Source organism: Cupriavidus yeoncheonensis (assembly GCF_905397275.1).
Lineage (GTDB): Bacteria > Pseudomonadota > Gammaproteobacteria > Burkholderiales > Burkholderiaceae > Cupriavidus > Cupriavidus yeoncheonensis.
Window position 1 is genome coordinate 1 of the sequence record NZ_CAJPUY010000012.1, and the last position, 225,995, is coordinate 225,995.

Consider the following 225,995-nt stretch of genomic DNA (forward strand, 5'->3'; position numbering starts at 1 on the left):
ACGTTCCCCAGAAGCAACTGAACTACCGGCGCCTTTGATCGGAAGGCCGGGGCGCGTTCATTCCATCTTTTGCCCGAGCGGCAAAAGTAGGCAAAAACGCGTCTTCGTGGTTGACGAACGGCCCGATGGGGTGAAGACGGTACAGGGCATAGCCAGACTGCCTGCCGCGTAGATGATCAGGATAGAGACGTCGGATGAGCGAACCCGGATTACTTGGTGGCCCCTGCTAAGCATGCCATCGGTGGGACGCCTACGGCTGCGCTGCGCGCGGCTCAGCGGAAAACAATCAGGGTAATAAGCGTAAGGGCAGCATGGGGAAGTAGCGTGAGAGGACCGAAAGGGGCGGGAGGCACTGGCGCCAGCAACATCGATGCCGCCCGCATCCCGACTAGGACGTGCGCGCAGCGCAGCCGAAGGCGTCCCACCGCTGGCGCTGTTGGAACGCTGTACCCGAGCCCTACATGGGGATCGTTCAAAAGCCGGTTATCGCAGGCACAGGTTCTGAATCACTAGGCGTAGCAGGCCGGAACAATAGCCAAGCTTCGCGAGACCAACGCCCTTCGAACACAAGGAGCGCATCGTTGATAGCCAGCCGCTCAGGCGACGCGTTCTTTGCCTACTTTCTGTCGCTTGGACAGAAAGTAGGTCGCCGGCTACGCCGGCGAAACAGCAGCGTCTGCCAAGCACGACACACCAATCAAAACCCTGCCGGCTACGCCGACGAAACGGCGGCATCTGCCAAGCACGACAAACCGATCAAAACCCTGCCGGCTACGCCGGCGAAACAGCAGCATCTGCCAAGCACGACAAACCAATCAAAACCCTGCCGGCTACGCCGGCGAAACAGCGGCGTCTGCCAAGCACGACAAACCAATCAAAACCCTGCCGGCTACGCCGGCGAAACGACAGCGCATGTCAAGCACGAAAAACCCCAACCCTTCCCCATTCCCGCAATCCGGCGAAGAACCATTTCTTGTAGCGAACCACTTCGATAGTGTCGCTGGACCGGCCGCCGCCTGGCCGTTCCGACCCTTCCAACCTTGATGCAAGAGGAGACATCATGAGCCAACCCTTCCGGCGCGGCCGCGCGGCGCAAACCAGCGTCGTGGCCCGTGCAGCCGCCCTGCTCGCCCTGGCGGCCACGGCATCCGTCGTGGCCGCAGCCGGCAACGCGCCCGGCAAGACTACGACCGGTTCCATCGGTGCCGCCGCGCGCCAGGTCGACGGCGACTTCATCCGCAACAATGCCGCGACCACGCACGACTGGCCAAGCCATGGCCTGGACTATGCGGAGACCCGCTTCAGCCGGCTCGGGCAGGTGAATGCCGGCAATGTCCGCGAACTGGGGCTGGTCTGGTCCTACAACCTGGAATCGACGCGCGGCGTCGAGGCGACGCCGCTGGTGGTCGACGGCGTGATGTACGTCAGCGCATCGTGGAGCGTGGTGCATGCGATCGACACGCGCACCGGCAGGCGCCTGTGGACATTCGACCCCAAGGTCGACAAGTCCATCGGCTACAAGGGCTGCTGCGACGTGGTCAACCGCGGTGTGGCGCTATACCAGGGCAAGGTGTACGTCGCCGCCTATGACGGCCGCCTGATCGCGCTGGATGCCGCCAGCGGCCGCAAGCTGTGGGAGAAGGACACCATCGTCGACCACAAGCGCGCCTACACCATCACCGGCGCGCCGCGCGTGTTCAAGGGCAAGGTCATCATCGGCAACAGCGGCGCGGAGTATGGCGTGCGCGGCTACATCACAGCCTATGACGCCGGCACCGGCGAGCAGAAGTGGCGCTGGTTCACGGTGCCGGGCGACCCGTCGAAGCCGTTCGAGGATGCCGCGATGGCGCGCGCCGCGCAGACCTGGGACCCGGCCGGCAAGTGGTGGGAAGCGGGCGGTGGCGGCACGGCGTGGGACACGCTGACCTTCGACCCCGACCTGAACCTGATGTACGTGGGCACCGGCAATGGCTCGCCGTGGGCACACCGTACCCGCAGCCCCGCGGGCGGCGACAACCTGTACCTGGCCTCCATCGTCGCGCTCGACCCGGACACCGGCAGGTACGCCTGGCACTACCAGGAGACCCCAGGCGACAACTGGGACTACACCTCGACCTCGCCGATGATCCTGGCCGACCTGAAGATCGACGGGCAGCCGCGCAAGGTGATCCTGCATGCGCCGAAGAACGGGTTCTTCTTCGTCATCGACCGCACCAACGGGCAGTTCATTTCCGCGAAGAACTATGTCGACGTGAACTGGACCACGGGCTACGACGCCAACGGCCGCCCCGCCGAAGTGCCCGAGGCGCGCGCGACCGACAAGCCCTATGACGCGATCCCCGGACCCTACGGCGGCCACAACTGGCAGTCGATGTCGTTCAATCCGCAGACCGGGCTGGTCTACGTGCCGGCGCAGAACGTGCCGGCCAACCTGATGGACGACAAGCGCTGGCGCTTCAATGCCACCGCGCCGGGCGCCATCCAGAGCAACACCGGCTGGAACACGGGCAAGATCCTTGGCGCCGCAAGCGCCGCCAACAAGCCGTTCGGGCGCCTGATCGCGTGGGACCCGGTGCGGCAGAAGGCGGCGTGGACGCAGGACTACGTCGCGCCGTGGAACGGCGGCACACTGACCACGGCCGGCAACCTGGTGTTCCAGGGCACGTCCGATGGCCGCTTCATCGCCTATGACGCGCGCAACGGCGACAAGCTGTGGGAGACGCCGACCGGCACGGGCGTGATCGCGGCGCCGACGACCTATATGGTCGATGGCCGGCAGTATGTGTCGATCGCAGTGGGCTGGGGTGGCGCTTACGGGGTGTTCCGCCGCGCGGCGGACCGCGAAGGTCCCGGTACGGTCTACACGTTCGCCATCGGCGGCAAGGCGCCCATGCCGGAATTCGTCAGGGCGCGCGTGGGCGAGCTGCTGTCCGGCGTGAGCTACGACCCGGCCAACGTGAAGGCCGGGGCCGGCCTCTACGTCAGCAACTGCGTGGCCTGCCATGGCGTGCCCGGCGTGGACCGTGGCGGCAATATTCCCAACCTGGGCTATCTGCACCCGGCCTACATCCAGAACCTGGACAAGTTCATCTTCAAGGGGCCGGCCATGGTCCGCGGCATGCCGGACTTCACGGGCAAGCTGAGCATGGACGATGTCGAGAAGATCAAGGCGTTCATCCAGGGCACGGCCGACGCGATCCGGCCCAGGGCGGTCGCCGGTACCGGCCAGTAAGTGCCTGGCCGCCCCGTCAGTCCATGGCGGGGCGGCGGCCGATGGTCCAGCCGGTGAATGGCGTGGCCGCGCTGCGATGCTCGGTCCAGCGTGTCTGGCAGGCCTCGCACTGGTGCTCGCGTGTCTGGCACACCGCGCTGTCGCCGAAGGTGCGCGCGCGGGCGACGCCCAGCGGACGCAGCGCACCGTGCCCGCCGGCGCAGCGCGCGTCCCGCCGCAACCGCTCGCAACGCAGGCACAGCGGCCGTGGCGGTGTCTCCGGGCGAGGCTCTGCAGCCGGTACGTGCTCCGTCGGCATCGTCGCCGTACTCCCGGTTGCCGCATCGTCGCTCATCGGCGCCGTGATGCCGACGCGGTGCCGCGTGCGATGCAATGCCGCCCAGTAAAGCGCGCGCAGCGCCGGCGATCCATCGCGCATGACGGCCTGGCGGCAGCGTTCGGCGTGGCGCGGCATGGGCAGGCCGAATTCCGCCGCGGACGCGAAGCACACGACCTGCACCTGCGGCGCACCTTCGTCCACCCATTGCTCGAACAAGGCGCACAACTGCCGGCGGTAGTCATCCACACCGCCCGCCGCGCGCGCCAGCGCAACGCGGTGCGCGTGGCGGCTGAGCGCCCGGACTTCGCGCCTGAGTTCGCTCAGCGCCGGCAGCAGCCGCGCAGGGGCCTCTTCCTGCTCCGGCGCGGCGCGCATTCTCTGCAAACTGCCCACTTCTCGCTCCTGTCTTCGTTGTCCGGACCCTCCGCGGGGCTGCGCCCGGGGCGGATCCGGCAAACCGATTCTAGGACCGCGAAGCCCCCTGCCCGCTCCCCGCAACCGGTGGCAACCTGATACGGGTGGGTGTTTGCCCCCCGTGAATTTGCTCTACTTGCTGCCATGACCAACGGCGCCTTCGCGCCAGTGCACAAGGAAAAAGGGAGACAGTCATGGGCGTACTCAGCGGCATCCGCGTCGTGGAATTCGAGGCGATCGGACCGGGGCCATTCGGCGCGATGCTGCTGGCCGACATGGGGGCCGACGTGGTACGGATCGACCGCCCCCAGCCACCGGCCGACCTCGGCCCGAAGGGCAATGGCGGCAAGCGCGTCGACGTGACCGGGCGCGGGCGCCGCTCCGTCACGCTGGACCTGAAACGGCCCGATGCGCAGCGCGCGGCACTGGAGCTGGTGGCACGCGCCGACGTGGTCATCGAAGGCTTCCGCCCGGGCACCATGGAGCGGCTCGGCCTGGGGCCCGATGTCGCGCTGGCATGCAACCCGAAGCTCGTCTACGGCCGCATGACCGGCTGGGGCCAGACCGGACCGCTGGCCGACCGCGCGGGCCACGACCTGAACTACATCGCGCTGTCGGGGGTCTTGTCCGGCATCGGCCGCGCGGGCGAGGCGCCCGTTCCGCCACTGAACCTGGTGGGCGACTACGGCGGCGGTGGCATGTTGCTGGCCCTGGGCGTGGTCGCCGCCCTGCTCAACGTGCAGCGCGGCGGCAAGGGCCAGGTGGTGGACGCCGCCATGACCGAAGGCGCCGCGCAGCTGGGCGCCGTGATCTGGGGCCTGCTGGCCTCCGGCAACTGGCGCGAGGAGCGCCAGAGCAACGTTCTCGACGGCGGCGCGCCCTGGTACGACAGCTACCGCACGCGCGATGGCAAATACATGGCGATCGGCCCGGTGGAAGGCCGCTTCTATGCCGAACTGCTGGACAAGCTCGGGCTGGCCGGGCAGGAACTGCCGGCCCAGTATGACCGCAGCGGCTGGCCCGTTCTGCGGCGCCGCTTCGAAGAGGCTTTCCTCACCCGTACGCGCGACGAATGGTGTGCCGTGTTCGAAGGCAGCGATGCCTGCTGGGCACCCGTGCTCGACTTCAGCGAGGCGCCGTCGCATCCGCAGCACCGTGCGCGCGGCAGCTTCATCGAGATCGATGGCGTGGTCCAGCCCGGGCCTGCGCCGCGCTTTCTCGGCACGCCTTCCGAGGTGCGCGGTCCGGCGCCCAGCCGTGGGCAGCACGGGGCCGAGGCGCTGCGCGACTGGGGTTTCGATGCCGAAGCCGTGGCGCGCCTGCAGGCGCTTGGCCTGGGTTTCCAGCGCGCGGACTGAGCCACACCATTTCCGTTGTCTCCACCTTGCCGCCGCTCAGCGGCAAGCTTTTCGCTCCGGCCCGCCGGCCGGAGCTCTTCTTCCCGTACAAACATGTCAGCCACCCGATCCATTGCCCTCGAATGCGGCACGCTGCCGGCACGGCAAGACGTCGCGCTCGTCGCGCCCGTCGCGCCCGTCCCGCCCGGCTTCCGGCTGCTCGCGACGCGCTGCGGCTTCATCAATCTGTTCGGTCCGGTGTACCTGCACGAGACCGAGCCCGTGGTCGGTGCGCGCGTGGCCGCGCAGCATCTCAATATCCAGGACATCGCCCATGGCGGCTACCTGGCGGCGCTGGCCGACAGCGCCTACGGCATCGTCATGCGCCGGGACCTGCCGGACCTGGTCCCGCGCACGGCGCATCTCAGCGTTGACTACCTTGCCGCCGTGCGCGAAGGCGACTGGATCGAAGCCAGGGTGACCTTCGTCAAGCAGGGCAAGCGCATCACCAACGGCACCTGCTGCCTGACCGTTGACGGCCGCATGGTGCTGCAGACCACCGGCGTCTTTGCCACGCAGCGCATGGGGAACGGGCAAACCCGCGCAAGGGAAAACCCGCCCCGCCAAACCTGAGGGTTTCCGCACGCCAGGCGCGGGATACCGTTTCGATATGGCTGCGCCGCGCGCGCAGTTCAGTCCTTCCACTTGATCGAGGTGAAACGAAATGCGTAGCAAACCACTGCTCTTTCTCGGCCTGCTGGCATGGGGCGCGATGTGCGCGGCCCAGACCTATCCGTCGCGGCCCATCACCTTCGTCGTGCCCGGCCCGCCGGGCGGCGCTACCGATACCGTGGCGCGTGCGCTGGCCGAAGACATGGGCAAGCGCCTGGGCCAGCCGATCATCGTCGACAACAAGCCCGGCGGCGGCGGCGTGATCGCCGTGCAGGCCGTCACGCGTGCGGCAGCGGATGGCTACACCGTCCTGCTCTCGCATTCGGGGCCCCTCATCAACACGCCCTACCTGTATGCCAACGTTCCCTATGACGTGCGCAGGGACCTGGCCTTCGTGTCCGAAGTGGCGGTGGGCAAGATCGTGTTCGCCGTCACGCGTGACGTGCCGGCGAAGAACGTGCAGGAGTTCCTGGCCTGGGCCGCGAAGAACAAGGGCAAGGTCAGCTTCGGTTCGTATGGCGTGGGCACCTTCCCGCACCTGGTGGGCGCGCACCTGAACCAGACGCGCGGCCTGGACATGACCCACGTCGCCTACAAGGGTGAGGCGCCGATGGTGCAGGACATGCTGGCCGGCAATATTTCCTGGGCGATCGGTTCGGTGACGACGCTCGGCCCGCATATCAAGAGTGGCCGCCTGCGCGCGCTGGCCGTGATGGGCAACAACCGCATCAAGGAAATGCCGGACGTGCCGACCGTGGTCGAAACCGGCATGGGCGACCAGGAAATGCGCTCGCCCGCATGGCTTGGACTGTTCGCGCGTTCGGGCACGCCCGCGGCGATCCTGTCGCGGCTGGAGACCGAGGCGCGCGCCTCGGTGCAGTCGCCGGCCATGCGCGCACGCCTCGACGCGATGGCGCTGGAGCCTGTCGGCAACAGCGCGGCCGAGTTCCGGCGCGAATTCGATGCAACCGAGCCCGTGATGGCACGTCTGATCAAGGCCAGCGGCGCCACCGCCGAATAATGGTCGCGGTATGGCCGCGATAATGGCCGAGGCCGCCGCAAACCGGCGGCCGCCCTCCTTTCCCCCGGTTTTCCTGCGTCGCTACTTCACGTTGCCAGCAGCCAGTTGCGCGGCGCTGCGCGCCTTCAGGATGGCATCGTAGCGCCGCGATACGCCGAGCTTGCTAAAGATCTGGCGCATATTCCACTTGACAGTGTCCACGCTCAGGTTGAGCACCAGTGCAATGTGCTTGTTGGTCATGGACTGTTCCAGCAGGGCCAGGATCTCCCGCTCGCGCCGGGTCAGGACATTGCCGAGCGCGCTGCCGATCTGACCGGGGCTCGCAACCAGGGGGGCCGGCGGCGGCGCATCGGCCTGGCTTGCCGGCTCGCGCGTGGTACCGCTCGTGGTATCGCGCGTTGTACCGGCCTGCCAGGAGACGGCAAGACGGCCCGCGTGGCCGCCGGGCGCTTCGCGCGCGGCATGCGTCAAGAGATTGCGCACCCGTTCGCCCTCGTCGGCAAAGGTCCGAACCAGCCCGAGGCGTTCGCCCGCGGCCAGCGCGGATGCCAGGCTGGTCCGCGCCGCGCCGGCCTGGCCGAGATCCTCGTGGGCCAGCGCCTGCAGCAGTTCGGCGCAGGCCACCAGGCGTGCCTTTCCGCATGCCTCGGCGTGCGAGCGGCACGTTTCCAGTGACACCAGGGCCTGTCCGGGATCCGAGGCCGCCAGCATCGCACGGGCACGCGAGAGTGCCGCCGCGGCAGCGATCTCGTGGTCACGCGGATGGTCCGCGACGTGGCAGCGTGACAGGTCGTCAAGCGCCTCCTGCAGACGTGCCGCGTGACGACGGTCGTCGACCGACAGTGCCAGCCGGACCTGCTCGGCGAGCATCCATGCCACGCCGCGCGGCAGGCCGCGCTGGTGGAAAACGGATTCCGCCTCGGCCAGGCCGGCCAACGCTTCATGGACCGCGTCACCGCACGCCTGCAGGCGTGCGCGGCACAGCGCTGCCTCGATCAGCACGTCCGGCGTGGCGAAGCGCACCAGCCCGAATCGTCCCGCCAGGCGCTCGCGCGCCAGGTGAGGCTGGTCCTGCTCATACAGTGCGCTGGCGACCGTCACGGCGCACAGGCAGGCGGCAATCGAGCGCCAGCCATGCGCGCGCTCGGCCGCCGCAAGTGCCTGGCTGCCAAGGCGCAGCGCTTCGCGCGCATGCCCCTCCAGCCATGCGGTCGCGGCCGCAGTGCCACTACGCATGAGCGCCAGTTCGCTGGTGTCGCCGCGTGCCGGCGCCACCGGGGGCGCGCGGCGTCCCGCGATGCTGCCGCAACGCGCGGCCAGCGCCATGCGCATGTGTTCCAGCGCCGGGCCGCCCATCGGGCCGTCCGGCAGCGCCTGGAAGATGGCCAGCGCGCCGGGCAGATCGTCGCGCTGCACCGCAAGCGTCGCCGTGATGAGGCCCGCGTGACGCGCAATCGTCCCGGCATCGCCGGCGCCGGATTCCTGCCAGCGCCGCAGCCAGTCCAGCGCTTCACGGGGCCGGGCCGAGACCACGCAGGCCCATGCGGCGGTCAGCCAGAGCAAGGGATGATCGATGGCCCGCCCGGCCGGGCGCCGCTCCAGCCAGCGCAGGAATTCCCGCAACTGGCTGACGGCGGGGAGGTCCGGCGCGACGGCACCGAGTACAGCGATCACCGGAGCATCGTCCGCGCACAGCATGGCATGGGGCAGCGCGTCGGCAACGTGGCCCGCCTGTGCCAGCCATGTGGCTGCGCGGCGATGCAGCTCTGCGGCGTCGCGCAGGTATGCCGCGCGACGCCGGCGCAGCGCGGCGCCGAACTGGGCGTGCAAGCGCCACCAGCCATGGCCTCCCGGTGCCCTCTCCGGCTGCAGGAACAGACCCAGCTGACGGGCCTGCGCCAGCCGCCCGGTGGAATCGGGATCGCCCGTCACATGCGCGGCCAGCGCGGCATTGAAGCGGCGCAGCAGCGAAACCTGCGCTGCCCAGTGCAGCAGGTCCTCAGGCACATCCGGCAGGACGGCCTCGTTAACGTAGTCCTGCAACGCCGGCGGGCACGGCACCGGGTCCGTGCCACCGTCCGCCAGGTGTGGGCCCGACTGGCCGGCGATGAGTTCGAGGCCAGCCGCCCAGCCTTCGGTGTCCTCATGGAGCCATACGGCGGCGTCCAGGGCCGCGCCACCGGCCCGGCATGGTGCGTTGGCGCGGCGTGCCAGGAAGGCCTGGGTCTCGGCGAGGCTGAAGGCCAGTTCGGCATGGCCGGCCGCGTTCAATTGACCGGCACCCTGCAGGCGGCCCAGTGCCAGCGCGCATTCGCGCCGGGCGGCGACGACGACATGCAGGTCCGGCAGCGGCGCATCCAGCAGGGACTGCAGGACGGCAAGCGCGGCAGGCCGGCGCAGATGATCCGCTTCATCGAGCATCAGGTAGAGCTCGCCCGCGGCTCCCGCCAGCGCGCCGATCAGGTCGCGCACCACCGTGCCCGCATCGACGCTGGCGGAAGGTTGCCAGCGCAAGGCCAGGCCGGCTTGCCGGAAACTGGCGTGCAGGCTCGCGCAGAGCGCGTGCGGCGAGTCGTCCTCGGCCCCAAGCGTGAGCCATGCCACGCGCGCGCCTTCGGCGACCAGGCGCTTGCGCCACTGCGCCATGGCGATGGACTTGCCATAGCCCGCCGGCGCGCACAGCAGTGTCAGCCGGCAATGGCGCGCCGCGTGCAGATGCTGCACCAGGGCGTCGCGGGGAACCAGTCGCTGGGACAAGCGCGGCGGCACGAACCGGGTGGCAAGGGGTGGGTGAGATTCCATCAGCCTTCAGGGAGCACGGGGCAGGATTGCGTGCCGGCCAGGCGAACTGCAGCCGGTACTCCGGCGCCACTATATGGGAGGATGGCCACTACATGGCGGCGTCGGAGCTCGCCCTACCTTTTTCGGGTGGGGTCTCCCTCGGGCCAGCACCCGATGCGAAGGGGCGCCGTCCACCAGAGTGGCGCACGCGAGGCTTGGGGGCCGGCGCAGGGGCGTCTCATTGCGGACATCTGCCGTACAATCGCTCGCACATGGCGCCTGGCCCACGGGCCCGCCGACAACCCCGCTCCCAGTGTCCCGCCCATGCCTGAACGGACCGATACGTCCCCTCCCTCTCCAGCCATGCCAACGCCGGCACGTGCCGGCATGGCGCGCGGCGCCGCGCGCGTCGTGGCCCGGGAGCGCCTGCTGGCGCAGCTGACCGAGGCGCGCCGGCGCCGCTGCATCGTGCTGCAGGGGCCCGCGGGGTGCGGCAAGTCGGCGGCACTGATGGCCTGGCGGCTGGAGCTGCTCGGGCTGGGCTTCGACATGGCCTGGCTCACCGTGGAGCCCGAGGACAACGACCTCGCGCGCTGGCTGGACCGCCTGCTGGGCTGCCTGTCCGAGGTCAGCCCGGCCATCACGCGCGAAGCCATGCTGCTGGCCGGGCGTGGCCTGGACGATGAAGGCGTGGAACGCACCATCATTGCGCTGGTGCGCGGCATTGCCGCCTGCCCGCGCGAACTGACGCTGGTGCTCGACGACCTGCATCATGCCAGTGAAGCCCGTGTGCGCGATGCATTGCAATGGCTGATCGACTACGCACCGGCCAACCTGCACCTGGTACTGGTGTCCCGCTCCGCGCTCGCGCTGTCGCTGGGCCGCCTGCGCGACCAGGGCATGCTGCTGGAACTGGACCAGCGCGACCTGCGCTTCACCGCCGAGGAGTCGGGCCGGTTCCTGGCGGCCCAGCTCGGCGACATCAGTCCGCGCGACGCCCGCACGCTGCACGAGCTGACCGACGGCTGGGTGGCCGGCCTGCAACTGTTCGCCACCCACTGGAAGCGCAAGAAGCAGCATGACAGCGGCATTAGCTTCGCCGGCGATTTCGTGCGCGCCAACGTGCAGAATGCCGGTGCGTTCGCCGACTACTTCGAGCGCGAAGTCTTGTCGCGCCTGGCGCCGGACGAAGCCGAACTGCTGGTGCGCGCCGCCGCGTGCGAGCGCTTCAGCGCCTCGCTTTGCGCCGCACTGAGCGACAGCGGGCAGGGCGAGGCCGAGGTACTCAGGCTGCTCGCCCGGCTCGAAAGCGAGAACCTGTTCATCGCACCGGTCGAGGATACCGGGCGCGAGACGTGGTACCGCCTGCACCCCTTGCTGCGCGAGACGCTCGCCGAGCGTTTCCGGATGCGCAGCGAATGGCAGCAAGGCGCGGTGCACACGGCGGCGTGGCAGTGGTTCCGCGATCACCGCATGCTCGAAGAGGCGGTGCGGCACGCCATGCTGGCCGGCGATCCCGGCACCGCCGCCGACTTTGTCGAGCGCTACGCCACCAGGCTGATGTCGCGCGGTGAAACGCGCAAGGCGCTTGCGCTGCTGCGGCTGCTGCCGGCCGAGCAGGTGCAGCAACGCCTGGAACTGCGCATGCTGACGCTGCGCATGCACGTCTCCATGCATGACGCCGATACCGCCTCGGCCATTGCCGACCGCATCGAAGCCGACCTGCCCGCGGACGCGGACAACCTGCGCTACCGGCTGGCGCTGCAGCGCTTCAGCATCATGGTGCTGCGCGACGACACCGCCGGCGCGCAGGCCTTGCTGCCGCAGATCCTGCAGCCGCCCGCGCAGCTCGAACCGTTCTACGTCGGCGGCCGCAACAACCTGCTGACCTGGCTCTACATGCACCTTGGCGAGTTCGACGAGGCGCGCCGCGTCCAGAGTGAGGCGCAGCCCCTGATGGTCGAGGGCGCGCCGCTGGTCGGCACCGCCAGCGGCAGCCTCAACGGACGCTGCATGGTCGCCTTCAGCTACGCGCTGGAGGGCAAGATGCTGCAAGCGGAGCGTGTTTGCCGCGACGTGCTGCGCGAAGTGGAACAGGTCGGCAGCACCCGCTCCGAGCCCGAGTACTTTGCCGCGGCGCTGCTCGGCGAGACGCTATACGAACAGGGCGACCTGGAAGCCGCGCGCCGCCTGCTGGAAGACCGCGTCGACGTACTCGAACGGGTTTCCATCCCGGATACCGTGCTGCGCGTGCACACCGTGCTGGCCGCTGCGCATTGGCTGAGCGGCCATCGCCTGGACGCGTTTGCGCAACTCGAACGCATGGAAGAGTACGGTATCCAGTTCCGGCTGGACCGGCTCATCGCCCAGAGCCTGGGCTACCAGGTGCTGCTGCACGTGGTCAGCGGCGACATCGATACGGCCGAGGCGGTGCTGGCCCGGTTGCGCGCGGTGGCGCTGCGCCACCAGCATGCGCCGCGGGGTTCGCTCGACGCCATCCACTTGTCGGCCGAGCGCGCCGGCATCCTGGTCGCGCTGGCGCACGACAACCTGGACGAGGCCTCGCGCCGTGTCACGGATCTGCGCGCCTACTGCGAGGCGCGTGGCTGGCAGCGCCACGTAGCGCAGCAGCACATCCTGGCCGCCGTGATTGCTTCGCGCCGCGGCGACACGGACACGGCGAACACCCATGCTATGACGGCACTGCGCCTGGGGCACAGGCTGGGACTGGTACGCGCGCTGATGGACGCCTACCCGGGGGCGCTCGACCTGCTGGTCAGTGCCGCCAACGCCGCCGAACCGCCGGACCCCGTACTCGGCTTCTATATCGAGCGCTTGCAGGCGGCAGCGCTGGCGCTGCCGCAGATGCCCGCCGGCGCCCCTGACAGCGCCACTGACGGCGCTGCCGGACAGGCGCTGGCCGGACAGGAAGAACTCAGCGACCGTGAAGCGGACGTGGTCCGACTGCTGGCGCAGGCCCTGCCCAACAAGAAGATTGCCCGCACGCTCGGACTCTCCCCGGAAACCGTCAAGTGGCACTTGCGGAACATCTTCCGCAAGCTTGGCGTGAGCAGCCGCGACGAGGCCGTGGCGCGCATGCGCGACCGCGGGCTCGGACCAGACGCCTGAGCCCGGCGCGCTCGCCCGACCCTTCCCCCTCCGACCTGCCTTCCGGCGCGCAAACTCCCGTGCCCTTGCCTGCCCAGCCTGGCAAGCGGCACGGCTGACCATCCCGGCCACCTGACGCGGGTGGTTCACCCACCCCACCCCTCCCCGGTAACTTAGCGCCATACCCGCGCCATACCAGCGCCAAGCCCTGCCAGCGATGCAGGCGGCGAGCGCCGGGCGTGCCACGCAAGGCATCCCGTACACCGAGGAGACCATACGATGACCGTATCCCTGGCCGCCAGTGTCCCGGTCGCGCCATCCGGCGGCCCATCCGGCAGCCCATCCGGCGACCAACGGGCACGCTACCGCCCGACCGTCTTCCCCAGCCGCGACACGCTGGTGGACACCCGCGCCGACGGCACCGTGCTGCTGCGCTGCGCGACGCCGCCCGGCGACCTGACCCAGCACGGCCTCCCCGAGTTCCTGCCCCACTGGGCAGCGCGCCGCGGTGCGCTGCCGGTATTTCGCGAACGCGATGCCCGGGGCGAGTGGCGCTCGCTGGGCTGGGCCGACCTGTGGCTGCAGGTGCAGGCCGTGGGCGCCGCGCTGCTGGAAATGGGCCTGGGCCAGGACCGCCCGCTGATGCTGCTGTCCGGCAACTCCATCGAACAGGCGGTGCTGCTGCTCGCCGCCGAATATGTCGGCGTACCGACCGCGCCCGTCTCGCCGGCCTACTCGCTGCTCAGCCGCGACTTCGCCCGCCTGCGCAGCGTGGCGGAACTGGTGCCACCCGCCGCGGTGTTCGTGCAATCGGCCGCGCCGTTCGAGCGCGCCATCGCAGCGCTGGCTTGTGCGGATGCGCCGGTCATCGCCGTGGAGGGCGCCACGGATGGCGCCACCGAGGGCCAGGTGGCCTGGAGCCAGCTCGCCGCCACCGAACTCACGCCGGCACGCCTGCGCCGGCTGGCCGAGGCGCATGCCGCGATCCGCCCGGAACAGCCTGGCCGCATCCTCTTCACCTCGGGCTCGACCGGCACGCCCAAGGGCGTCGCCCTGTCGTACCGCAACCTGGCCGCCGTCGCGACGTACTTTGCCGACACCTACGCCGCGCTGACCGGGCGCCAGCCGGCCTTCCTGTGCTGGCTGCCATGGCACCACGGGCTCGGCGGCGTGCTGAGCCTCAGCCGCACCGTGGTGCTAGGCGGCACGCACCACATCGACGACGGCAGGCCCCTGCCCGGCCAGTTCGAGCGCACCGTGCGCAACCTGCGCGAAGTGTCGCCGGCCATCTTCACCAGCGTGCCGTCGGCCTGGACCATGCTGGCCGCCGAGCTGGAGCGCGATCCGGCGCTGGCCGCCAGCCTGTTCGCCAATGCCGTCAATTTCTCGTACGGCGGCGCCAGCCTGCCGCGCGACGTATGGGACCGCATCCACCGCGCGGCCGAGGCCACCGTGGGCGAGCGGATCGCGTTCTGCTCCGGCCTGGCCTGCACCGAAACCAGCGGCATGGGCATCTACTGCACGCAGCCGACCGACCAGACCGGCAATGTCGGCGTGCCGATGCCGGGCTGCGAAGTCAAGCTGGTGCCGCTCGAAGGCGGCGACGGCCGCTACGAGATCCGCATGCGCGGACCCTTCGTGTTCGCGGGCTATGTCAAGCGGCCGGACCTGACCGCCGCCGCCTTCGATGACGAAGGCTACTTCTGCCTGGGTGACGCGGTGCGTCTGGCCAATCCTGCGGACCCGGCATGCGGCGTGACATTCGCCGGCCGCGTGGTGGAAGACTTCAAGCTCACCAACGGCACCTGGGTACGAACCGGTGCGGTTCGCCTGGGCCTGGTCGAGCAGTGCGCGCCGCTGATCACCGACGCCGTCATCTGCGGCCACGACCACGACTACCTGGCCGCGCTGGCCTGGCCGAACCTGGCCGCGTGCCGCCGGCTGGCGCCTGAACTGGCCGACGCCGACGCGCAGACGCTGGTGCGCCACCCCGTGGTCGTCCATGCCATCCGCGAACGACTCAAGGGCGGCAGCGCCGGCGCCAGCCTGGCGGTGCGCCGCGTGCTGCTGATGGCCGAGCCGCCTTCGATCGATGCCAACGAGATCGCTGACAAGGGCTACGTGAACCAGGCGGCCACGCGCGCGCGCCGGGCCCACCTTGTCGACGAGCTGTTTCAAACCGAACCCGCGCCCCACGTGGCCTGCGCGTCCTGACCCCAGTTCCTCCGGAGCCTTCCATGCAAATCAACCGTACGATCTATCGCGACGACCACGAAATGTTCCGCACCACGGTGCGCCGCTTCCTGGAGCGCGAATGCGTGCCCCACCAGGCCGAATGGGACAAGGCCGGCAAGGTGGACCGCGAAACCTGGCTCAAGGCCGGCCGCGAAGGCCTGCTGTGCGTCACGCTGCCGACCGAATACGGCGGTGGCGGCGGCGACTTCGGCCACTCCGCCATCTATAACGAGGAGATGGCGCGCGCCGGCGTGAGCGGGCTGGGCTTCGGTGTCCACTCCGACATCATCGCCCCGTACATCAACCGGATCGGCAGCGAAGCGCAGAAGCAGCGCTGGCTGCCCAGGGTCTGCTCGGGCGAATCCATCCTGGCCATCGGCATGACCGAGCCCGGCACCGGCAGCGACCTCAAGGCCATCCGCACCACCGCCGTGCGCGACGGCGACGAGTACGTCATCAACGGCAGCAAGACCTTCATCAGCAACGGCCTGAACGCCGACCTGATCATCATGGTCTGCAAGACCGACCCGGCAGCCGGCGCGCGCGGCGTCAGCCTGATCGTCGTGGAAGCCGACCGCGCGGGCTTCCGCCGCGGACGCAAGCTCGACAAGGTCGGCCAGCACGCCCAGGACACCGCCGAACTGTTCTTCGACAACGTGCGCGTGCCCGTCGCCAACCTGCTGGGCGAGGAAGGCAAGGGCTTTGCCTACCTGATGGGCGAACTGCCGCAGGAACGCCTGTCGATCGCCGTCAGCGCGGCCGCCAAGCTGGAGGTCTGCCTCGAACACACGCTGGCCTACGTGAAGGACCGCAAGGCCTTCAACCAGACCGTGTGGGACTTCCAGAACACCAAGTTCAAGCTGGCCGACATCAAGGCCCAGGCGATTGCCGTGCGCCTGATGGTGGACCACTACCTCGGCGAACACATCCGCCGCCGCCTGACGCTGGAAGAAGCGGCCATCGCCAAGCTGTACGCGACCGAGGCGCTGGGCAAGGCGCTGGACGACATGGTCCAGCTCCACGGCGGCTACGGCTACATGATGGAGTACCCGGTGGCACGCGCCTTCGCCGATTCGCGCGTCACGCGCATCTATGGCGGCACCAGCGAAGTGATGCGCGACCTGATCTCGCGCAAGCTGTAACGCACGCCACGCCCCGAACACTGCAGATACCTCAGGAGCAAATCAATGACCCGCAAAGTCTTCGTCGCCGGCGTCGGCATGATCCCGTTCAAGAAGCCCGGCACCAGCGAGACCTATGACGTGATGGGCGCCCTCGCCGTGCAGCAGGCGCTGGAAGACGCCGGACTGTCCTACACGGACGTGCAGCAGGCCTACGCCGGCTATGTCTACGGCGATTCCACCTGCGGCCAGAAGGCGCTGTACCGCGTCGGCATGAGCGGCATCCCGGTCATCAACGTCAACAACAACTGTGCCACCGGTTCGTCGGCGCTGTTCCTGGCACGCCAGGCCGTGCAGAGCGGCGCGGTGGACTGCGCGCTGGCCGTGGGCTTCGAGTTCATGCAGCCGGGCGCACTGCGGTCGCGCTGGGACGACCGCGCCCCGGCGCTGGAGCGCGCCCTCGACGTGGTGGATGAGCTGGTCGACCGCAAGGACCTGCCCAGCGCCATCCGCCAGTTCTCCGGCGCCGGCAAGGCCCACATGGACAAGTACGGCACCAGGCTGGAAACCTTCGCGAAGATCCGCGCCAAGGCCAGCCAGCACGCCGCGCGCAACCCGCTGGCCGTGTTCCGCAACGTCGTCTCGACCGAGGACGTCATGAACGCGCCCATGCTGTGGGATGGCGTGCTGACCCGCCTGATGGCCTGCCCGCCGACGTGCGGCGGCGCCGCCGCGATCGTCGTGTCCGAGGAATTCGCCCGCAAGCGCGGCCTGCGCACTGATGTGCTGATCGCGGGCCAGGCACTGACCACCGATACGCCCAGCACGTACGACGCCAGGGACATGATTCGCGTGGTGGGCTTCGACATGGCGCAAGCGGCCGCAGCGAGTGTGTACGAGCAAGCCGGAATCGGCCCGCGCGACATCGACGTGATCGAGCTGCATGACTGCTTCGCGCAGAACGAGCTGCTGACCTATGAAGCGCTGGGCCTGTGCGACGAGGGTCACGGCGAGAAGCTGGTCAACGACGGCGACAACACCTATGGCGGCAAATGGGTCGTCAATCCGTCGGGCGGCCTGCTGTCCAAGGGCCACCCGCTCGGCGCAACGGGCCTGGCGCAGTGCTATGAGCTGACCCACCAGCTGCGCGGCACGGCCGACGCACGCCAGGTTCGGGACGCGCGGGTCGCGCTCGCGCACAACGTCGGCCTGGGCGGCGCCTGCGTCGTCACGGTCTACCAGAAGGCCGGCTGACGGCCGGCGCACGGCAACGATCCCACGGAGACAATCGAGATGATCGACAAGAAACACATCGGCAAGGTGATCGCGGACTTCCGCACCACCGCGCCGGCCAGCCAGCTGCGCTTCTTCGCCAAGGCCACGGGCGAGACGCGCCCGGTCTACACCGACGAAGCCGCCGCGCGCGATGCCGGCCACCGCGGCCTGCCGCTGCCGCCGACGTTCCTGTTCTCGCTGGAACTGGTCAACCCGCCAACGGGCTGGCGCGACGAGCTTGGCATCAAGGTCGAGCGCATCCTGCACGGCGAGCAGTCCTTCACCTACCACCGCATGGCGTATGCCGGCGACACGCTGCACTTCAGGACCACCATCACCGACATCTACGAGAAGAAGGGTGGCGCGCTGGATTTCGTCGTGCGCGAGACGCGCGTGACCAACCAGGATGGCGAGCACGTGGCGGACCTGCGCGGCGTGCTGGTCCAACGCAACGGCTGAACCGGAGACATCGAATGAGCAATCTGAGCTTCGACCAGATCCAGGTCGGCGACACCCTGCCCCCGCTGACGCTGGAGCCGATCAACCGCACCACGCTGGCGCTGTTTGCCGGCGCGTCGAACGATCACAACGCGATCCACATCGACACCGACTTCGCCCGCAAGGCCGGCATGCCCGACGTGTTCGCGCACGGCATGCTGTCGATGGCCTACCTGGGCCGCATGCTGACGCTGTGGGTGGACCAGCGCCAGCTGCGCGATTTCGGCGTGCGCTTTGTCGGCATCACCCATCTTGGCCACCGCATCACCTGCACCGGACGCGTGGTCGAGAAGCTTCACGCCGGCGGGGAAAACCGCATCAAGCTGGAAATCCAGACCGCCAACCAGTATGGCGAAACCAGGATCCTGGGCGACGCGGTCGTCGCCCTGTAAGACCCAAACACATTCAGGAGTCAGAAATGGGAGCACTTGAAGGCAAGGTGGCACTGGTCACCGGATCGGGACGCGGCATCGGCAACGCCATCGCCATGCGGCTGGCCCGCGAAGGCGCGCGCCTGGTCATCAACGACCTGGACGCCGAACCGGCGCACCAGACCGTGGAAGAACTGAAAGGCATGGGCGTGGAAGCGGTGGCCTGCGTCGGCAACGTCGCGGCGCCCGACTTTGCCGAGCGCTTCATCGGCACCGCCATGAACACGTTCAAGGGCATCGACATCCTCGTCAACAACGCCGGCTTCACGTGGGACGACGTGGTGCAGAAAATGAGCGACGAGCAGTGGTACGCGATCCTGGACTGCCACATGACGGCACCGTTCCGCATCCTGCGCGCGGCCTATCCGCACCTCAAGGCCCTGCATGCGGCCGACAAGGAAGCCGGCCGCGAGGTGTACCGCAAGATCGTCAATATCTCGTCGACGTCGGGCCTGAACGGCAACGCCGGACAGATCAACTACTCCGGCGCCAAGGCCGGCGTGATCGGCATGACCCGTGCGATGGCACGCGAATGGGGTCGCTTCAACGTCAACGTCAACGCGGTGGCATTTGGCCTGATCCACACCCGCATGACGTCCGCCGACGCCAAGGCCGGCGCCACGGTGAATATCGAAGGCCGCGAGATCCGCGTGGGCCTGAACCCGGACATGCTGAAGAGCCACGCGCAGCGCAACCCGCTGGGCCGTGGCGGCACGCCGGAAGAAGCCGCCGGCGGCGTGTACCTGTTCTGCTCGCCGGATTCCAACTACATCACCGGCCAGGTGGTTGCCGTCGCCGGTAACGTGCAGTAACCGGAGACCAGCCTCCCTCCGCATCGTCGCCGCAAGGGCGGCGATGCGCGCCGGCGCATGCCGCCGGCTGCAGCAAGGCGCCGTACGTGGCGCTCGATGCAATGCGACCCGAACCTGCTGTGGCCGGGCCCGGGTCGCAGCGGACGTTCGATCGCCCGCCCCGCTCATCTGTACGCCTGCCGTCCCGGCAGACACCATCCCCAATCTGGAGACCGCAAGATGGACTTCCGTCCAGACCCCACGCTCGACGCGTTCCGGCAGGAGGTACGCGCATTCCTCGACCACAAGCTGCCGCCGGACCTCAGGCGCGGCAAGGACAGCGCGCGCTCGGCACGGCCTGACCTGGTCCGCTGGCAGCGCATCCTCAACGACAACGGCTGGGGCGCTCCGTACTGGGCCGCCGAGCATGGCGGCACCGGCTGGAGCGTGCAGCAGCGGATGATCTTCGACGAGGAGTCCACGGCCGCGGGTGCTCCCTCGCAGGACAATTTTGCGCAGAAGCTCGTCGGCCCGGTGCTGAATCACTTTGCCACTCCGGAACAAAAGGCCGAGCACCTGCCGCCGATCTTCCGCGGCGAGCGCCTGTGGTGCCAGGGGTTCTCGGAGCCGGGCTCCGGCTCCGACCTCGCCTCGCTGCGCACGCAGGCGCTGCGCGACGGCGACCACTATGTCGTCAACGGCCAGAAGATCTGGACCAGCTACGGGCACGAGTCCGACTGGATCTTCATGCTGGTGCGCACGGACACGACGGTGCGCAAGCAGGCGGGCATCAGCTTCCTGCTGGTGGACATGAAATCGCCGGGCATCACGGTGCGGCCGATCGTCAGCATCGACGGTTGCCATCACCTGAACGAGACCTTCTTCGACAACGTGCGCGTACCGGCGGGCAACCTGATCGGCGCCGAAGGCGAAGGCTGGAAGATCACGAAATTCCTGCTCAACAACGAGCACGCGTCCACCGCCGACCTGCCCACCCTGCGCCGCTTCATGCGCCGCATCCGCCAGATCGTTGGCGCTACCGAAGGCGGCGGTCAGCCGCTGATCGCGCGCCACGAGATCGCCCTGCGCCTCGCGCGCCACGAGGCCGACCTCGAGGCGATCGCAACCATGGTCAGGCGCGTGGCTGCGATGGAATCGGACCACAGCCCCAACGCCCACGCGATGGGATCGATGCTGAAGATCCGTGGCACCGAGCTTCAGCAGAAACTGAGCGAATTCATGGTGGAGCTGCTCGGCGACTATGGCGCCGTGGCCTACCCCGGTTCCCATGCGGCACAGATGCCTGCCGAAGCCCTGCCCATGCAGGATGAATTGCGCGGCATCGCCGCCGAGATGTTCTTCCGCCGCGCCTCCACCATCTACGGCGGCACCAGCGAAGTCCAGCGCGGCATCATCGCCAAGATGCTGTTCCAACTGTGATCTGCGAGCCCGATACCCTATGAATTTCAACCTGGATTCCGAACAGCAGCTGCTGCAGGACAGCGTGCGCCGCTTCGTCGAACGCGCCTATGGATTCGATGCAAGGGCGGCCCTCGTCGCGGCCGGCCAGGGCGGCAGCGCCGCCAACTGGAGCACCTTTGCCGAGAACGGCTGGCTGGCCGCTGCCCTGCCTGAAGCGCACGGCGGCCTGGGCGGGTCGGTCACGGACACCGCGCTGATTGCGCAACAACTTGGCCGCGGCCTGGTCATCGAGCCCTATCTCGGCTGCGCGGTGCTGGCACCCCAGACCATGGCCGCGGCGGGTACCGGGACCCAGCAGGCCCGCGTACTGCCGTCCGTGGCGGACGGATCCAAGCGGCTGGCGCTGGCCTGCAGCGAATTGCCCGCGCGCGGCGACCCCGCCGTGGTGCATACCGTCGCTACCCCCTGCAGCGGCGGCTACGTACTGAACGGGCGCAAGACGCTCGTGCTCGGCGCACAAGACGCGGATTGGTTCATCGTTTCCGCGAAGATCGCCCCGGGCGCCGAGGGCATCTCGCTCTTCCTCGTGGACAGCCATGCCACGGGCCTCGGCATGCAGGCCCTGCGCCTGCATGATGGCAGCCAGGCGGCCGATGTCCTGCTTCAGGACGTCAGGGTGGCACAGGATGACCTGCTGGGAGCCCCCGGCGCTGGCCTGCCGGCCCTGCGCCACGGGCTCGCCCACGGCATCGCCGCGCTGTGCGCGGAACTGGTCGGCGGCATGGAACGGGCCATCGAGCTGACGGCCGAGTACCTGAAGACCCGGCACCAGTTCGGCGTGGCCATCGGCAGCTTCCAGGCGCTGCAGCACCGGATGGCCGACATGGCCGCCGAGCTGGAACTCGCGCGCTCGATGCTTTACGCCTTGCTCGCCGCATTGCAGAACGAAGGGCCCGCGTTGCAGGAACACCGGGCCTCCCAGGCCAAGGCATTGGTGGGCCGTGCGGCGCGCTATGTATGCGGCCAGGCCATCCAGCTGCATGGCGGTATCGGCATGACCGAGGAGTATGCCGTCGGGCATTACTTCAAGCGCGCCGTGGTCGCGGAGATCCTCTTCGGTACCGCCGACTTCCATGACGCCCGGTGCGCGTCCAGGCTGCAGGAAGCCTCGCTGCAAGAGGCCCGGACTGCCTGACTCAGTGCGGAGGCAGGTCTGCTTGCGCATCGTCAATAGGTAGTCGCCACCTACCCGGACTGCGGCGCCATTGCAACGCCCGCACCCTGATCCACTCCCTTTTGGATGGGTTCGGGAAACGCGCCCGACGCTCTAATGCATGAAGACGAGCAAGCGGCTTGTCGCTGGCGTCGCGCACACGCGGCGCCGGCGTCCGGGCCCCGACGGAGGCGGGTACCCGGCGGCAACGAAAAAATTCCAACAGGAGAAGACATAGCATGAAGAAATCGCTTTTCGCCCTGGCAGCGCTTGGCCTGCTTGGCGGTGCGGCGCACGCACAGACCAGCGTGACGCTTTACGGGGTGATTGACGGGTCGGTCGAATACGTCAACCGGGTGGCCTCTTCCGCCGCCACGCCCACGCAGGGCGGCAGCCGCTTCGGCATGCCGAGCGTGGGCGGCCTGTCCGCCTCGCGCTGGGGCCTGCGTGGCGTGGAAGACCTGGGCGCCGGCAATTCCGCACTGTTCGTGCTCGAGAGCGGTTTCAAGTGGGACACCGGCGTCCTGCAGAGCGCCCCGCTGTTCAACCGCCAGTCCTTTGTCGGCCTGCAGAACAACACGTTTGGCAAGGTGACCTTCGGGCGCCAGTACACCTCGTTCTTCGACGGCATGGCCAACTTCGCGCCGCTGCGCTTTGCCGCCACCTACGAGCCGGGCATCTGGTGGATGGGCCTGAACTACCGCGAAGACAATATGGTCAAGTACACCGGCCAGTTCGGACCGCTGCAGGCCGTGGCCCACTTCTCGTTCGGCACCGGCACGGCCGTGCAGAACGCCAACATCGTGCTTGCCAACGGTGGCGCGGGCGAAGTGCCGGGCCATTTCACCGACAACACCGCCTACGGCGGTTCGCTGATGTACCTGAACGGCAACGGCCTGGGCTTTTCGGTCGGCGCCGACATCTGGCGCCCGGCCGCCGTGACGGGCCAGCCGGGCAAGATGAGCAAGTACGGCGCCGCCGCGCTCTATAACACCGGGCCGTTCAAGTTCACGGCGGGGTACCGCTACAACAAGGGCGAGTTCTCCAATGGCGCCACGCTGCTGCGCGACGACTACTGGTGGGCCGGCGTGAACTACCAGGCAACGCCTGCGCTGGGCCTGTCCCTGGCGTACTACTACGCTGACGTCAAGGGCGCACGCACGGCTGCCACGTCGCCGCAGACCAACCCGGCCAATATGCAGCAGGTCAGCTTCATTGCCGACTACAACTTCAGCAAGCGCACGGACGTGTACCTGTCGCTGGGCTACGCCCATAACGGCGGCCTGAGCTTTGACAGCGTGGCCACGGCCTTTGCCTTCAGCTATCCGACCATGACCGGCCAGAAGAATATGGTTGGTGCGACGGTGGGCATCCGTCAGGTGTTCTGACGCGCAGGCACATGCATGACATGTCTCGCGCCTCGCGGCGCGAGACGTCCATGGGTCCATGGGTGTCCGGCTTCTCGGCCCGGTCAGGCAACCGGGAGCATCAATGCGTGAAATCCTGCTGATAGACGACGCGCTGCCCGTCGGCGTTGGCCGCGGCCACGGCTTTGATGGCCGCGCTTTCGGGCAATGGCCCGGTCAGGCTCAGTTCGATCTGGTCGCCAGCCATCGGGCGGGCAATCAGGAGCCGTTCGTCGTGGTGGCAATACAGCGCGAAGCTGACGCCACGGCCCATTGCGTGCCTTGCCCCGGCGCAGAAGCGACCGAAGCAGATCGGGCAGTTCCAGTGCCAGGCACCCGGGGCGGACTCCGGCGTATTGGCGTAGCACTGGATGAATTGTGATGGTGACGCCATGAATTCCCCGCGCTCTCGGGTCGGATGCTCACCAGCGTAGAACAAAGGCGCCGGTGATGCGGTCCTTTTCAGGTCCTTTCAGATCCTTTTCTCGGCATCGTTTGACCAGACACCACCCGATGTCTGGTCTCGCGCCACATGCCTCGTGAAGAACCGCCTGCCACGTCACTGCGGCGCCCGGCCGAGCCGGCAGGCGCGGTCCAGGAAATCGCTGGCATGGCCCGTGCTGCCCGACGCGCCGTCGACGGGCTGGTCGACGACCATGAATCCGGACGGCCCGTCCGGGCGCGCCACATAGGTGACGAACACGCCGCGGTCCGCTACGCGCTCCGGCTGCGGCAGGCTTGTCCGCACCGCGTCGAAGGCATTGAAGCGCAGCGTGTGGTCGGATGACGGGATCAGCACGGCGCGCACCGGCTTGCCCTGGAAGCGGAACTCGCCCCAGCCTTCGCTGGCTTTGCCGGCGTTCTCGGCAATGAACGCGCGCGCGGCCTCGCTGATGCAATCGAGGTGGATGTGAAGCTGGTCCTGGCTGCGCGATGCCCGCGAGTTCACCGCCAGGCCGACCAGGTTGTCTGGCACGCGCTGGCCGATTGCCTGGCTGACGATGTCGCGCGCTTCCCAGCCGAACGCCCACTGGTTCTGGGTCTTGTCGTCGTCCCACAGCGCCGGATCGTCCACGCCGGTCACCTTGTGGTCCGGGATCACCAGGTAGTGGCTCGGGCCGATGGCGTCCTTGTACAGCACCAGGCCGCGTTCGCGGTCAACCACCGCGCAATCGGCATGGCGCGCCCGATCCGGCATCAGGCAGCGTTCCCTCACGTGCTGCCACAGGCTGTCCCGCGTCATGCCGGGCAGCCACAGGTCTTCCTGGCGGCACTGTGCGGTCAGCGCCAGCGTCGACAGGGCAATCAATGCGGCCCCTGCCATGCCGCGGCGCAGCCACGGACGACGGGAGTCGCGCTTCAGGTCGGGGGGAAACGCAGGCATGGGCGGCAATGATCGCTTGGCAACGGCATACCGCCTGAATAGCACCATGCCGTGACGGCACCATGACTGGCGAAGCGGCGCCGGCGCATCCGCGCGGTCGAAGCTATGGTTCCCCGACGCTGCGCACAGCGGGGCTGGTGCCCTGCTTGAACGATTGCCCCCAATAGGCTTCGACCTGATCGATCAGCGTCGGCGGGAGCGCTACGTAGTGTTCGATGGCCGCGTCGGCCTGCCCTTCGCGCAATGCCCACCGGAAGAACGCGAGCGCATCCTTGGTGCCACCATTGCCATTGGGTGCGCGGGGCATCAGCACGAACACCACGCCGGCAATGGGCCAGGCATTGGCCCCGGGTGCGTTCGTGACGACCTGGTAGAAGTCCTGCTGCGGCATCCAGCTCGCGGACGCAACGGCCGCGCTGAAGGTGTCGCGCGTCGGCTGGACGTACGCGCCCGCCTGGTTCTGCAAGGCGGTATAAGGCAGCTTGCGCTGCAATGCGTAGGACAGCTCCACATAGCCGATCGCACCCTTGACGCTGCGGATATACAGCGACACCCCCTCGTTGCCGTTGGCGCCTACGCCGGCCGGCCACTTGACCGTGGTGCCGGACCCCACACTGCTCTTCCAGTCGTTGCTGACCTTCGACAGGTAGTCGGTCCAGTTGAACGTGGTGCCGGAACGGTCGCTGCGGTGAACCACCACGATCTTCTGGTCGGGGAAGGCGATACCGGGATTGACCTGCGCAATGGTCGGGTCATTCCAGTTCACGATCTTGCCCTGGAAGATTCCCGCCAGCAGCGCACCGGTCAGGCGCACCTGCCCGGCGCCGATACCGTCGAGATTGACCACCGGCACCACGCCCCCCACCACCAGCGGGAACTGCGCCAGGCCCGCCGCCTGCAACTCTTCGGGCCGCAGCGGCATGTCGGTGGCGCCGAACGTCACCATGCCGGACTTGACCTGCTGGATGCCGCTGCCGGAGCCGATGGCCTGGTAGTTGATCGCCTTGCCGGTCTTGGTGTAGTACGTGGCCGCCCATTTGGCCATCACGGGGTAGACGAAGGTGGATCCTGCGCCGGTCACCTCGGCCGCGCGCGCCCCGGTTGCCGGGGCAAGCAGGAAGGCGGCGCAGGCGGTCGCCAGGCAGGACCGCACGATGCCGAACAGACGGGCACGGACCATGACGGCACCTCCGCTTATTGTTCGAGTTTGAGAGTCCGCGGTCATCCCGCTGCAAAGGACGCACGCACCGTCCCGCCCACGGCCGGCTGGCAGTCCGGCGCTATCGTGGCGGAAATGCTGGTTTGACTAGAGGATTGTATGCGCTGGATTCGGCGATGGAAGCGCAATCCGCGTGCAATACGCGCGAAAGCACGATGGCCTCATGGCCATCCTTGTGCCGTATCGACCTGCGCACCGTACGGGTGCGTCGCCCCCGGCGCTAACGGCTAGTACCGACCGTACCGACCGCCGTAGAAAGAGCCGCTGCGCGGATTGGAAATGATGAAAGCGCGGCTTCGCGCCCACGTTTGCGCAGCGAGGAAGACTTCAGGCTCGCGCTGGCTCCAGTCGCTCACCATCAGCGGGTCCGCGCCGTCTTCCGAGGTCGGGTAAACAGCCGCCCTGTGAAGGGCCGCCCGTCCGGGGGTTCCCGGTACGGTGATCATACGAATCGTCACGCGCATCAGCGATTGCATCGAAGCCCGGTTGAGGATCATTCTGTAAAGCGATTATGACTGTTGTGTGACGAAATTCAACTGCACGTCCCCGCTACGTCCCCGCTACGTCCCCGCTACGTCCCCTCTACGCCCCTCTCCCGCTGCTTGCGGCGGCCCCGTCATTCGTCATCGTTCTGTCATGGGCCGCAGCCAGAATGCGCTCGTCATTCAAGCAAGGGAGTCGAGATGATGCATGCCATCGAAGTACGCGGCCTGACCAAGTCGTTCCGCGCAGACCGCAAGGCGCTTGACGATGTCACGCTGCGCGTCGCGCCCGGCGAAATGGTCGCGCTGCTGGGCGCCTCGGGCTCCGGCAAGTCTACGCTGCTGCGCCACATTGCCGGCTTTATTACCAGCGATGCCCGCTGCGGCGAAATCCTCGTGAACGGCCGCACCGTCCAGAGCAACGGACGCCTCGCTCGAAACGTGCGCAGCGTTCGCTCGGAAATCGGTTTCGTGTTCCAGCAGTTCAACCTTGTCGGACGCTTGCCGGTCATGACCAACGTGCTGGTCGGCATGCTGTCGCGTCTGCCGAAGTGGCGCAGCCTGTTGCGCCTGTTCAGGGCCGATGAGATCCAGGCTGGCCTTGATGCGCTTGCCCAGGTTGGTATAGACGACTATGCGTTCCAGCGCGCCTCGACGCTCTCGGGCGGCCAGCAGCAGCGCGCCGCCATTGCCCGCACGCTGGTGCAGAACGCCCGCGTGATCCTGGCCGACGAGCCGATCGCCTCGCTGGACCCGGAATCGTCGCGACGCGTGATGTCCTTGCTGTCGCAGATCAACCGCACGCGCCAGGTAGCCGTGGTGGTGTCGCTGCACCAGGTGGACGTAGCGATGCGCTATTGCCCGCGCGTGGTCGCGCTGCGCCATGGCAAGGTCGTCTACGACGGCCCGTCCGCCGCGCTCACGCCCGGCATGCTGCGCGATCTGTACGGTACCGAGGCGGAAGAACTGCTGCACGACACCCTGGCCAGCGAGCCGGAAAGCATGCCCGCTGCCGCTCCCGTGCTGGCACCCATGAATCTCGCGACGGCCTGACAGCTGTCGCCCGTTGTTCTTTTTCAAGACGTTTCCAAGACGTTCTCCTGATCGATTTCCAACCGGAGTCATCCATGCTTCGCAGAACTTTTCTCGCCGTGGTCGCATCGGGCGTGGTCGCCATGCCCGCTTTTGCGCAGGACGCCAAGACGCTCAACATCGGCTTTATCTCGACGGAATCGTCGTCGAACCTGAAGTCGGCCTGGCAGCCGCTGATCGACGACCTCAGCAAGTCGCTGGGCGTCACCATCAAGCCGTTCTTTGCCTCGGACTACGCCGGCATCATTGAAGGCATGCGCTTCAACAAGGTTCAGATCGCGTGGTTCGGCAACAAGTCGGCCATGGAAGCCGTGGACCGCGCCAACGGCGAAGTGTTCGCCTCCGTGATCGACAAGGACGGCAACCCGGGCTACTGGTCGCTGCTGATCGTCAACAAGGACAGCGACATCAAGAGCGTGGAAGACGTCATCAAGCGCGGCAAGGAACTGAGCTACGGCGCCGGCGATCCGAACTCCACCTCCGGCACCGCCGTGCCGGGCTACTACCTGTGGGCCGCCAACAAGGTCGAGCCCAAGACCCTGTTCAAGGCCGTGCGCATCAGCAACCATGAAACCAACCTGCTGTCCGTGCTGAACAAGCAGGTCGACGTGGCCGTCAACAACACTGAGAACTTCGAGCGCTACCGCATCAACACGGGCAAGAACCCGTATGACATGGTGCGCGTACTGTGGAAGTCCCCGCTGATCCCGGCGGACCCGATGGTCTACCGCAAGGACCTGCCGGCCGACATGAAGAAGAAGATCCAGACTTTCTTCGTCAACTACGGCAAGGGTGCCGACGCCGCGCGCGAGAAGCAGGTGCTGGCCACGCTGACCTACCAGGGCTTCCGTCCGTCCAGCGACGCCCAGCTCGTGCCGATCCGCCAGATCGAACTGGCCAAGGAGAAGGCGCGCATCGAGACCGATACCACGCTGGCCGCGGCCGACAAGCAGAAGCAGCTCGCCGACGTGTCGCGCCGCCTGGCCGATCTCGACAAGGCCGTCAGCACGCAGTAATCCCCCCGGCGGGTGGCGCACGCACGTGCCGCCAGCCGCCGTCTCTTGTTTTGTCATCTCGCCACATCGGACTGTCCCCATGACCGCCTCCACCAGGCGCGCCCTGCCGCCCTCCCCGAGCAGCCAGGCCCGGCCGCCGCGCACACCGATTTCCGTGATGCTGATCTGGGCGATCGTGCTGGCCATGCTTGCCCTGTCCTGGAACGGCGCCGACATGCGCCCGCTGGACCTGTTGCGCGATTCCGGCAACATGGCCCAGTTCGCCGCCGACTTCTTCCCGCCCGACTTCCGCGACTGGCGCCACTATCTCGACGAAATGCTCGTGACCGTGCAGATCGCGGTATGGGGCACGGCCATTGCCGTCGTCATGGCCGTGCCGTTCGGCCTGCTATGCTCGGCCAATATCGTGCCGGCATGGGTCTACCAGCCAGCGCGCCGCATCATGGACGCCTGCCGCGCCATCAACGAGATGGTCTTTGCCATGCTGTTCATCGTGGCCGTCGGCCTGGGTCCTTTTGCCGGCGTGCTGGCCCTCTGGATCCACACCACCGGCGTACTGGCCAAACTCTTCGCGGAGGCCGTCGAGGCCATCGACCCGCGCCCCGTCGAAGGCGTGCGCGCCACCGGCGCGGGTCCGCTGGAAGAGATCGTCTACGGCGTCATTCCGCAGGTGTTGCCGCTGTGGCTGTCGTTCGCGCTGTACCGCTTCGAGTCGAATGTGCGTTCGGCTTCGGTAGTGGGCATCGTCGGCGCCGGCGGCATCGGCACCGTGCTGTGGGAAATCATCCGCAGCTTCCAGTACGGCCAGACCTGCGCCGTGATGATCATCATCATCGTGTTCGTGACGGCGATCGACGTGGTCTCGGCGCAGATCCGCAAGGTACTGGTCTGAGCGAACGAACTCCACCCTGTGCAGAATCCCATGCTGACCCTGCCCCGCATTGAATCGCTGTTTGCCAGCCACGGCACCGCCTACTATGGCGGCGAGGCGATCAGCCAGACCGCCCACGCGCTCCAGTGCGCGCACCTGGCCGAACAGGCCGGCGAACCCGAGCCGCTGATCGTCGCGGCGTTGCTGCACGACGTCGGCCACCTGATGCTGGCCGAAAGCAGCACCACCGACATGCGCCACCAGGAAGCCGCGGCTGACGCGCTGGCGGAGCTCTTCGGTCCGGGCGTCACCGAGCCGATCCGCCTGCACGTCGCCGCCAAGCGCTATCTGTGCGCGGTGGATGCAAGCTACTTCGGCACGCTGTCGCCGGCCTCCGTCCACAGCCTTGCGCTGCAGGGCGGCCCGTACGACGCGGCCCAGGGCGCCGCGTTCGCCGCGGGCCCGCATGCCGACGCCGCCGTGCGCCTGCGCCGCTACGACGACCTGGCCAAGGTAGTGGACTTGCCCACGCCGCCGCTCGCGCACTACCTGGACATGGCCGCGCGCTGCGCACGTCCCGCGGCATGAGCGATGCGGTGATGGCAGTGCGCGAGGTGCAAGGCAGCGACGAAGAGCTCCGGCAGCTTGCTGCCCTGCTCGCGACCATGGACGACGAGCCGGAACTGCCGCTGGCCACCATGCGCGAGCGCTACGCGGCGATGCGGGCTTTCCCGTTCTACCGCTGCTACCTGATGGTCGATGCGGACGACGTGCCGCTGGGCACCTTCAGCCTGCTGCTGTTCCCGGTCATGGTCCACGACGGACGCCCGGAGGCCATCGTTGAAGGCGTCGTGGTCGCGCCCGCCGCGCGCGGCACGGGCATCGGCAAGGCCATGATGCACGAAGCCATGCGGCTGGCGCGTGAAGCCGGCGCCTGCAAGCTGGCCCTTTCCTCCAGCGCGCGGCGCCTGCGTGCCCATGCGTTCTATCGGGGGCTCGGGTTCACCGAGCACGGCATCAGTTTCAGCACGGCGCTGTAGGCGCCCCGTCACCCGGTCAGACGCCAGTCAGACGCCAGTCAGACGCCGGTCAGACGCCAACGAGGCGCGCGAAGGCTTGCGTCGAATCGTCCAGCGCGCCGCTGTTGTCGATCTCGACCAGCCGGCATTGCGCCGGTACGGCAAAGTCTGCAGTCGCGCGTGCCAGGCGCCGCGCGATCGCCTCTTCCGATTCCCGGCCGCGCTGGCGCAGGCGTGCCCCCAGCACTTCCGGCTTGACGCGGACATGTACGGCGCAAAGCTTCGGGTAGCGCGCCACCGCATGCGGCAGGTACTCGCGCGAGCCGTTGACGATGACCTTCAGGCCGCGCGCCAGCCACGACTCGATCTCCAGGCCGATGCCGTAGTGCAGGCCATGGCTGCGCCAGTGCAAAGCCAGGCAGCCGAGGCCGGCACGGCGCTCGAACTCGTCAGCGGAAAGGGAGACGGATGCCTCGTTGGCATCCGCATCGCGCGTGATGTAGCGATGGGCCACGACCACGCGGTCGTCCGGCCCCAGTCGCGAATGCAGCGCGCGCAGCAGCGAATCCTTGCCGCTGCCCGATGGCCCCATGAGGTAGAACAGGCCGCTGCCGTCGATGCTCACGGGCGGGCTCATGGTTCCAGGCAGGCCGTGCCCGCTCCGTCCACCACGCCGCCGTCGAAACCGTAATGCCTGCCGACGACGAAGTCATCACCGGCTTTCGGCTGCACGAATACGCTGATACCGTCCACCCGCAGCGGCGCCTGCAGCAGCGTGCGGCAATCGTCGGACAGTCTTGCAAGCGCGGCTTCGGCCTCCGCGGGCGCCAGCATGCCGGTCAGCGTGATATGGAACTTGAAGGTGTCGAACACATAGGGGTAGCCCCAGGTTTCCAGCATCTGGCGCTGTGCCGCCGTGAGCTGATCGGGCTTGCGGCGCGCCACTTCCCCGGCGGTGGCCGGTGCGCGGAACGGCTCGAAAGCCTGCACGCAGGCATCGGCCAGCGCGTGTGTCACGCGGGCTCCGGCGCTCTTCTCGTCCAGGCACCAGGCCAGGAAGCCGCGCAGCGAACGCAGCACCAGCGGCGCAGCAAACGCAGCCTGTTCCCGCGCGAAGGCGCGGGCTGCGGCGTCGAGCATCGGTGCCGTGGTGCCCGCTGCCAGCCTGAACGGCGGCTTCAGGGTGGCGTGCAGGCCGTAGTGCGCGGGCGCGTCGACCCAAGCCTGCGGACGGTCCGGATGGGGCAGCGCGGTGCCGGTGTCGGCGTCGCGGCCGAGCCACTGGCTGCCGAACGTGCGGAACGGTTCGCCGGGGGCCAGGTAGATGGCGTAGCGATGGGCTTGCATGATCAGGCCGCCTTGCTGTCATTGCCGGCGAACCTGGCACCGGAGATGTCCGTCACGGGAAGTGACAGGGCGGCATGTTTCAGCTCGCCGCCGACGATCGTCGCGACCACGCGCGGCAGCCCGGGCTGGCGGTCATCGACTACGATCGCGTCGGCGCGCAGGCCCGGTGCCAGCGTGCCGCGGTCGCGCAGGCCCGCGGCACGCGCCGGATTGCGCGACACCAGCTTCCAGGCGCCGGGCAGGTCCACGACGCCGAGCTGCGCCAGCCGGAAGGCGGCCTGCAGCGGCGCCGGGTAGTAGTAGTCGGACGCGAGCACCGTGCACAGGCCCGCCGACACCATTTCCGTGGCATTGGGCGCGCCGGTGTGGCTGGTGCCGCGCACCACATTCGGCGCGCCGAATACGACATCGTCGCCGAGCTGGCGGGCCAGGCGCGCGGTCTCGACCGTGAGCGGGAACTCCGCGATGCGGCAACCCTGCCGGTGGTAGTGCTGGCGCGTGGCGAGGTCCGGGTCGTCATGCGACGCCACGGGCAGGCCCGCGCCGCACGCCGCCGCTACCAGCCGGGACATGGCGGCCGGTACATCCTGCGCATGGCGGCTGGCCGCGCGCAGGCGGTTGCGGAAGGTTTCCATGTCGCACTCCGCCCGCTCCGCGTATTGCAGGACCTTGCGCTCATCGCCGATGCGGCGGGCCATGGTGGGCAGGTGGTCGTTGATCGCCAGCAGCCCGACGCGCCCGGCTTCCATCCATGCCAGCGCGGTTTCCACGCCGTCGAGGTGGTAGGCCTCGAAGCGCAGGTGCACCTTGTGCGAGGCGCCAAGCACCGGCTGCAGCTGGGCCAGCGCTTCGAACATCCGCAGCGCGTAGGCCTCGCCGCGCAGCCCGCCCTCCCACGACAGCGTCACGCCGTGGAACTCGGTGGTGATGCCGTGCGCGAGCAGCTGGCGATCCACGTCGAGCAGCGCGCCCGCATACGGAAAGCTCACGCCGGGGCGCGGCATCACGGCACGCTCGAACGCATCGCCATGGATGTCGACGATGCCGGGCAGCACGAGCAGGTCGCCCGCGTCGAGGCAAGGCCCCGTCTGCGGCACGGGCTGCGCCACGCAGCCGTCGTGAAACCCGAGCGTGGCCGGGACGATGCCGCCCGCGCCCAGCACGCGGCGGCCTGTGATCCCCGCGAGCGGGGCCGTAGTAGCTTGGCTAGTGATATGCATGGTCGATACGTTAGCGCCGGTGCGTGACAGCCAGATGTCTAGACCAATGCGGCGGGGCGCCATCGTTCCTGGTCGTCACGGAATCGTTCTCGATGCCCGGATGGTGGATCGCTAGTCGCCGTCGGAAACGGTGAGCTGCACCCAGTCTCCGGCAAAACGGGTCATGCTGTACTGCAACGGCGCGCCGTCGATATCGACGTTCAGCGCTTCCACCTGCAGCACGGGGCGCGTCTTGGGCTGGTTCAGCAGCCGCGCGACGGGCGCGCTGGGCATCGCCGCCGTGATGCGCGACCATTTGCGTGTGTAGTCGGCAATGCCAAAGTGCGCCAGCCCGCGCGAGATCGACAGTTTCTCGCGCAGCTGCTCGGCCAGGCCGGGAAAGCGCTTGTTGTCGAAGTAGTGGTCGGCGACGTCGATGGTGCGGTCTTCCGCCTTGCCGATCATCTGCACGTGCAGGATGTCCGCCGTCCGTGGCAGCCCGAGGTGCCTGGCCATTTCGGGCGCGCGCATCACGCGGCTGTCCAGGATCTCGATATGGCCGCGCATGCCCTGCGCCGCGAGGTTCTGCGAAAAGCGCGTGCGGCGCCCGATCGCATAATCGATCGCGTGCTCCTGCACGAAGGTGCCGCGGCCCTGCTCGATCCGCACCAGGCCGTTCAGCTCCAGCTCACCCATGGCGCGGCGGATGGTGTGGCGGTTGACCGCGAAGCGGCTGGCCAGCTCCGGCTCCGGCGGCAGTTGTTCACCGGGGCCATAGAGCTTGTTGCGGATGTCCTGCGCCAGCGCCTCGCCAATCTGGCGCCATACCGCCACGCCGGAACCCCGTTCGACTTCTCGATCAGACATTGTCTTGCCTTGCCTTTTGTCATCAAGCATTCACCGGAGCGGATTTCACTGCAGGCATGCCAAGGCGCGCCTGTGGTCCTCCGGTCCGTCCCCGTCATTGTGCCTCAGCCCCGGCCGGCGACGTTCGTGTTCGAGCATTGGCCGGGCCCGTCACAAAAGCTTCATGCCAGTGTGTTCTAGTGTCGCCGTGCTGATACAGTTAACATCTAAACGTATAGACGTATAGGGGTGACGATGCAAGACGATACCACGGCGGATGCCAGCGCAGCCCGGGCTGCGTGGCTGCGCATCCTGGCGCTGGCGCAGCCGGATGCGCTCGACGCGGCCTACGCGCAACTTTCCGGGCAAGGCGCCCTGCCCGCCTACCGCCTGCTGCGCAGGCCGGAAGCCGGCATGGCCATGGTGCGCGCCCGTGCCGGCGGCACCGGCGCGCAATTCAACCTCGGCGAAATCTCGGTGACGCGCTGCGCCGTCGTGCTCGAAGGCGGGGCCGGCGGTGGCACGGCGGGCGTCGCCTACGTACAGGGACGCGGCACGCGCCATGCCGAGCAGGCGGCCGTGCTGGACGCCCTGCTCCAGCGCGCCGACTGGCACCAGCGCGTGCAGGACACCGTGCTTGGGCCGCTCGCCCGGGCCCACGCCGAACGCGCGGCCAGCCGCGCGGGCGTTGCCGCACAGACGCGCGTGGAGTTTTTCACCATGGTTCGCGGAGAAGACTGACATGCAACCGCTCCCATCCACCCCCGCCGCCGCCAGCGCGGCATTGCTGCCCGGCTTCGGCAATCCGGTCGAAGACGCCCAGCAGGTGTTCCGCGCCACGCTCGATGCCATGGCCCGGCCCGGCACCGTGCAGCCGTTGCCGGTGGGCAGCGGCGTGCCGGAAGGCCTCTCGCCGGCCCAGGCTGCGCTGCTCCTGACACTGGCCGACGCCGACACCCCGATCTGGCTGCCCGCGGACGTGCCCGCCGCGGTGCGCGCCTTCCTGCGATTCCACTGCGGCTGCCCGCTGGTCGACGAGGTCGGCGCCGCCACCTTTGTCTGCGTTCCCGCCGGCCACGCGCCGCCGCCGCTGGCCGCGTGCGCGCAGGGCGAGCCCGCCTATCCGGACCGGTCGGCCACGCTCATCGTGGAAGTCGCGTCGCTTGCCGAGGGTGAAGCGCTGTCGCTGCGCGGTCCCGGCATCGAGACCACGCAGGCACTGCGGGTGGCCGGCCTGCCCGACGACTTCCGCACGAACTGGCGCGCCAACCATGCCGCGTTCCCGCTCGGCGTCGATCTGCTGCTGACCAGTGGCGACCGATTCTGCGCGCTGACGCGCACCACGCAACTGGAGGACTGACATGTACGTAGCCGTCAAAGGGGGCGAGCGCGCCATCCTCAACTCCTACCAGATGCTCGATGCCTACCGCCGCGGCGACACCGCGGTGCCCGAGCTGACGCTGGCGCAGATCCGCGAGCAGATGCCGCTGGCGGTCTCGCGCGTGATGGCCGAGGGTTCGCTGTACGATCCGCACCTGGGCGCGCTGGCGCTCAAGCAGGCCGCCGGCGACCAGATCGAGGCGATCTTCCTGCTGCGCGCCTACCGCACCACGCTGCCGCGCTTTGGCTACACCCAGCCGGTCGACACGGGCAAGATGCGCCTGGACCGCCGGATCTCGTCGACGTTCAAGGATGTTCCCGGCGGACAGGTGCTCGGCCCGACCTACGACTATACGCAGCGCCTGCTGGACTTCTCGCTCGAAGCCGAGCGCAATCCGGCGCCGCTGGCACCGTCCCCCGAGCCGTTGGCCGCCGACATGCCACGCGTGACCGCGCTGCTCGAAGCCGATGAACTGGTCGAAGCCGATGCCATTCCCGCCGGCGACCCGGCCCCGCCCGACCTGACCCGCGAACCGCTGACGCTGCCCGCGGGCCGCGCCGCGCGCCTGCAGAACCTGGCGCGCGCGGATGAAGGCTTCCTGCTGTCGATGGGCTACTCCACGCAGCGCGGCTACGGCAACTCGCACCCGTTCGCGGCCGAGATCCGCTATGGCACGGCGGAAGTCGAGCTGTTCGTGGAAGAGCTGGGCTTTGCGGTGACGATCGGCGAAGTCGAGCTGACCGAATGCCAGATGGTCAGCCAGTTCACCGGCAACGCCAACGAGGCGCCACGCTTCACGCGCGGCTATGGCCTGGTGTTCGGCTACGGCGAACGCAAGGCCATGTCGATGGCGCTGGCCGACCGCGCCATGCGCGCCGACGAGCTTGGCGAAGCCGCCGACGCGCCGGCCAATGACGTGGAATTCATGCTCTACCACAGCGACAACGTCGAAGCCTCGGGCTTCGTGCAGCACCTGAAGCTGCCCCATTACGTGGACTTCCAGGCCAACCTGGAACTGCTGCGCCGCCTGCGCGCGGAGCAGGAAGCGGCCCGGCCCGATGGCGCGCCCGCAGTGGCCACCCCCGCTATCCAGCCTCAGGAGGAGACGCTGGCATGAATCAGATCATGAGTCAGACCGACGCTACCGCCGTGCCCGCCACCGTGGCCCGCGACGACCACTACAACTTCGGCTACCTCGACGAGTCGACCAAGCGCATGCTGCGCCGCGCGCTGCTCAAGGCCGTGGCGATCCCTGGCTACCAGGTGCCGTTCGGCAGCCGCGAAATGCCGCTGCCCTATGGCTGGGGCACGGGCGGCATCCAGGTCACGGCCGCGATCATCGGCACGCAGGACGTGCTCAAGGTGATCGACCAGGGTTCGGACGACACCACCAACGCCATCAATATCCGCCGCTTCTTCGCCCGCGTCACGGGCGTGAAGACGACCGAGCGCACGGCCGAGGCCAGCATCATCCAGACGCGCCACCGCATCCCCGAATCGCCGTTGCGCGCGGGCCAGGTAATGGTGTTCCAGGTGCCGATTCCCGAGCCGCTGCGCTGGCTGGAGCCGAGCGAGCGCGAGACCCGCACCATGCACGCGCTGGCCGAGTATGGCTCGATGCACGTCAAGCTGTACGAGGACATTGCCCATCACGGCCATATCGCCACCACTTACGACTATCCCGTGATCGTCAACCAGCGCTACATGATGCGGCCGTCGCCGATTCCGAAGTTCGACAACCCGAAGCTCGACCGCAGCCCCGCGCTGATGCTGTTCGGTGCCGGGCGCGAGAAGCGCGTCTATGCGGTGCCGCCGTACACCGCGGTCAAGAGCCTCGATTTCGTCGACCACCCGTTCACCGTCGAGAAATGGAGCCACTGCTGCGCCCAGTGCGGCGCGACCGACAGCTTCCTCGACGAGATCATTACCGACGATGCCGGCACGCGCATGTTCGTGTGCTCGGACACCGAGTACTGCGGCGACCGCGTCGCCGCGCAGCAGGCTGAAGGAGCCGCACAATGAGCGCCACGCCACTGCTTTCCGTCCGCGATCTCACGCGCACCTGGGACGGCGTACACGGCTGCCAGGACGTGAATTTCGATCTCTATCCCGGCGAAGTGCTGTGCGTCGTGGGTGAATCCGGGTCGGGCAAGAGCACGCTGCTGCAAGCCCTGTCGATGCAGGCGCCGCCGCAACGCGGCAGCGTCAGCTACGACATGCGCGAAAGCGGCCTGACCGACCTGGCCACGCTTTCCAGCGCGCGCATGCGCCTGCTGGCGCGCACCGACTGGGGCTTCGTGCGCCAGCATGCGCGTGACGGGCTGCGCATGCAGGTCAGCGCCGGCGCCAATATCGCCGAACGGCTGATGGCCGTCGGCGAACGCCACTATGGCGACCTGCGCGAGATCGCCGGCGCGTGGCTGGAGAAGATGGAAATCGACCTGGCGCGCCTGGACGACGTGCCGTCGACGTTTTCCGGCGGCATGCAGCAGCGCCTGCAGATCGCGCGCAACCTGGTCACGCATCCGCGGCTGGTCTTCATGGACGAGCCGACGGCCTCGCTCGACGTCTCGGTGCAGGCGCGCCTGCTCGACCTGCTGCGCCGCCTGGTGACCGACCTCGACCTGGCCGCCATCCTCGTCACGCACGACCTGGCCGTGGCCCGGCTGCTGGCCCACCGCACGCTGGTCATGCAAGGCGGCCGCGTGGTGGAGCAAGGCCTGACCGACCAGATTCTCGACGACCCGCAGCATCCGTACACGCAGCTGCTGGTTTCGTCCATCCTGCAAGGCTGACCATGACACACGCCGAACCCAAGCAAGCCATGATCGAGGTCCGCGGCCTCGGCAAGATGTTCACGCTGCATAACCAGGGCGGCATCCGCCTGCCCGTGCTGCGCGCCATCGATTTCGATGCCGCCGCCGGCGAGTGCCTGGTCCTGTCGGGCCCGTCCGGCACCGGCAAGAGCACGCTGCTGCGCTGCCTGTATGGCAACTACCTGGCCACCGAGGGCACCATCCGCCTGCGCGATACCACGGCGCCGCACGCGCCGTGGGTCACGCTCAGCCATGCGCCCGAGCAGGTCATCCTCAAGCTGCGCCGCGACGTGATCGGCTATGTCAGCCAGTTCCTGCGCGCGATCCCGCGCGTGGCGGCACTGGATGTCGTGGCCGACCCGCTGCAGCAGCGCGGCACCGGCCGCGACGAGGCCCGCGCGCGCGCCGCCGCGCTGCTGGAGCGCCTGAACCTGCCGCGCCGCTTGTGGGACCTGCCGCCGGCCACGTTCTCGGGCGGCGAGCAGCAGCGCGTGAACATCGCCCGCGGACTGATCGGCGGACACCCGATCCTGCTGCTCGATGAACCGACGGCCTCGCTCGACGCCGACAATCGCGCCGTGGTGGTGGCGCTGATTCGCGAAGCATTGGCCGAAGGCCGCTGCCTGATCGGCATCTTCCACGACGACGCCGTACGCGAAGCCGTCGCCACGCGCCTGCTGCCGCTGCAGCCGGCCACGGCCATCGCCTGAATGCCCTGCCTACCGAAACCGGAACCGGAAATGTCTTCCACCTACCTGACGCACGCCACCCTCGTCTTGCCCGACCGCGTGCTGCATGACAGCGCGCTGCTGATCGAGCACGGGCGCATTGCCGCCATCGAGCCGGCACCGCATGCCGTGCCCGCCTCAGCAGAGGTCATCGACCTGCACGGCCACACGGTCATGCCTGGCCTGATCGACGTCCATTCCGATGCCATCGAAAAGGAAGCCGAGCCGCGCGCGGGCGTGATGTTCCCCCTCGATTTCGCCGTGGCGCAGATCGATCGCCGCAACGCGGCGGCCGGCATCACCACGCCGTACCACGCGCTGTCGTTCGCCAGCAACCAGTTCGGCGTGCGCAACAACGAGACCGCTTCGACACTCGTGCGTACCGTGGCCGCCTACCGCAGCCACAGCCTGGTCGACAACCGCATCCACTGTCGCTACGAGGTGACCGATGCCAGCGCCGTGCCGGTGCTCGAAGCGCTGATGGCCGAAGGCGTGGTCGACCTGCTCTCGGTCATGGACCATTCGCCCGGACAAGGCCAGTTCAAGACGCTGGACGCCTACCTGTCGTACATGATGGGCAACCACGGCATGAGCCGCGAGGAAGCTGTCGACGCCGCGCACAAGAAGACCGCGCAGCTTGAGGGGGCCAACGAGCGCGTGCAGCGCCTGCTCGCGGCGGCGCAGCGCCTGCAGATCCCGACGGCCAGCCATGACGACGATTCGCCACAGCGCATTGCCGCCATGCACGCGCTCGGCGTGCGCATGAGCGAGTTCCCGATCAACGTGGAGACGGCGCAGGCCGCCGCGGATCGGGCGCTGCCGACCATCCTGGGCGCGCCCAATGTGCTGCGTGGCAAGAGCCAGAGCGGTTCGATGCGCGCGATCGATGCCATCCATGCGGGCGTCGGTCGTATCCTGTGCTCGGACTACCAGCCGTCGACGCTGATCGCCGCGGCCTTCGCTGCCGCGCAGCTGGCGGGACTGCCGTTGAACGAAGCGCTTGCGCTGGTCACGGCCAATCCGGCCGATGCCTGCATGCTGAATGACCGCGGCCGGCTGGTGCCGGGCGCGCGCGCCGACGTGATTGCCGTGGCCGGCATCGCGGGCCAGCCGCTGGTCACGCATACCTGGTGCGCGGGCCGGCTGGTGTTCGCGGCCGGATATCCGGCGGTGCAGCACGTGCGCGCCCATGCGCCGGTGGCGGTGCCGCAGATGGCAGAGCGCGAGGTCGCCTGACAGGCCGGAGCCACGCGTGGCAAGGCTGGCGAAGCCATCCTGCCGCCGCCACCGCACCGCGCGCCGGAACGTCTGGCCGGCGTTCAGTCGATGGTGATGTGCCGCTGGCGGATCAGCCCGGCCCAGCGTGCGCTCTCCTTCTGGATGGTCGCGGCAAGCTGCTCCGGTGTGCCGCCGGCCGCCTCCATGCCCAGCGTGCCCAGCTTCTCCTTGAGCGCCGGGTCCGCCAGCACCGCTTCCGTCTGCTTGCTGAGCTTGCGCAGCAGGTCCGGCGGCGTGCCGGCGGGCGCCATCAGTGCATACCAGGACACCGCCTCGAACTTCGGCAGTCCCTGCTCGGCAATGGTCGGCACATCGGGCAGTACCGCGGACCGTCGCGCACTGGCCACGCCCAACGGGACCAGCTTGCCAGCCTTGATATAGGGCAGTGCGGCGGACAGCTGCGCGAACATCATCGTCACCTGGCCGCCCACGAGGTCGGTCATGGCCGGGCTCACACCCTTGTAGGGCACGTGGATCAGCTTGATGTTGGCGTCCTGCTGCAGCAGTTCTCCCGCGAGGTGCGCCTGGCTGCCGGCGCCGGGCGAAGCGAAGGTGAGCTGCCCCGGCTTCTGCGCGGCCAGCCTGAGCAGGTCCTGCAGCGATTTCACGTGTGTGGACGTGTTGACCACGAGTACGTTCTCCGCCGTGGCCAGCATGGCCACCGGCGCGAGGTCGGCCGGCTTGTACGGCAGGTTCGGCATCAGGGCCGGGTTCACGGCAATATTGCCCACCGGCACGACCGCGAGCGTGTAGCCGTCCGGCGCGGCCTTGGCCACCATGTCCACACCGATGGTGCCGGCGGCGCCGGCCTTGTTGTCGACCAGCACGCTCTGGCCCATGGCCCTGGAAATGCCCTCGCCGACCACGCGCCCGAGCACGTCGGCGGGACCGCCGGCGGCGAACGGCACCACCATGCGCACCGGCTTGGCGGGATAGCCCGCCGCGCCCTGGGCCATTGCCGGCGCGAAAGCGAGCCAGGGTATGCATGCCGTGGCGCAGGCGAGCAGCCAGCGTTGGGCAATGCGATCGACGGCGATCTTGCTGAATAGCTTCATTGCAGTTCCCCTTGCGTCAGTACGTAACAATGGTCAGGCTTGGCTTGAGGTGCACGATGGGCAGCGGCTTCAGGCGACGCGAAGCCCCCGTTCGCTGCCGAGCGCGCGCGCGATCACGATCTGCAGGATCTGGCTGGTCCCTTCGTAGAGCCGCAGCAGGCGCGCGTCGCGGTACATGCGCTCGACCGGATAGTCGGCGACATAGCCGGCGCCGCCGAACACCTGCACCGCGCGGTCCGCGACCCGGCACAGCATCTCGGACGAGAAGTACTTGGCCGCCGCCGCTTCCTTCAGCGCGCTGCGCGCGGTGTCGATCTGCCGTGCCGCGGCCAGCGTCATGGCGCGCGCGGCCTGGATCTCGACCTCGGAATCGGCCAGCATGGCCTGCACGAGCTGGAAATCGATGATGGCACGTCCAAACTGCCGGCGCTCGCCCGCATAGGCCACGGCTTCATCAAGCAAGCGCTGTGCCATGCCCACGCCCATCGCGGCGATATTGATGCGGCCATGATCGAGCGTCTTCATCGCAGTGCGAAAGCCCTTGCCCTCTTCGCCGCCGATCAGCCGTCGCGCCGGCACGCGCACGTTGTCGAAGACCACGTCGGCGATCTGGGAGCCGCGGTGGCCCATCTTCTTCTCGGGCTTGCCCACGGTCAGGCCGGGCCTGTTCCTGTCGACGATAAAGGCGCTGACGCCGGCCGCGCCGGGCTGCGACGGGTCGGTGCGCGCCATCACGGTAAAGACATCGGCACGCGTGGCGTTGGTGATAAAACGCTTGGCACCGTTGAGCACGTAGTCGCCGCCCTGCCGCTCGGCGCGCGTACTCAGGCTGCCTGCGTCCGATCCGGCGCCCGGCTCGGTCAGCGCAAAGGCCCCGACCAGTTCGCCCGTGGCAAGGCGCGGCAAGAACTCGGCCTTCTGCGCCGCGGTGCCGTCCAGCGAGATGGCGCGGGAACCGATGCCGAGATTGGAGCTGTAGACATAGCGGAATGCCGGTGAACTCAGGCTCAGGACCATCTGGAAGTGCGCCTGCTGCTCGGCAGTGAGGCCGCTGCCGCCATACTCGGGCGCGATCGACAGGCCGAAATAGCCCTGCGCCTTCATGGCGTCGATGATCTCGTCGGGTACGCGGTCGGTGTCTTCGACTTCCTGCTCGCGCGGCATGAGCGCCTCGCGCACGAAGCGTTCGGTGGCGTCCAGCATCTGCGAAAAGGTTTCGTCGTCGACCTGCGCGGCGGCGCGGGATTCTGTCTGCATCAGATCACTCCTTGTTGCCGCAGCGCGTCGATGGCTGCAGTATCGAAGCCCAGCCCGCCAAGCACGTGCGCCGTGTCGGCACCGAGTTCCGGCGCGGCCGGGGTCTGCCCGCGCGGCATGGCACCGAAGCGGACTGGCTGTTCCACATGGCATTCGCGCGCGCCGCCAGCGCCTTGCCGCTGCACCAGCAGCCCGCGCTCGCGCGCATGTTCGCTGTCGAGGCTGGCCGCCACCGGCAAGACCGGTGCTGCCGGAACGCCAGCCTCGGCAAGGCGCCGTACGGCCTCGCCCGCTGAAAGCGTGGCAGCCCAGGCCTCGATCCGGGCAGCGAGTTCGGCTTCATGCTGCTTGCGCGCCTGGTTGGTGGCGAACGCAGGCATTGCGGCCAGCTCGGGTGTGCCGAGCGCCTGGGCAAGCCGCGCGAACAGGCGGTTGTTGGCCACCGCGAGGACGAACAGGCCGTCGGCCGCGCGGAATGCGCCAAACGGCGCCGAATTGGCGTGGCGGTTGCCGACGCGCGCCGCCGCTGCGCCCGCCGCCACGCGCGAAACCAGCGTCGGCATCATGCTGAGCAGGCAGTCGTACATCGGCACGTCGAGATGCCGGCCGCGGCCGGTGCGCTCACGCTGCCACAGCGCTGCCATCACGCCCCATGACGCAAACATGCCGGCCGCCACGTCCGCGACCGATTCACCGACGAGCGTCGGCTCGCCGTCGGGCGCGCCGGTGACGTCCATCAGCCCGGACAGCGCCTGGATGATGGTGTCGTAGGCCGGCCGCTTCGCCCAGGGCCCTTCCTGTCCGAATCCGGAAATGCTGCAATACACCAGGCCCGGATTCAGCACTGACAGCGTCGCATAGCCAATGCCGAGGCGATCCGCCACGCCCGGCGTGAAGTTCTCGATCGCCACATCGGCCCAGCGTGCCAGCCGCGCAATCACCGCCTGTGCGCCGGCCTGCTTCAGGTTGAGCCGCACGCTGCGCTTGCCACGGTTGACGAAGGCGAAGTTGGCGCTGCGGCCATCGACCTGCAGGCCCATCTGCCGGTAATCGTCGCCCTCGAACGGTTCTATCTTGACCACCTCGGCCCCGGCGTCGGCCAGCATGGCGCTGCAGAACGGCCCGGCCAGCACGCGCGAGAAATCCAGCACCTTCAGGCCGTGCAGTGGAAGGGTCTCGACATCGAGGGTCATGCGGCCGCCTCCTCCATGGTCAGGGCAAAGGCGGCGTCGTCCGACTCGCGGGCAAGCGCGGTGAGGCAGGCATAGTCCTCAGGCTGCACAGCGGCGAAGCGCGCCAGCCCCAGCTGCGCCATCAGCGCCGCGCCGACAGCGTCGCGGTCGAGCGCCAGCAGCGCTTCGCGCAGGCGGGTACAGGTATCCACGCCGACCCCGGCGGAGGCCACCAGCGGCGGAATCGGCGCGCCCGGCGTATGCGCCAGGGTCTTCAGTTGCGCCATCCGCTCCGGCGCGTAGCCGCGCAGCAGGTCGAGCACGTAGCTGTCGACCACGCCGACGTCGGCCGCGCCGTCGATCACCGCGTCGATGGTGGCGAGCGGCGTCGGCGTGGGCTGTGCTGTCGGCCGGTAGAGCGAGCGCGTGCCGGCCGGTGCCTGCCGCATCAGGAAGTGGCGCGGCGCGTTATAGCCCGAGTTCGACTCCGGCAGCATGCACGCGAGCCGGCCACCGAACGTCTGTGGCAGCGTCTGCGCCGCGGAACCGGCACGCACGATGAACTCGCTGAAGTAGATCGGCCGCCCCTGGTAGCGCGGCGCGGACGGCACGGGCGCAGCCAGCAGTTCACGGCCGGCCGGCGCGCACGCATACGGATAGCCACACATGAACACGCAGGCGCCGTCCGGCCGCGCCCACAGCGCGCTGACCGGTGCCGGGGCGGCGTGCTCGACGTAGGCCATGTCCACGCCCGCAACTTCGGCCACGCGCGTGAACAGCGCCTGCCAGGCGCGCGCCACCGGCGCGGCCACGGCGTACATGCGTGCGCTGGCGATCATGCGTACACCAGGCGCTGGCCCAGGCCGCGCTCGCCGGCTTTCTGCAGGATGGCGTGGCCCAGCGCGATATCGCTGAGCGACAGGCCGCGATGCCAGAACAGGTTGGTCTCGTCATCGCTCTGGCGGCCCGGCTTGCGCCCCGCCGCAATCTCGCCCAGCTCCGCGTACAAGGTCTGTTCCGACAGTTTGCCGGCTTCCACGTGGGCACGCAGCGAGCCGAACATGCCACCCTTGCACTGGCCCCAGTCGTCCACCACCATCCTGGTCATGATGTCCGTCAGCGACAGCTCCACCGCGCTCATGGTTCCGTACGGCACCACGAAAGCGCCGCGCTTGATCCATTCGGTCTTGAGCATCGGCGTCGGGCGGTCCAGGCGCGAGGCCTCCACCACAATATCGGCATCACGCACGCACGACTCCCAATCCTCCGTCACGATGATCTTCTTGCCGAGGTCGCGCTCCAGCCGCGCCGCGAAGCTGTTGCGGCTTTCGGGGCGGCGCGAATGCACGCGGATCTCGTCGAAGTCGAACAGGCTGTCGAGCAGTCGCACGTTCCAGTACGACGTGCCGCGCGCGCCGATATGGCCGAGCACCTTGCTGTCGCGGCGGGCGAGATGCCGTGCGCCGAGCGCCGTGAGTGCGCCGGTGCGGGCGTCGGTGATGAACGTCGCATCGACCATGGCCACGGGCATGCCGGTGCGCGGGTCGAACAGGTTCAGCATGGCCATTTCCGACGGCAGGCCGAGCTTGTAGTTGTCGACGTAGTCACCCACGATCTTCACGCCGGCCAGCCCCAGCGGCGCCACGTAGCCGCGCAGCACATTGAAGTGGCCGTTGAAGGCGGGGTCCGGCATCAGGTGCACGCGCGGCTCGATCACGGTCTGCCCGTTGCCCTGGGCCACCAGGGCCTGCTCTACCGCCGCCAGGATCTCGGCATCGGTCAGTTCCAGCCGCGCAATGTCCTTGCCGTTGATGTAGGTGAGATGGATGTCGCTCATACAGTCTCCTTTCCGCCTGATCGTCTGATCGAGTGATGAAATGCCTGCACGCCACAAGTGCTTTATGCACCGGATCGCAAACTGGCCCGGCCCCGCCGTGGTGCCTGGTGCGTCGCTGCGCTGCGCGCTGGTGCAGCGCCATGTCCACTGGTCCTGCGCGACTTGAGCGGCGTGTCGATGGAACCCAGTGTAGGGATGACGACCATAACTGTCATATGCTTATATATCTGCATCCCTTAACACCGTGTTAATGCCATGAAGATGAACCTTCGCCAGATCGAGGTCTTCCGCGCGGTCATGCTGACCGGCTCGATCAGTGGCGCGTCGAAGCTGCTGTATGTGTCGCAGCCCGCCATCAGCCGGCTGCTCGCCCATACCGAGCAGCGGCTCGGCCTGACCCTGTTCCTGCGCACCAAGGGACGCCTGCACCCCACGCCGGAAGCCCGCCGGCTGCTCAGCGAGGTCAACGCGGTCTACGAAGGCGTGGAGCGCGTCAACGAAATCGCGGAGGACCTGGCCGCCAACCGCACCGGCAGCCTGCGCATCTCGTGCAGTCCCAATCTTGGCCAGACGGTGTTGCCGCGTGCGATTGCAGGCTTTCGCCGCGCGCACCCGGCCGTGCGCGTGGTGGTGCGCACGCAGATTCCGGTCAACATGCTGCGCGGGCTGATTTCGGGGCAGGCCGATCTGGCGGTGTCGAACATGCCGCTGACGCACCCGAACCTGGATTCGCGGCTACTGGTGAAGAACCCCATCGTGGCGCTGATTCCGGCCGGTCACCGCCTCAGTACCCGGAGTTCGGTGCGTCCATCCGACCTGGCGGGCGAAGACCTGATCGGTTACGGGCCGGACGTGCCCTTCGGCCTGCTGGTGCATGAGGTCTTTGGCCGGGAAGGCAGCCAGCCGGACATGCGGGTGCAGGTGGAACAGGCCCATGTGGCCAGGGCGCTCGCCCAGGCGGGCGCAGGCATTGCGCTGGTCGATGCCATGACGGTGTTCGGGCAGGACTGGCCCGACATGGTGGCCGTCCCGGTGCGCACCAAGGTCAATGCATCGGTGCAGATCTTCCACGTGCAGACGGAGCCGCTGTCACGCCTTGCGCTGGCGTTCGTGGATACGCTGACGGCCATCATGAAGCGATAAGGGCCGGCGCCAATGCGGATCGGCGCTGCGCGGCCGCCCCCTCCCGGAGGCTTCCGGCGGGGCGGTCCGGCGGCCTTCCTGCAGTCGCGATACGGCCGGACTAGAAGCGCTCGGGCACGCGCCGGTATGGGTAGTCCGCCTCTTTGTAGCCTTCCGGCTTCTGCCTGGCCGGCAGTTTCGGCTTCTTGCGCGGCATTGCCTCGTACGGAATGCGATCGAGGACATGGCTGATGATGTTCAGCCGGGCGCGCCGCTTGTCGTCGGAACGGGTAACAAACCACGGCGATTCGTCCGTATCCGTCGCCGCGAACATGGCGTCGCGCGCGCGCGAATAGTCGTACCAGCGCGAGTACGACTTGAGGTCCATGTCGGTCAGCTTCCAGGTCTTGCGCTGGTCGGTAATGCGGTCCTGCAGCCTGCGCGTCTGCTCTGCCTCGCTGACTTCCAGCCAGTATTTCAGCAGCACCACGCCCGACTGGGTGATGGCCCGTTCGACCAGCGGTACACCACGCAGGAAGATGTCCACCTGCTCGTCGCTGCAGAATCCCATGACCCGTTCCACGCCGGCCCGGTTGTACCAGCTGCGATCGAAGATCACGATCTCGCCGGCGGCAGGCAGGTGGGGGATATAGCGCTGCACGTACATCTGGCTCTTTTCGCGCTCGGTTGGCGCCGGCAGCGCCACCACGCGGAATACGCGCGGACTCACGCGCTCGGTCATGGCCTTGATCACGCCGCCCTTGCCGGCGCCATCGCGGCCTTCGAACAGAATGCAGACCTTGGCGCCGGTAGCCTTGACCCAGTCCTGCAGCTTGACCAGCTCCACATGCAGCCGGAACAGCTCCTCGTCGTATTGCTTGCCCGTCATCTTCCCGCCGGCGGCGCCGGCATTGTCTGCATCGCGCTCGCCCTGCTTCTTTTTGCCCATGCCCAGTCTCCCGTGGATGACCGGCCCAGCCGGCCCACCTCATACTTTGGTGCGTCGGAAGTCATAGGGCAAGTCCTCGTTGCGCTGCCGGGCGGCGAGCAATGTGGATGTAGGAAGTGGCATTGACAGCACCAGAGCAGCGTTGTGCGACGCAAAAAAACACCCATGTGCGTTCGCCGGTTGCTCCGGATTTTGCTTCGCCGTGGCCGCGGTGGCCTCGTATACTGGAATTGCTGCACTACAGCATTTTCTTGCATCCGATACCGGACGCTTCCTCGGAGTCAGCCATGTCCCTATGTGCGCTTTGCATGGCACAGATCGATCGGCCCGGTCATTTCCCGCCCCATGCTCGCCTGGCCAGGAGAGGCCAGGTGCTTACGGCAGCGGGGTACGCCTTCGCGTACCAGTGCGAGGATTGCAGTCACGCCATCCTGCTGGCCGCCGCCCACGAAGACGCGCCAGACCGCTGGGTGCTGGCCGACGATATCCCGGGCACCGGCTGAGCCGATGGCCGCCTGCGCGCCCGGGTGCGCGTTCTCCTATTTGCTGCTGCTGTGGTCGTCGCCGCCCAGGGGATCGACGATGATCATGGTGCGGTCCAGCACGCCACGGTCGTCAAAGTAGGCGCTGAAATGCGCGGGCTGATAGCCGGCGACGTAGAGGCGGTACGACCACGCCTCGCGCTTCATCAACGGGTAGTACTGCACCGGTTCGCGCGGCATGCCGAAGCGTTCGGCCACATCGCGCTTGGTCCAGACGCCGGGGCGCGCGGTATAGATCTCCTGCTCGGTCAGCATCTGGCGAAAGTTCGCCAGCTTGCCGCCCGCATCGAAATCCGCCGCGTAGACTGCATAGCCCAGCGGCTGTTTCGAGTAGATCCAGCGGCTGGTGCCGTCACCGAGCGGGTAGGTCTCCGTAGGCTTGCCGAAGGCGTCGCGCACGCTGGCCTCGGTGCTGCCGATCATCTTCTGGCCGGTCTCGACCGGCTGCAGCGTTGCGCACGCGCCCAGCACGAGCGCGGTGGCCGCCAGCCAAATGCCATTTCGGAATTGCATGACCTTTCTCCAGTGTCGGCCAGCGCCGTGGCGCCTGTGGCCCCACGACCTGAGGATAGTCGTCCGGCGCAGGATTTGCCCGACGGCTCTACGGGTAAACACGTGCGGAACCCAAAATATTCCGGCCAGGACGGCATGGCCCCGGAAATTCGGCCCCGCCCGCCTGAAGTGACCAAATTGCCACTCGATTTTCGCACCAAAACAGGGCGGATTGGCGATCTCCGCGCAAGAATTGCCGCGGAAGTCAGCCGCCCGAAAGCAAAGTGAGGCAAAATTCTGTGTTTGCCGGAGGCTGAATGGTCCAGTCGCCGGCGCGTGGTTCTATTCTTTGACATCCCCCCGATCCAGAGGCAAGCAATGAGTACGCAGCAACCCACCATCATCTACACCCTGACTGACGAAGCCCCCCTGCTGGCGACCAGTGCTTTCCTACCTATCATCCGCACGTTCACCAAGCCGGCCGGCGTTGAAGTCACGACCAGCGATATCTCGGTAGCCGGCCGTATCCTGGGCGAGTTCCCCGAATTCCTGGCCGAAGAACAGCGCGTGCCGGACAACCTCGCCGAACTGGGCCGCATGACCCAGCTGGAAGACACCAACATCATCAAGCTGCCGAACATCAGCGCATCGGTGTTCCAGCTGGTCAGCGCCATCAAGGAACTGCAGGCCAAGGGCTACAAGGTTCCGGACTACCCGGAAGACCCGAAGACCGAGGAAGAAAAGGCCATCCAGAAGCGCTACTCCAAGTGCCTGGGCAGCGCCGTGAACCCGGTGCTGCGCGAGGGCAACTCCGACCGCCGCGCCCCGGCCGCCGTTAAGAACTACGCGCGCAAGCACCCGCACAGCATGGGCGAGTGGAGCATGGCCTCGCGCACGCACGTGGCCCACATGAAGCACGGGGACTTCTACCACGGCGAAAAATCGATCACCCTGGACAACGCACGTGAAGTCCGCATGGAACTCCTGACCAGGAGCGGCAAGACCATCGTGCTGAAGCCGAAGGTCTCGCTGCAGGCCGGCGAGGTCATCGACAGCATGTTCATGAGCAAGAAGGCCCTGCTGGCCTTCTACGAAGACCAGATGGAAGACGCGCGCAAGACCGGCGTCATGCTGAGCCTGCACGTCAAGGCGACGATGATGAAGGTGTCGCACCCGATCGTGTTCGGCCACGCCGTCAAGGTCTTCTACAAGGACGCCTTCGCCAAGCACGCGAAGCTGTTCGACGAACTGGGCGTGAACGTCAACAACGGCCTGGTGGACCTGTACACCAAGATCGAAACGCTGCCGGAATCGAAGAAGGAAGAAGTCATCCGCGACATGCACGCCTGCCACGAACATCGTCCGGAGCTGGCGATGGTGGACTCGGCCAAGGGCATCTCGAACCTGCACGCGCCGAACGACGTGATCGTCGACGCCTCGATGCCGGCCATGATCCGTATCGGCGGCAAGATGTGGGGCGCCGACGGCCGCACCAAGGACACCAAGTGCCTGATCCCGGAATCGACCTTCGCCCGCATTTATCAGGAAATCATCAACTTCTGCAAGACCAATGGCGCGTTTGATCCGGTGACAATGGGTACGGTGCCCAACGTCGGCCTGATGGCGCAGAAGGCCGAGGAATACGGTTCGCACGACAAGACCTTCGAGATCCCCGAAGACGGCGAAGCCCGCATCGTCGACAACGCCACCGGTGAAGTGCTGACGGCGCTGACGCAGCAGGTCGAGCAGGGCGACATCTGGCGCATGTGCCAGGTCAAGGACGCGCCGATCCGCGACTGGGTCAAGCTCGCCGTCACGCGCGCCCGCAACTCGGGCATGCCGGCCGTGTTCTGGCTGGACGCATACCGTCCGCACGAGGCCGAACTGATCAAGAAGGTCGAGACCTACCTGAAGGACTACGACACCAAGGGCCTCGACATCCAGATCATGTCGCAGGTCCGCGCCATGCGTTACACGCTCGAGCGCGTGATCCGCGGCCTGGACACCATCTCGGTGACCGGCAACATCCTGCGCGACTACCTGACCGACCTGTTCCCGATCATGGAACTGGGCACCAGCGCCAAGATGCTGTCGATCGTGCCGCTGATGGCCGGTGGCGGCATGTACGAAACCGGTGCGGGCGGTTCGGCACCGAAGCACGTGCAGCAGCTCGTGGAAGAGAACCACCTGCGCTGGGACTCGCTGGGTGAATTCCTGGCGCTGGCCGTATCGCTGGAAGAACTGGGCATCAAGTCGGGCAACAACAGGGCGAAGCTCCTGGCCAGGACGCTGGACTCCGCCACCGGCAAGCTGCTGGACAACGCCAAGAGCCCGTCGCCCAAGACCGGCCAGCTGGACAACCGCGGCAGCCAGTTCTACCTGGCCATGTACTGGGCACAGGAACTCGCCGCGCAAACCGAAGACGCCGCCTTGGCTGCGACGTTCGCGTCGCTGGCCAAGCAGCTCACCGACAACGAGAAGACCATCATCGGTGAACTGTCCGACGTGCAGGGCAAGCCCGTGGACATCGGCGGCTACTACATGCCGGACGCCGAAAAGCTGTCCGCCATCATGCGCCCGAGCAAGACGCTGAACGCAGCCCTGGAATCCGTCCAGGCCTGATCGGCACATCCGATCCCGCAGGCGCCGACCGGTGCCTGCCTGAAGCCGGAGGTTGGCATTTCTGATGCCGCCTCCGGCTTTTTATTTCTGGCCATGACGCCACTCATGCGGGGTGTCATACATTCAAAATTATTGAACAAGCAATCCTAAACGCGGCTCGGAAACACCGCAATGCCCGGTCTATAGTTGCTCACATGAACGACACGCCTGAAACAGTAAGCGTTCTGAAAAATTCAACCAGACCGGAGATCATCATGTCGCGCACCATCGTTGTCCGTACCGTTGCATCCGCCCTCCTGCTTTCGCTCGCTGCCGCGGTCGGCACCGCCTATGCCGCCCCGTCGACGAGCACCCACCCCGGAGACCGTTACGGCTACGAGTACCGCGTGCGCAATGCCGATCCGTACAGCGACGGTGCCCGCTTTGTGGCAGACGCCCACGCCGGCGACCACTACGGTTACCAGTTCCGGACAGCCGACCCGTACATCGACGGCGCCCGTACGGTAGCCGGCCTGGATCGCAGCGGCGTTTCGACCAGCCCGGCGCGCGGCTTCGATCCGTACAGCGATGGCGCGCACGCCTGAAGCACGCCGCACGTCGCCCACCGAAACTGGAGTACATCATGACCATTCGTGACAATGCGCTGATCCTGGGCGGGTGGGTGACGCTTTGCCTGAGCAGCGGCCTGCTGATGAAACTGGCGGCCCAGGCGCTCTCTTTCTGAGCCGGTTAAGGCTTTCAGGCGGAATGCTTCTCGTGGCTGCTTCGCGCCCGCCCTTGATCTTCGGCAAACCATGTCCCGGCTCGCAGCGCCATACTGATTGCAATATTCTCGTTACATCGGCACAGCGTTCGGCCCGCCACACCATGGCAAAGAAATTCCCGCTACACCCGAGCCACCCCGAGCGCATCTGCTGGGGCTGCGACAAGTATTGCCCGGTGGACGCCATGGGCTGTGGCAATGGCTCCAGCCGCACACAACATCCTGCCGAATTGCTCGGCGACGATTGGCTGGAGTTTGGCGATTGGGGCATCGAGCCGGATCGCCCGAAAGCCAGTTGATCTGTCGATAGCGCCGCTCACAGCGCAATCACGCCACACCTTCCTTCCCGCCGTCTTCTTCGACCGGCGAATCGCCCACCCCGAACGCACCACCGCGCGGGCGCGATCCATGCTTGAACCACGGCATCCGGGCATCCCTGGGCCGGACTCGTGCGGACCATAAGCGGCTCCCGCACACCACCAAGCACGCAGTTACTAGTCCGGGCCCGCCCGCGAGGATGTCCAGTGGCGATTACAATGCCTTGATCGCGCCACGCCTCCCGCCAATCCTTTCAACGGACGAACGACCATGCTGAAGCTCCAAGACCCCACCCTGCTGCGCCAGCAGTGCTATATCGACGGACGCTGGACCGACGGCGAACGCCACATCGATGTAACCAATCCGGCCACGGGCGAACGCGTGGCGCACGTGCCGCAGTTTGGCGCCGCGGAAGCCCGCCAGGCTATCGAGGCCGCCAACCGTGCGTTGCCGGCCTGGCGCGCGCGCGTGGCCAAGGAGCGTTCGGCGCTGCTGCGCAAGTGGTTCGAGCTGATCCTGGCCAACCAGGATGATCTCGCGCGCATCATGACCGCCGAGCAAGGCAAGCCGTTTGCCGAGGCCAAGGGCGAGATCGCCTACGCGGCGTCGTTCATCGAATGGTTTGCCGAGGAAGGCAAGCGCATCTACGGTGAAACGATTCCGGCGCCGATCAGCAATCAGCGCATTGTCGTGACCAAGGAGCCGGTTGGCGTGTGCGCCGCGATCACGCCGTGGAATTTCCCGGCGGCCATGATCACCCGCAAGGCCGGCCCGGCATTGGCCGCGGGCTGCACCATGGTGCTCAAGCCGGCGTCGCAAACCCCGCTGACTGCGCTGGCGCTCGCGGTGCTGGCGGAACGCGCGGGCATCCCGGCCGGCGTGCTGTCCGTGGTGACGGGGTCGGCGGGTGCCATCGGCGGCGAACTGAGCAGCAACCCACTGGTGCGCAAGCTGACCTTTACGGGCTCCACCGAGGTCGGCCGCATGCTGATGGCGCAGACCGCAGCCACCATCAAGAAGGTGTCGATGGAACTCGGCGGCAATGCGCCTTTTATCGTGTTCGACGACGCTGACCTGGATGCCGCGGTAGAAGGCGCCATCATCTCCAAGTATCGGAACGCGGGCCAGACCTGCGTCTGCGCGAACCGGATCTACGTGCAGGACAAGGTCTACGACGCGTTCGCCGAGAAGCTGGTGGCCGCAGTCGCCAAGCTGAAGGTCGGCAATGGCATGGACGAAGGCGTGCGCATCGGCCCGCTGATCGACGAGAAGGCCGTGGCCAAGGTCGAGGAGCATATCGCCGACGCCCTTGGCAAGGGCGCGCGCGTGCTGCAGGGCGGCCATCGGCACGGGCTTGGCCATACGTTCTTCGAGCCGACCATCCTGGCCGACGTCGCGCCGGGCATGCTGGTCGCGCGTGAAGAGACCTTTGGCCCGCTGGCGCCATTGTTCCGCTTCAAGACCGAGGACGATGTCGTGGCTATGGCCAACGACACCGAGTTCGGCCTGGCCAGCTATTTCTATGCACGCGACCTCGGCCGCGTCTGGCGTGTCTCGGAGCGGCTCGAGTACGGCATGGTCGGGGTGAACACCGGACTGATCTCCAACGAGGTCGCGCCGTTTGGCGGCGTGAAGCAGTCCGGCGTGGGCCGTGAAGGCTCGCACTACGGCATCGAGGACTACCTGGTGATCAAGTACACCTGCATGGCGGGCATCTGACCGAGACCCGCCTCCCTGCGTTCAGCGATTGCCGTTGGCGCAGGCCACGTTGCGGGTCAGTCCGGCCAGTCGCCGGCGACCGGCCGGCAGGTCTTGCGGAACCGTTCGAACTGGTCGTGGAAGCGCCGCATCAGTTCGAACTGGCAGGACGCGTTCTCGAAGGTGAAACACGCGTCGAACTCAGAGAGTGCGTCTTCGGCAGCGTGCGAGAGGCGCTCCTGCCGCCGGGCCAGCGCCCGCCCTTCCACGCTGCGGTGCCGGCGCAGCCGCCCCCAATGCCGGTCCGGCAACAACCGGCAGGCCGCCGGGGATGGGCGAGGCCGGCTCAGCCACGCCGGCCGGCAACGTTCGGTGCACGCCGCGGCGCACCCGCGATGGCGGCTCGCACAGGCTGCAGATGAACGAGGCCTGGGGTTCATAGGCATGCGTGACATAGCGGCCGCCGCAGCAACGACACGTCGACAGCTGCAGCAAGCCGCCTTCGCGGAAGCGCACCAGTGTCCAGAATCGCGTGAAGCTGATCAGGCATTCCTCGTCGCTGGCCCGCATATGGCCTGCATACACGCGGTAGCTGTCGAGCACTGCACGGATGCCTGGCAGCCCGGCCCGCTGCCGCATGAATTCATGGACGTTCAGCAGATACGACGCATGCGCGTTGGGCCGCCACGTCACGAACCAGTCCGCCGAGAATGGCAGCATGCCCTTCGGCGGGGACCCTCCCGTCAGCTCCCGGTACAGCCGGTACACGCGGCTGTGCGACAGCGCCACTTCCGCCTCCACGACCTGCGGGCGGGCCCCCAGGCTGATCAGCTCAATGGCAAGCTGCGTGTCGCTGGCATCCTGCAGTGCACTGCGCGCCAGTGCTGGTTGCGCGGGGGTCTTCATCGTCCTTCCTCCAGGGCTTGCGCGGCCAGCACGATGGCCATATGCATATTGCACAGCTCGTGCCGGGGCCTGATGCCCGCCAGCGCTTCGAGCAAGGCACCGTTGTCAAGACGGAAGCGGCACAGCACCATGCTCGAGCGCGCCAGGCCCAGCAACTGCGCCGAGGTCAGCGCCAGCAGCGCCTGCCCGACCTCCTTGCGGATGCCGAGCCTTAACAGGGCCTCGGGCTCGTTCTGGCGCATCAGCCGCTGCACCAGCAGCAGATAGGCCAGGTTGACGTCCTTGATCTCACCTACCAGGTCACTGCTGTCCATTGCCAGCCTCCCAAGCGAACGGATTGCCTTTCACATTGTCCGCATGCCTGGCGCCGGCACCGGACTCGGGCAAGGTCCGAGCCGTCCACGCCTGGGCGGACACCAACGCTCCCGCTCCCCGCGCCGGCACGCCCTGCCTGCCTGCGCGCCGGCTGCCGGGCACAGGCGCTACCGCGGAGATCGCCGCACGGGCGGCTATGGCGCGCAGCCCTGCCTTGTCGACCAGCGTCACGCTGCGGTGCTTGACCCGGATCAGACCGCATTCCGCGAGCCGGGAAAACTGACGGCTGACCGTCTCCAGTGTCAGGCCGAGATAGCTGCCGATTTCCTCGCGAGTCATGCGCAGAATGAACTCGCTCGGCGAAAAGCCGCGCACGGACAGTCCTTCGGATATCCACAGCAGGAACGTCACCAGACGCTCTTCCGCCGTCATCAGCGCCAGCAGTGTCTGCAGCGCACGCGTGCGCTGCGCCAGGCGGTCCAGTGCCAGCAACACCCGGCTGGCGAGTGCCGGCGTACTCGCCGCCACTTTGCGCAGCGTATCGATGGCAATCATGCAAACCTTGGCATCTTCCAGCGCCGTCGCGTAGGAGGCGTACTGGCGGCGGCCGATGCTGTCCAGTCCGACCATTTCGCCGGGGAAATGGAATCCGACCACCTGTGTGCGTCCGTCCTCCGTGGCGACATGCGTCTTGAGCGTACCCACGCGGATCGCGAACAGGGCCTCGACCGGATCACCGAGCAGATAGAGTGGTTCGCCCTTGCGCAGACGAACCACGCGATGGGCCAGCATGTCGGCCGGCTCGATGCTGTCGGGCGCCCGCTCGCCCACCAGGCAGAAGCGTGCCATGGAGCATCCGGCGCAGCACGGGATCGAATCAGGCGATGGCGGGCGGGTTGTCAGGGTCATGGGGGCCTCGGAAGAAGGAATCTCAGGAAAAGGTTTCCGGCGATCCCTTCCTTGGGAGGTGGCTCCCAGAATTGGTTTGACTACGGAATCAAATCACCAAAACCTTAAATTCGATTCTATTGACCGGCATCTGCAGAACAATCTGTAGTTTCTGAATATCCATTAGGAGTTTTCCGACTCTAGTGCCGCAAACTCCCGCGCGGCGCCGCGAAACGACTGGAGAGCCCTGCTGCGCCAGCATTGTTGGCACGAATCAAGGACGTTGCGGAAGTCCCTTCCTATCATCGCGGCGATCTCTTATTGCTTCCCGTTGCTCCAGATACGAATCTGATTTTCGGCGCCGTCGAATAAGCGCAATTGAAATCCTTTCTGCGCACTCGCTGCATTCATCCGCATCAGGAAGTTGCCGGCTTCCTCCTGGAATATCCCCATGCAAGCCCCCCTTCCGCCCCTGTCCGCCATCCCCATGCCCGGTCTCCGCGATGCCGAGGTACTGCACTTCGGGCGCCAGCCCATCGTGAATGCCGCCGGCGATCCGCAGGCCTATGAGCTGCTATACCGGGAAGCCGGCGGAAACTGGGCAGACGTCCTCGATGACACGGCGGCAACGGCCCAAGTCATCGCACTTGCGCTGGGTGGCACAGGGCTGGACTGGACCTTGCGCAAGCATGCGGGCTTCATCAACCTGGGGCGGCAACTGCTGCTCGACGACCTGCTGTTGCTGGTCCCGCCCGGGCACTTCGTGCTCGAAGTGCTCGAAAGCGTGCCCATGGATACCTGCGTGCTGCGGCGCCTGGCGTGGCTGCGGGAGACCGGCTACCGCCTGGCGCTCGACGACGTGGCGGCGCTGACGGCCGACGTTCGCAAGGCGCTGCCCGCGGTCGACTTCGTCAAGGTCGACTTCCGTTCAGGCAACCGCCTCGATCTTCCGCGCCTGGCCGATGCGGTGCTGCAGGCAGACCGCCTGCTGATTGGCGAGAAGATCGAAACCGCCGACGACTTCGCGCTTGCGCAACAACTCGGATTCCATCTGTTCCAGGGCTTCCATTTCGCGCGCCCCGAACCGCTGGCGGCACCGCTGCCGCACCTGGACCGTGGTGCGCTGGCGCGGCTGCAAACGCTGCTGACGCAAGGCGCGTACTCCGAGGCGCTGCTGGCCGAACTGCATGCCAACCCCGGCCTGGTGGCCCAGTTGCTGCGGCTCTCCGTGGCGACCGGCGTGCAGCCTGGTGCCGGCTTTGCCAGCGTGCGCGCGCTGCTTGCGGCGCTGGGCCCCCACAGCCTGCAGCGCTGGGTGCGGCTGCTGCACATCGCGGACGGATTGCGCCTGCCCGGCGAACCCAGCCTGCGCAGCCAGGCGGCACACCGGCGCGCCACCTTCATGGCGCAGGCAGCGCGCCATGTCCGCCCGCACGATACCGCCTTCGCCGAAGCGGCCTTCCTCACCGGTGTGCTCTCGCTGGCTCCGCTGCCGCCGCACGGTACGCGTCGTGACATCCAGGACACCTTTCCGGTGACCCAGACGATCCGGGACGCCATTCTCGACGGCCATGGCGAACTGGGTGCGCTGTTGCAGGCCGCCGAGGCTTACGAGCGCGGCGGCAACCCGCTGGCCGTGCCGGGCCTCCCCGCCGCGTGACGGCGTCGCGCTGAGGCGACGGCGACACTACGCGCCGCGCGCGCGAACCCCGCCTTTGCCAATTCGAAACCCGCGCAACCACGCGCTGCGACACACTGCCGCTTTCCATCGCCAAAACTTGACAGAGGGGAGACAGCGATGAAGAGCTGGTTCAAGCATGCGGCCGCAGGGCTGCTGGTTTCGCTGGCGGCGGCCGGCAGCGCTTTCGCGGCGTACCCGGACAAGCCGGTACGGCTGGTGGTGCCCTTCCCGCCGGGCGGCGCCACGGACCTCCTGGCGCGCGAAGTCGGCAATGCGCTGTCGGTGCGGCTGGGGCAACCGGTCGTCATCGACAACCGTCCGGGTGCCGGCGGCAATATCGCCGCGATTGCCGTGGCGCGCGCCCCGGCCGACGGCTACACGCTGTTGTTCGGTACGTTCGGCTCGCTGGCCGTCAACAAGAGCCTCTACGACAAGCCTGGCTACGATCCGCTCAAGGACTTCGCGCCGGTGGCTTCCGTCGCCTACCTGCCCAACGTGCTGGTCGTGCACCCGTCGGTGCCCGCGCGCACCGTGCCGGAGTTGCTGGCGCTGGCGCGCAAGGAGCCCGGCAAGCTCACCTATGGCTCGTTCGGCAATGGTTCGTCCTCGCACCTGGCGGGTGAACTGTTTACGCATATGGCGGGAGTCAATATCACGCACATCCCTTACAAGGGCAGCGCCGCGTCCATGACGGACCTGATCGGCGGGCGCCTGACCATGATGTTCGACAGCGTATCCACGGCGTTGCCGTACATCCGCGACGGCCGCGTGCGCCCGCTGGCGGTCACGACGCAGACGCCGTCTGAACAATTGCCTGGAGTGCCGACGCTGGCGGCTGCCGGCGTACCGGGCTATGAGCTGACGGCCTGGTTCGGCGTCGTGGCGCCGGCCGGCACGCCCAAGGCCGTGGTCGACCGGCTCAACGCCGAGATCGTGGCGTCGCTGAAACAACCGGAAATGGCCGGCAAGCTGGCGAGCCAGGGCACGGTGCCGTTCCCGGCCACGCCTGCGCAGTTTGGCAGCTATATCCGCGCCCAGTACGAGAAGTGGGATGCGCTGATCAAGTCAGCCAACATCCGCGTGGAGCAATAAGGGAGCAATAAGCCGCTGAATCCTGCGGCGCATTCAAGCCGGCGCCGGCATGGCGCCAAAGCGCCACGAAAGCCGGTGCGCCGCCTGGCGCACCAGTTCGGCCGTGGCACCTTGCGTGCCGCTGTCGAAACTGCCGGTCGACCCCATCACCGCCACCACCAGCGCCAGGCTGCCCGTATGATCGAACACCGGCGCCGCGAGCGTGTCGATGCCGGGCACGGGCCGGCTCAGCGCGTTGTCGACCTGCTCGCTGCGCACCCGCGCCAGCCGGCCCGCATAGTCCGAAGCAAGCTTGCCGTCATCGCCAAGCACCTCGGCTGGCGCGGCGCCGGCCATGCGCAGGTCGTCGCGCGCGAGCAGGCCAGCCAGCACGTTCTCCGGCAGGTACGCCGCCATGGTGCGGCCGATCGCGGTATTGACCAGCGAAAGCACCGTGCCGACGCGCAGGCTCACATGCTGCGGCCGTGCCGATTCCTCCAGCCGGACCACGGTCGGCCCCAGCGGTCCGAGCACCGCCATGGCCACGCTCAGGCCCGTAGCACCCGCGAGCTCGATGATTTCCGGCTCGGCTTCGCGCGTCGGCGACAGACGCTGCAGGGCGATCAGCCCCAATTCGAGGCTCAGCGGTCCGCACAGGAAGTTGCCCGCGGCATCGCGCGAGAGCAGGCCGGTCTTCTGCAGGCTGACCAGGTGCGGAAACGCCTTGGCCGGCGCCATGCCTGCCGCCTGCGCCAGGTCGCGCAGCGGCAGCGGCCTGCCTGCCGCCACCAGCGCCGCCAGCAGTTGTCCGGTACTGTCGAGCGACTGGATGCCGCGCTGTGGCTTGCCCCCATCGCCGCTCCGGTCATCGTTCGGGGCCGCTGGCGTACTCATGCTTGTCCAAGGTTCGTGCCGATGGCGTGGGCGGTCGCCTGCAGCGCCGTCGCCACCGGTCCCTTCCAGTCCACGTCAATGGTGCCCGTGGAGCCGACTACGGTCAGTACCAGCCTCAACGCGCCGCCGGCATCGAGCACGGGCACGCTCAGGCTGCTGACGGCCGGGCTCGGCGCATCAATGCTGCGTTCGATGCCGCGTGTGCGAATCGCTTCAAGTGCGGCGTCGAACGCGGCGCGATCTGCGGCGCGATCTGCGGCGCTGGCCTGCGGCTGCTGCTGCCGCCAGATCGCCTCCCAACCCGCACGGGGCCGGAACGCGCAATAGACGCGCCCCGTTGCCGTAGCCGCCAGCGCCATCACGGTGCCGACGTGCAGGTTCACGTGCAGCGGTGCCGCAGCCGGCACGTAGCGCACGATGGCGGGCCCCTGCGGGCCGGCGATGCTGATCGCCACGCTGAAACCCGTGGCCTGGGCCAGTTCGTCCACGCGCGGCACGGCAGCGCGGTAGGCCGGGTCGGATTCCAGGTGCATCATGCCAAGCTGCAGCGACAGCGGGCCCGGTTCGTAGCGGCCCGACAAATGGTCGCGCTTGATCAGCCCGAGCCGTGTCAGGCTGACCAGGTAAGCATGGGCCTGCGCGGCCGCCAGCTGTGCCGCGTCCGCCAGTTCAACGAGCGTCATTGGCGCACGCGCCGCCGCGAGCGCGCCCAGGAACCGGCCGGCGACTTCCACGCTCTGGATGCCGCGCTGCACCTTCTCTTCGCCTTCCGCCCGCGCCGTCTTGCGCCCCGCTGCCACCATCGTCGTCTCCGGAAAGCCCAGATATTAATCGAACGTCACCGGGACCAGCCGCACCGTTCGGTGTTTACCCGAGACTTTTCGCCTCTGATCGAAGATTATTCATAGGCTAACCGATTAGCTATTGATTAATTTTTTCGAGTTTCCTAAGATGGCACTACCCCGTCGCGCAACGCACCGTACACGCTGCGACCAGACCAGGATCAACGAACGGGGCGAGACAGCCGCGCGGTGCCGCGCAAAGGAATCTCGTGCCGCTGTCCCGCCCGCCCCCCATAAAGAGGACCGACAGCATGAGCAAGGCATTCGCATCCCAGGCCGACCTGGAAGCCAAGCAGATCACCTTCACCCAGTTATCCGAGAACGCCTATGCCTACACGGCCGAAGGCGACCCCAACTCCGGCGTGATCATCGGCGACGATGGCGTGATCATCATCGACACCACGGCCACCCCGGCCATGGCTCAGGACCTGATCGCCAGGATCCGCTCGGTCACGGACAAGCCCATCAAGTACGTCGTGCTGTCCCACTACCATGCAGTGCGCGTCCTGGGCGCCTCCGCGTACTTCGCCGAGGGCGCGCAGCAGATCATCGCCAGCCGCGGCACCTACGAAATGATCGTGGAGCGCGGCGAGGCCGACATGAAGTCGGAGATCGAACGCTTCCCGCGCCTGTTCGCCGGCGTCGAGACCGTGCCGGGCCTGACCTGGCCCACGCTGGTGTTCGAGAAGGAAATCACGCTGTTCCTGGGCAAGCTGGAAGTCCGCATCGCCCACCTCGGCTCCGGCCATACCAAGGGTGACACCGTGGTGTGGCTGCCGTCGCAGAAGGTGCTGTTCTCGGGCGACCTGGTCGAGTACGACGCGGCCTGCTACTGCGGCGACGCCCAGCTCGCCGATTGGCCCGCCACGCTCGACGCGCTGGCCGCGCTGCAGCCCGAGAAGCTCGTCCCCGGCCGCGGTCCGGCGCTGACCACGCCCGAGGAGGTCGGCAGGGGCATTGCCTACACCAAGGATTTCGTCACCACGCTGTTCCAGGCCGGCAAGGAAGCCGTGGACGAGAAGCTTGACCTGAAGGCGGCCATGGCCCACACGCGCCGCGCCATGGACCCGAAGTTCGGCCAGGTCTTCATCTACGAGCACTGCCTGCCGTTCGACGTCTCGCGCGCCTACGACGAAGCCAGCGGCATCCGCCATCCGCGCATCTGGACCGCGCAGCGCGACAAGGACATGTGGGCCGCGCTGCAGGACTGACCCGCGGACGGAAGGACAGAGGGACGCAAGGACGGAACATAAGACTGAACGAGAGTGGACGGAGACATAGGCATGACCATCGATTACCAGCGCCTGTCATTCGAGTACCAGCCGTGCGCGGAACAGCGCGACGGGCAAGCGGGCGGCAGGGTCCATCCTGTCGTCGTGGTCGGTGCCGGGCCCATCGGCCTGGCGACCGCCATCGATCTGGCCCAGCGTGGCGTGCGCGTGGTGCTGGTCGACGACGACTGCACCCTGTCGACCGGCTCGCGCGCCATCTGCTTCGCCAAGCGCACGCTGGACATCTTCGACCGCCTGGGCTGCGGCCAGCGCATGGTCGACACCGGCGTAAGCTGGAACGTGGGCCGCGTGTTCCTGCGCGACCAGCAGGTCTACAGCTTTGACCTGCTGCCCGAGGCGGGCCATCGCCGCCCCGCCTTCATCAACCTGCAGCAGTACTACGTCGAAGGCTACCTGCTCGATCGTGCGCTGGAATTGCCCAACATCGAGATCCGCTGGCGCAACAAGGTGGTCGGACTCGAACGACGCCAGGCCGGGACGGCCGACGAGAACGTCGCGCTGACGATCGAAACGCCGGACGGTCATTACACGCTGGCCGCCCGCTACGTGGTGGCGGCCGACGGCTCGCGCAGCCCGGTGCGCCAGCTGCTGGGCCTGGACAGCAAGGGCCGCACCTTCAGGGACCGCTTCCTGATCGCCGACGTGAAGATGGAGGCGGACTTTCCCACCGAGCGCTGGTTCTGGTTCGACCCGCCCTTCCACCCGAACCAGTCGGTGCTGCTGCACCGCCAGCCCGACAATGTCTGGCGCATCGACTTCCAGCTCGGCTGGGATGCCGACCCCGTCCTGGAGAAGACGCCCGAGCGCGTGATCCCTCGCGTGCAGGCACTGCTGGGCCCTGACGCGAAGTTCACGCTGGAATGGGTCAGCGTCTATACGTTCTCGTGCCTGCGCATGGACAGCTTCCGCCACGGCAACGTGCTGTTCGCGGGCGACTCGGCGCACGGCGTCTCGCCGTTCGGTGCGCGCGGCGCCAACAGCGGCGTGCAGGATGCCGAGAACCTGGCCTGGAAGCTCGCCTACGTGCTGCAAGGCCGTGCCGCGGACAAGCTGCTCGACACCTACGCGAGCGAACGCGAGTACGCCGCCGACGAGAACCTCCTCAACTCCACCCGCGCGACGGATTTCATCACGCCGAAAAGCCCGGTCAGCCGCCTGTTCCGCGATGCCGTGCTGGGCCTGTCCCGTCGCCACGCCTTTGCGCGCGGCCTGGTCAACAGCGGCCGCCTATCGGTGCCAGCGGTGCTGCACGGATCGCCGCTCAACACGCCCGACGCGGACGGCCTCGGCGGCGCCATGGTGCCCGGCGCGGCCTGCGTGGACGCTCCGGTTTCCGATGCGCATGGCGCGGGCTGGCTGCTCCAGCATCTCGGCGGTGAATTCACCGGGCTGGTATTCGGCACGCCGGACAGCCTCGACAGCGACAGCCGCGTCGCGCTCGAACAACTGGAGCAGTCCGGCTTGCCGATTCGCCTAGTGTTCATCGGCACGCCGGCGCAGCCCGCGTCCGCCAGCCCGGTCTTGCGCGATGATGAAGGGCTTGCGGCGCAGCGCTACAGCGCCGCACCGGGCACCTTCTACCTGATCCGGCCGGACCAGCATGTCTGCGCACGCTGGCGCCGCATCGATGCGCAATGCATCGGCGACGCGCTGGCCCGCGCGAGCGGCGCGCACCTGCCCGGCAGTGCACAGCAACCGGCCGCCATGGCGGCATAAGGCCTGACGGACAACAGGCCGCCCCCACAGAATACGGAGACCACGCCATGCCCAGCCAATCCGCGGCACACACGCTCAATACCCAGCCCAACCTGGCCCGTCCCGACGACTTCTACGAAGCGTTGATCGACATGCACCGCGACCTGGACGACGCGCAGAGCCAGGCCGCCAATGCCCAGCTCATCCTGCTGCTCGCCAATCATATCGGCGACCACGAGGTGCTGCTCGCGGCCATGCAGGCCGCCCGCGAAGGCATCGCCGGCGACACCGCCGCCGCAAGCTGACCCTGCGGGGCACGCGCGACGCGTGCCCCGACCCTTCCCGCCCAACCCGTAGCGAAGGCCTGCCAAAGGCCGGCGCGGGCGGCGCTTACACCGGAGACAAAGCAATGAGCAATCTGGCCTCAGGGGCGATTGCGGCCCCCGCTTACGCCGCGCATGAAGAAGACGCGCTGTACCGCAAGATCTGGCTGCGCCTGATCCCGTTCCTGTTCGTGTGCTACGTGGTTTCATTCCTGGACCGCATCAACATCGGCTTTGCCCAGTTGCAGATGAAGCAGGACCTGGGCTTCAGCGACGCCATGTACGGCCTGGGCGCCGCGGTGTTCTACGTCGGCTACGTGCTGTGCGAGGTGCCGAGCAACATGCTGCTTGCACGCTTCGGCGCACGGCGTACGTTCACGCGCATCATGGTGCTGTGGGGCGCGGCCTCGGTCGCCATGATGGCGGTGTCCTCGCCGACGCAGTTCTACCTGCTGCGCTTCCTGCTTGGCGTGTTCGAGGCAGGCTTCTTTCCCGGCATCGTGCTCTACCTGACCTACTGGTTCCCGGCCAGGCGCCGCGCCGCGGTCATGGCGATCTTCTTCGCCGGCGTTGCGGTTGCCGGCGTGCTGGGCGGCCTGGTGTCGGGCTGGATCATGCGCGACATGGCCGGCGTGCTCGGCATGCAGGGCTGGAAGTGGATGTTCGCGATCGAAGGCGCACCCGCCATCGTGCTCGGCGTGCTCGCCGCGTTCATCCTGGTCGATGAACCGCGCCAGGCCAGCTGGCTCACCGACAGCGAAAAGGCATTCCTGACACGGGCCCGCACCGAAAGCCTTGACGTCAAGGCGCACTCGTTGCAGGCGCTGCTGCAGGTGCTGCGCAACCCGCGCGTCTACCTGTTCGCGTTCATCTACTTTTCGCTGACCTGCGGCTCGCTGGCGTTGAGCTTCTGGATGCCGCTGATGATCCGCGATTTCGGCGTCACCGATGTGGTCTCGATCAGCCTGTACTCGGTCGTGCCCAATGCGGTGGGCGCGGTCGGGCTGATCCTGATTGCGCGGCATTCGGACCGCAGCGGCGAGCGCCACCGGCATTTCCTGCTGTGCACGGCCGGCGGCGCACTCGCGCTGGCCGCGCTCACGCTGCACCTGCAGAGCCTGGCCGCGATGCTGGCCATCCTGTCCGTGGCCGCGGTGCTGATCTTTGCCGCGCTGCCGGTGTTCTGGTCGCTGCCGCCGAGCCACCTGCCCGCCAGCGGCGCAGCGGCCGGCATCGCGTTCATCAGCAGCGTGGGGATTACCAGCGGCATTGTCAGCCCATGGGTGATCGGGCAGATCAAGGTGCAGACGGGAAGCCTCGACAATGCGCTGTACCTGCTGGCCGCCTTGCTGCTGGTCAGCGGCCTGTCGATGTGGCTGGGCGTGCCACGTCAGCCGGATCCATCCTGACGGCCGCGTGGCCGCTCCGGACATGCGCCCGCTGCGTTGCCGCCGGGCGCGTTTGCCTTCTCAATGCGGATGGCTGCACGGAATCACTGCGGCGATCTCCTCGCGCATGACTTCCACCACGTCGTCGATCTCCAGGCCTTCCGCGGTGACCAGGACTTCCTGGCCGCGGCTGATCGCATAGACCACGCCCCGCCAGTGCCCTGAGGACACGACTTCACTGAGGCGAATATCGAACTCCGTGTCCTGGTCCTGGCTGTAGACCGTCACCAGGTCCCCGATCCGGGGCATCCAGCCGACATCGCCGTCGAAAGCGCGGGCCACCACAGTGACTGGAGACTGAGTCAGTCCCCGCGCGAATCTTGCACGCATGGCTAGCTCCTTTAACAGGCGATCCCAGTCCAGCTTACAAGAGCAAGCCTAAATGACCAGAAATTTTCGCCCGCGAGTCGCCCTTGCTGCTCCTGGCATGTCAGAGGGTGACCGATAGACAGTGGCGAAAATGAGGCCACAATGGCATTGTCGGCGCATGCCTCGGCGCCTCAGGAGACAGAGATGGGCAGCAACCTACACGTCGTGCCTTACGGAAATGGTTGGGACGTCATTCACGAAGGTGCGCGTTACGCGGAATCCCACCACGCGACGCAGGAGGCGGCGATCCAGGCTGCCACCGCGCTCGCGCGGCGCAAAAAGGTTGAGCTGCTGATTCATGCAAAGGACGGTAGCGTCCGGGCGCGCAGCAGCTACGCCGGCCGCGACCTCAGCGCCATTGCCGGCTAGGCCGCGCTGCTGCGGGAGCCGGCCGCACCGGGCGATGCCGGGGCACCCGCCTTTCTGATTCAGGAGGACGGCTTGCCCTGTCCGCCACGGCTAACGCGCAGGCGATTGAACAGGTCGCGCACGCCAAAGACGTCGTCCGCGATATCCTCGACCCGGTACTTCTGCAGGCGGTCTGGCACGCTTCCTTCGAGCGTGACCACGCCACTGTCCACGCGGACTTCGACGTCCCGCACATCGAGGCGGCCACTGCGCGTCAGGCGGTCGCAGATGTCCTCGAGGATCCGCGCATCGCTGCGTTGATACCCGCGCGGCCCCACTGGCCGGTAGCGCGGTGGAGTCCCCTGCCCGCTACGCGACACGCGCTCATTGAACCCCGTGAACTGCTGATAGGCCTGCGCCCACTCGTGGCTGTCCGGCGGCAGTTGCCGCTGCCGAGTTTCATCCCGTGGCCCCGGGAACTCCGCAGGATCCACCGGCTGGTCGTAGTCGAAGACGCCATAGGCGCCCACGTAATGGCTGCGCATGTCGGTGTCATCCGGTTGCGGCGCTTCACGCCATGGCGCGTCCCATGGCACGTCCGGTCTGGCGGGTCGGCGGCTTCGGTCCATGTCTGTCTCCGGCGGTTCACTGCGGGATCAGTCCTTACAAGGTCCTTCCAAGCAAGATGGGCGCCATATTGCCCGGCGCAGGTACCGTCGCGCGCGGCGGCAGGAATTACAAGATCCCGTGCGCCTGTGCACGTACATTCTTCTGCCCGCCCCGCTCTAAGCGCCCGTTGCGAGCGGCGATGTGCGCGATACGGCTGGCACGGAAACTGCCGCCGCGTCAGTCATCGTTAACGCAGGCGATGCGCAATGGATTCCCTGACCGGCCTCATGCTCGCCCTGATGGGCGAAGGCGACCCGCTCACGTGGTGGCAGGGCGCGGTGCGCGCCATCATCGTCTTCCTGTCCACCTGGCTGCTGCTGCGCGTGGCGGGCCGCCGCGCGTTCGCCCAGAAGACCGCGTTCGACCTGTGCGTCGTGCTGCTGCTCGGCGCCGTGCTGTCGCGCGCCATCATCGGCGCGACCGCCTTCCCGACGGCGTTTGCGGCATCGCTGGTGCTGGTGCTGATGCATCGGGCGGTCGGATGGCTGTCGTCGCGCTACGCCGCGTTCGACCGCATCACGGGCGGATACGCGATCGACGTGGTCGAGCACGGCGAAATTGATCGGGCGCGCATCGCGCAAGCCATGGTCAGCGAGGAAGACCTGAAGGCCAGTCTGCGCGCGTCGTTGCAGGCCGAAACGCTGGAGGGCGTCACCCGGGTCGTGCTGGAGCGAAGTGGCGATCTGACGTTCGTGCGCGAAACGAAGAAGCCATCCGCGACCGGTGGCCGCGCCACGCAGGCCCATGCGAACGACCAGGGAGCGACGCCAGCATCGCGGCACCCGGTTGAAAACGCCGACAAAGTCAACGGCACGTCGGTCTCCCGCTGGTCCGGACGATGAGTACGCCCCGGGGCCGGCACCAGCACCGACCTGCTGTCGCGCCACAATCCGCGCCCGGACCGGTGCCCGGCACGGCATGCGGCGAATCACCGTGCGCGAGGCCGCCGCCGATTGGCGCTGGGGCGGCTGTGCCACTACTGCGAACTGGCCCGACGTGGCGACACCAGCCGTGGCTGCCAGAACACCAGCGCCGTACCTTCGTCGCCTGACGACAACCGGAGACCGACATGAAACGGACCCTCGCCACCACTGTGCTGGTGATCGGCGCCGCGCTTTGCCTGCCCGCCTTTGGCCAGCAAGCGCCGGCATCGCCCAATGCGCCGAACCCAAGCGCCCCGCCAGCCCCGGAAGGCGCGGGCGGCACGCGCAATGCGCCCGCCATGACAGCGCCCGGCGCGACAGCACCCGCCACAACGGACATGCACAGTGGCACCGGCATGGCAACGGACCAGCCCACGCACAAGGCCAAGAAGTCCAGCACGCCATCGGGCACCACCGCTCGCCACAAGAAGCCGCGCGAGCAAGGCACGCCGCCCGCGCCTACGGCCGAGGCCCCAAGCGGCCCGAAGGGAGATTCCCCTGATCCGCTGCCCAAGCAGTAATCAAGGCGCCGTATGAGCAAAAGGGGCGTTCCGTGCCGTAGGGCGCGCGACGCCCATGCTCACCCCGGCCGCCGGGCGCCCGCGCGGGCCGTGTCGTGCCAGGCCTTGTCCGCCTTGCGCATGCCGCGCACGTTCATGGCGACCAGCGCCACCTGCAGCAAGATCAGCGCGTAGGCGTCGCCCTGCCAGCCCCAGGCAATCCACAGGATGTTGCTGAGCAGGAACACCCAGAATCCGGCGCGCCGCCGCGCGTCCGAGCGGGACCCGACGAGCCACGTCGCCAGCACGGTGGCCGCCATCGCCGGCCATTGCATCGCTTCCAGCCAGTCCTGCATGCGCTCTCCCCGTGCCTGTCCGGCACCGGACCCCGCATGAACCGTACCCGGCCGGGAGTCGCCCCGCCGTGGTGGCAAGAAGCGCACGCGCCGCGAGGCCAGGGCAATTTTTGCAATGGCCGCGGCGCGGCCTGCAGTTATTACACGCCGCACCGTCGCAGCCGTGGCGCGCTTGCGGCCGCGAACTCGGCCATTCTCCTTGCCCATACCCGGATACGCCGCCGGATACGCCGGCCCATTCGAAGGCCCGTGCAGCGCTTGGCACGCGCTTCGCATGGCTCTGTTCAGTTTCACTCCGCTGGGGATGCGGGGCATGCGGGCCTCTGCCGGGGCCGGATGTCTGCCTGCCCGTGTTGGCCAACCAGCCAAGGGAATGCTACGTGCGGATCTGCCTGCTCAATATCGACCGAATCACCGACCCTCCCGACGCACAGCACGACGCGCTCCGGCGCGTCGCAGCGCTGGGATTCGACCATGTCCTGCTGTCCGGCCGCTCCGCCGTCCTGCCGGGGAGCCGCGACACGCTGTCCGCGCTGGCGGCACTCTGCGCGGATAGTGCGCGACACGGCCTGACGCCGTTGCTCGACATCTCGCTTGACCGCTATCCGGAGAGTGCGGAGAGTGGCACCGGCATCGACCCGGCATGGATCGATCGTGCCGCGCCAGCCTTTGCGCCACACGATACCGACAACCACCTGCCCGGCTTGCGGCTGCGCTGGCAGTCGCCCACGGTGGCTGCCGCGCTGGTGGATTGGTGGGCCACGCCGTTGCGCGCCGCGCTCGCGGCCGGCGTTGCCGGCTTCTGCCTGCGCGCGCCGGCACGGGTGCCTGGCCGGCACTGGGCCACGCTCACTACCGCGCTGCGCGGCGACGGCATCGCGCCGCAAGGCCCGCGTCCCCTCTTTTTGGCCTGGACGCCGGGCCTGACGCCGGCACAGCTTGACGACCTGGTGCCCGGGCAGTTCGACGGCGCGTTCTGCTCCCTGCCATGGTGGGACTTCCGCAGCGCGTGGCTGACCGAGGAGATTGCGCGCCTGCGTGTGTTCGGGCGAGTGCTGGCAGCGCCATCGCTGTCGCCGTCAAGCCAGGATGCGCTGTCCGCGCGACGCGCCTTGTGGACCGCCGCCGCGATCGGCGACGGCCTGCTGGTGCCCGCGGGCTTCGAGACCGGTGGCACAAAGGCCCATGATCCGTTGGCCGACGACGGCGGCGCCCGCGACGGCGCGCCCTACGACATCACCCATGAAGTGCTGCAGGCCAACGCCTGGCTGGCCACGCGTCCGCCCGCGCCCGCGGTGTCGGTCAGGCTGCTGAGCGGACCCGACGCCGCGCTGACCGTGCTGGCGCGCCTGCAGGCACCTGACAGCAGTGATGGCGACAGCGCTGTCCCGACGGAATCTGCGCTGACGGTGGTAGTCAACCCGGACACAAGGGACCCCGGCAAGCTCGGGGTCGACCGCGTGCTGGCGACGCTGCCGCGCGCGTCATCGCGACTGGAACCGTCGGACGGCGGCCCGGGCGGCAGCCTCGACCCTGACGCCGCGCTCGATGCGCTGGCCGACATCACGCTGGCACCCGCAGACATCCGCCTCTATCGCGCCGTCACCGCGCCCGCCCGGTATGCCGCGCGCGTGCCCCAGCCCGGCGATGCCGCCACCGCAAGCGGCCTTGGCAGTGTGGTGGCCGCGCTGGAGGCGCCGCGCATTGCCATCGAAGCGGTCGAGCCCGCCTGCGACGGCGGGCGTTTCCCCGTGCGCCGCGTGGTCGGCGAGCGCGTCGAAGTCAGCGCCGATATCTGGATGGATGGCCACGACAAGCTGGCCGCTGCCGTCCTGTGGCGCGCGCCGGGTGAAGACACCTGGCAGGAAGCGCCGATGCGCCATGTGGTCAATGACCGCTGGTACGGCAGTTTCCCGCTGGTCGGACTGGGCCGCCACGCGTTCACGGTGGAAGCCTGGCGCGATACGTTTGCAAGCTGGCTCGACGAGATCGGAAAGAAGCGCGCTGCAGGCGTGGATGTATCGCTGGAGATCGAGGAGGGGGCACGCCTCGTGGCCGATGCGCTGATGCCCGCGCAAGGCGGCACGCCCCCCCACCCCGAGCTGGCCGCGCTGGTCGACGAACTGGCCGCCAGCGCCGGCGACGACCACGCACGGCTCGAAATCCTGCTGTCGCCGCGTGCCGCCGCGGCCATGCATGCGGCCATGCAGAAGCCCGAAGGACGACCGTTCGCGAGCCGGCATCCGGTGCCGATGCCCGTGGAAGCGGAACGGCTGGCGAGCCGCTTTGCGAGCTGGTACGAACTGTTCCCGCGCTCGACCAGCAACGACGAGAGCCGCCACGGCACCTTCGACGATGTCATCGTGCGCCTGCCCGCCATCCGCGCCATGGGCTTCGACGTGCTGTACTTCACGCCCATCCACCCGATCGGCAAGACCCATCGGAAAGGCCGCAACAACAGCCTGCGGGCGCAGCCGGACGATCCGGGCAGCCCCTACGCGATCGGCGCCGGGGACGGCGGCCACGATGCCCTGCACGCCCAGCTCGGCACCTTCGAGGATTTCGAGCGCCTGCGCATTGCCGCCGCCGCGGCAGGGCTGGAACTGGCACTGGACTTCGCGATCCAGTGCTCACCCGACCACCCCTGGCTCAGGCAGCACCCGGAATGGTTCACGCGCCGTCCGGACGGGTCGCTGCGCTATGCCGAGAATCCGCCGAAGAAATACGAGGACATCGTCAACGTCGACTACTATGCGGCCGCGCCTGCCGCGGCGGCGCTGTGGCAGGCGTTGCGCGACGTGGTGATGTTCTGGGTCGAGCACGGCGTGCGCATCTTCCGCGTGGACAATCCGCACACCAAGCCGCTGCCGTTCTGGGAATGGATGATCGCCGACGTGCGCGCGCGGCATCCCGACACCATCTTCCTGGCCGAAGCCTTCACGCGCCCCAAGATGATGGCGCGGCTGGCCAAGCTGGGCTTCAGCCAGTCCTACACCTACTTCACGTGGCGCAATACGCGCGCCGAGCTGGCCGAGTACATGACCGAGCTGACGCAGAGCCCGCTGCGCGAATTCTTCCGGCCGCATTTCTTCGTCAACACGCCCGATATCAACCCGTACTTCCTGCATCGCGGCGGGCGTCCTGCCTTCCTGATCCGCGCGGCGCTGGCCACGCTGCTGTCGGGGTTGTGGGGCATGTACAGCGGCTTCGAGCTGTGCGAGTCCGCACCGCTGGTGCTCGACGGCAAGGAGCGCGAGGAGTACCTGGACTCCGAGAAATACCAGCTGCGCGCGCGCAACTGGCAGCAGCCCGGCAACATCGTGGCCGAGATCACGCGGCTGAACCAGGTCCGCCTGGGTCATCCCGCGCTGCAGAGCCATCTGGGACTGCGCATCTATCCGGCCGGCAATGACGCGGTGCTGTATTTCGCGCGCTTCGTCCCCGGCACCGGCTCGACCTTCGGCGACGATGTGCTGCTGGCGGCGATCAGCATGGACCCGTCCGCGGCGCAGGAAGCCACCGTCGACATCCCGCTGTGGGAATGGGGACTGCCCGACCAGGGCAGCGTCGCCGTGCAGGACCTGATGGACGAGCACCGTTTCGCGTGGCACGGCAAGCGCCAGCGCATCCGGCTCGATCCGGCGCGGCTGCCCTTTGCGCTGTGGCATGTGACCCCGATCGGCAGGCCGGCGCGGCGCGAAGCCATGCCGACCGCGGCGGCCGATCCGCACGGCGCATGAAGGCGCGGCGACAGACGTCGGACATTGGCAGAACCAAGGCACGGAGACACGGATGAAACGCCTGACCGAACCCGCCAACGCCCTGCTGCTCAATGCGGATCCGCTCTGGTACAAGGACGCCGTCATCTACCAGCTGCACATCAAGTCATTCTTCGATGGCAATGGCGATGGCGTGGGCGACTTCGCCGGCCTGCTGGCCAGGCTGGACTATCTGGTCGACCTTGGCGTCGACACCATCTGGCTGCTGCCGTTCTACCCGTCTCCGCGCCGCGACGACGGCTACGACATCGCGGACTACCGCGGCGTGCACCCGGACTACGGCACGCTGGCCGACGCACGCCGCTTCGTGGCGGCGGCACATGCGCGCGGCCTTCGCGTCATTACGGAACTGGTCATCAACCACACGTCCGACCAGCACCCGTGGTTCCAGCGCGCGCGCAAGGCCAAGCCAGGCTCCGCCGCGCGCCGCTACTACGTCTGGGCCGACAACGACCAGGCCTACGCCGGCACCCGCATCATCTTCTGCGACACCGAGAAGTCCAACTGGAGCTGGGATGCCGTGGCGGGGGCGTACTTCTGGCACCGCTTCTATTCGCACCAGCCGGACCTGAACTTCGACAACCCGCAGGTGCTGAACGAGGTGCTGTCGGTCATGCGCTTCTGGCTGGACCTCGGCGTGGACGGGCTGCGCCTGGACGCCGTGCCCTATCTCGTGGAGCGCGAGGGCACCAGCAACGAGAACCTGGCCGAGACCCACGCCATCATCCGCCACATCCGCACCCACCTGGATTCGCGCTATCACGGGCGCGTGCTGCTGGCCGAGGCCAATATGTGGCCCGAGGACGCGCAGCAATACTTCGGCCGCAGCGCCACGGGCGCCCATGGCGACGAATGCCACATGGCCTTCCATTTCCCGCTGATGCCGCGCATGTACATGGCAATCGCGCGCGAGGACCGCTTCCCGATCACCGACATCATGCGCCAGACGCCGGAGCTGCCCACCGACTGCCAGTGGGCGATCTTCCTGCGCAACCACGACGAGCTGACGCTGGAAATGGTCACCAGCAGCGAGCGCGACTATCTCTGGGAGGTCTACGCTTCCGACCGGCGCGCGCGCATCAACCTCGGCATCCGGCGCAGGCTGGCCCCGCTGATGGAGCGCGACCGGCGCCGCATCGAACTGATGAACAGCCTGCTGTTCTCCATGCCCGGCACGCCCGTGATCTACTACGGCGACGAGATCGGCATGGGCGACAACATCCACCTCGGCGACCGCGACGGCGTGCGCACGCCCATGCAGTGGTCGCCGGACCGCAATGGCGGCTTCTCGCACGCCGACCCGGAACGGCTGGTGCTGCCGCCGCTGCAGGGCCCGCTGTATGGGTACGAGGCCGTCAATGTCGAAGCCCAGGCGCGCGATCCGCATTCGCTGCTCAACTGGATGCGCCGCATGCTCGCGCTGCGGCGCAAGCACCGCGCCTTCGGCCGCGGCACGCTGCGCTTCCTGTTTCCGGGCAATCGCAAGATCCTGGCCTACCTGCGCGAGTACGAGGGCGAGCACATCCTGTGCGTGGCCAACCTGTCGCGCGCGCCGCAGGCCGTCGAACTCGACCTGGCCAGCTTCAATGGCCGCGTGCCCGTGGAGATGATGGGGGCCACGCCCTTCCCTGCGATCGGCACGCTCACCTACCTGCTCACGCTGCCGCCCTACGGCTTCTACTGGTTCGTCCTCAGCGAAGAGGCGCAGCCGCCCGCGTGGCACGTGACCGCGCCGGAACAGATGCCCGACCAGATCACGCTGGTGCTGCAGAACAAGGGACTGCCCGAGCTGACCGAGGCGTCGCGCCAGATCCTCAATGCCGAAGTGCTGCCGCCCTATATCCGCCGCCGGCGCTGGTTCGGCGCCAAGGACGAGAGTATCCAGCGCGCGTCGCTCGCCTACCTGGTGCCGTTCGCGCGGTCCGCCACGGGCGAGGAAATCTATCTTGGCGAAGTCGAGGTCCGGCTGTCCGGCGGGCGCACCGAGCGCTACCAGCTTCCGCTCGGCCTGCTGTGGGACCGCGAGAGCGCCGATAGCGTGTCGCAGCTTGCGCATGGGCTGTCGATGGCGCGTGTGCGCCAGGGCAGCCGCGTCGGCCTGGCCACCGACGGCTTCGTGCTGGAGCCATTCGCGCGCGAGGTGATCCACGCCTTGCGGGCCGGCGCCGAGTTGCACGGCCCGCAGGAGACGATCCGGTTCCGCGCCGAGCCGGGCCTGTCGGCGCTGCGGCCGGAACAGGAAGAGATCCAGTGGATGTCGGCCGAGCAGTCCAACAGCTCGCTGTCCTACGACAACTGCGCCGTGCTCAAGCTGGTGCGGCGCCTCTCGGGCGGCATGCACCCGGAGGTGGAGATGACGCGCTACCTGACGGCCCAGGGCTATCCGCATTCGCCGCCACTGCTCGGCGAAGTGTCGCGCACCGGCAGTGACGGCATTCCGCACACGCTGATGCTGGTGCAGGGCTATATCCAGAACCAGGGCAACGGCTGGGACTGGACGCTGAACTACCTGAGCCGCGTCATCGACGATGCGCTTCCCGCCAGCGAAAACGAGGACGAGTTTGCCGAAGCCATGAACGGCTACGCCTCCGTGGCCGGCACGCTCGGGCGCCGGCTGGGCGAGCTGCACGCGGTGCTGGCGCGGCCCACGGACGACCCGGCCTTCGCGCCGCTGGCAGCCACCGAAGCGGAAACGCGCCAGTGGGCCGAACACGCCATGGCGGCCCTGTCGCGCGCGCTCGCGCTGCTCGAAAAGCGCCCGCGCGACGATCCGAAATCCGCCAGCAAGCGTTTCCTGGCCGATGTCGACACGCTGATGAAGGTCCGCGCAGCCTTGCCCGAACTTGTCACGCGCCTGGCCGCGGCCGCGCCCGGAAGCCTGCAGACCCGCATCCACGGCGACTTCCACCTGGGCCAGGTGCTGATCGCGCAGAACGACACCTACCTCGTCGACTTCGAGGGCGAGCCCGGACTGCCGCTCGACTGGCGGCGGCGCAAGACCTCGCCGCTGCGCGACGTGGCGGGATTGCTGCGTTCGATCGATTACGCCGCGGCCACGGTCGGCACCGACCGGCAGGAGCGCACCCATGCCGAACTGCCCCCGGCACTGGCCGAGCGGCGCGTGGGTCTGCTGGAGCGCTTCCGGTCAACCGCGAGCGATGCCTTCCTGACCTGCTATCGCCAGCACATGGAAGCCTCCGGTGCGCCGTGGGTGCAAGCGGCGCAGCTCCAGCCGCTGCTCGACCTGTTCCTGCTGGAGCGCGCCGCCTACGAAGTCGAATATGAAGCCGCCAACCGCGTGGCATGGATTGACCTGCCAGCCAGCGGCCTCGCGCGCATGGCGCGCAAGCTGCTGGCCGCAAACCTGGAGCCCCAATGAGCCGTGTCGACAACCGGCCCGAGCGCCGCTCCGGCACCATCGCCGACGGCGAACTGAGCGCGCTGCTGGAGGGCCGCCATCGCGACCCGTTCGCCGTGCTGGGGCCGCATCAGGACGGCGGCGCGCTGGTCGTGCGCGCCTGCGTGCCGGGTGCGCAAGCCGTGACGCTGACCGATTTGCAGGGCACGCCGCTGACAGACATGACTGCCCTGCACCACGCAGGCGTGTTCAGCGGGCGCCTTGCCGCCGGCACCCCGGGCTACCAGTTGCGGGTGCGCTGGCCCGACGGCAGTGAGCAGCTCAGCCACGACCCCTATGCCTTCGGCCTGCTGCTCGGCGAACTGGACCTGCACCTGATCGCCGAAGGACGGCACTTCGAGCTGGGTGCCTGCCTGGGCGCGCAGTGGCGCCGGATCGACGGCGTCGAGGGCGTGCGCTTTGCCGTGTGGGCGCCCAATGCGCGGCGCGTATCGGTGATTGGCGACTTCAACGGCTGGCAGCCCGCCCGGCACCCGATGCGCCTGCGCCACCCCGGCGGCATCTGGGAGCTGTTCATCCCGGCGGCCATGGGCGCGCGGCCCGGCTGCCGCTACAAGTTCGACCTGCTCGACCCGCACGGCGCCGAACTGCCCGACAAGGCGGATCCGCTCGCCCTGGCCACCGAGCCGCCCCCGGCCACCGCGTCGGTCGTGACCGAACCCCAGGTCTCCGCCCCACCCTTCCCGTGGCAGGACCATGACTGGCTGCGCCTGCGCAATGCCGTCGAGCCCTACGCGGCCCCGCTTTCCATCTATGAGGTCCATGCGGGGTCGTGGCTGCGCACGGCCAATGACCCCGCGCACGGTTGGGAAATCCTGGCCGACCGGCTGATCCCCTACGTCTGCGAGCTCGGCTTCACGCACATCGAGCTGTTGCCGGTGACCGAGCACCCGTTCGGCGGCTCATGGGGCTACCAGCCCTTGTCGCTCTACGCGCCCACGGCGCGGCTCGGGCCACCGCAGGCGTTCGCGGCGTTCATCGACCGTTGCCACCGCAGCGGCATCGGCGTCATCCTGGACTGGGTGCCGGCGCATTTCCCGACCGATCCGCACGGGCTGGCGCATTTTGACGGCACCGCGCTGTACGAACACCAGGACCCGCGCGAAGGCTTCCACCAGGACTGGAACACGCTGATCTACAACCTGGGCCGCAACGAAGTGCGCGGCTTCCTGCTGGCCGGCGCGCTGCACTGGCTCGAGCACTTCCACGTCGACGGGCTGCGCGTGGATGCGGTGGCGTCCATGCTCTATCGCGACTACAGCCGCGGGGCCGGCCAGTGGGTACCCAACCGCTTCGGCGGGCGCGAAAACCTGGAAGCGGTGGCCTTCCTGCGCGAACTCAACTCGGTCGTGCATGAACGCTGCCCCGGCGCGCTCACCATCGCCGAGGAGTCGACCGCGTGGCCCGGCGTCACGGCCAGCGCCGCCAGCGGCGGGCTGGGCTTCGACTTCAAGTGGAACATGGGCTGGATGCACGACACGCTGCGCTACCTGTCGCTGGACCCCATCCATCGCGCGTGGCACCACCAGGACATGACGTTCGGGACGGTCTATGCCTGGTCGGAGGCATTCGTGCTGCCGCTGTCGCACGACGAGGTCGTGCACGGCAAGGGATCGATGATCGGCAAGGCGCCCGGCGACGACTGGCAGCGCTTTGCCGGCCTGCGTGCCTATTACGGATTCATGTGGGCGCATCCGGGAAAGAAACTGCTGTTCATGGGCGGCGAGCTTGCCCAGTGGCAGGAATGGAACCACGACGCGGAACTCGACTGGGCGCTGCTCGACCACCCCATGCACCGTGGCGTCCATACGCTGGTACGGGACCTGAACGCCCTGTACCGGGAACTGCCCGCCCTGCACGAACTTGACCATTCCCCTACGGGATTCCAGTGGGTGGTCGGCGACGATCACCAGAACAGCGTCTTCGCCTGGCTGCGCCGCCCCGCGCCCGGCAGCGGCGACGTGGTGCTGGCCGTGGCCAACATGACGCCGGTGCCGCGCCACGGCTACCGCATCGGCGTGCCCTTCGCCGGCTGCTGGCGCGAGCGCCTCAACACCGATGCGGCCTGCTATGGCGGCAGCAACGTCGGCAACGACGGCGCGCTCATGGCCGAGGCCGTGCCGGCGCATGGGCAGGAGGCCTCCCTGTCGCTCACCCTGCCGCCGCTGGGCATGCTGCTGCTGCAGCATGCCGGGGCGCAGGCTTGACCATGGCGCTCCAGGCCGCGGACCGGCTGCTGGCCGGCAAACCTTACCCGCTCGGGGCCCAGTGGGACGGGCTCGGCGTGAACTTCGCCGTGTTCTCGGCCAATGCCGCGCGCATCGACCTGTGCCTGTTCTCGGGCAACGGGCGCAAGGAACTGTCGCGCATGCCGCTGCCCGAATGCACCGACGAGATCTGGCATGGCTACCTGCCCAACGCCGCGCTGGGCACGTTGTACGGGTACCGTGCCTTCGGGCCGTACGACCCCGCGCGCGGGCACCGCTTCAACTCGCACAAGCTGCTGCTCGACCCCTACGCGCGCCAGCTCAGCGGACCGGTGCGGTGGTCCGACGCGCTGTTCGGCTACCGCCTGCACAGCGCGCGCGGCGACCTGACGCCGGACCGCCGCGACAGCGCACCCACCATGCCCAAGGGCGTGGTGGTCGACGAGAGCTTCCACTGGGGCAACGACCGGCCGCCCGACGTGCCGTGGCAGGACACGGTCCTCTACGAAGCCCACCTGCGCGGCGTGTCGATGCTGCGCGAAGATGTGCTGCCGCACCTGCGCGGCACCTTCGCCGCGCTGTGCGACCAGCGCTTCCTGGACCACCTGCTGGACCTTGGCGTCACCGCCGTGGAACTGCTGCCGGTGCACGCCATCCTGCAGGACCGCTTCCTGCTGGAGCGCGGCCTGCGCAACTACTGGGGCTACAACACGCTGTCCTACTTCGCGCCGGAGCCGTCCTACCTCGCCACGAGCCAGCTCCATGAGCTCAAGGTCGCGGTGCGGCGGCTGCACGCGGCCGGCATCGAAGTCATCCTGGACGTGGTCTACAACCACACCTGCGAAGGCAATGAGTTCGGCCCGACGGTGTCGTGGCGCGGGCTGGACAACGCCAGCTACTACCATCTCGTGCCCGGCGACGAACGCCGCTATCTCAACGACACCGGCTGCGGCAACATGCTCAACCTGCCCCATCCGCGCGTGCTGCAGATGGTGCTGGATTCGCTGCGCTACTGGGTCGAGTGCTACCACGTCGACGGCTTCCGCTTCGACCTGGGCAGCACGCTCGGCCGCGATCACAACGGCTTCGACCCGGACGCCACGTTCTTCGGTGCGGTGCTGCAGGACCCGGTGCTCAGCCGCGTCAAGCTGATCTCGGAACCGTGGGACCTGGGGCCGGGCGGGTACCAGCTTGGCAACCAGCCGCCGGGCTTCGCCGAATGGAACGACAAATTCCGCGACAGCGTGCGCCGCTACTGGCGCGGAGACGCCGGCCAGCGCGGCGAACTGGCGGCGCGGCTGGCCGGCTCGGCCGACCTGTTCGACCGGCGCCACCGGCGGCCGTGGTCCAGCGTCAACTTCATCACCGCGCATGACGGCTTCACGCTGGCCGACCTCGTCAGCTACAGCGGGAAACACAACGAAGCCAACGGCGAAGACAACCGCGACGGCACCGACAACAACCACAGCGCCAACTGGAGCCCGGACGGCAGCGTCGAAGGCCCCACGGACGATCCCGCCATCCTCGAACTGCGCGCGCGCGTGGCCCGGGCGATGATGGCCACACTGTTGCTGGCCGAGGGCACGCCGATGCTGACCGCCGGCGACGAGTTCGGGCGCAGCCAGGCGGGCAACAACAATGCGTACTGCCAGGACAATGCGCTGTCCTGGCTGGACTGGAAGCAGTCGCAGACGCCGCAGGGCCAGACGCTGCAGGAGATGGTGCGCCGCCTGCTGTCGCTGCGCCGCAGGCTGTACGCCCTCGGCGCCCACCGCTTTGCGCACGGCAATCATGAGCCGGTGCCGGGCATCGGCGATATTGCGTGGTTCGACACGGCCGGGCAGCCGCCCAGCCCCGAGGCGTGGGCCGACCCCGACATCCGCACGCTCGCGCTGCGCCGGGCGGAACGCGCTGAACTGGCCCGGCGCTCCCTGCGGGGCGGCCAGGGGGGCCAGGGCGGCCCGGCGCAGGTGACGCTGGTGCTGCTCAATGCAGGCGACACCGATGCGGTGTTCCACCTGCCCGAGCCGGCGCTGGACTGGCAGCGGCTCTTTGACAGCAGCCAGCCCGAGCTGCCCGAAGCCGGCCTGCCGGTGGCCGGCGCGACCTTGCAGGCAGTGCCCGCCCATGCCCTGGTCCTGCTCGCCGCCCAGGCCGAGCCGCCACCGCATGCCCGCCCGGCCACGCCGCCACACAGCATTCCGCAGGAGCCCGACGCATGACCTTGCCGACCGCCTCTCTACCCTCTCCATCCGCCCCGTTGCACGCGCTGGCGCGGCGTGCCGGCTTGCAGCCGCACTGGCTCGATGCCTGGGGCCGGCCGCAGCAGGTCGCGGACGCGGCGCTGCGCCGCTTGCTGCAAGGCCTGGCGCTGGCCTGCGACACGCCCGCGCAGTGCCAGGCCTCGTGTGCATGGCTGGACGCCGGGGATGCTGCCCGCGGGCTGCCTGCGCTGATCACGGCGGACCAGGGGCAGCCCGTCGCCGTGCCGTGGCCCGATGGCACGGATGCGCGGCCGTACCGGATCGAACTTGAAGATGGCAGCCGTCTCGACGGGACGGCCGAGCCCGCCGGAGACGGGATGCTGCGCCTCGCGCCCGTCGCCGCATGCGGCTACCACCGCCTGCACATTGGCGACGCGCAGGCTGTGCTGGCGGTGGCCCCGCAGCGCTGCTTCGGCGTGGACGACGCTCTGCGCACAGCCGGCCGCGCATCCGACCACACAGCCGACCCCACAGCCGACCGCGCAGCGGCGCGCGCGCGCGCCTGGGGGCTGGCGGTGCAACTCTATGGCCTGCGCCGCGGCGCGCCGACCGGCATGGGCGACCTGTCGGCACTGGCGCAGTGCTGCCAGGCAGCCGCCGGCGAACACGCCGATGCCGTGGCCATCAATCCGCTTCATGCGGGCTTTGCCGCGCTGCCGGAGCGCTACAGCCCTTATTCGCCGTCCAGCCGCCTGTTCCACAATCCGCTCTATGCGGACCCCGCCGCCGTCTTCGGGCAGGACGCGGTCGACAGCGCCATCGCGGCGCTGAACGCCGGCGCAGCTTTCGCGCAGCATGAGGCCCGCAGCGAGATCGACTGGCCGGAGCTGTCGCGGCTGCGCCTGTCCGTGCTGCGCTGGCTCTGGGAGCACCGCGGGCAACTGCTGCCGCCGGCAGCACTGGACGCGTGCGCCGCATTCCGCGCGCGCGGCGGCACCGCGCTGCACGATCACGCGTGCTATGAAGCGATCCAGGCCAGCCGCCTCGGCGCAGCGGCCAACGGCATGAATGCAAGCGGCGCGGCGGACTGGCGCTGCTGGCCGGTGACGCTGCGCTCGCCCGCCGATCCGGCCGTGGCTGCGTTCGCGATGACCCATGCGCAGGAAATCGACTACCACGTCTTCCTGCAATGGCTGGCCGACGACGGACGCGCGCGTGCCCAGCAGGCCGCGCGCGACGCGGGCATGGCAATCGGCGTGATCGCGGACCTGGCGGTGGGCGCGGACCCGGGCGGCAGCCAGGCATGGTCGCGCCAGCAGGACATCCTCGACGGTTTCCACGCCGGCGCACCGCCGGATGTCTACAACCCGCACGGACAGGACTGGGGCGTGTCGGTGTTTTCTCCGCGAAGCCTGCACCAGCATGGCTATGGCGCGTTCATCGAGATGCTGCGCGCCAACCTGGCCCATGCCGGCGGGCTGCGCATCGACCATGTGCTGGGCCTGGCGCGCATGTGGCTGGTACCGGCGGGCGCTTCTGCCCGCGACGGGGCCTACCTGGACTTCCCGCTGCAGGTGCTGCTGCGGCTGGTGGCGCTGGAATCGTGGCGGCACCGCGCCATCATCATCGGCGAAAACCTGGGCACCGTGCCGCCGCACCTGGACAGCGCGCTGGCCGCGCGCGGCGTGCTCGGCATCGACGTGCTGTGGTTCGCGCGCGCGGAACCGGCACCGCCGGCACCTCCGGAAGCGGCCGCCACCGCACCCGATGCGCTGGCCGCGGTTGCGCCGGCCGATGCCGCGCCGTTCCTGCGCGCCGAGGACTGGCCCAGGCATGCCGTCGCCACCACCTCGACGCACGACCTGCCCACCGTCGCCGGATGGTGGCGGGGACAGGACCTTGCATGGCGCGAACGGCTCGGCTTGCTCGCGCCAGCCGAAACCCCGCAGGACGTGCGCGCCGCCCGTGTGCGCGAGCGCACCGCACTATGGCAGGCGCTGTGCGACGCTGGTCTTGCCGGCGGGGACCTGCCGGGCCCGGAACATCCGCCCCTTGACGCCGTGCTGGCCTGGCTTGGCCGCACCCGCACGCCGCTGTGCCTGTTGCCCCTGGAGGACCTGCTGGGCGCGGCCGAACAAGCCAACCTGCCCGGCACCACGGCGGGCCATCCCAACTGGCAGCGCAGGCTCGATGCGGATGTGCGCCGGCTGTTCGATACGCCGGACTTGCGCGCACGGGCACGGGCGGTGCGCCAGGGCCGCCTGCCCGGCGCGCCGCGCGCGCGCTGAGCCACCTTGATACGGAGCTCGCCCCATGACGGAAGCCAGCAGGTCCGAGCATGCCGACGATACCCGCACCGCGCTGTCGAGTGCCACGATCCGGCGCGCCTTCCTCGACCATGTGTTCCATACCCAGGGCAAACCGCCGGAGCATGCCAGCCAGAACGACCTCTACCAGGCGCTCGCGCATACCGTGCGCGACCGGCTCGTGCAGCGCTGGATCAGCACCTCCGAGGCGTACCTTGACCAGCCGTCGCGCACGGTCGCCTACCTGTCCGCGGAGTTCCTGATCGGCCCGCACCTGGGCAACAACCTGATCAACCTCGGCATCTACAGCGAGGTGGAGGCCGCGATGCAGGCGCTGGGACTGGACCTGGAGCAGATCCTCGCGCAGGAGATCGAGCCCGGGCTCGGCAACGGCGGCCTGGGCCGGCTTGCCGCATGCTTCATGGATTCGCTGGCCACGCTGGAGATCCCGGCGCTGGGCTACGGTATCCGCTACGAATACGGCATCTTCCAGCAGGCCATCATCGACGGCATGCAGGTCGAGAAAACCGATAGTTGGCTGCGCAACGGCAACCCGTGGGAGATCCAGCGTTCGGAGTGGGCGGTGCAGGTGCGCCTGGGCGGCCATACCGAGCACTACACCGACGACCGCGGGCGCTATCGCGTGCGCTGGGTGCCGGCCAAGACGGTGGTGGGCGTGCCGTTCGATTCGCCGATCCTGGGCTACCGCGTCAATACCGTCAACACGCTGCGCCTGTGGCGGGCCGAGGCGACCGAGGCCTTCGACTTCCCGACCTTCAACCGCGGCGACTACCTTGGCGCGGTCAGCAAGAAGGTCACCTCCGAAAACCTGACCAAGGTGCTCTATCCGAACGATGAAACCGAACAGGGCAAGGAACTGCGGCTGGAACAGCAGTACTTCTTCGTCGCCTGTTCGCTGCAGGACATGCTGCGGCTGCTGGCGGCCGACGGCATGCCGGTGTCGCGCTTCCATGAGAAGTTCGCGGTGCAGCTCAACGACACGCACCCCGCGGTCGCCATCGCCGAGCTGATGCGGCTGCTCGTGGACGAGCACGACCTGCCGTGGGACGAGGCCTGGGACGTCACGCGCCAGGCCTTCGCCTATACCAACCACACGCTGTTGCCCGAAGCGCTGGAGCAATGGCCGCTGCCGCTGTTCGGCCGCGTGCTGCCGCGCCATCTCGAGATCGTTCTCGAGATCAACACGCGCTTCCTGGAAGCGGTTCGCATCCGCTTCTATGGCGACGACTCGCGCCTGGCCCGCCTGTCGCTGATCAGCGAGCATGGCGAGCGGCACGTGCGCATGGCGCACCTGGCGTGCGTGGGCAGCCACGCCATCAACGGCGTGGCGGCGCTGCACTCGCGCCTGATGCGCGAAGACGTGCTCAGGGACTTCCACGACATGTGGCCGGAGAAATTCACCAGCATCACCAACGGCGTCACGCCGCGGCGCTGGCTGGCGCTGTCCAACCCGCGCCTGTCGCGGCTGGTGACCGATGCCATCGGCGAGGGCTGGGTCACCGACCTGGAACGGCTGCGCGCGCTGGAGCCTTTCGCCGACGATGCGGGCTTTCGCGAGCAATGGCAGGCCGCGCGGCGCGACAACAAGGTGGCACTCGCGGAACTGGTGCGCGACTGCACGGGCGTGGCCATCGACCCGTCGTCGATGTTCGACGTCATGGTCAAGCGCATCCACGAGTACAAGCGCCAGCACCTGGCCGTGCTGCATATCATCGCGCTCTACCACCGCATCAAGTCCGCGCCCAACCTCGACCTCGCGCCGCGCACATTCCTGTTCGGCGGCAAGGCCGCGCCGGGCTACGAGTACGCCAAGCTGATGATCCGCTTCATCACCAGCGTGGCCGACGTGGTGAACCGCGACCCGCAGCTGCGCGACCGGCTCAAGGTGGTGTTCCTGCCCAACTTCAATGTCAGCTGCGGGCAGCGCATCTATCCGGCGGCGGACCTGTCGGAGCAGATCTCGCTGGCCGGCAAGGAAGCCTCGGGCACCGGCAACATGAAGTTCGCCATGAACGGCGCGCTTAATATCGGCACCATGGACGGCGCCAATATCGAGCTGTGCGATGCGGTCGGCGCGGACAACTTCTTCGCCTTCGGGCTGACCGCGCCCGCGGTCTACGCCTTGCGCGCCGCAGGCTACGACCCGGCCGCCTACTACCACCGCAATCCCGAATTGCGCGCGGTGCTCGGCCTGATCCAGCAGGGCTTCTTCTCGCATGGCGATCCAGCAGTCTTCCGCGGCCTGTTCGACGAGCATCTGCGCCATGACCCGTACCTGCTGCTGGCTGACTTCGGCGCCTATGTCGAGTGCCAGCAGCGCGTCTGCGAAGCCTATATGCAGCCCCAGCACTGGCAGCGCATGTCGGTGCTGTCGTGCGCGCGCTCGGGGCACTTTTCATCGGACCGCGCCATCCGCGAGTACTGCGAGCGGATCTGGCGGGTCAAGCCCGTGCCCGTCCACCTGCTGCACCGCGCAAGCGGCACGCCGCGGCATGCGGACAGCGGCATCCGTGCGGGCAAAGGTCACTAGGGCCATGCATCTTCTACAAAGCGGCGCGCGGATGCGCCATCCCGACCACGCAGCGGCAGGGCCGGAGCGGTCCTTGCCACGGCCTGTGGCCTGGCATGGACTTCGCAGAACCAGGGCGGTGCCCGGCGCCTTCGGCGAACGGGGCCGCGCCCGCCCGGCCACAACTGTCAGGAGCCGATCTTGAACCAGTATTCGTTTTTTCTCGGAACCGGTGCCACCTCGGCGACACCTCGACTGGCGCCGCTGGACAGCTTCTCGGCCGGCGCGCCGCGGGCGCCCGCGGCCAACGACGATCCGCACGGCTATGCGTTTGGCCCGGTATGGCTGCCCGAGGGGCGCATCGGCTTCCGCCTGTGGGCACCGGACGCCGCGCAGCGTGGCGAGTCGGTGCGGCTGGAGATCGCGGGCATGGGGCCAGTGCGCATGACGCCGGGCGAAGGCGGCTGGTTCCACGCGGTCGTGCCGTGTGGCGATGGCACACGCTACTGGTTCCGGCTCGATGACGGCACCACCTTTCCCGATCCCGCTTCGCGGTGGCAGCCGGGCGACGTGCACGGCCCCAGTGTCGCGTGCCAGCCCAGGGCCGCCACCTATCCGTGGACCTGCCCGGACTGGCGCGGGCGACCGTGGCACGAGGCCGTCATCTGCGAGCTTCACGTCGGCCTGTGCGGCGGCTACGCGGGCGCCATGCAGCAACTGCAGCGGCTCAGTGCGCTGGGGTTCACCGCCGTGGAACTGATGCCGCTCGCCGAGTTTCCCGGCGCACGCAACTGGGGCTATGACGGCGTGCTGCCATTTGCGCCCGAATCCGCCTATGGCACCCCGGATCAGCTGCGCGCGCTGGTGGATCATGCACACAGCCTTGGCATGATGGTGCTGCTCGACGTGGTCTATAACCACTTCGGGCCCGAGGGCAACTACCTGCACCACTATGCGAACGCCTTCTTCCGGCAGGACCGCAAGACGCCATGGGGTCCCGCGATCGATTTCCGCCGCCCGGAAGTGCGCCGCTTCTTTACCGAGAATGCGCGCTACTGGCTGGAAGAGTTCCGCTTCGACGGCCTGCGTCTCGACGCCGTGCATGCCATCGACGACGAAGGCTGGCTGACGACGCTGCCGTCGGACCTGCGCGCGTGGCCGGGCATGGCCGGGCGCCACATCCACCTCGTACTGGAGAACGACCACAACGACGCCTCGCGCCTCGCGGCCGGGTTCGACGCTCAATGGAACGATGACGCCCACCATGCGCTGCATGTCCTGCTGACCGGCGAGCACGACGGCTACTATCGCGACTACGCTGCGGGTGCCGCGGACTCCGGCCAGGACGGCCAGCCCAGCCCGCATTCGCCGCTGCGGCACCTGGCCCGCGTGCTGGCCGAAGGCTTCGCCTACCAGGGCGAAGTGTCGCCGTTCCGGTCGGCCGCCGCGGATTCGCACGCGCCCGTCCGTCGCGGCCAACCCAGTGGCCACCTGCCACCCACGGCCTTTGTCTGCTTCCTGCAGAACCACGACCAGACCGGCAATCGCGCCTTCGGCGAACGGCTGGCCGCCCTGGCCGATCCCGAGGCGCTGCGCGCCGCGGTGGCGCTGCAACTGCTCTGCCCGCAGGTGCCGCTGGTGTTCATGGGCGAGGAATGCGGGGCGCAAACGCCGTTCTACTATTTCACCAGCCATCCTCCGGAACTGGCCGAGGCCGTGCGCCAGGGGCGCAGGCAGGAATTTGCCAGCGTGGCAGCCTTCGGCGACGAGGCGCGGGCACGGGAAATTCCCGACCCCAACGACCCGGCAACGTTCGAGGCCTCGCGACCGCCGATGCGCGTCGAGAATGACTGGACCCGCTACTACCGCCGGCTGCTCGCCATCCGGCAGGAATGGCTCATGCACCGGCTGCCGCGCGCCCGCAGCGCGGGCGTCGACGTGCTCGGGCGCGCCGCGCTGCGCGCACGCTGGCGCCTGGGCGACGGCGCGTGCCTGTCGATCTGGCTGAACCTGGGCCGGGAGGCCGTGACCTGCCAGCCGCCCGCGCCCGGCTACGCCATGCTTCACGAAACCGCCGCCGGCCACGCCGATTCGCTGGCCAGCGGTTCGCTGCCCGCGCTGAGCTGCATCGCCGTGCTGTCCGGCCACGGCACGCCAGGCCATGGCGTCGGCGCCGGCGTCCGCTGACCGGAGTGCGCAGCCGGGCGCGCCGCCGTTGCCGCCGCTGCTGCCGCGGGCCACCGCGCGCCTGCAACTGCGCCCTGGCTTCACGCTCGCGGACGCGGCCGGGGTGGTCCGCTACTATGCCGCGCTCGGCGTCAGCCACCTCTATCTCTCGCCGGTGTGCGAGGCGCGGCCGGGCTCCACGCACGGCTACGACGTGACCGATTTCACGCGCGTGCGCGACGAGCTTGGCGGCGAGAGCGCGCTGCGCGCGCTGGCAGGTCGCGCGCGGGACGCCGGACTCGGGCTGATCCTCGACATCGTGCCCAACCACATGGCCGCCGATGCCACCCACAATGCGTGGTGGCGCGACGTGCTGGCGCACGGACAGGACAGTCCGCATGCCGCATGTTTCGATATCGACTGGCAGCCGCCGGACCCGACCCTCCACGGCAAGGTGCTGGTGCCCGTGCTCGGCCATCCGTACTGGGAATCGCTCACACGCGGCGAGCTGCGCGTGGTGCCTGCCGCCGGCGGCGATGCGGCAACGCTGCGCTACTTCGAGCACGACTTTCCGCTTGCACCGGGCGAACTCCTGCGCCACGCCGCGAACCGTCCGGAATGGTTCGATGCCACGCACGAAGCCGGCCGCGAACACCTGCATGCCTTGCTGGAGCGCCAGCACTACCGCCTGGCCTGGTGGCGCACGGCGGCGACGGCGCTCAACCGGCGGCGCTTCTTCGAGATCAGCGACCTGGTCGGCATACGGCAGGAAGATGACGCGGTATTCGCCGCCACGCATGCGCTCGTGTTCCGCCTGCTGCGCGAAGGCATCATCGACGGCGTCCGGGTGGACCACGTCGACGGCCTTGCCGACCCCGCGGCCTACTGCCGGCGACTGCGCGCGTGCCTGGACGCGCATGCCGCCCATCGACCCTCGGCACCGACCCGGCCGCGCCCGTGGCTGGTGGTCGAGAAGATCCTGGCCGCGGGCGAGGCCTTGCCGGCGGACTGGCAGGTCGACGGCACCACCGGCTATGACTTCATGGATCAGGTCAGCGCGGTGCTGCACAGCGAGGCGGGCACCGCGCCGCTCGCCGCCTTGTGGCGACAGACCGGGGGCCGGCCCGCCAGTTATCCGGCCGCGCTCGCGGATGCGCGCCGCCAGATCCTGCGGCATCACCTGGTCACGGAATTCGAAGGCGCCTGCGCCCGCCTGCACGCTTGCGCGGCCGTCGAACCCGCCACACGGGACCTGACCCTGCCGGCATTGCGGCAAGCACTGGCTGCGCTGCTGGAGGCCGTCCCCGTCTATCGGACCTACTTCGACAGCCCGCCTTCGGGCCGCGATGCCGCCCCGCATGCCGCGCCACAAGCCGCCCCACATGCCGCCCCACATGCCGGGCAGGCAATGCTCGACACGGCAGCCCGCAGCGCCTGCGCTACGCTCGCACCCGAACAGGCGGCAGCGCTCGACTTTATCCTGGCTTGCCTGCGCACGCGGCAGCCGGATGCCAGCGCGCCGGCGCAGGCGCGGCGTCGCGTGCAGCAACTGATGCCGGCGCTGGCCGCCAAGGCCGGCGAAGACACGGCGTTCTACCGCTATGGGCCGCTGCTGTCGCGCAACGAGGTCGGCAGCCATCCGGCCGCGCTGGCGCTGGCGCCGGCAGACTTCCATGCCGCCATGGCGGCGCGGCAGCGGTCCTTTCCGCATGCGATGCTGGCCACGGCCACCCATGATCACAAGCGCGGTGAAGATGCGCGCATGCGCCTGGCGGTATTGAGCGAACTGCCCAAGGCGTGGGCCGCAGCGGTGCGCGCATGGGAGGCCGACGGCGCGCGCTTGCTGGCTTCGCTGCCCCGCGCTCCCGACCCGGCCGACCGGCTGATGCTGTACCAGACGCTGGTAGGCGCCTGGCCGATGCAGGCCGATGCGCTTGCGCGGCATGAGGCGCTGGCCGCATTCCTGCAGCGCATCGGCGCATGGCAGCGCAAGGCCATTTGCGAAGCCAAGCTGCATGGCAACTGGACGCAACCGGACCTTGGCTACGAAGACGCCTGCGACGCCTTCCTGCACGGGCTTGCGGCGGACTGGCCGCACGGCGGTCTGCTCGTCCGGATCGGCCAGTTCGCGCAGCGCGTGGCCCCGGCTGGCGCCATGAACAGCCTCGCGCAGGCCATGCTCCAGCTCACGGCGCCCGGCGTGCCGGACCGCTACCAGGGGTGCGAAGCGTGGGACCTGAGCCTGGTCGACCCGGACAACCGGCGACCACCCGACTATCAGCGCCTGCAAGCGCAACTGGACTGCGGCGCCGGCTGGGCCGAGTGGCTGCCGCGCTGGCGCGACGGACGTATCAAGCAGCAGCTCGTGCGGCACGCGCTGGCGGCGCGCCGCGCGCAGGAAGCACTGTTCCTGGAAGGCGACTACCAGCCGCTGATGGCGCAGGGTCCGCTGGCCGGCCACGTACTGGCCTTTGCGCGGACACGCGGCGCCCACGAAGCATTGACGGTGGTATCACGCCTTGGCGCCGCGCTCGTCGACCACGACCTGCCCCGCATTGCGCCGGCCCGCTGGGGCCACACTGCCATCAAGGCGGGCGAGCGGCGGTGCGGAAGCTGGATGGATGCGCTGACGCGGCAAACCTGCATTGCCGGGCCGGACGGCGCCCTGCCGTTGCGGGAAGTGCTTGGCGTGCTGCCTGTGGCGCTGCTGCTGCGGCCGGCCTAGCAGTCCGGCTGCGTCACAACGTCGGCGCGATGCCCCGCGTGAGTCGGGCGGCGATCGGCGTCAACTGCTTGCCCGCCCGCGCCTCGGTGGGCGACGCGCCCTGCTGCTGCGGCAGGTATGGCCGGATCACCAGGGCCACGTAATCGTCTTCCTTCGGCGTCACGACGATATACGCCAGGCCCGACATCACCAGGCCGACCTCGCCGAGTTCCGTGGAGATGCGCGCGACGATGAAGCGTTGCAGCAGGCGCGGATCGATCGACTCGTCGATCGCCAGCGCCGCCGTGCAGATGGTGAGGAAGCAGCGCTCGACCTCCTGGCAGACCACCACGACCTCGTCGAGCGCGTAGCCGGACTGGCTCGCGCGCACCAGCACCGAGACACCGGTGCTTGGCGCGGCCCGGTGCCAGCCCGGCTTGACCTTGAAGGACGGCAGGGTCAGTCCCGAGCCCGTGTCGTGGGCGACGGTATTGAAGCGTTGCGAGAAGGCCGACGGCGTCATGGCGAGCAGTTGCCGTTCGACGGGGGTCGAGGACACCGCCACGGACGAGGCGAGGACGAGGGAAGACAGGACGGCGGCCAGATTCATAGCTTCCTCCCAATCGGTGAGCCGCTTCCCCCCGGCCGGCTGCCTGGACGCCACCCCGCAAGCGGTCCAAGGCCAGCATCGATCTTCACTATAGACGCGGCTGCACGCAAATGCCGCGCCACATGTGCCGCCGGGGCGCCGGGGCGACCACCTTCGCGCGCACGTCCGCCCGCCCATGCAGTTTCTTCAGCCGCGGTAAAAAGTACAGCAGCGCTGCTGCGATTGCGCCGCATGGCCGTGCGCACTGCCGCCCGCCGGTGCGGGAACGAAGCTTGCAGAGATATGCGCAAGGGCCGGCCAGACGCTGGACCATGTGGCGGCCGTTGTCGCCGCATGCTGCCCGGGAAGGCTGGCCGCTATCCGGAGGACATCGCCATGAACACTCGTCTGCGCGCCAAGCTCGCATCGACCGCGCCAGCCGTGGCAGCCGCGCTGCTGTTCGCTGGCAGCGCTATCCATGCCGCGCCAACAGATCCGGCCCCGGCGCCGTCGTCGCCGGGCCGAACGGCCGAGCCCCGTGACACCCAGGCCAGCAGTGACCGTGACATCACGACGGAAGTCCGGGCGCGGCTGGCGTCCAGCCGGGCCGTCGATCCGGCGAATATCCGCGTCAGCACGACCGACGGGGTGGTGCGACTGGAGGGCACCGTGCGCGACGACGCGCAACGCGCGAGCGTGATGGACATGGCGCGCCGCGTCCGCGGCGTGACCGCGGTATCCGACGAATTGAAGGCCCGCACCGACTAACCAGGTTTTGAGGAGGGCACGGCAAATGAATACGCACCGCCAGCACGAGCACGACAACCGGCAGGACCTCAAGCGGACAAGCCACAAGGGGCCCGATGTCGACCATGAACGCGGAAAGCCCGGCCGCGAGCCCCGGCGCGACGTGGAGCGCGAGCACGACATTCCCGACGAGAACGGCGAGCCGCCGTCGGTGCGCCGCGGCGGCAGTCCCGAAGCCAGCGAGCCGCCGGTCGAGAACACCTGAACGTCTGAAGTCTGGTCTGAAGTCTGAAATCTGAAGCCAACCGGAGAGCAGGATGAGCAAGACCGTACGAACCGGAGGAGGCGCCAACAGGCGGGCGTCGGCGGCTTCACGCCCGCAGGCTGCCGCGTCGTCAACGCGCAAGCGTAGCGACGAGCACGACGAGCGCAAACGCAGCGACGCGCGCAGCGCCAGGGAGGCCGCCGGCGGCAACGTGCCAAGCACGCTGGACCCCGACCTGACCGAGCCGGCGGAGGATATCGACGCCGAACTGGCCCAGATCGACCGTGAGCGCCATGAGCCGCCCGACCAAGCGCTTCCCGAGGAACTGATCGGCGAGGACGTCGAACGCGCGGCGGAGCGCCTGCCCGCTGGCGTGCCGGTCGACAAGGCTGACCGTACGGACGAGCGTGAGGAGCGTCCTCCCTCTGCGCCGAAGATCGACTAGGTTATCCCACACGAAATCGCCCCGGGCAGTGCCGGGGCGATTCAGTTGTGACAACGGCCTACTCCGAGCGACCTACTCCGAGGCCAGCATGCCGTAGCGGTGCACGTGGATGTGGTTGAGCACATCGCGCACGCCGAACACCGACTCCGCGATGTCTTCGATCTCGTACTTGCTGCGCCGGTCGTTCACGGTGCCTTCCATCGTCACCACGCCGTCGTGTACCTGCACCGTCACCTCGCTCACATCGAGCCCGGGTTCATGCGCGAGCCGCGTGCACACATCGTCGTGGATGCGGTCGTCGGCGCGGCGATAGTTGCGCGGCCCTTCGCTGCGGCGATAACCGGCATCGCCACGGCCGTAGCCGCGCTCGCGCCCATGACGCTCCTGCTCCTGCTCCCGCTCTCGTTGCTCATCCAGGACATACATGGGATAGCGGCCCTGCTCGCGGCGCGGATCGGGGCGCCTCTCGCCGTATCGTTCCTGGCGGGACGCCCCGGAAGCGGGCCAGGTCCACTCTTCGACGTAGAGCCCGACCCATTCCTCGTCGCCCTCGTCGCGCCGCCGGTCCTGCTGGCCCCAGGTGCCGCGTTCGTCTTCGCGTGGCAGTCGTTCTTCGGGATTGCCGTGGCGGGCCGAAAGATGACGCATGCGTTCGGTTCGCTGATGCGCCGGCAAATCGCTGTAGCCCTGGTCATTGCCGCCGTACATGCGCTGGGCTGGCCTGCGCAGGTAGTCGTCGTCGCCGCGCGGGTAGTCGTCATCGCGCGGATCGCGGCGGCGATCGGGATAGTCGCTGAGTCTCATGGGATTACCTCCTTTGCCCCGGGGCGGTGGCAATGATTTCAACCGATGGTAAAAGCGACCGCACGCGGATGCGACGCCTCAGCAGCCTGCGCGCGACCAGTCAGGCTCCGTCGAGGAACCTGTTGCGCGTGCCGAGCCGCTGCCCCAGATTCGGGCTGTCTTCGGTATACGGATATGGCGTCCGCTGCATGGTGTCAGGCCTATAGGCACCAGGCTGAGAAGGCACTGCGGAAGGCTGCGCAGGCATTGTGGAAGGCTGCGACTCGGGGGCAAGGTCCTGACGCGTGGGCGCGCTTGCGCCCTGCGTGTAAGGATCGAACTTGTCGCCTGTGCGTCCGCCCGGCGTGTAGGGGTCGGTCGCGCCGCGCGGCGTTGCCGGCGACTGCGCCATGGCAGGAATCGATGCTGCCGCGAGCAACGCAGCCAGCAACACGCGGCTCGGTCGGAAATGCTTCATGGGCTTACCTCCGTTCGCGCGCGAAGTGCGCGCCTGTCGCCACTATCTAGCGAAAGGCATGCCCGGCACGGAAGGCAGCAGATGGCGCATGTGGCGCAGGTGGCGCACCAGGGCCGCAAGCGGCAGCAAAACCGAAGATTGCCGCGACAGGGCCGCCCGAGTGGCCCCGTCGCGCCATGGAAGCCGCGCCAGTCAGCCGACGCTTGCGCGTGCCGGCTCGACGGTTCGCGCCAGCACCGGCACCAGCGCCGCGCCCGTGTGGCTGGCCGGCATGCGCGACAGCGCCTCCGGATCGGTTGCGCCGACAATGGCGCCGCCACCCGCGCCGCCTTCCGGGCCCAGATCGATGATCCAGTCGGCCTCGGCGATCACGTCAAGGTCGTGCTCGATCACCACCACGCTGTGGCCGCCGTCGGTGAGCCGGTGCAGCACGCGAATTAGCCGGGCCACGTCGGCCATGTGCAGGCCAACAGTCGGCTCGTCCAGCACGTACAGCGTGTGCGGCGCCTTCTGCCCGCGCCGCGTGATGTCATCGCGCACCTTGCTCAGTTCCGTGACCAGCTTGATGCGCTGCGCTTCGCCGCCCGACAGCGTGGGCGAGGGCTGGCCGAGCGTCAGGTAGCCCAGGCCCACGTCCTTCATGAGCTGCAGCGGATGCGCAATATTCGACATCGCGGAGAAGAACTCCACCGCCTCGTCGATCTCCATCGTCAGCACTTCGCCGATGTTCTTGCCGCGCCAGGTCACGGCCAGGGTCTCGGGGTTGAAGCGCTGGCCATGGCAGACATCGCACGGCACCTTCACGTCCGGCAGGAAGCTCATGCCGATGGTGCGCACGCCCTGCCCTTCGCAGGCCGGGCAACGGCCGTCGCCGGTATTGAACGAGAAGCGCGACGCGGTGTAGCCGCGCGCACGCGCTTCGAGCGTGTCGGCGAACAGGCGGCGAATGGTGTCCCACAGGCCGATATACGTGGCCGGACACGAGCGCGGCGTCTTGCCGATGGGTGTCTGGTCCACCTCCAGCACGCGATCGATCGATTCCCAACCCGTGATGGCGTCGCAGCCGTACCAGTCGTGTTCGACCTTCAGCGCCTTCTTCTCGGCCCGGGCTCCCCTCGCGGTGGCCTCCTGCTGCGCGGCATTGCGCGCGCGGCGCGTGGCCGGCGAAGACATCACCGAGCGTCCCACCGCATCAAGCAGGTTGGTCATCAGCACATCACGCGCGAGCGTGGACTTGCCCGAACCGCTAACGCCCGTGATCGCGACCAGGCGCGCCAGCGGAATGCGCGCCGTGACATCGCGCAGGTTGTGCAGCGAGGCCCCGTGGACGGTGAGCCATTCGGGCGGATCGGCCGGCTTGCCGGCGGCGCCGGGACTGACCGTGCGCCTGGCCTGCAGCGGATGGACAATGGGCCGGGCCAGGAATTGCCCGGTGGTGGAATCCGCGGCCGCGGCCAGGTCCGCCACACCGCCCTGCGCCACCAGCGTGCCGCCGCGCTTGCCGGCGCCAGGGCCGATATCGATGATGTGGTCGGCGCGGCGGATGGTGTCTTCGTCGTGCTCCACCACCACCAGCGTGTTGCCCTTGTCGCCGAGCTTGCGCAAGGCATCGAGCAGGATCTTGTTGTCGCGCGGGTGCAGGCCGATGGTCGGTTCATCCAGCACGTAGCACACGCCCTGCAGGTTGCTGCCGAGCTGCGCCGCCAGGCGGATGCGCTGCGCTTCGCCGCCCGACAGGCTCGGCGCGGCACGGTCCAGGCTCAGGTAGCCGAGACCGACTTCCTCCAGGAACTGCAGGCGGCTGCCGATCTCGCTGATGACATCGCGCGCAATGTCGGCGTCGCGTCCGGTGAGATGCAGCCCGTCGACCCAGCGGCGCGTGTCCGACACCGTCCACCGCGCCACCTCGACAATCGCGTTCTCGTCGAACGTCACGGCGCGCGCGACCAGGTTCAGGCGCGTGCCGTGGCAGTCCGGACACGGGGTATCGCCCACGCCTTCCGGCTCCTGCTCCTCGGACGGCAGGCTCTGCTCGCGGCCGCGGTCATCGCCGGCCAGCACGGTGTCGTCGAACACCGCGCGCTGCTCGCGCGTCAGCGTCAGGCCCGTGCCCACGCAGGTGGTGCACCAGCCATGCTTGCTGTTGTACGAGAACATGCGCGGATCCAGCTCGGGATAGCTGGTGCCGCAGACCGGGCAGGCGCGCTTGGTGGAAAACACCTTGACCTCGCCCACATGCGCGGTGCCGTCGCCGTTGTGCATGGCATCGTGCAGGCCGTCCAGCGGCGCCAGCAGGTGCATCACGCCCTTGCCCGCCTCCAGCGCCTGCGCCAGCAAGGCGCGCAACTGCCCTTCGTTATCGGGCGAAATCACCAGGTCGCCCACGGGCAACTCGATGGTGTGCTCGCGGAAGCGGTCCAGCCGCGGCCACGGATCGACCGGCAGGAACTCGCCGTCCACGCGCAGGTGCGTGTTGCCGCGCGCCTTGGCCCATTTGGCCAGATCGGTATAGACGCCCTTGCGGTTCACCACCAGCGGCGCAAGCAAGCCGACATGCTCGCCGCGATGGTCGCGCAGGAGCTGCGCGGCGATGGAATCCGGGCTTTGCGACGTCACCGGCGCGCCGTCATGCACGCAGTGCTGGATGCCGAGCTTGACGTACAGCAGGCGCAGGAAGTGCCAGACTTCCGATGTGGTCGCGACCGTGCTCTTGCGGCCGCCGCGCGACAGGCGCTGCTCGATCGCCACGGTCGGCGGAATGCCGTAGACCGCATCCACCTCCGGCCGGCCCGCCGGCTGCACGATCGAACGCGCATAGGCGTTGAGCGACTCCAGGTAACGGCGTTGTCCTTCGTGGAACAGGATGTCGAACGCGAGCGTCGACTTGCCCGAACCGGACACGCCCGTCACTACATTGAACTTGCCGTGCGGAATGTCGACGCTGAGCGCTTTCAGGTTGTGTTCGTGCGCGTTGACGATGCGCACCACGTCCTCGCCCTCGATCGCGCGGCGCGCGCGCCGGGCCTGCAGCGCGGCCTGCAGCGGCACGCCATCGCTGTCGTCACCTCGGGCACGCTCTGCCGTCAGCGTCCCGGCTTCGCCAAGCGCGGCGTCGTAGTGGATCAGCGCCTGGCCGGTGTGGGATTCGGCGCAACCCTTCACGTCGTCGGGCGTGCCGGTGCAGACCACGCGGCCGCCGGCATCGCCGCCTTCCGGGCCGAGGTCGATCAGCCAGTCGGCGGCGCGGACCACGTCGAGGTTGTGCTCGATCACCACCAGCGAATGGCCGCCGTCCAGCAGCTTGCCGAACGCGCGCATCAGCTTGGCGATGTCGTCGAAATGCAGGCCCGTGGTGGGCTCGTCGAACATGAACAGGCGCCTGGGCGACGTGTCCGGCCGGATCACCCGCCCCTTGGGCTGCGCCGCCTGCGCGGCTTCGGCCAGGAAGCCTGCCAGCTTGAGGCGCTGCGCCTCGCCGCCGGACAGGGTCGGCACGGGCTGGCCGAGCTTCACGTACTCCAGGCCGACATCGATGATGGGTTGCAGCACGCGCAGCACCGCCGCGTCGCCGGTAAAGCAGGTGGCGGCTTCCGACACGGTGAGTTCCAGCACGTCGGCCACGCTCAGCGCGCGCGCGGGCTGGCCCGGCACTGTGCGCTCGATCTTCACCTCCAGCACTTCGGGACGGTAGCGGCTGCCGTCGCAATCCGGGCAGCGCAGGTAGACGTCGCTGAGGAACTGCATCTCGACGTGCTCGAAGCCGGAACCGCCGCAAGTCGGGCAGCGCCCGTCGCCGGAATTGAAGCTGAAGGTCCCTGCCGTATAGCTGCGCTGCACGGCCATGGGCGCCCTGGCGAAGATCTTGCGGATCTCGTCGAACGCGCCCACGTAGCTGGCCGGGTTGGAGCGCGCGGTCTTGCCGATCGGCGACTGGTCGACGAACACCACGTCATCGACGAGGTCCGCGCCACGCAGCGCGCGGTGCGTGCCCGGCGCTTCCGTGGCCTTGCCGAAATGGCGCGCCATGGCCGGGTACAGCACGTCCTGCAGCAGCGTGGACTTGCCCGAGCCGGATACGCCCGTCACGCACACCAGCCGCTGCAGCGGGATGTCCACCGTCACGTCCTGCAGGTTGTGCTCGGTCGCGCCTTCCAGCACGATGCGCGGCACGGCAGCGTCCACCAGGCGGCGTTGCCAGTGCGAGGCGTCCGCCACGCGCTTGCGGCCACCCAGGTAGTCGCCGGTGAGCGTCGCTGCGCCGCGGATGTCCTTGGGCGTGCCGTCGAAGATGATGGTGCCCCCGCGCTCGCCCGGCCCGGGGCCCATGTCGATCAGGCGGTCGGCGGCCAGCATCACGGACGGATCGTGTTCGACCACCACCAGCGTGTTGCCGGCGTCGCGCAGGCGGTGCATGGCCTCGACAATGCGGTTCAGGTCGCGCGGGTGCAGGCCGATGCTCGGCTCGTCCAGCACGAACAGCGTATTGACCAGCGACGTGCCAAGCGCCGTGGTCAGGTTGATGCGCTGGACTTCGCCGCCCGAGAGCGTGCGGCTCTGGCGGTCCAGTGTCAGGTAGCCCAGGCCCACGTCGCACAGGTACTTGAGCCGCGTGCGGACTTCCGCCAGCAGGAGCTTGAGCGCATCGTCGAGCATGCTGCTCGGCAGCGTCAGGTCATCGAAGAACCGGCGGATGCGCGCGATCGGCATCAGCATCAGGTCATGCACGGTGAGGCCGGGCAGTGCCTCGAGCTGCGTGCGGTCCCAGTCCACGCCGCGCGGCAGGAAGCGCCGTGGTGGCGCGAGCACGGTGTCGGCGTTGTCCTTCGAGCCCAGGCGCCACAGCAGCGATTCGGTCTTCAGGCGCGCGCCGCCGCAGGTTTCGCATGGCGTGTAGCTGCGGTACTTGGACAGCAGCACGCGGATATGCATCTTGTACGCCTTGGACTCCAGATAGCTGAAGAAGCGCATCACGCCGTACCACTGCTTGTTCCACTGGCCATTCCAGTCGGGCGAACCGTGGACGACCCAGTGGCGCTGGGCATCGGTCAGATCCGCCCACGGCGTGTCGCGCGGGATGTCGGCCTTGCCCGCGTAGCGCATCAGGTCGTCCTGGCATTCTTTCCAGGCCGGCGTCTGCATCGGCTTGATGGCGCCCTGGCGCAGGGTCTTGCGCACGTCCGGAATGACCAGCCCGAGGTCCACGCCGATCACGCGGCCAAACCCGCGACAGGTCTCGCAGGCACCATAGGCGGAGTTGAACGAGAACAGCGCCGGCTGCGGGTCGGCGTAGCGCAGGTCGCTGTCGGGGCTGTGCAGGCCCGTGGAAAAGCGCCAGACCGGGCCCTCGCCTTCATCGGCCAGGACATAGACGTTGACGCGACCACCGCCGCGCCGCAACGAGGCTTCGATCGCCTCCACCGCGCGGGCCTTTTCGACCGACCCGGCACGGAAGCGATCCGCCACCACGTCCAGCACCTTGCGCGTCCCGGTCGACGATTCGACCACGCGCTGCGCCTGCACGCGGGTGTAGCCGCTGACCGACAGCCATTGCTGGACTTCCTCTTCGGTGGCCGACTCGGGCAGCTCGACCGGGAACGTCACCACCAGCCGCGCATCGCGATGCGGCTGGCCTTCGGCCGTGCGCGCGAGCAAATCCGCGTAGATCGTTTCCGGCGAGTCGTGCCGCACGGGCTGCGCGGTCTGCCGGTCGAACAGTTCCGCGGCGCGCGCATAGAGCAGCTTCAGGTGGTCGTTCAGCTCGGTCATGGTGCCGACCGTCGAGCGCGAACTGCGCACCGGGTTGGTCTGGTCGATCGCAATGGCCGGCGGCACACCATCCACGCGTTCCACCTGCGGCCGGTCCATCCGGTCGAGGAACTGGCGCGCGTAGGCGCTGAAGGTTTCCACGTAGCGCCGCTGGCCCTCGGCATAGAGTGTGTCGAACACCAGGCTGGACTTGCCCGACCCGGACGGGCCAGTTACCACCGTCATCTCGCCGGGGCGGAGATCGAGGTCGACATTCTTGAGGTTGTGCTGGCGGGCGCCCCGGATACGGATCAGCTGCTTGCTCGACACGTGTTTTCTCTTTTGAATCAGATGGTTATGCCACCTTTACGAGATCATGGCAGCGCAAAGAACTACCTTAGCACATGTGCGATGACCGTTCGCCAGGCCCGGGCTCCCAAGGCAGGACACCCGGCCGCACGGGCGGGTGGAACTGTATATCCGTACAGTGTATCAGCCCGGACACAAATCCGTTGAAGTGGGAAGGTTCGGCACGGGATGTACGCACGCTGGCGAACGGTGCGTCACGGCACACGCGACCAACAGCGCGACCCTGAGCTCCGCCCCTTCGAGGTTCTGCATTTCAGCGCCATGAATGACAACGCCCCTAGGCCATGCCCAGGGGCGCATACGACCAGCTCACGACGACCGGAGTGCGCCGGCCACGTTGGCCTAATCCAGCAAATGCCCCATCCGTGACCGCTTGGTCGCCAGGTATTTCTCATTCTCGGCATTGGACGGCACGATGTGCCGCAACTGCTCCTTCACCACGATGCCGGCCTTCTCGAGCGCGGCGGCCTTGAGCGGGTTGTTGCTCATCAGGCGCACGGACTTCACGCCCCACTGATGCAGCAGGTCTGCGGCAAACGCGTAGTTGCGGGCGTCGATGGCCTGGCCGAGTGCCAGGTTGGCGTCGACCGTATCGAGGCCGGTGTCCTGCAGGGCGTAGGCGCGGATCTTTTCGGCCAGGCCAATACCGCGGCCCTCGTGGCCACGCAGGTACAGCAGGATCCCGCGTCCCTCGGCGGCGATCTTCTCCATCGCCAGTTCCAGCTGCGGACCGCAGTCGCAGCGGCAGGAACCGAATACGTCACCGGTCAGGCACTCCGAATGCATGCGGATCAGCACATCATCGCCCGTGATGTCCCCCACGCTGAGGGCAAGGTGCTCGATGCCCGAATCCACGCCCTTGAAGGCGTGTGCCGTAAATTCGCCGAATCGGGTGGGCAGGCGCGCCGAATCGATCAGCGTAATTTCTGTGTCGTTCATACCGGTATTCAAGGAAATCAGGGGGGCCGGCGGGGCCGGCGCCGCTCGACATTATGAGCGGAATTGTATCTTGACGCTTGCCGACGGCGCCGGCAGGCGCTTTGAACAGCTTGTTCAGAAGCTTGCAACGGCCTCGTGCAAGCGGGATGAAGCCGGTCTAGGGCGCGACGGAGGGCTCTCTTTTCAGGGTGCGAAGCACGAAGGTGGAGTGACTGTGGCGCAGGCCCGGCAGCTTGTAAAGCTTGTGCCGCAGGAATTCCTCGTAGCCTTCGGTGCCGGCCACCGCGACCTTGATCAGGTAGTCATACTCGCCGGTCAGCAGGTGGGCCTCCAGCACTTCCGGCAATTCGGCCAGGGCCTCGCCGAAGCGGTCGAGCATGTCGTCGTCGTGGCGGTCCAGCGTGACCTCGATCAGCACCGTATCCGGCAGGCCCAGCGCCTTCTGGTTAAGCAGCGCCGCATAGCCTTCGATCACGCCGCTTTCTTCCAGCGCGCGCACGCGGTTCCAACACGGCGTGGCAGACAAGCCCACCTGCTCCGCAAGCCTGGCATTCGACAACCGGCCATCGCGCCGCAACTCACGCAGGATGCGGCGGTCGATGTCGTCGAGCTTGGGGACGGTTGCCATGGGATATCTCCACGAAAAGGAATCATCTTTTGCATATTCTAATCCATGGAGATGATTCTTCTTCCATCGTCCACATTTGGCAGGTAATTCAGAAGCCAATTTTCCCGGTGCGCTGGTAAATTTACCTGACCGATACACTTGCTTCCCACGCCACATGCCAGCCACCGCCGATCCCACCTTGCGACTCGATTTCCGCCTGACCGACGATGATCTGCTCGGCGCCATGGAATGGGTACTGGCCAATGCGCGCCGCACCGGCCTGGCCCTGCAGCAGTTGCGCTTCGATGCCTCCGCACGCCATCTGGTGAACGCCACGCTGACCGCGGCCGATGCTGATCGGCTGCACCTCTTCGTCAGGCGCCTGGGCAACGGCATGGACGTGGAAATCCTGATGGCCGATTTCGGGGAGGACGAACCTGCCGCTGACGGCCGGCCTGGCGTCCCTGCCGCGGCCGAGCCCGAACTCGCCCTGCACGCCTGACTTGCCGGTTCAGCCGGGCGGCAGCAGTTCGATGCCGTCCAGCTGGGCCGCGCAGATATCCCGCACGATCGACACGAAGTCCGCCACATAGGGCCGCTGCGAAATGGCGGCCGGGACCGTGGCGTACAACTCGCTCCAGAGCCCTTTCGCGCCGATGCGCTTGGCCAGCACATAGTCGTGGTCGACGTAGTTCTTCACGCCCCAGTTCGGCAGTGCCGCCACGCCGCGGCGGCTGGCGACCAGTTGCAGCACGGCCACGGTCAGCTCGGCGGTGCGCCGCTGCAGGCGGATTCCCGCAGGTTCCAGCACTTCACGGATCAGGTCGATACGCTGCTCGGGCACCGGGTATGTGATCAGCGTTTCCCCCGCCAGATCCGCCGCCTCGATGCGCCGCTTGTTGCGCAGCCGGTGCTCGTTGGCCAGTACGGCCAGGATCTCGAAGCGGAACAGTGGCGCAACTTCCAACCCGCGTCGCGTAGCCGGCATGGAGCCGATCACCATGTCGGCACGCCCTTCGCCAAGCAAGGCGATCGGATCCGCGTGAAAGCCCGCGACGAGGTCGACTTCCACTTCCGGCCAGCGCCGGCGGAACTCGTCCATCACCGGCATCAGCCAGTCAAAGCAGGTGTGGCACTCCAGCACGACGCGCAACTCGCCGCGTGTGTCGCCCTTGAGCCGTTCGACATCGCGATCGGCCGCGCTCACGGCGGCCAGCACCTCGCGCGCCAGCGCCAGCAGGCGTTCGCCGGCCGGCGTGAAGCGCAGCCCCTGGCGCGTGCGATCGAACAGCGGCAGGCCATAGTGCGCCTCGATCGCCTTGATCTGGTGGGACAGCGCCGACTGGCTCACGTGCACGCGTTCGGCCGCCGTGGCCAGCTTGCCGGATTCCGCGATCGCCACCAGCGAGCGGAAATGCCTGACCTCGATCACGCCGGGTCCCCCTTGATGGCGTCTTGCATCCGATTGATATGAAATATATTCATACTTTGTTTAAAACATGTCGCTTGATTCATTCTACGGTGAAACCGACACTGTGCGCCAGACAAGACCTTTGGGAGCATCGTCATGGCACGCACACATATCCTCGGCTTTCCGCGCATCGGCGCGCGCCGTGAACTGAAATTCGCGCAGGAGTCCTTCTGGCGCGGCGAAAGCACGGAAGCGGACCTGCGCACCGTGGCTGCCGGCCTGCGCCGCCGCCACTGGCAACTGCAGGCTGACAGCGGCCTGGACTCGGTCGCCACCGGCGACTTTGCGTATTACGACCAGATGCTGAGCCTGACGGCCCTGCTCGGCGCGCTGCCGCGCCGCTTCGGCTTCGACCCAGCCGGCCTGACGCTGGCCCAGTACTTCGAACTGGCGCGCGGCAACCGCGAGCAGCCGGCCATGGAAATGACCAAGTGGTTCGATACGAACTATCACTACCTGGTGCCGGAACTGGACCCGGCCACCCGCTTCGATGGTGGTCCCGACTGGTTCTTCGAGGAAATTGAAGAAGCGCTGGCGCTTGGCCTGAAGGCCCGCCCGGTGCTGATCGGGCCGGTCACCTACTTGTGGCTGTCCAAGACGCACGAGGCCGGGTTCGACAAGCTGTCGCTGCTGCCGCAGCTGGCACAGGCCTACCAGCGCATCCTTGCACGCCTGAAGGCCCGTGGCATCGAGTGGGTGCAGATCGACGAGCCGGCGCTGAGCCTGGATCTCGATGCCGACTGGCTGAACGCCTACGACCAGGCCTACGCCGCGCTGGCCCGGTCCGGCGTGAAGCTGCTGCTCGCCACCTATTTCGACAGCGCGGCCGACCATGCCGCGCGCGCGGCCACATTGCCGGTGCAGGGCTTCCACATCGACCTGGTGCGGGCGCCCGCCCAGCTCGACGCCTGGCGCCACGCGCTTCCGGCCGATGCCGTGCTTTCGGTCGGCGTGATCGACGGCCGCAATATCTGGCGCAGCGACCTGCGCCGTGCGCTCGATACGCTGCGGCCGCTGCACGCCGAACTGGGCGAGCGCCTGTGGGTGGCGCCTTCGTGCTCGCTGCTGCACGTGCCGGTATCGCTCGAACACGAGGTGCGCCTCGATGCCGAGCTGAAGTCCTGGCTTGCCTTTGCCACGGAAAAGCTGGGCGAGCTGCGCGTGCTGGCCACGGCGCTGAACCAGGGCGAGACTGCCGTCGCCGCGCAACTCGAAGCGTCGGATGCCGTGCAGGCTTCGCGCCGCCAGTCGCGCCGCGTGGTCAACCCGCGCGTGCAGCAGCGCCTGGCCGCGGTCACGCCCGATATGGCCGAGCGCGCCAGCCCGTTCGACACGCGCATCGAACGCCAGCGCCAGGCCCTGCAACTGCCGCTGCTGCCCACCACCACGATCGGCTCGTTCCCGCAGACCACCGCCATCCGCCAGACCCGTGCCGCCTTCAGGCGCGGCGACATCGGCGCGCTCGAGTACCTGCAGCGCATCCGCGGCGACATCGAACTGGCCGTGCGCAAGCAGGAGGCGCTGGGCCTGGACGTGCTGGTCCACGGCGAAGCCGAGCGCAACGACATGGCCGAATACTTCGGCGAGCAGTTGTGCGGCTACGCCTTCACGGAAAACGGCTGGGTGCAGAGCTACGGCTCGCGTTGCGTCAAGCCGCCCGTCATCTATGGCGACGTGTACCGCCCCGAGCCGATGACCGTGGACACGGCGCGCTATGCCCAGTCGCTGACTGACCGCCCGATGAAGGGCATGCTGACCGGCCCGGTCACCATGCTGCAATGGTCCTTCGTGCGCGACGACCAGCCGCGCGCCGATACCGCGCGCCAGCTGGCACTGGCCATCCGCGACGAGGTGTGCGACCTGGAGCAGGCCGGCATCCGCGTGATCCAGATCGACGAGCCGGCACTGCGCGAAGGCCTGCCGCTGCGCCGCGCCGACTGGGATGCGTACCTGGCGTGGGCGGTCACCGCCTTCCGGCTGTCGGCCGCAGGGGTGGCGGACCAGACCCAGATCCACACCCATATGTGCTATGCCGAGTTCAACGACATCCTGCCGTCGATCGCAGCCATGGACGCGGACGTGATCACGATCGAGACCTCGCGCTCGGCCATGGAGTTGCTGGAAGGCTTCGGCGATTTCGACTACCCGAACGAGATCGGGCCGGGCGTCTATGACATCCACTCGCCGCGCGTGCCGTCGGTGGACGCCATGGAGAAGCTGCTCGATCGCGCCTGCGAGGTCGTGCCGCCGCAGCGCCTGTGGGTCAACCCCGACTGCGGACTGAAGACGCGCGGCTGGGAAGAGACCGAGGCCGCGCTGGCCAATATGGTGTCGGCCGCACGCAAGCTGCGCGGCCGCCTGGCCGGCCAGGACGTTCTGGCGTGGAAGCGCGTAGCGCGCCAGCAGGCGGTCCCGGCGGCACATCATCACAGCGCGGACTGCGCCTGCAACTCGCGCGCAGCCTGAGCACCGAGGCCTGAACACTGCGGCCCGGGGCTGTGACCCGGGCGCCGCCTGTGCGGCGCTGTGTCACATAGCCGCAGCGGCCCGCGCTCCGTATCCTTGCCGGCTGTCGAATTACACTCAGAGCGCCGGCGTCCGTTCCTTGCGGATGCCGATGTGCCGGCAAAGGGAAATCATGAAAAGAGCCAGACACTGGCGGCACGCGGCGGTGCTGCCAGCCGCCGCACTGACCGGCGCTGCCATCGCGCAGACCGCTCCTGCCACCGGAGCGGAGCCGGTCACGCTCCCCACCGTCACCGCCACGGCCAGGGCCGAAGGCTCGCTGACCGTGCCGGGCGTGGCGAAGCAGCGCGAATCGCTGTACCAGTCGGCCGGCTCGGTCGGCTTTGTCGATGCCGACAGCTACGCGAATACCTACGCCAGCAACTTGCGCGATGTACTGAAGGACGCCCCCGGCGTCTACGTGCAGGAGCGCTATGGCCAGGAGCTGCGGCTGTCCATCCGGGGGTCGGGCATCGCGCGCGGCTTCCACACGCGCGGCCTGGAAATCCTGCAGGACGGCGTGCCGACCAACTTCGCCGATGGCAGCGGCGACTTCTACCAGATCGACCCGATCGGCCTGAACGCGGCCGAGGTCTACAAGGGCGGCAACGGCCTGGCGTACGGCAGCTCCACGCTCGGTGGCGCCATCAACTTCACCACGCCTACGGCCTTCACTGCGGAGTCGCCCAACCAGGTACGCGTCGACGGCGGCAGCTTCGGCACCATCCGCGCGGCCGGCCAGGTCTCGCGCCAGATCGGCAATTTCGATTTCCTGGCCAACCTGAGCGTGGACCATTCGAAAGGCTACCGGGACCACGAGCGCGGCCAGTACGAGCAGCTCAACGCCAACTTCGGCTATCGCTTCAGCCCGGCGGTCGAGACGCGCTTCTATGTGGGCGCCTATGTGGTCGACCAGCTCCTGCCCGGCACGCTGTCGCTGCAGGATGCGCTGAACAACCCGACCAAGGCCTCCGCCAGCGCGCTGGCCGGCGACCAGGCGCGCAACACACGCACCGAGCGGCTGGCCAACGTCACCACGGTCAAGCTCGACAGCGGCCAGCTCGATTTTTCCACCTGGGTCATCCACAAGAGCCTGTACCACCCGATCTTCCAGGTTGTCGACCAGGACTACTGGACCTACGGCTTCGCGCCGCGCTATACCGGAACGCAGACTGTCGCTGGCCTGCGCAACGTGGTCATCGCCGGGGCAAGGTTCTTTGGCGGCAACAATGACGCGCGCCAGTACGTCAACGTCGCGGGCAACCGCGGCGCCCAGACGCTCAACGCCAGGCAGGATGCCTACAACTACGAGGCCTACCTGGAAGACCGCCTCTACGTGGTGCCCACCGTCGCGCTGATGGCCGGTGCCAAGGCCTACTACAACGAGCGCCGCTACAAGGATTTCGGCGGCCTGCCCGCCAACCCCGTGCCCAAGGCCGACGACACCACCTACAGCGGCGTGAACCCCAAGTTCGGCGTGCTGTGGGAGCCCGTCAAGGACGTGCAGGCCTTTGCCGACATCACGCGCAGCGCCGATGTGCCGGACTTCACCGACCTGAACCAGACCATCGGCACCACCACGCAGTTCGTACCGCTTTCCGCCCAGCACGGCTGGACCCTGGAGCTGGGCACGCGCGGGCGCCGCGAACGGCTGGCGTGGGATCTCACGCTGTACCGCTCGCTGGTGCGCGACCAGCTGCTGCAGTTCACGACCAACCCGAACGTGCCGGCCGCCACCTTCAACGCCAACCGCACCACGCTGCAGGGCGTGGAACTCGGCCTGAGCGCCGACCTGCTGCAGAACGTGGCCACCACGGCCGACAAGGTCACGCTGTCGCAACTGTGGAACTACAGCGATTTCCGCTTCGACAACGATCCGCAGTACGGCAACAACCGCATTGCCGGCGTACCCGAGCACGTGCTGCGCACCACGCTGGCCTACAGCCAGGCGTCGGGGCTGCGCATTGCCGGCACCATCGACTGGGTGCCGACCGGCGCCTTCGTCGACTATGCGAACACCCTCAAGGTGCCGTCGTACGTGCTGTTCGGCGTGCAGGCCAGCTACGACTTCAGGCATGGCCTGACGGTCTTCCTGGATGCGCGCAACCTCGGCAACAAGCGCTACGTGAGCGACTTCAGCACGGTCACCGATGCCCGCACCGCCAATACGGCGGTGTTCTATCCCGGCAGCGGCCGCGCGCTCTATGCCGGCGTGCGCTACAAGTTCTGACCGGGTCGCTCCGGCAAGACCAAGCAGAAAGGCCGCGTCCCCGGACGCGGCCTTTTTCTTTTACGGCCGGCAACGGCCTCAGTTCGCGCGCTCGACCGGCGGCGGCATCCACGTGCCGTCGAGCAGCGCCTGCTCCGGCCAGTAGGCGCGCAGGGTCATGTTGAGCGCATCCGGCGGGGCCGGCAGCCAGTTGGCCACCCTGCCGCGCTCCGGGCGCTCATGCTGGATATAGATATCGAGCGAGCCGTCGCGGTTGTAGCGCAGGTGGTCGCGGCTGCCGATCGCATAGCGGCCAATCGGGTTCTCGACGAAGGCCTGGCGCTGGTTATACAGCGACAGCGACCAGAAGGCCCTCGCGGGCGGGAGCTGGTCCTTGGCAAAGTGCAGGACGTAGCTGGTACTGCCTTGCAGCGCCTTGCCAGCGGCATCGGTCCGGGTCGAGGCGTAGATGGCGTCTTCCGGCAGGTTGGCGCCAAGCCCGACCATGGCCGTTACCGCGCGGCGCCCGTAGTTGACACCGTAGTTGCCCAGGTCGCGGTGCATGACCCAGCCATTGCCGGCATCGGCGCTGCCCTTGCGCGACATCTCGGAGATCGCCTGCAGCGCGGCGGTGGCGCCTTCCTGCACGGCGCGCGCGGTGGAGGGTTCCAGCACCGTGGTCTTGAACGGTACGCCCGGCTCCAGCCCCATGCGGCGCATCTTCTCCACCATGGCGGCATCGGCCGCGGCGGGCGGATTGGCGGGCAGCAGGCTCGCAAACCGGCTGAAGAAGGCCTGCGCGTCCATGGCCGCCACCTGCTCGACCGGCGGCGACTGCGTGTCCAGCGTCGGCGAACGCGGCGCCGGCTTTTCCGGCGCCGCGCGTACACCCATCTGCCAGGCGGACAGCGGCGTCAGCCGGTACTGGTCCTGCAGGCGGTGCACGGCCGGGAAATCCTTCTTGCCGTTGGCCTGGGTGCGGCCGATCAGCCAGACCATGGCCGTGGGCGACTTGATCTGCTTCATGCCCTTGGGCAGCGGACCTTCCCAGCCCGGACCGGTGATGACGAAGTTGCCGCGCTGCGTGCCGGTGGTGCGCTTGCCGGGCGAGGCGAAGACATTGGTCCACGCGTCCATCAGCGGCATCAGGTAGTAGCGCCCGCGCGTATCGGGCACGGACAGCACGACGGGCTCTTTGGACAGGTCCAGCCAGGCCGATGAATAAAGCGTGTCGGCATTGGGGGTGACCACTTCGGTGAAGCTGGCGTCCGGGAAGGTGCGCTTGTGGCTGAAGGTATTGGGCGGCGTGCGCAGGCTCATCAGCTCGCGCGTCACGTCCATCAGCACCAGCGGGTAGGCGTAGGTGAAGACCTCGGCGGACAGCGCCTTCATGGCCTGGTTCGACGGCGGCTGCACGGCCGCGACCGGCGCGGTGGCCGGTTCATGCGTGGCGGAGCAAGCGCCGAGCAGGACGGCGAGCGCCGCGACGCCCGCCATTTGACGGATGGAAGGTTTCATGACCCCGATTCCCAAATTTGTTCTGGCGGCCTTCTTGCGGGGTCGGCGAATGGCGTGGTGCCAAGTTACCCCGGAGGCGCATCTATTCCGTCCGAATCATGTCCGCACGTCCCGAACGTGTCAATTCCTCCAAAGCAGGGCTGCGAGTGGAAGCGAACCAAACGGCGCCCGGGAAAGCGCACTTGCCGGTCAACTGTCGGCCTGCTGCAACAAATTGCAGTGCGCAAGCCCAGCTCCCCCGAATTCTCCCCCCGAAGGCCCGGCATGCGGGGCCTCAGTAGCGCAACTGCACGTCGTCCACGCGGGCCGTGCGCCCGTTGTAGAGGCAAGTGAAGCGGAATCCGATCGAGGCCTGGCTGTTGTCAGGTTCGAACGTGCCCTCGCCCGTGACCGAGGCCATGCCGCCGGGGCGCGGGATGACCTGCTCGCGGTCTTCCAGAAGGAAAATGCTGCCGGGCTCGGGGTGGCCTCTTTTCACATTGCTGGTGACGGCCTGCTCGCAGGCGTCCACCGCGACTTTCGGCACGATCCTGGGTTCCGCCGGCGGTCGTGGCGCGGGCCGGGTCGCCTGCTGCGGCGGCGTCTCGCATGCGGCCAGCAGCAAAGCGAAGGCCAGGCATAGGTACGAGGCTCGGGACAAAGCGGGCATCCTCCCTTCCTGAAGTGCGGCGTAAAGTGCAGTACAGGAATCAGAGTAGGTCTTCCGGAAGGAAATGCCAAAGGCACAACTCTGCACCGGCGCCGGCCATGCGGAAATCCCCGGAGCGGAGCGAACCGGCCAACGCCGCTACACTATGTCCCTGCATGCCACGAAACATCGCACCAACCCAAGCACCGGCGCCAGACCGGTCCTGCCACATCCAGCCGCGCGGCCCGGCCCGCGCGCCGACACAATGACAACGACAGAGACAACCCCGATCCAGGCTGCCAAGCCGTCCACCTTGTTGCGCGCCGCTGCCAGCCTGCTGGTCGTGCGCGATGGCCCGCAGGGCATGGAGGTCCTGCTGGTACGGCGCGTCGAGCGCGCCAACGACCGCAGCAGCGGCGCCTACGTGTTTCCCGGCGGCACGCTGGATCCGCAAGACCAGGCCCTGCATCTCCATGCCGCGGGACTGGACGACGCCGCCGCCAGCGAACGCCTGAACCTGCCGGCCAACGGCCTGGACTTCTACCTGGCGGCCGTGCGCGAATGCTTTGAAGAAGCCGGATTGCTGCTGGCCTACCATCGCGACGGCGAGATGCTGGCGCCGGACCACCTCGATGCGGGGCAGCAGGATTTCCTGCGCCAGGCGGTGCAGCGCGGCGGACCCGGGCTGGCGCATGCGTGCGCGGAACTGGGCCTGCGCCTGGCGGCGGACCGCCTGGCCTACCACAGCTACTGGCTCACGCCGCCGGGGCTGCCCAAGCGCTTCGACACGCGCTTCTTCGTCGCGATCGCGCCCAGCGGCCAGGTCGCCATCCACGACGGCATGGAGATCGTCGAGCATCGCTGGATCCGCCCCGGCGAAGCCGCGGACCCGGACAGCGGCCTGCCGATGATGCATGTCACGCGCCGCACGCTGCAGTCCATCGCCCACTTCGAGACGGCGCAGGACTGCTTTGCCAGCACCTCGCAGTTGCGCGACATCGCCTGCATCATGCCCCGGCTGGCCAAGGGCGCGGCGGGCGTGCGCCCGGTCATGCCCAATGAGTCGAGCTATGCCGAGATCGGCCGCATCGACCCGGACGGCAAGGCCCACGCGCGCTACGAGCTGGCCCCCGGTGAGCCGGTGCAGCTTTCCGGGCGGGTCTGGCGCGTCACCGCCAATAACGGCAGCGTCATGACAGGCCCCGGCACCAATACTTACCTGGTCGGCGGCGGCGCGCGCAATGAGTGGGCCGTGATCGATCCCGGCCCCGATGATGCCGCCCATGTGCAGGCCGTGCTCGCGGCCGCGCCGGGCCCGATCCGCTGGATCGTGGTCACGCACACGCATATGGACCACTCGCCCGCGGCGCCTGCGCTGCAGGCCGCCACGGGCGCGACCGTGCTCGGCCGCGCCGCGCCGCCCACGCAGTGGCAGGACACCGGCTTTGCCGCCGCCCGCGATCTGCAGCATGGCGAACGCATCGCCATTGGCGACGACTGCACGCTGCGCGTCATCCATACGCCGGGCCATGCGTCGAACCACCTTTGCTATCTGCTGGAAGAAGAGAAGACCCTCTTCACCGGCGACCATGTCATGCAGGGTTCCACGGTCGTCATCGCCCCGCCCGATGGCGATATGCGCGCCTACATCGATTCGCTGGCCGCCCTGCAGGAAGAAGACCTGGAATGGCTCGCGCCGGGCCACGGCTTCCTGATCGCGCGCCCGCAGGAAGCCATCCGCCTGCTGATGCGGCACCGCCTGCATCGCGAAGCCAAGGTCGTCAACGCGCTGCGCGATCTCGGGCCGGCCCCGATCGAAGCTCTGCTGCCGCGCGTCTATGACGATGTGCCGGAGCGCATGTACCCGGTGGCCCAGCGTTCGCTGCTGGCACACCTGCTCAAGCTGGTCGCGGACGGCAAGGCCGTCGAAGCGGACGGCCGCTGGCAAACCGCCTGACCCCCGCCGCCTGGCCGCCGCGCCGCTATCGCTGGGGCGCGGCGGGCGAGGCCGCCTGCCAGGCCCGCCGCAGCGCACGCAGGTCTTCGGCGGAGGCATCGGTAATGGCCAGGAACCGCATGCCGTCGGCGTCCCAGCTTTCCAGCTGGTAGCCCTGCCGCGATCCCGATACCTTCGGCGGCAGCCCGGTCGCTCCCTCGGGGAAGACGAACACGTCGACGGGATGCCGGTTGCGCCGGTAGACCACCACGGCCACCGGACGGCCGTCGACGTAGTCCAGCCTGCCGCCGGCCAGCACGAACCCCTGCGCCGCCAGGTCGCGCACGACCGGCGCGTAGTCCAGCCGGCCGTTGAACCAGGGCTTGACCGTATGCTGGTCCAGCGACGCCACGTCGAGCGGCCGCCCCGAGAGCAGCGCCCTGACGTGGCTGGCCACCATCTCCCGGGCCACCGCGTCTGCGTCGTACCGGTACCGTGCCAGCTGCGCGGCGCCGAGCGCCACGGCGAGCACCATGGCCAGCGCCAGCCCCAGGCGTGCCGGATGGCCCCAGGCCAGCCATCTGCCCAGGTTGCCCCCCAGGTTGCCCCCGAAGTTGCCCCCGAAGTTGCCCCATCTCGCACCGGAAGCTTCCCGCGGCGGCGCCGGCAGGCTTGCCATCAGGCGGGCACGCAGTTCGCTGTCAGCGCGATGATAGGTGGCGCCTTCGCGCACCGCGTCGCGCAGGGCACGGATGCGGGCAATCTCCGCGGCGCAGTCGGGACAGGACGCCAGGTGCGGGTCCAGCCGCGCCAGGTCGGCCGGGCCGAGTTCCCCGTCCGCGCCGGCATGCAGCAACCGCCGAGCCTCATTGCATTCCATTGCCCACCTCCCCGGCCGTTCCTGCCAGGCCATCAAGCCGGGCCGGTTCCGCCGCCGGCACTCCGGTCCTCTCCGTGCGCAGTGCCGATACAGCGGCGGCCAGCGCATGCCGTGCACGGGCCAGCCGCGACATGACCGTGCCAAGCGGGATGGCGGCAACCTGCGCGATATCGCGGTAGCACAGGTCCTCCAGTTCGCGCAGCACGATCACCTCTCGCAGCGGAGCGGGCAAGCGCGCCAGCGCCTCATGCACCAGGCGAACATCCTCGGCTCGCAGCAGGCAGCCCAGCGGCTCGCTCTCGCCGGCGTCCTGCCAGCCGGGCCACGCCTGCGCGGCGTCGACGCCGTCTTCGTAGGGCGCGGCGTCGCGGGCGGCCCGGTCGCGGTTCCACGCGGAGAACCAGGTATTGCGCACGATGGCCAGCAGCCACGGCCGCGGCCGGTCGCCGTGGTAGCTGCCGAAATAGGTGTAGGCGCGCAGCAGCGCCTCCTGCACCACGTCCTCCGCCTCGGCCGCGCCGCCGCTCAGCCATCGCGCAAGGTTGTAGGCCGCATCCAGGTGCGGCAGGACCAGCTCGGCAAACCGGCGGCGCTCGTCAGCGGCGTTCACGTCACTCCTTTGCCCAGGCCTTGCGGAGTCCGCGCGATGGTCTCCGCCCCGCCGTGTTTACCGGCGTCCGTACCAGTTTATTCCGTTGCGCCGGTCTATCTGCATATCGGCGGCTGCGCGGGAATAGAAACGGGCTCCGCCCGGTATGACAGACATCCGGCCTCGTGCCGCGCTCCAGAGGAGGAAACCATGTCCACGAACCCCGTTCCCAACCGGCGCGATTTCCTGCGCCTGGCCGCCGCCGCGGGCGGTGCCGTCCTTGCGTCCTCCCTGCCAGGCTGGGCTGCGTCGCCGGGCAAGGATTTCTACTTCGTGCAGCTTTCCGACCTGCACTGGGGCTTCCAGGGTCCGCCGAATCCGGATGCGCGCGGCACCCTGCCCAAGGCCATCGCGGCGGTCAATGCGCTGCCCGCCCCGCCCGATTTCATTGTCTTCACGGGCGACCTGACCCACACGACCGACGATCCGGACGAGCGGCGCCGGCGCATGCGTGAAGTCAAAGCGCAGATCGACACGCTCCAGGTCAAGACCCGCTACCTGATGCCAGGCGAGCACGATGCCAGCCTCGATCGCGGCGAAGCCTTCAAGGAATTCTTTGGTCCCACGCATTACACCTTCGACCACCAGGGCGTCCACTTCGTCGTCCTCGACAATGTGTCCGACCCGGCCGGGCGCGTAGGCGCGGACCAGATCGACTGGCTGGCCTCGGACCTGTCCCGCCTGCAGAAAGACGCCCCGATCGTCGTGTTCACGCACAGGCCGCTGTTCGACCTCTATCCGCAATGGGACTGGGCGACACGCGACGGCGCCCAGGTGCTGCAGCGCCTTGACCCGTACCGCAACGTCACGGTGTTCTACGGCCACATCCACCAGGAACACCACCACCAGACCGGCCACATCACCCACCACGCCGCACGTTCGCTGATGTTCCCGCTGCCACCGCCGGCCTCGCAGCCGTTGCGCCAGCCCGTGCCGTGGGATGCCGAACACCCTTACCGGGGACTAGGGTGGCGCGAGGTCAGGACGCAACAGGCACCGTTGCGCCTGGCGCTGGAAGAACGGCCCATCACCACCTGACTGCGGCCCCAAAGGAGAATGACGATGATCGAGCAAACGCCCTTCTGTCCCGCGCGCCGCCGCAGCCTGGCCTCGCTGGCGGCACTGGCGGCGCTGGCGGCATCGGTGCCGTTCTGGACCGCGTCGGCCGCCGTGCCCCGGCGCATCGCCGTCACCGCGCGGCGCTTTGTGTTCACGCCGGACCGCATTGCCCTGCGCAAGAATGAATCCGTGATCCTCGAACTGACGGCGCTCGATGTCATCATGGGCTTCAGCGTGCCCGACCTTGGCATCCGCACGGACCTCCCGCCCGGCAAGAAGGTGGAGGTTCCCATCCACGCCGCCGCAGCCGGGTCGCACGTGTTCCTCTGCGATATCTTCTGTGGCTCGGGGCACGAATCGATGAACGGCCAGATCGAGATCAGTTGACCCGCGCCTCGCAACCGGGCCCGCCGCGGGCGCCGCTGCCGTCGTTGCTGCCGCCAACCGCCTAGCATGGAAGCAACCGGCCGGGCCAGCACGGCGCGGCCGCCACCGGGAGACGATCATGCCGCAGAGCGACAGCGACAAGTTCACGGGTGCCGTTCCCGAACTCTATGAGCGGTACCTCGTGCCGATGATTTTCGCCCCGTACGCGGCGGACCTCGCCCGCCGTGCCGCCGCGCTGCAGCCGGCCAGGGTACTGGAAATGGCGGCCGGCACGGGCGCACTGACGCGCGAACTGGCACGACTGCTGCCGCCACAGGCATCCATTGTGGCAACGGACCTCAATCCGCCCATGCTGGAGCGGGCGCGGACGGTCGGCACCAGCCGCCCGGTCGACTGGCAGGTGGCAAATGCCATGCAGTTGCCGTTCGATGATGGCAGTTTCGACCTCGTTGTCTGCCAGTTCGGCGTCATGTTCTTTCCCGACAAGCCCGCCGCATTTGCCGAAGCCCGGCGCGTGCTGGCCCCGGGCGGCACGCTCTTGTTCAACGTGTGGGATCGCATTGAGGACAACCACTTCACGGCTATCGTCTGCGAGGCGCTCGCAAGCATGTTCCCGGACGATCCGCCGCAATTCATGACACGTACGCCCCATGGCTATCACCGGCAGGCCGAGATTGCCGGGCACCTGCGACAGGGCGGCTTCCTGGCGGCGCCTGCCATGGAAACGCTGCCCGAGACCAGCACCGCCGAATCCGCGCGTATCGCGGCGGTGGCCTTGTGCCAGGGCACGCCGCTGCGCCCGGACCTGGAGTCGCGCGGGCCCGATGCCCTGCAGCGCGCCACGGATCTTTGCGAGCAGGCGCTGGCGCAGGCCTTCGGAACGGGCGCCATCGAGGCCCGGATGCAGGCGCATGTGGTCGCCGTCGTCGCCTGAAGGACTGCTCCGCCGGCATGGGGACCTCAACCGGAGGAATCGACGGCGTCGTGTCAGACGTTCCCTGACGTCGCGGCCGACGCGCTGCTGGCCGGGGCGGATGCCGCCATGTACGCCGACGGCCTGCCCCCACCCTGGTGGGGACACCCCCCAAACAGGTGATGTGGCGGCAGGCGCTGTTTTCCATAATGTCTGCACGACCGGTCATAGAGCCGGATCCTGAAGGGGTCAGTCATGGAATACGTCACCTTGCTGGGCGGCTACATGGTCGCCGTCCTTGTCGCGTTGCTGGTCGCCGCACACTGGCTGCTCAAGCATGACCCGGCGCTGCGCGTCGACCCCTCGACGGATTCCCAAGGCCAGCCCTCCTCCCCTGCCGGCGACTGACACGGTGGCACTCCCGATCGCCTGCCCCGCGCCATCGCCATTGCGGCGATCCGCGGCAGACCTGGCCGGCCGGACCGGGCGCGCCGTATCATGGCGGCTTTGCCCCGTCGGGCCGCCCCGCCCACTGGATCTGCCCTGATGTCCGTTCCTACCGCGCTGCTGGTGATCACCGCGGCACTGAGCGCCATGATGCTGGCGATCGTCTGGTCCCTGCGCCGCTGCGGGCTGCCGGGCGTGCCGGACTGGTGCAACGCCAACCTGGCCGTCACCATGGCCCTGCCCCTGTTCGCGTTGCGCGGCCAGATCAGCGACATGCTCTCCGTGGTCGCCGCCAATGCTGCCCTGGCCTGGGCGCTTGCAATGTTCTATGCCGGCTGCGTGCGCTTTTGCGGCGGCCAGCCGCGCTGGGGCAGGCTGGCCGTTGGCGCGCTTGCCACCATGGCGGTGGTAGTGACCTGGCGCTATGTCTACGACGTCTTCACCACGCGCGTGGCCGCGGTTTCGGCCTTCAATACGGTGCTGTGCGTGCTGACCGGCATCACGCTGATCCGCAAGCGGCCGCGCGGCCGTGCCGGCAGCTATCACCTGACCACGGCCGCCTTCGCGCTCTTCTTCGCCACCGGCCACGCCGCGCGCGGCCTGCTGTCGGCCTTCTCGCTGATGGGCGACCCCTACAGCCTGCAATCGCTGGGGCTGAACGCGCTGTTCCTGACGCTCGGTGCGCTGGTGATGCCGGCACTGAGCATGGGCGCCGTGCTGATGATCCACGACACCATGGTGCGCAGGCTCGAGGACATTGCCAATACCGACGGGCTTACCGGCGTCATGTCGCGCAAGGCCTGGGAGGACATGGGCGGCCGCGAGATCGCGCGGGCTGCCCATGGCCACCCGCCGCTTGCGCTCGTCATCGTCGATATCGACCGCTTCAAGGCTGTCAACGACACCTACGGCCATGCCGCAGGGGATGCCGTGCTGAAGGGATTCGCCGGGCTGGCCGCGGCACAGATACGCGCCACCGACGGCGTGGGGCGCCTGGGCGGCGAGGAGTTTGCGGTGCTGCTGCCCGCCACGCGCATGGCAGACGCGCTGCGCCTGGCCGAGCGCATCCGCACCGGGGCGGAGCAGCATTGCGTGCAGATCGGAGATCACGGTGCCGCCGTGCGCTATACGATCAGCGGCGGTATCGCCTGCCTGCGGCCCGGGGAGTCGCTGGCGCAACTCAGCGCCCGCGCCGATGCGGCGTTGTATCGGGCCAAGCTGGAAGGCCGCAACCGCATCGTCGCGCACGACGACAGGCAGCCGGGTGCGGGCACGAGTACCCCGGTGCGTGAAGCGCTGCCTGCCTGAGCAGGGAGGGTGTCGGGCAGCTACGGCCCCCGATACCCTCGCCGCAGACCTCAGCTTTCGCCCGCCGTGCCCCGATAGGCGCCGGGCCGCGACCCGGTCCAGCGCCGGAACGCGCGATGAAAGGCACCGGGTTCGGCAAAACCCAGTTCCGCCGCAATGTCCGCCACGGGCTTGCCGGTACGGCTGAGTGCGTCGATCGCCAGGTCGCGCCGGAGCTGGTCCTTGAGTTCCTGGTAGCTCGCCCCCTCGTCCATCAGGCGCCGGCGCAGCGATGACGCCGACAGGTTCAGGCTCAGCGCCAGCGCCTCGAACGTCGGCCACTGCTCGGGACGCTGGTTGCGCAACTGGCGCCGCACGCGGGCGGCCACGCTGCTGCGGTCCGAATACTTCACGACCACATTGTGCGGCGCATCGCGCAAGAATGACTTCAGGCTGCGTTCATCCTGCCGCACGGGCTGGTCGAGCAGCCCGGCGTCGAACACCAGCGCCGTGGCCGGCTGCCCGAAGGCCGTCTGGCGCGAGTACATGATCCGGTATTCCGCGCCGTAAGGCGGCTCCGGGTAGGCAAAGGACGCCAGCAGGATCGGCACGCGACGGTGGAGCAGCCAGCTCATCAGGCCCTGCAGCATGATCAGCATGGTTTCCTGCGCGAACACGCCGGGCAGCCGGCCCTGTGCCGCGGACGGCGCGGTCAGGACCAGCGCCGCGCGGTCTTCGTGCCGGTCGAGCCGGACGCCGAGGTCATCGAGCAGCAGGCCGAAATAGCGCGCTACGCGTTCGAGAGCCTGGGCAAAGGTGCGGCTGCCCGCAACCGCGTGGCACAGCATGGCAAAGCTGCCGCACTTCATGCTGCGGGAATCCTGGCCGAAGAACTCGTCGTCGAGCGCGGCGGCCACGGCCATCCACAGGTCGCTGTAGCTGGCCGTGGAGACACGCGCCTGCGGCACCGCCAGCAGCGCCGGTGCGATGCCGGCGCTGCGCAGCACCGGCTCGGGATCCAGCCCGCGGGCCTGCAGCCCCGAGATGGCGTGGTGGACAAAGCAAATCGCGACGCTGCCTTTTTCCATGGTGCGGCCACGCTCCAGGCAGCCGCAGGGCGCCGGGCGGATGGCATTCGAGTTCATAAAGAATGGCGGATTTTGGCATAGGAGCGGCGGCATGCGGTTTCTACACTGCGCCTGTTGCACCTGAAGACCGACAAAGACCATCTCAATCGCGCCTGCCGCGCCCCTGCCATGCACAGCGACTACACCGAAGAGCAAACCATGATCCGCGACAGCGCGCGCGCCTTTGCCAGCGAGCGCCTCGCCGCGGGCGCCGCCGAGTGGGACCGCGCCGCCCGGCTGCCCCAGGACGTGGTTGCCGACATGGGCGCGCTGGGCCTGCTGGGCATGATCGTGCCGGAGGAATGGGGCGGCACCTACACCGACTATGTGGCCTATGCGCTGGCCATCGAGGAAATCGCGGCGGGCTGCGCCGCGTGCGCCACGCTCATGAGCGTGCACAACTCGGTAGGCTGCGGGCCGGTCCTGCACTACGGCACCGACGCCCAGAAGCAGCGCTACCTGCCGCGCCTGGCCAGCGGCGAAGTCATCGGGGCCTTCTGCCTGACCGAGCCGCAGGCGGGCTCCGAAGCCCACAACCTGCGCACCCGCGCCCTGCCCACCGAGCGCGGCTGGGTGCTGAACGGCAGCAAGCAGTTCGTCACCAACGGCCAGCGCGCCGGCGTGGCCGTGGTATTCGCCGCCACCGAGCCGGAACGCGGCAAGAAGGGCATCTCCGCCTTCCTGGTGCCGACGGATACGCCGGGCTTTATCGTCCACGCGCCGGAGAAGAAGCTGGGCATCCGCGCCTCGGACACATGTGCCATCACGCTCGAAGATTGCGAAGTGCCGCATGACGCGCTGCTGGGCGAGCCCGGCGAGGGCCTGCGCATCGCCCTGTCCAACCTGGAAGGCGGGCGCATCGGCATTGCGGCACAGGCCATCGGCATCGCCCGTTCGGCGTTCGAGGCCGCGTGCCGCTATGCGTCCGAGCGCGTGCAGTTCGGACGGCCGCTGCGCGAGCACCCGCCCATCGCCAACATGCTGGCCGACATGGCCACCGAACTCAATGCCGCGCGGCTGCTGGTGCACCGCGCCGCGCGGATGCGCTCGCAAGGGATGCCATGCCTGTCGGAAGCGTCACAGGCCAAGCTCTACGCGTCCGAACTGGCCGAGCGGGTCTGCTCCAAGGCGCTGCAGATCCACGGCGGCTACGGCTACCTGGAGGACTACCCCGTCGAGCGCCACTACCGCGACGCGCGCATCACGCAGATCTACGAAGGCACCAGCGAGATCCAGCGCATGCTGATCGCGCGCAGCCTGTAGCACCCACTCGCTCAACCGAACCGCCTCAACCCGCATCCCAATCCAGAACCGACCGGAGACATCATGAGTGCACTGCCCCAGACCGCCAACGCCGTTCCGACCGTCCCGCTGCTGATCAACGGCGAATGGGTGGAATCGTCCGCCACGGAATTCCGCCACGTGGTCAACCCCGCCACGCAAGAGGTCCTGGCCCGCGTGCCGCTGGCCACCGCCAGCGAAGTCGCCGCGGCCGTGGCTTCGGCGCACCGCGCCTTTGCCACCTGGCGCCATACGCCGATCGGCGCGCGCCTGCGCATCATGCTGCGCTACCAGGCACTCATCCGCGAACACAGCAAGCGCATCGCCGCCATCCTCACGGCCGAACAGGGCAAGACCCTGGCCGATGCGGAAGGCGACATCTTCCGCGGCCTGGAAGTGGTCGAGCACGCGTGCTCGATCGGCACGCTGCAGCAAGGCGGCTTTGCCGAGAACGTGGCGGCCACGGTCGATACCTATACCCTGCAGCAGCCGATCGGCGTGTGCGCCGGCATCACGCCGTTCAACTTCCCGGCCATGATCCCGCTGTGGATGTTCCCGATGGCCATCGTCTGCGGCAATACCTTCGTGCTCAAGCCGTCGGAACAGGACCCGCTGTCCACCATGGAGCTGGTGAAGCTGGCCGTGGAAGCCGGCGTGCCGCCGGGCGTGCTGAACGTGGTGCAAGGCGCCAGGGATGTGGTCGACGCGCTGTGCACGCACCCGGATATCAAGGCCGTGTCCTTCGTCGGCTCGACGGCGGTCGGCACCCATGTCTACAACCTGGCTGGCGCGCATGGCAAGCGCGTGCAATCGATGATGGGCGCCAAGAACCATGCCGTGGTGCTGCCCGACGCGCACAAGGAACAAACCCTGAACGCGCTGGCGGGCGCGGGCTTCGGCGCTGCCGGCCAGCGTTGCATGGCCACCTCGGTGATCGTACTGGTGGGCGCCGCGCGTGAATGGGTGCCCGAGCTCGTGGCGAAGGCCAAGACACTCAAGGTCGGCGCCGGTGCAGACGCAGGCACCGATGTCGGGCCGGTGGTCTCGGTCGCGGCCAGGGAGCGCATCCTCGGCCTGATCGCCTCCGGCGAGAAGGAAGGCGCCACGCTGGTGCTCGACGGCCGCAACGTGGAGGTCCCGGGCTACCCGCAAGGCAATTTCATCGGCCCGACCATCTTCACGGATGTGACGACCGACATGTCGGTCTACACCAACGAGATCTTCGGGCCGGTGCTGGTGGTCATGGGTGTGGAGACGCTGGACGAGGCCATCGCGCTGGTCAACCGCAACCCGTTTGGCAATGGCACCGGCGTGTTCACGCAGAGCGGCGCCGCGGCCCGCAAGTTCCAGAGCGAGATCGACGTCGGCCAGGTGGGCATCAACATTCCCATCCCGGTGCCCGTGCCCTACTTCAGCTTCACCGGCTCGCGCGGATCCAAGCTCGGCGACCTGGGCCCGTACGGCAAGCAGGTGGTGCAGTTCTACACCCAGACCAAGACCGTAACGGCGCGCTGGTTCGACGATGCCACGGTGAATGACGGCGTGAACACGACCATCAGCCTGAAGTAAGCACGCGACGCAACGACCCGTCAGACAATATCCAGGAGACCCGACATGCATATCGCCTTCATCGGCCTCGGCAACATGGGCGCCCCCATGGCGCGCAACCTGCTCAAGGCCGGCCACACGCTGACCGTGTTCGACCTCAACGCGGCTACCGTGGCATCGCTGTGCGCCGAAGGCGCGGCCTCGGCCGATTCCGCGCGCAAGGCGGTGGCGGAGGCCGACTTCGTCATCACCATGCTGCCCGCGGCCGCGCATGTCCGCACGGCCTATCTCGGTGAGGACGGCGTGCTGGCGGGTGTGCGCCGCGGCGTACCGCTGGTCGACTCCAGCACCATCGACCCGGCCACCGTGCGCGAACTGGCCACCGCCGCCGCCGCACAGGGCAATGCACTGGCCGATGCGCCGGTGTCGGGGGGCACCGGTGGCGCGCAGGCCGGCACGCTGACCTTCATGGTCGGCGCCACGCCGGCGCTGTTCGAGCAGGTCAAGCCCGTGCTCGCCAATATGGGCCGCAACCTGGTCCATTGCGGCGACACCGGCACCGGCCAGGTCGCCAAGATCTGCAACAACCTGATCCTGGGGATCTCGATGATCGGCGTGTCCGAGGCCATGGCGCTCGGCGTGCGGCTGGGCATCGACGCCAGCGTGCTGGCCGGCATCGTCAATACCTCGACGGGCCGCTGCTGGTCGTCGGACACCTACAACCCGTATCCCGGCGTGATCGAGACCGCGCCTTCGTCGCGCGGCTATACGGGCGGCTTCGGCGCCGAACTGATGCTCAAGGACCTGGGCCTGGCGGCCGATGCCGCGCGCAGCGTGAAGCAGCCGCTGTTCCTCGGCGCGCTGGCGCAGCAGCTCTACCAGGCCATGAGCCAGGCCGGCGACGGCCAGCTCGATTTCTCCGGGGTGATCCGGCAATACCAGCCCAGGACCGGGGCCTGACGGAAACCAGCCATGATCGAATTCGCCATCGACGGGCACATTGCCCGCCTCACGCTCAGCCGCCCGCCGGCCAATGCCTTCACCGCCGAGGGCCTGCAGCAACTGCAGGATCTTGTCGCCAGGATTGACGCCGACCCCGAAGTCCGCGCCGTCGTCATCACCGGCAGCGGAGACCGTTTCTTCAGTGCCGGCGCGGATCTCAATGGCTTTGCCGAAGGCGACCGCGCCCATGCACGCGTGATGGCGCAGCGCTTCGGCGCGGCCTTCGAAGCGCTGCAGAATGCGCGGCCGCTCGTGATTGCCGCGATCAATGGCTACGCCATGGGCGGCGGACTCGAATGCGCGCTCGCCTGCGATGTGCGCATTGCCGAGGAGCAGGCGCAGATGGCCTTGCCCGAGGCCGCCGTGGGCCTGCTGCCATGCGGCTGCGGCACGCAGACCCTGCCGTGGCTGGTCGGCGAAGGCTGGGCCAAGCGCATGATCCTGACCAATGAGCGCGTGGATGCCGCCACGGCGCTGCGCATCGGACTGGTGGAAGAGGTCGTGCCGCGCGGCAAGGCGCTGGACGCCGCGCTGGCCATGGCCGCACGCGCTTGTGCCGTGAGCCCGCGCGCGGCGGCCTGCAGCAAGCAGCTCGTACAGCTGGCGCGCCAGGGTGTGCCGCGCCAGGCCGCACTGGCGCTTGAACGCGAGCGCTTTGTCGACCTGTTCGACGGCGAGGACCAGCGCGAGGGCGTCAATGCCTTCCTGCAGAAGCGCGCGCCCCAATGGCGCAATGGCTAGGAACCGATCATGCGACTGACACCGGAAAGCACTGCTGCCCATCCGTCCACCGGCGCGTCCACCGGCGCGTCCACCGGCGCGTCCACCGGCGCGTCCACCGGCGCCGAGCCGGAAGTCCTGTTCCAGGTCATCAACCGCGTCGGCCTCGTGACGCTGAACCGGCCGCGCCAGCTCAATGCCTTGTCCTACCCGATGATCGTCGCGCTGTCGACGCAGCTCGACGCCTGGGCCGGACAGGACGATATCGACGCCGTGGTGCTGCGTGGCGCCGGGCCCAAGGCCTTCTGCGCGGGCGGTGACATCCGCGCCCTGTATGACAGCCATCGCGACGGCACGCCGCTGCAGCGCCAGTTCTTCATCGACGAATACCAGCTCGATTACCGCCTGCACCGCTATCCCAAGCCGGTGGTGGCGTTGATGGACGGCATCGTCATGGGCGGCGGCATGGGGCTGTCGCAGGCCGCGCAGCTGCGCATCGTCACCGAACGCTCGCGCGTGGCCATGCCGGAAACCGGCATCGGGCTCGTGCCCGACGTCGGCGCGAGCCATTTCCTGTCGAAGATGCCGGTCCAGCTGGCGCTCTATCTCGGCCTGACCGGCGTGACCCTTGGCGCCGAGGATGCCTTGCTGTGCGGGCTGGCCGATGTCGCGGTCAACAGCGTGACCCTGGCCGGTCTCGAAGATACGCTCGCGGCCGTTCGCTGGAGCGGCCAGCCGCTGGACGACCTGCGCCGTGCGCTGGTACGCGAGCCGATCTGCAGCGCGGCGGACGCACCGCTGCTCGAAGTGCTGCCGGCCCTGCTGCGGCATTTCCCGGCCGATGCGGGGCTCCCCGAGATCATCGCCAGCCTCGCCTGCCAGAACGATCCACGCTACGCCGAATGGGCCGCGCGCACGGCGGACATCTTGCGCAAGCGCTCGCCGCTGGCTGCGTGCGCCACGCGTGAACTGCTGCTGCGCGGCCGCCGGCTCGACCTGGCCGACTGCTTCCGCATGGAGCTGGCGGTGGTGGTGCAGTCATTCACGCGCGGGGATTTCATCGAGGGCGTGCGCGCGCTGATTGTCGACAAGGACAACGCGCCGCGCTGGCGCGTGAGCAGCTACGACGCCGTGGACCATAGTGCAGTCGAGGGGCTGTTCGCGCACTGGTGGCAGCCGGGCGACGATCCGTTGCACAGGCTGCGCTGACATCCGGCACCCGCGATGAGCCTCGAAGCGCTGCTCGCGCGCAGTCCATGGGCATGCGCGCTGACGCCTGAGCAATGGCAGCGCATGCGCGCCGAACTGCGCGAGCGCGTGGTGCCGCCGGGTGCCTACGTTGCCCACAAGGGCGCACCGGCGGACTACTGGCTGGGCGTGGCGCAGGGGCTGGTCAAGGTTCATTGCGCCGCGCCCACCGGCAAGCGCGCTACGCTGACCGGCGTGCCGGCCGGCGGCTGGCTTGGCGAGGGATCGCTGCTCAAGCAGGAAGCACGGCGCTATGACGTGGTGGCGCTGCGCGAATCGCGCATTGCCTGCCTGCCGGCCGCGACCTTCCGCTGGCTGCAGGAAACCAGCCTGCCGTTCAATCGGTACCTCATCGGCCAGCTCAACGAACGGCTGGGCCTGTTCATTGCCACGGTCGAACACGAACGGCTGCACGGCGTGGAAGGCCGCATCGCGCGCGCGCTCGCGGCGCTGTTCAATCCGGTGTTGTGCCCGGGACTGGACCCCGCGCTCGAACTGACGCAGGAGGAAGTCGGCCTGCTGGCGGGCATTTCACGCCAGCGGGCCAATGCCGCGCTCAAGGTGCTGGAGCAGGAGGGGCTGGTAAGGATCGACTATGGCACGGTGCACGTGCTCGACCTGGAACGCCTGCGCCGTTACTGAACGCAGGCCTGCTCCCGCCCCTCAGGCCTTGCCCTTGGCGAGCCCGTCCGCGTGCTCGGCCACGGGCACCTTGATCAGCCCGTCCGCACGGAACATCGCCTTGATGCCTCGCACGGCCTGCCGGATGCGGGCTTCGTTCTCGATCAGCGCGAAGCGCACGTATTCATCGCCATAGTCGCCGAAGCCAATGCCCGGCGAAACCGAGACCTTCGCCTTGGCCAGCAACTGCTTGGAAAACTCCAGCGAGCCCAGCGCGCGATAAGGCTCCGGAATGCGCGCCCAGATGTACATCGACGCCTTCGGGACATCCACCGGCCAGCCCGATTCGATCAGCCCTTTTGCCAGCACGTCACGGCGCGACTGGTAGTGCGCGGCAATCTCCTTCACGCATTCCTGGTCGCCCTCCAGCGCGGCAATGGCCGCCACCTGCACCGGCGTGAAGGTGCCGTAGTCGTGATAGCTCTTGATACGCGTGAGCGCGGCCACCAGGTCCGGGTTGCCCACCATGAAGCCGATGCGCCAGCCCGCCATGTTGTAGCTCTTGGACAGCGTGAAGAACTCCACCGCGATGTCCTTGGCGCCCGGCACCTGCATGATCGACGGCGCCTTCCAGCCGTCGAAGACAATGTCGGCATAGGCCAGGTCGTGCACGACGAAGATGTCGTGCTTGCGCGCCAGCGCGATCACGCGCTCGAAGAAATCCAGCTCGACGCACTGTGCGGTCGGGTTCGACGGGAACCCGAGCACGATCATCTTCGGCTTCGGATAGCTGCCGCGGATGGTGCGCTCCAGCTCCGCGAAGAAATCGACGCCTGGCACCAGCGGCACGGAGCGGATATCGGCGCCGGCAATCACCGCGCCATAGATATGGATCGGGTAGCTCGGGTCGGGCACCAGCACGGAGTCGCCGCGATCGAGCGTGGCCAGCATCAGGTGCGCCAGGCCTTCCTTGGAGCCGATCGTGACAATCGCTTCTGAATCCGGATCGATCTCCACGTCATAGCGTTCGCGATACCAGTGCGAGATCGCGCGGCGCAGCCGCGGAATGCCCTTGGACGTGGAGTACCCGTGCGTGTCCGGCCGTTGCGCGGCCTCTACCAGCTTGGCGACGATATGCGGCGGCGTGGCCCCGTCCGGGTTGCCCATGCTCATGTCGATGATGTCCTCGCCACGGCGGCGGGCGGCCATCTTCAACTCGGCGGTGATATTGAAAACGTACGGCGGAAGGCGATCGATGCGCGCAAAGCGGCGCTTGCCAGAGCTGGCGGTCATGAAGGAGTCCTTAACGTAAGCGCCCGGAACCGTCCGAGCGACGTCGGCAACCGCTGTCTCGGCTGCCGGGGATTCATGTTAGCGGGGATACGGGGATTGCACAACGGGGATTGCACAACGGGGCGCGCCGGTCTGCGGCATGCCGCTACCAGATCGTCTTCACGTGCTTGTAGGCACGGATCTTCTCGTCCCGGGTGACCAGCGGCGCCGCGAGCCTGCGCGCTGTGGCGACGATCATGCGGTCTGCCGGATCCTTGTGGAACTCCCCCGGCAGATGGACCGACTTGATCGATATATCGACATCCACCGGAAAGAAGCAGACCGCTTCGATTTCCGCCACCGTGTCCAGCCAGCTCTCCACGTCCATGGACAGCACGAGCTTCTCGCGTTCCACCAGCATCGCGATCTCCCATGCCGAAATCGCGGAGACGACGATCTGCCCTTCCCGGCATTCGCGGTCGATCGCCGCCTTCGCCCTGGCACTCAGCTCCGCGCTTGCGCTCGCCCACCAGACCAGGGCATGCGTGTCCAGCACGATCACCGGCCCGCCTCCCAGTCAACGTCGACCGGGTCCGTCGGGTTGTCATAGCGGACGACCGTGCCGGACAGGATTTCCAGCGGATCCCGGTCAAGGCCATGGAATGGACGCACTACCAGCGTGGGCGTGCCGTGGTCCGTCACGACCACGTGCTCACCGGACTGCTCGACTTGCCGGAAGTATTCCAGCGCCTTGGCCTTGAATTCCGTTTTGGAAACCTGGATGCCTTGCATGGTAAGCCCTCGAGTTTTCTTCGAACGCATCATCGCACCCCAAATGACTATGTTGAATAGTCATTTTACGACATGAGGCTAAGATAAGTCTGTTTCAGCGGGCAGGACCCATGCAAAACTGCTCGTCGGCACGACAGGAGGCGGCTCACCTGGCCCCTCACAACAACTTCCCGCCCGGCGGACTGCTTGGCCTGTCCGCCGGCAAGTGCCGGATGATGCAATCCAGCGCGCGCGTATCCGTCTTTCCGGCCGCCAGCGCTGCGCTGACCGAGGTGCGGTACTGTGCCGGGCTGATCCGCTTGTAGTAGAGGCGCGAAGTCTGGTCCAGCCAGTACACGTAATCATCGTCGTTGGTGCTGGCACTGCTGCGCAGCCATTCGCTGATGTTGTTGTTGCCGATGACCATGTTGGGACAGGCCGTCTTCAGCGAATCCAGGTAGGCGTTGAAGCCCTTGGCCTCGATGTTGCGAACCGAGTCCGGTGCGCAGGCGGCCAGCGTCATGGCGACGCCCGCCGCCGCGGCTTGAAACCCTTTCCAGCTCCCTTTCCAGCCCGATGTGGTGTCCGGCACGGCAGCCTCCTTGCGAGTTGCGTTGGCGTCATCTTAGGCGATTCGGGTGCAGGTCAGTCTTCGAGGGTCTCGTGGACGGCTGCCGCGCCGCGCTTCCAGTAGCTGGAGGCGCGGATGCGCGTTTTCGCAATGCCACGCTCGGTGACGAGATGCTGGCGGACCAGCTTGATCGCAGCGGATTCCCCGGCGGCCCAGACATAGCCTTCGCCATGCGGTAGTGCGATCTTGCGCAGCGCGGGTTCCAGCAGGCTGCCCTCGGGCGCATCGCCCCGGTGCAGCCAGTGCACCTCCACATTCGCGGCGCTCGGCAGCGGAATTTCGGCCGCTGCGTCGGGCACTTCGACGACGACCAGCGCGCGCGTACCTGTTCCGAGTTCCTCCAGCCGGCGGCCGATGGCGGGCAGCGCGGTTTCGTCGCCAACCAGCAGGTGCCAGTCGAACGCCGTGGGGACCACGAAGGAGCCGCGCGGACCGCCTATGCCCAGGTACTGCCCCGGTTTCGCCCGGGCCGCCCACGTGGATGCGGGCCCGTCACCATGCAGCACGAACTCGATATCCAGCTCCCGCGCCACCGGATCGTAGCGGCGCGGCGTGTAGTCGCGCGCGGGCGGCCGCGGCTGGCCTTCGGCAAAGACGGGGCCATTGGGCCCGACTTCCGGCAAGTCGGGCCTGTCGGCGCCGCCCTGCGGGAAGAAGACCTTCACATGGTCGTCGAACGAGGCCGAGACAAAGTCGGCAAGATCGGCGCCATGCAGGGTCACACGCAGCAATTGCGGGGAAACCAGCCGGGTACGGACGACCCGGAGCATCCGCATCTTCAGCGGATGGCGCACGCGCTGCACGGTCAGGTCGCGGATGGAGTGGGTGGCTTCAGTCGGTGTTGTCATGGAATTCCTCAAATGACGGGCGCTCGCAGCGCCCACGGCGGACGCAAGGGTCAACGCCACGGTTCAGCCCTTGGGGCCGGCTTCGATTTCTGCCGTGGCCTGCGCGAGGATGGCGGCGATGCGCCGCTGCTCGTCGGGCGAGGCATCGCTGCGCAGCGCCAGCGCGCGCTTGAGCGCCATGCGGGCCTGCACGAACTCGGGCGCCCAGCCGCCCTGCTCCGGCTCGATCTGCGGCTCGCCCGCCATGGCGCGGCGGATCCAGTCCATCTTGCGCGCGGCATGGCGCAGGCGTCCCAGCATCAGGTCGAGCCGGTCCTTGTTGGCAGCCAGGTAGGCGCGGCCGGCATCGGAAAGGTGGTAGCGCTTCTTGTTGCCCTCGGTATCCACCGTGGCGTAGCCGACCTCTTCCAGATAGGTCAGCGCGGGATAGACCATCCCCGGGCTTGGCTTGTAGAAGCCGCTGGTGCGCGTCTCCAGCGCCTTGATCAGCTCATAGCCGTGGCTGGGCTTTTCCTCCAGCAAGGCGAGCAGCAGCAATTGCAGGTCCTCGGCGCTGAACTTGCGGCCGCGCCGCCAGCCTTCGCCGTCAAAGTCACCCGGGCCGTCAAACCCCTCGCCATCCCCTTGCCCGCCCCATGCACCGCCGCCGCGCGGATGACGCCCGATCGCATGGTGCAAGAAATGATGAGAAAGACGCATCCCGAGGCAGCGATGAGCCAGGCCCGGATGGTCGAATGAAGCAAAAGGATGTCGCACGTGCGCCTCCGATATATCTTAAAACATATCTTAAGATATATATCGGAGAGGGCGAAGTCAAGTTTTGTTGTCCCCAGGGGTGCCCGGGGGACAGGTGCCGCCGCTATTTCATCCGGTACCAGTGGAACCCGTCCGGCCCCGTTTCCCGGATGGCTTCGCCCCGGTGCATCAGGTAGTTCAGGTGCGCGATGCTTTCGCCGGTTGCCATGCCCAGAAGACCCGGGCTGTCGATCGGCCGCGAGAACAGCTGCCCGAACACGTCGACGGCACGGCGCGGCTCGGCCAGCGCCCCGCGCAGGCGATCGAGCGCCTGGTGCTGGCTGCGCGACAGGTAGTCGAGCCGGGCATGCAGGCCGCGGAAGGGCTCGTTGTGCGCGGGCAGCACCAGCACGTCGTCCGGCACCTCGCGCCGGACCTTGTCGAGCGAGTCCAGCCAGTCACCCATGGGATCCGCTTCCGGTTCGGTCGGGAACACCGAGACATTGGACGAAATGCGCGGCAGGACCTGGTCGCCGGAGATCAGCAGCTTCAGGGCCGGACAGTACAGGCAGGCATGTTCGGGTGAATGCCCTTTGCCGACGACCACGCGCCACTCGTGCTCGCCGATGCGCAGCACATCGCCATCCGTCAGTCGCTGGAAGCTCTCCGGCAGCGCGTGCACGTATTTGCCGAAGCCGCCGAAGCGGGCCCGGTAGACCTCGATATCGTCCTCGGTCCACCCGGCCTGCCGGTAGTGATCCACGCCCTCCTGCGGTGCGGCGCGCCCGGTATCCGCGGCCAGGACGCGGCACATCAGGTATTCCATCGACGTCATCCAGAGCCGGCAGCCGAACTTGCGCGTGAGCCAGCCGGCCATGCCAACGTGGTCCGGATGCATGTGGGTGACGAACAGCCGCGTCAGGCCGCCGCCGGCCAGCGCGCCGCCTTCGGCGAACAGCGTGCGCCAGGCTGCCGCGGTCTCGGGCGTCTGCAGCCCGGAATCCACGGCCGCCCAGCCGGCGCCATCGCGGATGGCCCACAGATTGATGTGGTTCAGGCCCAGCGGCATCGGCATGCGCAGCCAGCGCACGCCGGGCGCGATTTCATGCGCCTGGCCAGGTGCGGGCGCTTCGCCGCAGGGATAGTCGAGGGTGGGTTTTTCGAGAGGAGACTGCGTGGTAGGGGCGTGCTGGCTCATGCTTTCTCGGTCTTTCCAGTGTGGGGCTGTCCGCCCGGGTGCCTGCCTTGACGGCAGCCCCGGGTCTATCGTCCAGCAGACACCTTAGCCGAGTTGGACCATTCGTGTCACGCGCCGATTCAGGCGCTACCGGTGCGCTATCGGCGCCGCGCCGGCAGCACCTTGCCCGGATTGAGCAGATTGCGCGGGTCCAGCGCCTGCTTCACCTGCCACATCAGTTCAATCTCCACGGAGGACTTGAACTGCGTGAGGTCATCACGCTTGACCACGCCGATGCCGTGTTCGGCCGAGATCGAACCGTTCTCGGCATGCGCCATCGCATCGACCAGGCCGGAGATGCGCGCGTACCACTGCGCCAGGAATTCCTTCGCCGGCTGGTCCCTGGGGCGCAGCGGATTGAAGTGAACGTTGCCGTCGCCCATATGTCCGTAGATCACCATGCGGGCGGCAGGCTCGAGCGCCAGCACCTTGGCAGACGCATCCTCCACGAAGGCCGCGATGCGCGACAGCGGCACCGAGACGTCACACTTGATGCTTCCGCCCGTGCGGGTCTGCGCGTCGGAGATCTCTTCGCGGATGCGCCAGAAGTTCTGCGCATCGGACAGGCTGGCCGCCACGGCGGCGTCCAGCACCAGCCCTTGCCCGAAGCCCGACTCCAGGATCTCCATCAACGTGGCATTCAGGCTTTCCGCATCGGTGCCCGACGTCAGCTCGATCAGCACCATCCAGTCGTGCATCTCGGGCAGCGGCGAGGGGACATTGCCCAGGTACTCGAGCACCAGCTCCAGCGCCGGGCGCGAGATCAGTTCGAATGCGGTCACGGCCTGACCCGACAGGCGCTTGGCCTCGCCCAGCAACTGCACGGCCGCCGCCGGGCTCTGCACGGCGACGAACGCCACCGCCGTACTGCGCGGCTGCGGCATCAGCTTGAGCACCGCGCCGGTAATGATGCCCAGCGTGCCCTCCGCCCCGATGAACAGGTGCTTCAGGTCATAGCCGGTGTTGTCCTTGCGCAGCCCGCGCAACTGCGAGTAGATGCGCCCGTCCGGCAGCACGGCCTCGATGCCCAGCACCAGGTCGCGCATATTGCCGTAGCGCAGTACCGCGGTGCCGCCGGCGTTGGTCGACAGGTTGCCGCCGATCTGGCACGAGCCTTCCGAGCCGATGCGCAGCGGAAACAGGCGCTGATCCGCTTCTGCCGCAGTGCGCGCCCCGCTCAGCGTGACGCCGGCCTGCACGGTCATGGTGTCGTTGACCGTGTCAATGGCCAGCACGCGGTTCATGCGCCGCAGGTTGATGACGACGGCCGCGCCCGTGCCGTCAGGCACCGCACCGCCCATCAGCGACGTATTGCCACCTTGCGGCACGACCGGCACGTGGTTGGCATAGCACCACTGCATGACCTGGCTGACCTCCTCGGTCGACGCAGGCAGCACCACCACCTGCGCCTTGCCATGGTAGATGCCGCGGTAGTCGGTGACGAAGGGCTGCATGTCGGCGTCGCCGCTCAGGCAGGCGTTCTCGCCGACAATGGCCTGCATCGCGCGCAGGGTGGTTTCCGGATTCGGGGCTTGGGCTTCGGCTTGCATGTGGCGATCGGGAATTCGGGGTGGTGTTCAGTAAGCGGCGGAAGGTGCGCCGCCAGTGCTGCCGGCCTGCTGGGGCTTGAATTCAGCCGCCAGGCGCCGTGCCGCGTTGGCGTACATCGTCACGTCGACGCCGGTCGCCACGAAGGTACAGCCAAGCTCCAGGTAGCGACGGGCTAGTGCCGGGTCGGAAGTCAGCGTGCCGGCCGCCTTGCCGCTGGCGATGATGGTCCGCATGGCGCCTTCGATCGCGGCCTGCACGTCCGGATGCCCCGGCTTGCCGCGATAGCCCATCGACGCAGCCAGATCCGCCGGGCCGATGAACACGCCGTCGACGCCGTCCACCGCGCAGATCTCCTCCAGGTTCTTCAGCGCCGTCACGGTTTCCGCCTGCACGAGCAGGCAGACCTCGTCATCGGCCACGTCCAGGTAGTCCGTGCGGCTGCTCCACCGCGAGGCGCGCCCCACCGCGCTGCCTACGCCGCGAATGCCGAGCGGCGGGTAGCGCGTGGCGCTGACCATCATCCGCGCCTGCTCAGCCGTATCGACCATCGGCACCAGCAGGGTCTTCGCGCCGATATCGAGCAGTTGCTTGATCAGCGCGACCTCGCCCGCCACCGCGCGCACTACCGGCTGCGATGCATACGGTGCGATGACCTGCAGCGCCTGCAGGGTCGAGCGCAGGTCGTTCGGCGCGTGTTCGCCGTCGATCAGCAGCCAGTCGAAACCTGCAGTGGCCGACACCTCGGCCAGGTAGGGGGTGGCCATCGAGAGCCAGAAGCCGATCTGCGCCTGGCGAGCCGCCAGGGCAGCCTTGAACGGGTTGTGTGCGGGCATGGTGTTCTGTGTCCGGGATACTGGGGTACTGGGTGTGGCCGCTCAGCCGAGCTGGCCCTGGCAAAGGTACTTGGTATGCAGGTAGTCGTCCAGCCCGTGGCGGGAACCTTCTCGCCCGTAGCCGGATTCCTTGACGCCGCCGAACGGCGCGGCCTCGGCGGCAATCGCGCCTTCGTTGATGCCGACCATGCCGGTTTCCAGCGCCTGCGCCACGCGCCAGATGCGGCGCACATCGTTCGAGTAGAAATACGCGGCCAGCCCGAACGGCGTGTCGTTCGCGTCGCGGATCACCTCGGCTTCGTCGCGGAAGCGGAAGACCGGCGCCACGGGCCCGAAGGTCTCTTCGCAGGACAGCTCCATCTCGGGCGTTGCATCGATCAGCACGGTCGGCGCGTAGTAGTGCGGGCCGTCGGCCGTGCGCACACGCCGTCCGCCCGTCACCACGCGCGCGCCCCTGGCCACCGCGTCTTCGACATGCCGCGCAATCTTGTCGACGGCCCGCGCATTGATCATCGGCCCGATCTGCGCATGCTCGTCCGTGGCGGGCCCGACGTGCAGCGCGCCAACCCGGCGTGCCAGCCGCTCGACAAAGTCGTCATGCACGGACTCGTGCACGTAGACGCGGTTCGGGCATACGCAGGTCTGCCCGCCGTTGCGGAACTTGGACGCCATCAGGCCATCGACCGCGGCGTCCAGGTCGGCATCCTCGAACACGATGAACGGCGCATTGCCGCCCAGCTCCAGCGACAGCTTCTTGAGCGTGCCGGCGGATTCGCGCGCAAGGTGCTTGCCGACCGGCGTGGAGCCCGTGAACGTGATCTTGCGCACGCGGCTGTCGGCCAGCCAGGCATCGACCACGGCCGGCGTGCTTTCGCGCGACGCCGTGACGATGTTGAGCACGCCCGCCGGCAGGCCTGCCTGCTGCGCCAGCCAGACCAGCGCGAGCGCGGTCAGCGGCGTGTCCTCGGCGGGCTTGGCCACCACCGTGCAGCCGGCGGCCAGCGCCGGTGCAATCTTGCGGGCGATCATCGCCAGCGGGAAATTCCACGGCGTGATGGCCGCCACCACGCCCACCGGTTCCTTGAGCACCAGCAGCTTGCGGCCTGGCACGGCCTCCGCGACGATATCGCCGCAGATGCGCGTCGCCTCTTCGGCAAACCACTCGACGTAGGACGCGCCGTACAGCACCTCGCCAAGCGCTTCCTTCAGCGGCTTGCCCTGCTCCGTCGAGATGATGCGCGCCAGGTCTTCCTGGTTCGCCAGGATCAGCGCATGCCAGCGCTTGATCAGTTGCGCGCGCTCGCGCGCCGGGCGGGCGCTCCAGGCGGGAAATGCGTCCGCGGCGGCATCGGCAGCACGGCCCGCGTCGTCATCGCCGCTGTCGGGCACATGGGCGAACACCTCGCCCGTGGCCGGATTGGCGACGGCAAGGCGGCGGCCCTGCCCGGCATCGCGCCATTGCTGGTTGATGAAATTCTGGGTGCGCAGCAGCGCGGCATTGGCAAGAGTCAGGGACATGGAAGAGGCGTTAGGAATGCGGATACAGCGCTCAGCTGACGATGCCGAGGTGCCAGGGCACGAACTCGTTGTCGCCCAGCCCCAGCAGTTCGCTCTTGGTCGGCTGGCCGGACGCGGCCTGCAGGATATGGTCGAAGATGCGCCGGCCCATCTCCTCGATCGACAGCACGCCATCCACCACGAGCCCGCAGTTGATATCCATGTCCTCCTGCAGGCGGGTGTACATGGGCGAATTCGACGCGAGCTTGATGGTGGGCGCCGGCTTGGAGCCGAACATCGAGCCCCGGCCCGTGGTGAAGCAGATCAGGTTGGCGCCGCTCGCAATCTGGCCCGTCACCGCCACCGGGTCGTAGCCCGGTGAATCCATGAAGACGAAGCCGGCCTTGTCGATCGGCTCGCCGTACTCGTACACCGCCTGCAGCGGCGTCGTGCCGCCCTTCATGGCCGACCCGAGCGACTTCTCGAAGATGTTCGCCAGGCCGCCCTGCTGGTTGCCGTGGCCGACCACGCCGTTGAACTGCCCGTTGTGCCCGGCGGTGTAGCGCTCCCACCAGGCGAGGCGGTCGAGCAGTTTCTGGCCGACTTCCGGCGTCACCGCGCGGCGCGTCAGCATGAACTCCACGCCGTGGATCTCGGGCGTTTCCGACAGGATCGCGGTGCCGCCGTGGCGCACCAGGATGTCCATGGCCGCGCCCAGCGCGGGGTTCGCGCTGATACCGGAGAACCCGTCTGAGCCGCCGCATTCGAGCCCGATCTTCAGGTGGCTGGCGGGCACGCGCTGGCGCACCGCCTGGTTGGCGGCCGGCAGCATCGATTCCACCGCGCGGATGCCGGCCTGGATGGTCTCGCGCGTGCCGCCGGTGTCCTGCATGACCAGCGTCTGCATGGCCACGCCCGGTTCCAGCCCTTGCGATTCCACCAGGCCGGCCACCTGGTTGCGCTCGCAGCCAAGGCCCACGATCAGCACGCCGGCAAGGTTCGGATGCCGCGCATAGCCGGCCAGCGTACGGCGCAGCACGTCGAAGTGCTCGCTCGGCGACGACATGCCGCAGCCGCTGGTCTGGGCGAAGGCCGCCACGCCATCCACGTTCGGATAGGCCGCCAGCCGCTCCGGCGTGAAATGCGCGGCAATCTGCCGGATCACCGTCGAAGAGCAGTTCACCGACGACAGGATGCCGATGAAGTTGCGCGTGCCGACGCGGCCATCCGGGCGCACGAAGCCCATGAACGTGGCCCGTTCCGCTTCGGGCACGTAGTCGATCGCGCGCACGTCCTGGCAAAAGCCCGGATCGCGGTAGAAGTCCACCAGCTTGAGATTGTGCGAATGCACGTGCTCGCCGGCCGCTATATCGCGCGCCGCGACGCCGATCACGGTGTCGTACTTGCGCACCGGCGTGCCGGCGGCAATGGCGCAGGCCGCGATCTTGTGGCCGGCCGGGACTTGCGCACGCACGCGCAACGCCGGGTCGGACAACTGCTGCCCCAGCGCCAGTTCGCCTCTGGCGATCAGGACGTTGTCGTTCGCATGCAGCCGGATGACGGGGTTCGTATTCACTTGGCAATCAACCTTGCTGCAGCAGTTCTTTGAGCCTCAGCTTCTGGATCAGCTGGGTTTCCTGGTCGTAGACCGTGGCCACGTATTTCTTGTAGTCGGGGCCGTCGAGGTACATCACGGGCGCGTCCAGCCGCGCCGCCACATTGTGGAACTCGGTGCTCGCCACCGCGGCGCGGAAGGCGTCGCGCAGCTTCCTTTCCACGGCAGCCGGCAGGCCCTTGGGCGCGCCGATACCGTTCGGCGCTTCCACCACCACGTTGTAGCCCAGTTCCTTCAACGTGGGCGTGTCCTTGAAGCGCGTCGCGCGCTGCTCGCCCCAGGTGGACAGCAGGCGCAGCTTGCCGGCCTCGACATGCGGGGCCCACGAGCTGGAATCGGCCAGCAGGTCGACCTGTCCGGCCAGCACATCCTGCAGCGCCGAGGCGCCCCCCTTGTAGGCGATGGCGTTGAACTTCACGCCCGCCGCCAGCGCGAACTGCTCCATGCCGACGTGCGTGGCGCCGCCGATGCCCGCATGGGCATAGGTAATCCGGCCCGGGCTGGCCTTGGCCGCGGCTACGACATCCTGCAGCGTCTTGAAGCGCGAGTTCGTGGGTACGGCAATGCCGAAGGTCTGGCCCGAGGTCCGCGCCAGGTAGGTCAGTTCGGTACGCGGATCCAGTTGCAGCATGCCGAGCTGCGAGAAGCGCGTGACCGAGATCGGGATCTGGCCGATGGTGTAGCCGTCAGGGTTGGCCCGTGCCAGTGCCTTGGTGCCGATCATGCCGGACGCGCCGGCGCGGTTCTCGACCACGATCGATTGCTTCAGGATGCCGGATGCCACCTGGCACAGGGCGCGCATCGACTGGTCCGCGGTTCCGCCTACGGGCCACGGGCAGATGAACGTGATGGGACGCTCGGGATACTCCGCCGCGGCAGCCCGGGCCACGCCAGGCAGGAGCATGCCGGCAGTACCCGCGGCAGCGGCCGCCGCGCCGCCGATGAGCAGCTGGCGACGCTTCGGATTGAAGGGGAGTCCTTGAGTCATGTGGGTGTCTCCGTTGTTATGAGGCGGACAGGCCGCCCGCGCTGTGCCTGCATTGTGTTCCCGCCCAACATAACAATCCAATCACAAACTGGCATTGCTTCATAACATGTTCGCTATGTAGACTCGGGCCATGGCCAATATCGATCGCGCGCTGCGCTCCAACATCAAGTTACGCCACCTGCAACTGCTGGTGGCGCTCGATGAATTCCGGCACCTGGGCCGCACGGCGGAATTCCTGTCCGTCAGCCAGCCAGCGGTCTCGCGCGTGCTGACCGAGGTCGAGAAGATGCTGGGCCTGACGCTGTTCACGCGCTCCACGCGCGGCACCGAACCCACCGCGGCCGGCGAATCGCTGGTGCGTTTTGCGCGTTCGGTGCTGGCGCAATACGAGCAGACTCGCGACGAGATCGCCGCCGTGGAAAGCGGCGCATCGGGGCGTATCCGCATCGGGTCGATGGGTGCGGCGCTGCCGGCCTTGCTGGCGCGCGCGGTCGGCATGCTCAAGGAGCGCTCCCCGCGCGCCACCGTGCTGGTCGAGGAAGGCGACCTGACGCACCTGTTGCCCAAGCTGCGCCTGAGCGAACTGGACCTGATCGTGGGCCGGCTGGAACCCGGCTACGCTGCCCCGGACCTGCAGACCGAGGCGTTGTATGTCGATCCCATGGTGGCCGTGGTCAGGCGCGGGCACCGTCTCACCCGCAAGGCCAGCCCCGGCTGGCGCGACCTGGCGCAGATGCCGTGCGTCCTGCCGCCGCCCTGGGCCTCGCTGCGGGTCAAGATCGAGCAGGCCTTCCACCAGCACGGGCTGCACCCGCCGCAGGACGTGATCGAATCGTCGTCATACCTGGCCCTGGCCACCTTTGCCGTCGAACGCGACGCGGCGGGCTTCATGGCGCGCTCCGCCGCGCAGGCGCTCGAGGCCGAAGGCCGCCTGCGGATCCTCGCCATGGACGTGCCCGTCGAACTGCCCCCGGTAGGCGTCATGACACTGCGCGAACGCCCGCTGACCAGCAGCGCCGCGCAGATGATCGACTACCTGCGGCGCGCAGCGGCCGAGTTGACCGCGCACTGAAGCATCCGCCAGCGAGGAGGCTCCAACGCTTGTGATTTCGTTGTTCTAAGTCAAAGGCCGTCTGCACCGCCACGCTAAGCTGCTACGCCTCAGCCAATCAGCAAGGAAAGACCATGAACACGGCTCACACGCCCTTCCTGTTCGACGCCAGGGGCATTGCGAAGCGCTTCCGCCATGCCGCCATCTTCGGCGCGCTGGAATCCCTGGGCGACGGCGAAACGATGCGTTTCGTCAACGACCACGACCCGCAGCCGCTGCTGGAACAGTTGCGCCAGCGCTACCGCAATCAGGTTCAGATCCAGTACGTCCAGCGCGACAGCGAGGCGGTGGTGATCGACTTCATCGTCCACCCTCTCAGCCCGGAACAAGCGGGCGGCGGCGCCTGTGGCGGCGGAAGTGGCGGCTGCGGATGCAGCGGCGGCTGACACGATCGCATCCCCACGTGAGGCCCCGGTTCGGCGACCGCGAAACCGTCCCGCAAGCACGTGGCCATTGACTCTTGCATGACCGGCCTGCTCACGGCTTCCGGCCGGCCGGCATAAACGGCTGCTAAACGGCTACCATAGCGCTTTGCCCCAGTTCATCAAGAGCAAGCCATGCACGATCCGCAGACCTCCACTTACAGCGCGGCCGAGGGCTGGCCAAGGCCCTCGGACCGCACCAGCGTTTCGGACGACGCCCGCGTCGACGACATCATCCCGTTGCCGCCGCCAGAACACCTGATCCGTTTCTTTCCCATCAGCGGTACGCCGGTCGAATCGCTGGTCACGACCACGCGGCAGCGCATTTCCCGCATCCTGCACGGCCAGGATGACCGCCTGCTCGTCATCATGGGACCGTGCTCGATCCACGACCCGCACGCTGCGCTCGACTACGCGCAGCGACTCATGGCGCAGCGCGTGCGCCACGCCGCGACGCTGGAAATCGTGATGCGCGTGTACTTTGAAAAACCCCGTACCACCGTTGGCTGGAAAGGCCTGATCAACGACCCGTACCTCGACGAAAGCTACCGTATCGACGAGGGGCTGCGGATGGCGCGCCATCTGCTGGTCGACATCAATCGTCTCGGGCTGCCGGCCGCGGGCGAGTTCCTGGACGTGATCTCGCCCCAGTACATCGGCGACCTGATCAGCTGGGGCGCCATCGGCGCCCGCACCACGGAAAGCCAGATCCACCGGGAACTGGCGTCTGGCACGTCGGCGCCGATCGGCTTCAAGAATGGCACCGACGGCAATATCAAGATCGCCATCGACGCGATCCAGGCGGGCTCGCGTCCGCACCACTTCCTTGGCGTGCACAAGAACGGGCAGGTCGCGACGGTACACACCCGTGGCAATCCGGACTGCCACGTCATTCTGCGTGGCGGGAAAGCCCCGAACTATGACGCCGGTTCCGTGGAGGCCGCCTGCAAGGAGCTTGAAGCGGCCGGGCTTGACCGGCGCCTGATGGTCGATTGCAGCCACGCCAACAGCAGCAAGCAACACCAGCGCCAGGTCGATGTCGCGCGCGACGTGGCACAACAGGTCAGCGGCGGCAGCCGGTCGGTCTTTGGCGTGATGGTCGAGAGCCACTTGGTCCCGGGCGCCCAGAAGTTCACGCCGGGCCAGCACAATCCGGCGGAGTTGACCTACGGCCAGAGCATTACCGACGCCTGCATTGGATGGGAAGACTCTGTCGCGGTGCTCGACATGCTGGCCGACGCGGTCACGGCGCGACAGCACAGGACCGCCGCCGCCTGACCCGCCTTGGTGCCCCGATGCGCGCAGCACGAAGCGCCTCGGGCCCAATTGGCCGATACCGCACCGCACCGTCGAGTTACACTTCTTCCTGTTCCCGGACGAGAGGTCGGTAATGCGGCTCTATCGCCACTTTTCGCCTGAACCCGGGACTATCTTGCACGCATAGCATCGGAAATCCGGAACCACCCTCCGAAGACGAAGAGACACAGAAACATGAGCGCTGACAACCAATTGCAGTTCACCGTGGAACGTCACCCCAACCCCACGCCGGCCGACAAGATCGCGGCCGCGCTGGTCGACCCCGCCTTCGGACGCGTCTTCACCGACCACATGGTCACGATCCGCTGGACCGAAGGGCGCGGCTGGCATGACGCCAAGGTGGAAGCGCGCCGCCCGTTCCAGATCGACCCGGCCTGCGCCGTCCTGCACTACGCGCAGGAAATCTTCGAAGGCATGAAGGCGTACCGCGGCGCCGACGGCAAGATCTCGCTGTTCCGCCCGCAGGAGAACGCCAGGCGTTTCCGCGCCTCGGCCGCCCGCATGTCGATGGCCGACCTGCCGGAAGCCGATTTCCTGCGCGCCGTCGAGGCGCTCGTGGACATCGACCGCGACTGGATCCCTGGCGGCGACGGCAGCCTGTACCTGCGCCCGTTCATGTTTGCCACGGAGACCTTCCTGGGCGTGCGTGCCGCGGCCGAATATGTGTTCTGCGTGATCGCCTGCCCGGTCGGCCCCTACTTCAAGGGCGGCAAGTCGGCGGTCACGGTGTGGGTGTCGGACCAGTACACGCGAGCGGCGCCTGGCGGCACCGGTGCGGCAAAGTGCGGCGGCAACTATGCGGCCAGCCTGATCGCACAGACCGAGGCCTCGCAGAAAGGCTGTGACCAGGTCGTCTTCCTTGATGCCGCCGAGCACCGCTGGATCGAGGAACTGGGCGGCATGAACGTGTTCTTCGTCATGGACGACGGCTCGCTGCAGACGCCTCCGCTGTCCGGCACGATCCTGCCCGGCATCACGCGCGCCTCCATCATCGAGCTGGCCCGCCGCGAAGGTCTCAAGGTTGCCGAAACCCCGTACGCGTTCGACGCATGGCAGGCTGACGCCAAGAGCGGCCGCGTCCGGGAAACCTTCGCCTGCGGCACCGCCGCCGTGGTGACCGCCATCGGCAACGTGCGCCATGCCGGCGGCGAATTCGCGATCGGCGACGGCGGCGAAGGCGAAGTCACGCGCCGCATCCGCTCGCTGCTGACCGGCATCCAGCGCGGCAAGGAGCCGGACACCTTCGGCTGGGTCCACCACATCGCCTGAGACTCGCGCCCTGGCCCGGACTGACCGGGTCAGGGCCGGCCTGGCAGCCCCGGCAGCGAGGACACCAGCAGGACCACCCCTGACGCCGTCAGCAGCGTCAGTACGATCTTGCGGAAGGTGGCCTCGCTGATGCCCAGGTACACCCGGGCGCCGAGCAGCGACGGCACCAGCATCGCCGGGGCCACCACCAGGAACATCGGCAGCATGTCGCGCGTGACGATGCCCTTGCTGACATAGGTGGCCATGGTCACCGCCAGCGTGGCCAGGTTGAAGTTCTGGATCACCGCGCGCTGCTCATCCTTGTCGAACCCGCGCAGCGTGCACCACAGCGTGGGAATCACGCCGGTAAATCCGCCGATCCCGCCCATCACCCCGCCCGCAGCCCCAGCCACGCCGTCTGCCAGACGCCCGCCGTGGGTGATCGCCGGCAAGCGCTGCGCCATCAGCATCACGGGGCACCATAGCGTCAGGAAGGCGCCAAACACGGCCTTGAACAGCTGCGCATTCAAGGCCGGCAGGATCGCCACGCCAATCGGAATGCCGGCGAGCCCGCCCGCCACGAACGGCCACAGCCGGCGCAGCGAAAGGCCGCGCCGCACCGAGAACGCCGCCAGCAATTGCCCTGTCAGCGCGCCGAACACCGTCATCGCCGATGCCAGGCGGGGCTCGATGGTCCATGCCCAGAAGGACATCGCGACCATGCCGAAGGCGAATCCTGACAGGCCCTGCACGAAGCCGGCGACGGCTGCGCCGAGGATGACGATGACCAGGGTGGAGTCCATGCAGGTAGCTATCACCGGGAAACAGAAAGTTGACGAATATGCGCTTTTTGTCCGGGGTTGTCACGGCTTCAATCTGATATGGTCTTTTTCGCCTCTATTGCTTCTGTTTTCCTGCCCGGCGTCCGCATAGCATTGAACCGTGCGGCAAAGGCCCGGAGCGGGGGCGCCTGCCCGCTGCGACGTTATGTCGCCGCAGCATGTGGGCCCTTGCCGGCACATGGCGGCGCGTGCGGCGTACACTACGCTCACCGCACGCGCCAACGGCCCGCGCCCCTGGCGCGCCTGTCGGCGAGCCCGCCACGCCTGACGGCGTGGGGGCGCAGTCGACGGCGTGCGATGGGCCAGCGCCACGGAGAACAAAGACATGTTTGGCTTCACCGCGCTAGAACTCGCCCGTATCCAGTTCGGCTTCACCATTTCCTTCCACATCATCTTTCCCGCCATCACGATCGGGCTAGCCGCGTATCTCGCGGTGCTCGAGGGGTGCTGGCTGCGCACGCAGCGACCGGTGTACCGGGACCTGTACCACTTCTGGTCGAAGATCTTCGCGGTCAACTTCGGCATGGGCGTGGTGTCCGGGCTCGTCATGGCGTACCAGTTCGGCACCAACTGGAGCTTCTTCTCGGAGTTCGCGGGCAGCATCACCGGCCCGTTGCTGACCTATGAGGTGCTGACGGCCTTCTTCCTCGAAGCAGGCTTCCTTGGCGTCATGCTGTTCGGCTGGAACCGCGTCGGGCCCGGGCTGCATTTTTTCGCCACCGTCATGGTCGCGCTGGGCACGCTGATCTCGGCGACGTGGATCCTGGCCTCCAATAGCTGGATGCAGACCCCGCAAGGCTACGAACTCATAAATGGGCGCGTCGTGCCAACCGACTGGTTCCAGGTCATCTTCAATCCGTCGTTCCCCTACCGCCTGGTGCACATGAGCGTGGCAGCGTTCCTGGCCACGGCGCTGTTCGTGGGCGCATCGGGGGCCTGGCACCTGCTGCGCGGCCGCGACAACCCGGCCATCCGCAAGATGCTGTCGATGGCGATGTGGATGTTGCTGATCGTCGCGCCGGTCCAGGCCGTGATCGGCGACATGCATGGCATCAACACGCTCAAGCACCAGCCGGCCAAGATCGCCGCGATGGAAGGCCACTGGGAAAGCCACGGCGAGCAGGGCTTCCCGCTGCTGCTGTTCGGCTTGCCCGACATGGAGCGCGAAGAAACCCGCTTCGCCGTGGGCATTCCCCGCCTGGGCAGCCTGATCCTCACGCACAGCCTCGATGGACAGATCCGGGGCCTGAAGGACTTCGCGCCGCAGGACCGGCCCAACGCCACCATCCTGTTCTGGTCATTCCGCGTGATGGTGGGGCTGGGCGTGCTGATGATCCTGCTGGGCCTGTGGAGCCTGTGGCTCAGGCGCGGCAAGCGGCTGTTTCAGTCAAGGCCGTTCCTGCGCCTGGCGCTGTGGATGGGGCCGACGGGACTGGTCGCGATCCTGGCGGGGTGGTTCACCACCGAGATCGGGCGCCAGCCGTGGGTCGTCTACGGACTGCAGCGCACCGCCGATGCCGTCACGCCGCACAACATGCCTGAACTCGCGCTGACGCTGGGGCTGTTCGTCGTGGCCTACTTCTTCGTGTTCGGCGTCGGCATTGCCTACATGCTGCGGCTGGTGCGCAAGGGCCCGGTGACCGACGAGGGCACGCGCGAACGCCAGGGCGGGCCCGGCCTCGGACATACGCCCGCACGCCCGCTTTCCGCCATTGAGGACGATGATGTGATGGCGCCCAACCAACCCGCTCGAAGCAGGAGCTGACAACATGGGCATCGACCTTTCCCTTCTCTGGATCCTCATCATCTTCTTCGGCGTGATGATGTATGTCGTCATGGACGGCTTCGACCTGGGCATCGGCATGCTGTTTCCGTTCATGCCGGATCGCCATGACCGCGATGTGATGATGAACACGGTAGCCCCGGTCTGGGACGGCAACGAGACCTGGCTGGTCCTCGGCGGTGCGGCCCTGCTGGCGGCGTTCCCGCTCGCCTATGCGGTGGTGCTGAGCGCGCTTTACCTGCCGCTCATGCTGATGCTGCTGGGCCTGATCTTCCGCGGCGTGGCGTTCGAGTTCCGCTTCAAGGCCAATGACCGCGAACGGCCGGTATGGGATGCCGCCTTCATCGGCGGCTCGCTCACGGCATCGTTTTTCCAGGGCGTGGCGCTAGGCGCGTATATCGACGGCATTCGCATGGAAGGCCACCGCTTCGCCGGCGGGCCGCTGGACTGGCTGGCGCCCTTCCCGCTGTTCTGTGGCGTGGGCGTGGTCGTCGCCTACGCGGTGCTCGGCAGCACCTGGCTGATCATGAAGACCGAGGGCGCCCTGCAGCAGCGCATGGTGCGCCTGACCGGCATGCTGGGCTGGGTGCTTCTGGCCGTCATCGCCATCATCAGCGTGTGGACCCCGCTCACGCACCCCGAAATTGCCGAGCGCTGGTTCCGCCTGCCGAACCTGGTGTGGTTCTCTCCGGTGCCGCTGCTGGTGGTGCTGTGCGTGCTCGGGCTGATGCGTTCGCTGCGGCAGTCCCCCAACATCGCGCCGTTCCTGTACGCGCTCGGTCTGGTGTTCCTGGGCTATACCGGCCTTGCCATCAGCGTCTGGCCCAATATCATCCCGCCCGGCATCTCGATCTGGGATGCCGCCGGGCCGCCGCAGAGCCAGGGCTTTGCGCTGGTGGGTGCGCTATTCATCATCCCGTTCATCCTGATGTACACGGTGTGGGCCTACTACGTGTTCCGCGGCAAGGTCCGCCACGGCGAGGGGTACCACTGATGGCTGCGCACCCTGTCAAGTTGCCGCTCTGGCTCAGGCGCCTCGGCTGGCTGGTGCTGATCTGGGTCGCCAGCGTGGCCGCCCTGGGCGCCGCGGCGTGGCTGCTGCGGCTGCTCATGGCCGGAGCCGGCTTCCACCGCTGACCTGCCGCAGCGGCATGACCGGCGCCTTTGCGCCGGCCTTGTCTGCAATGCCTGCAAGAATCCGAATGCCGCCATCAGGATTCTTTGCCTCCCTGTCACTGCGGTGACAACCCCTGCTCTTACTCTGCCTGCATCTCGCGGGGCATGCCCTGCGCACAACAGGCAGACAGACAGGGGAATGAGAGATGGCATGGAAACTTGCTCGGATGGCGCATGGCAGGAGCGCCCTCAACGTGGCGATGGCCGGTATGGCAGCCGCCATGCTGGCTGCATGCGGTGGAGACGGGGCGCAGGCGCCTGCCGCCGCGCCCGCCGAGTCGGGCAACACGCCAAGCCCGGCACCGGCAGCCAGCAAGGTGCTGCTGATCGGCGTCGACGGCGCCACGTATGAACAGGTGCAGGGCGCCATCCTGCGTCACGAGCTGCCCAACCTGGCGCAGCTGAACCTGGTGCCCGCCGCCACCGGCGGCATGCCTGGCACCATCACCGCGCAGCCGACGCTGGACGCGCCCAGCTGGGCCACCGTGCTGACCGGCACCTGGGCCAACCGCCACGGCGTGACGGACGACACCGGCGCGGTGGCCCCCCGGGCCCCGAGCGTTTTCCGCTACTTCCGCACCGGCGCCACGGCCGGCACGCAGCTTGGCGGCGCGATCAGCTCGGCTGTGGTGTCCCCGTTGCTGACTGGCGAGCGCGATGCCGGCGCCGTCGATACCCTGGTCGACTGCGCGAACGCCGACAGTTGCGTGACGCAGAACAGCGTGAAGCTGGTGCAATCGGGCTACGGGCTGGTTTTCGCGCAGTACAGCGCACCGGCACTGGCGGCCGAGTCCGACGGCTTCGGCGCCGGCAGCTACACCACGGCGCTGGCGGGCTTCGACCAGGCGCTGGGCCAGTTGCTGGCCGCCGTGGCAGAGCGCCGCAAGACGCAGCCGAACGAGGACTGGCTCGTGATGGTGACCACCAGCCACGGGCTCGACGCCACCGGCGCGACCACGTCGGTACCGACCGTCGAGAACCGCACCGCCTTCATCGCGCTGAACAAGCCGCTGAACCCCGCACTGGCCAGCTCCGGCACCACCGCACCCGTCACGCCGGCCGACCTGTCGGCACTGCCGACCGAGGCGGACATCGCGCCGACGCTGCTCGCGCACGCCGGCATTGCCATCGACGCAAGCGCCAACCGCTTCGACGGCATGCCGCTGAACGGCACCGGCGCAGGCGTACGCGCCATCCGCATGGCGGTGGGCCGCTACAACGATTCGATCGCGCTGACCTGGCAGAACGCCACGGCATCCGCCGGTGAAACGCTCGTGCTGCGCGACGGCGTGCAGGTCGCGCGGCTGCCGGCCGGCGCCACGCAGTATGTCGACAACGCCTTCGACATGCCCACGGGGCTTTACCGCTTCAACTACACGCTGGTGCGCAACGGCGTGCCGGTGTAGTACCTGGCCCAGATCAACTACGTGAAGCCCGTGCCGCTGGCGACCACGCTGCGCGACAACCTGGCCGCCTATTTCAGCCTGGACACCAAGCCCGCGGTCGATGCCAAGGCCGGTTCCACGCTCGGCCCGTGGGTGCCGGGCACGGACGGCGGCTCGCTCGTCGACGACAACTTCGGCGCCAAGGGGTTGCGTGTCGATTCCAACGTCGATGCCTACCAGCTCGTGCAGAACGGTGCCGACATCGCGCTCAGCCCGCAGTTCACCATCGGCTTCTGGTTCCGCACCGATTGCACGCAGGGCAACGGCACGGGCGAGCCCATCCTCTCCAACAAGAACTACACCTCGGGCGCGAATGCCGGCATCGCCCTTGGCCTGTTCGGAAGCTGCGAGGTCCGCTTCAACATCGGCAGCGGCGGCAAGCGCGATGACATCAACGGCATGAAGGTCTCCGCCAACCAGTGGGCCTACCTGGCGCTGTCCGTCGATGCCGCGGCGAAGAAGTTCAGCGCCTACGTCATCGACCCCGTGCTGGGCCTGCAGAAGGTCGAGAACAAGGCCATCGCGTCGACCGACGTGACCAAGCTCAACGGCCTGGGCACCAAGGCCTGGGGGCTGAACGACGATGCCACGCACAACTACGTGCCGAACAACGCCGGATCGCTCAAGGGCGTGATGGCATTCAACGACCTCGCCATGTGGACGCGGGTGCTGACGCTGGACGAACTGAAGTCCATCACCGCGTCGCGCCAGCCGCTGTCCAGCCTCAACCCATGACCCGGTCCGTCCACGGCCCAAGCATTCCGGAGAACCACACCATGAACCGAATCCTGCGCGCAGCCACGCGTCCGCACTGGATGGCCGCCCTGCTGATGTGCGCGACGCTGTCCGCCTGCGGCGGCAGCGACGACAACGCCTCCGGCGGCACGCAAGCGCCGTCCGGCGGCTCACAGGCCCCGGCCGGCGGCGACAACGCCATCAACCAGCCGCCCGCCGTCAAGCCCGCAATCCGCTGCGCGCCCTGAGCCGCCCTGAGCCTGCCAAAAGCCCGCCGCAAGGCCGCCGACTATCCTGAACCTATCCGGCTACAGAACCACATGACCGCCAACAGCAGACGCAGTTTCCTCAAGCTTGCCGGCACCAGCGCCGCGGCCACGGCCGCGCTGGCCGCCTTTCCGCCAGCCATCCGCCGTGCGCTCGCCATCCCGGCCAACAACGCCACGGGCACCATCCGCGACGTCGAGCACATCGTCATCCTGACGCAGGAAAACCGTTCGTTCGACCATTATTTCGGCACGCTGCGCGGCGTGCGCGGCTTCGGTGACCGCTTTCCGATCCCGCTCGCGGGCGGCCTCAATGTCTGGCAGCAAACCTACGCCAGCGGCACCGCGCGAACGGTCTTGCCTTACCACCTGGACAGCACGACCGGCAACGCCCAGCGCGTCAGCGGCACCCCGCATACCTATCCCGATGCGCAGAATGCGTGGGACCTGGGGCGCATGAGCAAGTGGCCGACCTACAAGAACACGCAGTCGATGGGCTACTACGCCGAAGCCGAACTGGACTTCCAGTTCGCGCTGGCCAATGCCTTCACCCTCTGCGACGCCTATCACTGCGGCTTCCACGGCGGCACCAACCCTAACCGCCTGTTCCTCTGGACCGGTACCAACGACCCGAGCGGCACGCACGGCGGCCCGGTCATCGACAACAGCGGCGATTCGTTCACGGGCTCCAATACGCCCTACACGTGGACGACCTATCCGGAGCGGCTGGAAGCCGCCGGCGTGAGCTGGAAGATCTACCAGAACATGCCGGACAACTACACCGACAACCCGCTGGCGGGCTTCAGGCAGTATCGCGATGCCAACCTCGCGCGCGGCAATGCGGCCAACGGCAGCCCCTATCCGCCCTACACCAGCGCCGACGAAACGGTCAGCCCGCTGCTCAAGGGGGTGTCGAACACCATGCCCGACCAGGGCTTCCTGCAGGCGCTGCGCGACGACGTGGCGGCCGGCAAACTACCGCAGGTGACGTGGATCGTCGCGCCGGCCAACTACTCCGAGCATCCCGGGCCTTCCAGCCCGGTGCAAGGTGCCTGGTACACGCAGGAAGTCCTGAACGCGCTGACGGCAAACCCGGCGGTATGGAGCAAGACGGTCCTGCTGATCAACTTCGACGAGAACGACGGCTTCTTCGACCATGTGCCGCCGCCGTGCGCGCCGGCCTATGAGAATGGCGTGCTGGCCGGTGCCTCGACGGTTGCCACCGACGGCGAATACCACACCGACCAGAAACCCTACGGCCCCGGACCGCGCGTGCCGATGTATGTGGTGTCGCCGTGGAGCCGCGGCGGCTGGGTCAACTCTCAGGTGTTCGACCACACCTCGGTGCTGCGCTTCCTGGAGGCCCGCTTCGGCGTGGCGGAGACCAACATCACGGCCTACCGGCGTGCCGTGGCCGGCGACCTGACCTCGGCCCTCAACTTCGTCAACCCGAATTCGGCCGCCCCGCCCGCCTTGCCGAGCCGCGACAAGTCCGGCGCCGACGCCATCCGCACAGCCCAGGCCGCACTGCCGCAGGTGGCGCTGCCCTCGACGGCGGCGCAGCAGATGGCGGTACAGGCCAAAGGCACGCGCCCCTCGCGCGCGCTGCCCTACGAACTGCATGTCAGTGCACGCGAAGATGCCGCCGGCCGGCAGCTGTGGCTGCTGTTCAGCAACACCGGCAAGCAGGCCGCCGTCTTCCATGTGTATGACCGCCTGCACCTGGACCGCGTGCCGCGCCGCTACCTGGTCGAACCCGGCAAGGAGCTGGACGGCAGCTGGGACGCCTTTGCCAGCGACAGCGGCAAGTACGATCTGTGGGTGCTCGGGCCCAACGGCTTCCACCGCGCCTTCAGCGGCGACGTGAGCGCCGTCACGGCACCGTACGCCAGCGCACCCGAAATCCGGGTCTGCTACGACATCGCCAATGCCGCGGTCTACCTGACGCTGATCAACACCGGCAGCGGGGCCTGCACCTTCACCGTCCGGCCCAACGCCTACCGCACGGACGGCCCGTGGACGTACGAGATCCCGGCAGGCAAGCAGCTTGAGCAGCACTGGCCCGTGGGCCTGCAAGGCAACTGGTACGACTTCACCGTGAGCACGGCACAGGGCGGGTTCACGCGGCGCTTCGCGGGACGCCTGGAAACCGGTGCCGACAGCGTGTCCGACCCCGCCATGGGCACCTGAATCAGCCCTTAACCGGGGAAATCGTAGCGGTACTGTCACATTGCGCCGCTAGACTGCGCGGTCGCACGGTGCCTGCGCGCCGCTACCTTTCCCTGCCCCTATCCCATGCTCGGCGACCTCCTCACGACCTTCTTCGAAGTGGCACGCCAGGGCAGCATTACCACGGCCGCCAGGCAGCTCGGCGTGAGCCAGCCCACGGTCACGGCGCGCATCCGCCAGCTGGAGGATGCCTATGGCGTGGAGCTGTTCTATCGCCGTGCGAGCCGGGTCGACCTGAGCGACGTCGGCGTCGCGCTGATGCCGGTGGTGGAGCAGTTGATGCAACAGGAAAGCAATGCCGACTATCTGCTGCGCAACGCCGGAAACCTGCGTTTCGGCAACCTGCGCATTGGTGCGACCGGGCCCTACTACATCCTGCGCAGCGTGGCAGCGTTCCGGCAACGCTTTCCGGCGGTCGAGGTCAGCATCGAGATCGGCAATTCGCAGCAGATGATCGAGGCGCTGCTGGAGTACCGCATCGACGCCGCGGTTTCCTCGCACGCCGTCGAGGATGGCAGGCTGGCGCGTATCCGCCTGGCGTCCGATCCGATGGTGCTCGTCGTTCATGCGGAGCACCCGTTCGCGCGCTTGCCCCATGTCGATATCGCCAGGCTCGCCGAATGCCACCTGCTCGTGCGCGAGCATGGTTCGATGACACGCCAGGCCACCGAGGCGGCGCTGTCCGCCTGCGGCCAGGAACTGCCGCGCCATATGGTCATCGGCAGCCGCGAAGCCATCTACGAAGCCATCCGCCAGAACCTCGGGGCGAGCGTCGTGCCCGCCGGCGAGGTGCCGCGCGACCCGACGCTGCGCATCGTGCCGTTCGCGCAGCGTCCGCCCGTGTTGCACGAGTACCTGTACTGCCTGGAAAGCCGGCGCCATACGCGCCTGGTGGGGGCATTCCTGGAATGCGTGGAAGCGCTCGCGCCTGATCAGCGGGCACAGGCCGCCTGAGCGATGCGGGGCGCGCCCTGTCCGGCGGCCACGTGGCCGCCATGCCGCCCAGCGCCTATATTGGTGCCATGAGCGAGCACGCCGCTTTTGCCGAATACGAACAGTTACTGGGCCTGCTGGATGCAGGCAGCCGCGTGCTGGACGCGCGCGCGGTTTGCGAAGCCTCGGTGCGTGGCCATCGTTTCTCGGTCTATGCCGCCACGCTCGGCGCCACGGCGCCCGATGCACCGGCGATCGGCATTTTCGGGGGCATCCACGGCCTGGAGCGCATCGGCACGCAACTGGTGCTGGACTACCTGCGCTCGCTGCTGAGCCGTCTGGAGTGGGACGAGCTGTTGCACGAAGAACTGCAGTCGGTACGGCTGGTCTTCATGCCCATCGTGAACCCGGGCGGCATGTGGGCCGCCACCCGCGCCAACCCCAATGGCGTCGACCTGATGCGCAATGCGCCGCAGGACGCCGACGCGCGCGTACCGTTCCTGGCGGGCGGCCAGCGCATCGGCGCGTGGCTGCCATGGTTCCGCGGCCAGGCCGGCCGCCCCATGGAAGCGGAAAGCCAGGCCTTGCTGAGCGTGGTGCAGAGCGAACTGCTGTCGCGGCCGCTCAGCTTCGCGGTGGACTGCCACTCCGGCTACGGCTGGCGCGACAGCATCTGGTTCCCATATGCGCGCACGCACCGTCCCATGCCGCATCTGCCGGAGATGTACCTGCTCAAGACCATGTTCGAGCAGGCGCACCCGCACCATGGCTATGCGTTCGAGCCACAGAGCCACCAGTACCTGCTGCACGGCGACCTGTGGGACTACGCGTATGACCTGGCGCCGCCCGAGAACCTGTTCCTGCCGATGACGCTGGAGCTTGGCTCCTGGCTGTGGATCAAGAAGAATCCGCGACAGCTGTTCTCGCGCGATGGCATGTTCAACCCGATCAAGGCACACCGCACCGCGCGGGTACTGCGCCGTCATGTGAGCCTGTTCGATTTCCTCGGACGCATCGCCTTTGCGCCGCAGCGCTGGCTGCCGACGGGCGAGCGCCGCGCGCAGTTGCAGGAGCAGGCGCGGGCGCACTGGCAACAGCGCTCCGGGACATGACGGACTGGATATTCCTGCGCGGCCTCACGCGCGAAAGCCGGCACTGGGGCACACTGCCCCGGCGTTGGGAGGCGGCCGGACTGGGCACGCCGCTGGCGGTGGACCTGCCCGGCAATGGCAGTCGCTGCCATGAGGTATCCCCGGCAAACGTGCCGGGACTCGTAGCGTCGGTGCGAGAGTGTTTGCGACACGCGGGTCGGCTGCGGCGCTGCCGGGTGCTGGCGATGTCGCTGGGCGCCATGGTGGCGGCGGAATGGGCACGCCAGTATCCCGATGAGGTGGCCGCGCTGGTCCTGATCAACACCAGCATGCGGCCCTTCAGCACCATGACGCAGCGCTTGCGCCCGGCCAACTGGCCTGACTTGCTGCGCATGGCTGCCGCCTGGGAGAACCGGGACTATTGCGAGCACACCGTCCACCGGCTGACCTGCGCGCGCAGCGATGCGAAGGAGGACGACATCCGCTTGTGGAGGGAAATCGCGGCAAGCGCGCCGGTCAGCCGGAACTCGGCGCTGCGGCAACTTCTGGCGGCTGCGCGTTATCGTGCCGGGCCCCGCCCGCCCTGCCCGTCCACGCTGCTGATCGCTTCGGATGCCGACCGCCTGGTCGACCCGGTCTGCTCGGGCCAACTGGCGCGCATTTGGGGGGTACCGCTGCAGCGCCATCCATGGGCCGGCCACGATCTGCCGCACGATGATCCGGACTGGCTGTGCGACATGGTGGCGCGCCAGATCAGGATTGCGGCATGACCCCAACCAGCACGGCCGCGGCGGCCTCGAGACGCTCATGCGTGCCGAACAGCCGCGCGGCCATCAGCCCGTTCTGCAGCGAGCCGTAGACCACCTGCGCCAGTTGCGCGGGCGGCACCGGATACGGCTTGTCGCGCAGCGGCTGGGCCCGCTCGAACAAGCCGGTCAGCCATTGCTCGTGCATGCGAACGTACTCGCGCATCGTGTCGCGCACCGGCTCGGAAAGCGACAGCACATCGGCCGACAGCATACCTACCAGGCAGGCCTGGTCGGTGCCGAAGCCCGTGCGGACCGGCTCCAGGTATTGCCGCGCCTGTTCCGCAGGAGGCAGTCTGGTGTCGATCGCGCGGATGCGCTCGTGGACGCGGGCGCTGTATTCACGCACCGCTTCCAGCACGAGATCGTCCTTGGACGGGAAATAGTAGTGAATGCTCGAGGTCTTGACGCCAACCAACTCGGCCAGGTCGCGGTAGCTGAAGCCGTTGAACCCCTTGCGACGGATCAGCACCAGCGTGTGCTCGATCAGTTGTTCGCGAACGGATAGTGTTTTCATGGCTTCAGCCCCCTTGCAATGTGCTGCCGGTCAGGCCGGCAGCGTTTGCGCGAGCAGCGTGATGAGTGACCCGCTGAAGAGGCAGAGCCCCACCCATCCAACCAGTATCAGCGCGCTGTCACGCAAGTTCATGATGTTCCCCTTGGAGCCGGGCCAGGCAAGGCCCGCTGTTGATGTCAGCTGGCCGGCCACGGGCCGGCCGCTCTGGTCAGGCGAGTGCGCCGTCGGTGTACGGGTCGAACTTGCCCACCCTGGCGCCGTCCAGGTACGGGTCGACGCTGCGTGCGGGCGTTGCCGACACACCGCGCGTATCCAGACCGGCTACGGTGCGGGCGCCGTCGGTGTACGGGTCGGTCTTGCCGACCCTGGCGCCGTCCAGGTACGGGTCGACGCTGCGTGCGGGCGTTGCCGACACACCGCGCGTATCCAGACCGGCTACGGTGCGGGCGCCGTCGGTGTACGGGTCGGTCTTGCCGACCTTGGCACCGTCCAGGTACGGGTCGACGCTGCGCGCCGGCGTTGCCGACACACCGCGCGTATCCAGGCCGGCTAACGTACGAGCACCGTCGGTGTACGGGTCGAACTTGCCGACCTTGGCACCGTCCAGGTACGGGTCAACGCTGCGCGCCGGCGTTGCCGACACACCGCGCGTATCCAGGCCGGCTACCGTGCGGGCGCCGTCGGTGTACGGGTCGGTCTTGCCAACGCGTGCGCCATCGGTGAACGGGTCGAACTTGCCGACCTTGGCGCCGTCGGTGAAGGGATCGGCCTTGCCGACGCGGAAGCTGTAGCCGTACTTGTCGCCGGCAACGCTGCTGTCGCGCGGGCCCGCTGCCTGGGCCAGGCCGCTGGCGAGCGCGGCGGCAAGGGTGGCTGCAGTGATGACGGTCTTGGCGAACTTGGCATTCATGATGGGCTCCTTGGCTGGCGACCTTCCCCTGGGGCGTCGCGGAATCGGTTCTTTGCTGGGGTCTCTCTTTGATCTCGCATCTACTAGTAGATAGATGACCTGACCTAAAAAAAGACCGCTTTCACGGTGTATTGCGATGGTCCCGTTGCAGAACCGGCTTCTCTTTCTTTGCCGGTGGAGCAGCGCTTCCATGACCCGAATACTATCTACTACTAGGTAGATAGTCAAGGAAAAACTTTTCTATCGGCTCGATAGGCATCATCCCTCTCGGCGCTAACTATTTGATAAATAAAGATATTCCCCTGCTCCAAGCGCCTTCAGGCCGGACTTCCCTCGGCGTTCGATACCGCAAACAAAAAGCCGCCATGCGGCATTCGCCACATGGCGGCTTTGCGCCGCACTGCTCGCGGGCGTCAGCCGGCCACGGCAGCCAGCAGGGTATCGGCGGCAGCTTCAACCCTGTCCGCCGTGCCAAACAGGCGCGCGGAAATCAGACCGCTCTGCAAGGAGCCGAACACAACCTGCGCCAGGCGTGCGGGCGGCACCGGAAACGGCGTAGTGCGGTGGGGCTGGGCGCGTTCCAGCAAGCCGGTCAGCCACTTCTCGTTCATGAGGAAGAAGCTCTGCAGCAGCCCGTGGACCGACTCGGGAAGGCACAAGGTCTCCGCTGACAGCATGCCGCACAGGCAGATCTGGTCAGACCCACAACTCGCGCGGAACGGCGCCAGGTAGATGGCGGCCTGCTCCGTTACGGGCAGCGTCGTATCGATCGACCGCAGGCGCTCGGACATCGTCGCGCTGTACGTCTTCACGGCCTCCAGGACGAGGTCGTCCTTGGTCGGAAAGTAATAGTGAATGCTCGATGTCTTGACGCCGACCAGTTCGGCCAGGTCCCGGTAGCTGAAGCCATTGAAGCCCCGGCGCCGAATCAGGACGAGCGTGTGTTCGAGCAGTTGCTCTCGTACGGTTTGCGTTTTCATGAGGCCAGTTTATCTACATGAAGATAGACGCTCAAGGAGAACGCCTGAAGGCGCGGGTAATCCCTTAGGGCTTGTTCGCAGTGGGGATAGCAGCGCCAAGACTTATCAGTGCCAACGGACACAGCCCCGGAGTCACCGGGGCGTGCCGTGGCCAATCGGTTCAATCAATCAGGCGATTTAACCTGGCAGGACCTGCGCGGCGAAGGTGATCATCGAGCCACTCGTCACGCAAACCAGCAGCCATCCGCCAAGCAGAAGGATACTGTCACGCAAATTCATGATGGACTCCATTGCGGCCGGCCAGGTCGTGCATGGACCCGGCTGCCGTGGCGATAAAGCCGCCGGCCTGCTAGGCCGGCAGGCGGGTCAGGCGAGCGCGCCGTCGGTGTACGGGTCGGTCTTGCCGACCTTGGCACCGTCCAGGTACGGGTCAACGCTGCGCGCCGGCGTTGCCGACACACCGCGCGTATCCAGACCGGCTACCGTGCGGGCGCCGTCGGTGTACGGGTCGAACTTGCCGACCTTGGCGCCATCCAGGTACGGGTCAACGCTGCGTGCCGGCGTTGCCGACACACCACGCGTATCCAGACCGGCTACCGTGCGGGCGCCGTCGGTGAACGGGTCGAACTTGCCAACCTTGGCACCGTCCAGGTACGGGTCAACGCTGCGTGCCGGCGTTGCCGACACACCACGCGTATCCAGACCGGCTATCGTGCGGGCACCGTCGGTGTACGGGTCGGTCTTGCCAACGCGTGCGCCATCGGTGAACGGGTCGAACTTGCCGACCTTGGCGCCGTCGGTGAAGGGATCGGCCTTGCCGACGCGGAAGCTGTAGCCGTACTTGTCACCGGCAACGCTGCTGTCGCGCGGGCCCGCAGCCTGGGCCAGGCCGCTGGCGAGCGCGGCGGCAAGGGTGGCTGCAGTGATGATGGTCTTGGCGAACTTGGCATTCATGATGGGCTCCTTGGCTGGCGACCTTCCCCTGGGGCGTCGCGGAATCGGTTCTTTGCTGCGTCTCTCTTTGATCTCGCATCTACTAGTAGATAGATGCCCTGACCTAAAAAAAGACCGCTTTCACGGTGTATTGCGATGGTCCCGTTGCAGAACCGGCTTCCTTTTCTTTGCCGGTGGAGCAGCGCTTCCATGACCTGAATACTATCTACTACTAGGTAGATAGTCAAGGAAAAACTTTCCTATCGGCCTGATAGTTGATATTCGGGTGAACGGCCCAGTCCCCTCTATTCGATGGCCTCACACTTCTGGCTGTGCCAGTTGCACGACACCTGCTAGCCTTGACAGGCATCCGCGCACAATGGCAACCATGCAGCCCGTCCGTGATTCCCCGATTCCCCGCTGGCTGGCCAGCACGGCCGGCATTGCCATCGTGGCCGGGCTTGCTCGCCGCGTGCTGTTCCGCGCACTCGAACGGGAGGCCTTCGTCACGCCGACCAGCGCCCCGCCCGAACCCGACCTGCCCGAAGCGACGCTGCGTCACAGCACGTTCCGCAGCGGCAACCGCCTGCTCCATGCCGCTTACGCGCCGGCGGCACAACGGCAGGCACCCGCGCTGATGGTATGCCACGGCGACGACGAATGCCTGTCCGACTGGGCACCCGTGCAAGCCATGCTCTCGCATTCCGGCATCAGCACCTTCGTGTTCGATTACAGCGGCTACGGCGCAAGCAGCGGACGCCCGACCGTCAGTCACCTGCGTGAAGACGCGTGCGCGGCCTATCGGGCGTTCCTGGCGGCAACGCCGGACGCAACACGGCACTACGTCCTCGGCCACTCGCTCGGATCGGGGGTATTGCTGGATGTCGCGCGTGGATTCATGCCGGCCCCGGATGGGGCGATCATCGCCTCGGGCTTCAGTTCCGCGCGCGAGGCGGCGGTTCAGACAGGCCGCGTGCCGCCACGACTGGCGTGGCTGCTACCGGATCCATGGAACAACGCGGCGCGCATGCGCCGGCTGGAACTGCCGCTGCTGCTTGTGCACAGCCGCGCCGATGAAGTCCTGCCGCTGGCCCATGCGGAGCGTCTTGCGCAGGCAGCTTCGAATCTTCAGGAACTGGTCTTGTTTGACGGTATGCCGCATGACGCGGCCATCCTGCCGGACTACATGGATGCGTTCTGGGCGCCTGTGATCGCATTCATGCTTGCCCCCGCAGGAGCACACGCAGGAGCACGCCTCGGACAGCCCGCGATAGCGCGATAAACGCCAGCGCCGGCGACCGCACAATCTAACCGAGTCTCCGCACCTCGGCAATCATCCTTGTGGGCGAGGCGCGACGAATGGGCAGGTTGAGATTCTTTTCCCGAATTCTTGTCTATATTGGTTCTCATGGCAAAACATCAGTTCTTCGCTGTTGAACAGCATTGGAGGGAATGCCATGCGTTGGCTCGCAAACTTGTTCAGTCCGCCGACCCCGGAAAAGATTGCCGAAAGGGAACTGCAAGACATGAGGCTGACGTTGTTCCAGGCGGAACGGCGCCTGCTGGAGGCGCAAATGCAGGTCGCCTACTATCGCGACATGGTCGCGTTCCTTGAAGACGTGTCGACCAAGGGCGTCGAGGACGTGGTGGACAAGCGCCGCGCCGCCGTGCCCGCTGCCATCGAGACCTTCTCGGCACCGCGTGTCGCGCCAGGACTGACCACCGTCCCGATCGTGCCTTCTGCCGCCTAGCGCGGCAGTACGCGGCTGCAAACTGACTGGCCAACGGCGGCGCCTCCCGGACTCCGCCGGTCATCTGTAGCGCCGCACGGCACGCGGGAATGGGTGCCGACCTGTGCGATACTCGCGCTGCCCGCCGCGCAAGCCGGCGCGCGGACTGTCACACAGGAGCCCCCATGAACGAACTACTGCCCGCGATCGAAGTCGAGACCGCGCCAAATCCCGCTTTCACCGTCATCTGGATGCACGGCCTGGGCGCGGATGGCAATGACTTCGTGCCAGTGGTTCCGGAACTCGGGCTGGAAGACACGCCCGGCGTGCGCTTTATCTTTCCCCATGCACCCGCCATGCCCGTCACGTGCAACGGCGGCTATGTCATGCCCGCCTGGTATGACATCTACTCGCTCGACGAAGCCGGCCGGCGCGCCGATGAGCATGGCATCCGGGTTTCATGCGAACGCATCCGGGCGCTGATCGCGCGTGAAAACGCGCGCGGCATCGCGACGGACCACATTGTGCTTGCCGGGTTTTCGCAGGGCGGTGCGATCGCCTACACCACTGCCCTCACCCACCCGGACGCACTGGCGGGCATCATCGCCCTGTCCACCTATATTCCCGCGCCCGACATGCTGGCGGCCGCAAGCACGGCCGCCAACGCCGCCATACCCGTCTTCGCCGCGCACGGCACGCTCGATGACGTCGTGCCGCCGCGCCTCGGCGAGCACGCCCGGGACTTCCTTCTGGCACGTGGCATTCCCCTCGCATGGCATACCTATGCCATGCCGCATTCGGTGTGTCTGGAGGAGATCGCGGCAATCGGTTCGTGGCTCAAGGGAACGTTTGCCCGCATCGCGCAGCCAACGGCGCAACGCTGAGCCGGGCCACAGTCATCACCACGAATATGAAAGCCGCACCGTTTCTGAAGATCGATTTCAACACCCGCAAGGCGCTCGTGTTCGCGCTGACCGCCGAGCGGCTGTCAGCCTATTACGAACACGGCAAATGGCTCACCGACGGACAGGGCGCCACGCTGGCCGGAGAATGGCTGTCACGCTCCAAGCTGCAACTCGCCCTGTCGGAACGCCGCCTGCTCTCGGAGCTGAGCGACCAGTTCGCACGCCAGCTGGCGGACACGCTTTCGCGCGAAGCCGGGCTCTATGCCTCGCACGAAATGATGGAAGCGCTCGACCCCAACTACCAGTCCGCGTTCGCGCATGACATGCTCGACGAATGCGAGCGGCTGCTGCGCGAGAACGGCGTCAACGAGTAGCCTTCCGGTCCGTTCCCGGACCTCCCGCCACAACGCCGCGCATCCACTGACGGGTCCAGTTCCAGCACATCGGCCGCGCCGCGTGCCGATCCGGTCTCGATGATCTGCAGCGGGCACAGTGCCCGCTTCCGGCACAGTACCTCGGCCATCCTTTCCCCTGCCTCGTCTCGCGACTGTTGCAATTTATACAACGTTTTACCGCAAGCATCGTCATGGATGCGGCGGGCATGCGCGTGGAGAATGCGTGCACGATCCCATTCGCCGAGCCCATGAACCCATCCAGCCTTGCAGACCTGCGGAAGTCCATCCAGACCCTCGCGCCGGAATTTGTCGAGATCCGCCGGAAGATCCATTCGCATCCCGAACTGGCCTTCGAGGAGCGCCGGACCAGCGACCTGGTTGCCGAGTGCCTGGCGGCATGGGGCTATGAAGTCCATCGCGGCCTGGGCACGACCGGCCTTGTCGGTACGCTGAAGAAGGGCCAGGGGACGAAGGCGCTCGGCATCCGCGCCGACATGGATGCGCTGCCGATCCAGGAGAGGACCGGCCAGGACTATGCGAGCACCATTCCCGGCAAGATGCACGCGTGCGGGCACGATGGCCATACCGCCATCCTGCTTTGTGCGGCCCGCCATCTGGCGGAGTCCGTCGATTTCAATGGCACGCTGAACCTCATCTTCCAGCCCGCGGAAGAAAACGAAGGCGGTGCACTGCGCATGCTGGAGGACGGCCTGTTCCAGCGCTTCCCGTGCGACGAGGTCTACGCGCTGCACAACACCCCCGGGCTGCCGGTGGGCCAGATCGGGGTCAGCCCCGGCCCCGCCATGGCATCGTTCGACCGCGCCACGGTGACGCTGCGCGGCCGCGGCGCGCACGGCGCCATGCCGCATCACGGCATCGATCCCATGCAGTGCGCCGCCAGCATCGTGCTGGGGCTGCAATCCATCGTCAGCCGCGAAATCGACGCACTCCGGTCCGCCGTGATCACGGTCGGCTCGATTCAGGCCGGCGCCACCTACAACGTCGTGCCGGAAAGCGCGCTGATCAAGATCGGCGTGCGCACGCTCGACCCCGTGGTACGCACGCTCGTCGAAACGCGTATCCAGGCATTCGTGACCGCGCAGGCCCAGAGCTTCGGCCTGCAGTCGGAGGTCGTCTACGAACGCATGTACCCGGTGCTCGTCAACCATGCTGCACAGACCGCGCGCGCACGCGAGGCCGCCATCCGGCTGGTCGGCGAAGCAAACGTGGTGGAGCGCTCCCCGGTCATGGGCAGCGAGGACTTTGCCTACATGCTCGAACACCGCCCCGGCGCGTACGTGCGGCTTGGCAACGGCCTGGGCGAAGACGGGGGATGCATGGTCCACAACCCCCTCTATGACTTCAACGACAAGGCCTTGCCCGTGGGCGCCGCATTCTGGACGCACCTGGCGCAGAGCTACCTGGCCTGAACTTGGCCTCAGACAATCCGCGAATGGGGGCAACCATGCATGCGATCAACCGCCGCCGCTTTCTCCAGTACGCAGGCCTCGCCGCCGGCAGCACCGCGCTCAACAGCCTGCCGGCGCTCGCGGCGGAAGTCTTTCCGGCCAAGCCGCTCTCGCTCGTCGTGCCCTACCCGGCCGGAGGCGCCAGCGACACGGCCGCACGCATCTTCGGTGAATCGATCAGCAAGAGCGTCAGGCAGCAAGTGCTCGTCGAGAACTACGGTGGCGGCACCGGACTGATCGGCGCCGGCAAGGTACTGGCCGCGCCGGCCGATGGCTACACCTTCTTCCATGGTTCGATGAACGAGGTCTTCCTGGCGCCGCTACTCAACCCGGCCGCACGCTACAAGCCGCAGGACTTCATGCTGGCCGCGCCGGTCAGCGACACCAACATCGTGCTGATGGTCCGCAACGGCATCCCCGCCGATACGCTCGACAAGTTCATCGACTACGCGAAGCAAGGCAAGGGCAAGCCGCTGACCTACGCGACCGTCGGCATCGACTCGATCTACCACCTGATGGGCGACGCGCTGGGCGCGCGCCTCGGGCTGAGCTTCCTGCACGTGCCGTACAAGGGTGCCGCGCCGGCACTGCAGGGCCTGGCCGGCGGCGAAGTGGACTTTGCCATCCTGGCCTACCAGTCAAATTTCGACGCGATGCAGCAGCAGGGCCGCCTGAAGGTGCTGACCAGCTTCTCGCAGACCCTGCCCGCATCGCTGAAGCACATTCCACCGATTTCCCGGAGCCGGACGGTGCCTGACTTCGAGTACATGATCAGCGGCGGCTACTTCGTCAGGCAAGGCACGCCCGCGGAGCGCGTGGCGGTGCTGCGCCAGGCCATCGGCGAAGCCCTGAGCAAGCCCGAACTGCGCGCCAGGCTGGAGGCCGAGGGACGTACCGTCGAGCAGCCCATCGACAGCCAGCAGCAGGCGAACCAGTTCTTCGACCAGTACCTGGCGCGTGCCACGCAGTTGATCCGCAGCGTGGGTCGGAAGACTACCGCGGCCTGACCACGCGGCGTTCAGGGCGTGCGCGCGGAAGCAGGCGCCGCCCGCCTACCCTTCCCGAGTTCCGCCACATCCAGTCGCCGGAATACCAGCGCCGACAACAGCGTGATCGTGCCCACCACGACAAAGGCAAGCCGGAAAGCCGGACCGGCCTCGCCGAGCCGCGCGCTGAACAGCGTCACCAGTCCGCCACCGACCGTCACGCCGAGGCCGATGGCCAGCATCTGCACCATCGAGAAGAGGCTGTTGCCGCTGCCCGCGTCCGCCACGCTCAGGCCCTTGAGCGTGACACTGTTCATCGCCGCGAACTGCATCGAGTTGGTTGCGCCGAACAGTGCGAGCTGTGCGATGGATAGCGCCAGCGGCCACCCCGGCGACATCGCTCCGAACGATGCGATCGACGCGCCCACCAGCGCGGTGTTCACCAGCAGGAATTTCTCATAGCCGAAGCGTGCTACCAGCGGCACGATCCAGCGCTTGGACAGCGTGCCCGCCAGCGCGGCCGGCAGCAGCATCAGGCCGGCATGGAACGGCGAGTAGCCAAGCTGCAGTTGCATCAGCAGCGGCAGCAGGAACGGCACCGCGCCGGAACCGATGCGGCAGACGAGATTGCCCGCGAGCCCCACGCTGAAATTCGGCTCGCGGAACAGCGCCAGACGGAACAGTGGCGCGCGGCTGCGGCGTGCATGCGGGATATACAGCAGCGCGGCCACCACGCTGAGCGCGGCAAGTCCCGCGTTCCAGCCCGCATGGCTCGCCTGCAGCGGCGCATCGAGCGCGAGCGAGAACGCCACCATGCACAGGGACAGCAGCCCGCAGCCAACCCAGTCGAACGGCGGCGCGCCGGCGGTGTCGCCACCGGGCAGGTAACGGCGCACAGCCAGCAGGCCGACCACGCCGACAGGCACATTGATCAGGAAGATCCAGTGCCAGGAAACGTGCTGTACCAGCCAGCCACCCAGCACGGGCCCGAAGATCGGGCCCACCTGTCCCGCGACTGACACAAAGGCCAGCGCGGCAATGTACTGCTCGCCCGATACATTGCGCAGCACGGCCAGCCGTCCGATCGGCAGCAGCATGGAGCCGCCGATGCCCTGCACCACGCGCGCGATCACCAGTTGCGGCAAGGTTTGCGCGCCGGCGCAGAACAGCGATCCGAGCACGAAGATCAGGATGGCGCTGAAGTAGACCCGTCGCGTACCGAAGCGGTCCGCCAGCCAGCCTGACGCTGGCGTGAGCATGGCCATGGTCAGCGTGTATGCCACCACCACCGGTTGCAGGTCCAGCGGCTTGCGCCCGAGGCTGTGCGCCATCGACGGCAATGCGGTATTGACGATGGTGGTATCGAGCGTCTGCATGAAGAAACCGGCAGCGACGATCCACAACATGGCCTTGAGGGAGGAAGTGGAAGCTTGGCTCATGGGGGCGGGGCATTGTGCTTGGCATGGCGTGCAACCAGGGCTGGATTTCGTCCGCAAAGCCTTGGCAGCCATGTCATGGAATCGATCATAGCCGCCGACGGTCAATCGGGAACCCTGCCAGGTGTATTGACTGCCATCGGATTTGCCGATGACAATATTCCCCATGCTCAACCCTGTCTGGATCCAAACCTTCGCCACGGTGGCCGCCGCGCGCAGCTTCTCCGAGGCCGGCCGGCAGCTGGACCTGTCGCAGTCAAGCGTCAGTGACCATATCCGGCGGCTGGAGCAAAGCGTCGGGCGTCGCCTGTTCATCCGCGACACGCACTCCCTGTCGATGACACCCGATGGCGAAGCGCTGCTCGTGCATGCGCGGCTGATCCTGGAAGCGATTGCACGCGCGGAGTCGCAGTTCACGGCGCCACGGTTGCGTGGGCGTGTCAGGCTCGGGACTTCGGAGGACCTGGCGCAGGGGCCGCTGTCGGGCGTGCTGTCGGCGTTCCGCAATACGCACCCCGACGTGGAGATGGAAATCACCATCGCCATGACCAGCAAGCTGTACGAGTTGATGGATGCCGGCTCGCTCGACCTGATGCTCGGCAAGCGCCGCCAGGGCGACCGCCGCGGCGTAGCGCTGTTTCGCGGCTCGCTGGAGTGGCTGGCGCGTCCCGGGACCATGGTGGACCTGTCCCAGCCGTTGCCGCTGATCCTGGTGCACGAGCCGAGCGTGACGCGCTCGGTCGTGCTTGACACCCTGGCCAAGGCCGGCTGCCAGTGGCAGGTCGTCTGCAGCAGCAGCAGCCATTCCGGGTGCCTTGCCGCCGCCCGCGGCGGACTTGGGCTGACGGTGCGCTCGCGCTATCTCTACGGCGAAGGCGTTGCGCCTCCGCTCAACTGGGAGCGCCTGCCGGCGCTGCCCGAGGTCGAATTCATTTCGCTGTCGGCACGCCGGCTGAGCCAGCCGGCCGAGACGCTGCTGCGGCTGCTGCAAAAGAGCGACCTGCGGGCCGCAAGCAGCCGGACCGCCGGCTAACCCTCCGCCAGCTCATCAAGCGCCGCGTAAGCCGTAGCGAGGTGGTATGGCGACGTAGATGGCATTTCGGCCCGCACCACTTCGCCGGATGGCGCCAGGCATTCATGCCAGCCGCCCGCATGCAGGAAACGGCGGCGGTACTGGCGCAACTGCGCTTCCAGCGTCGCCAGCGATTCCGGTGTCCCATGCACGGCCAGCGCGCGGGCGAATTCCGTCTGCGCCCAGATGCGTTCGGTGCCGTCGAGCAGGCTGCCGTCGGCATCGAGGGCGGCGCTGACGCCCAGCGTACCGGGGACCACGCCATGCGCCTGCGCGAAAACGAACGCGCGCTGCAGCGAAGCGGCAAGCGGTACGCCCTCGAACAGCGCGGGGTTGCCCGCAACCAGCGAATACCACTCGAACTGATGGCCGGGCTCGACGCGGTTGCCTGCCGTGCCTTGCGGCAGCTCCGCGATGCAGCCGCTGGCCGGATCCACGAACCGGTCCTGCAAAGCCGCGGCGATCTCGCGCAGGCGCTGGGCATACCATTCGTCGCCGGTAGCCTCCAGCGCCGCGAGATAGGCCTCGGTAAGGTGCATGATGGGGTTCTGCTGCACGCCCGCGCCCTTGTCCTTGAAGAACTCGGAAAGCGCCGCGTGATACAGCCCGGCACCGTCGGCAAAGCGCTGTTCGACCAGCTCGCGCGTTTCCTGCAGCACGGCCAGCGCGTCCTCATTGCCGCCACAGGCGTAGGAGTGCGCGCACGCGAAGATCACGAAGGCATGCGTATAGAGGTCGCGCGTCGAGTCCAGCGGCATGCCTGCCGGGTCGACGCTGTAGATCCAGCCGCCTTCGCCGGTGCTGAAGTAGGCCTGCAGGGAACCGAACAGGGTATCGGCATGATCGAGCTGGCCCGCCACCGAAAACACGTAGATCTGGCGCGCGCAGGCCATGGCCCGGTAGCGCGCCGGCGGCAGGGCATTGCCGCTGGCACCATCGAGCGCCTCATAGGGCAGCAACAGGTCGGCGTTCCAGCCGTTGCCGGTCCAGTGCGGCAGGATGGCGGTGTCATAGTGTGCGCGCAGCGACGCAACCAGTTCGGCAAGTTGAGGCGAGATGGTCATGCGGATCCGGAGAAGCGGGCGCCACCCGGCGCCCCGGAGCAGAAGATACTGGAAACCACGCGGCGGCGGAAGATGCACGGTGCGGCACGGCGCATCCGCAAACGGGAATCGAGGCTGGTATTGGGTGCTCGCAATTGCTAGCATCGAGTGGTCGCCGTCTTCTTGGGAGACTGTCATGTCGACCCAGCCCCTGACCCTCGCGGACAGCCACCGCACCCTCGTGCTCCATGTCCTGGAAGATCCGCCTGGCCTGTACACCTGGCGCATCGTGATGGAAGAGCACTGCGGCGCGGCTGACGCTGACTGCACCATCGAAGCCACTTCGGCTTACCGCTCGGAGGCAGAAGCGGAAGCCGCCTGCTGGGCAGCAGGCAATTACATGCTGGACGGGCCACGCGCCGCCGGAGAAGTGCGGCCTTCGTGACCTCGCGCCTCCGGCGGCTTTGCTCCGCCGGGTCGCATCGCCTAACCTGAAATCGTCGGCAGTGGCAACGCGGAGGCTTTTTTTCTCCGCGTTCCTCCGGCCACCCCGGATCCCACGGGGCACATGCCACTTGCCGCATGCCCGAAATATTCCTGGCCTTTACTACCGCGTATGCCGGCCCCGTGCACGCACGATGCGCCCGACGGCAGCGCCGCAGGAGTCCGCTATGGAAAAGCCGGTCGTCAGTCCCCAGCGCTTTGTCGAGTTGATGAACGAGCGCCTGGCCAGGCACCCTCTGTTCCGGGAGGGTATGCACGTGTACGCCATCCCGCAGCACACCGACCATCCGCGCAGCCTGGTCTGCGTGGGGCCGCGCGGCACCGCGGGCGTCTGCGCCACGATCGAGAATATCGTGCGTGGCGAATGCGAGGTATTCCCCGATATCTCTCAGGAATGGCACAGGCCCGGCGGCTCGCCGCAGCACGGCGCGAGCCTGCGCTGAATTTCAGCAGTCATGCCCAGCGGATCACACGAACATAGCGTCGGCTATCGTGGCTACCGCATCCACATCGTAGCCTTGCGCTACGGCGGCCAGCACGACGGCTGGTGGACGTTGCGTGCGCGCGTCTGGCAGCACGGCCACGCCCTGCCCTACGCGGACCCGGACGGTGGCGTGCGCTTTGCCTGCGCCGCCGATGCCAGCCGCGCGGGGCTGGCATGGGGCCGCGAGATCATCGACAGGCTGATTGCCAGCCAGCAGGCCGCCGAAGAGGCTGCCTTCTCCTGACCGTCGCTTCAGACGTCGATGGCAGAATCCGACTTCACCTTGCGGCGCAGTTCGAACTTCTGGATCTTGCCCGTCGAGGTCTTGGGCAGCGGACCGAAGTACACCGCCTTGGGCACCTTGAAGCCCGCCAGCAGCGTACGGCAATGCGCCATCAGTTCCTCGGCGCTCGCGCTGGCGCCCTCCTTCAGTTCCACGAACGCGCAGGGCGTCTCGCCCCACTTCGCGTCCGGCTGCGCCACCACGGCCGCGGCCAGCACGGCCGGATGGCGATAGAGCGCATCCTCCACCTCGACGCTGGAGATGTTCTCTCCGCCTGAAATGATGATGTCCTTGCTGCGATCCTTGATCTTGATGTAGCCGTCCGGCATGCATACGCCCAGGTCGCCGGTGTGGAACCAGCCGCCCGCGAAGGCCTCGCGCGTGGCCTTCTCGTTCTTCAGGTAGCCCTTCATGCAGATATTGCCGCGGAACATGATCTCGCCGATGGTCTCGCCATCGGCCGGCACAGGCTGCATCGAATCGGGATCGAGCACCGCCACGCCCGACTGCAGGTGATAGCGCACGCCCTGCCGTGCCTTCATCACGGCACGCTCTTCCTGGGACAGGCTGCTCCAGTCGTCCTGCTCCGCGCATACGGCGGCCGGGCCGTACACCTCGGTAAGGCCGTACACATGGGTCAGCTCGAAGCCCATCGCTTCCATCTGCATCAGCACCGCGGCCGGCGGCGGTGCGCCGGCCACCATGCCGCGCACGGGGCCGCGCAGGCCTTCACGCCATGACGGCGGCGCGTTGACCAGTGCGGTATGCACGATCGGCGCTGCGCAGTAATGCGTCACGCCTTCGTCGCGCATCAGGTCGAATACCAGGCGCGGCTCGAACTTGCGCAGGCAGACGTTGATGCCCGCGCGCGCGGCCACGGTCCACGGGAAGCACCAGCCGTTGCAGTGGAACATAGGCAGCGTCCACAGATAGACCGGATGCTTGGGCAGGTCCCACTCGAGGATGTTCGAGATCGCGTTCATGGCCGCGCCGCGGTGGTGATACACCACCCCCTTCGGGTCGCCGGTGGTGCCCGAGGTATAGTTCAGCGCAATGGCGTCCCACTCGTCGGCAGGTAGCTTCCACGCATAGTCCGGATCGCCCGAGGCCAGGAAGGACTCATAGTCGGTATCGCCAAAGCGCTCGGCCTGTGGCCCCAGCGCGTCCTCCACGGCGATGACCTTCAGGCCGGGGATTTCCAGCGACATCTGCCGGGCCAGTTCCGCGAATTCCGTATCGGCCAGCAGCACGCGTGCTTCGCCATGGCGCAGCATGAACACCAGGTTGGCGGCGTCAAGGCGGATATTCAGCGCATTCAGCACGGCGCCGGCCATCGGCACGCCAAAGTGCGCTTCCACCATGGCCGGCGTATTGGGCAGCAGCGCCGCCACGGTATCGCCCTTGCCGACGCCCGCGCGCGCCAGCGCGCTGGCCAGGCGCCGCGCACGCGCATAGGTGTCGCGCCAGTTCTGGCGCACCGGGCCGTGCACGATGGCAGGCCTGTCGCCATACACCTCGGCCGCGCGGACCAGGAAATCAATCGGGGTGATCGGCACGAAATTGGCCGCATTGCGGCCCAGGCCGCTGTCGAAATCTGTGGGCATTGCTTGTGTCTCCGCTGAACTCTTCTGCACCGGGGCGCTGTTACTTTTTCGTGCGCAAGGCTATCATCGCACACGCCCGGGCTCTGTCATCCGGATGACAAACCGCCCGGAAACCCGCGCCAGGCAAGGCTTACAGGATTCTTACAGGGCCAGCGCCATGGTCTCGCAAGGCCCACCCGCCTGACTGCCCACCCTGCCTCCGATGACCGCGTCCGACCGTTCCCCGCCCGCCTCGCCACTGGCAGGCCATGCCTGGTTCCATGCCCTCGCGCCGGAACACCAGGCGCTGGCCGCGCGCGCCACGGTGCTGCAGGAATTTGCCGCCGGAGCCCTCATCGCCCGGCGCGGGGAGCCTTCGCGCGACTGGATCGGCGTCGACAGCGGGCTGATCAAGCTGGCCGTCTACACCCCGGACGGTCGGGGCTGCACGTTTTCGGGCGTTCCCGCGGGAGGCTGGTGCGGCGAAGGCAGCGTGATCAAGCGCGAGCTGCGCCGCTATGACGTGATCGCCATCCGCGATTCGCGCGTGCTGCTGGTGCCGGAGCCCGTGTTCAACACCTTGCTCGCCCAGAGCCTGCCCTTTTCGAGTTTCGTGGTCACGCAGCTCAACGAGCGCATGGGGCAGTTCATTGCCACCGTGCAGAACGACCGGCTGCTCAGCGCCGATGCGCGCGTGGCCCAGGCCATTGCGCAGCTTTTCCATCCGTCGCTGTATCCGCGCACCAGCCCCGTGCTCGAATTGTCGCAGGAAGAAATCGGGCTGCTGACCGGCCTGTCGCGCCAGCGGGTCAACCAGGCGTTGCGGCGGCTGGCCGACGAGGGCCTGGTCCACCTGGCGTACCAGACCATCCGCGTGACCGACCTGCCACGGCTGCGTCACTTCGGGCTGTCCGAGCTCTAAGCGGCCGGCGAAATACCGCCCCGGCGACCTCGCCGGCAGTTGCGCGGTCCGTAGAATGCTGCGACAGTAACCGGCCGCGTTCCAGCCATTGCCCCGCATGCCCCTTGTCAGCCGCAACCCCGTTCGCATTACCCGCCTGCGTTTCCCGTTCGCCGTGCGCGTGGAAGCCCAGCAGGGCGCGGTGCGGCTGCGCGACGTCAATGCACGGCGCGACGTGCGGCCTGGCGATCCCTTTGTGGTACCCGCGTTCGCACACGTCGACTGCGAATTGCAGTGCGCCCCGGGCCAGCCCTGCGCCATGACGCTGGAGGCCGTGCCCGATGCGGTCTGCCCGCGCATGAATGCCATCCATCATGACAAGCACTGGTCCCGCGCGCTCGCGCGGCTGGTGTTTGAACAGCCGGCCATCGACTGGAATGCCGCGCGACTCGGCGAACACTGGGAGGTCGCCCAGCGGCTGGTCCGTGCGCGCCTGTTCGCCGAAGGCGAAGCGTTGCACCCGCTCGTGCGCGAGCAGCGCGCGGCGCGGGCGTTCTACATGCTGGCGCTGCCCGAGGCCAGGCCTGACCTGACAGCCGCGCGGCTGGACTTGCTTGCCACCCAGTCCGGCCTGCGCTCCGCGGCGGCATTTGCCAGCGCGTGCGCCAATCTGTTTGGCGTAGAGCTGGCGCAACTGCTGGCGGGCAAGCCCGACAACCGGCGTGCCGACACCGCTGCGTGGCCCGCTTGGCCACTTCCCGCTGCGGCCTGGATTCGCACGCCGGGTTGAATGGCGTCTGCGCAGCGCTTTATCGCCGCAGGCTGAGCACGATCACCCCGGCGGCAACCAGGCCAATGCCCAGCCATTCACGCGGGGCGGGCCGTTCGCCCAGGAACAGCACGGCGAACAGTGCCACCAGCACCAGGCTGAACTTGTCGACGGGCGCCACCTTGGAGGCGTCGCCTATCTTCAAGGCCCGGAAGTAGCAGACCCAGGAGGCCCCTGTGGCCAGGCCGGACAAGGTGAGGAAGATCCAGTTCCTGGCCGAGAACGTCGAGGGGTCCATCCACTTGCCCGTGGCCACCACGAACGCGGCCAGCACCACGAAGATGATCACCACGCGCACCAGCGTGGCCATGTCGGAGTCGATACCGCTCAGGCCGACCTTGGCGAAGATGGCGGTCAGGGCCGCGAACACCGCGGACAGCGCGGCCCAGGCAAACCAGCTCGAGGCGGCAGGCATCATCGTGAATGCTCCGGAAATTAGCGGGCGCCACGGCCCGGCGGAGCCTGAAGTATATCGGCGCGGCGTCGGCGCCGCCTGCACGGCCCTCCGCCCTCGTCCGCCGCTACGCGTGCGCCGGATGCGTTGCCGATGCCGCTGTCGTGTGCTGCTGCAAGCCAGCCATCCGCAGCTTCGAGCGCTCCGGATTGATCATGACCGCACCGGCAAAGCCGCCCGCGATCATCAATGCGCCGCAGACCGCGAAGCCGGTCTCATAGCCATGCGCGCCGGTGGCGTTCTGCACGAGGTAGCCCGTCACCAGCGGCGCGAGGATGCCGGCGATCGATGAGATCGACGCGTCGATCGACAGGAGCGCGCCCCGCTGCGCCGGCGGGCAGATCTCGGCCAGCATGGCTGGGCCCAGCGAATAGATCGACGGCGCCAGCGCACAGCTTGCCGCCAGCAGCGCCACGCGCTGCCAGGTGCCCAGCCCCGGCGACACCAGCGCCGCCAGGCAGACGCCTGCGCCCACCAGCATCAGCGCGGCCAGGCGGCCCCTGGCGATGCGCGACGGCGTGCCCCGGCGCAGCATGCGCTGCGACCACCACGCCACGCCGAGCGTAATCGGCGTGTTGACCGCGATGATCGCCGCGAACAGCCGGCCCGAGGCGGCATGGTCAAAGCCAAGGCCGCGCTGCAGATACGCGGCAAACCATGTCAGCGACAGCGCCAGGCTCCAGTACGCGACAAAGCGCAGCAGGAAGCAGCCCAGCACCGTGGCATCGCCGAGCAAGGCGCGGTAAGGCACGCGCGTCTGCCCCGCTGTCTCGGCCGAAGCCTGCTCGACCTTGCCCTCGCCGCCGAAGCACAGCCACAGCACGGTCCAGGCGGCGCCCAGCGCGGCCAGCACGTAGAAGTTGGCGCGCCAGCCCCAGTGCGCCGTGATGTAGGGAATGGTGATGCCGGCCAGGATCAGGCCGGCGGCGCCGCCTTGCGTAAAGAACGCCACGGGCAGCGTGCGGCGATCATCGGGAAACCACTTGTAGGCCGCGTGGATGGCAATTGCCGTGGACGGCCCTTCGGCAATGCCCAGCAGCACGCGTGCGGCGATCAGCACCGCAAGGCTCGACGACCAGGCCAGCGGCAGCTGGAACACAGACCAGGCGATGGCCATCAGCAACAGCAGCAGCGTGCACGACACGCGGTTGGCGACGAAGCCGCCCACCACGCCGGCCACGGCGAACAGCCAGAAGAAGCTGCTGCCGACCAGCCCGAACTGGGCCGGCGTCAGCCCCAGTTCGTCCATCATCGGGCCGGCAAGCAGCCCGACGCTGATCTTGTCGAGGAAATTGACCACGACGAACAGGAACAGCAGCACGGTAACTACCCATGCCCGGCCCCGCTGATAGGTTGCGCTCATTCGTTCTTGTCTCCGAGTTCTTGTCCGGACCTGTGCAAACCGCGGGTCTCGAGAAATTCTGGACAGGGTCGGGCGAGGGTTGTTCGTCGTATCCGACGATTTGCCGGGCGGCTCGGGGAATGCCTTACGGTGCGGAGACCGAATTGGCTAGCGGGCGCTTGCAGGTTTCAGTCTATTGCGTGAATTGTTGCGGATTTCTGGGTGGTGTGCGGGGAGGCGTCACAAACGCGATGGCGGATCTGAAGCGGCGGGAGCGCGGGTGCATGCGATGCAGAGCGACGCGCTCACCAGTCCTGGCGCTTCCCCTTCGGGCAGGATCGTCTACGCGGCAACAGTCTCGCCATGCGATGAAGCCAGCGAATCATCCGCCCGTCCGCCGGCTACGCTGTCGAAACAGCGGCGGCGCCAGGTATCGCAACCCTGGGAAAACTTACCCCACCGCGTGCATCGGCGACATGGAGTACGCGAGCACCAGCACAGCGACAATCGCCGGAGACCCCAGCCGAATCGCCGTGCTCCGTGTGAGCACGCCAAGATAGACGTACAGGCACACCAGCACCATCGCAGTCAGGTACAACAGGCCGTCATAGACTTGCATGGATGTCTCCCGTGGGGTCTTGCCCCGGATGCTTTTATTGGTCTACATCGTGCTGCCGCCAGGCTGCTTCTGTTGGGGGGACGCCCTGGCGCAATGCCTTTGCTGTCTGTTGCGAACCATGATTGCCACTTCGAAGCAATGTGGCAATCATGGAAATCCCTGCGAAAAACGCCAGAAAGATGATGCGCCGCGCAAAAATCAGAGCAGTGACTTGCCCTGCGAAAGTACCTTCTCGCACACCTGTTCGGTGGCCTTGGCCTTCAGGCCGCTGCCGCTCAGATCCAGTGTCTTGCCGTGGCTGTCCTGCAGAATGCCCCTCGTGCCGCTGCCATAGCCGCTATCCGTCGAGGCCTTGGCCGGCCCGCCAAGCTTGTCCATCAGCTTGTCCTTGACCGACGCAGCGCCGCCCGCGCCCAGGTAGTTGTTCTTGATGCAGAAGTCCAGCAGCCCGGCGACATTGCCCATGCTGCCCGAGGAGAGCGACTGCAGCGAAAGGCCGCCACCCAGTCCGCCGAGCGCACCGGCCGCGCTTTCCGCGGTGCCGCCGGCACCGCCCCCCATGGGATTTTTCAGTACGTCCCCCAACTGCGCCCGCGAAGCCGGGGCCACGCCCGTCAGCACAGCCGCTGCCAGTGCCATGGCGGCGAGGCGGCGCGGCCGCCCGAGCGTTGTCTTGCCTGCTTTCATCGTGCCTTCCCTCCGTCAGTTCGCCACGTAGGTCAGGAACTACTATAGTGCGCGCGGCGGCCCTGCGCCTCGCCCGGCACTTCGTCCGCCATCAATCGGCGGGCAGCATCTGCGGGTTCCAGGCGACCTCCCAGAGATGGCCGTCCGGATCCGCGAAATAGCCGGCGTAGCCGCCCCAGAAGGTCGGCTGCGCGGGCTTGACGATGGTGGCGCCGGCAGCGGCTGCCTGCTGCATCACCGCGTCCGCCTCGGCCTGGCTGCCCACGTTGTGCGCCAGGGAAGATCCCGCCGCCGTGCGGACGGACAGCGGCAGCCCGGTGTCGTGCGCAAGGCTGGCGCGTGGCCAGATAGCGAGCTTGAGGCCGGGCTGCAGGTCGAAGAAGACCACCGCGCCATGTTCGAACTGCTCGCCGATGATGCCTTCGGTCGGCAGGCCAAGCCCGTCGCGATAGAAGCGCAGCGACCGCTCCAGGTCGTCGACGCCCAGCGTAATCAGGGTGATACGTGGTTTCATGGGGCCTCCTCTTTCGGCTTCGGTCGGGAACGGTTCAGCGCTGGCCGAAGCTCGCGTCCGTGAACAGGTCCTTCAGCTCGCGCGGCTGCGAGCGCCAGTATTGCCTGGGCGCCACCACGCTCGCGCCCAGCCTGGCGGCGGCATGCCACGGCCAGCGCGGGTCGTACAGCATCGCGCGGGCCAGCGATACCGCATCGGCCTCGTCGCCGGTGATGATGGACTCGGCCTGCTCGGGTTCGGTGATCAGGCCCACGGCGATGGTGGGCAGGCCCACCTCGGCCTTCACGCGCTGCGCGTAGGGCACCTGGTAGCCCGGCCCCAGCTTGATCGCCTGCGCGGGCGACACACCGCCCGTGGTGACATGGATGGCAGCGCAGCCGCGCGCCTTCAGCGCTTTGGACAGGGCCACCGTACCGTCGATATCCCAGCCGCCCGGCACCCAGTCCGTGGCGGAAATGCGCATCCACACAGGAAGGTCCGCGGGCACGGCGGCGCGCACGGCGTCAAAGACTTCGATCGGAAAACGCATGCGGTTCTCCAGGCTGCCGCCGTACTCGTCGTCGCGATGATTGGCCAGCGGCGACAGGAACTGGTGCAGCAAGTAGCCGTGCGCGCCATGAATCTCGATACCCTGGATGCCCAGCCTCACCGCGCGCACCGCGGCCGCCACGAAGTCATCGCGCACCTTGTCCATGCCCGCGCGGTCCAGCGCGGTCGGCGGCACTTCGTCCTGCGCATGCGGCACGGGCGACGGCGCCACGGTCTGCCACCCACCGGGCGCTTCGGGCCGGACCTGCTTGCCGCCGTCCCACGGTACCTGGCTCGACGCCTTGCGACCCGCGTGCGCGAGCTGGATGGCCACGGCAATGGGCGAGTGCGCGCGCATGGCTTTCAGCACGCGGCCCAGCGCGGCCTCGTTGCCGTCATCGTAAAGGCCCAGGTCCCCGGCGGTGATACGGCCTTCCGCCGACACCGCCGTGGCTTCGATGATCAGCATCCCCGCGCCGGACAGCGCCAGCGAACCGAGGTGGATCATGTGCCAGTCGCCGGCATTGCCGTCCTGCGCCGAGTACTGGCACATCGGCGCAATGATGATGCGGTTGGACAGGCTCAGCTTGCCGATATCGAGGGGATCGAACAGATGGCTCATGGGGATACCTTGTCTTGCGGATCTGGGCCCGACGCGCGGTCGCGCCACGTTGCGGGATGCGTGCCGTGGAATTCTGGATTCTAGGCCGATGGCGACTTTGCCGCTGGCCGCCGCGCGCCGCCGAAATCCAGCGCCAGCGCCACCGCCATCGCCACCGCGCCGCAGCCAAAGATCAGCGTGTAGTTCTGGCCCGTATGCGCGAACAGCCACGAGTAGCCGTAGCCGGACAAGGCCTGCAGCAGTGCAAAGGCGGTCGTGGCATGGCTCCATGCGGCGCGCTGCGCCATCGGGTCGTGCGGCACCATTTCCTGGATGCGCCCAAGCGCCAGCGGCACGATGCCGGGCGTGAACACGCCGAGCATCGCCGTGGCAACGCCGATGACCAATGCATGGCCCGACACGGCAAGCAGTGCCACGGCCAGTCCCAGCAGCAGCATCGCGCCACGATACGCCAGGCGAAAGCCGATGCGGTCCGCCACCAGCCCGCATACGAGCGGTCCGGCAATCGCCGCTACGCCGTACAGCACCCAGTAGCCCGCGCCCACGCTGCTGCCGCGTCCCAGGCCACGGGCGATGTAGTCCACCAGAAGCAGCATGACGGGAACCAGGCCCAGCGCGTTGAGCGCGTACTGACCGTACAGGCGGCGCATGCCCTGATGCGATCCCGCGGAGGGCCGCGCGCCGGCCGCCTGCGATACGGGGGCACCGGCGGCACCGGCAGCATCGGCGGCGGGCCAGCCGAACCAGCTCAGCAACGTCAGCGCCAGCGACACCAGGCCAAGGCCCAGCCAGGTCTCGCGCAGCCCCAGTTGCAGCAGCTGCGGCACCAGCGTGCCTGACGCCGCAATGCCAAGGCCCAGACCCAGGAAGATCATGCCGCTGACAAAGCCGCGCCGCGGAGCGGGAATATGCGGCAGGATCGACGTCGCCACCAGCACCATGATGGCGCCCCCGGCAAGCCCTGCGGCGAAGCGCCAGGCGAAGTACCAGGTCACCGACAGCGGCCACGCGCACGCGATGAACGCGGCGCTCGCCAGCAGCATCAGCAAACGCAACGCCGTGCGATTGGACACCGCCGATGCCAGCGGCCGCCCCAGCATCGCCCCGGCCAGGTAGCCCGCGAAATTGGCGGCGCCAAGCGTCACCGCCTGCGGCGCGGTGAACCAGTGGGCCTGGATCAAAGGCGGAATCAGCGGCGTATAGGCAAAGCGCGCCAGTCCGATGGCCACGAGGCTGGCGCACAGGCCCGCCACGGCGGCGAAGATGGCATGCCCGTCCAGGGGGGCCTGTGGGACCGTACCCGGTCTGGCGGCAAGCGGTTGTGACATGGTGGACTCCAGGAAGCGACACGCGGATGGTGTCGGCAAAATAGGCAAAATGCAGGCGTAAAGGCTCCCCCTCCGCGCGCCGGCGGCGCACGGAAACGGGTAGAGCGGACAGACCAGGGGACGGAGCAGCCGGGGGCTGCGGGGATCAGCCCGTGCCGGCTACGGTGGGCGCTGGCGGCAGCGGCGGCAGGCCAAGCACGGCCAGTGCAGGCCTTACGGCGCCCTCGAGCAGTTGCGGGTCGGGCACCGTGCGCGCCAGTACGCGCACGCCGAGCACCAGGGCGAGCAGTTGCGAAGCGATGTCCTCCGCCGGCCCGGTGGGCGGGATTTCGCCCGACTGTTGTGCCGCGACCAGGCAGTCGCGGAAGAAATCACGCATTCGCTGGAATTCATCGGCCACCTTCTGCTGCAGCTCGGGCACTTGCGGCGTGACTTCCAGCGCCGTGTTCACGAGCAGGCAGCCGCGGTGGCCCGGGTCCGCCAGCGATCGCGCGATGCTCTCGGCAAAGAATGCGCTGATGGCGGCCGCCGGCGACGGCAGCGCACGCAGGCGCGCAATGCGCTCGCGCAGGTTGTGGTCAAGGTAGAAGTCCAGCGCCTGCAGGAACAGCGAGCGCTTGTCGCCAAAGGCGTTGTACAGGCTCGGCTGGGTCATGCCCATGGCGCTGGTCAGGTCGCGCGTGGACGTGGCTTCGTAGCCGCGTGCCCAGAAGGCATCCTGGGCCGCGGTAAGCGCGGCCTGTTCGTCGAACTTGCGGGGTCTGGCCATGGCGGATGCAGTTTTGTATCAATCGATATGAAACGGATTATAGATCGATCGATACAAAACGCAAGCCACCCGCGCCAGAGGCGCTCAGCAGGTCAATGCTTGACGGCGGGCATCACCAGGCGCAGGCCGCTGGCAATGGCGGCGACGCCGGCAAAGCCCGCGCCAAGTGCCAGCGCCAGTCCGGGGCCATGGCTGCCCGCCAGGCCGAAGCTGAGTGCCACGAGCGCCGCGCCCGTGGCCTGGCCCAGCAGGCGCGCGGTCGCGATCACGCCACTGGCGCCGCCGCTGCGCTCGCGCGGGGCGCTGGCCATCAGCGCCTTGAGGTTCGGCGACTGGAAGAACCCGAAGCCGGCGCCGCAGATGCACATGCGGATGCCGATCTCCAGCGAGCTTGGGTTGGCCGGCATCAGGGCCAGCGACGCCATGCCCGCGCTCATCACGGCCAGCCCCACGCCGCCCAGCAGGCCCGGCGGATAGCGGTCGGACAGCCGCCCGGCGATGGGGGCCATCAGCGCCACCACCACGGACCACGGCGTCAGCAGGAATCCGGTTTCCACCTGGCCGCGCCCGAGCACGTGCTGGAAATAGAACGGCAGAGAGACAAAGGCCAGCCCCTGCGCCGCAAACGAACAAATCGCGGTCAGCGTCGACAGCGCGAACATCGGCCGGCGGAACAGGTCCACCGGCAGCATCGGCGCCGGGTGGCCGCGCTCGCGCCACAGCAGCAGGCCGAACGCCACCACGAAGACAGCCGCCGCGGCCAGGGACTCTGCCAGTGGCGCGCGCTGCGCGCCCTCGCCCAGGGCAAAGATCAGCGCGGCGAACGCCACCACGTTCAGCAGCGCGGCCACGCGGTCGAACGCGTGCTGGCTGCGCGGCGTCTGCGGCAGGGCACCGCGCGCGATACCGAGCGCCAGCAGGCCGATCGGAAGATTCACGGCAAACAGCCACGGCCACGTGCCGAAGGAGAGGATCACCGAAGCCACGGTCGGCCCGAGCGCGAACGACACCCCCACCACCAGCGCATTCAGCCCGACGCCGCGGCCGAGCCGCTGGATCGGGAAGATCGCGCTGATCAGCGCGGTATTGACGCTCATGATCGCGCTGGCCCCGATGCCCTGCAGCACCCGCGCCGCGGCGAGCGATGGCAGCGACCACGCCAGCGCGCACACGACGGAAGCCGCGATGAACAGGGTCACGCCGCCGATATAGACGCGCCGGTGCCCGAGGATGCCGCCCAGCGCCGCGAACGGCAGCAGCGTGGCCACCATCGCGAGCTGGTAGGCGTTGATCACCCAGACCGACGCCGCGGGCGTCGCATTCAGGTCCGCGGCAATGGACGGCAAAGCCGTATTGGCGATCGCCGTGTCCAGCGTTGCCAGCGCCACGGCGATCATGATGGCCGCCATGCCGCGACGCTCGCGCGAGGACATGGCATGCGGAGCAGCAGCGGCGGACGCCGGCGTGGAAGCGGATTGGAGCGGGGCGGGAGTGGACACGGCGCGGGACTGGTTGAGGGCCGGATCACAGCCCGGCACAGTTCAACCGTGACAATACGGGAAATCCCTTCAACGCGCTGAAGGCGGCTTCATATGTATGCACATTTGAAGCCGCTCGCGCCGTCCAGCGCCGTCCGTCAGGCTACCGACAGACCACCGTCCACGCTGACGCTCTGACCGTTGATGAAGCGCCCGGCGGGCGAGGCCAGCAACAGCGCCAGCCCTGCCACATCGCCCGCTTCGCCGATGCGCCGCATCGGGTTGCGCGCCGCCAGCTGCGCTTCGCGCTCGGGGTCGCCCCACAGCGCCTCGCGCGAGAACTCCGTCCGGACCGGTCCCGGGTTGATGGCGTTGACGTTCACCCCGCTCGCTCCCAGTTCCAGCGCCAGGCTGCGCACCGCCTGGTCCACGGCTGCCTTGGTGATGCTGTACATGCCCAGGAAAGCCGAGCCGCGCTTGGCCGCAATGCTCGACATGAACGTGATCGAGCCATCGCGCCGTGCCACCATCTGCGGCGCCAGCGCGTTGACCAGCACCAGGTTGCCGCGCACATTGCCGGCCATCGCCGCGTCGAACACTTCCGGCCCCTGGCTGAGCAAGGATCCCGCCGCGCCGTCCGCCGCCGCGTTCAGGACCAGGGCATCCACCCTGCCGAACGCCGCCAGCGCCTGTTGCGCGAATGCTCGCACGCTGGCCAGGTCGGCGATATCGCAGGCAATGCCCCGGGCGCGGATGCCTTCGCTTTCCAGTTTCGCGGCGACAGTCTGCGCGACCTCGCCGTCACGTCCTGAAACAATGACGGCGGCGCCGGCATGGCCCAGCGCACGCGCCATTTCGAGGCCCATGCCCTTGGTGGAGCCGGTCACGACGGCCACGCGGCCGGAAAGGTCAAAGAGGTTCTGCATTACAGCGACTCCTGTCGATGGGAAGACACAAAGGAGGCGTGGCCGATGGGCACGCCGGTTTAAATGACGATCAACATCTATTGAACAAATTATGACCATCATCTAAAATTCGTCAAGCATCAATTTTCGAAAGGGGCTTCAGATGGCGCGCGCATCACGGGAACAGGCAGACAAGAATCGGGAAGCCATCGAACAGGCGTCGTCGCGGCTGTTCCGCGAACGCGGGCTCAATGGGGTCAGCGTGGCTGAACTGATGGCGGGCGCCGGGCTGACGCACGGTGGCTTCTACGGACACTTCGCCTCGAAAGACGCACTTGCGGCGCAGGCCTGCAAACGCGCGTTCGAGGAGTCGGCCGCACGCTGGGAACGCCGCATCGAGCGCGCCGCCGGCGACCCGCAAGTCGTACTGACCAACCTGATCGAGCCCTACCTCACGCAAGCCCATTGCGCCGACCCGGGCCATGGATGCGCGGCGGCGGCATTGGCCAGCGACGTGGCGCGCGAGCCGGCGGACAAGCCGGTACGGCGGGCTTACCTGGAGGGCTTCCGCTCCCTGGTCCAGGACATGGAATCGACCGTGGCCAGCGACAGCGCGCAAACGCGCCACAAGGAAGCCCTGATCCGCATGGCCATGCTGGTCGGCGCGGTCACGCTGGCACGTGCCGTGCAAGGCGACACCCTGTCCGACAACATCCTGGACGCCGTACGCGAACGGCTGCTCGGGCCGTCATCCGACTAACCCGTCAACCACTGATCCGCCAACCATTCCGGAACGACTTGAATCACCGTTCTCCGGCCCCCCGCCGGAATGCGGATGGCCCGACGCACCCCAAAACACCCGCAAGCGCCCCCTGACAGAGAGAGACCCATGTTCGCCCAAGCGATTTCCAGCCGGCTCGACCGGCGCGGCATCCACTATGCGTGGCTCGTCGCCGCCGTCACCTTCCTCGTCATGCTCACCACGTCGGCGGCGCTCGGCCTGCCCGGCGCCTTCCTCAAGCCGCTCACCAGCGAAATGGGATGGAACACGGACCAGATTTCATCGATCCTGGCTTTCCGTTTCGCGCTGTTCGGATTGATGGCGCCGTTCTCGGCGATCCTGATGGAGCGCTTCGGCGTGCGCAACGTGGTGTGCGCCGCCCTGGCGCTGATTGCCGGCGGCATGGCGCTGGCCACCGTCGTCACGCAACTGTGGCAACTGTTCCTGGCATGGGGCGTAATGCTCGGTGTCGGCTCCGGCATGACCGCGCTGGTCCTGGCCGCCGTCGTGGCCAATCGCTGGTTCAGCGCGCGGCGCGGGCTGGTGATCGGCCTGCTCACCGCCAGTTCGGCCACCGGCCAGCTCGCCTTCCTGCCGGCCGCCGCCTGGTTGATCGAACACATGGGCTGGCGCGTGGCGGTTCTGCCGGTGCTGGTTGGCTGCGCGGTACTGGCCGTGCTGGTGTTCGCGTTCATGCGCAACCGCCCGGCCGACGTCGGCCTGGCCGCATTCGGCGAGGTGCCCGCCGCGGTCCCCGTTGCCGCTGCCGCGCCGCCTGCCCCGCTCACGCTGCGCGGCCCCTTCGTCGTGCTGCGCGACGCCATGCGCAACCAGACGTTCTGGGTGCTGGCCGGCACCTTCTTCATCTGCGGCCTGTCCACCAACGGGCTGATCCAGACCCACTTCATCGCGCTCTGCGGAGACTTCGGCATGGGCGCCGTGCCGGCCGCCTCGGCGCTGGCCATGATGGGCGCGTTCGACTTTGTCGGCACCATCCTGTCCGGCTGGCTGTCGGACCGCTATGACAGCCGCAAGCTGCTGTTCTGGTACTACGGGCTGCGCGGCCTGTCACTGCTCTGGCTGCCCCATTCGACCTTCACGCTGTATGGCCTGTCGATTTTCGCGATGTTCTACGGCCTGGACTGGATCGCCACCGTGCCGCCCACGGTCAAGCTGGCCGCCACCGCCTTCGGCCGCGACCGCGCGCCGATGGTATTCGGCTGGATCTTCGCCGCCCACCAGATCGGTGCCGCCACGGCGGCCTTCGGTGCCGGCCTGAGCCGTACCCTGCTGCTGACCTATACGCCGGCGCTGTATGCCGCAGGCGCGGCGTGCTTCGTGGCGGCGCTGCTGGCGCTGTTCGCCAGGCGTGCCGCGACGTCAGGCAATGCTGCCGCGGCGCAAGCAGCAAGCGGCTGACAGCCAACGGGGCTGACGGCAGCTCGCCGCAGACTCAGAACTTGGGGATCCTCAGCGTCTTGCTGACCATCAGCGATCCCGACAGCGCGAACAGCAGCACCAGCGGGTGCAGCTCCGCCGGCCCGATGGTCCATGCGCCACCGGGCAGCGCCGCGTCGAGGCGTTGCTGCGCGGCGCACCAGGCGAGCACGCCGGTCAACAGCACGCTGGTGGGAATCGGCGTGCCTTCGAAATACTTCACCTTGTCGCTGCCGGCCGACAGCGTTTCCGCGGTGACGTTGAAACGCGCGAGCCGGCTGACGCCGCAGCAGACGAAGAAGATCAGCACCGCCAGGTCCCAGCCGCCGCGCATGCCGGCGGCAAACGCCAGCGTGGCCGGGCCGACACCGAAGGAAATGATGTCGGCCAGCGAATCAAGCTCGCGCCCCATTGCCGAATGCTGGTGCCGCCAGCGCGCGATGCGCCCGTCCAGCACGTCGAAGATGAAAGCCAGCGGTGCCAGCGCGGCCGCCGTGAAGAAATGCGACGGCGTCGGCGTGGCCACGTAGAACATGGCGAAGAACACCGACGCCATCCCGCAAGCCGCATTGCCCAGCGTGAAGACATCCGCAAGCTGCAGCTCGCGCAGCATGGAGAAATGGCGGGGCCGCTCCTGAGGCGTCGGCATCTGTGTTCCGGCTCAGAGAACCTTGGATACGTGGCCGACTTGCGGCGGGGCTGCGAAGCAGTCGCTGACCAGTGCGCGCCACTCCTGGAATTCGGGCGCGTCGCGGAAATGCACCATGTGGTCTTCCACCGTTTCCCACTCGACCACGAGCGTGTATTGCTGCGGCTGCTCGATCGAGCGGAACAACTGCACGCCATGGCAGCCGCGCGAGCGCAGGAACAGCGGTTTGGCCTTGCCCACGCCCTCTTCGAACTGGCTTTCGCTGCCAGGCTTGACGGTGATTTGCGCGATTTCCTTGATCATGATGTCCCTGTGTCTGGTTGGGGAATGCCGGCGCATGCCGGCTGGATGACACTACCTTAGCACGATCAAGCGCGCGGGTCGTGTGGCCGCAATCCTTTCGTTACTCGCGCACCGTAGCATCGCGGCTTCCGTTGAATCCGTGATGAACCGCCATGTCGATGAAACCGCTGAATGCCATGACTGCCGGACTGCTTTTTGGTCCTTTCGCTCTTTTTGCCGGCCACGCCACCCATGCCGCTGCGACCGCCGCGCCATGCGGTTCGCCGTCCACGCTCATTGCCGACGTGCAGGCTGCATCGGCCGCTTCGCCGCTGGCGGGCAAGCCGGTGGAGATCGAGGCAGTGGTCACGGCGGACTACAGCGGTCCCGATGGTTTCATGGGCTTCTTTGTCCAGCAGGCCGACGAGCAGCGGCAGGATCGGCCAGGCGTATCCGAAGGCCTGTTCGTCTATTCGCCGCGCTACGCCGCGCGCGCCGGCGACCTGTTGCGGCTGGCCGGCACCGTGGAAGAGCGCTACGGCCAGACCCAGCTGGCCTTGTCGGGCATGCCGTCGCTCTGCGCCTCGGGGCGCTCCGTCACTCCGGCAAGTCTCGCGCTGCCGTTTCCGAACGACATGGCACCGAGGGCGCGCGCGGGGATGCTCGTCAGCTTTCCGCAAACACTGACCGTCAACGACACGCACGAACTGGGCCGCTACGGCAGCCTGCTGCTCGGACTCGGCCGGTTGCACGTTCCCACCGCAGTCGCCGCGCCGCGTGAAGGTGGCGTGCAGGTTGCAGCGGACAATGCGCTGAACCGGCTGGTGCTCGACGATGGGTCCAGCCAACAGAACCCCGCAGTCGTTCCCTACCCCGCGCCCGCACTGAGCACCGCCAACCCGGTGCGCGCCGGCGACACCGTGACCGGCCTGCGCGGCGTGCTGGAGAAGCGCTACGGCAACTGGCGCGTGCAGCCGGTGCCCGGTGGCGCGCCAATCCGGTTCACTGCCTCGAATCCACGCCAGCCCGCCCCCGCGCGTGCCACCGGCACCGACGTGCGCGTGGCCGCGTTCAACGTGCTCAACTATTTCAACGGCAACGGTCTGGGCGGCTTCGATGCGCCCGACAACCGTGGTGCCCGCAACGCCGCCGAGTTCGCGCGGCAGGAAGCGAAGCTGCTCGCGGCGCTGCGCGCACTCGACGCGGACGTCATCGGCCTGATGGAGGTGGAGAACAACGGCTTTGGTCCGCGTAGCGCCGTGCAGCGCCTTGCGGCCCAACTCGGCCCGGATTGGCGCGCGGTCGAGCCCGGCACGCCAAGGCTTGGCCTGGACGCCATATCCGTCGCCCTGCTCTACAAGCAGCGGACCGTGATGCCGCTTGGGGCCCCTGCGACCACTGTGCTTGAGGCACGCAGCCGGCATCCGCTCGCGCAGACGTTCGCGCCCGTCGGCAATCCCTCGCAAGCCTTCACCGTCGCGGTCAACCACCTCAAGTCCAAGAACTGCGCGGACGCCGGGGGGGCCGAGCGCGACCAAGGCGACGGCCAGGGCTGCTGGAACGCGGCCCGGTCGCGTGCGGCGCGGGCACTGGCCGACTGGCTGAAGACCTCGCCCACCGGCGTCGCGGGCGCGGGTACGCTGGTGATCGGCGACCTCAACAGCTATGCCCGGGAAGAGCCGATCAGCCTGCTGGCACGCGCGGGCTACGAAGACATGGTGGCAAGGCTGGCGGCACGCGACGCCTACACCTATGTATTCGATGGCCAGGCTGGCTATCTCGACTACGCGCTCGCCGACGCTGTCCTTGCCAGGCGCGTCCGGGGCGTAAGCATCTGGCACGTCAATGCCGACGAACCTTCGGCCTTCGCCTACGCGCAGGCCCATCGCAGCGCCGGCCAGCGGGAGCGCTACTACGCGCCGGATGCCTGGCGCGCGTCGGACCACGATCCCGTGCTGGTCGACCTGTCCTGGCGCGAGCCTGCACCGGACGCGGCACCCGCCCGGAGCGGAGGCGGCAATGCCGTGGCCGGGCCCGAAGGCGGCGGTGGCAGTGTCGGCACCGCCGCGCTGCTAGCCATCGTGCTTGCCGCCAGTACGGCGCTCGCCATGCCGGCAATCCGCCGCCGGCCAGCACGATAGCCGCCAGACGGAAACAGCGTGCCTTGCTCCGGGACAGCCAGTGCACCACCGGCGGCAATCCGCGCACCGGCGTCATTTACGTCATAAACACCGAGAGAAAACCCCAATACAATTTCATAAAAACATAATCCAATAATCAAACGAACCGCATCGCCGGTTTATTTTCCAGCCAGCGCAACACGTGTCGCCGAATCGTGGTGGAGTCGGGCACGTCTCAGCCCGCACGCTCAGCCTGCGGGCTTTTTTTTTTGCACGGCGGTTCATTCCTAATACGCTTCAATCGCATCTTCCATCTAGATTTTGAATAAATACATTCAACAAAATGTATGGTTGTTTGTTTTTCTTGACTTGCATGATATATCACATACTGTGTATCCCAGCGGGCGCCAGAAAGCGCTCTGGTCCTAAGAGAACATGACAATTTTGTCATCTGTCGATAAACAAGCAATTTCCAGGGAGGGACGCCCAGAAATTAACCAGCCATTTATTTCAATACCAGATCGGTCGATCTGATAAATCCATTTCTATCCATTTTCGGCGGCCGGAATATACCGGAGCGCCACGGTATTCCTGCGCCTGAAAAAAGCATTAATACCTGACCCTATAAGCCGATGGAACAGGAGACATGAAAATGACAGCGACCCACGCCAGACCCGGGAATTCTGCCTGCCGATGCAGGCCCGCACCATTGAACAGCCTGAATCAACCGATCCAAGGAGCGCGCCATGAATAATCCATCGGCAGCGGCCCTCCGCCCGCAGCAGATTTCGGAACGCACGCGCTGGACGCAGCTGTTCGTCGGCGTCGTCTGCATGATCGCCACGGCGAACATCCAGTACGCGTGGACGCTGTTTGTCCCCGAGATCCAGGAAACCTATGGCTGGTCCCGCGCCAGCATCCAGATCGCCTTTACGGTGTTCGTGCTGGTCCAGACCTGGCTCGCGCCGATCGAAGGCTACTTCATCGACAAGTTCGGCCCGCGCATGATGGTCGCGTTTGGCGCGATCTTCATCGGCGCGGCCTGGGTCATCAATTCGCAGGCCACCACGCTGATGGGCTTCTACGTCGGCGCGGCCGTCGGCGGCCTTGGCGTGGGCTCGATCTACGCGACCTGCATCAACAACGCGCTCAAGTGGTTCCCGGATCGACGAGGCCTGGCCGTCGGGCTCACGGCCGGTGGCTATGGCGCGGGTTCCGCAGCCACGATTCTCCCGATCGCGGCCATGATCGAATCTTCCGGCTTCCAGCCCACCTTCCTGTTCTTCGGCATCCTGCAAGGATCGCTCGCCTTTGTCGCGGCATGGTTCCTGCGCTCGCCGAAGGCCAATGAAGTCAGGGCTTCGCAGAAGCTGGTCCAGGCCACGCGCGACTACACGCTCAAGGAGGCCATGAGCACGAAGCTGTTCTGGCTGATGCTGGTGATGTTCGTGCTGGTCGTCACGGGCGGCATGATGGCCGTCGCGCAACTCGGCGTCATCGCGAAGGATCTTGGCGTGAAGGAGTTCAAGGTCGACCTGCACTTCTTCGTGATGGCCGCACTGCCGCTCGCGCTGATGCTCGACCGCATTATGAACGGTATCTCGCGTCCGCTGTTCGGCTGGGTCTCGGACCATATCGGCCGCGAGAAGACCATGGTCATCGCGTTCACGCTGGAGGGCCTGGGCATCATCGCGCTCGGCTACTTCGGCAGCAATCCGTATGCATTCCTGATCCTGTCCGGCGTGGTGTTCCTGGCGTGGGGCGAGGTGTATTCGCTGTTCTCCGCCCTGGCCGGCGATGCGTTCGGCACCAGGCACATCGGCAAGATCTACGGCGTCCTCTACACCGCCAAAGGCATCGGCGCGCTGTTCGTCCCGATCGGCAACCTGCTGATGGAGGCCACCGGCACGTGGTCGACGGTGCTCTACACGGTCGCCGCCATGGACCTGACCGCCGCGTGCCTGGCGATGATGGTCCTGCGCCCGGTACTGGCTGCGCACGTGGCCACCGCAAGGCGTCTCCATTCCAAGGAGACCGCCGCAACGGGTGCGCAGGTTCCGGCCTGACACGTCCGTCACCGGCGTCGGCAACGAAAAAGCGGGCTTCTCCGGAAGCCCGCTCTTCGATTGGAGCCGGTCAGGTTCCCCGTCCTGCGGCTTTCAGGACATGACTTCGTGGCGCGCCAGTCCTTTGACCAGGTACAGCACCACAAGCAGGTTGGCCACGGCCAGGCTCGCATGCATCCAGCTCGGGTGCACCAGCGCCTCGTAGAGTTCCAGAGGCAGGTAGATGCCGCCGGAAAACACGCCCAGCCAGTTGCCCCAGGCCAGCCGGTGCCACAGCCCCCAGGCTTCGGCAAAGCGCATCAGGGCGTACACCGCAGCCGAGCCGCCAATGGCCCACAGGCGCGCGTCGCTGGGGTGCGACAGCAAGGCCAGGAAGATGGTGGGATAGCGGCTGGCCGGGTTGATGTGCAGGCGCATGATGATCGATTCGGCCAGCGCCTGCGCATCACGGTGAAGGAAGGCCACCAGCCCCAGGCCGGCCACGATCACCAGCGCGCCTTTGGCCGCTTCGAACAGCGCAATGGTCCTGAGGCCGAAAATGTCCTGCTTCGCCATGAGGTGGCTCCGGGGTGGGTTGTGATCCGAGGCCCATATTGTGCAATACAGGCCGCCCCGGGCACCACTGCCCTGTCAACGCGGGCGTCGTCAGCGTGCGTAGTCGCGCTCCTGCATCGGGCCATCCGCGTCGATGCCGCCGTTCGCTTCCAGCGGACCGTCGACGGTAATCGGGCCGTCGGCGAGAAGGTCGCCCTTGACCACCATGGTGCCGTGCACCGTCAGCGGTCCGTCGAAGACCTTGAGGTAGCCCCCCGCATAGGGCAGACCGCGGGCCGCGGCGGGGCCGGAGAAGTACGCGGCGGTCAGCGGCCCGCGCGCGTGGACCCGCCCCGCGACGATCAGCCTGCCGTGCACGACCACCGGTCCGCGCACGTGGGCGGATCCGCCCACGGTGATCGATCCGGTTTCCTGCTGGGCCCGCGACGGACTGGCAGCGCACAAGGCCAGCGCCGCCAGCAATGCCAGGCTCATGGCGCGTACATGGCTGGGATGGTTCTGAAGTCGAAGTGTTCTCATCTGGGCTTTCCGCATTGGCGCTCAGTGCCCCTGCTTCCGGTACGTACCGATCAGCTCGGCCTGCGCCAGGATATGGCCTCGCATGGCACGTTCCAGCGCCGCCTTGTCGGGCATGCCAAGGTCCGGCAACGCCACGTCGAGCGCATACAGCTTGAGGAAGTAGCGATGGCGCCCGGTTGGCGGGCAAGGACCGCCATAGCCGGTCCGGTGCCAGTCGTTGAGCCCTTCGCGCGTGCCCGATGGCAGGTCTTCACGCCGCAAGCCCTGCGCCAGTTCGCTTGCCTGCGGCGGCAGGTTGTACATGACCCAGTGCACCCAGGTGTGGCCTCCGGGCGCGTCCGGATCGTCGACGATCAGCGCCAGGCTCGCCGTACCCGCGGGCACGCCGGACCACGCGAGCGGCGGCGAAGCGTCCGCCCCCTCGCAGGTGTAGCGGACCGGGATGTCGCCGCCTTGGGCGAACGCGGCGGATGTCAGGGCAAGCGGCATATGCGGCCTCGTCTGTGCCTGCGACGCAAGGGCCAGCACCGCTGCGCCGGCCAGCAGCCAGCGCGGCATGCGAAAGAAGAGCCGGGTCATGGGATGGGCCATGTGATCCCGGCGGACTGCGGCCGGGCTGGCTGCCGTCGGGGATGATGGTTTCAACTTAGTGCGGATCACGCCGCGGCGCAAGCCGCGCGGCGCCCGATCAGCGCGGGGCTTCGAGCCTTGCCTTGAGGCGCCTCACCGCTTCCGCCGATTCCGCCTCGATGCGCGGGCGCAGCACCAGGCGGTTCATCAGGACGAACAACAGGGTGGGCGACTGGTAGCTGAAATCCCGCGCGAAGCGCGTGCTTTCCTCGCTCGGCGTGAGCGAAGGCGTCAGTGCCGGGGTCAGCGTATAGGTCACGGTGCCGGCCTTGCGTCCCGCGATCTCGCCTTCGATCATCCATGTCCGGGGCGGATCGCTCTTCGTCACGGTCCAGACCACCACGCCGCTGCGCCCCGCCACCACGAAGGTCTCGGTCACGCGCTCGCCGGGCCGCAGCGAGTGATCGGTGGCACCCGCCACGCCCAGCGACGACGGGTGCCATGCCGGCCAGTTGCCGGGCGTGGACACGTAGTCGAACACCGCGGCCGGCGGCCGGGCGATCACCACCTCATTGCGGATGCGCGTGGTGTCGGTCCAGGGCAGCGGCACGAACAAGGCCGCGGCGCCTGTGGCTGCTGCAATCAGAATCCAGAACAGCGTCTTGTGTCGGGGCATGGGGGCGGCTGGCCCGCGCCGGTTCGGGTGCGTGGCGCAATGCCTCCAGTGTAGTGAACCGTTGGCATCGCGCCACCCCCCGGCCTGCGGCACCTGCCGCGGCGCTAGGGCGCGGAAGCCAGCGAAGCTGCCGGCACGGTCGCCACCGCGTCCGGCACCGGCCCCCACCCTCCGCCCAGGCTGCGCACCAGCGCCACCGTCGCCGCGGCCCGCAACCCGGCCACGGCGTTGGCATCGCGTTGCGATTGCAGCACCGTCCGGTCAGCATCGATCACGGTCAGGTAGTCCACCGCGCCGGCGTCATAGCGGCTGCGCGAAGTGCGCTGGGCCCGCCTGGCCCCCCCCAGTGCGCCGTCGAGCGCCGTGGCTTGCTGGCTGAGCCAGCGCACATCGGCCAGGCTGTCCTCGACTTCGCGGAACGCCACCAGCACGGTCTGCCGGTAGCGCGCCACGCTTTCCTCGTGCCCGGCACGGGCGCCCGCCAGGTTCGAGCTGTTGCGGCCACCGTCGAACACGGTCTGCGCAATCGTCGAACCCACGAGCGGTCCGAGTGCCCACGTGCGCGACGACCACTTGAACAGGTTCGACAGGTCCGCAGATTCGAAGCCGAACAGCGCCGTCAGCGATATGCGCGGGAAAAACGCCGCCTTGGCGACGCCGATACGGGCATTGGCCGCCGACATCTGCCGTTCCGCCGCCGCGATATCGGGACGGCGTTCGAGCAGCTCCGACGGCAGGCCCGCGGGCACTGCCACCGGTGCCGTGTCGAACGGTTTCGCGGCCAGGCCGAACTGCGACGGCGACACGCCGGTCAGCACGGCCAGCGCGTGCTCCTGGTTGGCACGGCGGCGCTCGATGCCCGCCAGGTCGGCGCGCGCGGTGCCAAGCTCGGCTTCGGCACGGGCCGGATCGAGGTCGGTTGTCTCGCCCGCTTCGTAGCGCTTGCGCAGCAGCGTCAAGGCATCTTCACGCAGCTTGATCGTCGCGTTGAGCAACTCACGATCGCTGTCGAGCGTGCGCAGCGCGAAATACGCCTGCGCCGTATCGGCCTGCAGAGCGAGCTGCACCGAGCGGTACAGGTCCTCGGCGCCCTGCTCTTCGGCGCGCGCCGCGTTCACGCTGTTGGCCACGCGGCCGAACAGGTCCAGCTCGTAGCTGGCAAACGCGCGCGCCTTGAGCACGGTCTGCGGTGCCACGCGCGTACCGTCCGGCAGGCCCTGCGACGCAGCCGAAGGCTGCGCACGGGTCGGGTCCAGGCCGACGCTCAGTTGCGGATACAGGTCCGCTTCCGTGGCGCCGGTGAACGCGCGTGCCTGCTTCAGGCGCGCCGCCGCGGCAGCCAGATCCTGGTTGTAGGTATTGGCCGCTTCGATCAGCCGGTCCAGTTCCGCATCGCCAAAGATCTTCCACCAATCGCCGCGATGCTGGCCTTCGGCCGGCGCCGCGGTCTTCCATTGCGCGCCTTCGGCGGCCGCGGCATCGGCCTCCTTGAAGGTCGCTGCGGTAGGCGTCTCGGGCACCTTGTAGGTCGGCGCCAGCGAGCAGCCCGCCAGCACCAGCGCTGCAGCCAGTGTTGCCAGTTTCGGCAGGTATTGCGTCATCACATTATTCATATCGATCACCATCACTCTGCGGACGGCACGGCGTGCGAGGCCGATGCATCATTTGCCAATGCCTCGCGGCGCTGCTTGCGCGTCGCCAGCAGGCGCAGCGCCACATAAAACACCGGCGTCAGGAACAGCCCGAAGAAGGTCACCCCGAGCATGCCGGCGAACACGGCCACGCCCATCGCATGACGCATCTCCGCACCGGCGCCGGTCGACACCACCAGCGGCACCACACCCATGATGAACGCGAACGAGGTCATCAGGATCGGGCGCAGGCGCAGGCGGCTGGCTTCGATCGCGGCCTGCACCACAGTGCGGCCGTGGTGCTCCAGTTCGCGTGCGAACTCCACGATCAGGATCGCGTTCTTCGCCGACAACCCGACCAGCACAATGAAGCCGATCTGCGTGAAGATGTTGTTGTCCCCACGCGTGAGCCACACGCCCGTCATGGCGGCCAGCAGGCTCATCGGCACGATCAGGATCACGGCCAGCGGCAGCGTCAGGCTTTCGTACTGGGCAGCCAGCACCAGGAACACCAGCAGCACGCACAGCGGGAAGATCCACACGCCCGCATTGCCGGCCAGGATGTCCTGGTAGGTCAGCTCGGTCCACTCGAAGCTGATGCCCTTCGGCAGCGTTTCGGCGGCAATCCGCTCGGCGGCGGCCTGCGCCTGGCCCGACGAGAAGCCCGGCGCCGGGCCACCGTTCATGTCGGCCGCCGTAAAGCCGTTGTAGCGGCTCACGCTGTCAGGGCCGAAACTCTGCTTCACCTTCACCAGCGAAGACAGCGGCACCATCTCTCCGCTGGCGCTGCGCGCCTTGAGTTGCAGGATGTCCTCGGCATGCTGGCGGAACTGCGCATCGGCCTGCACCTTGACCTGGTACGTGCGGCCGAACTTGTTGAAGTCGTTCACGTAAGCCGAGCCAAGATAGGTCTGCAGCGTTTCGAACACGTCGGTCACGGGTACGCCGAGCTGCTTGGCCTTGGTACGGTCGAGCTGCACGTCGAGCTGCGGCACATTCACCTGGTAGTTGCTGAAGATGCCGGCGAGCTCGGGCGTGGCGCGTGCCTTGCCCATGAACGCATTGGTGGCGTCGAACAGCGCGTCATAGCCCAGCGCGGCGCGGTCCTCGATCATCATCTTGAAGCCGCCGATCGTGCCCAGGCCCTGCACCGGCGGTGGCGGGAACACCGCGATAAACGCGTCCTGGATCGAACCGTACTGCTTGTTCAGGTCCGCGGCAATCGCACCGCCTGACAGCTCCTTGCTCTTGCGCTTCTCGAACGGGTCCAGCGTGACAAAGACGATGCCGGCGCTCGGGCTGTTGGTGAAGCCATTGATCGACAGGCCCGGGAACGCCACCGCCGATTCCACGCCCGGATGCTTGAGCGCGATCTCCGACATGCGGCGGATCACGTCCTCGGTCCGGTCGAGCGTCGCGCCGTCCGGCAGCTTGGCGAAGCTCACCAGGTACTGCTTGTCCTGCGCCGGCACGAAGCCCTTCGGCACCATCTGGAAGATGCCCCAGGTGGCCAGCAACATCACCGCGTAGACGCCAAACACGGAGCCCTTGCGCCGGATCACGCCCTTGACGCCGCGGCCATAGCTGTCGGAGCTGCGGCCGAAGAAGCGGTTGAAGCGCGCGAAGAAGCCGCCGAACACCTTGTCCATGCCGCGCGTCAGCCAGTCCTTGGGCGCGTCATGCCCCCTCAGCAGCAGCGCGGACAGCGCCGGCGACAGCGTCAGCGAGTTGAAGGCCGAGATGATCGTCGAGATCGAGATCGTCAGCGCGAACTGCTTGTAGAACTGGCCGGTCAGGCCGGTCATGAAGGCCAGCGGCACGAACACGGCGATCAGCGTCAGCGCGATCGCGATGATCGGGCCGCTGACTTCGCGCATGGCCTTGTAGGTCGCCTCTTTCGGCGACAGCCCTTCCTCGATGTTCCGCTCGACGTTCTCCACCACCACGATCGCGTCGTCCACCACGATGCCGATCGCCAGCACCAGCCCGAACAGGCTCAGCGCGTTGATCGAGAAGCCGAACGCATGCATCAGGCCGAACGTACCCACGATCGACACCGGCACCGCCAGCAGCGGAATGATCGATGCGCGCCAGGTCTGCAGGAACAGGATCACCACCAGCACCACGAGCGCAATGGCCTCGAACAGCGTATGGACCACCGCCTCGATGCTGTGGCGCACGAACTGCGTCGGGTCATAGACGATGCTGTAGTCCACGCCTTCCGGCATGTTCTGCTTCAGCTCGGCCATGGTCTTGCGCACATCGTTCGAGATCTGGATCGCGTTCGAACCCGGCGACTGGAAGATCGGCAACGCCACGGCGGACTTGTTGTCGAGCAGCGAACGCAGCGCGTATTCCGACGCACCGAGTTCGATGCGCGCAATGTCCTTCAGGTACGTGACCACACCGTCCGGAGAGGTCTTGACGATGATGTCGCCAAACTCCTCCACGGTCTGCAGGCGGCCCTGCGCGTTCACCGACAGTTGCAGGTCGGTGCCGGGCAGCGTCGGCGACTGGCCGATCACGCCGGCCGCCACTTGCACGTTCTGCTCGCGAATGGCCTTGACCACGTCGGAGGCCGACAGGTTGCGCTCGGCAATCTTCTCCGGGTTCAGCCAGACGCGCATCGAGTAGTCGCCCGAGCCGAACATCTGCACCTGGCCAACGCCCTGGATCCGCGCCAGGCGGTCCTTCACGTTGATCAGCGCGTAGTTGCGCAGGTACGTCATGTCATAGCGGTCGTTCGGCGAGACCAGGTGGACCACCATGGTCAGGTCGGGCGAACTCTTGACGGTGGTGATGCCAAGGCGGCGCACGTCCTCCGGCAGGCGCGGCTCGGCCTGCGACACGCGGTTCTGCACGAGCTGCTGCGCCTTGTCCGGGTCGGTGCCCAGCTTGAACGTCACCGTCAGCGTGAGCGAGCCGTCGCTGTTGGCCTGCGAGTTCATGTACAGCATGTCCTCGACGCCGTTGATCTGCTCTTCGAGCGGCGTGGCCACGGTCTCGGCGATCACCTTCGGGTTGGCGCCCGGGAACTGCGCGCGCACCACGACCGACGGCGGCACCACTTCCGGGTACTCGGAGATCGGCAGCTTGAACATCGAGATGGCGCCGATCAGGAAGATCAGCACCGACAACACGCCCGCGAAGATGGGGCGGTCGATAAAGAATTTCGAGAGATTCATCTTGGTTCTCGGCCTGTTTCTGGCAAGAAGCCCCCCTGGCGGCCCGCCGTGGCGGGCGCCATGCACATCAGGGGAAGCAAATGCGATTGACTGTCTGTGGCGGGGCTTCTGGGCCTGCTTAGCTCACCGGTTTGCCTTCCGCCTCGGCGGATGCCTGCTTGCGGTCAGGCGCGGCGGGCCGGGGCTCCAGCTCGCTGCGGTACGCCATCGACACCGGCTTGGGCGCCACCGTATCGCCCGGGCGCACGCGCTGCAGGCCATTCACGACCACGCTCTCGCCCGGCTTCAGGCCCTTGCGGATCACGCGCAGCCCTTCGTAGGTCGGCCCGAGGTCCACCTCGCGATAGGTCAGCTTGTTGGCCTGGTCGAGCACCAGCACGAACTTCTTGCCCTGGTCGGTGCCGATGGCGCGGTCGTTGATCAGCACGGCATCGTGCGGCGCGCCGCCACCGAGCTTGACCTTCGCATACAGGCCCGGCAGCAGGCGGCCGTCCTCGTTGGCGAACACCGCGCGCACGCGGATGGTGCCGCTGCGCGTATCGAGCCGGTTGTCGACCGAATGGATCTTGCCCTCATGCGGATTGCCGTCCTCGTTGGCCAGGCCCAGGAACACCGGCAGGCCATCCTTGCCGCCGCCGGCGCCCGGCGCGGTGTAGCGCAGGTAGCTCTGCTCGTCCACTTCGAAGCTGGCGTAGACCGGCGAGACCGACACCACCGTGGTCAACGGCGGCGACGCGGCGCCCGCCGCGACGAGATTGCCAACCGTGATTTCCGCGCGCGATACCTTGCCCGAGACCGGGGCAACAATGCGTGTATAGCCAAGGTTCAGCTTCGCCACCTCCAGCGCCGCCTGCGCGCCGCGCACGTCGGCCGAGGTTTCGCTGGCCGCGTTGATGCGCTCGTCGAACTCGCGGCGCGAGATCGCGTTGTCGTCGAGCAGACGCTGGGCGCGGGCCTTTTCCGTCTGCGCGTGCGAAGCGCGTACCTGGGCCGCGGCCACCGCGGCTTCGGCGCGAGCGACCTCGGCGGCGTACGGACGCGGGTCGATGGTGAAGAGCGGATCGCCCTTCCTGACGATCGAGCCTTCGCGGAAATGCACCGTTTCGATCGTGCCGGAGACGCGCGGACGGATCTCCACGCGGTCAACCGCTTCAATGCGGCCGGAGAACTCATCCCATTCGGTGATGTTCTTGCCAACCACGCTGGCCACTTCGATGGTCGGGGCCGGCGGCGGCGTATTGGCATGCGCCTCGCCGCCATGCCACGGCCTCAGCATGGAGGTGGCAACGCCGGCGCCCAGCACGATCACGATGGCGATCGCGATCCATGTGCGTCGATTCTGGATAATCATTTTTCTTCACTCCTGTTGCGGGTTTTCTTCAACTGGGAAAGCAAAGGCGCGAACGCCGCCCACCGGGCCGCGAGGTGCGATCCGGAGCTTGTCGGACAGATCAGCAAGACTGTTTGCCGGATGCCGCGCAGGCTGTCCTGGCGGCATCAGTACCGGCTGGCGGTTTTACCCGGAAGGCCTCAGCCGGCAGGCTCGTTCCGGGTCAACTTCAGGACCGGCTTTCGCGCCGCGTTGAGGTGTCGTCGGCTGCGGCCAGACATCGCCGCAGGAACCGCGCACCTTCGTCGACCCATGACTGACATTCCTCATGGGACTCTTCTACCCCGTCGCCACAGGCGCCGGGCATGATCATGGCCTCGGCCGGCACTCCGGCCTTGGCAAGGCGCCCCGCGAAGGCTTCGCCTTCGGCACGCAGCGCATCGACCTCCGCCACCTGCACCAGCGTGCGTGGCAGCCCTGCCAGGCGCGAGGCCAGCGCCGGCGCGGCATACGGATGCACGCTGGCGGCCGGCGTCGGCAGGTATTCGCGATAGTTGCAGGCCAGCCGCTGCAGCGTTTCCAGCGGCACCTGCCCGCCGGCCGCGCCCGTGCATGACGCGTGCTGCAGGCACGGGTCCGTCACCGGGCGGATCAGCCATTGCCCGCGCGGCTGCGCGGCGCAACGGTCGCGCAGCATCTGCGACAGCGCGATCGCCAGGTTGCCGCCGGCTTCCTCGCCGACCAGCGCGAAGCGGGTCTTGTCCACCTTCAGCCGGCGCGCGTGGCGCAGCACCCATTCCACGGTGCTGAACGCGTCTTCGGGCGCGGCAGGGAACGGATGATCGGGCGCGAGCGAATATGCTGGCGTCACGACCACCGCGGGCACCGATACCGCCAGCGACTGCACCAGCCGCCGCGTCTTTTCCAGCCCGCCATCCACGAACCCGCCCGCGTGCAGGTACACCAGCCAGGGCAGCAACGCACCGCCTTCGGCGGTCGGCGCCGGATATCCGGGCGGGTAGCAGACGCATACCGAGATCTCGCGCTCGCCGCTGGCTATCTGGTGTTCCACGACGCGCGCCTGCCCGTTTGCGTGGGCCGGCGGGGCGGCGGGTGAACGTTGGCTGGGCGACTGAGGCATGGGCACCTTGGCGGGCGTGCTGAAATTCTTCGGCACGCCTATCATGTGTTGCGATGGGATGGATTATGGTGATTGACGCCGATGGGATAAAGCAAGAGATTGCCAACGCACTGTTCCGTGTTTGGAATAATCGGCCCGCCGAAACCCCACGCATGACAAGGTCTTGGGAAATGTGATTCACTCCCGCTCTCGCGGTTGCGCACCCCCTGTCAGGCGCAGCCGGCCAGCGCCCAGTCCAGGGGCCGGGAAGCCAGGCACGGCCCCGACCAACCCATCCCCGGCGGCCCGCCCCCATACCGCCAGTCAGGTCGCCCCGTTCGGCGAGCAGTCAGGAAACATTCGTCGGAAGCACATCATGGATCGTCTCGTCTCAATGCAGGCCTTCACCCGGGTGGTCGACATGGGCAGCTTCGCGCGTGCCGCCGATTCGCTCGACCTGCCCAAGGCCACCCTCACCCGCCTGATCCAGAACCTGGAAACCCATCTGGGCGTCAAGCTGCTGCACCGGACCACGCGGCGCATCAGCGTGACCAGCGACGGCGCGGCCTACTATGAGCGCTGCGTGCGCATCCTGGCCGATGTGGAAGAAGCCGAGCAGTCGCTGACACGCCATAACAAGTCGCCCAAGGGCACGCTGTCGGTCGACACCACCGCCGCGCTGGCCCGGATCGCGCTGATCCCGAACCTGCAGGAGTTCTTCACGAGCTACCCGGAACTGAAGCTGGACCTGACCATCAACGGCAAGCCGATCGACATGCTGCAGGAAGGCGTCGACGTGGTGCTGCGTGTCGGCGCCGTGGACGAATCGATGGTGGCGCGTCGTGTCGGCCAGCTGAAGCTGGCGTTCTATGCGTCGCCGATCTACCTGAACCGCTACGGCACCCCGCATGAACTCGCCGACCTGGCCCAGCACAAGGCCGTGAACCACCTGTCCAACCGCACCGGACGCGAGTGGCCATGGCAACTCGCGCGAGGCCGCGAACGCACCGAGATCCTGCTGCCCTCCGCCATCTCGACCAATGACGGCGAGATCTACGTCGAATGCGCGGTGGCCGGCCACGGGCTTGCCTGCCTGTCGCGCGTGATGGCGGAACCGTATGTGGCCAGCGGCCGGCTGGTGGAGGTCATGACCGACTGGCAGACCGAAGAACTGCCGATCTCCGCGATGTACCCGCAAAACCGCCACCTGTCGGCCAAGGTACGGGTCTTCGTCAACTGGGTCGCGGATATTTTCGGGCGGCATCCGCATTTTGGCGCCGCACCGCAGCAAGGCTCTGTCTCTCAACTAGCCGCATAACACTGTCCGATCAAGTTGCTCAACCAGCGCCCCGTGCGTAAGCGTCGCATCCTATACTGTTTCTTCCGCAATAACGTCTAAGGGAGGGTTCCGATGAAACGCGCATTTTTCGGCCTGGCGGCCACGGCAGCGGTAGCGATGACCCTGGCGGGCTGCGCCGGCACGGGGACGACGACCAGCGGCGGCGCCAAGGCGACCGCGATGCTCGCGCCGAAGAGCGGCACCAGCACCGGCGGCACGGTCACCTTCACCCAGCAGTCCGGCGGCGTGATGATGGTGGCATCGGTCACTGGCCTGCCGCCCAATACCACGCATGGCTTCCACGTGCACGAAAAAGGCGATTGCTCCGCGCCCGACGCCATGAGCGCGGGCGGCCATTTCAACCCGGGCGGCAAGCCGCACGGGCAGGTGAGCATGCCCGACCACCATGCCGGCGACATGAACAACCTGACCTCGGACGCGAACGGCAATGCGCGCGCGAGTTTCCTGCTTCCTGACCTGAGCGTGGGCACCGGCCCGAACGGCGTCATCGGCCGTGCCGTGGTCGTGCACAAGGATCCGGACGACTACAAGACGCAGCCCACGGGCAACTCGGGCGGGCGGATCGCCTGCGGCGTGGTGGCGGCGTCCTGAGCCCGGACAACCGCCTGCCCGTGCCGGCGCAACGGTTCAATCCGCCGTCGCGCCGGAAGCTCTCACCGCATCCCCCCATTTCTGCCTTTCGCTGCGCATGAAGGCCTCGAACGCCGCCGGCGGCAGTACGCCCGGGCGGCCGCCGAGTTGCCGGAAGCGTTCGACTCCTTTCTCCAGGAAACCCCCAAGTGGCAGGGCCAACGCGCCTGGCCGCGACGCCGTTCAGGTGTTGCGCTTGCTCCTGCCGGACTTCGCGCGCCGCGGAACCGGCCTGGCATCGGACGACACATCGGTTTCCGGGTAGCTGTCGAAGGTCTGCTTCACAAGCTGGCGCAACCACACGATGGCCGGATCGTGGTGAAAGCGCGGATGCCAGTACTGGCTCAGCGCATAAGGCGGCAAGGCGACCGGAGGCTTCACCACACGCACGATGCCGTAGCGGCTGAACACGTTGGCCAGTTCCTCGGGAACGGTCGCGATCAGTTCCGGCTGCTGCTCCATCAGCAACGGGATCGACAGGAAGTGCGGTGTGTGCAGATAGATGTTGCGCTTCAGCCCCTGGCTTTCAAATGCCGCGTCGTACGACGGACTGGTGCGGCCCGCAAGGCTGACCGTGACATGCGGCATCGACTCGAACTGCTCGATGGTCAATGCCTCGCGCACCTGCCTGTTCTTCGTGCTGACGATGGTGACGAAGCCATGCATGAACAGTTGCTGCCGGAACAGCGACTCCGGCGCCGTCTGCACCGAGCCCAGCAGCAGGTCGGCGTCGCCCGATGCCAGCAGCGCTTCGATCTGTGGCACCGGCACCTGCAGCGAACGCAGCTTGCAATGCGGCGCAACCACGCGTAGCCGCTTCATCAGCGGCGGCAGGAACACCAGTTCGCCCATATCGGTCATGCACAGCGTGAACGTGCGCTGCATCGTGGCCGGATCGAAACTCGCCTGCGGCAGCACGCGCGTGCGCATCGCCGTCATGACTTCCAGGACCGTTTCGGATAGCGCTTCCGCCTTGATCGTGGGCGTCATGCCCGCGGCCGTCTTGACGAACAGCGGATCGTCGAAGAACTCGCGCAGCCGGTTCAGGGCGTGGCTCATTGCGCTCTGCGTGAGGCCGAGCTGTGCCGCAGCCCGGGTCACGCTGCGCTCGCGCAGCATGGCATCGAAGACCGTCAGCAAGTTGTAGTCGAACGCATCCGTATGCATGGCGTACATTCCTTCAATGACCGTCATGAGATTGACGCATATTTGCGCGCTGCCTAACCTCCTGTCAACACGCCTCGCAGAAGGCGTTCCACTCACAGGAGACTCACAATGTTCGTCAGGAACACCTGGTACGTCGCTGGCTGGGACAACGAAGTCGGTCCCGGCAATCTCTTCAGCCGCACCATCATCGGCATCCCGGTGCTGATGTACCGCACCGCCGACGGCACGCTCCATGCGCTGGAGGACCGCTGCTGCCATCGCGGCGCGCCGCTGTCGGTCGGCCGGCGCGAGGGAGACTGCGTGCGCTGCATGTATCACGGGCTCAAGTTCGACGCCTCGGGCCAGTGCATCGAGGCACCGGCGCAGCAGCGCATTCCGCCCCAGGCACGCGTGCGCACCTTTCCGGTGGTGGAACGCAATCGCTGGATCTGGATCTGGATGGGTGACCCGGAGGCCGCCGATCCCGCGATGATTCCCGACACGCACTGGCTGGCCGACCCGGCCTGGCGCAGCCTTGACGGGTACATCCACTACGACGTGAACTACCTGCTGATCGCCGACAATCTGCTCGATTTCTCGCATCTGCCGTTCGTGCACCCCACCACGCTCGGCGGCGGCGAGGACTACGCTGCGGTCCAGCCCAGGGTCGAGCGGCTGGACGACGGCGTACGCATTACGCGCTGGACGCTCGACACCGACCCGCCCCCGTTTGCAAGGCAGGTGAAGAACTGGCCGGGCAAGGTGGACCGCTGGAACATCTACAACTTCACGATTCCGGCGATCCTGCTGATGGACTCGGGCATGGCGCCCACGGGCACTGGCGCGCCCGAGGGCCATCGCGTCGACGCGGCCGAATTCCGCGGCTGCCAGGCGTTGACCCCGGAGACGGAGAATTCGACGCACTACTTCTTCGCCCATCCGCACAATTTCGCGATCGACAACCCCGAGGTCACGCGGTCGATCCACCAGGCCGTGGTGACTGCCTTCGACGAGGACCGCGACATCATCACCGCGCAGCAACGATCGCTCGCACTGGCACCCGGCTTCAAGATGATCCCGTTCTCGATCGACGCGGCGTTGTCGCAGTTCCGGTGGGCCGTCGAACGCCGGCTGGCCGAGGAATCCGCAACGGCCACGGGGGCGTAATGGAACTGATCGTGACCAGCCTGCGTCTGGAGGCCGAAGGCGTACTGGGGGTCGAACTCAGGGATGCTGCGCACGCCGAGCTGCCGCCGTTCGCGCCCGGCGCGCATGTGGACGTCAGCTTTCCCAATGGCCTGACGCGGCAATACTCCATCGCCAGCGCGGCTTCGGACAGGACGCGCTACTGGCTTGGCATCGGGCTTGCACCGGCATCGCGCGGCGGCTCGCGCTTCGCGCACAGCGAACTGCGGCTTGGCGACAGGCTGCCGATCGGCGCGCCGCGCTCGCTGTTCGGGCTGCACGAAGCGGCGGCTGGCCACCTCTTCGTCGCGGGCGGCATCGGCATCACGCCGATCCTGAGCATGATCCGGCAGTGCATCGAGCAAGCGCTTCCGTGGCGCCTGCTGTACTGCGTGCGCTCGCGGCGCCATGCGGCCTATCTTGAGCAACTGGCACCGTTCGCGGACCGTGTCGTGCTGCATGCCGACGACGAGCAAGATGGTCATGCCGACATCGCGGGCGCATTGCGGCAAATGCCCTCTGGCTGGCACGTGTACACGTGCGGGCCCGGCGCCATGATGGATGCGGTATGCGGCCATGCCGCGGTGCTGGGCATCGACCACGACGCGGTGCACCTGGAGCGCTTCGGCGCCGCTGCGGTGCAGCCGGGCGACGAGCGCGATGCCTTTCAGGTGCGCCTGCTCAGGCATGGGGGACGGTTCACGGTGCCCAGGGAAGCCAGCATCCTTGAGGTACTCGAAGCCAATGGTGTATGCCTGCCGTTCTCGTGCCGCGAAGGCCTCTGCCGAAGCTGCGAAGTCCCCCTTGCCGCTGGCGTGGCGGAGCATCGCGACTATGTGCTCAGTGACGAAGAGCGCATCGCGAACAAGTCGATCCTGATCTGCGTGTCGCGTGCGAAAGGCGCGGAGCTGGTGCTGGACGTGTAGGCGCCGGGACGGCCCGAGACCGGCTGGTCCGTTTTGGCCTTACCATAGCGGGCCGCTCCCGAGTCCCTGTCATGCCACGCCACATCCGCCGCATCCTGCTTTGCCTCACTATCTCCGGCCTCGCGCTTGCCGGCAACGCGTACGCCACGGACATCGACTGTGATCCGGCAACTGCCCCGGCAAGCCAGACGCCATCGCACCGCCTGATCTGCGAATCCGCGCTGTTTTCCATGGGCTATCAGCGCATCTATGCCGACCAGCAACGTAGGCTCAAGGCCGGGCAACTGACCGAGGCGGATATCACCGCATTCCGTGCGAAGCGCGACGGCTGCAAGTCCGCCTCATGCCTGGATACGGTTTTCCGGGAGTGGAAGGCAAACACCGCCAACGCCAGCCGCAAACCCTGAGGCCCCGTTATCGGGGCATGGCGCTCATGCCTCGCTGAAAGCGCCGGCCGCCATGGCGGCCTGCTCCCCGGCATCGCGCTCGAAGCGCAACCGCGGCAGATGCTGGGGGAACTCCCGCTGCATGAAGTCGATCAGCGCTTCGCGGATCCTGCAGCGCAGGTCCCACGCGAGGCCCGACGAAGCCGCGGTGCACAGCACGCGAAGCTGCATGGTGCGCTCGGTGGCATCGGTGACAACGAGGTTGAAGAACCGCTGGTCCCACTCCGGCGCGGCGTGCACGATCCGCTCCAGCTCCTTGCGCAGCGGTGCCAGCGGCATGCCGTAGTCGACGTGGAAAAAGACCGAGCCCATGATCTGCGCGCTGTTGCGCGTCCAGTTCTGGAATGGCTTCTCGATGAAGTACTGCAGCGGAACAATGAGCCGGCGCTCGTCCCACAGCCGCATCACGACGTAGGTCCCCGTGATTTCCTCTACCCGGCCCCACTCGCCCTCGACAATCAGGACATCGTCGAGCCGGATCGGCTGCGTCAGCGCGAGCTGCAGGCCCGCGATCATATTGCTGAACACGGGCTTGGCCGCGAAGCCCGCGATCAGCCCGACCACGCCGGCCGAGGCGAGCAGGCTCGCCCCCACCTGCCGGGCGCCCGGAAAGGTCATGAGCAGCATGGCCGCGCCCATCACGATGGCAAGCGTCATCGCAATGCGCGAAAGCACACGCGTCTGCGTGTGGATGCGCCGCGCGCCCATATTGTCGGCCACATCGACGGGGTGCCGGTCCATGACGCCCTGCGCAAAGCCGGCGATGATCCGGACCACCAGCCATGTCGTCGCCGCGATCATCAGCAGGCCATTGAGATGGCGCACGGTGTCGATCCAGCGCAGTTCGTCGGGCGCGGCCTGCCACACGGTCTGCAATGCAAGCAGCGGCAGCACGACGATCGACGGGGCGCGGCCTTTCTTTACGATCGCATGCAGCACCGGCGCGGGACGGGTCAGGCGAATCAGCAGCAACCCGACAAGGCGATGCGCAATCAGTGCGACGAACACAGCGGCCGCGGCCGCTGCCCATGTGCCAAACCAGGGGTGTGCGAGGAGGAGTCCAATATCCATCGGTCATCCTTGAACAGGCTGGTGAATGCGCGAGGAACAGCCAGGAACGCTGCACCGGAAGGCTGGCCACCGCCAGCCTGGCGCTAGGAACGAATTCCGAACAAACCGTGCCAGAACGACTCGAACGCGCCCGGGTGACGGTTGGTTCGCCTCGCGTCTTCACCGTGTGGCGCCGCATTGACAGGCTCCTCCGGAGCGACATCCGGGCCGGAAGCCTCCGCAGCCTCCGCATGTGCCCTGCGCGACTCCTGCAGGGCCCATACGCTGTCCGCGATGCGCGCGGCGAGTTCGGCCTCGCAATCCTGGCCGAGCAGCACGCCGAAGAGAACATCGCGGTTGTGGCCGTCATCGGCAAAGCGCATCGCAATGGCGACCATCTTCTCGTAATGCTCCTGCGCGACGCGCTGGGCTTCGCGCTGCGCCGCGTGCTCCTGCGCTTCCTGCTCCGCAAGCTCGGCCTGCCAGCGGCGCATTTCCTGCGCGAACACGTCGTCGTAGATGCGCCGTTGCTCGTCGTCCGAAAGGATGGCGTAGGCGTCGCGGATTTCCTGGAACGCCAAATGCGCCTCGGTCTCGCGGCCAGGATTGCGGTCGGGGTGCCACTTCATGGCGCCCCGGCGGTAGGCGCGCTTGATCTCGTCCAGGGTAGCGTCCGATTCGACGCCGAGGGTTGCGTAAAGGGTGGTCATGGGGTGGTCATGGCCGCTGGGGCGGCGGCTGCGGAGGGGTTCATCCTAGCATGCGAAATCGCGGATACCGCTGCCGCACGAGCCCAGGCACGCCGATGCGGCGCATAAACCGGCTCGGGCGCTACTTGGCGTGGTTGCAGACCGTCGCGCAATACGCCCGGGTGCTGGGCCACGGCTTCAGGTCCAGGTAGCCCGATTCCCTGAGCTTCTGCATCAGTGCCCGGCGCTGTTCGGTGCGCAGCGCCTGCGGCGTGGTGGCATGGTCTCCTGCATTGCAAGAACCCGTATCATTAGCGCTTCCAATCGCACAATTGCTGTCCTGGCACCGGTGTCGCGCACCGAACCGCGCCTGCTCACTTGTCGCCTGGCCCTGGTAATCAATCGCTGAACGGACCATCCCATGACCACTCCGGATCTCCCCACCTACGCAGACGTCGAGGCCGCCGCCAAACGGCTGGAAGGCGTCGCGCATCGCACGCCGGTCAATACCTCGCGCACGCTCAATGACATGCTCGGCGCCGAGGTGTTCATCAAGTGCGAAAACTTCCAGCGCATGGGCGCCTTCAAGTTCCGCGGCGCCTACAACGCGCTGTCGAAGTTCAGCCCCGAGCAACGCCGCGCGGGCGTGGTCGCGTTTTCGTCGGGCAACCATGCGCAGGGCATCGCGCTGTCGGCCAGGTTGCTGGGCATTCCCGCGACGATCGTGATGCCGCACGACGCACCCGCGGCAAAGGTGGCGGCCACCAAGGGCTATGGCGCCAACGTCGTGAGCTACGACCGCTACACCGAAGACCGCGAGGCCATCGGCCGCCGCCTGGCCGGCGAGCACGGCTTCACGCTGATCCCACCCTATGACCACCCGGACGTGCTGGCCGGACAAGGCACGGCGGCCCGCGAACTGTTCGCGGAAGTCGGCGCGCTGGACGCGCTGTTCTGTCCGCTCGGCGGCGGTGGCCTGCTGTCCGGCACGGCGCTGTCGACGCGCGCGCTGGCGCCGCAATGCAAGCTCTATGGCGTGGAGCCCGAAGCGGGCAATGATGGCCAGCAATCGTTCCGCAGCGGTTCGATCGTGCATATCGACACCCCGAAGACGATTGCGGATGGCGCGCAGACCCAGCATCTGGGCCAGTACACGTTCGCCATCATCAAGCGCGATGTCGACGATATCCTGACCGCGACCGATGCCCAGCTGGTCGAGGCGATGAAGTTCTACGCGTCGCGCATGAAGATGATCGTCGAGCCCACGGGCTGCCTGAGTCTGGCCGCGGCTTTGCAGATGAAGGATGCGCTCAGGGGCAAGCGGGTGGGCATCCTGATCAGCGGCGGCAATATCGATCTGGAGCGCTTCTGCGAACTGGTGTCCGCGTAAGCCATGCAGGCCGGTGCGGTCCGGCCTGCCGTCACGGAATGGCGCGGGCCATTCCGCTGCCTGGGTCAGGCCTTGCCGGAGGCGCCCCGGGTGGCCGCGGCGGATGCGCCGGCGGCAAGATTGTTGCGCGCGACGTCGGTCATCTGCTTCGAGATGGCCTGGGCCGAACGATAGGTGTTGCCAGCGGCGTCAACCGTCGACTGCAGCAACGCGGAGATCGCTTCCGATCCGGCCGGTGCGTTCTTCACGAAGGTGTCGACGAAGGCCTGCAGATTGCGGTGATTCTGTTCGTATTGCTCTTCCACCGCACGGGCCAGTTCTGCCTGCGCCTGCGTGGCGATCTCGCATACCTGGCGCGCATACGTAATGGCTTTCTCGGCCGCGGGTTGGGCCACGCTGCTCTGCACGGCGAGCACGTCCCTCAGGTCCTTTCCGGCCAGCACGGCTTTCAGGCTCTCCTGGCCTTCGGTCAGCGCTGTTCTGGCAGTCTCGAGGTTCAGCTGGGTTAACTTCTGGAAGCCGTCGATGGTCGACTTGGACATCATGGCCAGATTGGCCAGGTTGGTCTTGTGGAGCGCCGCAAACTGATCGGACGTGAAGGCGGACATGCGTGGGTTCTCCTTGAGAGCGACCGGCCAGAAAGGCGCCATGTGCCGCCATGGCGTTCTGACCGAGGTTGGGTTTCCTCGACCACGGCGCGTCAGCTAGAAGCGCGCCGCATCGAGGATGCAGAGATTAGAGGAAACGGTCTAAGTTGATCCCTAGGTAATTACCCAGAATCGGTCGTTTCAGTCATTATTTTGTGACTCTTGCAGCATGTATCTAACATTTTTTTACGAATGATTGCTGCAACGCGAGACGACAGCGTCGCTCGGTCACCACAGGGGAAAACCCTCGAAGGGTGCACTGACCTGCTGCAACTGCGTAACGGAGAGGCGACAGCCCCAACTGCATCGAAGGCGGTTACGACGGGTGGCAGGTAAGACGGCAGAAGGTCGTCGTGCTGCGCGGCCGGACCCTCATATCTGGTCGAGCAGGCTGCGCACGACATCGGCGAGCCGGCCGGCCCGCTGGCGCCCGTTGGCGTCGAGTTCCATCGCGCAGCCATCCGCCAGCGCCTTGAGACCGAACAGCGCGTCGCCGACATCGCGCCAGCCCGGATAATCTGCATGCAGGCGCTCCAGCGCGGCGGCCCCGGCGGCTACCCTGGCCGGCACCGGTTGCCTCCCGGCAGCGAGTTCGTCGAGGGAGTCGGCGGCATCCAGCAAGCCCTTGCGGTTCATCTGTGTCCCCAGGAAATGGTTTGTCGTAGCCGCTGCGGTGGCGACTGCCGCGGTCATCGCCGCAGTTGCGACTGTATAGCAGGACGCGCATGGCCGCGAGCGTCCGTACGGCGGGCCCTGCGGTTTGGACAAGCCGCGACCCGCGCTGCTATATTACGGCGACGATTTCGACCCTGATTCCATGGCACGCTCGCTCGCGCTTCTCGCGCTGGCCGCATCGCTTTATGGTTGCGCCGGCGCACCGTCTTTCGGATTGTTCGGCGCCTACTTCCCGCTCTGGCTGTTGAGCGCGCTGGCCGGCATCGCGGGCGCAATCGTCTCCCACCGGATCTTCGTCGCGACGGGCTGGGCAGAAATCGTCCGCGCCCAGCTTCTGGTCAACACCGCGATCGGCCTCATCCTTGCCGAACTCGTCTGGTTACTGGGTACGGGACACCTCCTATGAAAATGGCCGGCGCACACAAGAGCCCGCAACGCGGCAGGCTGATCGCACTGGTCATCGTCGTGCTGGCCATCCTGCTGTCCGTCTACGCCTACCAGCGCACCACCCGCTATCCGTCGACGGATGATGCATCGCTCGATGCCGACATGGTTCACGTGGCATCGCCCGTCGGAGGCCGCATCGCAAAGATCCACGTCTCCGAATACCAGCTGGTGGCCAAGGGCGATGTCCTGTTCGAGATCGACCCTGTGCCCTACCAGCTCGCCGTCGCGCAAGCGCGCGCCGACCTCGAGCTGGCGCAGGCCGCGCTGGGTACCCGGCGGCGGACAATCTCTACCGAGCAAGCCACGGCTGCCATCGCATCGGAACAGATCAAGCGAGCCGAACAGAACTACGCGCTGACGGCCCGCACGGTGGACCGGCTGAAGCCGCTGGTTGCCGACGGCTACGTGCCGGTGCAGCAACTCGACCAGGCACAGGTGGCACAGCGCGACGCCAGCGTGTCGCTGCGGCAGGCCAACACGCAGCGCACCGCCACGGCGCGGGCTGTCGGCAACGAAGACGACGCCACCGCCACCGTGCACGCGCGCGAGGCGGCGCTGGCCATTGCCCAGCGCGCGCTGGACGACACCACGGTCCGCGCCCCGCACGCCGGGCGCGTCAGCGGCCTGAACGTGCTGTCGGGCGAAGTCGTGATACCCAATCAGTCCCTGTTCCTGCTGGTGCATACCGGCGAGTGGTTCGCGGTGGGCAATTTCCGCGAAACCTACCTGGCCGAAATCCGCATCGGTGACTGCGCCACGGTCTATTCCATGATCGACCGCAGCCGCCCGCTGCGTGGCAAGGTCGAGGGCATCGGCATCGGCATTACCGACACCGACCGCCTGAACCTGCCGCGCTCGCTGCCCTATGTGCAGCCGTCGGTGAACTGGGTGCGCGTGGCCAAGCGCTTCCCGGTGCGGATCCGCCTGGAAGACCCGCCCGAGACGCTGGCCCGCGTGGGCGCGAGCGCAACTGTCGAGATCCGGCATGGCGCAGCCTGCCGCTGACAAGCTGCGCCTGGGCCTTGCCGACATCGGCGCCCTGCTCGCGCCAGTATCCGGCCGCGCGGCAGCCGCGACGCGCGTCACGGTCAGCAGCACGCTCACCGTGCTGGTGACCAGCCTCTACGGCACGCCCGAGGCTGCCATCTCGGCGTATGTCATCTTCTTCTTCAACCGGGCCGACCGCACCACCAGCATCATCATGAGCGTGGCAGCGCTGATACTCGTCAGCCTGATCATTGGCATAGTGATGTGGCTCGCCGGCTTCACCATCGACGACCCGATGCGCCGCGTGGCGTGCATGGCCGTCCTGTCCGCCGCCGTGCTCTTCCTGACTTCAGCCAGCAAGCTGCGCCCGGTCGGAGCCATCGTCGCCATGATCAGCGGCTTCGGGCTCGATGAACTCGGGCTCGCACCCGCGGGCGAACTCGCCACGCGCGGGCTGCTTTACGCCTGGCTGATGGTGGCGATCCCGATCGGCGTGAACGTCGTCGTCAACCTGCTGATCGGCCCCTCCCCGCGCCGCCTGGCCACCGACCGGCTTGCGCACGGCCTGCGCCTGGCCGCACGCTGCCTGCGGGAAACACCGGGCGACGAGCGCGATGCCGACGCACTGCACACCGCGCTGCACGGGGGCGTACAGACCGTCGCCACCTGGCTGAAGCTTGCCCGGCTCGAGGGCACCCTCAACGCGCAGGATCTGCGCGCGTTGCAGCAAGCCATGGCGTCGACCATGGCAGTCCTGCTGGCCGTGGACGTCACGCGCCGGCAAGCCGTGGCGCAATTGCCGGCGGCCACCGCCGCGCCCATCGCCGCCCGGCTCGACGAGATGGCGCGCATGCTCGATGCCGGCGGCTATCCGGTAGAAGTCGGGCTGGAAGTTCCGCCGCTCGACCCTCTGACGCCGGTGCAGCAGACCGTTGTCCGGGAACTGGTCGCCGCCATCAACCGCTTTGCCGAAGTGGACGAGACTGCGCCGCCGGCCGCTGCGGAATCCGCGCGCAGTGGCTTCCTGGCCGCCGACGCGTTCACCAATCCCGCTCATGTCCGCTATGCGCTCAAGACCACGGGCGCGGCGATGTTCTGCTACCTGCTCTACCAGCAGTTGAACTGGCCAGGCATCCACACCTGCTTCATCACCTGCTATCTGGTGTCGCTCGGCACCATGGCCGAAACCATGGAAAAGCTGTCGCTGCGCCTGGCCGGCTGCATGGTCGGCGCCGCAATCGGCACGGCGGCCCTCGTGTATGTCGTGCCGGCCCTCTCGTCCATAGGCGGACTGATGCTGCTGGTCTTTGCCGGGACGTGGATTTCCGCCTGGGTGGCACAGGGCTCGCCGCGTATCGCCTACGCGGGGTTCCAGATCGCGTTTGCGTTCTACCTGTGCGTGATCCAGGGCCCCTCGCCGGACTTCGACCTGACCATCTCGCGTGACCGTGTCATCGGCGTGATGCTGGGCAATCTCGTTGTGTATCTGGTATTCGCGCGGCTCTGGCCGGTCAGCATTGCGGGCCGGGTCGAATCCGCCCTGGCGGCGCTGGTCAGCCAATGGCAGGCGCTCATCGATGCCCCGCAGGCCTCTGCGCGCCGCCAGCACGCGGCGGCTGCGCTGGCCCTGCATGGCACGATCACGCAAGACCTGATCCTAGCCCACTATGAGCCGTCGTCCGTCGGGCCAGCGCACGAGTGGGTCCACAGCCATCGCGAACGCCTGGCAAGGCTTGACGCAATATCCGGCCCCATGTTCCTGCTGGCGGAGCGCTTCCCGGGCGACCCGGCGCTTGCGCAACGCCTGAGCCGACTGAGGACGCCCGACATGCCTGCGCCCGACATGCGTGCGCCTGATGCGCCGGCGGCCGGGGCAACGCCCCCGGACACCGTGGAGGCCCAGGCCCGAGACGGGCTGCTCGCGATCATCGATCACCAACTTGAAACGTCCGATACGGATGTTCCGGACATGGCCACACCGTCCTCTATTCATGCGCAAACCTGATTCCCTGGCCGCGCTGGCAGTGGCCGCCGTAACGCTGGCCGGCTGCGCCACGGCATCGCTCGAACTGGCTCCCGAGCAGCCTGACCGGCCCTGGCAGCCGGCCACGGCGGCATCCGGCGAGATCGTGCCAGGCCGAAAGCAGCCGGGGCCGCCACCGCTCGACTACACGCTTCCGGCAAACCCCGCGCTGGCATCGATCGCTCCGCCAGCGGTGCTCGATCCCGCCAACGCCTATACGCTGCCCGAACTGATCGACATGGCGGAGTCGACCAACCCGCTGACGCGCATTGCCTGGAACGATGCACGCAATGCTGCCCTGGCCGCCGGCATTGCCAAGAGCAGCTACCTGCCGTACATCTCCGCCGCGGCGATGGGCGGATACCAGAGCGGGCACAGCTCGACATCGACGGCGCTGGGCCAGCTGGCCGCGAACTCATCCACGCACGGCGCAATCTCGGTGCTGTCGCTGCAGTGGCTGCTGTTCGACTTCGGCGAGCGCTCGGGCCTGGTCGACGCCGCCGAGCAGCTGTCGGTTGCCGCGAACATTGCCTTCACGGCGATACACCAGAAAATCATCCACGACGTCAGCGTCTCGTACTACCGCTACCAGGCGGCGCGCACACGTGCCGGTACGGTGCAGAAGGCCATGGACAACGCTGACGCGGTCCTGGCTGCGGCCAGGGCGCGCCAGCAGCGCGGCCTCGGCACCACGGTCGAGGTGGCCCAGGCCACGCAGAACCTTGCGCAGAACAGGCTCGCGATGGTGCAGGCACAAGGCGCCGAGACCGATGCCTACCTGGCGCTGGTCACTGCCATCGGCATCTCCCCCCTGTCCCGGCCACGCATTGCGGAGATGCCATTGCGGCCGCTGCCCCCGTCGCTCCGCAACTCGGTCGAAGAGATCGTCGAGACCGCCATCGCGCGGCGGCCCGACGTGCTGGGAGCCTATGCGGTGGAACGTGCCAGCCAGGCCAGGGTAAGGTCGGCGGAGGCCGCCTTCATGCCGAAGGTGTTCCTGTCGGCCTTTTCCTCGTACGCGTCGGGCGGTTCGTCGATTTCGGCGATTCCGTCCGTCGGCCAGCAGCCGCCGACGGTCAACCTGAGCGGTTACCGCTACGGCGCGAGTGTCTTCCTGGGTGTGACGGTACCGATCTACGACGGCGGGCTGCGTTCCGCAGCACTGGCCCAGGCCCGCAACGACGCCGACAGCGCGTCGGCGAAACTGACCCGCGCGAAAGAAGAGTCCGTGCGGCAGGTGGTGGTCAGCCAGAGCGCGCTGGAATCGAGCCTGGCCGCGTATGACGCGGCCAGGGCGCTGGCCGATGCGGCCCGGGTCACCTATGACGCGGCCTTCGCCGCCTACCGCAAGGGCGTCGGTTCGGTGACGGAGGCCAACCTCGCGCAGAACCAGCTGCTGCTTGCGCAGAACGCCTCGGCCGACGCCTACAGCGGCGCGCTCGCCGCGGCGGCGGCCCTGGCGCTCGCCACCGGCTCGATCGGTTCGATTCGCGATGGCGCCGCGTGGTCTGCACGGTAGGCGCCGATCGACCGTCGCCGGATTACCAGAATCCCAGAATCTTCCACCAGACGCCACCCACCACGGTGAAGATGATCAGCTCCAGCACGCACATCACCGCGCCGACCCGCCACCACTGCCCCAACGTGGTATAGCCGCTGCCGAAAATGATTGGCGACGTGCCGGTGGCGTAGTGGGTCAGCGTCATCATGATCGCGGAGCCGGCCACCATCATCAGCATGAAAGGCGGGACATAGGGCGGCGGGATCAGGTGGGCACCCACGGTAAGAAAGGCCAGCATCATCGCGCTGATATGTGCCGTCGTACTCGCGAACAGGTAGTGGGAAAACACGAACGCCAGCACCAGCACGGCGGCAGTCGGGAGCCAGCCTACCCCACTGGCGACGATGGCATCGCGCATATTGTTCGAGAACCATGCAATGACGCCAAGTTTGTTGAGCTGCTCGGCAAGCATCACCAGGGCGCCAAACCAGACCAGGGTGTCCCAGGCGCTCTTTTCCGACAGCACGTCGTCCCAGTCGAGCGTGCCGGTGATGATCAAGGCGAAGAGGCCGAGAAAGGCGACCACGGTCGGGTCGAGCGTGGCCGCCGGGCCAAAGATCATGGCCGGCACGTTGGCCCACAGCACCAGCATCCCGGCGAAGACGCCCATCATGACCCGCTCTTTGCCGCTTAGCGGGCCCATGCGGGCAAGTTCGGCCTTGGCGTAGTCGATCGCATTAGGCGTCGCCTTCAACTCTGGCGGGCACAGCACGAAAATGACAAGCGGCATCAGGAGCAGGCAGAGCAGGCCAGGCACCAGCATGCACAGCGCCCAGGTGGTCCAGCTCAGGTGCAGCGACTGTCCGCTAGCCTTGGCCACGTAGTCGACGACCAGGGGATTCGGCGCGGTGGCTGTCACGAACATGGCCGAAGTGATCGGGTTCGCGTGGTAGTTGACCAGTGCCAGATAGGTGCCGACCTTGCCCTGTGTCCCCTTGGCGGGATCGGAGTCGAAAGCGCCGGCGATCGAGCGCATGATCGGATGCACGATGCCGCCGCCGCGCGCGGTGTTGCTGGGCGTGAATGGCGCCAGCACCAGCTCGCAGATCGCCAGGCCATAGCCGATGCCAATGGTGCGCTTGCCCAACAGCTCGATGAACATCAGGCCGATGCGACTGCCCAGCCCGGTCTTCTTCAGCCCGCGCGAGATCAGGATCGCCACGACGATCAGCCAGATCAGCGGATTCGAGAAGCTGCTGAGCGCATCGGCGATGGCCCCCTTGGACGAGTTCGAGGTCACCTGCGCCAGTGACACGATCACGATCGCCATCATCGCCATGACGCCGATCGGCATCACCTTGAGAATGATTGCGACAATGGTGGTCAGGAAGATGGCCACCAGGTCCCAGGCGTTTGACTTCAAGCCGGCCGGCGGCGGGATCAGCAGCAGCGTGACCAGCACGACCGTGCTGATGATGGCCGGCGTCAGCCGGAACGGTACCACCGACATGAAGTAGCGATACGTCGCCACGATCTTTGCGAGCATTCCTGAACCTCCCCGAAACGGACACGCGGGATCAAGACAGCCGAAGTCCCCGCGCAAATCGACGCGAATTGAGCGCGTCCCCGCGACGTAGCACGCTTCCAAAGCATGGAAATCGTGACCGATGTACTTTGCGAGCAGAAGTGAATCTTTTCGACGGCAAGATGAAAAGATTACAAGGGCGATTTTTCTGGTGACAGTTCAATCGCCTTCGGGGTGCCAGACCATCAGGGCCGGTGCGCCCTACCGCAGGCCAAGCGTGAACGGCAACAGCAGTGCATTCACGAGAAGCAGGCCATACGTGATCTTCATGACCGCAGGCATCCGGCGGGGCTTCACGCCCTGGCCTGCGCGGGGCACGGCCCGTCTGCGCTTCCACACAACGCCTGCTCCCAGGCCAAGGACCGCAAGACCGGAGAGCAGGCTTTCCATGAGCAGAGGCTCCGGCCCACGCTTCGCGCCGGGTTGGGGCGACACCATGGAAACAGGCACAGCGGTGGCGTTTGCGTCAGGCACGAGATCCAGTGCGGTCGCAGCGGATGTCCTGTGCGCAATGGATACCGGGTGAGTGACTGCCCGCCCGGAAGCCACGGACGCATCAGGAGCGATGTAGGCATCAGGAGCGATGGAGGCATAAGGAGCGATGGAGGCATCAGCAGCGGCGGATGCCACGTTAGCGCTGGTCGCCGGAGCGGGCGCGGAAGCCGGCGTACCACGCGATGCGGGCTTCGCTGGCGGGGGGAGCGGCCGTGAGGCCGCCTCATGTCTTGCCGCGAGCGGATTCTCGGTGGCACCTTGTCGGGCCACGGCCGGTTTTTTCGGCATCGCGTCGCGCTGCCGCCAGAACTGATGGAAGACACCGTCCAGGCATCGCACGGAGTCGCAGGCATCACGCCTGGCGCGCCACGCCGCGATGTCGGCGGCCTGCATCGTGCCGTTGCGCAGCATCTTCTGCTGTTCGCCATAGATGCGCTCATAGCGCTGCGACAGCATGGTGTACTCGCAGATCAGGTGGCCCTTGCGGGCGCCTGCATGCGGCCGCGCTTCGCATCCCACGCCGCTGCCGTAGGGCTCCTCGCAACGGGCCGCCGGGCCGCCCAACGGGGCGTTGCACGGGATATCCGACGCGCGCGCGCCTTGCACTGCCAACAAAGCCAGCAGCCCTGCCGGAATCTGGATCAGGCGCCGATTGGGTCTCATCATCGTCAGCCCTCGAAGCGGCGATGCGGACTTTAACGGTAGTCGATGGTTTGCCGGCACCCCAGACTCTCATTGCGGCCTGTGTGCGGTAGGCCACCTGGCATGCCATCGCAGGCGGCAAATGTGAATTGCCGGCCTCGTGCTGGCGCAAGGACCCGGCCGCAACCTGGCGCCTGCAGCACATAGGGCCCTTCCGGGCCCTTCGCTCACTGGTCGCCCTGGCTCCCGAGCGCCTCACGATCTCCGCCCACTTCCTTCCTTCGGCGGCGCTGTACTGGGCAAAATCCCGACGCGAGGACCCGACCGGCTCCGCGCCCATGTCGGCGTACTGCGGCCGCACGTCGGGCCGCGGCGGCGACATGCGTGGCCAGCTTTACGACGATGGTCACCGGGGTACCGCGTGGCGCCCACAGGCCATACCACGTGCTGATATTGAAGCCGGGCAGGCCTGATTCCGCGACGGTGGGCACATCGGGCAAGGCCGTGGCCCGCCGCGCGGTCGTCACGGCACGGCACGCAGCTTGCCGGACTTGATGAACGGCATGGCGGACGGCATCGAGTCGAACATCAGCTGGATCTGTCCGCCCATCAGGTCGGTCAGCGCGGCGCGCTGCCCTTGTATGAAAATCAAGCGGGAAGTATCGGCGGGGGCGCCCCCGCTTCTGACCAGGTGGCCAAGTCTTGCCACGAAGCAGATGTCCAGTGCTGATAGCACCATGTCACGCCCTGATCCGGCGGTGGCGCATCGGTCGGTGCCTCACCCGCACGGTAGGCCAGTGCTGACAGCACCAGCGCCGTGCGCCGCATCGAATACCGGTCCCGCAGCGGCAGCATGGCATGGACTGGCCACCATTGCGGGGGGAGCGTCGAGGCGCCGGCATAGGCCAACCCGCAGTGGCACCAACCGGTAGCCGATAACTGCCACAGCCAGCGAGGTTCGGAGCGAGGCATCGTCGAGCGGTTCTTTGTATTGTTCACTTATTGCTTCTCGTTGTGCAGTTCATCCAGGGAGAACCTCATGACCGCCGTGCTCACCAAGTCCGTCATCCCGGCAATCGGCATCCGGGCCGAGTAGCGCCAAAGTCAGTCAAGCAGAAACGGCATGCCTGGATGTCTTCCGGAGTCAGGGCCTCATCACGCTCAACCTTGTCGGCGTTCACTGGGGCGGCATCGCGACGCATAGCAATTCCCACAGCGCTGGATTAAACGACCTCGTTTGTCGTTATGTCTCTAGGATTAGTCCTAACTCTCGCAATTCCTCTGCGATATTCACGAGAAGCTTGATCTGGCGGGAAGTTGCGCATTCACGTACACAAGCGACCTATCCACATGAGCGGTGGTCGGTCGATAGGATTAATTTGAGAATGCGTGTGGAAGCTTCAGATCCACAAATTGCGCGGACGCGTGAAGGCCACGATTGCGACGCTATCGGAATACTGAGGGGGGACGGTGCGAATGCTAAAGATGGCCGGATCGTCGGTCCGGCCATCGGGTATTCAGTGGAGCGCGCGACACTCGCGCAAATTGCTCAGCACATCCCAACACTCGACGCTAACGGAGCGCCTTCGAGCGTGACCTGACGGCGCCCAACCGGTATCCGATGCTCACGACGCGCACGCTGATGGACTTCATCCGTGAGCATCTGGAAAGGCAGGCGGTGAACTTGGGGGCGGGTGCAGTCTGCAGGGCCGGAAGTCTCTCCCACAGAGCTGCGCGAGAAATAACGCCGCCGGCAGCGCAAGCACGCCCGGGGGTATTACGAGCCCGCCTTGTAGTTCGTCTCCTTGACGATCTTCTTCCACCGCGCCGTATCGTCGGCAATGGTCCTGGCGAACTGCTCCGGCGGGCTGCCCACGGCGTCGTAGTCGATCGCTGCCAGCTTTTCCCGGATATCGGGCTGCGCCACGATCCGGGTCACTTGCTTGCTCAGCCGCGCGATGATTTCCTTCGGCGTTCCCGCCGGGGCAAGCAGCCCTGCCCAGGAACCGAATGCCATGCCGCTGTAGCCGGCTTCCTGCATGGTCGGTACGTCAGGCAGCGCGGGCGAGCGCTTGTCCGACAGCACCGCGAGCGGGCGCAGCTTGCCGGCCTTGATCATGGCGATCGAATTGAACGGATCGATGGTCATGTCCACTTCCCCGGCCACCACGGCCTGCATCTGCGGCCCGGTGCCGCGGTAGGACACGCTCACAACATCGGGCGTGCCGGCGGTCGCCTTGAAGCTGGCGCCGATCAGCTCGATCATGCTGCTGCCCGCCGACAGGCTCAGCGGCCGAGTCTTGGACTTGGCCAGCGCGACGAATTCCTGCACGGACCTGGCCGGCACGGACGGGTGCACGACCATCACGAAGCCGATGTTGGAGATCAGCGAAATCGGCTCGAAGCTTTTCAGCGGGTCATAGCTGGCCTTGTAGATCAGCGGGCTGAGCGTCTGCGCGCCGGCCGTGTTGAGCAGCAAGGTATAGCCGTCCGGCGCGGCACGCGCGACGACATCGGTGCCAATGATGCCGTTGGCACCGGGCCGGTTCTCCACCACCACCGATTGCTTGAGTGCCTCGCCAAGCTTCTGCGAGATCAGGCGCGCCACCACGTCGGTGGCGCCGCCCGGGGCAAAAGGAACCACCATCCGGATCGGCTTGCTCGGATACGTATCGCTCCAGGCCAGTGCGGGCATGGCGCCCAGCACGGCGGCGCAAAGCATCAGGCGGCGACGGAAATTCGGCTTCATCAGGTGTCTCCAGTACAGCGTTGACGGTGGCGCGGCCACCTCGGGCCGGCACCACGCAATATTCATATTTATGAATTCATTTTTACGCGGATGAAGTACACCGTCAATGTGGGTATCCACGGACGCGCTGCGTCGCTCGTGTCGTCACCGCGCAAACAGGCGGGACCCAATGTGTTGGGTACAGCCAAACAGCGCGCAGGGTCTGAATTGGCGGGATGGTGTGCCGGTTCGCAAGATTTTCTATTTATTTTCAATGACTTGATAATTCCTTAATGGGCTGGAACGAGAGCTGGCACACCCCATGCGTATATGACTGCGAGCGCAACACTGAATGCTCTCTAACCCAAGCCAGACCAGCACACCCAAGGAGTTCCATCATGTCCCTCACCATCCAGAACCTGCCCCTCGAACAAGACCTCGACCAAGCCAAAATGAGCGCCGTGCGCGGCGGCAGCCTGTTCCTGAACAACGGCATCAACGCGATCATGGGCGGCTCCGGCGTGTCCTTCGCCAGCCCCAACATCATCGTCGCCCCGGTCACCCAGGTCGATGCCTCGACCCGCACCAACGTCGACCTCAAGAGCATCAGCAACGTGCTCAACAACGTCGGCGGCATCGTGCAGGCGCTGCAGCACTGATCCCCCATCCAGTACATCCGTTCCTTCAGCCTACCCAGGAGACCATCATGTCCTTGACCATCCAGAACCTGCCGCTCGAACAAGACCTCGACCACGCCAAGATGGGCGCCGTGCGCGGCGGCAGCATCTTCGTGAACTCCGGCGTCAACGCCATCACCGGTGGCAGCGGCGTCTCGTTCGCCAGCCCCAACACGATCTTCGCGCCGGTCACGCAGGTCGATGCCTCGACCCGCACCGATGTCGACATCAAGAGCGTGACGAACACCATCAACAACCTGGGCGGCATGGTCGCGGCCCTGCAGCACTGATCTACCCACAACCAGCACACTCAGCCTACCCAGGAGACCATCATGTCCTTGACCATCCAGAACCTCCCGCTCGAACAAGACCTTGATCACGCCAAGATGGGCGCCGTGCGCGGCGGCAGCATCTTCGTGAATTCCGGCGTCAACGCCATCGCCAATGGCTCAGGCGTCTCGTTCGCCAGCCCCAACACGATCTTCGCGCCGGTCACGCAGGTCGATGCCTCGACCCGCACCGATGTCGACATCAAGAGCGTGACGAACACCATCAACAATGTCGGTGGCATCGTCGCGGCCTTGCAGCATTAAGGTACAACGGGCCGCAACCGGAGGCGGAGCAAGCGGGGCCCGCTCTGCTTCCGGCCGCTGCAAAGATCGCTCTTTGACGGGCGGTCTTTTTTTTGTTCACCGATCTGCGCGGCGGACTGATGGCTGCAAAGCGACACTAGTCGGACATCCGACCCACTTCGATCTGAGCGGCCCGGTCCGGCCGATTCTCGGCTGTTCGCCCACAGCCCCGCTACGGCGGATTTCGGCCATCTACGGCCGTTGATAGAGCTCCGCATTTATTCGTCCAGACAAGCCCGGGGAAAATGTGCAATTCCGGGGATTTTGCCACGCTTTACCCACAATACCTTCGCCGACTCAAATCCAGGTAGACGCGCAACAAAAATCGCAATACCACAAATGAGTTAATGTTGAATTCCTGAAAGGACAGTTTGAGCCAGTCTCTTTTTTGCGTCATGTCGCAGTAAGAGGTATTTTCAGTTTCATTGGATTGCTTTCGCATTATTGCGCAATTCGACGCACCGGCTGGCTCATCCCGCCCACAGCGCTGCGGCAACCAAAGCACCAGGTCAGTCGATATGCCACCAATTCATCACCTATTCATAAAAATAGTTATGCATTGGTCACATAATTTACCTGACACAGGAAGGGTGACAACAAAGGCTCGACGATCCAAAGGTTTGTCAATTCACGTTTTCGCTAGATTGTTTCACCTGTTTTAATACCCCTACATTCAGCCCGCGATTTCGAATTCAGTTCGATTTCGCAAAATCACTTGTCGGAATGGGTCTGCAATAGGTGGGGGATGCCGGCGAGTGACAAACCAATAACTCGATCGAGAGGTAACCGAATGAAAATGCAATACAAGCTGCTTGCGACAGCTATTGCGATAGCGGCGCTCAGCGCTTGCGGTGGTGGTGGTGATAGCGCGTCGTCGCCGTCCCCGTCGCCATCGACCTCAGTCACGCCGACCACGGTCATCAAGGGCACGGCTGCCGTAGGCGCCGCCCTTCCGAATGCGACCGTTCAGGCGAAGTGCGCGGTGGGCAGCGGCACGGCTACAACGGCAGCCGATGGCACATTCACGCTGAATATCCAAGGGGCAACCCGTCCCTGCGTGTTGAGCGTGGCAACGCCGGATGGGCAAACGCTGCACTCGGTGCTGGAGAGCGGCACGGGCACCTCGGCCGTCGCGAACATCACCCCGCTGACCGAACTCGTCACCGCGTCGATTGCCGGCGGGAGCACGTCTGACTTCTTCAGCAACTTCGATGCGACCGCGCAAGGCAAGCTGACCTCCGCCGGCGTGAGCGCCGGCACGGCAAATGTCGTACTGGTCCTCAGCGGTACCGTCGATCTGACCGGCATCGATCCGCTCAAGGATACGCTGGTGGCCGCGCATGGTGACACGCCGGGCAACGCCCTGGACCAGCGGCTCGATACCCTGGGTACCGCGCTGGCCTCGTCGAAGACATCGATCTCGGACCTGTCCGAAGCCGTCGCCAGCAACAAGGGCTCGACGGACGGCATCAAGACCCTCCTGAACCCCGCATCGGCCACCTGCGCGACCTACCGGAGCGGCAAGTACCAGAAGGTTGACCTGACAGCGAACACGATTCAGCGGTTCACCGTGGACGCAGTCGCGCTTACACGCACCAATGACGCCACGAGCGCGTCAGAGCAGTTCCAGGCGTATGCCAGCGAAGCCTGCCGCTTCGGTAATACCGACGCAAGGCTGCTAGTTTCCAAATCCGGTATTGGGCTGGAGCGCCGCGCCGGCGCGCCGAGCCTGCTGATTCCGGAGCAGACCATTCCCCTGTCCGAACTGGCGGGCGACTGGGTAGCGATGAGCTTTGAGCGTGAAACCAATCCTGGCAACTACGGTTCGGGCCTGATCCAGTTCAATGTGGATGGCGCGGGCAAGTTCACCAAAGCTGCCGATTGCGGCATGAGCGGCTGTGGCCAGCCCTGGCCTGCCGGTGACCTGCCGACCTTTTCGGCCAATGCCAACGGTGGCTTTGATCTCACTGACACCAGCGGTACTGCTCGCGCATTCGGCTTCAAGGGCGTGGATGGGCAACTCGCCGTCGTGATCGTCCATGCGAATGGGTTCATGGTCGCAAGGCATCCGGTCGCACGCGTGCTGCCGGAAGTGGGCTTCACCAACGCCTACTGGGATGCATCGTTGAACGATATGGGGGTCACCGACATCACCACGTTCTCAAACACGGTGACTGCCGTCAATACGACCGCCCACACCTACACGCGCCAGCGCAACGACGGCCGCATCGACACTTGGTACGACAACGTGCCGTTCACAGGCATTCGTTACCGGCCTGCAGTGGCACCGGTCAATGGCATTCCAGGCGCCGGCGAGGCCATTAGCATGAACCTGTCCAACACGGGCCTGACCATTTCGATCAACGCCAGCGGAAAACCGTTCTACTCGATCTCGATCGACCGGCCGTAAGCCGACCTGGCTGACGTGCTCGAGGCCCTGCGCGACCTTAGTCCCGCAGGGCCTTTTTACTCTTGTGCGTGTGGGAGGACGCACCTAACGGTACCTGGCCGCCTACTCGCCAACCGGAATCTGGAACTCGAGTTTGACACGGGGACGGCAAACCCTAGTACTCCAGCTTCGGATACCAGTCCGTACCCCGCCCTTCCGGCGTGGTGTCCAGCAGGCTCCACAGCGGATCGAGGTCCGGTGCGCCACGGGGATCCTGCCCCGGATCGGGCGGGATGCCGAACAACTCGCCGCTCCAGAAATGCCGGATCTTCCCGTCCCGGCGCGTGAAGACCGTATAGGCCGGCATGTCGGCATCCTCGGGATTGACATAGTCGCGCGTGAAATCCCCGTCGGTGTCCGCATAGACCTTCAGTTTCGTCCAGCCGCGCGCGCGCCTGGCGGCAACCAGTCGGTCGATGGGCGAGCGGGCCACCATCGCCAGCGCGACGCGTTGCTCGATATCCGGCACTTTGTGGTCCCACGACGCCATGATCGATGTGCACATGGGACATGGCTTCTCGCGCTGCGGCCCGTACATGTAGCTGTAGATGACCAGCGTGTCCTTGTCGCCGAACAGGTCGGCAAGCGTGACCGGACCGTTCTCACCCTGGAACGTATAGCGTTTCGTCACCTCCCCACCCGGCGGCAGCCTGCGTCGCAGCGCGGCGACGCGTTCAATATGACGACGCAGTTCGATCTCTTCCGCTAGCAGCGCGTTGCGCGCCTGACGGTACTCCGCGCTTTCATTGGGGAAGCGGATAGGGTTCCGTTGCGCGAGTTCGGTTGCGGGAACAAGTTCTGCCTTTGCATTCATGTGAGCCCTCCTTCCAGCCGAAACGTGCCAGTCAATGCAAGTCCACCGCCCCCGGGGCAGTGCCGATGCATTGCATGGCCCTGTCCTGATTCGTGTCGGCCGATGGCAAATCGTTCCGCACGTTCGATTCGCGGTTCGGAAACGGCTACGCGGGTGTCGGCTGGCGGCGAACACGCCCGCACTGCAGTGTGGGTGCCGGGCAGACACCGGGCTGGGCCATGCATCCCCTCCTCGCCGGCAGATTCGCGATTTTTCTTTTTCTTTTCAATGACTTGATGGCGCCCTGTCGTTCCGCGCCGGGCGCTGGCACACCCCATGCGTATACCCCTCCGAGCGCAACATCCGATGCTCACCACCCAGACCAAACCAGTACACCCAAGGAGTTACATCATGTCCCTCACCATCCAGAACCTGCCCCTCGAACAAGACCTCGACCACGCCAAGATGGGCGCCGTGCGCGGCGGCAGCGTCTTCGTCAATTCCGCCATCAATGCCATCACCGGCGGCTCGGGCGTCTCGTTCGCCAGCCCGAACACCATCGTCGCCCCCGTCACGCAAGTGGATGCCTCGACCCGCACCGACGTCGACATGAAGACCGTCAGCAACATGCTGAACAACGTCGGCGGCATCGTCCAGGCCCTGCAGCACTGATCCCCATCCAGTACATCCGTTCATCCAGCCTACCCAGGAGACCATCATGTCCTTGACCATCCAGAACCTGCCGCTCGAACAAGACCTCGACCACGCCAAGATGGGCGCCGTGCGCGGCGGCAGCGTCTTCGTGAACTCCGCCGTCAATGCCATCGCCAATGGTTCAGGCGTCTCGTTCGCCAGCCCCAACACGATCTTCGCCCCGGTCACGCAGGTCGATGCCTCGACCCGCACCGACGTCGACATGAAGACCGTCACCAACACGATCAACAATGTGGGGGGAGTGGTCGCGGCCCTGCAGCACTGAGCCGCGCAGCGGGAACGGAGCAGCCGGCGCCAGTCCGCGCGCTCCGTTTCACGCGGGCCCGGCGCCTTGCGCCCGGCTCGTCTTGAAGGACCGTCCTGTCATGGACGGTCTTTGTTTTTCACGGCGCATGGCCGCGTTCCTTCCGGCGTGCCCATCTACGCAATTGAGTCTGCGCGCGCGGCGGGTTACAGTCTGATCCGCCCCGGGATCCCCCGGTCCTGGGCGACTTTGTCCGGGAATGACCGCGGCAGGCCGGTGGACTGGCCGCGCGATCCGGGCGCAGGAGACCAAGGCATGAGCGCATGGATTGCAAGGACGATGGGCAAGCTTGGCTTCGCGGCGGCCATGGCGCTGGGCATGGCAACGCTGGCGGCGCCGGCCGTCGCGGCCGGCCCCGGTACGCTGACCATTACCTCCGGCACGCAGCAACGAAGCTGGACCGTCGACCAGCTGTTGCATGACCGCCGCCTCACCGACATCAGCGTCGACGACGAGAACCTGAAGCAGCGGCTGACCCTCAAGGCGATCCCGCTCGCCGCGCTGCTCGCCGGCCTGCCGGCAACGGCCGATGGCAGCGCCACCACGGCCGCGTCCGATGGCTACGTGTCGCACCTGCCGATGGCCATGCTGCTGGCCGAGGGCAAGATGCAGCCGCGTGCGTGGCTGGCGGTCGAGAATCCCGCTGCGCCATGGCCCAAGCTCAAGGGCCAGGGCATCGGACCGTTCCGGCTGGTCTGGACCGGTCCGGCCGGCCGCGCGGGGAAGGTCACCGAGAGCTACTGGACCTACAACATCGAGCGCATCGACATTGCCGCGTCCCCCGCCGAGCGCTATCCGGCCATCCGGCCGGCCGCGGGCCTGCCCGCCGATGGCCCGGTCATGCGCGGCTTTGCCGCGTTCCAGCGGGTCTGCCTGTCCTGCCATTCCCTGAACCGCGAGGGCGACTCCCACCTTGGCCCGGACCTGAACGAGCCGTACAGCCCGGTCGAATACCTCGGCGACGACAAGCTCGCGCGGCTGATCCGCAACCCGCAGTCGCTGCGCTGGTGGCCCGAGGCGCGCATGCCGTCGATCGACCCGCAGACGCTGCCCGATGCCGAGCTCAAGGACCTGCTCGCGTACTTCCATCACATGGCGACCACCCGCAAACCCGAAGCCCCCGCAGCCGGGCCCCGGCAGTAGCGCTCCCGGCCGCTTGCGCAGTCCGCGGGCACGGCAGAACCCGATTGGTATCGGCGCGCATCCGCGATCGGATAAGATACGCACCCTTTCACCAACCTTCACCAACCAACGGAGTGCTTCAGTGATCCAGCCCACCCCTGTCTTCAAGGACAACCTCGCCCAGATGCCCGCGATCGACGCCGTCGCGCGCATCGACCTGATCGACGGCAGCGGCGCGGTGGTGGCCAGCATCGAGAACCAGCCTGGCAAGCAGGGCTCGCTGGCCGTGTACCACTACCTGCAGCAGGCCTTCGGCACGCTGGATGCCAAGGCCGCGGAATATGGCCTGGCGCTGTTCGCCGAACACACCTCCGATGCCCGCAACCGCCCCGGCGCACACCCGAACGTCGACCGCCTGCTGGCGATCGCCGCGGGCGCGCAAGCGCTGCGCATCAACGTGGTAGCCAGGGCCTGAGGCGGGCCGGCTATCAAGTGACCGCACCCAAGCGCCGTAAGTCTCTCCAGATTCCGCCCGGAGAATTCCCCAAATGAAGAAGGCTTTCCTGTTCGCCGCCGCGCTTTCCGCGTCCATCGCCCACGCCGAGCCGCCGGGCAACCTCGCCGCACCGCTCGGCCTCGAGCTCGGCAAGACCCACTGCGCGCGGCTGACCCCGGGGCCGAACCGCGTGACGACCGGCAAGGCGCAGTGGGCCGGCGGAGACGCCATCGAGATCCGCAATCTCGACCGGTTCAACCTGCCGGGCCTGAGCCGCGCGATCGTCAACTGCGATGCCCAGGACACCGTGGCGTTGATCAGCCTGACCTTCGACCGCTCGGCGCTGCAGGACGTTACCGGCAAGCTCGACGCGCGCTACGAGTCCAGGCGCAAGACCGAGGCCAACGCCGAGAACGCCTATGCCGAATGGGCAGCGGCCAATGGCAGCCTCGAGCTGCTGTATGCCCGCGACGGCAAGCACTTCACCGTCGCGTACTGGGCCAAGGGCGCCAAGGCGAAATACTTCGCGTACAGCGGAACGCCCGCCGAGACGAAGCCCGCTACACCGCCCGCGCCTGCCCCGAAACAGCCCGCGCCGTTGTAAGGCGTGCAGCCTGGCCGCGTCGTTGCATGGGCATTGCCAGGCTACCCGCGCCGCGTGGCGTGTTCCGCCACGCTCCGCGAACAACTTAGAAGATCGAATGGCCGCTAAGCGTGGTCAGCCATTCAAGCGCCTGCACCCCCGCCAGCGAATTGCCGCTATGGTCCAGCGCCGGCGACCAGACGCAGACCGCACACTCGCCGGGCAGCACCGCCACGATGCCACCGCCCACCCCGCTCTTGGCCGGCAGGCCGACGCGGTAGACGAAATCGCCGGCTTCGTCATAGGTGCCGCAGGTCAGCATCAGTGCCGACAGCCGCTTGGTGGGGCTGGGATCGAGCACGCGCTCGCCACTCCACGGCACCACGCCGCCGTTGGCCAGGAACAGCGCGGCGCGCGCCAGGTCTTCGCACGTCATGGCAATCGCGCATTGCCGGCAGTACGCATTCACGACAGCCTCCACCGGCATGTCGATGCGGCCGAAGCTCTTCATGAAGTACGCCATCGCGCGGTTGCGGTCTGCGTGCTGCCGTTCGGATTCCGCCACGGCGACGTCGTAGTCGATCGCCATATTGCCGCTCACGCGCCGCAGGAACTGCACCACGGCGGCTTCGGCCTGCACGAAACGCGAGCACAGCACGTCGGTGACCACCAGCGCGCCCGCATTGATGAAAGGGTTGCGCGGCACGCCCTGTTCGTATTCGAGCTGCACCAGCGAGTTGAAGGCATTGCCGGAAGGCTCCCTGCCCACGCGCCGCCACAGGTCTTCCCCGAGCAGCCCGAACGCCAGCGTGCACGCGAACAGCTTGGAGATGCTCTGGATCGAGAACGGCACGGCGGCATCGCCAACACTCCAGGTCTGGCCGTCGGGGGTCACCAGCGCCATGCCGAAATGGTGTGGCGACACTTTGCCGAGTTCAGGAATGTAGTCCGCGACCCTGCCCTTGCCGAGCAGCGGCCGGATGTCGTGGTGGATCTGCGTGAGGATTTGGGTGTAGTCCATGCGGCCCCTTGATGCACATTGCGTGCCCACGGCATGGCAGCCGCCAGGCCTGTTCCACGGCAAGCGGGACAGGCCTGGCGAGACCTCCACGAAGGACCGCGATCAAGCAGGAAGCCGCCGCTCAGTTGCGCAGCGCGATATGGTTGACGACGTTCTCCACGCCGTGCACGTACCATGCATCGCGCTCGATCTGCTTGCGCGCGTACTCGGTCGCGGCATAGCCTTCGAGCGTCACGACATGGTTCTCGGTGCGTGCGCTGACACGGCCCGCGTCGACGAACGGATCGGTCTCGAGCACGAGCATCAGCGCCTCGGTGATCTCGTCGTCGCGGTCGGTCTCGGCCGGTGCCACCACCAGTTCATTGACGACGCAGCGGCAACCGCGCGACCACCACGCCAGCACGCCGGCCAGGCGCATGTGCGACAGGCTGATGACTTGCCCGCTGAGCGTGACCACGCCGTTGCTGGCGGCTACCTCGATCCAGCCGCTACGCTCGCCCACGGCCTCACGCATGGACTCTAGTTGTCCCTTGACCCTCGCGCAGATCTTGCAATTGCGGAAATCGATGGCGTTGAGCAGGCGTTCGCAGACCGCGTCGCGCAGCTCGCCGTCACCCACGGGCGAGCCACCGTCGGCCACGCGCAGGTGGTCGATCACGCTGGTCACGCCATCCACCCGCCGCACCATGGCGGCCGCGCGGGTCTTGTCGACAATGTCGGCCACCTCGCCCTCCAGGATCAGCGCGCCGTCGGACAGCCGCAACTGGATCTCGGGATGGAGGTGGTGACCCTGATAAGGCACATGTGCCAATGCTGCGCGCGCCTGCGTCAGCACCGCTTCGCTACTCTGCATGATGTCTGCCTCGCCTGATGGTCTGGAGCTGGGAAGGAGCGTGCCCCTGCCTGCCGGCACGCCTGGCGCGGCGCCGGCCCGCTACCGATGACCCGGAGCAGGCCGGCACCGCCTCCCCATTATAGGAAGCGGTATGCCGGCCTTCCTGACGCATTGGCGGCCCGTTGGTGGCCCGTTGGCGGCCCGTTGGTGGCCCGTGGGGGGGCGTCAGGCCGCGGGGGCGCCGCCCTGCGCGTCGCGCGCCTTGGCCACCTCCTGGTTGCGCAGGATAAAGCGCTGCACCTTGCCGCTCGGCGTCTTGGGCAGTTCCGCCAGGAACTCGATCTCGCGCGGGTAGGCGTGGGCCGCCAGGCGCTTGCGCACATGCAGGCGCAATTCCTCGGCCAGCTCCGGCGTGGGACGGTATTGCGGATCGAGCACGACGAAGGCCTTGATCAGCTCGGTGCGTTCCGGATCGGGCTTGCCGATCACGGCGGTTTCCACCACGGCCGGATGCTCGATCAGCGCGCTCTCCACGTCGAACGGCCCGACCCGGTAGCCCGACGTGGTGATCACGTCGTCGGCGCGGCCGATGAAGCTGATGCTGCCATCGTCATTGAGCTCGGCGGAATCGCCGGTCAGGTAGTAGTTGCCGACAAAGGCGCGCGTGGCCGTGCCGTGGTAGCCGGGGAACCAGCACATCGGCGACTGCGTGAGATCCAGCGCCAGCGTGCCCGGCTGGCCGGCGGGCAGTTCGCGGTTCTCGTCGTCGAGCACCACCACGCGGTGGCCCGGGCTGGCGAAGCCGGCCGCGCCCATGCGCACCGTATGCGCCAGCGCATGGTGATTGCACAGCACCATGCCGGTTTCGGTCTGGCCATAGTGGTCATGGATGGTCACGTCCAGCTCATTGGCGAACCAGCGGATGACTTCCGGGTTGAGCGGCTCGCCGGCGCTGCTGACCGCGCGCAGCTGGCCGCGCAGCGGCCCCGACACCGCCTTGCCGGCCGCGATCAGCAAGCGGTAGGCCGTAGGCGACCCCGCCAGGTTGGTGATGCCGTATTTCCGGATCACGCGGCACGTGCTTTCCACGCTGAACGGGCCGTCGTAGAACGTGGTCGGATGGCCGAGCGCCAGCGGCCCGGTCACCGCGTAGTACAGGCCATAGGCCCAGCCCGGATCGGCCAGGTTCCAGAAGGCGTCCTGCTCGCGCAGGTCGACCGCATCGCGCATGTATCCCGCGAACGCCACGATGGCCTTCAGCGGCACCTGCAGCGGCTTGGCCGGGCCGGT

203 protein-coding genes and 3 pseudogenes (1 of these 206 running past the window's edge) are annotated in these 225,995 nt (G+C 67.4%); 115 read left to right on the forward strand and 91 right to left on the reverse strand.

What is annotated here, in order from left to right:
- Window positions 1–1,060 precede the first annotated feature (1,060 nt).
- A complete protein-coding gene (locus tag KHO22_RS17140; protein WP_211948360.1) occupies window positions 1,061–3,232 on the forward strand; it encodes a PQQ-dependent dehydrogenase, methanol/ethanol family in 2,172 nt (723 codons plus the stop codon).
- A gap of 16 nt (window positions 3,233–3,248) precedes the next feature.
- Here the strand turns inward: KHO22_RS17140 and KHO22_RS17145 are convergent, their stop codons facing one another.
- Window positions 3,249–3,944 carry a hypothetical protein gene (locus tag KHO22_RS17145; RefSeq protein ID WP_211948361.1) on the reverse strand — a complete coding sequence of 232 codons (696 nt, stop codon included), beginning with the start codon at window positions 3,942–3,944 and terminating at the stop codon, window positions 3,249–3,251.
- 215 nt (window positions 3,945–4,159) lie between these two features.
- On the opposite strand from KHO22_RS17145, the gene KHO22_RS17150 reads away from it, so the two are divergent.
- From KHO22_RS17150 to KHO22_RS17160, 3 genes are all read left to right on the forward strand, one after another.
- On the forward strand, window positions 4,160–5,323 hold the full coding sequence (locus tag KHO22_RS17150; RefSeq protein WP_211948362.1) for a CaiB/BaiF CoA transferase family protein: 1,164 nt from the start codon (window positions 4,160–4,162) through the stop codon (window positions 5,321–5,323).
- Between the two features lie 93 nt (window positions 5,324–5,416).
- On the forward strand, window positions 5,417–5,935 hold the full coding sequence (locus KHO22_RS17155; protein WP_211948363.1) for a PaaI family thioesterase: 519 nt from the start codon (window positions 5,417–5,419) through the stop codon (window positions 5,933–5,935).
- A gap of 91 nt (window positions 5,936–6,026) precedes the next feature.
- The gene (locus KHO22_RS17160) at window positions 6,027–6,995 is read left to right on the forward strand and encodes a Bug family tripartite tricarboxylate transporter substrate binding protein (RefSeq protein WP_211948364.1); all 969 of its coding nucleotides are present in this window, start codon (window positions 6,027–6,029) and stop codon (window positions 6,993–6,995) included.
- An 81-nt stretch (window positions 6,996–7,076) separates the two neighbouring features.
- Here KHO22_RS17160 and KHO22_RS17165 read toward each other — a convergent pair whose 3' ends face one another.
- Window positions 7,077–9,797 (reverse strand): helix-turn-helix transcriptional regulator, encoded by a 2,721-nt coding sequence (locus KHO22_RS17165; protein WP_211948365.1) that lies wholly within the window; start codon window positions 9,795–9,797, stop codon window positions 7,077–7,079.
- A 342-nt stretch (window positions 9,798–10,139) separates the two neighbouring features.
- Here KHO22_RS17165 and KHO22_RS17170 point away from each other — a divergent pair, with 342 nt between their 5' ends.
- From KHO22_RS17170 to KHO22_RS17215, 10 genes are all read left to right on the forward strand, one after another.
- On the forward strand, window positions 10,140–12,905 hold the full coding sequence (locus KHO22_RS17170) for a winged helix-turn-helix domain-containing protein (RefSeq protein WP_211948366.1): 2,766 nt from the start codon (window positions 10,140–10,142) through the stop codon (window positions 12,903–12,905).
- Window positions 12,906–13,163: 258 nt separating this feature from the next.
- Window positions 13,164–15,098 carry a feruloyl-CoA synthase gene (locus tag KHO22_RS17175; RefSeq protein ID WP_230426911.1) on the forward strand — a complete coding sequence of 645 codons (1,935 nt, stop codon included), beginning with the start codon at window positions 13,164–13,166 and terminating at the stop codon, window positions 15,096–15,098.
- Between the two features lie 23 nt (window positions 15,099–15,121).
- Entirely contained in the window at window positions 15,122–16,261 is a 1,140-nt protein-coding gene (locus KHO22_RS17180; protein WP_211948367.1) for an acyl-CoA dehydrogenase family protein, read from the forward strand.
- Between the two features lie 45 nt (window positions 16,262–16,306).
- Complete coding sequence (locus tag KHO22_RS17185) at window positions 16,307–17,494, forward strand: lipid-transfer protein (protein WP_211948368.1); 1,188 nt, start codon at window positions 16,307–16,309, stop codon at window positions 17,492–17,494.
- Between the two features lie 39 nt (window positions 17,495–17,533).
- Window positions 17,534–17,974 (forward strand): MaoC family dehydratase N-terminal domain-containing protein, encoded by a 441-nt coding sequence (locus KHO22_RS17190; protein ID WP_211948369.1) that lies wholly within the window; start codon window positions 17,534–17,536, stop codon window positions 17,972–17,974.
- A 14-nt stretch (window positions 17,975–17,988) separates the two neighbouring features.
- Window positions 17,989–18,405 (forward strand): MaoC family dehydratase, encoded by a 417-nt coding sequence (locus KHO22_RS17195; protein WP_211948370.1) that lies wholly within the window; start codon window positions 17,989–17,991, stop codon window positions 18,403–18,405.
- Window positions 18,406–18,431: 26 nt separating this feature from the next.
- On the forward strand, window positions 18,432–19,256 hold the full coding sequence (locus KHO22_RS17200; RefSeq protein ID WP_211948371.1) for an SDR family NAD(P)-dependent oxidoreductase: 825 nt from the start codon (window positions 18,432–18,434) through the stop codon (window positions 19,254–19,256).
- Window positions 19,257–19,475: 219 nt separating this feature from the next.
- Window positions 19,476–20,675: an acyl-CoA dehydrogenase gene (locus tag KHO22_RS17205; RefSeq protein ID WP_211948372.1), complete on the forward strand. Its 1,200-nt coding sequence runs from the start codon at window positions 19,476–19,478 to the stop codon at window positions 20,673–20,675.
- Between the two features lie 19 nt (window positions 20,676–20,694).
- Window positions 20,695–21,852, forward strand: coding sequence for an acyl-CoA dehydrogenase family protein (locus tag KHO22_RS17210; RefSeq protein WP_211948373.1), 1,158 nt, complete (start codon window positions 20,695–20,697; stop codon window positions 21,850–21,852).
- 257 nt (window positions 21,853–22,109) lie between these two features.
- Entirely contained in the window at window positions 22,110–23,258 is a 1,149-nt protein-coding gene (locus KHO22_RS17215) for a porin (RefSeq protein ID WP_211948374.1), read from the forward strand.
- A gap of 100 nt (window positions 23,259–23,358) precedes the next feature.
- On the opposite strand, the gene KHO22_RS17220 is transcribed toward KHO22_RS17215, so the two are convergent.
- The 4 genes from KHO22_RS17220 to KHO22_RS17235 form a co-directional block, all read right to left on the reverse strand.
- A complete protein-coding gene (locus KHO22_RS17220; RefSeq protein ID WP_211948375.1) occupies window positions 23,359–23,670 on the reverse strand; it encodes a hypothetical protein in 312 nt (103 codons plus the stop codon).
- 165 nt (window positions 23,671–23,835) lie between these two features.
- Complete coding sequence (locus KHO22_RS17225; RefSeq protein WP_211948376.1) at window positions 23,836–24,660, reverse strand: CDP-diacylglycerol diphosphatase; 825 nt, start codon at window positions 24,658–24,660, stop codon at window positions 23,836–23,838.
- A gap of 103 nt (window positions 24,661–24,763) precedes the next feature.
- The gene (pstS, locus tag KHO22_RS17230) at window positions 24,764–25,840 is read right to left on the reverse strand and encodes a phosphate ABC transporter substrate-binding protein PstS (RefSeq protein WP_211948377.1); all 1,077 of its coding nucleotides are present in this window, start codon (window positions 25,838–25,840) and stop codon (window positions 24,764–24,766) included.
- 266 nt (window positions 25,841–26,106) lie between these two features.
- Window positions 26,107–26,376, reverse strand: a complete 270-nt coding sequence (locus KHO22_RS17235; protein ID WP_230426912.1) for a CDP-diacylglycerol pyrophosphatase — start codon at window positions 26,374–26,376, stop codon at window positions 26,107–26,109.
- Window positions 26,377–26,562: 186 nt separating this feature from the next.
- Here KHO22_RS17235 and phnC point away from each other — a divergent pair, with 186 nt between their 5' ends.
- From phnC to KHO22_RS17260, 5 genes are all read left to right on the forward strand, one after another.
- The gene (gene phnC / locus KHO22_RS17240; RefSeq protein WP_211948378.1) at window positions 26,563–27,414 is read left to right on the forward strand and encodes a phosphonate ABC transporter ATP-binding protein; all 852 of its coding nucleotides are present in this window, start codon (window positions 26,563–26,565) and stop codon (window positions 27,412–27,414) included.
- A 74-nt stretch (window positions 27,415–27,488) separates the two neighbouring features.
- Window positions 27,489–28,469, forward strand: a complete 981-nt coding sequence (phnD, locus tag KHO22_RS17245; protein ID WP_211948379.1) for a phosphonate ABC transporter substrate-binding protein — start codon at window positions 27,489–27,491, stop codon at window positions 28,467–28,469.
- Between the two features lie 79 nt (window positions 28,470–28,548).
- Window positions 28,549–29,361 carry a phosphonate ABC transporter, permease protein PhnE gene (gene phnE / locus KHO22_RS17250; protein WP_211948380.1) on the forward strand — a complete coding sequence of 271 codons (813 nt, stop codon included), beginning with the start codon at window positions 28,549–28,551 and terminating at the stop codon, window positions 29,359–29,361.
- Between the two features lie 30 nt (window positions 29,362–29,391).
- Entirely contained in the window at window positions 29,392–29,928 is a 537-nt protein-coding gene (locus KHO22_RS17255; protein ID WP_211948381.1) for a phosphonate degradation HD-domain oxygenase, read from the forward strand.
- Complete coding sequence (locus KHO22_RS17260; RefSeq protein ID WP_211948382.1) at window positions 29,925–30,380, forward strand: GNAT family N-acetyltransferase; 456 nt, start codon at window positions 29,925–29,927, stop codon at window positions 30,378–30,380. Before KHO22_RS17255 ends, KHO22_RS17260 begins: the two co-directional genes overlap by 4 nt.
- 49 nt (window positions 30,381–30,429) lie before the next feature.
- Here KHO22_RS17260 and phnN read toward each other — a convergent pair whose 3' ends face one another.
- The 4 genes from phnN to phnF form a co-directional block, all read right to left on the reverse strand.
- Complete coding sequence (phnN, locus tag KHO22_RS17265) at window positions 30,430–30,996, reverse strand: phosphonate metabolism protein/1,5-bisphosphokinase (PRPP-forming) PhnN (protein ID WP_211948383.1); 567 nt, start codon at window positions 30,994–30,996, stop codon at window positions 30,430–30,432.
- Window positions 30,993–31,712 carry a DUF1045 domain-containing protein gene (locus KHO22_RS17270; protein ID WP_211948557.1) on the reverse strand — a complete coding sequence of 240 codons (720 nt, stop codon included), beginning with the start codon at window positions 31,710–31,712 and terminating at the stop codon, window positions 30,993–30,995. The genes phnN and KHO22_RS17270 overlap by 4 nt, the downstream gene beginning before the upstream one ends.
- Complete coding sequence (locus tag KHO22_RS17275; RefSeq protein WP_211948384.1) at window positions 31,709–32,926, reverse strand: alpha-D-ribose 1-methylphosphonate 5-triphosphate diphosphatase; 1,218 nt, start codon at window positions 32,924–32,926, stop codon at window positions 31,709–31,711. The genes KHO22_RS17270 and KHO22_RS17275 overlap by 4 nt, the downstream gene beginning before the upstream one ends.
- Window positions 32,927–33,037: 111 nt before the next feature.
- Entirely contained in the window at window positions 33,038–33,772 is a 735-nt protein-coding gene (gene phnF, locus KHO22_RS17280) for a phosphonate metabolism transcriptional regulator PhnF (RefSeq protein ID WP_211948385.1), read from the reverse strand.
- Between the two features lie 234 nt (window positions 33,773–34,006).
- On the opposite strand from phnF, the gene phnG reads away from it, so the two are divergent.
- The 7 genes from phnG to KHO22_RS17315 are packed head-to-tail and all read left to right on the forward strand — an operon-like array spanning window position 34,007 to window position 39,912.
- Window positions 34,007–34,492 carry a phosphonate C-P lyase system protein PhnG gene (gene phnG, locus KHO22_RS17285; protein WP_211948386.1) on the forward strand — a complete coding sequence of 162 codons (486 nt, stop codon included), beginning with the start codon at window positions 34,007–34,009 and terminating at the stop codon, window positions 34,490–34,492.
- A 1-nt stretch (window position 34,493) separates the two neighbouring features.
- Entirely contained in the window at window positions 34,494–35,111 is a 618-nt protein-coding gene (gene phnH, locus KHO22_RS17290) for a phosphonate C-P lyase system protein PhnH (RefSeq protein ID WP_211948387.1), read from the forward strand.
- 1 nt (window position 35,112) lies between these two features.
- Entirely contained in the window at window positions 35,113–36,249 is a 1,137-nt protein-coding gene (locus KHO22_RS17295; RefSeq protein WP_211948388.1) for a carbon-phosphorus lyase complex subunit, read from the forward strand.
- Window positions 36,246–37,154 carry an alpha-D-ribose 1-methylphosphonate 5-phosphate C-P-lyase PhnJ gene (locus KHO22_RS17300; RefSeq protein WP_420839613.1) on the forward strand — a complete coding sequence of 303 codons (909 nt, stop codon included), beginning with the start codon at window positions 36,246–36,248 and terminating at the stop codon, window positions 37,152–37,154. The genes KHO22_RS17295 and KHO22_RS17300 overlap by 4 nt, the downstream gene beginning before the upstream one ends.
- On the forward strand, window positions 37,151–37,927 hold the full coding sequence (phnK, locus tag KHO22_RS17305; RefSeq protein WP_211948389.1) for a phosphonate C-P lyase system protein PhnK: 777 nt from the start codon (window positions 37,151–37,153) through the stop codon (window positions 37,925–37,927). Before KHO22_RS17300 ends, phnK begins: the two co-directional genes overlap by 4 nt.
- Window positions 37,928–37,929: 2 nt before the next feature.
- Entirely contained in the window at window positions 37,930–38,658 is a 729-nt protein-coding gene (gene phnL, locus KHO22_RS17310; protein WP_211948390.1) for a phosphonate C-P lyase system protein PhnL, read from the forward strand.
- Window positions 38,659–38,688: 30 nt separating this feature from the next.
- Complete coding sequence (locus KHO22_RS17315; RefSeq protein WP_211948391.1) at window positions 38,689–39,912, forward strand: alpha-D-ribose 1-methylphosphonate 5-triphosphate diphosphatase; 1,224 nt, start codon at window positions 38,689–38,691, stop codon at window positions 39,910–39,912.
- 83 nt (window positions 39,913–39,995) lie between these two features.
- Here KHO22_RS17315 and KHO22_RS17320 read toward each other — a convergent pair whose 3' ends face one another.
- The 5 genes from KHO22_RS17320 to KHO22_RS17340 all read right to left on the reverse strand — a co-directional run bounded on the left by KHO22_RS17320 (window position 39,996) and on the right by KHO22_RS17340 (window position 45,275).
- Entirely contained in the window at window positions 39,996–41,009 is a 1,014-nt protein-coding gene (locus KHO22_RS17320) for a Bug family tripartite tricarboxylate transporter substrate binding protein (protein WP_211948392.1), read from the reverse strand.
- Between the two features lie 69 nt (window positions 41,010–41,078).
- Entirely contained in the window at window positions 41,079–42,266 is a 1,188-nt protein-coding gene (locus KHO22_RS17325) for an acyl-CoA dehydrogenase family protein (RefSeq protein ID WP_211948393.1), read from the reverse strand.
- Window positions 42,266–43,459, reverse strand: a complete 1,194-nt coding sequence (locus KHO22_RS17330) for a CaiB/BaiF CoA transferase family protein (protein WP_211948394.1) — start codon at window positions 43,457–43,459, stop codon at window positions 42,266–42,268. The genes KHO22_RS17325 and KHO22_RS17330 overlap by 1 nt, the downstream gene beginning before the upstream one ends.
- Entirely contained in the window at window positions 43,456–44,277 is an 822-nt protein-coding gene (locus tag KHO22_RS17335) for a phosphate/phosphite/phosphonate ABC transporter substrate-binding protein (RefSeq protein ID WP_211948395.1), read from the reverse strand. The genes KHO22_RS17330 and KHO22_RS17335 overlap by 4 nt, the downstream gene beginning before the upstream one ends.
- Entirely contained in the window at window positions 44,274–45,275 is a 1,002-nt protein-coding gene (locus KHO22_RS17340; RefSeq protein ID WP_211948396.1) for an ornithine cyclodeaminase family protein, read from the reverse strand. Before KHO22_RS17340 ends, KHO22_RS17335 begins: the two co-directional genes overlap by 4 nt.
- Window positions 45,276–45,530: 255 nt before the next feature.
- On the opposite strand from KHO22_RS17340, the gene KHO22_RS17345 reads away from it, so the two are divergent.
- A complete protein-coding gene (locus tag KHO22_RS17345; protein ID WP_211948397.1) occupies window positions 45,531–46,418 on the forward strand; it encodes a LysR family transcriptional regulator in 888 nt (295 codons plus the stop codon).
- Window positions 46,419–46,518: 100 nt separating this feature from the next.
- Here KHO22_RS17345 and ppk2 read toward each other — a convergent pair whose 3' ends face one another.
- Window positions 46,519–47,346 carry a polyphosphate kinase 2 gene (gene ppk2 / locus KHO22_RS17350; RefSeq protein WP_211948398.1) on the reverse strand — a complete coding sequence of 276 codons (828 nt, stop codon included), beginning with the start codon at window positions 47,344–47,346 and terminating at the stop codon, window positions 46,519–46,521.
- Window positions 47,347–47,717: 371 nt separating this feature from the next.
- On the opposite strand from ppk2, the gene KHO22_RS32800 reads away from it, so the two are divergent.
- Complete coding sequence (locus tag KHO22_RS32800) at window positions 47,718–47,849, forward strand: hypothetical protein (protein WP_338031343.1); 132 nt, start codon at window positions 47,718–47,720, stop codon at window positions 47,847–47,849.
- Between the two features lie 36 nt (window positions 47,850–47,885).
- Here KHO22_RS32800 and KHO22_RS17360 read toward each other — a convergent pair whose 3' ends face one another.
- Entirely contained in the window at window positions 47,886–48,401 is a 516-nt protein-coding gene (locus tag KHO22_RS17360) for a hypothetical protein (RefSeq protein ID WP_211948400.1), read from the reverse strand.
- 357 nt (window positions 48,402–48,758) lie between these two features.
- On the opposite strand from KHO22_RS17360, the gene KHO22_RS17365 reads away from it, so the two are divergent.
- The 4 genes from KHO22_RS17365 to gabD all read left to right on the forward strand — a co-directional run bounded on the left by KHO22_RS17365 (window position 48,759) and on the right by gabD (window position 53,802).
- On the forward strand, window positions 48,759–51,002 hold the full coding sequence (locus KHO22_RS17365; RefSeq protein WP_211948401.1) for an NADP-dependent isocitrate dehydrogenase: 2,244 nt from the start codon (window positions 48,759–48,761) through the stop codon (window positions 51,000–51,002).
- A gap of 254 nt (window positions 51,003–51,256) precedes the next feature.
- Window positions 51,257–51,586: a hypothetical protein gene (locus KHO22_RS17370; RefSeq protein WP_211948402.1), complete on the forward strand. Its 330-nt coding sequence runs from the start codon at window positions 51,257–51,259 to the stop codon at window positions 51,584–51,586.
- 283 nt (window positions 51,587–51,869) lie between these two features.
- Window positions 51,870–52,064: a DUF3079 domain-containing protein gene (locus KHO22_RS17375; protein ID WP_211948559.1), complete on the forward strand. Its 195-nt coding sequence runs from the start codon at window positions 51,870–51,872 to the stop codon at window positions 52,062–52,064.
- Window positions 52,065–52,353: 289 nt separating this feature from the next.
- The gene (gene gabD, locus KHO22_RS17380; protein WP_211948403.1) at window positions 52,354–53,802 is read left to right on the forward strand and encodes an NADP-dependent succinate-semialdehyde dehydrogenase; all 1,449 of its coding nucleotides are present in this window, start codon (window positions 52,354–52,356) and stop codon (window positions 53,800–53,802) included.
- A 369-nt stretch (window positions 53,803–54,171) separates the two neighbouring features.
- Here the strand turns inward: gabD and flhC are convergent.
- The 3 genes and pseudogenes from flhC to KHO22_RS17395 all read right to left on the reverse strand — a co-directional run.
- Window positions 54,172–54,687 (reverse strand): annotated as a pseudogene (flhC, locus tag KHO22_RS17385) (flagellar transcriptional regulator FlhC); the annotation flags it as partial.
- Window positions 54,684–55,001, reverse strand: a complete 318-nt coding sequence (gene flhD, locus KHO22_RS17390; RefSeq protein WP_211948405.1) for a flagellar transcriptional regulator FlhD — start codon at window positions 54,999–55,001, stop codon at window positions 54,684–54,686. The gene flhD and the pseudogene flhC, both read right to left, overlap by 4 nt.
- Complete coding sequence (locus tag KHO22_RS17395; protein WP_211948406.1) at window positions 54,988–55,911, reverse strand: helix-turn-helix domain-containing protein; 924 nt, start codon at window positions 55,909–55,911, stop codon at window positions 54,988–54,990. The genes flhD and KHO22_RS17395 overlap by 14 nt, the downstream gene beginning before the upstream one ends.
- 430 nt (window positions 55,912–56,341) lie before the next feature.
- Between KHO22_RS17395 and KHO22_RS17400 the strand changes: the two genes are divergently transcribed.
- Together KHO22_RS17400 and KHO22_RS17405 are read left to right on the forward strand one after the other, a co-directional pair.
- Window positions 56,342–57,550: an EAL and HDOD domain-containing protein gene (locus tag KHO22_RS17400; RefSeq protein ID WP_211948407.1), complete on the forward strand. Its 1,209-nt coding sequence runs from the start codon at window positions 56,342–56,344 to the stop codon at window positions 57,548–57,550.
- Between the two features lie 138 nt (window positions 57,551–57,688).
- Window positions 57,689–58,663 carry a Bug family tripartite tricarboxylate transporter substrate binding protein gene (locus KHO22_RS17405; protein WP_211948408.1) on the forward strand — a complete coding sequence of 325 codons (975 nt, stop codon included), beginning with the start codon at window positions 57,689–57,691 and terminating at the stop codon, window positions 58,661–58,663.
- Between the two features lie 33 nt (window positions 58,664–58,696).
- On the opposite strand, the gene KHO22_RS17410 is transcribed toward KHO22_RS17405, so the two are convergent.
- Window positions 58,697–59,536, reverse strand: coding sequence for an IclR family transcriptional regulator (locus KHO22_RS17410; RefSeq protein ID WP_211948409.1), 840 nt, complete (start codon window positions 59,534–59,536; stop codon window positions 58,697–58,699).
- A complete protein-coding gene (locus KHO22_RS17415; protein ID WP_211948410.1) occupies window positions 59,533–60,339 on the reverse strand; it encodes an IclR family transcriptional regulator in 807 nt (268 codons plus the stop codon). The genes KHO22_RS17410 and KHO22_RS17415 overlap by 4 nt, the downstream gene beginning before the upstream one ends.
- 290 nt (window positions 60,340–60,629) lie before the next feature.
- Here KHO22_RS17415 and KHO22_RS17420 point away from each other — a divergent pair, with 290 nt between their 5' ends.
- The 4 genes from KHO22_RS17420 (at window position 60,630) to KHO22_RS17435 (ending at window position 65,097) form a co-directional block, all read left to right on the forward strand.
- Window positions 60,630–61,589, forward strand: a complete 960-nt coding sequence (locus KHO22_RS17420) for an MBL fold metallo-hydrolase (RefSeq protein ID WP_211948411.1) — start codon at window positions 60,630–60,632, stop codon at window positions 61,587–61,589.
- Between the two features lie 72 nt (window positions 61,590–61,661).
- Complete coding sequence (locus KHO22_RS17425; RefSeq protein ID WP_211948412.1) at window positions 61,662–63,386, forward strand: FAD-dependent oxidoreductase; 1,725 nt, start codon at window positions 61,662–61,664, stop codon at window positions 63,384–63,386.
- 47 nt (window positions 63,387–63,433) lie between these two features.
- On the forward strand, window positions 63,434–63,670 hold the full coding sequence (locus KHO22_RS17430; RefSeq protein WP_211948413.1) for a DUF2783 domain-containing protein: 237 nt from the start codon (window positions 63,434–63,436) through the stop codon (window positions 63,668–63,670).
- Window positions 63,671–63,774: 104 nt separating this feature from the next.
- Window positions 63,775–65,097 carry an MFS transporter gene (locus KHO22_RS17435; protein WP_211948414.1) on the forward strand — a complete coding sequence of 441 codons (1,323 nt, stop codon included), beginning with the start codon at window positions 63,775–63,777 and terminating at the stop codon, window positions 65,095–65,097.
- Between the two features lie 60 nt (window positions 65,098–65,157).
- Here the strand turns inward: KHO22_RS17435 and KHO22_RS17440 are convergent, their stop codons facing one another.
- Window positions 65,158–65,466, reverse strand: a complete 309-nt coding sequence (locus KHO22_RS17440) for a hypothetical protein (protein ID WP_211948415.1) — start codon at window positions 65,464–65,466, stop codon at window positions 65,158–65,160.
- 183 nt (window positions 65,467–65,649) lie between these two features.
- Here KHO22_RS17440 and KHO22_RS17445 point away from each other — a divergent pair, with 183 nt between their 5' ends.
- Window positions 65,650–65,874: a DUF2188 domain-containing protein gene (locus KHO22_RS17445; RefSeq protein ID WP_211948416.1), complete on the forward strand. Its 225-nt coding sequence runs from the start codon at window positions 65,650–65,652 to the stop codon at window positions 65,872–65,874.
- Between the two features lie 59 nt (window positions 65,875–65,933).
- On the opposite strand, the gene KHO22_RS17450 is transcribed toward KHO22_RS17445, so the two are convergent.
- Window positions 65,934–66,482, reverse strand: coding sequence for a BON domain-containing protein (locus tag KHO22_RS17450; RefSeq protein ID WP_211948417.1), 549 nt, complete (start codon window positions 66,480–66,482; stop codon window positions 65,934–65,936).
- A 267-nt stretch (window positions 66,483–66,749) separates the two neighbouring features.
- Here KHO22_RS17450 and KHO22_RS17455 point away from each other — a divergent pair, with 267 nt between their 5' ends.
- Window positions 66,750–67,364, forward strand: coding sequence for a DUF421 domain-containing protein (locus KHO22_RS17455; RefSeq protein ID WP_211948418.1), 615 nt, complete (start codon window positions 66,750–66,752; stop codon window positions 67,362–67,364).
- Window positions 67,365–67,591: 227 nt separating this feature from the next.
- Complete coding sequence (locus KHO22_RS17460; protein ID WP_211948419.1) at window positions 67,592–67,966, forward strand: hypothetical protein; 375 nt, start codon at window positions 67,592–67,594, stop codon at window positions 67,964–67,966.
- A 59-nt stretch (window positions 67,967–68,025) separates the two neighbouring features.
- Here the strand turns inward: KHO22_RS17460 and KHO22_RS17465 are convergent, their stop codons facing one another.
- Complete coding sequence (locus KHO22_RS17465) at window positions 68,026–68,301, reverse strand: hypothetical protein (RefSeq protein WP_211948420.1); 276 nt, start codon at window positions 68,299–68,301, stop codon at window positions 68,026–68,028.
- 380 nt (window positions 68,302–68,681) lie between these two features.
- Here KHO22_RS17465 and KHO22_RS17470 point away from each other — a divergent pair, with 380 nt between their 5' ends.
- From KHO22_RS17470 to treY, 8 genes are all read left to right on the forward strand, one after another.
- Entirely contained in the window at window positions 68,682–72,041 is a 3,360-nt protein-coding gene (locus KHO22_RS17470) for an alpha-1,4-glucan--maltose-1-phosphate maltosyltransferase (protein ID WP_211948421.1), read from the forward strand.
- A 52-nt stretch (window positions 72,042–72,093) separates the two neighbouring features.
- Entirely contained in the window at window positions 72,094–75,459 is a 3,366-nt protein-coding gene (gene treS / locus KHO22_RS17475) for a maltose alpha-D-glucosyltransferase (protein ID WP_211948422.1), read from the forward strand.
- Window positions 75,456–77,705, forward strand: a complete 2,250-nt coding sequence (glgB, locus tag KHO22_RS17480; RefSeq protein WP_211948423.1) for a 1,4-alpha-glucan branching protein GlgB — start codon at window positions 75,456–75,458, stop codon at window positions 77,703–77,705. The genes treS and glgB overlap by 4 nt, the downstream gene beginning before the upstream one ends.
- A 2-nt stretch (window positions 77,706–77,707) precedes the next feature.
- Window positions 77,708–79,927 (forward strand): glycogen debranching protein GlgX, encoded by a 2,220-nt coding sequence (gene glgX, locus KHO22_RS17485; protein WP_211948424.1) that lies wholly within the window; start codon window positions 77,708–77,710, stop codon window positions 79,925–79,927.
- A complete protein-coding gene (gene malQ / locus KHO22_RS17490; protein WP_211948425.1) occupies window positions 79,924–82,197 on the forward strand; it encodes a 4-alpha-glucanotransferase in 2,274 nt (757 codons plus the stop codon). Before glgX ends, malQ begins: the two co-directional genes overlap by 4 nt.
- A gap of 25 nt (window positions 82,198–82,222) precedes the next feature.
- On the forward strand, window positions 82,223–84,766 hold the full coding sequence (locus tag KHO22_RS17495; RefSeq protein WP_211948426.1) for a glycogen/starch/alpha-glucan phosphorylase: 2,544 nt from the start codon (window positions 82,223–82,225) through the stop codon (window positions 84,764–84,766).
- A gap of 180 nt (window positions 84,767–84,946) precedes the next feature.
- Complete coding sequence (treZ, locus tag KHO22_RS17500; protein WP_211948427.1) at window positions 84,947–86,932, forward strand: malto-oligosyltrehalose trehalohydrolase; 1,986 nt, start codon at window positions 84,947–84,949, stop codon at window positions 86,930–86,932.
- On the forward strand, window positions 86,907–89,636 hold the full coding sequence (treY, locus tag KHO22_RS17505) for a malto-oligosyltrehalose synthase (RefSeq protein ID WP_211948428.1): 2,730 nt from the start codon (window positions 86,907–86,909) through the stop codon (window positions 89,634–89,636). Before treZ ends, treY begins: the two co-directional genes overlap by 26 nt.
- 13 nt (window positions 89,637–89,649) lie before the next feature.
- Here treY and KHO22_RS17510 read toward each other — a convergent pair whose 3' ends face one another.
- A complete protein-coding gene (locus KHO22_RS17510) occupies window positions 89,650–90,225 on the reverse strand; it encodes a malto-oligosyltrehalose synthase (protein ID WP_211948429.1) in 576 nt (191 codons plus the stop codon).
- A gap of 375 nt (window positions 90,226–90,600) precedes the next feature.
- Here KHO22_RS17510 and KHO22_RS17515 point away from each other — a divergent pair, with 375 nt between their 5' ends.
- Genes KHO22_RS17515 through KHO22_RS17525 form a run of 3 tightly spaced genes read left to right on the forward strand, consistent with a single transcriptional unit; the run spans window position 90,601 to window position 91,661 of the window.
- Complete coding sequence (locus tag KHO22_RS17515; protein ID WP_211948430.1) at window positions 90,601–90,972, forward strand: BON domain-containing protein; 372 nt, start codon at window positions 90,601–90,603, stop codon at window positions 90,970–90,972.
- A 25-nt stretch (window positions 90,973–90,997) separates the two neighbouring features.
- Window positions 90,998–91,216 (forward strand): hypothetical protein, encoded by a 219-nt coding sequence (locus tag KHO22_RS17520; RefSeq protein WP_211948431.1) that lies wholly within the window; start codon window positions 90,998–91,000, stop codon window positions 91,214–91,216.
- A 52-nt stretch (window positions 91,217–91,268) separates the two neighbouring features.
- Complete coding sequence (locus KHO22_RS17525) at window positions 91,269–91,661, forward strand: hypothetical protein (RefSeq protein WP_211948432.1); 393 nt, start codon at window positions 91,269–91,271, stop codon at window positions 91,659–91,661.
- 72 nt (window positions 91,662–91,733) lie between these two features.
- Here KHO22_RS17525 and KHO22_RS17530 read toward each other — a convergent pair whose 3' ends face one another.
- The 5 genes from KHO22_RS17530 to KHO22_RS17550 form a co-directional block, all read right to left on the reverse strand.
- A complete protein-coding gene (locus tag KHO22_RS17530) occupies window positions 91,734–92,465 on the reverse strand; it encodes a BON domain-containing protein (RefSeq protein WP_211948433.1) in 732 nt (243 codons plus the stop codon).
- 100 nt (window positions 92,466–92,565) lie between these two features.
- Window positions 92,566–92,922: an endonuclease gene (locus tag KHO22_RS17535; protein ID WP_211948434.1), complete on the reverse strand. Its 357-nt coding sequence runs from the start codon at window positions 92,920–92,922 to the stop codon at window positions 92,566–92,568.
- Between the two features lie 192 nt (window positions 92,923–93,114).
- The gene (uvrA, locus tag KHO22_RS17540) at window positions 93,115–98,997 is read right to left on the reverse strand and encodes an excinuclease ABC subunit UvrA (protein ID WP_211948435.1); all 5,883 of its coding nucleotides are present in this window, start codon (window positions 98,995–98,997) and stop codon (window positions 93,115–93,117) included.
- A 381-nt stretch (window positions 98,998–99,378) separates the two neighbouring features.
- The gene (ribA, locus tag KHO22_RS17545; RefSeq protein ID WP_211948436.1) at window positions 99,379–99,975 is read right to left on the reverse strand and encodes a GTP cyclohydrolase II; all 597 of its coding nucleotides are present in this window, start codon (window positions 99,973–99,975) and stop codon (window positions 99,379–99,381) included.
- Between the two features lie 157 nt (window positions 99,976–100,132).
- On the reverse strand, window positions 100,133–100,603 hold the full coding sequence (locus KHO22_RS17550) for an Lrp/AsnC family transcriptional regulator (RefSeq protein WP_211948437.1): 471 nt from the start codon (window positions 100,601–100,603) through the stop codon (window positions 100,133–100,135).
- A gap of 154 nt (window positions 100,604–100,757) precedes the next feature.
- On the opposite strand from KHO22_RS17550, the gene KHO22_RS17555 reads away from it, so the two are divergent.
- Window positions 100,758–101,084: an AsnC family transcriptional regulator gene (locus KHO22_RS17555; protein ID WP_211948438.1), complete on the forward strand. Its 327-nt coding sequence runs from the start codon at window positions 100,758–100,760 to the stop codon at window positions 101,082–101,084.
- A gap of 9 nt (window positions 101,085–101,093) precedes the next feature.
- On the opposite strand, the gene KHO22_RS17560 is transcribed toward KHO22_RS17555, so the two are convergent.
- Window positions 101,094–102,014 carry a LysR family transcriptional regulator gene (locus tag KHO22_RS17560; RefSeq protein WP_211948439.1) on the reverse strand — a complete coding sequence of 307 codons (921 nt, stop codon included), beginning with the start codon at window positions 102,012–102,014 and terminating at the stop codon, window positions 101,094–101,096.
- A 135-nt stretch (window positions 102,015–102,149) separates the two neighbouring features.
- On the opposite strand from KHO22_RS17560, the gene metE reads away from it, so the two are divergent.
- Together metE and KHO22_RS17570 are read left to right on the forward strand one after the other, a co-directional pair.
- The gene (gene metE, locus KHO22_RS17565; protein ID WP_211948440.1) at window positions 102,150–104,519 is read left to right on the forward strand and encodes a 5-methyltetrahydropteroyltriglutamate--homocysteine S-methyltransferase; all 2,370 of its coding nucleotides are present in this window, start codon (window positions 102,150–102,152) and stop codon (window positions 104,517–104,519) included.
- 172 nt (window positions 104,520–104,691) lie between these two features.
- Window positions 104,692–106,788: a TonB-dependent receptor family protein gene (locus KHO22_RS17570; protein WP_211948441.1), complete on the forward strand. Its 2,097-nt coding sequence runs from the start codon at window positions 104,692–104,694 to the stop codon at window positions 106,786–106,788.
- Between the two features lie 78 nt (window positions 106,789–106,866).
- Here KHO22_RS17570 and KHO22_RS17575 read toward each other — a convergent pair whose 3' ends face one another.
- Both KHO22_RS17575 and KHO22_RS17580 read right to left on the reverse strand, forming a co-directional pair.
- Complete coding sequence (locus tag KHO22_RS17575; RefSeq protein WP_211948442.1) at window positions 106,867–108,285, reverse strand: DUF1254 domain-containing protein; 1,419 nt, start codon at window positions 108,283–108,285, stop codon at window positions 106,867–106,869.
- 274 nt (window positions 108,286–108,559) lie between these two features.
- Entirely contained in the window at window positions 108,560–108,934 is a 375-nt protein-coding gene (locus tag KHO22_RS17580) for a short-chain fatty acid transporter (RefSeq protein WP_230426913.1), read from the reverse strand.
- Window positions 108,935–109,178: 244 nt separating this feature from the next.
- Here KHO22_RS17580 and KHO22_RS17585 point away from each other — a divergent pair, with 244 nt between their 5' ends.
- Window positions 109,179–110,870 (forward strand): MBL fold metallo-hydrolase, encoded by a 1,692-nt coding sequence (locus KHO22_RS17585; RefSeq protein WP_211948443.1) that lies wholly within the window; start codon window positions 109,179–109,181, stop codon window positions 110,868–110,870.
- Between the two features lie 25 nt (window positions 110,871–110,895).
- Here KHO22_RS17585 and KHO22_RS17590 read toward each other — a convergent pair whose 3' ends face one another.
- Both KHO22_RS17590 and KHO22_RS17595 read right to left on the reverse strand, forming a co-directional pair.
- On the reverse strand, window positions 110,896–111,729 hold the full coding sequence (locus tag KHO22_RS17590) for an anti-sigma factor (RefSeq protein WP_211948444.1): 834 nt from the start codon (window positions 111,727–111,729) through the stop codon (window positions 110,896–110,898).
- A complete protein-coding gene (locus KHO22_RS17595; RefSeq protein ID WP_211948445.1) occupies window positions 111,716–112,339 on the reverse strand; it encodes an RNA polymerase sigma factor in 624 nt (207 codons plus the stop codon). The genes KHO22_RS17590 and KHO22_RS17595 overlap by 14 nt, the downstream gene beginning before the upstream one ends.
- Before the next feature lie 189 nt (window positions 112,340–112,528).
- Between KHO22_RS17595 and KHO22_RS17600 the strand changes: the two genes are divergently transcribed.
- The 5 genes from KHO22_RS17600 (at window position 112,529) to KHO22_RS17620 (ending at window position 116,492) form a co-directional block, all read left to right on the forward strand.
- Window positions 112,529–113,416: a metallophosphoesterase family protein gene (locus KHO22_RS17600; RefSeq protein ID WP_211948446.1), complete on the forward strand. Its 888-nt coding sequence runs from the start codon at window positions 112,529–112,531 to the stop codon at window positions 113,414–113,416.
- Between the two features lie 24 nt (window positions 113,417–113,440).
- Window positions 113,441–113,824: a cupredoxin domain-containing protein gene (locus KHO22_RS17605; protein ID WP_211948447.1), complete on the forward strand. Its 384-nt coding sequence runs from the start codon at window positions 113,441–113,443 to the stop codon at window positions 113,822–113,824.
- A 118-nt stretch (window positions 113,825–113,942) separates the two neighbouring features.
- The gene (locus KHO22_RS17610; protein WP_211948448.1) at window positions 113,943–114,758 is read left to right on the forward strand and encodes a class I SAM-dependent methyltransferase; all 816 of its coding nucleotides are present in this window, start codon (window positions 113,943–113,945) and stop codon (window positions 114,756–114,758) included.
- A 234-nt stretch (window positions 114,759–114,992) separates the two neighbouring features.
- Window positions 114,993–115,145: a hypothetical protein gene (locus KHO22_RS17615; protein ID WP_211948449.1), complete on the forward strand. Its 153-nt coding sequence runs from the start codon at window positions 114,993–114,995 to the stop codon at window positions 115,143–115,145.
- Between the two features lie 138 nt (window positions 115,146–115,283).
- A complete protein-coding gene (locus KHO22_RS17620; protein WP_211948450.1) occupies window positions 115,284–116,492 on the forward strand; it encodes a GGDEF domain-containing protein in 1,209 nt (402 codons plus the stop codon).
- A 50-nt stretch (window positions 116,493–116,542) separates the two neighbouring features.
- On the opposite strand, the gene KHO22_RS17625 is transcribed toward KHO22_RS17620, so the two are convergent.
- Complete coding sequence (locus tag KHO22_RS17625) at window positions 116,543–117,559, reverse strand: AraC family transcriptional regulator ligand-binding domain-containing protein (RefSeq protein WP_211948451.1); 1,017 nt, start codon at window positions 117,557–117,559, stop codon at window positions 116,543–116,545.
- Window positions 117,560–117,727: 168 nt separating this feature from the next.
- Between KHO22_RS17625 and KHO22_RS17630 the strand changes: the two genes are divergently transcribed.
- The 6 genes from KHO22_RS17630 (at window position 117,728) to KHO22_RS17655 (ending at window position 124,039) form a co-directional block, all read left to right on the forward strand.
- Window positions 117,728–118,861: an acyl-CoA dehydrogenase family protein gene (locus KHO22_RS17630; protein WP_211948452.1), complete on the forward strand. Its 1,134-nt coding sequence runs from the start codon at window positions 117,728–117,730 to the stop codon at window positions 118,859–118,861.
- A gap of 63 nt (window positions 118,862–118,924) precedes the next feature.
- Window positions 118,925–120,448 carry a CoA-acylating methylmalonate-semialdehyde dehydrogenase gene (locus tag KHO22_RS17635; RefSeq protein ID WP_211948453.1) on the forward strand — a complete coding sequence of 508 codons (1,524 nt, stop codon included), beginning with the start codon at window positions 118,925–118,927 and terminating at the stop codon, window positions 120,446–120,448.
- 45 nt (window positions 120,449–120,493) lie between these two features.
- Window positions 120,494–121,387 (forward strand): 3-hydroxyisobutyrate dehydrogenase, encoded by an 894-nt coding sequence (mmsB, locus tag KHO22_RS17640; protein ID WP_211948454.1) that lies wholly within the window; start codon window positions 120,494–120,496, stop codon window positions 121,385–121,387.
- Window positions 121,388–121,399: 12 nt separating this feature from the next.
- Window positions 121,400–122,170: an enoyl-CoA hydratase gene (locus KHO22_RS17645; RefSeq protein WP_211948455.1), complete on the forward strand. Its 771-nt coding sequence runs from the start codon at window positions 121,400–121,402 to the stop codon at window positions 122,168–122,170.
- A 9-nt stretch (window positions 122,171–122,179) separates the two neighbouring features.
- Window positions 122,180–123,358, forward strand: coding sequence for an enoyl-CoA hydratase/isomerase family protein (locus tag KHO22_RS17650; protein WP_211948456.1), 1,179 nt, complete (start codon window positions 122,180–122,182; stop codon window positions 123,356–123,358).
- A 15-nt stretch (window positions 123,359–123,373) separates the two neighbouring features.
- The gene (locus tag KHO22_RS17655; protein ID WP_211948457.1) at window positions 123,374–124,039 is read left to right on the forward strand and encodes a Crp/Fnr family transcriptional regulator; all 666 of its coding nucleotides are present in this window, start codon (window positions 123,374–123,376) and stop codon (window positions 124,037–124,039) included.
- Window positions 124,040–124,060: 21 nt separating this feature from the next.
- On the opposite strand, the gene alaC is transcribed toward KHO22_RS17655, so the two are convergent.
- The 12 genes from alaC to KHO22_RS17715 all read right to left on the reverse strand — a co-directional run bounded on the left by alaC (window position 124,061) and on the right by KHO22_RS17715 (window position 135,996).
- Complete coding sequence (gene alaC / locus KHO22_RS17660; protein WP_211948458.1) at window positions 124,061–125,311, reverse strand: alanine transaminase; 1,251 nt, start codon at window positions 125,309–125,311, stop codon at window positions 124,061–124,063.
- 145 nt (window positions 125,312–125,456) lie between these two features.
- Window positions 125,457–125,852: a type II toxin-antitoxin system VapC family toxin gene (locus KHO22_RS17665; RefSeq protein WP_211948459.1), complete on the reverse strand. Its 396-nt coding sequence runs from the start codon at window positions 125,850–125,852 to the stop codon at window positions 125,457–125,459.
- On the reverse strand, window positions 125,849–126,082 hold the full coding sequence (locus tag KHO22_RS17670; protein WP_211948460.1) for a type II toxin-antitoxin system Phd/YefM family antitoxin: 234 nt from the start codon (window positions 126,080–126,082) through the stop codon (window positions 125,849–125,851). The genes KHO22_RS17665 and KHO22_RS17670 overlap by 4 nt, the downstream gene beginning before the upstream one ends.
- A gap of 157 nt (window positions 126,083–126,239) precedes the next feature.
- Entirely contained in the window at window positions 126,240–126,584 is a 345-nt protein-coding gene (locus tag KHO22_RS17675) for a hypothetical protein (protein ID WP_211948561.1), read from the reverse strand.
- A 122-nt stretch (window positions 126,585–126,706) separates the two neighbouring features.
- Window positions 126,707–127,540: a siderophore-interacting protein gene (locus KHO22_RS17680; protein ID WP_211948461.1), complete on the reverse strand. Its 834-nt coding sequence runs from the start codon at window positions 127,538–127,540 to the stop codon at window positions 126,707–126,709.
- Between the two features lie 63 nt (window positions 127,541–127,603).
- On the reverse strand, window positions 127,604–128,239 hold the full coding sequence (locus KHO22_RS17685; RefSeq protein ID WP_211948462.1) for a PadR family transcriptional regulator: 636 nt from the start codon (window positions 128,237–128,239) through the stop codon (window positions 127,604–127,606).
- Window positions 128,240–128,399: 160 nt separating this feature from the next.
- Window positions 128,400–129,473: an MBL fold metallo-hydrolase gene (locus KHO22_RS17690; protein ID WP_211948463.1), complete on the reverse strand. Its 1,074-nt coding sequence runs from the start codon at window positions 129,471–129,473 to the stop codon at window positions 128,400–128,402.
- Window positions 129,474–129,610: 137 nt separating this feature from the next.
- Complete coding sequence (locus KHO22_RS17695; RefSeq protein WP_211948562.1) at window positions 129,611–131,014, reverse strand: FAD-binding oxidoreductase; 1,404 nt, start codon at window positions 131,012–131,014, stop codon at window positions 129,611–129,613.
- Between the two features lie 75 nt (window positions 131,015–131,089).
- Entirely contained in the window at window positions 131,090–131,896 is an 807-nt protein-coding gene (gene hpaI, locus KHO22_RS17700) for a 4-hydroxy-2-oxoheptanedioate aldolase (RefSeq protein ID WP_211948464.1), read from the reverse strand.
- 42 nt (window positions 131,897–131,938) lie between these two features.
- A complete protein-coding gene (locus tag KHO22_RS17705; RefSeq protein ID WP_211948465.1) occupies window positions 131,939–133,414 on the reverse strand; it encodes an NAD-dependent succinate-semialdehyde dehydrogenase in 1,476 nt (491 codons plus the stop codon).
- Between the two features lie 31 nt (window positions 133,415–133,445).
- Window positions 133,446–134,969, reverse strand: a complete 1,524-nt coding sequence (locus KHO22_RS17710) for a UxaA family hydrolase (RefSeq protein ID WP_211948466.1) — start codon at window positions 134,967–134,969, stop codon at window positions 133,446–133,448.
- Between the two features lie 7 nt (window positions 134,970–134,976).
- Window positions 134,977–135,996, reverse strand: a complete 1,020-nt coding sequence (locus KHO22_RS17715) for a tripartite tricarboxylate transporter substrate binding protein (RefSeq protein ID WP_211948467.1) — start codon at window positions 135,994–135,996, stop codon at window positions 134,977–134,979.
- A gap of 130 nt (window positions 135,997–136,126) precedes the next feature.
- Here KHO22_RS17715 and KHO22_RS17720 point away from each other — a divergent pair, with 130 nt between their 5' ends.
- From KHO22_RS17720 to KHO22_RS17735, 4 genes and pseudogenes are all read left to right on the forward strand, one after another.
- Window positions 136,127–137,068 (forward strand): LysR substrate-binding domain-containing protein, encoded by a 942-nt coding sequence (locus tag KHO22_RS17720; RefSeq protein ID WP_211948468.1) that lies wholly within the window; start codon window positions 136,127–136,129, stop codon window positions 137,066–137,068.
- A 113-nt stretch (window positions 137,069–137,181) separates the two neighbouring features.
- A pseudogene (locus KHO22_RS17725) lies at window positions 137,182–137,415 on the forward strand (DUF2249 domain-containing protein); the annotation flags it as partial.
- A 249-nt stretch (window positions 137,416–137,664) separates the two neighbouring features.
- A complete protein-coding gene (locus KHO22_RS17730; protein WP_211948470.1) occupies window positions 137,665–138,807 on the forward strand; it encodes a 3-deoxy-7-phosphoheptulonate synthase in 1,143 nt (380 codons plus the stop codon).
- Between the two features lie 213 nt (window positions 138,808–139,020).
- Entirely contained in the window at window positions 139,021–140,115 is a 1,095-nt protein-coding gene (locus KHO22_RS17735; RefSeq protein WP_211948471.1) for a branched-chain amino acid aminotransferase, read from the forward strand.
- Between the two features lie 29 nt (window positions 140,116–140,144).
- Here KHO22_RS17735 and KHO22_RS17740 read toward each other — a convergent pair whose 3' ends face one another.
- Entirely contained in the window at window positions 140,145–140,897 is a 753-nt protein-coding gene (locus KHO22_RS17740; protein WP_211948472.1) for a sulfite exporter TauE/SafE family protein, read from the reverse strand.
- A gap of 364 nt (window positions 140,898–141,261) precedes the next feature.
- On the opposite strand from KHO22_RS17740, the gene KHO22_RS17745 reads away from it, so the two are divergent.
- From KHO22_RS17745 to KHO22_RS17785, 9 genes and pseudogenes are all read left to right on the forward strand, one after another.
- Entirely contained in the window at window positions 141,262–142,701 is a 1,440-nt protein-coding gene (locus KHO22_RS17745) for a cytochrome ubiquinol oxidase subunit I (protein ID WP_211948473.1), read from the forward strand.
- A 4-nt stretch (window positions 142,702–142,705) separates the two neighbouring features.
- Entirely contained in the window at window positions 142,706–143,713 is a 1,008-nt protein-coding gene (gene cydB, locus KHO22_RS17750) for a cytochrome d ubiquinol oxidase subunit II (protein WP_211948474.1), read from the forward strand.
- Window positions 143,713–143,856, forward strand: coding sequence for a DUF2474 family protein (locus KHO22_RS17755; RefSeq protein WP_211948475.1), 144 nt, complete (start codon window positions 143,713–143,715; stop codon window positions 143,854–143,856). The genes cydB and KHO22_RS17755 overlap by 1 nt, the downstream gene beginning before the upstream one ends.
- A 185-nt stretch (window positions 143,857–144,041) precedes the next feature.
- A pseudogene (locus tag KHO22_RS17760) lies at window positions 144,042–146,075 on the forward strand (alkaline phosphatase family protein).
- A gap of 41 nt (window positions 146,076–146,116) precedes the next feature.
- Window positions 146,117–146,323: a hypothetical protein gene (locus KHO22_RS17765; RefSeq protein ID WP_211948476.1), complete on the forward strand. Its 207-nt coding sequence runs from the start codon at window positions 146,117–146,119 to the stop codon at window positions 146,321–146,323.
- Between the two features lie 72 nt (window positions 146,324–146,395).
- Window positions 146,396–148,531 (forward strand): phosphocholine-specific phospholipase C, encoded by a 2,136-nt coding sequence (locus KHO22_RS17770; protein ID WP_211948477.1) that lies wholly within the window; start codon window positions 146,396–146,398, stop codon window positions 148,529–148,531.
- Between the two features lie 105 nt (window positions 148,532–148,636).
- Window positions 148,637–149,524: a LysR substrate-binding domain-containing protein gene (locus KHO22_RS17775; protein ID WP_211948478.1), complete on the forward strand. Its 888-nt coding sequence runs from the start codon at window positions 148,637–148,639 to the stop codon at window positions 149,522–149,524.
- A gap of 68 nt (window positions 149,525–149,592) precedes the next feature.
- Window positions 149,593–150,615, forward strand: coding sequence for a M14 family zinc carboxypeptidase (locus tag KHO22_RS17780; protein ID WP_211948563.1), 1,023 nt, complete (start codon window positions 149,593–149,595; stop codon window positions 150,613–150,615).
- Window positions 150,612–151,364 carry an alpha/beta fold hydrolase gene (locus KHO22_RS17785; protein ID WP_211948479.1) on the forward strand — a complete coding sequence of 251 codons (753 nt, stop codon included), beginning with the start codon at window positions 150,612–150,614 and terminating at the stop codon, window positions 151,362–151,364. Before KHO22_RS17780 ends, KHO22_RS17785 begins: the two co-directional genes overlap by 4 nt.
- Here the strand turns inward: KHO22_RS17785 and KHO22_RS17790 are convergent.
- From KHO22_RS17790 to KHO22_RS17805, 4 genes are all read right to left on the reverse strand, one after another.
- Complete coding sequence (locus tag KHO22_RS17790; RefSeq protein WP_211948480.1) at window positions 151,348–151,917, reverse strand: TetR/AcrR family transcriptional regulator; 570 nt, start codon at window positions 151,915–151,917, stop codon at window positions 151,348–151,350. The two genes, KHO22_RS17785 and KHO22_RS17790, sit on opposite strands and share 17 nt — an antisense overlap.
- 208 nt (window positions 151,918–152,125) lie before the next feature.
- Window positions 152,126–152,827: a copper resistance protein CopQ gene (locus tag KHO22_RS17795; RefSeq protein ID WP_211948481.1), complete on the reverse strand. Its 702-nt coding sequence runs from the start codon at window positions 152,825–152,827 to the stop codon at window positions 152,126–152,128.
- Between the two features lie 413 nt (window positions 152,828–153,240).
- Window positions 153,241–153,807 carry a TetR/AcrR family transcriptional regulator gene (locus KHO22_RS17800; RefSeq protein WP_211948482.1) on the reverse strand — a complete coding sequence of 189 codons (567 nt, stop codon included), beginning with the start codon at window positions 153,805–153,807 and terminating at the stop codon, window positions 153,241–153,243.
- Between the two features lie 366 nt (window positions 153,808–154,173).
- Window positions 154,174–154,761 (reverse strand): copper resistance protein CopQ, encoded by a 588-nt coding sequence (locus tag KHO22_RS17805; RefSeq protein WP_211948483.1) that lies wholly within the window; start codon window positions 154,759–154,761, stop codon window positions 154,174–154,176.
- Between the two features lie 367 nt (window positions 154,762–155,128).
- Here KHO22_RS17805 and KHO22_RS17810 point away from each other — a divergent pair, with 367 nt between their 5' ends.
- The 6 genes from KHO22_RS17810 to KHO22_RS17835 all read left to right on the forward strand — a co-directional run bounded on the left by KHO22_RS17810 (window position 155,129) and on the right by KHO22_RS17835 (window position 160,246).
- A complete protein-coding gene (locus tag KHO22_RS17810; RefSeq protein ID WP_211948484.1) occupies window positions 155,129–156,022 on the forward strand; it encodes an alpha/beta hydrolase in 894 nt (297 codons plus the stop codon).
- Window positions 156,023–156,197: 175 nt separating this feature from the next.
- Window positions 156,198–156,491, forward strand: a complete 294-nt coding sequence (locus KHO22_RS17815) for a hypothetical protein (RefSeq protein ID WP_211948485.1) — start codon at window positions 156,198–156,200, stop codon at window positions 156,489–156,491.
- A 164-nt stretch (window positions 156,492–156,655) separates the two neighbouring features.
- Window positions 156,656–157,354 carry an alpha/beta hydrolase gene (locus KHO22_RS17820; protein WP_211948486.1) on the forward strand — a complete coding sequence of 233 codons (699 nt, stop codon included), beginning with the start codon at window positions 156,656–156,658 and terminating at the stop codon, window positions 157,352–157,354.
- A 26-nt stretch (window positions 157,355–157,380) separates the two neighbouring features.
- A complete protein-coding gene (locus KHO22_RS17825; RefSeq protein ID WP_211948487.1) occupies window positions 157,381–157,749 on the forward strand; it encodes a hypothetical protein in 369 nt (122 codons plus the stop codon).
- 269 nt (window positions 157,750–158,018) lie between these two features.
- On the forward strand, window positions 158,019–159,200 hold the full coding sequence (locus KHO22_RS17830; RefSeq protein ID WP_211948488.1) for a M20 aminoacylase family protein: 1,182 nt from the start codon (window positions 158,019–158,021) through the stop codon (window positions 159,198–159,200).
- A 35-nt stretch (window positions 159,201–159,235) separates the two neighbouring features.
- Window positions 159,236–160,246 carry a tripartite tricarboxylate transporter substrate binding protein gene (locus KHO22_RS17835; protein ID WP_211948489.1) on the forward strand — a complete coding sequence of 337 codons (1,011 nt, stop codon included), beginning with the start codon at window positions 159,236–159,238 and terminating at the stop codon, window positions 160,244–160,246.
- Between the two features lie 11 nt (window positions 160,247–160,257).
- Here KHO22_RS17835 and mdtD read toward each other — a convergent pair whose 3' ends face one another.
- Window positions 160,258–161,664, reverse strand: coding sequence for a multidrug transporter subunit MdtD (gene mdtD / locus KHO22_RS17840; protein WP_211948490.1), 1,407 nt, complete (start codon window positions 161,662–161,664; stop codon window positions 160,258–160,260).
- A 163-nt stretch (window positions 161,665–161,827) separates the two neighbouring features.
- Here mdtD and KHO22_RS17845 point away from each other — a divergent pair, with 163 nt between their 5' ends.
- On the forward strand, window positions 161,828–162,694 hold the full coding sequence (locus tag KHO22_RS17845) for a LysR family transcriptional regulator (protein ID WP_211948564.1): 867 nt from the start codon (window positions 161,828–161,830) through the stop codon (window positions 162,692–162,694).
- Here the strand turns inward: KHO22_RS17845 and KHO22_RS17850 are convergent.
- Window positions 162,691–163,797 (reverse strand): AGE family epimerase/isomerase, encoded by a 1,107-nt coding sequence (locus KHO22_RS17850; protein ID WP_211948491.1) that lies wholly within the window; start codon window positions 163,795–163,797, stop codon window positions 162,691–162,693. The two genes, KHO22_RS17845 and KHO22_RS17850, sit on opposite strands and share 4 nt — an antisense overlap.
- Window positions 163,798–163,972: 175 nt before the next feature.
- On the opposite strand from KHO22_RS17850, the gene KHO22_RS17855 reads away from it, so the two are divergent.
- From KHO22_RS17855 to KHO22_RS17865, 3 genes are all read left to right on the forward strand, one after another.
- Window positions 163,973–164,221 (forward strand): hypothetical protein, encoded by a 249-nt coding sequence (locus tag KHO22_RS17855; RefSeq protein WP_211948492.1) that lies wholly within the window; start codon window positions 163,973–163,975, stop codon window positions 164,219–164,221.
- 226 nt (window positions 164,222–164,447) lie between these two features.
- Window positions 164,448–164,723, forward strand: a complete 276-nt coding sequence (locus tag KHO22_RS17860) for a hypothetical protein (RefSeq protein WP_211948493.1) — start codon at window positions 164,448–164,450, stop codon at window positions 164,721–164,723.
- Between the two features lie 12 nt (window positions 164,724–164,735).
- Window positions 164,736–165,008: a hypothetical protein gene (locus tag KHO22_RS17865; RefSeq protein ID WP_211948494.1), complete on the forward strand. Its 273-nt coding sequence runs from the start codon at window positions 164,736–164,738 to the stop codon at window positions 165,006–165,008.
- An 8-nt stretch (window positions 165,009–165,016) separates the two neighbouring features.
- Here KHO22_RS17865 and KHO22_RS17870 read toward each other — a convergent pair whose 3' ends face one another.
- Window positions 165,017–166,651 (reverse strand): acyl-CoA synthetase, encoded by a 1,635-nt coding sequence (locus tag KHO22_RS17870; protein WP_211948495.1) that lies wholly within the window; start codon window positions 166,649–166,651, stop codon window positions 165,017–165,019.
- A 202-nt stretch (window positions 166,652–166,853) separates the two neighbouring features.
- Here KHO22_RS17870 and KHO22_RS17875 point away from each other — a divergent pair, with 202 nt between their 5' ends.
- On the forward strand, window positions 166,854–167,552 hold the full coding sequence (locus KHO22_RS17875) for a Crp/Fnr family transcriptional regulator (RefSeq protein WP_211948496.1): 699 nt from the start codon (window positions 166,854–166,856) through the stop codon (window positions 167,550–167,552).
- 97 nt (window positions 167,553–167,649) lie between these two features.
- Window positions 167,650–168,321, forward strand: coding sequence for an AraC family transcriptional regulator (locus KHO22_RS17880; RefSeq protein ID WP_211948497.1), 672 nt, complete (start codon window positions 167,650–167,652; stop codon window positions 168,319–168,321).
- A 19-nt stretch (window positions 168,322–168,340) separates the two neighbouring features.
- Here the strand turns inward: KHO22_RS17880 and KHO22_RS17885 are convergent, their stop codons facing one another.
- The 10 genes from KHO22_RS17885 to KHO22_RS17930 form a co-directional block, all read right to left on the reverse strand.
- Window positions 168,341–168,778, reverse strand: a complete 438-nt coding sequence (locus tag KHO22_RS17885; RefSeq protein ID WP_420839614.1) for an EamA family transporter — start codon at window positions 168,776–168,778, stop codon at window positions 168,341–168,343.
- A 103-nt stretch (window positions 168,779–168,881) separates the two neighbouring features.
- Window positions 168,882–170,177 carry an MFS transporter gene (locus tag KHO22_RS17890; RefSeq protein WP_211948498.1) on the reverse strand — a complete coding sequence of 432 codons (1,296 nt, stop codon included), beginning with the start codon at window positions 170,175–170,177 and terminating at the stop codon, window positions 168,882–168,884.
- Window positions 170,178–170,607: 430 nt separating this feature from the next.
- Complete coding sequence (locus KHO22_RS17895; protein WP_211948499.1) at window positions 170,608–170,775, reverse strand: hypothetical protein; 168 nt, start codon at window positions 170,773–170,775, stop codon at window positions 170,608–170,610.
- A gap of 198 nt (window positions 170,776–170,973) precedes the next feature.
- Entirely contained in the window at window positions 170,974–171,462 is a 489-nt protein-coding gene (locus KHO22_RS17900; RefSeq protein WP_211948500.1) for a YjjA family protein, read from the reverse strand.
- 91 nt (window positions 171,463–171,553) lie between these two features.
- On the reverse strand, window positions 171,554–171,976 hold the full coding sequence (locus KHO22_RS17905) for a VOC family protein (RefSeq protein WP_211948501.1): 423 nt from the start codon (window positions 171,974–171,976) through the stop codon (window positions 171,554–171,556).
- Window positions 171,977–172,010: 34 nt separating this feature from the next.
- Window positions 172,011–173,126, reverse strand: a complete 1,116-nt coding sequence (locus KHO22_RS17910; protein WP_211948502.1) for an NADH:flavin oxidoreductase/NADH oxidase — start codon at window positions 173,124–173,126, stop codon at window positions 172,011–172,013.
- An 80-nt stretch (window positions 173,127–173,206) separates the two neighbouring features.
- On the reverse strand, window positions 173,207–174,454 hold the full coding sequence (locus KHO22_RS17915; protein ID WP_211948503.1) for a YbfB/YjiJ family MFS transporter: 1,248 nt from the start codon (window positions 174,452–174,454) through the stop codon (window positions 173,207–173,209).
- Window positions 174,455–174,599: 145 nt separating this feature from the next.
- Window positions 174,600–175,223: a TetR/AcrR family transcriptional regulator gene (locus KHO22_RS17920; RefSeq protein ID WP_211948504.1), complete on the reverse strand. Its 624-nt coding sequence runs from the start codon at window positions 175,221–175,223 to the stop codon at window positions 174,600–174,602.
- Window positions 175,224–175,315: 92 nt separating this feature from the next.
- On the reverse strand, window positions 175,316–176,656 hold the full coding sequence (locus KHO22_RS17925) for an MFS transporter (protein ID WP_211948566.1): 1,341 nt from the start codon (window positions 176,654–176,656) through the stop codon (window positions 175,316–175,318).
- A 203-nt stretch (window positions 176,657–176,859) separates the two neighbouring features.
- Window positions 176,860–177,627: an SDR family NAD(P)-dependent oxidoreductase gene (locus tag KHO22_RS17930; RefSeq protein WP_211948505.1), complete on the reverse strand. Its 768-nt coding sequence runs from the start codon at window positions 177,625–177,627 to the stop codon at window positions 176,860–176,862.
- Between the two features lie 142 nt (window positions 177,628–177,769).
- On the opposite strand from KHO22_RS17930, the gene KHO22_RS17935 reads away from it, so the two are divergent.
- Both KHO22_RS17935 and KHO22_RS17940 read left to right on the forward strand, forming a co-directional pair.
- The gene (locus KHO22_RS17935) at window positions 177,770–178,366 is read left to right on the forward strand and encodes a TetR/AcrR family transcriptional regulator (RefSeq protein WP_211948506.1); all 597 of its coding nucleotides are present in this window, start codon (window positions 177,770–177,772) and stop codon (window positions 178,364–178,366) included.
- A 129-nt stretch (window positions 178,367–178,495) separates the two neighbouring features.
- Entirely contained in the window at window positions 178,496–179,806 is a 1,311-nt protein-coding gene (locus tag KHO22_RS17940; protein ID WP_211948507.1) for an MFS transporter, read from the forward strand.
- 34 nt (window positions 179,807–179,840) lie between these two features.
- On the opposite strand, the gene KHO22_RS17945 is transcribed toward KHO22_RS17940, so the two are convergent.
- Both KHO22_RS17945 and KHO22_RS17950 read right to left on the reverse strand, forming a co-directional pair.
- Entirely contained in the window at window positions 179,841–180,473 is a 633-nt protein-coding gene (locus KHO22_RS17945; protein ID WP_211948508.1) for a CDP-alcohol phosphatidyltransferase family protein, read from the reverse strand.
- A 12-nt stretch (window positions 180,474–180,485) separates the two neighbouring features.
- On the reverse strand, window positions 180,486–180,776 hold the full coding sequence (locus tag KHO22_RS17950; RefSeq protein ID WP_211948509.1) for an antibiotic biosynthesis monooxygenase family protein: 291 nt from the start codon (window positions 180,774–180,776) through the stop codon (window positions 180,486–180,488).
- Between the two features lie 152 nt (window positions 180,777–180,928).
- On the opposite strand from KHO22_RS17950, the gene KHO22_RS17955 reads away from it, so the two are divergent.
- Window positions 180,929–182,896, forward strand: coding sequence for an ExeM/NucH family extracellular endonuclease (locus KHO22_RS17955; RefSeq protein WP_230426914.1), 1,968 nt, complete (start codon window positions 180,929–180,931; stop codon window positions 182,894–182,896).
- Window positions 182,897–183,621: 725 nt separating this feature from the next.
- On the forward strand, window positions 183,622–184,941 hold the full coding sequence (oxlT, locus tag KHO22_RS17960; RefSeq protein WP_211948510.1) for an oxalate/formate MFS antiporter: 1,320 nt from the start codon (window positions 183,622–183,624) through the stop codon (window positions 184,939–184,941).
- A gap of 93 nt (window positions 184,942–185,034) precedes the next feature.
- Here the strand turns inward: oxlT and KHO22_RS17965 are convergent, their stop codons facing one another.
- From KHO22_RS17965 to KHO22_RS18000, 8 genes are all read right to left on the reverse strand, one after another.
- Entirely contained in the window at window positions 185,035–185,496 is a 462-nt protein-coding gene (locus KHO22_RS17965) for a DUF2127 domain-containing protein (protein ID WP_211948511.1), read from the reverse strand.
- A 90-nt stretch (window positions 185,497–185,586) separates the two neighbouring features.
- On the reverse strand, window positions 185,587–186,015 hold the full coding sequence (locus tag KHO22_RS17970; RefSeq protein WP_230426915.1) for a hypothetical protein: 429 nt from the start codon (window positions 186,013–186,015) through the stop codon (window positions 185,587–185,589).
- 21 nt (window positions 186,016–186,036) lie between these two features.
- On the reverse strand, window positions 186,037–186,504 hold the full coding sequence (locus tag KHO22_RS17975; protein ID WP_211948569.1) for a YbhB/YbcL family Raf kinase inhibitor-like protein: 468 nt from the start codon (window positions 186,502–186,504) through the stop codon (window positions 186,037–186,039).
- A gap of 199 nt (window positions 186,505–186,703) precedes the next feature.
- Window positions 186,704–187,261 (reverse strand): SRPBCC family protein, encoded by a 558-nt coding sequence (locus KHO22_RS17980; protein WP_211948512.1) that lies wholly within the window; start codon window positions 187,259–187,261, stop codon window positions 186,704–186,706.
- Between the two features lie 104 nt (window positions 187,262–187,365).
- A complete protein-coding gene (locus tag KHO22_RS17985) occupies window positions 187,366–188,874 on the reverse strand; it encodes an efflux transporter outer membrane subunit (RefSeq protein ID WP_230426917.1) in 1,509 nt (502 codons plus the stop codon).
- 11 nt (window positions 188,875–188,885) lie between these two features.
- Complete coding sequence (locus KHO22_RS17990; protein ID WP_211948514.1) at window positions 188,886–192,077, reverse strand: efflux RND transporter permease subunit; 3,192 nt, start codon at window positions 192,075–192,077, stop codon at window positions 188,886–188,888.
- A 118-nt stretch (window positions 192,078–192,195) separates the two neighbouring features.
- Window positions 192,196–193,428 carry an efflux RND transporter periplasmic adaptor subunit gene (locus KHO22_RS17995; protein WP_211948515.1) on the reverse strand — a complete coding sequence of 411 codons (1,233 nt, stop codon included), beginning with the start codon at window positions 193,426–193,428 and terminating at the stop codon, window positions 192,196–192,198.
- Window positions 193,429–193,636: 208 nt separating this feature from the next.
- A complete protein-coding gene (locus KHO22_RS18000) occupies window positions 193,637–194,548 on the reverse strand; it encodes an alpha/beta hydrolase (protein WP_211948570.1) in 912 nt (303 codons plus the stop codon).
- Window positions 194,549–194,903: 355 nt separating this feature from the next.
- Between KHO22_RS18000 and KHO22_RS18005 the strand changes: the two genes are divergently transcribed.
- Both KHO22_RS18005 and KHO22_RS18010 read left to right on the forward strand, forming a co-directional pair.
- On the forward strand, window positions 194,904–195,845 hold the full coding sequence (locus KHO22_RS18005; protein ID WP_211948516.1) for a LysR family transcriptional regulator: 942 nt from the start codon (window positions 194,904–194,906) through the stop codon (window positions 195,843–195,845).
- A gap of 93 nt (window positions 195,846–195,938) precedes the next feature.
- Window positions 195,939–196,478 (forward strand): superoxide dismutase family protein, encoded by a 540-nt coding sequence (locus tag KHO22_RS18010; protein WP_211948517.1) that lies wholly within the window; start codon window positions 195,939–195,941, stop codon window positions 196,476–196,478.
- Window positions 196,479–196,700: 222 nt separating this feature from the next.
- On the opposite strand, the gene KHO22_RS18015 is transcribed toward KHO22_RS18010, so the two are convergent.
- The gene (locus tag KHO22_RS18015; protein WP_211948518.1) at window positions 196,701–197,684 is read right to left on the reverse strand and encodes a LysR family transcriptional regulator; all 984 of its coding nucleotides are present in this window, start codon (window positions 197,682–197,684) and stop codon (window positions 196,701–196,703) included.
- 108 nt (window positions 197,685–197,792) lie between these two features.
- On the opposite strand from KHO22_RS18015, the gene KHO22_RS18020 reads away from it, so the two are divergent.
- The 3 genes from KHO22_RS18020 (at window position 197,793) to KHO22_RS18030 (ending at window position 200,181) form a co-directional block, all read left to right on the forward strand.
- Entirely contained in the window at window positions 197,793–198,830 is a 1,038-nt protein-coding gene (locus tag KHO22_RS18020; protein WP_211948519.1) for an aromatic ring-hydroxylating dioxygenase subunit alpha, read from the forward strand.
- Window positions 198,831–198,841: 11 nt separating this feature from the next.
- The gene (locus KHO22_RS18025) at window positions 198,842–199,774 is read left to right on the forward strand and encodes a PDR/VanB family oxidoreductase (RefSeq protein ID WP_338031347.1); all 933 of its coding nucleotides are present in this window, start codon (window positions 198,842–198,844) and stop codon (window positions 199,772–199,774) included.
- A gap of 71 nt (window positions 199,775–199,845) precedes the next feature.
- Window positions 199,846–200,181, forward strand: coding sequence for a hypothetical protein (locus KHO22_RS18030; protein ID WP_211948521.1), 336 nt, complete (start codon window positions 199,846–199,848; stop codon window positions 200,179–200,181).
- A 24-nt stretch (window positions 200,182–200,205) separates the two neighbouring features.
- Here KHO22_RS18030 and KHO22_RS18035 read toward each other — a convergent pair whose 3' ends face one another.
- Window positions 200,206–201,291: a mechanosensitive ion channel family protein gene (locus tag KHO22_RS18035; protein WP_211948522.1), complete on the reverse strand. Its 1,086-nt coding sequence runs from the start codon at window positions 201,289–201,291 to the stop codon at window positions 200,206–200,208.
- 83 nt (window positions 201,292–201,374) lie between these two features.
- Window positions 201,375–201,980 (reverse strand): J domain-containing protein, encoded by a 606-nt coding sequence (locus tag KHO22_RS18040; RefSeq protein ID WP_211948523.1) that lies wholly within the window; start codon window positions 201,978–201,980, stop codon window positions 201,375–201,377.
- A 400-nt stretch (window positions 201,981–202,380) separates the two neighbouring features.
- On the opposite strand from KHO22_RS18040, the gene KHO22_RS18045 reads away from it, so the two are divergent.
- A complete protein-coding gene (locus tag KHO22_RS18045) occupies window positions 202,381–203,349 on the forward strand; it encodes a threo-3-hydroxy-L-aspartate ammonia-lyase (RefSeq protein ID WP_211948524.1) in 969 nt (322 codons plus the stop codon).
- Window positions 203,350–203,414: 65 nt separating this feature from the next.
- Here the strand turns inward: KHO22_RS18045 and phaP are convergent, their stop codons facing one another.
- Window positions 203,415–203,957: a TIGR01841 family phasin gene (gene phaP, locus KHO22_RS18050; protein ID WP_211948525.1), complete on the reverse strand. Its 543-nt coding sequence runs from the start codon at window positions 203,955–203,957 to the stop codon at window positions 203,415–203,417.
- A 411-nt stretch (window positions 203,958–204,368) separates the two neighbouring features.
- The gene (locus KHO22_RS18055) at window positions 204,369–204,632 is read right to left on the reverse strand and encodes a hypothetical protein (RefSeq protein WP_211948526.1); all 264 of its coding nucleotides are present in this window, start codon (window positions 204,630–204,632) and stop codon (window positions 204,369–204,371) included.
- Window positions 204,633–204,813: 181 nt separating this feature from the next.
- Between KHO22_RS18055 and KHO22_RS18060 the strand changes: the two genes are divergently transcribed.
- Genes KHO22_RS18060 through KHO22_RS18075 form a run of 4 tightly spaced genes read left to right on the forward strand, consistent with a single transcriptional unit; the run spans window position 204,814 to window position 209,647 of the window.
- The gene (locus KHO22_RS18060; protein ID WP_211948527.1) at window positions 204,814–205,077 is read left to right on the forward strand and encodes a YtcA family lipoprotein; all 264 of its coding nucleotides are present in this window, start codon (window positions 204,814–204,816) and stop codon (window positions 205,075–205,077) included.
- Window positions 205,074–206,123 carry a multidrug transporter subunit MdtN gene (mdtN, locus tag KHO22_RS18065; RefSeq protein WP_211948528.1) on the forward strand — a complete coding sequence of 350 codons (1,050 nt, stop codon included), beginning with the start codon at window positions 205,074–205,076 and terminating at the stop codon, window positions 206,121–206,123. The genes KHO22_RS18060 and mdtN overlap by 4 nt, the downstream gene beginning before the upstream one ends.
- Entirely contained in the window at window positions 206,104–208,110 is a 2,007-nt protein-coding gene (locus KHO22_RS18070) for an FUSC family protein (RefSeq protein WP_211948529.1), read from the forward strand. Before mdtN ends, KHO22_RS18070 begins: the two co-directional genes overlap by 20 nt.
- Window positions 208,097–209,647 carry a TolC family protein gene (locus tag KHO22_RS18075; protein ID WP_211948530.1) on the forward strand — a complete coding sequence of 517 codons (1,551 nt, stop codon included), beginning with the start codon at window positions 208,097–208,099 and terminating at the stop codon, window positions 209,645–209,647. The genes KHO22_RS18070 and KHO22_RS18075 overlap by 14 nt, the downstream gene beginning before the upstream one ends.
- A 22-nt stretch (window positions 209,648–209,669) precedes the next feature.
- Here KHO22_RS18075 and KHO22_RS18080 read toward each other — a convergent pair whose 3' ends face one another.
- The 5 genes from KHO22_RS18080 to KHO22_RS18095 all read right to left on the reverse strand — a co-directional run bounded on the left by KHO22_RS18080 (window position 209,670) and on the right by KHO22_RS18095 (window position 215,100).
- Window positions 209,670–211,175: a DASS family sodium-coupled anion symporter gene (locus KHO22_RS18080; RefSeq protein WP_211948531.1), complete on the reverse strand. Its 1,506-nt coding sequence runs from the start codon at window positions 211,173–211,175 to the stop codon at window positions 209,670–209,672.
- Window positions 211,176–211,415: 240 nt separating this feature from the next.
- Window positions 211,416–212,432 (reverse strand): GntR family transcriptional regulator, encoded by a 1,017-nt coding sequence (locus KHO22_RS18085; RefSeq protein WP_211948574.1) that lies wholly within the window; start codon window positions 212,430–212,432, stop codon window positions 211,416–211,418.
- Window positions 212,433–212,578: 146 nt separating this feature from the next.
- Complete coding sequence (locus tag KHO22_RS18090; RefSeq protein WP_420839615.1) at window positions 212,579–212,878, reverse strand: tripartite tricarboxylate transporter substrate-binding protein; 300 nt, start codon at window positions 212,876–212,878, stop codon at window positions 212,579–212,581.
- Window positions 212,875–213,003 carry a hypothetical protein gene (locus KHO22_RS32870; RefSeq protein WP_420839616.1) on the reverse strand — a complete coding sequence of 43 codons (129 nt, stop codon included), beginning with the start codon at window positions 213,001–213,003 and terminating at the stop codon, window positions 212,875–212,877. Before KHO22_RS32870 ends, KHO22_RS18090 begins: the two co-directional genes overlap by 4 nt.
- 1,125 nt (window positions 213,004–214,128) lie before the next feature.
- Window positions 214,129–215,100 carry a Bug family tripartite tricarboxylate transporter substrate binding protein gene (locus KHO22_RS18095; RefSeq protein ID WP_211948532.1) on the reverse strand — a complete coding sequence of 324 codons (972 nt, stop codon included), beginning with the start codon at window positions 215,098–215,100 and terminating at the stop codon, window positions 214,129–214,131.
- Between the two features lie 377 nt (window positions 215,101–215,477).
- Here KHO22_RS18095 and KHO22_RS18100 point away from each other — a divergent pair, with 377 nt between their 5' ends.
- From KHO22_RS18100 to KHO22_RS18115, 4 genes are all read left to right on the forward strand, one after another.
- Window positions 215,478–215,738, forward strand: a complete 261-nt coding sequence (locus tag KHO22_RS18100) for a hypothetical protein (protein ID WP_211948533.1) — start codon at window positions 215,478–215,480, stop codon at window positions 215,736–215,738.
- A 47-nt stretch (window positions 215,739–215,785) separates the two neighbouring features.
- Entirely contained in the window at window positions 215,786–216,046 is a 261-nt protein-coding gene (locus KHO22_RS18105; protein ID WP_211946299.1) for a hypothetical protein, read from the forward strand.
- Window positions 216,047–216,088: 42 nt separating this feature from the next.
- Complete coding sequence (locus KHO22_RS18110) at window positions 216,089–216,349, forward strand: hypothetical protein (RefSeq protein ID WP_211948534.1); 261 nt, start codon at window positions 216,089–216,091, stop codon at window positions 216,347–216,349.
- An 835-nt stretch (window positions 216,350–217,184) separates the two neighbouring features.
- Window positions 217,185–218,798 carry a hypothetical protein gene (locus KHO22_RS18115; protein WP_211948535.1) on the forward strand — a complete coding sequence of 538 codons (1,614 nt, stop codon included), beginning with the start codon at window positions 217,185–217,187 and terminating at the stop codon, window positions 218,796–218,798.
- A gap of 154 nt (window positions 218,799–218,952) precedes the next feature.
- On the opposite strand, the gene KHO22_RS18120 is transcribed toward KHO22_RS18115, so the two are convergent.
- Entirely contained in the window at window positions 218,953–219,651 is a 699-nt protein-coding gene (locus KHO22_RS18120; RefSeq protein WP_211948536.1) for a DUF899 family protein, read from the reverse strand.
- A gap of 390 nt (window positions 219,652–220,041) precedes the next feature.
- Here KHO22_RS18120 and KHO22_RS18125 point away from each other — a divergent pair, with 390 nt between their 5' ends.
- The 5 genes from KHO22_RS18125 to KHO22_RS18145 all read left to right on the forward strand — a co-directional run bounded on the left by KHO22_RS18125 (window position 220,042) and on the right by KHO22_RS18145 (window position 222,870).
- On the forward strand, window positions 220,042–220,302 hold the full coding sequence (locus KHO22_RS18125) for a hypothetical protein (protein WP_211948537.1): 261 nt from the start codon (window positions 220,042–220,044) through the stop codon (window positions 220,300–220,302).
- 46 nt (window positions 220,303–220,348) lie between these two features.
- A complete protein-coding gene (locus KHO22_RS18130) occupies window positions 220,349–220,609 on the forward strand; it encodes a hypothetical protein (protein ID WP_211948538.1) in 261 nt (86 codons plus the stop codon).
- 294 nt (window positions 220,610–220,903) lie between these two features.
- Window positions 220,904–221,791 (forward strand): c-type cytochrome, encoded by an 888-nt coding sequence (locus tag KHO22_RS18135; RefSeq protein WP_211948539.1) that lies wholly within the window; start codon window positions 220,904–220,906, stop codon window positions 221,789–221,791.
- Between the two features lie 121 nt (window positions 221,792–221,912).
- The gene (locus tag KHO22_RS18140) at window positions 221,913–222,245 is read left to right on the forward strand and encodes a DUF2322 family protein (protein WP_211948540.1); all 333 of its coding nucleotides are present in this window, start codon (window positions 221,913–221,915) and stop codon (window positions 222,243–222,245) included.
- A 73-nt stretch (window positions 222,246–222,318) separates the two neighbouring features.
- Window positions 222,319–222,870, forward strand: coding sequence for a hypothetical protein (locus tag KHO22_RS18145; RefSeq protein WP_211948541.1), 552 nt, complete (start codon window positions 222,319–222,321; stop codon window positions 222,868–222,870).
- Between the two features lie 85 nt (window positions 222,871–222,955).
- Here the strand turns inward: KHO22_RS18145 and KHO22_RS18150 are convergent, their stop codons facing one another.
- The 3 genes from KHO22_RS18150 to KHO22_RS18160 form a co-directional block, all read right to left on the reverse strand.
- A complete protein-coding gene (locus KHO22_RS18150) occupies window positions 222,956–223,870 on the reverse strand; it encodes a glutaminase (protein WP_211948542.1) in 915 nt (304 codons plus the stop codon).
- Window positions 223,871–223,991: 121 nt separating this feature from the next.
- Window positions 223,992–224,723: a BON domain-containing protein gene (locus KHO22_RS18155; RefSeq protein WP_211948543.1), complete on the reverse strand. Its 732-nt coding sequence runs from the start codon at window positions 224,721–224,723 to the stop codon at window positions 223,992–223,994.
- 207 nt (window positions 224,724–224,930) lie between these two features.
- Window positions 224,931–225,995, reverse strand: the 3' portion of a protein-coding gene (locus KHO22_RS18160; protein WP_211948544.1) for an AMP-binding protein. Its footprint extends 600 nt past the window's final position; the window shows 1,065 of its 1,665 coding nt (coding positions 601–1,665); its start codon lies beyond the right edge, outside the window; it ends in the stop codon at window positions 224,931–224,933.

Excerpts from the sequence above, each read along its gene's own strand:
- KHO22_RS17630 (WP_211948452.1), top strand. The coding sequence starts at position 117,728 with ATGCACAGCGACTACACCGAAGAGCAAACCATGATCCGCGACAGCGCG.
- KHO22_RS17525 (WP_211948432.1), top strand. The coding sequence starts at position 91,269 with ATGAGCAAGACCGTACGAACCGGAGGAGGCGCCAACAGGCGGGCGTCG.
- KHO22_RS17965 (WP_211948511.1), bottom strand. The coding sequence starts at position 185,496 with ATGGCGAAGCAGGACATTTTCGGCCTCAGGACCATTGCGCTGTTCGAA.
- ribA (WP_211948436.1), bottom strand. The coding sequence starts at position 99,975 with ATGAACGACACAGAAATTACGCTGATCGATTCGGCGCGCCTGCCCACC.
- KHO22_RS17995 (WP_211948515.1), bottom strand. The coding sequence starts at position 193,428 with ATGATTATCCAGAATCGACGCACATGGATCGCGATCGCCATCGTGATC.
- KHO22_RS17340 (WP_211948396.1), bottom strand. The coding sequence starts at position 45,275 with ATGAGCGACATCCATCTCACCTACATCAACGGCAAGGACATTGCGCGG.
- KHO22_RS17600 (WP_211948446.1), top strand. The coding sequence starts at position 112,529 with ATGTCCACGAACCCCGTTCCCAACCGGCGCGATTTCCTGCGCCTGGCC.
- KHO22_RS17900 (WP_211948500.1), bottom strand. The coding sequence starts at position 171,462 with ATGAAAGCAGGCAAGACAACGCTCGGGCGGCCGCGCCGCCTCGCCGCC.
- KHO22_RS17795 (WP_211948481.1), bottom strand. The coding sequence starts at position 152,827 with ATGAATGCCAAGTTCGCCAAGACCGTCATCACTGCAGCCACCCTTGCC.
- KHO22_RS17845 (WP_211948564.1), top strand. The coding sequence starts at position 161,828 with ATGCTCAACCCTGTCTGGATCCAAACCTTCGCCACGGTGGCCGCCGCG.
- KHO22_RS17205 (WP_211948372.1), top strand. The coding sequence starts at position 19,476 with ATGGACTTCCGTCCAGACCCCACGCTCGACGCGTTCCGGCAGGAGGTA.
- phnK (WP_211948389.1), top strand. The coding sequence starts at position 37,151 with ATGAGCGCCACGCCACTGCTTTCCGTCCGCGATCTCACGCGCACCTGG.
- KHO22_RS17430 (WP_211948413.1), top strand. The coding sequence starts at position 63,434 with ATGCCCAGCCAATCCGCGGCACACACGCTCAATACCCAGCCCAACCTG.
- phnF (WP_211948385.1), bottom strand. The coding sequence starts at position 33,772 with ATGTCTGATCGAGAAGTCGAACGGGGTTCCGGCGTGGCGGTATGGCGC.
- KHO22_RS17530 (WP_211948433.1), bottom strand. The coding sequence starts at position 92,465 with ATGAGACTCAGCGACTATCCCGATCGCCGCCGCGATCCGCGCGATGAC.
- KHO22_RS18130 (WP_211948538.1), top strand. The coding sequence starts at position 220,349 with ATGTCCTTGACCATCCAGAACCTGCCGCTCGAACAAGACCTCGACCAC.
- KHO22_RS18155 (WP_211948543.1), bottom strand. The coding sequence starts at position 224,723 with ATGCAGAGTAGCGAAGCGGTGCTGACGCAGGCGCGCGCAGCATTGGCA.
- KHO22_RS17405 (WP_211948408.1), top strand. The coding sequence starts at position 57,689 with ATGAAGAGCTGGTTCAAGCATGCGGCCGCAGGGCTGCTGGTTTCGCTG.
- KHO22_RS17770 (WP_211948477.1), top strand. The coding sequence starts at position 146,396 with ATGACCGCCAACAGCAGACGCAGTTTCCTCAAGCTTGCCGGCACCAGC.
- KHO22_RS18120 (WP_211948536.1), bottom strand. The coding sequence starts at position 219,651 with ATGAATGCAAAGGCAGAACTTGTTCCCGCAACCGAACTCGCGCAACGG.
- KHO22_RS17210 (WP_211948373.1), top strand. The coding sequence starts at position 20,695 with ATGAATTTCAACCTGGATTCCGAACAGCAGCTGCTGCAGGACAGCGTG.
- KHO22_RS17570 (WP_211948441.1), top strand. The coding sequence starts at position 104,692 with ATGAAAAGAGCCAGACACTGGCGGCACGCGGCGGTGCTGCCAGCCGCC.
- KHO22_RS17150 (WP_211948362.1), top strand. The coding sequence starts at position 4,160 with ATGGGCGTACTCAGCGGCATCCGCGTCGTGGAATTCGAGGCGATCGGA.
- KHO22_RS17650 (WP_211948456.1), top strand. The coding sequence starts at position 122,180 with ATGCGACTGACACCGGAAAGCACTGCTGCCCATCCGTCCACCGGCGCG.
- KHO22_RS17590 (WP_211948444.1), bottom strand. The coding sequence starts at position 111,729 with ATGGAATGCAATGAGGCTCGGCGGTTGCTGCATGCCGGCGCGGACGGG.
- phnE (WP_211948380.1), top strand. The coding sequence starts at position 28,549 with ATGACCGCCTCCACCAGGCGCGCCCTGCCGCCCTCCCCGAGCAGCCAG.
- KHO22_RS18075 (WP_211948530.1), top strand. The coding sequence starts at position 208,097 with ATGCGCAAACCTGATTCCCTGGCCGCGCTGGCAGTGGCCGCCGTAACG.
- KHO22_RS17190 (WP_211948369.1), top strand. The coding sequence starts at position 17,534 with ATGATCGACAAGAAACACATCGGCAAGGTGATCGCGGACTTCCGCACC.
- KHO22_RS17730 (WP_211948470.1), top strand. The coding sequence starts at position 137,665 with ATGCACGATCCGCAGACCTCCACTTACAGCGCGGCCGAGGGCTGGCCA.
- KHO22_RS17555 (WP_211948438.1), top strand. The coding sequence starts at position 100,758 with ATGCCAGCCACCGCCGATCCCACCTTGCGACTCGATTTCCGCCTGACC.
- KHO22_RS18115 (WP_211948535.1), top strand. The coding sequence starts at position 217,185 with ATGCAATACAAGCTGCTTGCGACAGCTATTGCGATAGCGGCGCTCAGC.
- KHO22_RS17235 (WP_230426912.1), bottom strand. The coding sequence starts at position 26,376 with ATGATCCTCAACCGGGCTTCGATGCAATCGCTGATGCGCGTGACGATT.
- KHO22_RS17165 (WP_211948365.1), bottom strand. The coding sequence starts at position 9,797 with ATGGAATCTCACCCACCCCTTGCCACCCGGTTCGTGCCGCCGCGCTTG.
- KHO22_RS18055 (WP_211948526.1), bottom strand. The coding sequence starts at position 204,632 with ATGAACCGCAAGGGCTTGCTGGATGCCGCCGACTCCCTCGACGAACTC.
- KHO22_RS17895 (WP_211948499.1), bottom strand. The coding sequence starts at position 170,775 with ATGCAAGTCTATGACGGCCTGTTGTACCTGACTGCGATGGTGCTGGTG.
- KHO22_RS17655 (WP_211948457.1), top strand. The coding sequence starts at position 123,374 with ATGAGCCTCGAAGCGCTGCTCGCGCGCAGTCCATGGGCATGCGCGCTG.
- KHO22_RS18080 (WP_211948531.1), bottom strand. The coding sequence starts at position 211,175 with ATGCTCGCAAAGATCGTGGCGACGTATCGCTACTTCATGTCGGTGGTA.
- KHO22_RS17920 (WP_211948504.1), bottom strand. The coding sequence starts at position 175,223 with ATGGCCAGACCCCGCAAGTTCGACGAACAGGCCGCGCTTACCGCGGCC.
- KHO22_RS18040 (WP_211948523.1), bottom strand. The coding sequence starts at position 201,980 with ATGACCACCCTTTACGCAACCCTCGGCGTCGAATCGGACGCTACCCTG.
- metE (WP_211948440.1), top strand. The coding sequence starts at position 102,150 with ATGGCACGCACACATATCCTCGGCTTTCCGCGCATCGGCGCGCGCCGT.
- KHO22_RS17605 (WP_211948447.1), top strand. The coding sequence starts at position 113,441 with ATGATCGAGCAAACGCCCTTCTGTCCCGCGCGCCGCCGCAGCCTGGCC.
- KHO22_RS18095 (WP_211948532.1), bottom strand. The coding sequence starts at position 215,100 with ATGAAGCCGAATTTCCGTCGCCGCCTGATGCTTTGCGCCGCCGTGCTG.
- KHO22_RS18035 (WP_211948522.1), bottom strand. The coding sequence starts at position 201,291 with ATGGATATTGGACTCCTCCTCGCACACCCCTGGTTTGGCACATGGGCA.
- KHO22_RS18150 (WP_211948542.1), bottom strand. The coding sequence starts at position 223,870 with ATGGACTACACCCAAATCCTCACGCAGATCCACCACGACATCCGGCCG.
- phaP (WP_211948525.1), bottom strand. The coding sequence starts at position 203,957 with ATGTCCGCCTTCACGTCCGATCAGTTTGCGGCGCTCCACAAGACCAAC.
- KHO22_RS17865 (WP_211948494.1), top strand. The coding sequence starts at position 164,736 with ATGCCCAGCGGATCACACGAACATAGCGTCGGCTATCGTGGCTACCGC.
- KHO22_RS17980 (WP_211948512.1), bottom strand. The coding sequence starts at position 187,261 with ATGCCCCGACACAAGACGCTGTTCTGGATTCTGATTGCAGCAGCCACA.
- KHO22_RS17395 (WP_211948406.1), bottom strand. The coding sequence starts at position 55,911 with ATGACCCTGACAACCCGCCCGCCATCGCCTGATTCGATCCCGTGCTGC.
- KHO22_RS17495 (WP_211948426.1), top strand. The coding sequence starts at position 82,223 with ATGACGGAAGCCAGCAGGTCCGAGCATGCCGACGATACCCGCACCGCG.
- KHO22_RS17365 (WP_211948401.1), top strand. The coding sequence starts at position 48,759 with ATGAGTACGCAGCAACCCACCATCATCTACACCCTGACTGACGAAGCC.
- KHO22_RS17375 (WP_211948559.1), top strand. The coding sequence starts at position 51,870 with ATGGCAAAGAAATTCCCGCTACACCCGAGCCACCCCGAGCGCATCTGC.
- KHO22_RS17295 (WP_211948388.1), top strand. The coding sequence starts at position 35,113 with ATGTACGTAGCCGTCAAAGGGGGCGAGCGCGCCATCCTCAACTCCTAC.
- KHO22_RS18010 (WP_211948517.1), top strand. The coding sequence starts at position 195,939 with ATGAAACGCGCATTTTTCGGCCTGGCGGCCACGGCAGCGGTAGCGATG.
- KHO22_RS17975 (WP_211948569.1), bottom strand. The coding sequence starts at position 186,504 with ATGCCGCTTGCCCTGACATCCGCCGCGTTCGCCCAAGGCGGCGACATC.
- KHO22_RS17140 (WP_211948360.1), top strand. The coding sequence starts at position 1,061 with ATGAGCCAACCCTTCCGGCGCGGCCGCGCGGCGCAAACCAGCGTCGTG.
- KHO22_RS17215 (WP_211948374.1), top strand. The coding sequence starts at position 22,110 with ATGAAGAAATCGCTTTTCGCCCTGGCAGCGCTTGGCCTGCTTGGCGGT.
- KHO22_RS17890 (WP_211948498.1), bottom strand. The coding sequence starts at position 170,177 with ATGAGCGCAACCTATCAGCGGGGCCGGGCATGGGTAGTTACCGTGCTG.
- KHO22_RS17455 (WP_211948418.1), top strand. The coding sequence starts at position 66,750 with ATGCTCGCCCTGATGGGCGAAGGCGACCCGCTCACGTGGTGGCAGGGC.
- ppk2 (WP_211948398.1), bottom strand. The coding sequence starts at position 47,346 with ATGGGCAAAAAGAAGCAGGGCGAGCGCGATGCAGACAATGCCGGCGCC.
- KHO22_RS17680 (WP_211948461.1), bottom strand. The coding sequence starts at position 127,540 with ATGACAACACCGACTGAAGCCACCCACTCCATCCGCGACCTGACCGTG.
- KHO22_RS17400 (WP_211948407.1), top strand. The coding sequence starts at position 56,342 with ATGCAAGCCCCCCTTCCGCCCCTGTCCGCCATCCCCATGCCCGGTCTC.
- KHO22_RS17510 (WP_211948429.1), bottom strand. The coding sequence starts at position 90,225 with ATGAATCTGGCCGCCGTCCTGTCTTCCCTCGTCCTCGCCTCGTCCGTG.
- KHO22_RS18070 (WP_211948529.1), top strand. The coding sequence starts at position 206,104 with ATGGCGCAGCCTGCCGCTGACAAGCTGCGCCTGGGCCTTGCCGACATC.
- KHO22_RS17575 (WP_211948442.1), bottom strand. The coding sequence starts at position 108,285 with ATGAAACCTTCCATCCGTCAAATGGCGGGCGTCGCGGCGCTCGCCGTC.
- KHO22_RS17675 (WP_211948561.1), bottom strand. The coding sequence starts at position 126,584 with ATGACGCTGGCCGCCTGCGCACCGGACTCGGTTCGCAACATCGAGGCC.
- KHO22_RS17785 (WP_211948479.1), top strand. The coding sequence starts at position 150,612 with ATGACGGACTGGATATTCCTGCGCGGCCTCACGCGCGAAAGCCGGCAC.
- KHO22_RS18100 (WP_211948533.1), top strand. The coding sequence starts at position 215,478 with ATGTCCCTCACCATCCAGAACCTGCCCCTCGAACAAGACCTCGACCAA.
- KHO22_RS17225 (WP_211948376.1), bottom strand. The coding sequence starts at position 24,660 with ATGCCTGCGTTTCCCCCCGACCTGAAGCGCGACTCCCGTCGTCCGTGG.
- KHO22_RS17935 (WP_211948506.1), top strand. The coding sequence starts at position 177,770 with ATGGCGCGCGCATCACGGGAACAGGCAGACAAGAATCGGGAAGCCATC.
- KHO22_RS17260 (WP_211948382.1), top strand. The coding sequence starts at position 29,925 with ATGAGCGATGCGGTGATGGCAGTGCGCGAGGTGCAAGGCAGCGACGAA.
- KHO22_RS17420 (WP_211948411.1), top strand. The coding sequence starts at position 60,630 with ATGAGCAAGGCATTCGCATCCCAGGCCGACCTGGAAGCCAAGCAGATC.
- KHO22_RS17945 (WP_211948508.1), bottom strand. The coding sequence starts at position 180,473 with ATGCCGACGCCTCAGGAGCGGCCCCGCCATTTCTCCATGCTGCGCGAG.
- KHO22_RS17735 (WP_211948471.1), top strand. The coding sequence starts at position 139,021 with ATGAGCGCTGACAACCAATTGCAGTTCACCGTGGAACGTCACCCCAAC.
- KHO22_RS17790 (WP_211948480.1), bottom strand. The coding sequence starts at position 151,917 with ATGAAAACACTATCCGTTCGCGAACAACTGATCGAGCACACGCTGGTG.
- KHO22_RS18045 (WP_211948524.1), top strand. The coding sequence starts at position 202,381 with ATGACCACTCCGGATCTCCCCACCTACGCAGACGTCGAGGCCGCCGCC.
- KHO22_RS17690 (WP_211948463.1), bottom strand. The coding sequence starts at position 129,473 with ATGAGCCAGCACGCCCCTACCACGCAGTCTCCTCTCGAAAAACCCACC.
- KHO22_RS17440 (WP_211948415.1), bottom strand. The coding sequence starts at position 65,466 with ATGCGTGCAAGATTCGCGCGGGGACTGACTCAGTCTCCAGTCACTGTG.
- KHO22_RS17855 (WP_211948492.1), top strand. The coding sequence starts at position 163,973 with ATGTCGACCCAGCCCCTGACCCTCGCGGACAGCCACCGCACCCTCGTG.
- KHO22_RS18135 (WP_211948539.1), top strand. The coding sequence starts at position 220,904 with ATGAGCGCATGGATTGCAAGGACGATGGGCAAGCTTGGCTTCGCGGCG.
- KHO22_RS17930 (WP_211948505.1), bottom strand. The coding sequence starts at position 177,627 with ATGCAGAACCTCTTTGACCTTTCCGGCCGCGTGGCCGTCGTGACCGGC.
- KHO22_RS18105 (WP_211946299.1), top strand. The coding sequence starts at position 215,786 with ATGTCCTTGACCATCCAGAACCTGCCGCTCGAACAAGACCTCGACCAC.
- glgX (WP_211948424.1), top strand. The coding sequence starts at position 77,708 with ATGGCGCTCCAGGCCGCGGACCGGCTGCTGGCCGGCAAACCTTACCCG.
- KHO22_RS17870 (WP_211948495.1), bottom strand. The coding sequence starts at position 166,651 with ATGCCCACAGATTTCGACAGCGGCCTGGGCCGCAATGCGGCCAATTTC.
- KHO22_RS17195 (WP_211948370.1), top strand. The coding sequence starts at position 17,989 with ATGAGCAATCTGAGCTTCGACCAGATCCAGGTCGGCGACACCCTGCCC.
- pstS (WP_211948377.1), bottom strand. The coding sequence starts at position 25,840 with ATGGTCCGTGCCCGTCTGTTCGGCATCGTGCGGTCCTGCCTGGCGACC.
- KHO22_RS17805 (WP_211948483.1), bottom strand. The coding sequence starts at position 154,761 with ATGAATGCCAAGTTCGCCAAGACCATCATCACTGCAGCCACCCTTGCC.
- KHO22_RS17345 (WP_211948397.1), top strand. The coding sequence starts at position 45,531 with ATGAAGATGAACCTTCGCCAGATCGAGGTCTTCCGCGCGGTCATGCTG.
- KHO22_RS18015 (WP_211948518.1), bottom strand. The coding sequence starts at position 197,684 with ATGCATACGGATGCGTTCGACTACAACTTGCTGACGGTCTTCGATGCC.
- KHO22_RS17620 (WP_211948450.1), top strand. The coding sequence starts at position 115,284 with ATGTCCGTTCCTACCGCGCTGCTGGTGATCACCGCGGCACTGAGCGCC.
- KHO22_RS17435 (WP_211948414.1), top strand. The coding sequence starts at position 63,775 with ATGAGCAATCTGGCCTCAGGGGCGATTGCGGCCCCCGCTTACGCCGCG.
- KHO22_RS17950 (WP_211948509.1), bottom strand. The coding sequence starts at position 180,776 with ATGATCAAGGAAATCGCGCAAATCACCGTCAAGCCTGGCAGCGAAAGC.
- KHO22_RS17520 (WP_211948431.1), top strand. The coding sequence starts at position 90,998 with ATGAATACGCACCGCCAGCACGAGCACGACAACCGGCAGGACCTCAAG.
- KHO22_RS17765 (WP_211948476.1), top strand. The coding sequence starts at position 146,117 with ATGAACCGAATCCTGCGCGCAGCCACGCGTCCGCACTGGATGGCCGCC.
- KHO22_RS17320 (WP_211948392.1), bottom strand. The coding sequence starts at position 41,009 with ATGAAGCTATTCAGCAAGATCGCCGTCGATCGCATTGCCCAACGCTGG.
- KHO22_RS17815 (WP_211948485.1), top strand. The coding sequence starts at position 156,198 with ATGCGTTGGCTCGCAAACTTGTTCAGTCCGCCGACCCCGGAAAAGATT.
- KHO22_RS17925 (WP_211948566.1), bottom strand. The coding sequence starts at position 176,656 with ATGTCCTCGCGCGAGCGTCGCGGCATGGCGGCCATCATGATCGCCGTG.
- KHO22_RS17695 (WP_211948562.1), bottom strand. The coding sequence starts at position 131,014 with ATGCAGGCCATTGTCGGCGAGAACGCCTGCCTGAGCGGCGACGCCGAC.
- glgB (WP_211948423.1), top strand. The coding sequence starts at position 75,456 with ATGAGCCGTGTCGACAACCGGCCCGAGCGCCGCTCCGGCACCATCGCC.
- KHO22_RS17825 (WP_211948487.1), top strand. The coding sequence starts at position 157,381 with ATGAAAGCCGCACCGTTTCTGAAGATCGATTTCAACACCCGCAAGGCG.
- KHO22_RS18125 (WP_211948537.1), top strand. The coding sequence starts at position 220,042 with ATGTCCCTCACCATCCAGAACCTGCCCCTCGAACAAGACCTCGACCAC.
- KHO22_RS17220 (WP_211948375.1), bottom strand. The coding sequence starts at position 23,670 with ATGGCGTCACCATCACAATTCATCCAGTGCTACGCCAATACGCCGGAG.
- KHO22_RS17715 (WP_211948467.1), bottom strand. The coding sequence starts at position 135,996 with ATGACTCAAGGACTCCCCTTCAATCCGAAGCGTCGCCAGCTGCTCATC.
- KHO22_RS17315 (WP_211948391.1), top strand. The coding sequence starts at position 38,689 with ATGTCTTCCACCTACCTGACGCACGCCACCCTCGTCTTGCCCGACCGC.
- KHO22_RS17550 (WP_211948437.1), bottom strand. The coding sequence starts at position 100,603 with ATGGCAACCGTCCCCAAGCTCGACGACATCGACCGCCGCATCCTGCGT.
- alaC (WP_211948458.1), bottom strand. The coding sequence starts at position 125,311 with ATGACCGCCAGCTCTGGCAAGCGCCGCTTTGCGCGCATCGATCGCCTT.
- KHO22_RS17850 (WP_211948491.1), bottom strand. The coding sequence starts at position 163,797 with ATGACCATCTCGCCTCAACTTGCCGAACTGGTTGCGTCGCTGCGCGCA.
- KHO22_RS17610 (WP_211948448.1), top strand. The coding sequence starts at position 113,943 with ATGCCGCAGAGCGACAGCGACAAGTTCACGGGTGCCGTTCCCGAACTC.
- KHO22_RS17970 (WP_230426915.1), bottom strand. The coding sequence starts at position 186,015 with ATGAGAACACTTCGACTTCAGAACCATCCCAGCCATGTACGCGCCATG.
- mdtD (WP_211948490.1), bottom strand. The coding sequence starts at position 161,664 with ATGAGCCAAGCTTCCACTTCCTCCCTCAAGGCCATGTTGTGGATCGTC.
- KHO22_RS17300 (WP_420839613.1), top strand. The coding sequence starts at position 36,246 with ATGAATCAGATCATGAGTCAGACCGACGCTACCGCCGTGCCCGCCACC.
- phnC (WP_211948378.1), top strand. The coding sequence starts at position 26,563 with ATGATGCATGCCATCGAAGTACGCGGCCTGACCAAGTCGTTCCGCGCA.
- KHO22_RS17180 (WP_211948367.1), top strand. The coding sequence starts at position 15,122 with ATGCAAATCAACCGTACGATCTATCGCGACGACCACGAAATGTTCCGC.
- KHO22_RS17780 (WP_211948563.1), top strand. The coding sequence starts at position 149,593 with ATGAGCGAGCACGCCGCTTTTGCCGAATACGAACAGTTACTGGGCCTG.
- KHO22_RS17880 (WP_211948497.1), top strand. The coding sequence starts at position 167,650 with ATGCCCCTTGTCAGCCGCAACCCCGTTCGCATTACCCGCCTGCGTTTC.
- KHO22_RS17360 (WP_211948400.1), bottom strand. The coding sequence starts at position 48,401 with ATGCAATTCCGAAATGGCATTTGGCTGGCGGCCACCGCGCTCGTGCTG.
- KHO22_RS17955 (WP_230426914.1), top strand. The coding sequence starts at position 180,929 with ATGTCGATGAAACCGCTGAATGCCATGACTGCCGGACTGCTTTTTGGT.
- KHO22_RS17160 (WP_211948364.1), top strand. The coding sequence starts at position 6,027 with ATGCGTAGCAAACCACTGCTCTTTCTCGGCCTGCTGGCATGGGGCGCG.
- KHO22_RS17460 (WP_211948419.1), top strand. The coding sequence starts at position 67,592 with ATGAAACGGACCCTCGCCACCACTGTGCTGGTGATCGGCGCCGCGCTT.
- KHO22_RS17465 (WP_211948420.1), bottom strand. The coding sequence starts at position 68,301 with ATGCAGGACTGGCTGGAAGCGATGCAATGGCCGGCGATGGCGGCCACC.
- KHO22_RS17720 (WP_211948468.1), top strand. The coding sequence starts at position 136,127 with ATGGCCAATATCGATCGCGCGCTGCGCTCCAACATCAAGTTACGCCAC.
- KHO22_RS17625 (WP_211948451.1), bottom strand. The coding sequence starts at position 117,559 with ATGGAAAAAGGCAGCGTCGCGATTTGCTTTGTCCACCACGCCATCTCG.
- flhD (WP_211948405.1), bottom strand. The coding sequence starts at position 55,001 with ATGGACAGCAGTGACCTGGTAGGTGAGATCAAGGACGTCAACCTGGCC.
- KHO22_RS17835 (WP_211948489.1), top strand. The coding sequence starts at position 159,236 with ATGCATGCGATCAACCGCCGCCGCTTTCTCCAGTACGCAGGCCTCGCC.
- KHO22_RS17635 (WP_211948453.1), top strand. The coding sequence starts at position 118,925 with ATGAGTGCACTGCCCCAGACCGCCAACGCCGTTCCGACCGTCCCGCTG.
- KHO22_RS17425 (WP_211948412.1), top strand. The coding sequence starts at position 61,662 with ATGACCATCGATTACCAGCGCCTGTCATTCGAGTACCAGCCGTGCGCG.
- KHO22_RS17445 (WP_211948416.1), top strand. The coding sequence starts at position 65,650 with ATGGGCAGCAACCTACACGTCGTGCCTTACGGAAATGGTTGGGACGTC.
- KHO22_RS18110 (WP_211948534.1), top strand. The coding sequence starts at position 216,089 with ATGTCCTTGACCATCCAGAACCTCCCGCTCGAACAAGACCTTGATCAC.
- KHO22_RS17330 (WP_211948394.1), bottom strand. The coding sequence starts at position 43,459 with ATGACCCTCGATGTCGAGACCCTTCCACTGCACGGCCTGAAGGTGCTG.
- KHO22_RS17155 (WP_211948363.1), top strand. The coding sequence starts at position 5,417 with ATGTCAGCCACCCGATCCATTGCCCTCGAATGCGGCACGCTGCCGGCA.
- KHO22_RS17755 (WP_211948475.1), top strand. The coding sequence starts at position 143,713 with ATGGCTGCGCACCCTGTCAAGTTGCCGCTCTGGCTCAGGCGCCTCGGC.
- KHO22_RS17915 (WP_211948503.1), bottom strand. The coding sequence starts at position 174,454 with ATGTCACAACCGCTTGCCGCCAGACCGGGTACGGTCCCACAGGCCCCC.
- mmsB (WP_211948454.1), top strand. The coding sequence starts at position 120,494 with ATGCATATCGCCTTCATCGGCCTCGGCAACATGGGCGCCCCCATGGCG.
- KHO22_RS17535 (WP_211948434.1), bottom strand. The coding sequence starts at position 92,922 with ATGAAGCATTTCCGACCGAGCCGCGTGTTGCTGGCTGCGTTGCTCGCG.
- KHO22_RS17580 (WP_230426913.1), bottom strand. The coding sequence starts at position 108,934 with ATGCCCGCTTTGTCCCGAGCCTCGTACCTATGCCTGGCCTTCGCTTTG.
- oxlT (WP_211948510.1), top strand. The coding sequence starts at position 183,622 with ATGAATAATCCATCGGCAGCGGCCCTCCGCCCGCAGCAGATTTCGGAA.
- KHO22_RS17515 (WP_211948430.1), top strand. The coding sequence starts at position 90,601 with ATGAACACTCGTCTGCGCGCCAAGCTCGCATCGACCGCGCCAGCCGTG.
- KHO22_RS17200 (WP_211948371.1), top strand. The coding sequence starts at position 18,432 with ATGGGAGCACTTGAAGGCAAGGTGGCACTGGTCACCGGATCGGGACGC.
- KHO22_RS17670 (WP_211948460.1), bottom strand. The coding sequence starts at position 126,082 with ATGCAAGGCATCCAGGTTTCCAAAACGGAATTCAAGGCCAAGGCGCTG.
- KHO22_RS17325 (WP_211948393.1), bottom strand. The coding sequence starts at position 42,266 with ATGCAGACAGAATCCCGCGCCGCCGCGCAGGTCGACGACGAAACCTTT.
- KHO22_RS17615 (WP_211948449.1), top strand. The coding sequence starts at position 114,993 with ATGGAATACGTCACCTTGCTGGGCGGCTACATGGTCGCCGTCCTTGTC.
- KHO22_RS17415 (WP_211948410.1), bottom strand. The coding sequence starts at position 60,339 with ATGGTGGCAGCGGGGCGCAAGACGGCGCGGGCGGAAGGCGAAGAGAAG.
- KHO22_RS17745 (WP_211948473.1), top strand. The coding sequence starts at position 141,262 with ATGTTTGGCTTCACCGCGCTAGAACTCGCCCGTATCCAGTTCGGCTTC.
- KHO22_RS17885 (WP_420839614.1), bottom strand. The coding sequence starts at position 168,778 with ATGATGCCTGCCGCCTCGAGCTGGTTTGCCTGGGCCGCGCTGTCCGCG.
- KHO22_RS17175 (WP_230426911.1), top strand. The coding sequence starts at position 13,164 with ATGACCGTATCCCTGGCCGCCAGTGTCCCGGTCGCGCCATCCGGCGGC.
- KHO22_RS17860 (WP_211948493.1), top strand. The coding sequence starts at position 164,448 with ATGGAAAAGCCGGTCGTCAGTCCCCAGCGCTTTGTCGAGTTGATGAAC.
- KHO22_RS17410 (WP_211948409.1), bottom strand. The coding sequence starts at position 59,536 with ATGAGTACGCCAGCGGCCCCGAACGATGACCGGAGCGGCGATGGGGGC.
- mdtN (WP_211948528.1), top strand. The coding sequence starts at position 205,074 with ATGAAAATGGCCGGCGCACACAAGAGCCCGCAACGCGGCAGGCTGATC.
- KHO22_RS17370 (WP_211948402.1), top strand. The coding sequence starts at position 51,257 with ATGTCGCGCACCATCGTTGTCCGTACCGTTGCATCCGCCCTCCTGCTT.
- treS (WP_211948422.1), top strand. The coding sequence starts at position 72,094 with ATGAAACGCCTGACCGAACCCGCCAACGCCCTGCTGCTCAATGCGGAT.
- KHO22_RS17830 (WP_211948488.1), top strand. The coding sequence starts at position 158,019 with ATGAACCCATCCAGCCTTGCAGACCTGCGGAAGTCCATCCAGACCCTC.
- KHO22_RS17800 (WP_211948482.1), bottom strand. The coding sequence starts at position 153,807 with ATGAAAACGCAAACCGTACGAGAGCAACTGCTCGAACACACGCTCGTC.
- KHO22_RS17585 (WP_211948443.1), top strand. The coding sequence starts at position 109,179 with ATGACAACGACAGAGACAACCCCGATCCAGGCTGCCAAGCCGTCCACC.
- KHO22_RS17820 (WP_211948486.1), top strand. The coding sequence starts at position 156,656 with ATGAACGAACTACTGCCCGCGATCGAAGTCGAGACCGCGCCAAATCCC.
- KHO22_RS17255 (WP_211948381.1), top strand. The coding sequence starts at position 29,392 with ATGCTGACCCTGCCCCGCATTGAATCGCTGTTTGCCAGCCACGGCACC.
- phnD (WP_211948379.1), top strand. The coding sequence starts at position 27,489 with ATGCTTCGCAGAACTTTTCTCGCCGTGGTCGCATCGGGCGTGGTCGCC.
- phnN (WP_211948383.1), bottom strand. The coding sequence starts at position 30,996 with ATGAGCCCGCCCGTGAGCATCGACGGCAGCGGCCTGTTCTACCTCATG.
- KHO22_RS17985 (WP_230426917.1), bottom strand. The coding sequence starts at position 188,874 with ATGAATAATGTGATGACGCAATACCTGCCGAAACTGGCAACACTGGCT.
- KHO22_RS18145 (WP_211948541.1), top strand. The coding sequence starts at position 222,319 with ATGAAGAAGGCTTTCCTGTTCGCCGCCGCGCTTTCCGCGTCCATCGCC.
- KHO22_RS18000 (WP_211948570.1), bottom strand. The coding sequence starts at position 194,548 with ATGCCTCAGTCGCCCAGCCAACGTTCACCCGCCGCCCCGCCGGCCCAC.
- treY (WP_211948428.1), top strand. The coding sequence starts at position 86,907 with ATGGCGTCGGCGCCGGCGTCCGCTGACCGGAGTGCGCAGCCGGGCGCG.
- KHO22_RS17645 (WP_211948455.1), top strand. The coding sequence starts at position 121,400 with ATGATCGAATTCGCCATCGACGGGCACATTGCCCGCCTCACGCTCAGC.
- KHO22_RS17810 (WP_211948484.1), top strand. The coding sequence starts at position 155,129 with ATGCAGCCCGTCCGTGATTCCCCGATTCCCCGCTGGCTGGCCAGCACG.
- KHO22_RS17940 (WP_211948507.1), top strand. The coding sequence starts at position 178,496 with ATGTTCGCCCAAGCGATTTCCAGCCGGCTCGACCGGCGCGGCATCCAC.
- KHO22_RS17185 (WP_211948368.1), top strand. The coding sequence starts at position 16,307 with ATGACCCGCAAAGTCTTCGTCGCCGGCGTCGGCATGATCCCGTTCAAG.
- hpaI (WP_211948464.1), bottom strand. The coding sequence starts at position 131,896 with ATGCCCGCACACAACCCGTTCAAGGCTGCCCTGGCGGCTCGCCAGGCG.
- KHO22_RS17740 (WP_211948472.1), bottom strand. The coding sequence starts at position 140,897 with ATGGACTCCACCCTGGTCATCGTCATCCTCGGCGCAGCCGTCGCCGGC.
- phnG (WP_211948386.1), top strand. The coding sequence starts at position 34,007 with ATGCAAGACGATACCACGGCGGATGCCAGCGCAGCCCGGGCTGCGTGG.
- gabD (WP_211948403.1), top strand. The coding sequence starts at position 52,354 with ATGCTGAAGCTCCAAGACCCCACCCTGCTGCGCCAGCAGTGCTATATC.
- KHO22_RS17875 (WP_211948496.1), top strand. The coding sequence starts at position 166,854 with ATGACCGCGTCCGACCGTTCCCCGCCCGCCTCGCCACTGGCAGGCCAT.
- KHO22_RS17450 (WP_211948417.1), bottom strand. The coding sequence starts at position 66,482 with ATGGACCGAAGCCGCCGACCCGCCAGACCGGACGTGCCATGGGACGCG.
- KHO22_RS17170 (WP_211948366.1), top strand. The coding sequence starts at position 10,140 with ATGCCAACGCCGGCACGTGCCGGCATGGCGCGCGGCGCCGCGCGCGTC.
- phnH (WP_211948387.1), top strand. The coding sequence starts at position 34,494 with ATGCAACCGCTCCCATCCACCCCCGCCGCCGCCAGCGCGGCATTGCTG.
- KHO22_RS18030 (WP_211948521.1), top strand. The coding sequence starts at position 199,846 with ATGCCACGCCACATCCGCCGCATCCTGCTTTGCCTCACTATCTCCGGC.
- KHO22_RS18020 (WP_211948519.1), top strand. The coding sequence starts at position 197,793 with ATGTTCGTCAGGAACACCTGGTACGTCGCTGGCTGGGACAACGAAGTC.
- KHO22_RS17335 (WP_211948395.1), bottom strand. The coding sequence starts at position 44,277 with ATGATCGCCAGCGCACGCATGTACGCCGTGGCCGCGCCGGTGGCGCGC.
- KHO22_RS17705 (WP_211948465.1), bottom strand. The coding sequence starts at position 133,414 with ATGTCCCTGACTCTTGCCAATGCCGCGCTGCTGCGCACCCAGAATTTC.
- KHO22_RS17990 (WP_211948514.1), bottom strand. The coding sequence starts at position 192,077 with ATGAATCTCTCGAAATTCTTTATCGACCGCCCCATCTTCGCGGGCGTG.
- KHO22_RS17685 (WP_211948462.1), bottom strand. The coding sequence starts at position 128,239 with ATGCGTCTTTCTCATCATTTCTTGCACCATGCGATCGGGCGTCATCCG.
- KHO22_RS17905 (WP_211948501.1), bottom strand. The coding sequence starts at position 171,976 with ATGAAACCACGTATCACCCTGATTACGCTGGGCGTCGACGACCTGGAG.
- malQ (WP_211948425.1), top strand. The coding sequence starts at position 79,924 with ATGACCTTGCCGACCGCCTCTCTACCCTCTCCATCCGCCCCGTTGCAC.
- KHO22_RS17910 (WP_211948502.1), bottom strand. The coding sequence starts at position 173,126 with ATGAGCCATCTGTTCGATCCCCTCGATATCGGCAAGCTGAGCCTGTCC.
- KHO22_RS18005 (WP_211948516.1), top strand. The coding sequence starts at position 194,904 with ATGGATCGTCTCGTCTCAATGCAGGCCTTCACCCGGGTGGTCGACATG.
- KHO22_RS18060 (WP_211948527.1), top strand. The coding sequence starts at position 204,814 with ATGGCACGCTCGCTCGCGCTTCTCGCGCTGGCCGCATCGCTTTATGGT.
- KHO22_RS17275 (WP_211948384.1), bottom strand. The coding sequence starts at position 32,926 with ATGCATATCACTAGCCAAGCTACTACGGCCCCGCTCGCGGGGATCACA.
- KHO22_RS17775 (WP_211948478.1), top strand. The coding sequence starts at position 148,637 with ATGCTCGGCGACCTCCTCACGACCTTCTTCGAAGTGGCACGCCAGGGC.
- cydB (WP_211948474.1), top strand. The coding sequence starts at position 142,706 with ATGGGCATCGACCTTTCCCTTCTCTGGATCCTCATCATCTTCTTCGGC.
- phnL (WP_211948390.1), top strand. The coding sequence starts at position 37,930 with ATGACACACGCCGAACCCAAGCAAGCCATGATCGAGGTCCGCGGCCTC.